Below are 225,159 nucleotides of genomic sequence, written 5' to 3'. Positions count from 1 at the left end.
GAGGCCGAGCGCGACCGCGATGGCACCGACGGTGACGGCTTCGATCTGCCACAGCCAGATGCCGAGCGCGGCGACTGCGGCAAGGCAGATCGAGTTGATCGCGTAGAGCAACCCGTAAAGCCCCGTCACGAGGCGCATCTGGCGATAGACGGTGTCGAGGAATTTCGACATGCCGTCGCGCGCAAAGGACGCCTCGCGTCTGGCATGGCTGAAGAGCTTCACCGTCTGGATGTTGGCGTAGCTGTCGACGACCCGGCCCGTCATGATCGAGCGTGCATCGGCCTGCTTTTCGGAGATGCGGCCAAGGCGGGGCACGAAATAGCTCATCAGGGCCACATAGGCGGCCAGCCACGCGACCAGCGGCATGGCCAGACGCCAGTCCGAAGACGCGACGATGAAGATCATGCCGACGAAATAGACGACGACATAGTTGAGCACGTCGAAGGTCTTGATGACCGTCTCGCGCACGGCGAGCGCTGTCTGCATCAGCTTAGTGGCGATGCGTCCGGCAAACTCGTCCTGATAGAAGGTCATCGACTGCTTCAGGAGATAGCGGTGAACCTGCCAGCGGATGCGCATCGGATAGTTGCCGAAGAGGGTCTGCTGCTGGAGCAGCGAATGCAGCCACACCATGATCGGCAGGCCGAGCAGTACGATCGACGCCATGCCGGCGAGACGCCAACCCTCGTCGGCAAGGAACGTTTCGCGATCCTGCGCCGACAGCCAGTCGACGATGTTTCCCAGGAAGGAAAACATCCAGACTTCGGTGATCGCGATCCCCGCCATCAGGATCGCGGCCGGGATCAGATAGGGCCACGCACCCTTCGTGAAGTGCAGGCAAAAGGCGAACAGGGTCTTCGGGGGCTCGACGGGCTCTTCAAGCGGGAACGGGTCGAGGCGGGATTCAAACCAGCGGAACATCAGTCGGTCTCGTTTCAAATTCTGGTGCGGCAATCGGGACGAACGGGGTCCGGTGCGCTCAATATTCTCGGATCGGTGAGCGCCTCGCAGGACGAAACCTGTTCCGCGACGCTCATATAGGGTGCCCGCTCGACGCTTCCCATCGCCCCGCCGGCTGCCGACAGGGCAAGCGCGAAAGCGGAAACGAGAAAGAATGCGGCGACGCCGCCGGAAAAATCGGCGGCGGGATCGGGCGGAAACGGCCGGGGCCGCGAGAAAAATGGGGTCGACATGGCAAAATCCAGATAAGTCCGGGCGGGGCCGGCGGATTTCGCGATGCGTGCCTAATCTGTCAGTAAGGTATCGATCCGAAAGCCGCCGTCAGGCGATCACGCCTGCTGGGGTTCGCAGGCGGGAGAAGAGAAGAACCATCTGAATGTTCATCGCTGCCTCCAGCTTTCGGATTGAATAGGGTTTGGGCATATACCCCGATTCTGACCGTATGGCCACCCCCTTTCCCTATCGTGAGCTCCATGCCCCAGAATTGGTTTCGCCGTTCGAGCATGCGTCGTCTCCACTGTTGCAAATCGATCGCCCGGCAAGCTACAAGTTCAAGTGAACTTTAAGTCAACACGGATTTTGGCGCTTTTCTCATGTCCGCATCGATGCTGACGATCACGGAGGTTTCACGGCGCGCCGGCGTCGCGTCCTCCGCATTGCGCTACTATGAGGAGCGCGGGCTGATCGCGTCTGAGCGTGCCGGCTCCGGCCATCGCCGATATGCGCGCGCGGTGCTGCGCCGCCTCGCTTTCATCGCCTTCGCGCAGCGCATCGGACTTTCGCTGGACGAGATCGGCGACGAACTCGGCAGATTGCCTGCCGACCGCGTGCCGGGTCGCGGCGATTGGGAAAGGCTTTCCTCAACATGGCGCGACCGGATCGAGGCGCGCATCGCCGAACTCGAACGTCTTCGCGAAAGCCTGGGCGAATGCATCGGCTGCGGGTGTCTTTCATTGAAACATTGCAAGCTCGCCAATCCGCAAGACCGCGCGGCACGCGGCGGGCCAGGAGCGCGCTACTGGATCGGCGACGACAAGGGCGATAGCAAGGAGGATGCCGCATGAGCGGACCGCGCATCGCGCTCTACCAGCCGGACATCGCTGGCAATACCGGCACGATCCTGCGTCTGGCCGCCTGTCTGGCGCTAGAGGTCCACATCATCGAGCCAGCCGGTTTCGACCTGTCCGACCGTAATTTGAAGCGCGCCGGCATGGACTATCTGGAGATGGCGGCCCTGACACGGCATGTCGACTGGGAAGCGTTCGAGGCTTGGCGACGCGAAGATGGCGCACGGCTGGTGCTTTTGACGACCAAGGCCGACGACGCCTACACCGACTTTTCCTATCTGCCCGGCGACGTTCTGCTTTTCGGACGCGAATCGGCCGGCGTGCCGTCAAACGTGCATGAGGCTGCCGATTACCGCCTGACGATCAAAATGCGCGAAAATGCGCGCAGCCTCAATCTGGCGATGAGCGTGGCGATGGTCGCGGGTGAAGCGCTAAGGCAAATGTCGTCGGTAAAAGACTGATGCGCACCGAACGGAAGGAAACGCCGTGACAGATCCAATCAAGGGCGAAACCAATCTGACGTCAGGCGATATTCTGCGCGTGTCGCTGCGTCTGTATGTCAGGTATCAGGTCCTCTTTAGCGGAATTGTCGCTATCGCAGTCGTTCTCTTCTCCTGGGGGCGCCCATGGTCCGCGCTGGCCGACGACGCCCGGCAGATCGGGCCTATCCTGCTGCCAGTCTTCATCCTCATGCTGTTCATGCCGCACGCCGTCACGATGTTCCATTTGATGCGGCGACCCGCCACGGACAGGCAGGTCGCCTATGAAATCGGCACCGACACGATGACCATTCGCGATGGGGCGGGTGCGGCACAGTCCATTCCCTGGTCGCTCGTTACCCGCACCAAAATCCGAAACGATATTCTGTTCGTGAAACTTCGCATCGGGGCCTGGCGCGTCTTTCTGCTGCGCGCGTTCGCGCCGGACGAGCGCGCGCGCCTGATCGAACGTGCAGCCACCATATCGAGCCGAAAGTGAAGCTGCTCAGTCTGCCGTCGGCAGGCGGCGAATGGTGAATTCGATGATGTCGTCGGGGCGTTCGGCCCAGCTTTCGATCTCGGTCCAGTAGGCTTGCTTGGGCCAGCGGTCGAACCATTCGCGCGCCTTTTCGCGCGCATCGGGACGTGGCAGACGAAACGTTTCGCGCACGAAGCCGTCGCGCGGATGGGCTTCGCCTTCCGCACGATGTTTTTTCAGGCTGCGCCTCAACCCTTCCAGAGGTGGTCTGGCCGGAACCCGCAAGAAAAGAACTCCTTGACCCCAACGATCAACAGATTAGGGATCAGGGCCGCAAATTACGAGTCAATTGTTCACGGCCTGCGAGCGACCGCAGCCTTCATGGAGACCTGAATGGAGCGCCCCGAAATCCCAGCCGGCCTGCCAGACGACATCGAGACCAAGAAGGCGGCCGCCAAGGCATGGTTCGAGGAGCTGCGCGACAGGATCTGTGCCGGTTTCGAAGCGATCGAGGACGATCTGTCGGGTCCGCACGCCTCATGGGCGCCTGGGCGGTTCGAAAAGACCGAATGGCTGCGCGAGGACGGCAAGGGCGGCGGCGGCGTCATGTCCATGATGCGCGGGCGCGTCTTCGAGAAAGCGGGCATCCACACCTCGACCGTGCATGGCGAATTCTCGCCCGAATTCCGCAAGCAAATTCCCGGCGCGGAGGAAGATCCAAGCTTTTGGGCAAGCGGCATCTCGCTCATCGCCCATCCGCATAATCCGAACGTGCCGGCGGTCCACCTCAACACGCGCATGATCGTAACGTCGCGGCAATGGTTCGGCGGCGGTGCGGATTTGACGCCGGTGCTCGACCGGCGGCGCACACAGGACGATCCTGACACGCTCGCGTTCCACAAGGCGATGAAATTCGTCTGCGACAAGCACAAGGCAGTCGTCGACTACGACAGGCTAAAGGCGTGGTGCGACGAATATTTCTATTTGCCGCATCGTGACGAGGCGCGCGGCGTCGGCGGCATCTTCTACGACTGGCTGAAAAGCCCGCAGGAGACCGGCGGCTGGGACGCCGACTTCCGCTTCACTCAGGATGTCGGCCGCGCGTTCCTCGTCGTCTACAACCATCTGGTGCGCAAGAACTTCAACGAGAACTGGACCGACGCCGACCGCGAGGAACAACTGATCCGCCGTGGACGCTATGTCGAGTTCAACCTGCTCTACGATCGCGGCACGATTTTCGGCCTCAAGACGGGTGGCAACGTCGATTCCATCCTGTCCTCTATGCCGCCCGAGGCGAAATGGCCGTGAGGCCATTCTGGGGTAAGCGGCAAATCGGCAAGCTCGTCCGGTGATAGGCTCTGCAATTGCGGGTGATCGAGCGGATCGGCGCGCGAGGGAGGAACGGTGAACACCCTCCAGAAAAACTGAAACATGATGACAGCCTCCGATAATGGGAGGGTTATTTCACGCTATTTGAAGCGGATTTCACTGGAGTTAATCCGCCGATAAGTTTAGAAAAACTGGATGCGCGAGTTAAATCGTATCCATATGAATGGCCTGCGCGCCACTGAAGCTATCGGTCGGCTGAGATCGCTTCAGGCAGCAGCCGACGAGTTGGGCGTAACGATAGGCGCCGTCAGCCAGCATCTCGGGCGGCTGGAAAGCGCGCTCGGCCATGCGCTGTTCACGCGGACGCCGCGCGGGCTGGTGCCGACCGAATTCGGTCGCTCGTTTCTGCCGAGACTGACCACGGGATTTTCTGAACTCGAAAGCGCGCTGCGCAGCGCGCGGCTCGACCGTGCGAACCTGCTCACTTTGTCCGTCGCGCCGGTCTTCGCATCCAAATGGCTGGTGACCCGCCTGGCGCGCTTTTCCGAACGACATCCGGGCATCACTGTTCGGCTGGATGCCTCGACGACGCTGGTCGATCCCGATACGAGCGATGTCGATCTGGCGATCCGCGTCGGCAACGGCAAATGGCCGGGCGTGAGGACACGCTTTCTGCTGCCGCAGGAAATATTTCCGGTGAGCGCACCGACGCTGGCTGAAAGGTTGCGAGAGCCGCACAACCTGACCACCGTGCCGATCGTGCGCGACGCAAATTCGACGCTGAAATGGGCAACGTGGTTGGACCAATTCGGCATTTCCGAAAATGCCCTGCCGGACGGTCACGCATTCACCGACGCGGCGCTCGCGCTCGACGCCGCGATTGCCGGTCAGGGCGTCATGCTGGCGTGGCAAACGCTGGCGCAGGACGCGCTTGCGACGGGACAACTCGTCGCCCCCTTCCCGCACCGCGCGGCAACCGGCCTTGGCTACTGGGCCGTGACGTCGGCGACGACCCGCCCTGCCAAAGCGGTCAGCGACTTCATTGCCTGGCTGGAAGAGGAAATCGACCGGACGAAAACCTCGTTTCATTAGAGCTCGAAAAGCAAGTTGCTGCAAAGCAACAGAGCCCGATCACGAAAATGCGAGCGCGATTTTGTTAAATCGCGCGTTAACCTTCTGCGTTAATTTCGCACCCATGAAGATCACACATGCCACTTTATTAGCGATTGCTTTAGCAATTACAGGACCGGCGCTGGCGAAAGACGTGAGCACGTTTCCGACTTTGCCCGCGATGCAGATTCCGGCCGCAATCGAGACGGTGAAGCGGGAAAGCGATTTCACGCACCGCATCTTGCGCCCGCAGCAGCCGAACGGGCGCACGATCGTGCTTATGCACGGTTCCGGCGGCGACGAGACGACGCTGATCCCGCTCGCCGCCAAGATCGATCCGCATGCGACGCTGATCGGCATTCGCGGCCGGGTCGTTCAGGAAGGCGTCAAGCGCTGGTACAAACGCATCACGCCGACGAGCTTCGATCAGACCGACATTCGCGCGGAGGCCGCAGCCTTCGCGGCGTTCTTCCGCAAGCTTGCCGACAGCCAGACGATCGACCTCGCCCAGACGACCTTCCTCGGCTATTCCAACGGCGCAAATCTGATCAATGCGCTTTCGGTGCTGGAACCCGATCTCGTCGAGCGCGCCGTGCTGTTGCGTTCGATGCCGGTGCTGGATGCCATTCCCGCCGCCAATCTGGCAAAGGCGAAGGTGCTGACGATCACCGGCCAGAACGACAAGCTCTACGCGCCGTTCGGCCCCAAGCTCGAAGAGATGTTGCGAGCTTGCGGCGCGGATGTCGTGGCGAAAACCGTCGAGGCCGGACATGAAGTCGGCGACGAGGACGCGCGGATCGCCAGCGAATGGCTCGCCGGCCTCAAGATGGCGTCAGTGAAATAGCAAACGCGCATCGTCGCGCGTAGACTTGCGAATATCGGGAGAAGCGTGAAGTTGATCTTGTCTACGCTCGTCGTTGTCCTGACGGCATCGACCGTGCAGGTTTCCGCGCATGGCGGAGGCTGCCGCAAAAGCTCCCCGCCCGGCCAATGCTGTCACATGGATAACAGCACCGGCGAAGTTCATTGCCATTGAACGAGGAGAAATGAATGGCCGGTGATCTGATCTGGCGTATTGCGCTTGCGCTGGTTGGCTGCTTCGCCGCCGCTTATATCGGGCAGGAACTGCTCGGCGGCGAACTTCTCGGCTGGGTCGTGGGCGGCGCGATTCTCGGCGGCACATGCGCCCCGCTCTTCAAATATCTGCTGGCGATGCGGGCGCGCCGGGCGGCAAAATAGCCATCCATGAAAAAGGCCGGGACATGCCCGGCCTTTGCGTTTCGATCTCGACCTCGATCAGGCCTGAATGACGACGACGTTCGCGCCGTTGGGCACGCGCTCGTAAAGATCGATGACGTCGTGATTGAGCATGCGGACGCACCCGGACGACATGGCGTGGCCGATCGAATTCGGCTGGTTGGTACCGTGGATGCGGAACATCGTGTCGCGGCCGCCGCGGTAGAGATAAAGCGCGCGCGCACCGAGCGGGTTGTTCGGGCCGCCCGGTACACCGCCGGCGAATTCGCGATTGCGCGGGTCGCGCGCGATCATGTTGGCGGTCGGGGTCCAGTTCGGCCATTGTGCCTTGCGCCCGACAGTCGCACCGCCGCGCAGCGCAAGCCCCTCACGGCCGACACCGATGCCGTAGCGCAGTGCGCGACCGTCACCCATCACGTAGTAAAGCCGGCGCTCCGGCGTGTTGACGACGACCGTTCCCGCTTTGTGGCGGGTTTCGTAGGCAACTTCCTGGCGACGCAGTTCCGGCTTGATCTGATCGAGCGGAACGGCGCGCAGCGGGAAACGCTCATCCGGCAACGCAGCGTAGTTCGACAATGCCGTGCCGTATTCGCCCGTCGTGCAACCAGCGAGAAAGACAGAAAAGCCGGCGAGAAAGCCGCGACGGGAAATGGTCATGGATGTTGCCCTTGAATTCGTAAGCCCTGCGGCAATTCGTAAACGCGGATGGTTAAGGATATCTTCCGGCGTCAAGATTTGACGGAACTTCCTTTAAGGAACAAGGTTGGAATGTGTCGACGCGGCAACGCGCGTCAGTTAAAATCGCGTGATCGAGGCACAAAGGAGAAGACCGATGAAGGAATTTCATTGCGGCTCACTCGTTCCGGGCTGCGATTGGCATACCCGCCACGACGAGGAATCCGAGGTGATGCGCCGCGCCGTGGAGCATATGCGACAGGCCCATGGCGAAGACACGATTCGCGAAACGATGGTCGAAGCCATTCGCTCGCGCATCAGCAATGCGCAAAAGGCGGCCTGAGCCAAAACACCTAATCACTCAACCCTAAAAGTTCGCGCCCGCGCTCGATCAGCGCGGGACGCTCGAGCCGAAATCCCGACGCAATCCACTCGTCCTTCACCTTGGCGAGAGCAGCGCCGAGCGTTTCGTCCTGACCGGCGCCCAACGCAACGAAATCGCGGCCTTTGACCGGAAAATTCGGCTTTTCCCAGCCTTCGGCGAATTTCAGAAGCGTTGAGATTCGCCCGGCGTCGATAAGCGCTTCGTCCGCCGACAGCGCCTTTGCACGCGCGCCGGCAAGACCAAGGCGCAGGCGATCGACGGCTGGTTCGCGGCCGCTTAAGAACATTTGTTTGGCGAGCGCGATCTCGCTCATTTCGGGTTCTACGGCACCGAAAGCGGCCCAGTCATGAAGCCGCTTCGCTTCCGCTTTTGACAACCGGAGCCGGCTTGAAATGCTGTCGGCGCGTTCCGGCATCGGCGGGATGATGGCTTGCAGGCGCAACAGAGCATCGACCGGCCAGCCAAGGTCACGCTCGGCCGCGATCAGGCCGGGAACGGCGTCGATTCCCCACTTTTCACTTTCCGGTAAAATCGTCGTGAGAACGCCGGACTGACGCATCCAGAGTAAGGCCCGCGATGGGTCGGGCGCGGACAAAAGCTTCTTCAGTTCCGACCAGACGCGCTCGGCTGAGAGCGTCGATAGCCCTGATTTGAGGCGTGCGGTCGCCTTGATGCCCTCTGCGTCGGGACGACCTGATCCGTACCATGCGAAGAACCGGTAAAAACGCAGGATGCGCAGATAGTCTTCGCCAATGCGGTCATCCGCCTCGCCGATGAAACGCAGATTGCGCCTTTCGAGGTCTTTGAGGCCGCCGACGAGATCCACGACATCGCCCTTTGCGGTCGCGTAAAGCGCGTTGATGGTGAAGTCGCGGCGCTCGGCATCCACCTGCCAGTCGCGCCCGAACGCGACGGTCGCGTGCCGGCCGTGCGTTTCGACATCCGCGCGCAGCGTCGTCACCTCGAATGGCCGCCCCTTGGCGACGACCGTGATGGTGCCGTGCGCCTTGCCGGTCGGCACCGGCTTGAACCCGGCCTCGGCGGCGCGGCGCTCTGTCTCGTCCGGCAGGCAGGTCGTGGCGATATCGACATCGGTCACGGGTTCGCCCAGAAGCGCGTTGCGCACGGCACCGCCCGCGATGCGCGCTTCCTCGCCGTCCGCCGACAAAACGGCGAGCAGCCTTTGCAGCGCCTCGTCATTGAACCAGGGCGCATCGGCAATCGTCATGCTCACGTATAGAGCCTTTCATACAAGGTGCGGATGATGCCGGCCGTGACGCCCCAGATGCGGCGGTTCCCGAACGGCATGTCATAAAAGAAGCGCTCGCGCTCCTGCCACATGCGGCTGCTCCGCGTGTGGTTGGCAGGGTCCATCAGGAAAGACAGCGGCACTTCGAAAGCGTCGTCGACCTCGTCGGCGTTGAGCGTCAGCGCGAAATCAGGTTTCGCCACGCCCAGAACCGGCGAAATGCGATAGCCCGACCCCGAAACGTAGTCGGGCATACGCCCGACGATTTCGATCGTTTCCGCACCGATGCCGATTTCCTCCTCCGTCTCGCGCATCGCGGCGAATTCGGGCGTCGGATCGGTCGCATCAATGCGCCCGCCGGGAAAGGCGATCTGGCCCGAATGGCTGCGCAGCTTCTCCGTTCGCTTGGTCAGGATCAGCGACGCGCCGCCCGGCCGTTCGACCGCCGCGATCATCACAGCCGCATCGCGCAGCCGATTGCCGAGGATCAGGTCACGAAGATCGGGGTTGAGGCCGTGGTCGCCGTAATCGGCGTCGCCGTGCGGTGCCTGCTCGCGCTCCGCGCGGCGGCGGAAGTCGTCGACCGAAAAGAGCGTGCGGGTGGAAATGGCGGTCATCCCTCGGCGAGCCGGTTGAGCTCGGCGACCGGCATGACGGGAAACACTTCTCCGCGCGAGCGCACGCAGAACATCGCCTGCCCGTCGATTTCGATCTCTTCGCCGATTTCGGCTAGCTGATACATGACAGGTCGCGCGACGAGCGCTTCGAGCCGTCCGCGAACATGCAGATAAGGCTTGAGGCCGCCGGTCTCGTTTTCGTCCACGAAGCGGATCGCATGGTCCGGCCCGGCCTCTACCACATCACCGACATTGGTGCGGAAGGTCAGCGCCTGATCGCCACCTTCACCCGAAACGTCCATCTCGACGGCGAGGAACGGCGCGTCTTCCACCTTGATCCCGACCTTTTCGACCGGCGTGACCAGATAGGTTCTACCGTCCTCGTCTTTTCGCAAGACCGAGGAGAAAAGCTGGACGAGCGGCATGCGCCCGATCGGCGTTCCCATATAGAACCACGTCCCGTCCGCTTTGATCTCCATGTCGAGATCGCCGCAAAATTCCGGGTTCCATTTGTCGACCGGCGCAGCGCCCTTGCCGGCTCGCGCAGCGCGCGAAATCAGGGCTTCGAGGCCCGAACTGTCCTTGGCCTGCGTCAGGCCGGCGGTTTTCTGTGCATCGTTCATCGTCACGAAATAGTCACTGTTGTTTCGCTTGTCAGCCATGGTGCAGCATTTAAGCTGGCACGGTGGCCGCTTCGGTGGTGAAAGCCGCGCCTCCCGCATCGACGGGCACATATTGAGATTGGACAGATCATGAGCCTCACCGTCAAGGAACCCGCGCTGAGCGAAACCGAGATGGTTGCGCAGGCCGAACGCGCGCTGAGCGAAATCGCCGGCGTGCGCGAAGCCGTCGGCAAGGTCATTTTCGGCCAGGAACGCGTGGTCGAAAACACGCTCGTCGCGATTCTCGCAGGCGGTCATGGGTTGCTCGTCGGCGTGCCGGGCCTTGCCAAGACCAAGCTGGTCGAAACGCTCGGCACCGTGCTCGGCCTCGACGGAAGGCGCATCCAGTTCACGCCGGACCTGATGCCCTCCGATATTCTCGGCTCCGAAGTGATGGAGCAGGACGAGACCGGCCGCCGCTCATTCCGGTTCATCAAGGGGCCGATCTTCGCGCAGCTTCTGATGGCCGACGAGATCAACCGCGCCTCGCCGCGCACGCAGTCGGCGCTTTTGCAGTCGATGCAGGAATATCACGTGACGGTCGCCGGCGAGCGCCACGATCTGCCCGCGCCGTTCCACGTTCTGGCAACGCAGAACCCGCTGGAGCAGGAAGGCACCTATCCGCTTCCCGAAGCGCAGCTTGACCGCTTCCTGATGCAGATCGACATCGATTATCCCGAACTTGCCGCCGAACGGCGCATCCTGATCGAGACGACTGGCGTCGCCGGCCAGGAAGCCGAAAACGTTCTCGATGCCGCGCGGCTAAGGACGGTGCAGGGGTTGATCCGGCGCATGCCCGTACCCGACAGCGTGGTCGACGCGATCCTGACGCTGGTGCGCTCGGCGCGCCCCGGCGCGGGCAACGCGGAGACCGACAGGCATGTCGCATGGGGACCGGGACCGCGCGCCAGCCAGGCGCTGACGCTGTGTGCCCGCGCCCGCGCACTTTATGACGGGCGGCTCGCGCCCTCGATCGACGATGTGCGCGAACTGGCCGAGCCGGTATTGCAGCACCGCATGGCGCTGACATTCGCGGCGCGTGCCGAAGGCATGACGGTGCGCGACGTGGTCGCGCGGCTGGCGAAAGCGATCTGATGGCGTCTGTCGGCGCGCTCACCCAGGCCGTCGCCCCGCGCGATGCGCTGGCGCGCGCGCGCCAGCGGGCGGCTTTGGTGCCCGACCTGCTGGTAGAGGCGCGGCGCGTCGTCAATACGGTGATTGCCGGCTGGCATGGGCGGCGAAAGCGCGGCATCGGCGAGAATTTCTGGCAATTCCGCCCTTATGTGGATGGCGAAGCCATCGCCCGGATCGACTGGCGGCGCTCGGCGCGCGACGACCACACCTATGTGCGCGATCGCGAATGGGAGGCCGCGCACACGGTCTGGATCTGGGCCGACGCGTCGGCCTCGATGCTCTATCAATCGGTGACGGCAACGGTTTCGAAGGAATCGCGCGCACTGGTTCTGGCGCTGGCTTTGGCCGAGCTTTTCTCGCGCTCGGGCGAACGGATCGCTTGGCCCGGCCTGACCGATCCCTTCTCCGCCCGCAACGGGGCCGAACGGCTCGCCGCGCAGATGCTTCATGCAGGCGCGCTGCCTGCCCGGCCAGACCTCTCGCAGGTCAAGCGCTTTTCGGATGTGGTGCTGATTTCCGATTTCCTCGATCCCGTCGAGGAAACGCAAGCCTGGCTCGACGATCTCGCCGGCCGCGGCATTCGCGCCCATCTGATCGAGATCGCCGACCCCGCCGAAGAAGAATTTCCCTATTCGGGCCGCACCGAGTTTCAGGACCCCGAAACCGGGCTGAAGTTGACCGCCGGTCGCGCTGAAATGCTGCGCGAGGACTATCGCAATCTCTACAACGCCCGCCGCGAAGCGCTCTCGGTCTGGGCACGAAAACTCGGCTGGAGCTACACGGTCAACCACACGGACAGGCTCGCCTCCGACGCGCTCGTGCGCATTCATATGGCAATGAGCGGCGGGGGCGGCTGATGGGTTTCCTGCCGCTCTCCTTCGCCATGCCCGCCGTGCTTGCCGGCCTGATCGCCCTGCCGGTGATCTGGTGGCTTTTGCGCCTGACGCCGCCGAAGCCGCAGGCAGAAGCCTTTCCGCCCCTGAAGATTCTCGCGCGCGTCCTGCGCAAGGAAGAGACGCCACACCAAAGCCCGTGGTGGCTGACGGCCCTGCGCCTCCTGATCGCTGCACTGATCATCTTTGCGCTGGCGGAGCCTGTCTTCAATCCGCGCGAGCGGGTCGCGGTCGACGGCAGTGCTGTCGCGATCGTCGTCGACAATGGCTGGGCGTCGGCGCCCGACTGGGATGTGCGCGTGGCGACCGCCGAACGGCTGATCGCCGACGCTGAAGCGCAGGACGCGCCCGTCATCCTCGCTTTCACCGCCGAAGCGGACAATGCCGCGATCGGCCCGTTCGACCCGCAGGAGGCACGCGAAAGGCTGAATGCCGCCGAAGCGCGGCCCGTTCCGGTCGACCGCGAGGCCGCGTTCGAGCGCGTTGCGGGTGCACTTGCCGACATGCCGGGCGCGACGGTGGCCATGCTCACCGATGGTCTGGCGAGCGAGGAAGACGAAGCCGCCTTCGAAACGCTTCTGGCGGGTGCCGGCAACCTCATCTGGGCCGCACCGCAAGCTCTGACCCGCATCGGCCTCACGCACACCGCCAACGAGCCCGACGCCTTCATCGTCGAGGCGGTACGTGCCACGAGCGACACGGTGCCGAGGCAGGCAGCCGTCGCGGCCTTCGACGATCGCGGACGGCGGATCGCAGAAGCGCCGCTTTCCTTTGGCGCGGGCGAAGCCGTCGCCGCCGCCGAACTGCGCGTGCCCTTCGAACTGCGCAACGACTTCAACGCAGTCGCGGTCGATGGCGAGTTGCAGGCGGGTGCGGTACGTGTGCTCGACGAAAACTCCCGCCGCCGCCGCGTCGGGCTGATCGCACAGGGCGACGGCGACGCCGCGCAGCCGCTTTTGTCGCCGCTTCACTATATCGGCCGCGCGCTCGATCCCTTCGCCGACCTGATCGAGCCCGCCAGCGCCGATCTGGCGTCTGCCATTCCGCAATTGCTGGAGCAGCACCCGGCGATGATCGTCATGGCCGATGTCGGCAATTTGCCGCCAGCCGCCCATGCCGCGCTCGTCGAATGGGTCGAGGGTGGCGGCACGCTCGTGCGTTTCGCCGGACCGCGCCTTGCGGCCTCCGAACCCGACGACGAGTTGCTGCCGGTGCGCCTTCGAACGGGCGAGCGCGCGCTCGGCGGCACCTTGTCCTGGACGGAGCCGCAGGCGATCGCGGAATATCCCGCCGGATCGCCCTTTGCCGACCTGACGCCGCCCACCGACGTGACCGTCGCAAGGCAGGTGCTGGCCGAACCGACCGCCGACATCGTCGAGCGAAGCTGGGTCAACCTTGCCGACGGCACACCGCTCGTCACCGGCGCGCGGCGCGGAGAGGGAACCGTCGCGCTGTTCCACATCACGCCGCAGGCGACATGGTCGAATCTGCCGATCTCCGGCACCTTCGTCGAGCTTTTGCGCCGGTTGGTGCAATTGTCGCGCAATCAGGGTGCTGCATCCGCAGATGCGGCGAGCGGCGCGGCTAACCTGCCACCCTACCGCCTGATAGGCGCGGATGGCAGCCTGATCCCACCGACGCCGGATGCACGCCCGCTGGCTTCAGTGGCCGGATCGCTCGTCACTATCGAGAATCCGCCTGGCCTTTACGGTTCGGAAGAGGGCGTCGTCGCGCACAACCTCTTGCCCGAAAACGCCGAACTGACTCCGATCGCGCGGCCGCAGACACCCTTGGGCGTTACCGACATTGCCTATGGGTTCGACGAGCAGGTCGATCTGCGCGGACCGCTCTTTGCCGCGGCGCTCGCGCTGATGATCCTCGACACGCTCGCCGTCCTGTGGCTCGGCGGCCGCCTGCGCCGCCGCCCGCGCATCGCCGGTGCCGCGACCGCCGCGCTGGCGCTGGTCATTGTCGGTGCGATGTCCATTCCGAATGCCCATGCACAGGCGAACGACGCGCGCCCCGGTGACGACGACGCCATCGCAGCGATCACGCAAACGCGCATCGCCTATGTGGTGACGGGCAACCGGTCTATCGACGACATCAGCCGCGCGGGGCTGGAAGGGTTGGGCCGGTTCCTCGTCGACAAAACGGCGCTGGAACCGGGCGAGCCGGTCGGCGTCGACATCGCCGAGGACGAGCTTGCTTTCTATCCGCTGATCTACTGGCCGATTGACGAGAACGCGCCGATGCCCTCGCCCGAGGCACTCGCACGGATCGACGCGTACATGCAGGAGGGCGGCACGGTTCTCTTCGACACGCGCGACCAGTTTTCGACCGGCTTCGATGCCGGCGCGACGAGCGGATCGAACATGCGCCTGCGCGAAATCCTCGCCGACATGTCCGTGCCGCCGCTTGAGCCGGTGCCGGAAGACCATGTGCTGACCAAGACCTTCTACATCCTCCCCGAATTTCCCGGCCGCTTCAACGGCAGCCCGCTTTGGGTCGAGGCCTCGCAGCCCGTCGAGGAAACGGAAGACCGCCCGGTGCGTGTCGGCGACGGCGTGACGCCGATCATGATCACCGCCAACGATTTCGCGGGTGCATGGGCCGTGAACGCATCGGGCGCGCCGATGCTGCCGACCGTGCCGGCCGATCCGATGCAGCGCGCCTATGCGTATCGCGCGGGCGTCAACATCATGATGTACATGCTGACGGGCAACTATAAGTCCGATCAGGTCCACGTACCGTCCATTCTGGAAAGGCTGGGGCAGTGAACTGGTCGATCGCCTTCGAGCCACTGATCGGCTGGACGTGGCTCGCGCTCATCGCGGTGCCGGTGGCCGCGCTCGTCGTCTGGGGCCTGATCACCGGCCAGCGCGGCGCGTGGTTGCGCCTTGCCGCAATGGCTGCGCTGGCGCTGGCGCTGATCAATCCCGTCCTGCTCGACGAAGAACGCGAACCGCTCAAAAGCGTCGTCGCGCTGGTGGTCGACCGCAGCCAGAGCCAGGAGATCGGCGAGCGCCGGGAGACGACCGACCGCGCGCTGGAAGCGATGCAGGAGCGGCTTGCCCGGCAGGACCGGTTCGATGTGCGTATCGTCGAGACCGGTCAGGCGGATGCGGCTGACGATCGGACGCAGACGCGGCTCTTCGGCGCGCTCGATTCCGCTTTCCGCGACGTGCCGCCCTCACGCATAGGCGGCGCGATCATGATCACCGACGGTCAGGTCCACGACGTTCCCGAGACCCCTTCGTTCGCCGGTCCGCTCCACGCGCTCGTTACCGGCGAGGAAGACGAGTTCGACCGGCGCATCCGCTTCGAGCGCGCACCGCGCTTCGGCATCGTCGACCGACCGCTCGAAATGAGCTACCGCGTGCTTTCCACCGAGGAAAATCCGAGCGGTCAGGTCGATGTGACAGTACGCGTCAATGGCGAGCATGTCGTGCGCCAGACGGCGACGATCGGCGAGGAAACGCGCGTCGACATCGTCGTCCCCAATGCCGGGCGCAACATCGTCGAACTCGAATTTCCGGTCGCTGACGGCGAACTGACCGAGACGAACAACAGGACGATCGCGATCGTCGACGGTATTCGCGAGAACCTCCGCGTGCTACTCGTGTCGGGCGAGCCACATGCGGGCGAGCGCACATGGCGCAACCTTTTGAAATCCGACGCGTCGGTCGATCTCGTTCATTTCACGATCCTGCGTCCGCCCGAAAAGCAGGACGGGACGCCGATCTACGAATTGTCGCTGATCGCGTTCCCGACGCGCGAGCTTTTCGTCGACCGGATCAACGATTTCGACCTCATCATCTTCGACCGCTACCAGCACCGCGACGTGCTGCCGATCCTCTATTACGACTACATCTCCGAATATGTGCAAAATGGCGGCGCGCTCCTGATTGCGGCCGGTCCGGAATATGCCGGCAACCAGTCGATCTCGCGCACGCCGCTGATGGCGTCCCTGCCCGCGATGCCGACCGGCGACGTGGTCGAAGAAGCGTTCTTCCCGCGCCTGACGGAGGCGGGGGAGCGCCATCCGGTGACGCGCGGGTTGGAAGGCTCGGGCGCGGAGCCGCCACAATGGAGCCGCTGGTTCCGCCAGATCGGCGTTTCGCAGCCTGAAGGCGAAGTGGTGATGCGCGGCGCAGACGACATGCCGCTGCTTCTTCTCGACCGTCAAGGCGAAGGCCGCGTCGGCATGCTCCTGTCGGATCACGGGTGGCTTTGGGCGCGCGGCTTCGAGGGCGGCGGCCCGCACGTCTCGCTCTACCGCCGCATGGCCCACTGGCTGATGAAGGAGCCGGAACTTGAAGAGGAGCGGCTGACAGCGAACGCGCAAGGCATGACGCTGGAGGTAGTGCGCCAGACGATGGAGGACGAGGCGGGCGACGCGGTGGTGACGACGCCGGGCGGCGAAACGCTGACGCTGCCGCTCGCGCAGGATGGTGCAGGCGTCTTTTCGGGCACGGTGGAAACCGACGAGATCGGACTTTACCGGATAGCCAATGGCGACCTCGAAACGCTTGCCCATGTCGGCCCGGTCAACGCACCGGAATTCACGGACACGGTCTCGACCACCGAACGACTGCAGCCGGTGGCGGACGAGACGGGCGGCACGGTGCGGCGTATCGGTGGCGGCGACATACCCAATGTCGTGCCGATCCGGCCAGGCGCGAATGCTGACGGGCGCGGCTGGATCGGCCTGCAAACCACCAATGACAGCGTGCTGCGTTCGGTCAGTCGCGTACCGCTTTTCGCCGGTTTCCTCGGCCTTGGCGTGCTTCTTCTGGCATTCGGCGCAACGTGGTATCGAGAGGGGCGCTGATTTTTTTGGCGCACCCTGTCGGCCTGTCGCTGACAACAACGTCCTTGGTTCATCGAAACGCGATGGGAGTTGTTTGCAATGCGCATGATGTTCGTCAATCTGCCGGTCAAGGACGTGGCGGCCAGCCGCGCCTTCTTCTCAAAGCTCGGATTCACCTACAACGAGGATTTCTGCGACGAGACCTCCGCGTGCATGGTCGTGTCCGAAATGGGCTTCGTGATGCTTCTGGAGCATGACAAGTTTCAGGGCTTCATCAATGGCGAGATGGCCGACGCCCATGCGACGACCGAAGTGTTGACGGCATTGTCTGCGTCGAGCCGGCAGGAAGTCGACGACATTCTCGCCAAGGCGCTCGAGGCCGGCGCAAAGCCGTGGAAGCCGAACATGGATTTCGGCTTCATGTATGGCTGCTCGTTTCAGGACCTCGACGGCCACGTCTGGGAGTTCGTCTATATGGAGCAGCCCGCCTAGAGCATGATGCAGCCAAGTGAAACTACTTGGCGTCGCAGACATGCGGCAAAGAGAATAAGTCAGACCATGATGTTGCCCGAAAACCGGTTCCCACTTTTCGGCATCATGGTCTAGGCCACACCCGCATGCACGGTCGCGCCAACGAGCGCCGCAGCGGCGCCCGGCACGAGCTCCTTCACGAGCAGGCGTGCGGGGTCGACCGGCCAGGGCATCGTCATCGCTCCACCCTTGACGCGCTCATAGCCGAACGGACCGTAATAGGGCGCATCGCCGACGAGTACGATGGCGGTGACGCCCTTTTCCTTTGCCGCATCGGCCGCGATGGTGAGGAGCTTGCGACCGATGCCGAGGTTCTTCCATGCCGGACGCACGGCGAGCGGGCCGAGCAGCATCGCGCGCGACTCACCGACTGCGATCGGCGTCAGGCGTACCGAGGCGACGACCTTGCCCTCGACCGTGGCGACGAAGGAAACGTCACGCGCATGCGGCCCGCCCTCGCGGATCTTGTGCGCGGCGCGCGTGAAACGCCCGGGGCCGAACGCCTCGGCGTTGATCTCTTCGATTTCGATGTCGTGGGAAGGCAGTTCCGGCGCGTAGGCGACGTCGGCAAGGGACATGGCAATGGTCTCGATCGGGCTTGGAAAGGCTGGTTCGGACGGCCGGACGCCGTCATCCGCGCTTTACGCGCGGGCGCTCTTTCGTCGTCGCTCGATGCGGATCGTCATCATGAAATTCCCTCTTGGGATCGCTGCTAGCATGCAATCTTCGGTGCGTCCATAACTTCCCTTGACGCATTGTTCAGCCATTGCCGGTTTGGCCGAACCGGCATCTGTCCTATGTCTTCATGCAAGCAAGGGAGATTTCGATGGGACTTCTGGTCGACGGCAAGTGGCAGGACAAATGGTACGACACCTCCAAGTCGGGAGGCCGGTTCGAGCGCTCGCAATCGCAATGGCGCGACTGGGTGACGGTCGATGGCGAGCCCGCCGAGGGGCGTGAACGCTGCTTCAAGGCCGAACCGGGGCGCTACCATCTTTATGTGTCGCTTGCCTGCCCCTGGGCGCATCGCACACTGATCCTGCGCAAGCTGAAAAAGCTCGAAGATGCCATCTCCGTTTCCATCGTCCATCACTTCATGGGCAAGGACGGCTGGACGTTCGAAACGGACGAGGCGGCGACCGGCGATGATCTTTACGGCTTCGACTATCTCCACCAGATCTATACGAAGGCCGACCCGCATTATTCGGGTCGCGTGACCGTGCCGATCCTGTGGGACAAGCGCGAGGAAACGATCGTCTCCAACGAAAGCGCGGAAATCATCCGCATGCTCAATTCGGCCTTCGACGAATGGGGCGACGCTTCGCTCGACTTCTACCCGAAGGCTTTGCGTGGCGAGATCGATGCGATCAACGAGAAGGTCTACGAGCCGATCAACAACGGCGTTTACAAGGCCGGTTTCGCGACGACGCAGGAAGCTTACGAAGACGCGTTCGGCGAGTTGTTCTCAGCGCTAGACGGGATGGAAGAACGCCTGTCACGTCACCGCTATCTCTCCGGCGACCGGCTGACGGAAGCCGACTGGCGACTTTTCACGACGCTGGTACGGTTCGACGCCGTCTATGTGGGACATTTCAAATGCAATTTGCGCCGGATCGACGATTACCCGAACCTTTCAGGCTTTCTGCGTGAGCTTTATCAGGTGCCGGGCGTAGCCGAGACGGTCAACATAGACCACATCAAGAAACACTATTACGGCAGTCACGAAACGATCAATCCGACGCGGATCGTTCCCGCCGGCCCCGCGCTCGACTTCGACCGGCCGCATGACCGGGAACGGCTGAAGACGGCGGCCTAAGGCCAAAGCCGGCCCGGTGCCTACCAGTGAAGATCCGCTGCTGCACCGCCAAAAACCTCCGCCAGCCGGCGGCGCGTGGCGGGGGTGGTTTCTTCCGGCAGTGCATCCAGCGGGAAGAAACCGGCTTCCGCGATCTCGTGATCGGGCAGTTTCGGCGCTGTTTGCCGATAGGCTGAAACGAGGTAGAGCGCGACATGGTCGCGCTGGCTCGCCTGCCGGTTCAAATGGATCGAGATAAGGCGCGGCTCGTCCGTCATCTCGATATTGCCCTCCTCGGCCAGTTCGCGTTCGAGCGACAGCCGCATCGTCTCGCCCACTTCCACGCCGCCGCCGGGAAATTGCCAGCCATCGATGTAGGTATGGCGGATGAGAAAGACGGTGCCGGCGGCCGCGTCGTGGACAATGCCACGCACACCCAGCGTCATCGGCCGGCGCAGCAGAAACCATCCGTGGAAGAGCTTTACGCGCAACCATTGCGACACAGTCGGCATTGAGCGGGTGGCGGCGTCGCTCATGCCGCCCGCAGGGTGGTCACGCCACATGTCATGTCGTAAGGAAGGAAATGCTCAGGCTCGCTCATCTTTCGGACATCCATCTCGGCCCCCTGCCCGATATCAAGTACCGCGAACTCGCGTCGAAACGTATCACCGGCTACATCAACTGGCAGCGCAACCGCAAGACCAACCTGCACGATTACGTCATCGGCCTGATCCTCGACGACATCAAGGCGCAGGCTCCGGACCACATCGCGGTGACCGGCGATCTGGTCAATCTGGCTCTCGACGCCGAGATCGAATTTGCGACCCAATGGCTGGAAGAAGTCGGCGCGGGAGACGGAGTTTCTGTCGTTCCGGGCAATCATGACGCCTATGTGCCCGGCGCGCTCGACAAGGCCTGCCGCGCCTGGGGCAAGTGGATGTGGGGCGACGGCATGGCGCAGCCTGCCCGTCGCGGCGCGTTCCCCTATATGCGCGTACGCGGAAAGATGGCGCTGATCGGCGTTTCCTCGGCGCGCGCGACCGCTCCCTTCATGGCGTCCGGCTATTTCGGATCGACGCAGGCGCGCCGGCTCGGGCAGATGCTCGACGAGGCGAAGGCGAACGGGCTTTGCCGCGTGATCATGATCCACCACCCGCCCGTGCGTGGCGCAGCGCCACAGCACAAGCGTCTGTTCGGCATCGGGCGTTTCAAGAAGGTGATGCAAAAGCACGGCGCGGAACTCGTCTTGCACGGACACACCCATCTGCCGAGCCTTTACTGGCTGGACGGCAAGGACGGCAAGGTTCCGGTGTTGGGCGTGGCTGCCGCCGGTCAGGCCGTCGGCGGCTCCAAGCCGGCCGCGCAATTCAATTTGATCGAAATCGACGGCGAGCCGGGCGCGTGGAGGCTGAACGTCGAGCGACGCGGGCTTCTTGCCGGTTCGAATGACATCCAGAAGATCGTCGCGCAGACGCTGGAGTCAGGTAGCGGATCGCCGGTTCACGAACCGACCCCCAGCCGCTCCCACGCGAAATAGACAACGGCGGCGACGCCCACGAACGCGCCTGCGAGAAACAGCGCAAAGGCAGTGAAAATATCGAACGCCGCTTTGGCAGGCGGCCGATCGAGCACGCCGACGATGGGTGCGGGCGCTTCGCGATCTCCCGCAAGCACCGCCTCACGCTCGACCATGCGCTCGGCGACATAACGCGTCACGGCATCGGCAGCCTTTTTGATATCCGGCGTTTCGGCGAGCACCAGCCGTCCGTTGCGCGTATCCTTCAAAAAGCGATAGGTGCGCTTGTCGCGACCCATCGTGACGTGGCTCACCGCGTCGATCCACAGGCGCGGCTGCATGCCGCCGGTCACGTTGAGGTCAAAGCGCTCATCATCGGCAGGGATGTCGGCGAAGACCTGTTCGAGGTCCTGCGCGAGAATTTCGAGCCGTGTAAGTTGCGCCTCGCGCAGGTCGACCACCACATCCGTACGGTCCGCATTATTCGTTTTCACCTCGCGGATCGCGGCGGCGAGACGGCGCATCGTTCCGTTGCGGGGCGTCTCGTCGAGGGCTTCACTCATGACCGCGAACTCCAGACTCAAGGGCGGATACTTAACGTATCGTTAAACCCCGATTCCGGCGAAAACGCGCCGAATGTCAAGGGCTTCGCTTTCGTCAGGCCGAAGCGACGGAGGCCCGGATCGCCGCGAGCACGGCCGACTTCGCCTCGACGGTGAGCATGTGCCCTGCCCCATCGATAGTCGTCAGCTTGACGTTTTCGGGTAGATTTTCGGTCTGCGAAAACGGCAAGACCGGATCGAGCGTGCCCCAGACGAGGGAAACGGGCATCTGTAGCGCGGCAAGCGCTTCGCGCGGAATTTCACCCTGCACGCCATCCTTCTGGATGATGCCGTGGAAGGCGTCGAGCTTGACGCGCTGGCCGCTTTGGCCGCGCACGGCGGCAAGGCCAAGAACGTATTTCGGCGGCGTCGAAAATCCAGGCGCCGACATCTCGTCCATGATCTTGCCAAGCTCGCCGGCATGAGCAGCGTTAGCGTAGCGCTTCAGGAGGTCGCCATTGATCTGCGGACCGAAACCGCCCGGCGCGAGCAGCGTCAGAGATGCTACCCGCTCCGGCGAGCGCATGGCGATGAGGGTGGCGACCGCACCGCCCATGGAATGACCGACCAGATGGACGCGGTCGAACCCGCGCGCGGCAAGATCGGCAGCGATGGCCTTGGCCGCCACCGTTGCCGGCCCCGCGCCGGGATAGTCGAGCGAGCGTCCGTGCCCCGGCAGGTCGTATGCGATGACGGTCGCATCGCGCGCCAGCGCCGGCTGGATATCGGTCCAGGTCGAGTGCGATCCGCCGAAACCGTGAAGAAGGACGATCGTGCGATCGCCCTTCCCTGCCATCTGGCCCATCACGCGTGCGGCAAGCTTCTCGCTCATTTGGCCGAAAGGATGCGGTTGGCGGCCGACACGACCGCTTCGAGCGAGGCGGCGACGATGTTGGTGTTGATCGCAGCGCCAAATAGCTTCCCGCCGGGATGCTCGACTTCCATATAGCAGATGGCGGCAGCGTTCGAGCCGCGCTGCATGGAATGCTCCGAATAGTCGAGCACCGACATGTCGATGCCGATATGCCGCGACAGCGCGTCGACGAAGCCGTCGACCGGGCCGGTGCCGGTGCCGGTGACCTGAACCTCGGTGCCGTTGTCGATGATCGTCGCCTCGACGATACGGCGGCCTTTCACGGAGGTGTCGGGGAAGGTCTGGTGATCGACGAATTTCAGCCGCCCGTCCGGCTGGTCGACATAAAGCTCCAGAAAGCGATCATAAATCGCCTTGGGGCGCAGCTCTTTCCCCTCACGGTCGGTGATTTCCTGAATGTCTTCGCGAAATTCCACCTGCAAACTGCGCGGCAGGTTGAGGCCGTAATCGGCCTGCAGAATATAGGCGATGCCACCCTTGCCGGATTGCGAATTGATGCGGATGATCGCCTCATAGGAGCGGCCGACATCCTGCGGGTCGATCGGCAGGTAGGGCACTTCCCAAAGCGGCTTGTTGGCGGTCTTGATCGCCTTCATCCCCTTGTTGATCGCGTCCTGATGCGAACCGGAGAACGCGGTGTAGACCAGTTCGCCGACATAAGGATGGCGCTCGGGAATCCTGAGCTGGTTGGAATATTCGTAGACATCCTTCATCCGCTCGATCTGCGAGCAGTCCAGCATCGGGTCGACGCCCTGCGTGTACATGTTGAGCGCCAGCGTCACGACATCGACGTTTCCGGTGCGCTCGCCATTGCCGAACAAGGTGCCCTCGACACGGTCCGCGCCCGCCATCAGGCCAAGCTCCGTCGCCGCGATGCCGGTGCCGCGATCATTATGCGGGTGCAGGGACAGGATGATCGAATCGCGCCGGTCGAGATTGCGGCTCATCCATTCGATCTGGTCGGCATGGATGTTGGGCGTCGACATCTCGACGGTCGCCGGCAGGTTCAAGATCAGCTTGTTTTCGGGCGACGGGTCGATGATCTCGGTGATGGCGTTGCAAATTTCCAGCGCGACTTCGAGTTCGGTGCCGGTGAAGCTTTCGGGCGAATACTGGAAACGATAGCCGCCGCCGGCCTTCGCCGCCTCGTCCATCACCATCTTCGCCGCGTCCGTCGCGATGCGCTTGATGCCCGCGACATCCTTCTCGAACACGACACGGCGCTGCAACTCGCTGGTCGAATTGTAGAAATGGACAATGGGCTTTTTTGACCCGGCCAGCGACTCGAAGGTACGAGCGATGAGTTCGGGGCGGCACTGGACGAGCACCTGCAAGGACACGTCGTCCGGCACGCCAGCTTCCTCGATGGCAAAGCGCGTGAAATCGAAATCGGTCTGCGAGGCCGACGGGAAGCCGATCTCGATCTCCTTGAAGCCCATGTCGAGCAACAACTGGAACATGCGCGCCTTGCGGTCGTGCCCCATCGGGTCGATCAGCGCCTGGTTGCCGTCGCGCAGGTCGACCGAGCACCAGATCGGCGCGGTCTCGATACGCTTGTCGGGCCAGGTCCGATCCTTCAAGCCGACGAATGGGTAAGGCTCATACTTGCGGGCGGCGTCCGGCATGCCCTTGGCACGCGCCGTGACGATCTTCGACTGGTCGTTCATTTGAAATTCTCCTCGCCCCCGCATCGCGGTCGGGCGTCTTGATGGCTCAATATCGGTTTTGGGACAAGGAGCATTGCCGTCCGGCGTCACGATCGATCGCCGGGCGCTCCTTCAGCCGACCCGACGATCGCCACTAAGAAGGAGAAGCAGGGACTGAGCGCGCGCAAAAGCACCGGCTTTGTCGGCCGGCAAGCTGCGGAAATTGGCGTGCATCGCGTTCATGGGCAAAGTGATAGCCGAGCGATCGTTGCGAGGCAAGGCGGATTTCCTTGCAAAAATTACGCATACGATGTCGGCCCACCTGCCATTCATTCGTCGTAGGCAAAGGAGTATCGTCAAAAAAAGCGACGCGGAGACGAACATGGCTGAAAAAGTTCTCGTTCTGGTCGGCACCAAAAAGGGTGCGTTCATCCTGACAAGCGACGGGGCACGCAAAGACTGGAAACTCTCCGGTCCGTTCTGCCAGACATGGCCGATCAATCATTTCGTGGCGCACCCGGAAACCGGCGCTCTTTATGCCGGAGGCGGCGACGCTTGGTTCGGGCCGGCGGTCTGGAAATCGACCGATCTGGGCGGAACATGGACGCATTCGTCAAGCGGCCTCGCCTATGCCGAAGGTGACGAGCCGGTCGCGTCCGTTTGGAGCCTTGCCGCCCATAATGGCAGCCTTTACGCGGGCGTGCAGCCGGCAGGTCTCTTTCGCTCCGATGACGACGGCGAGACCTGGACGCATCTCGACGGTTTGCAAAAGCACCCCAGCCGTCCCCACTGGATGCCGGGCGGCGCGGGACTGATCCTGCATTCGCTCGTCGTCGATCCGGCAGACGAGCAGAAAATCTGGATCGGTATTTCGTCGGCGGGCGTCTTCGCGACACAGGATGGCGGCAAAACGTGGGAGCCGCGCAATAGCGGCACGCGGGCGGACTATATGCCCGAGGGACAGAACTACCCCGAATTCGGGCAGTGCGTGCATAATCTGGTGAAGGCTCCGGGCGCAGGCGAGCGGCTCTACCAGCAGAACCATTGCGGCATGTACCGCTCGGACGATGGCGGCCGCCAATGGGAGAGCATCGAAAAGGGCCTGCCGTCCAGTTTCGGCTTTCCGGCTGCCGCGCACCCGGCCGACCCCGACACGCTGTTCCTGCTGCCGCTCAACGGTGATACCGCAGGACGCTATGTGCCGGATGCGAGCGCCGCCGTGTGGCGCACGCGCGATGGTGGCGCATCATGGCAGGATATGCGTGTGGGTCTGCCGCAGGAAAATGCCTATTTCGGTGTGCTGCGACAGGCGATGGCGACGGACCGGATGAAGACGGCCGGCGTCTATTTCGGCACGGGCGGAGGCGAACTTTACGCCAGCAATGACGAGGGTGAGACCTGGCGCGCCATTGAAAGCCACCTGCCCGCGATCCTCTCGGTCGAGACGCTGACGGTCCATGACTGACACACCGGACATCATCGTGCGCCTTCCGGCGATCCTGACGGATTTGTTTCCCGGATCGGAGCGCAGGATCGAGATGCAGGCCGGATCGGTCGGCGAAATGATGGACCGGCTGGACGGCATGTGGCCGGGCATGCGTGACCGGCTGTGCGACACGCGGCCCGCGATCCGCAAGCACATCAACGTCTTCATCGACGGCGAACGGGCGCGGCTCGATACGAAGCTCGCGCCCGGAGATGAAGTTTTTGTGCTGACGGCGATCAGCGGCGGCTGATCAAACGCCCATTTCGCCCGGCTGCTGAGCCGGTTGCGGGATTTGCAACTGGCGGCGGACCCAGTCCGGCGTCTGGCGCTGCGGATATTGCAGCGGCTCGTTCTGAAGAACCAGAACCGGCGTATCGATCGCCACGCGGCCGTAAAGGTCGATAATGTCCTGATTGAACAGGCGCACGCAGCCCGACGAGACGGCAAGTCCGATAGACCACGGCTCGGTCGTGCCATGGATGCGGTAGAGCGTGTCGCGGCCACCATCGAACAGATAAAGGGCGCGCGCGCCGAGCGGGTTGTCGAGGCCGGGTGGCATGCCGCCGGCCCATTGCGCGTTGCGCTCGGGCTCGCGTTCGATCATCGAGGCGGTCGGGGTCCAGGTCGGCCATTGCGCCTTGCGCGCCACGCGCGCGGTGCCCTCGAACTCGAGACCGGCGCGACCAACACCGATGCCGTAGCGCATCGCCATGCCGTTCGGCTGCACGAGATAGAGGAAGCGGTTCTGCGTATCGACGACGATCGTGCCCGCGCGCTCGCCGCGATGGTAGCGCACCTGCTGGCGGAAGAATCGCTCTTCCAAATCCGAGATGTCGGTGGCCGGCATCGGGAAACGTTCGTTCGGCATCGGCCCATACATCGCAAGATAGTATGGATCGGGTGCCGGCTTGACCGATTCCATCACCGATGTCGGCGACGACATGCAGCCCGACAGGACAGCCGGTGCGACCGCAGCCACGGAGGCGGCCTGAAAAAGAAATCGGCGGCGGGACACGCGCATCAGTTCATTACCCATTACATCACTCGCAAGCCGGGAAAGGTCAGATTGCAACTATGGCAAAGATTTCCTTTATCCAATGCTAACCAACTGTGGCCGTGGACGGGATGAAATGCGGCAAAAAAGAGTCGTGCGCCGGTGTGTGGCGTTTACGTCACAGTTGAGATACGGGCGGAAATACGGCGTGAATTCGGCGCCCGAGCGGCACCGATAGCTATGCGAACGGCGTCGCGATCGTTCCAGCGGGCAGCTTCGCCTCATTGTCCGGCTCGACATGGATCAGCACACGCACCGAGGGAATTTGCGCCCTCAGAGCTTCCTCGATCCTGTCGCAGATCGCATGGCTCTCACCGACCGACATCTGCGCATCCACGACCATATGAAACTCGATAAACGTCGCACGGCCGGCAATGCGCGTCTTCAGATCGTGAATTTCGAGCGCCCCTTGCGCGTTCGCCGAAACGACATCGCGTATGTTCATGTGCTCTTCGAGCGGCACGGCCTGATCCATCAGGCCGCTGAGCGAGGAGGTGATGACCTTCCACCCCTGCCACAAAATGTTGAGCGCGACGATCATCGCCAGCAGCGGATCGAGAATCCACCAGCCCGTCGCGATCGCGCCGACAAGGCCCACCAGGACGCCGATGGACGTAACCACGTCGGTCATGACGTGATGGCCGTCGGCCTCGAGCGCCGGGGATCTCGCCTTGCGCCCCTGCCGGATGAGGACGGTCGCCCAGACACCATTGATGACGGTGGCGAGCACGTTGACGCCAAGGCCGAGACCGGGCGCTTCGAGCGGCACCGGTCGCTGGATCGCGCTCCACACCTCGGTCAGGATCAAAAGCGCCGCGACGACGATCAAAACCCCTTCGAGAACGGCGGAAAAATATTCAGCCTTGTGATGACCGAACTGATGGTCGCGGTCGGCCGGTTTGTGGCTGACCGAAATCGCCCAGAAGGCAGCGCAGCCCGCAATCACGTTGACGATCGATTCCAGAGCGTCGGAATAAAGCGCGACTGAACCCGTCAGCCGCCAGGCCACGAATTTGAGGCCCATGACGCCGAGCGCAACCACGATCGACCAGGCCGCGAGGCGGCGCACCTTCTGCTTGTCGTTCAATTTCAGGCTGCCTTCACTTTGGCTTTTCGCGGCAAATGCGCGACGACGTTCTCGATCATCCGCATGCCCGCATCCTGGCCGAGCGTCATGATCGATTCGGGATGAAATTGCACGGCCGCAACGGGCTGCGAGCGATGTTCTATCCCCATGATAACGCCGTCCTCGGTTTCCGCCGTGACGAGGAATTCATCGGGAAGGCGCACCGGATCGGCGAAGATCGAATGGTAGCGTCCGACTGTCACTTCCTTCGGCAGGCCGGAAAAGACGACGCCCGGCTTCGTCACGCGGATGCGCGAGGGCTTGCCGTGCATCGGCTCGTGAAGCTGGCGCAACTCGCCGCCATAGGCTTCGGTCAGCGCCTGAAGTCCGAGACACACACCGAAGACGGGAAGGTCACGCGCCCGCGCTTTTGAAATCGTGGCCTTGCAATCGAAATCGGACGGCATGCCGGGGCCGGGCGACAGGACGACGAGATCGGGATCGACATTGTCGAAGACCTCCTCCGCGACGGGACTGCGCACGGTGGAAACGGACGCGCCGGTCTGGCGGAAATAATTCGCCAGCGTGTGAACGAAGCTGTCCTCGTGATCGACGAGCAGGATCGACACCCCCTCGCCGACCTTCGCGCTGTCGCGCACGGTTTTCGCGGCATTGCCGACCGAGGCTTCGCGGATCGCCGCAAGCATGGCGGATGCCTTGAGCTCGGTCTCCGCCTCTTCCTCAGCGGGATCGGAATCGAACAGAAGCGTCGCGCCGGCGCGCACTTCAGCGGTACCGTCCTTGATGCGAATGGTGCGCAGCGTCAGGCCGGTGTTCATGTCGCCGTTGAAATGCACCATGCCGATCGCGCCGCCATACCAGGCGCGCGGGCTTTTTTCGTGGTTCTCGATGAAGCGCATGGCCCACAATTTCGGCGCGCCCGTCACGGTCACCGCCCATGCGTGGGACAGGAAGGCGTCGAACGCATCCATGCCTTCGCGCAGCCGGCCCTCGATATGGTCGACCGTGTGGATCAGGCGCGAATACATCTCGATCTGGCGGCGGCCGATGACGCGCACCGAGCCCGGCTCGCAAACCCGGCTCTTGTCGTTGCGGTCGACGTCCGAGCACATGGTGAGTTCGGATTCGTCTTTCTTGGAGTTCAGGAGCTTCAATATCTGCTCCGAATCCGCGATCGCGTCCTCGCCGCGCCGGATGGTGCCCGAGATCGGGCAGGTCTCGACCCGGCGGCCGGAAACGCGCACGAACATCTCCGGCGACGCGCCGATCAGATATTCGTTTTCGCCCAGATTGATGAAGAAGGAATAGGGCGACGGGTTGATCGACTTCAGCTTGCGCGAAATCTCCGACGGCTTGGAGACGCAACGCTCGAAGAACATCTGTCCCGGAACGACCTCGAAGAGATCGCCGCGCCGGAAGCTTTCCTTGGCCTTGCCGACGAGTTTTGCGTACTCGCCCGGCTCGTGGTCGGCACGCGGCGGCTGCGTCGAGCCTTGAACGAAAGGCGTTTCCTGCCCACCGCGCGGCAGGCCTTCGGTGGAAAAGTTTGCCCCGGCAAAATCGTAGCGGTCATGCCAGGCTTTCGCCTGATGGTGATCGACGACCAAAATCTCGTCGGGAAGGTAAAGCACGACATCGCGCTGGCTTTCCGGCCTCTCGAGCTTCAGTTCGACCGGATCGAACTGAAAGGCAAGATCGTAGCCGAATGCGCCGTAAAGGCCGAGATTGGGGTCTTCCGGGGACTTGAAGAGCGCGACGACGGCGCGCAGCACCGTAAAGACGGTCGGTGCGCGCGAACGCTCTTCCTCGGTGAAGATACGCGTCGGCTCCGCGACCGTCAGCGTGACCAGCGCGGGCGTACGAACGAAAGCGGCAACCTCCGGCAATGCCTCGACCACGGGTGCGATGCCGTCCAGCAGCTTTTCTCCGCGCGCATTGAGCGCCTCGATGCGCATGTCGCGACCTTTTGCGGAGACGACCAAAGGCGGATCGACGATAGCCGTGTCCCAGCGCGTGTAGCGGCCGGGATATTCGTAATTGGAGGAAAAGACACAGCCGCGGCGCGAATTCAGCGCGTCGACATAGGTTTCGATCGCGCCGACATAGGGCGTCTCGTGCCGCGTGCGCGTGATCGTCACGCCACCTTCGGTCGTGTAGCGCTCTGCGCCATTATCGAGATGTTCGGTACTCATGATGTCCTTCCCCTCTTCGTTCAGGTTCCGGAGCGGCAGGGTCCAAAAGGACGAAGGCCGCCCGGAATATTCCGTTGCGGCCAAGATTTCGAAACGCGCATGCGTCGCAAGGCCGCTTTTAGCGGACCCACCACCACAGCTTTGCGAGCAGGAGCGTTTTCATGGGAAAACTCATAGCACGGCGCGCGGCTCCCGCAAGCGAAAAACCAAAAGGACGAGCGCAGTCCACGCGATACCGAGCGACCAGCCGGCCAGAACGTCGCTCGGCCAATGGACGCCGAGATAAAGCCGGCTCGCGCCGATGAGGAACGTCATCGCGACGGCTACCGCGATTGCATATCGCCTGAGCGCGACGCGCGGCGACACATGCGCGACCAGCGCGCCGAGCGTCAGCCACACGACCGCCCCGACCATCGCGTGGCCGCTCGGAAAGCTCATCGTATGGGTTTCGATGAGATGGCCGACGATGTCGGGACGAGGGCGGGCGAACGCAATCTTGAGCAGATTTTCAATGCCGATGGCCGACACGAATGCAACTGGCAATACCGGCGCGAGGCGCCCTTGTCCCGCTATCGCGAGACCGCCCGCCATGACGAATGCCATAACGCCCATCACCGTGTAGCCGCCCAGCGCGGTAAACTGCACGACCGCCTGTTCGAACCAGCCCGGACCGATGGCCACGCCCGGATCGTCCGTACGCAGAGCCGTCAAGATCGCGGCATCGACGCCTTCGAGCGCACCGGCATATTTGAGCGCGACGATTGCCAGAAAAGCTGCAAAACCACACGCGATGCCACATGTAAGCGCCTTTTGTCGCAATCCGTCGTTCTCGCGCATTCCACGTCACCCTCATGTCGATTGCCGTCGATATAGGGCGATGACAGCAACGCGAAAGAATGGACATTGCGCAAGATCGTCGCAGCGCTAGATTATTCGCATTCCGGGGACCCAAGATGATGATCCGCACTGTTTTTCTGGCACTCGCCGTCACAGCCGCACTGTCTGCATGCGACGGCCGCTCGAGCGATAGCGAAAGCCAAGCCCAGACGGCCGAAACGGCGCAGCCGGAGGCAACGTTCGACCAAAAATTCAATCTGTATATCAGCGGTTACAACATGCTGATCGGCGATCAGAGCGGCCTCGCCAAATCGTCCGAAAACTACAATCTCTACAACATTCCAGAAGCGACGGCGTTGAGCACGCTCGATCCCGGATCGAACATGTCATATTACGCCAGCGGTTTGCGCAGCCTTCAGGAAGCCAAGGCGATGGAGAGCGAGGAGCCGACCGCCGAGATCGACGCCGCAATCGACAGGCTGACCCCGCCTATGGAGGAACTCGTGTCTCTTTGGCAGGAGCTGGAGCCCTATTATTCAGGCCGCGCCTATCGCCAGGATGACGTCGCCAAGGGCAAGGCGGCCGATGCGGCCGTAAAAGCTGCCTATGCCGAGAGCCTTGCGGCTTTGGACGAACTGGGCGAGTCGCTCCTTGTCGTCCAGCGCGAGCGCGGCGAACGAAGGCTCGTTAGATTGCGAGAGGCGGGTCATGTAGCCGAAGCCAGCCTCGTCGAGGCTTTGCAAAAGGGCGATCTTCTGGCGACCGCAGTCAGCCGGGGCGACCTCGACGAGGCCGCGCGCGTTGCGCCCGAACTCGATGCGGTGCTCGCCGCGATGCGCGAAAACGCCGAGGAGTATGGCGGGCCGGAGCATGCGAGAATTCTTTATGGCTCCGTGACCGACACCTTCACGCGCATGCTCGGCGCGTGGCGCGACTTCGAAGCCAATCAAAACGAGGTTTATCTGCAATCGGTGATCGCGAACTACAATATGGCGCTCCGCTCGGCGAGTTCGATCCCGTTGCCTTCCTGATCACCGCCGCGGACCTTTTTCGCAGCCTCCTCGACCGGAGCGATATCCTCTTCCAGTTGCATGGCATGGCGCACACGGGCGAGCGCGAGCTTCGAATGCCGCTTCGCCGCTTTGGCGAAGCGTGGATCGGGCAGCCGCGAAAGGGCAGCCAGCGCTTTTTGAAGACGCACCTGCACCTCACTCAGCCCGGCTCCGTCCCGGGCGATGGGTTGGAAGAAATCGTCGAAGATTTCGTCCAGCGAGATCGGCGGAACTTGGACATGGGGATAGCGCGGGTCGTCGTTCTTCGTCTCGTCGCCCCAGATCGACAGGACGCGCACGGAACGGCCGATCACGTCGATGGCCGTGCCGGGATCGTTGATAGCCTGCGAAAGCGCGCGCTGACCGATCTCGGAAAGAACAATCACGCCGAAGCGCGGGTCCTGATCGAAACTGCGTTCGCTGCCGATGGTGAAGGCGTTGACGACGGCGTCATCCAGCGCCTCGTCACCGCCCGTTGCCATCGCAAGCGCGCGTCCCGGGTCCACGAATGTTCCGGGAAGCGCTAGCAGATAGACGACCCCACCGCATTCTTTCGCGGCCTTGTTGATCGACGCGACGTCGATGTGATCGACATAGCCGATCGTCGGCGCCATGATTTGCCGCCCGTCGGCAGGAATTTCGTTGTGACCGCGCAGCGGCCGCCCGCCAAGAAAAGGCTCGTCCCGGCGGTCCTTCATGGCGCGCAGCGCCGCGCTCTCGACACGCTGCGTCGTCTCCCCGACGCGCCCAAGCCGCATGAGATAGTCGATCCAGCGCAAAAGCGTCACGACGATGAGGATCACGACGAAGATCGTGACGACGAAGAGAACCACGCGTCCGCGTTCGCCATAGGCGCCCATGGAAAGCGTGATGATGGCGACGAGGCTGTAGAGGAACGACCCGACGAAGGTGGCGAGCACGTTCTGCGTCGTCGAATCCTCCATGATGAGCTTGGTCGCGCGCGGCGTGACGTTGCTCGTCGCCGCGCCATAGGCCGTGATCATGGTGGATAGGGAAAACGTAGTGACGGCAAGCATCGATGAGGCGATGATGGACAGGATGTTGTCGGCCGCCTCCGCACCTATCCGCGCCGACAGATCAGGCGGCAAATAGGGCGTGACGAAGAACGCGATCAACGCGGCCGCGACGGCCAGAAGCGAGATCAAAGTGGCGCGAAACCACAATTGGCGGATAATGCGACGCAGCCGCCACAGTGTCTTCGAAGTCATGCCGTCCCGTAGCCCCCGGTCGATTTCTGCATCAACGCATAGGGTATCCCGTACGTTGCGGACGAAAGAAGAAGCGCGTTGTCGGAAAACGCGCGGTCAATTCGTCCTGTGGACCTGATAAATCACCGGCAGGAGATTTGCGATGATCACCATAACCGCCTTCGAAAGGTCTCCGGACGGCGGAAAGGGGCTGGCGAGAGACATGGGCGTTCGCTGGGCTCTGGAGGAGACCGGCCAGCCCTACAACGTCCGGTTCGTTTCGTTCGACGCGATGAAGGAAGCGCCGCACCGGGCGCGTCAGCCTTTCGGCCAGATACCCACCTATGAAGACGGCGATCTTGTGCTGTTCGAATCCGGAGCGATCGTTCTCCACATCGCTCAAAATCACGAAGGCCTGCTGCCGGACGAGAGGACCGCCAGGGCCAGGGCGATCGCATGGATATTCGCCGCGCTCAGTTCGATCGAACCACCGATCGTCGAACGGGAACAGGCCGCCTATGCCGAGCGCGACAGGAACTGGTATGGCGCGCGCCAGCCACTATTGGACGATCGCGTGCGCAAACGCCTCGAAGATCTGTCCCGACGGCTTGGCGATGACGAATGGCTCGACGGCGCTTTCAGCGCCGGCGACCTTATGATGGTGACGGTGCTGCGCAGGCTGGGCGGATCGTCATTGCTGGACGAACACCGAAACCTCGCCGCCTAAGTTGCGCGCGGCGAAGCCCGGCCCGCTTTCAGGCGCGCCTTCGACGCACAACTGGCGGCGTTTCAGGCGTCGTCCTCGTAAACCTAGAACAGCCCTTCGATCTGACCTTGCGAATTGAGCAGGATCTTTTCCGACGACGGCGTTTTCGGCAAGCCAGGCATGGTCATGATCTCCCCGCAGATCGCCACGACGAAGCCCGCGCCGGCCGACAGCCGTACCTCACGCACCGGCACGACATGGTCGGTCGGCGCGCCGCGCAAGTTCGGATCGGTCGAGAAGGAATATTGCGTCTTTGCCATGCAGACCGGCAGATTGCCGTAGCCCGCCTGCTCCCACTGATGCAACTGGTCGCGCACCGACTTGTCGGCGATCGCCTCCAAGCCGCGATAGATGCGCTTGACGACCGTATTCATCTTGTCGAACAGCGGCATGTCATCGGGATAGAGCGGGGCGAACTGCGCTGCGCCGCTTTCCGCGAGCGCCACGACCTTATGCGCCAGTTCCTCGATGCCGGCCGAACCCTGCGCCCAGTGCCTGCACAGGATCGCCTCCTCGCCCATCGACGCGACATAGTCCTTCAGCGCCTGGATTTCCGCGTCCGTGTCGGAGTGGAAATGGTTGATGGCGACGATGGCGGGAACGCCGAACTGGCGCACATTCTCGATATGGCGACCGAGATTGGCGCAGCCCTTCTTCACCGCCTCCACATTCTCCGCGCCCAGATCGTCCTTTTTCACGCCGCCATTCATCTTCATGGCGCGCACGGTTGCGACGATGACGGCCGCAGCGGGCTTCAAGCCGGCCTTGCGGCACTTGATGTCGAAGAACTTTTCCGCGCCGAGATCGGCCCCGAACCCGGCTTCGGTGACGACGTAGTCGCCAAGCTTCAGCGCCGTTGTCGTCGCAACGACCGAATTGCAGCCATGCGCGATATTGGCGAAGGGACCACCATGGACGAAAGCGGGATTGTTCTCCAGCGTCTGGACGAGGTTGGGCTGCATCGCGTCCTTGAGCAAAACCGCCATCGCACCGTCGGCCTTGAGGTCGCGCGCATAGATCGGGCTCTTGTCGCGACGGTAGGCCACAATGATATCGCCGAGGCGCTTTTCGAGATCCTTCAGGTCGGTCGCAAGGCAAAGGATCGCCATGACTTCCGACGCGACGGTAATGTCGAAGCCCGCTTCGCGCGGGAAACCGTTGGCGACACCGCCGAGCGAACAGGTGATCTGGCGCAGCGCCCGGTCGTTCATATCCATCACGCGCCGCCACACGACACGGCGCTGGTCGATGCCCAGTTCGTTGCCCCAGTAGATGTGATTGTCGATCAGGGCCGAGAGGAGGTTGTGCGCGGTGGTGATGGCGTGGAAATCGCCGGTGAAGTGGAGATTCATGTCCTCCATCGGCACGATCTGCGCCATACCCCCGCCGGCGGCCCCGCCCTTCATGCCGAAATTGGGGCCGAGCGAGGCTTCGCGAATGCAGATGACAGCCTTCTTGCCGATGCGATTCAGGCCGTCGCCGAGACCGACGGTCGTCGTCGTCTTGCCTTCGCCGGCCGGCGTCGGATTGATGGCCGTGACGAGGATCAGCTTGCCGTTCGGCTTGTCCTGCACCGACTTGATGTAGTCGGCCGAAATTTTCGCCTTGTCGTGGCCGTAAGGCAGCAGGTGCTCGTAGGGGATGCCGAGCTTGTCGCCGATCTCCTTGATCGGCTTTTTCTTCGCCGCACGCGCGATCTCAATGTCTGTTTTGAACTCGGCCATGATGCTCCCCCTGATGGATTTTTCCTCTTGGCGCAATTGATGCCGTTCGCGGCCGTGACCCACAGTCTTATTCGAGCCGCCGAATGAGCGGAATGCGACAGAAGGAAGGGAACAGGGAAAGAGGGAAAGAGGGAAAGAGGGAAAAGAAAGCATGCTGCCTGCTTCCCTACTCCCAATTTATCTTCCCTCACTCCCCCGCTACGAACCCCACCATATCCTCCGGCGGCACACGTCCCATCTCTTCTTCCCAGTGTCGCCGGCATAGCGAGACGTATTTGTCTTCGCCGCCGATGACGACCTGAGCGCCCTCGTGCAGGACCTTGCCGTCCGCGCCGAGCCGCACCACCATCGTCGCCTTGCGCCCGCAACGGCAGATCGTACGCACCTCGCGCAGCGTGTCGGCTAGCGCCAGAAGTGCCTTTGAACCGGGAAAGAGTTCGCCGCGAAAGTCAGTGCGCAGGCCGTAACACATAACGGGGACGCCAAGCCGGTCGGCGACTCGGGCGAGTTGCCAGACCTGCGCTTCCGTCAGGAACTGCGCCTCGTCGACGAAGATGCAGTGAAGCGGCGCTTTGGACGTCAGGGCCTCCACCGCAGCAAAGAGATCCGATTTGGCGGCGAAGAGTTCGGCCTCCTCGCCAAGGCCGATGCGCGATGCGATGCGCCCTTCGCCTGCCCGATCGTCGAGCGCGGCGGTGAAGAGCGCCACGCGCATGCCGCGCTCGCGGTAATTGTAGGCTGCCTGCAACAGCAGCGTCGACTTGCCGGCGTTCATCGTCGAATAGTGGAAATAGAGCTTGGCCATCACCCTTTCTTAAGGTGGTGATGCGGCTTGCGGGAGAGGCAGGTGTCGCCATCCACGGAAAATCGAAACCGACCGGATTTCAGTCTTTTCGACAAGCTTCTTGAATCAACTTCCAAATGGTGTTTGGCTCTGGCCCACCAATGAAGCCGCGCCAAAGCGGCTCCAGCCTATACGAACGGGAGACGATTTCGATGCTGCCACGCCGCGCATTTCTCACAACCTTTGCCCTGACCGCGCTGACCATGGGCGCCGCGCAGGCCCAGGAAGACGCTTCCTGCCAGACCGTACGCTTTTCCGATGTCGGCTGGACCGACATCACCGCAACGACCGCGACGGCATCCGTCGTGCTCGAAGCGCTCGGCTACCAGACGGATACGCAGGTCCTGTCGGTGCCGGTGACCTACACCTCGCTCGCCAATAACGACATCGACGTCTTCCTCGGCAACTGGATGCCGACCATGGAGGCCGACATCCGCCCCTATCTCGACGCCGGCACGGTCGAGGACGTCAAGACCAATCTGGAAGGCGCGAAATATACGCTCGCCGTCCCGAAATATACCTACGACAAGGGCCTGACGAGCTTCGACAAGATCGCCGAGTTCAGCGACGATCTCAACGGCCAGATCTACGGCATCGAGCCGGGCAATGACGGCAACCGCCTGATCCTCGACATGATCGAAAACGACCAGTTCGGCCTTTCCAACTTCGAACTGGTAGAAAGCTCGGAAGCCGGCATGCTCTCGGCAATCACGCGCGCCGAGCGCTCGCAGCAGGACGTCGTCTTCCTCGGCTGGGAACCGCACCCGATGAACGCACGCATCGACATGGAATATCTCGACGGCGGCGACGATGTGTTCGGCGCGGATTACGGCGGCGCGACGGTCCACACCAACACGCGCGCAGGCTATTCCGAGGAATGCCCGAATGTCGGCCGTTTCCTGACCAACCTCGTCTTCTCGCTCGACATGGAAAACGAGATCATGGGCGCGATCCTCGACGATGGCGAAGACCCGAACGCGGCTGCGCTCGCATGGCTTCAGCGCAATCCCGAGGAAGTCACCCCGTGGCTGGAAGGCGTGACGACCGTCGACGGGTCGGACGGGGCCGAAGCCGTGTCCGCCGCGCTTCAGAACTAGTCAACGCGATTGCGCGTATAACGGGCGGCCGGCTTCAATCGGCCGCTCTTGCTTTTTGAAAAGGACGACAGGAAATGGACCCGGTATCGCAGTGGATTGCGAGCGAGAAGATCCCGGTCGGGCGCTGGGGCCAGTCGCTCTTCGACTGGCTGATCGCGAACTTCGCCTGGTTCTTCGATTCCATTTCCAATGGCTTGCGCACCTTTCTGGATTCTCTCGTAAACCTTTTGATGTGGTTCCCGCCGGTCGTCGTCGTGCTTGCGATCGCCGCCCTCGCCTTCGCGCTGAAACGCTCGTGGAAACTATCGTTGGGCGTGATCGCCGGTTTCCTTTTCATCATCAATCAGGGGCTTTGGGCCGAGACCGTGCAGACGCTGGTTCTCGTCGTCTCGGCCGCGACGGCCTCGATGGCGATCGGCGTACCCATCGGCATCTGGGCCGCGCATAACGACCGCGTCTATGCGTGGCTGCAACCCGTCCTCGATCTGATGCAGACGCTGCCGACCTTCGTCTATCTCATTCCGGTTCTGATTCTTTTCGGCCTCGGCATCGCGCCGGGCATGATCGTGACGATCATCTTCGCCTGTCCCGCTCCGATCCGCCTCACCTATCTCGGCATCAAATCGGTCCCCAAGCCCATGCTGGAAGCGGGCGAGGCCTTCGGCGCGACGAAGCGGCAATTGCTCTGGAAGGTCGAACTGCCCTCCGCCCTGCCGACAATCATGGCGGGGCTGACCCAGTGCATCATGCTGTCCCTGTCGATGGTAGTCATCGCCGCCCTCATCGGTGCGAACGGGCTCGGACGGCCGGTCGTGCGTGCGCTCAACACGGTCAACATTCCGCTCGGGCTGGAAGCCGGCCTCGCCATAGTCATTCTCGCCATCATCCTGGACCGAATGGCCCGCATCGGTCAGGAGAAAGCGAAATGACCGCTGCCATCGATTTCCAAAATGTCGACATCGTATTCGGCACGCCTGCCGAGCAGCGTGCGGCAACGCCGATGATCGACGCCGGCGCGACGCGCGCCGACATCCTCGAAAAGACCGGCGCGGTTCTCGGCTGCTGTCAGGCGAGCCTCACGGTCAAGACCGGCGAGATTTCGGTTCTGATGGGCCTGTCGGGCTCGGGGAAATCGACGCTGCTGCGCGCCGTCAACCGGCTGAACAAGGTCACGCGCGGTCAGGTTCTGGTCGATGACGGAGCCGGCAACAAGGTCGATGTCGGCTCGTGTTCGCAAGCCGAACTGCGCCGCATTCGCCGGCAGTCCGTCGCGATGGTGTTCCAGCAATTCGCGCTTTTGCCATGGCGCACCGTCGAGGAAAATGTCGGCTTCGGACTGGAACTTGCCGGCGTGCCGGCGGCCGAACGCAAGGAACGCGTCACCGCTCAGCTCGATCTCGTCGGCCTGTCGCAATGGGCGGGCAAATACGCGCACGAGCTTTCCGGGGGCATGCAGCAACGCGTCGGGCTGGCCCGCGCTTTCGCCACCGACGCGCCAATCCTCTTGATGGACGAGCCGTTCTCCGCCCTCGATCCGCTCATCCGCACCAAGCTTCAGGACGAACTTCTCGACCTTCAGGACAAGTTGAAGAAGACGATCCTGTTCGTCAGTCACGACCTTGAGGAAGCGCTGAAGATCGGCAACACGATCTCGATCATGGAGGGCGGGCGGATCGTCCAGACCGGCGCGCCGGAGGAGATCGTGCTCGCCCCGGCCAACGACTATGTGCGCGACTTCATCTCCAACGTAAACCCGCTTTCGGTCCTGACTGCGTGGAACATCATGCGCGACGCGCGCGACCTCGAAGAGGCGGGTGAGAACTGGCTGTGGCTCGACCGTCGCCGCACGACGCGCTTCAAATTCGACGAGAACATGCTGGTCGTCGATGCCGAGCGCAACGGCGTGCCCGCGATCTGGGTCTCGTGCGAGAATATGGAAGACCTGCCGGCGGACAAGCCCACCGTATTCTGGGCGTCGGCCGGAACGTCGCTGAAAACCGTGATGGCGGCCATGCACCGCTCGGCGACCGCGCCCGTCGCTCTGTTCGACGAGCAGTCGCGTTTCGTCGGCGCGATCGGCGTTCGGGACGTGCTGAAGGCGGTGGTGCGGCGCTAGCGCGATGATCCCGCTCACCGAAACGTCACAGCCGGTGAAACCGCCGCCGTGCTAGTCTCGTATCTCTGATCGCAAAAGGCGCAGTGGATCGACATGGCACGAACTGCCGACATGGATATCGCAAAGCCGGCCCCGGTTGCCGAGCCGGAGCGCCCGCTCGTCCATCGCCAGTCGATCTGGACGCGGGCGACGCATTGGGTATGGGCTTTGTGCCTGTTCTTTCTGCTTTTGTCCGGCCTTCAGATCTTCAACGCGCATCCGGCGCTTTATATCGGCGACCAGTCCGGCTTCCAGTTCGACAATTCGGTCCTGCGGATCGGCGCGCGGCGCGAAGATGGCGGGCTTGTCGGCGTGACGACCGTTTTCGGCAAGAACTTTGAGACGACCGGCGTTCTCGGCGCGTCGGGGCCGGAAGGCCGCCTGCAAAATCGCGCATTTCCCGCATGGGCCACGATCCCTTCCTATCAGGACCTTGCAACCGGGCGTGTCGTCCATTTCTTCTTCGCTTGGATACTGGCCGGAACGCTTCTCGTCTGGCTCGTCGCGAGTTTGATCAACGGTCATTTGCGCCGGGACATCGTGCCGGGTTCGGCCGATCTGAAAGGGTTGCCGCGCGACGTTTCCGAGCATGTGCGGCTGAAATTTCGCCATCGCCGCAGCTACAATCCGCTGCAAAAACTTTCCTATGCCGTCGTGCTCCTCGTCTTCTTGCCCCTGATGATCGCGACGGGCCTTGCGATGTCGCCCGGAGTGAATGCCGTGGTGCCGTGGCTTCCCGAACTCTTCGGCGGACGGCAGTCGGCCCGCACGCTCCATTTCGTGATCATGGTGCTGCTGGTACTTTTCTTTATCGTCCACATCATCATGGTGGTCGCGGCTGGCCCGATCAACGAACTGCGCTCCATGATAACCGGCTGGGGCCGTGTCGACGCCGACGAAAGGGACAAGCGATAATGGCGCGCTTCATCACTCGCCGAAATTTCCTGGCCGGCTCGGCGCTCGCCGCATCCGGCGTCGTCCTTTCGGGCTGCGACGCGTTCGATTTTCTCGGCAATCGCGAAAACGCGATGCGGAAATTCATGCTGAAGGCGAACGGACTGACGCTGCGCGCCCAGCGCACGCTTCTGTCGCCCGACGCGTTGGCCGCCGAATTCACCGAAGCCGACATTCGCCAGCCGATGCGCCCCAACGGCGTTACTCGCCCGCAGGATCAGGACTATAAGACGCTCGCCGAAAACGACTTCACCGATTTCCGGCTGGAAGTGTCCGGGCTCGTCGAGCGGCCACTTTCGCTCGATCTGCCGACGATCCGCGCCATGCCCGCGCGCACCCAGATCACACGGCACGACTGCGTGGAAGGTTGGTCCTGCATCGCCAAATGGACGGGCGTTCCGCTTCACGCCATTCTCGACGAGGCGCGCGCTCGCTCGGACGCGCGCTATGTCGTCTTTCACTGTATGGATACGATCGAGCGCGGCCTTTCAGGCGACGTGAAATATTACGAATCCATCGACATGATTGACGCACGCCATCCGCAGACCATTTTGGCATGGGGCATGAACGACATGGCGCTGCCGGTCGAGAACGGTGCACCGCTGCGTGTGCGGGTCGAACGCCAGCTCGGCTACAAGATGGCGAAATATGTTCGCGGCATCGAGCTGGTCGCAGACCTCGACGGCTTCGGTCGTGGCCAAGGCGGCTATTGGCCGGACCGCGGCTACGAATGGTACGCCGGAATCTGATCCGCTATCGCATATCCGTTTTGCCTCTCCTCGATGCTTGCGCCCTTTCCGCGCGCAGCTAAGATGCCGCCCAATTTGCAATCGCAGTGCATTTGGGAGGGAATTTCCATGAATCCATCGGGTCATGTCGCAGTCGTCACGGGCGGCGGTTCGGGTCTCGGCGAGGCGACAGCGCGGGCGCTGGCCGCCAAGGGCGCGAAGATCGCGCTGTTCGACGTCGGGATCGAGCGCGCGCAAAAGGTCGCCGCCGAGATCGGCGGCATCGCGGTCAAATGCGACGTGTCGAGCGGCGAAGCCGGTGAAGCGGCGTTCAGGCAAGTAACCGAAAAGCTCGGCGTGCCGCGTATTCTCGTCAATTGCGCCGGCATCGCGATCGCGCTGAAGACTATAGGCAAGGACGGCGTGCATTCGCTCGACGCCTACCGCAAGGTGATCGAAGTCAACCTCATCGGCACCTTCAACATGATCCGCCTGATGGCGGACGGCGCGCAGCATCTCGACCCGCTGGAAAGCGGCGAGCGCGGCGTGATCGTCAACACGGCTTCCGTTGCCGCCTATGACGGCCAGATCGGCCAGATCGCGTATGCGTCGTCGAAGGGTGGCGTCGTTGGCATGACTTTGCCGGCCGCGCGCGACCTCGCACGCTCGGGCATACGCGTTTGCACGATTGCACCAGGCATCTTCATGACGCCGATGCTGGCGGGCCTGCCGGAAGACGCGCAACAATCGCTCGGCCAGCAGGTGCCTTTCCCGCCACGCCTTGGCCAGCCGGCGGAATATGGCGCGCTCGCCGTCCATATCGTCGAAAACGAAATGCTGAACGGCGAGACGATCCGCCTCGACGGCGCGATCCGCATGGCTCCCAAATAAGGGTGGCGCGTGATGGGGGAGGAGAAGCGCGAAGGGCCGCTCGCCGGCCTGACGATCGTCGAGATGGCGGGGCTCGGCCCCGTCCCGCTGGCAGGCCTGATGCTGGCCGAAATGGGCGCGCGCGTTCTGCGCATCGAGCGCAAGGCCAAGGCGCAGGGCTTCCTCCACGTCCCGCCGCAATTCGACCTCGACCGGCACGGGCGTGACATCGTCAAGGTCGATTTGAAGGACGCGCGCGGGACGGCGCTCGTCCTCGACCTGATCGAAAAGGCCGATGTCCTGATCGAAGGGTTTCGCCCCGGCGTGATGGAACGGCTGGGGCTTGGCCCCGATGTCTGCATGTCGCGCAATCCTCGTCTCGTCTTCGCCCGTATGACAGGCTTCGGACAGGACGGACCGCTTGCCGACCGCGCCGGCCATGACATCACCTATCTCGCTTATTCGGGCGCACTGCATGCCATCGGCGAAAAGGACGGCAAGCCCGTCCCGCCGCTAAACCTCGTCGCCGATTTCGGCGGCGGCACGATGTTTCTCCTGACGGGACTTCTCGCAGCGCTGGTTGAACGCGGCATTTCCGGCAAGGGTCAGGTGGTCGATGCCGCAATGATCGACGGTGTCGCGATGCTAACGGCACCGTTTCATTCCTTCATGGCGACGGGTTTCTGGAAGGATCGGCGCGGCTCGAACCTGCTCGACACGGGCGCACCCTTCTACGACACCTATGAGACGAGCGACGGTGGTTACGTCGCAGTGGGATGCCTCGAACCGCAATTCTTTGCCGAATTCGCGCGGCTTCTCCCGCTCGACGAAAGCTTCGTCGAGCGCCAGTACGATGTGTCTTGCTGGCCCGATATGCGCACGCAAATCACCGCCCGCTTTTTAGAAAAGACGCGCGACGAATGGGCCGCGCTGTTCGAGGGAACGGACGCCTGCGTTGCTCCGGTCCTGTCGCTGAAGGAGGCGACCACCCATCCGCACAATCGCGCCCGCGATACGTTCGGGACCAATGGCGACTTCACCCGCCCCGCTCCCGCGCCGCGCTTTTCGCGAACGCCCGGAACGGTTTCTGCCGCTGTGACGACGCATGCCCGCGACGTACTGAGTTCCTTCGGCTTCGACGCGACCGCCATCGAGGCTCTTGAAAGCGCCGGCGTGATCGGCGATTGAAAGTTGACTGCAACAGTCTTCTTTCGAGGATGCGATGACGGACGACAAACCCAAGGATGTATTGCGCGCGACGGATGCCGAGGCGATCCGCCTCGACCGCAGATTGCTGCGCACGGCACGCCATGCCGCGCTTGCGGTTTGCGAACCCGGAACCGGCTGGCCGCTGGCAAGCCGCGTGTCCGTCGCGACCGACATTCTCGGTCGCCCGCTCATCCTCGTCTCATCGCTTTCGGCGCATACGGGCGGGCTGGAAGGCGACGAGCGTTGCTCGCTTCTTTTCGGCGAGCCGGGCAAGGGCGATCCGCTCGCCCATCCGCGCATGACCGTTAAATGCCGTGCGCACCGGATCGGTCGTGATGATGCTGACCACGTGAACGTTTCCCGGCGGTTTCTCGGTCGGCATCCAAAGGCGAAGCTCTATGCCGACTTCGCCGATTTTTTCTATTTTCTGCTGGAGCCGGTAGAGACGAGCCTCAATGGCGGCTTCGGCCGCGCCTATCACATCACGCGCGACGAACTCTTGAGCGACGCAACCGTCGCGGCGGAGCTTCAGGCGGCCGAACCGGGAGCAGTGGCGCATATGAACGAGGATCATCTCGATGCGATCGCGCTCTACGCGAGCCATTTTGCCGGTATATCCGAGACGCTCGACTGGACGATGACGGGCCTCGACCCCGACGGGTTCGATCTGGCAGCCGGCGATAGAACGGCTCGTATTTTCTTTCCAAAAGCGCTTTCGTCGGCAGCCGACATGCGGATGGCGCTCGTCGCGATGGCGAAGGAAGCACGAGCCGCGACGGCCTGATTATCCGCCTTCACGCGATTGTGGATCAAATGTTTCCAGCACGGCGCAACTTTGAGCGCTTGAGCGACGTTGTTAGCCAAGAATTCTCTTCGACTCACCCGAGGGATGGCATGGCTTCCGATGAACTGGTCAGGAATGCGAGCAAGGCAGCCGCTCTGCTTGGCGTCCTGGGCAATGAGAAGCGCTTCGCCATCATGTGCCATCTGCAGGATACCGAATTGTCCGTCGGCGCGATCGCCGAGAAGGTGTCGCTCAGCCAGTCGGCACTCTCGCAGCATCTGGCCAAACTTCGCGCCATGAACCTCGTTCGAACGCGCCGCGACCGGCAGACGATCTACTACCGGACCGACGCTGCATCCGTCGAAATGCTGATCGAGACGATGGAGCGTATATTCGGAAATTCGCCCGTGCGTCGTCACGAGACGGAAGTCCACAACAGGCGCGCCAGCTGACGGACTGGGTCTGTTGACGCTTCCGCCGGCCTCGTGAAATAAGCCGCATGTGACGCCTATCCCGATTTCAGACCCCGAAGATCCGCGCATCGCCGCCTATCGCAACGTGCGCGAACGCGATCTCGTGGGGCGCGAGGGACGCTTCGTGGCCGAGGGTAAGGTCGTCTTGAACGTGCTCTTTTCGGCGCGCAGGTTCGAAGCCGAATCCGTCCTGATCCTCGACAAGCGCCTGAGCGGCATGGCTGAAACGTTGGCCTGTGCCCCGCCGGATTTGCCCGTCTATGTCGCCGATCAGGCGACGATGGACGCAATCGCGGGATTCCACATCCATCGCGGAATCCTCGCGATCGGGCGCAAGCGCGTTGAAGAAGACGTTTCAAGCCTTCTCGCCACCTTGCCGGCCGATGCGCTGGTCGTCGTCCTCGTCGGTATCTCGAACCACGACAATGTCGGCGCGATCTTCCGCAACGCTGCCGCATTCGGTGCAGACGCCGTGCTTCTCGATGCGGCGAGTTGCGATCCGCTGTACCGCAAGGCGATACGCGTTTCGGTCGGCGCGTCGCTGAAGGTGCCCTATGCGGTGCTCGCCAGTGCCGATGCGATCCACATGAGTCTTGATGAAGCCGGTTTCGAGCAACTGGCGATGACACCGCGCGATGCCGACGACATCGCGAATGTCGCGCCGGGCGGACCGCAGGCGATCTATCTCGGCGCGGAGGGACCGGGCCTCCCGGACACGCTGATGGCGCGCATGCGCCGCGTGCGCATCGACATGGAAACCGATTTCGACAGCCTCAACGTGGCCGCGGCCTCAGCCGTCGCCCTTCACAGGCTCCGGCGCGTCCGGTCCCTTTGAGCGCGCGCGTTCCGACACGTCGCGGAGCGCCTGGATACGTTCGGCCAGGCTGATCGGCCCATCCTTGCCGGAGACGGCTTGCGCGGATTCGATCGCTTTGAGGATCGGCGATTGCGGACCTTCGAGAGTCGCCGTCAGATGAACCATCTCGGCGGCAAGTTCCTGCAACTGTTCGCGCAACTGCGCGTCGTTCTCGACGGGAGCCGCGAGCTTCTTTTCCAGGCGGTCGCGCTCGGCGGAAATGCGGTCGGTCGCATCGCCCGCGTCATCCGGACCCGGTGAAGCTTTTCCCTTGAGCCGGGCGATTTCGCTTTCGCGGCGCTCGAGCCTGTCGTCGCGGTCGGAAAGATCGGCGACGAGCTTTTCGATGCGCTTGCCGGCATCGTCCGCCTTGCGCGTTTCGGCTTTCAGGGCATCGCGCAACGCCTTGTTGTCGGCGGTCAGGTCGCGCAGCTTGCGATCGCCCTCGTTGCGCTGGTTGCGCAGGGCGGCAAGGTCGGTCGTCAGCCTGTCGATGTCGGTCTCGCGCTGCGCAACCTCGATCTGGCGGCTGCTCGCAGTGAGACTTGCATCCTCATAAAGCGCGTTGAGGCGGTCGAGCTCGCTTTTGCGGGTAAACGAATCGGCATGTTCGGAAACGAGCCGATCTTCCAACTGCGCCACCTTTTCCTCCCGCTCGGTGACGCTCGCCTTCAACGTCTCGATCTCGGTTTCGAGCGCGGCGATGCGGCCATCGCGACCGGAAAGATCGCCATCCTTCGCGACAAGCCCCTGCCGATGGCGGTCGAGCTCGACGAGTTGCTCCGCGACACGCGCGCGCGCCGCGTTGAGTTCGATTTCGACTTTGCGCTGATTGATCGCAGCTTCCGCACGGATGCGGTCCTTGTCGGCCTGGATCTCGTCGCGCGTCATGGGAAGACGCGCTTCGATGCGGCGCGTCGTCAAACGTTCGGTGCGCCGGCGAAGCGCCGGCGCAATGAGAAGCCCGATGAAGGTGGCCGTCAGAAAGCCGAGGCCGAAGAACAGCAGGGTCTGGATCACAAACGCATTTCCATCAGTGTTCCGGCGATGTGGCCCGCCAGGATCAGAACGGGTTCCATGTCGGCTGCGGCGTCATCTTCAGATAACCGACATTGACGCCAAGCCGCGCCCCGACGCCCGTGCGGACGGGAACGAGCAGGGTATTGCCATTCTTCAGGACGTTGAAGCCGAGACCGGCGACGACATAAGCCGACCCGGCAACACCGCCATAACGCTGATAGAGGCTTGGCACGCTGTCGAGATTGTAGACGAGGATCATCGAGCGCGATCCCTGCCCGCCGGCGTCGAGCCCGAGCGAAGGACCCTGCCAGTAGACGCGGTGGTCACCGACATTCTTGGTATGCAGCGTTCCCTCGCCATAGGTCAGCCCCCCGATGAAGGCGCCGCCGGCTTCTTCACCGAGTATATAACCGTTGGGCAGGCCGTAGCTCTGGAAAATCTGCTCGACGACGGTGGCAAGGCCGCCCGAGGTCGAACCGAAGAACTGGTGTCCAGAATCGACGATCTCCTGCGCGGTATAGGGCTGATTTGCCTTGGCGGGTGCTGCGAACACCATCATGGCGGCGATGCAGGCGATGAGAATGGACAAGCGCTGAAATAGGGCTGCGGGCATGTGCGACTTCATGGCGAACCTCCGGAGCGGACAGACCGGGCCGTGCGGCTTTCTTGAACCACGACGGCGCATTTACGTTTAAGGAACGGTAACCCGGCAGGCTTAATGAAAGGTAAGGCTTTGCCCGATGGCGCGATTCTTGAAGCGCCTTGCGGCCTGTGCCACGACGAATTCACCTGAACGGCGCGCGATTCGCGCCGAAATGCCAAATAAAACGGGGACCCGAGGCATGTCCGAATTTTTTTCGCTGACCGCGACCGATCTGGCCGCACTTTTGTGCAGCCGCGTCTGTCACGACGTCATCTCGCCGGTCGGCGCGATCAATAACGGTCTCGAACTCCTCGACGAGGGAGGCGCTGACGAAGATGCCATGCAACTCATCCGCACAAGCGCGCGCAACGCATCCGCAAGGTTGCAGTTCGCCCGCATCGCCTTCGGCGCGGCTGGCTCGGCCGGCATGCAGATCGATACCGGAGACGCCGAGAGCGTCGCGCAGGCTTTCTTCAAGAACGAGAAGCCGGAACTCGAATGGAAGGGCGACCGCGCGCTTTTGCCGAAAAACGCGGTAAAACTGATCCTCAATCTGCTTCTGGTCGCCAACGGCGCGATTCCGCGCGGCGGCAAGCTGGCCGTGAACCTGGAAAGCCTCGAGGACAAGCCGAAGATCACCATCACCGCCAACGGGCCGATGGTGCGCGTGCCGGCGAAGTTCCTCGAGATGCATTCGGGACGCAAGCCCGAGGACGCGATCGACGCGCATTCCGTGCAACCCTATTACACGCTGCTTCTGGCGCGCGAGGCGGGCATGGAAATCACCATCCACGCCAATGCCGAAGAGATCGTGCTGACCGCAAGCTAGGCGGTCAGTCCCGCGCCATAGCGATATCGGCCATCGGCAACAAAGCGCCGCGCTGGCCGATCACCTGCGCTGCGAGATTATGCCCGCTGAGGACAGCATCGCGCAGATCGCGGCCGGCAAGGCGCGAGACCAGATAGCCGGCGTTGAATGCGTCTCCCGCGCCGGTCGTATCGACCGGCCGGATGCGCTGCACCTCGATCTTCGTCGCGGCGCCCGACGCCGACGCCACCACGATATCGCCGCCGCCATTCTTGACGACGACTTCGCCGGCGCCTGCCTTCTGCCAGCGTTCGGCACAAGCCTCGACCGTTGTATCGCCCCAGACCGTCGCCTCGTCATCGAAGCTTGGAAGCGCGATGGCGGCGGTGGCCATCGCCTTTTGCATCCAGTCGCGCATCGTTTGCGCATCTTCCCAAAGCGCGGGCCGGATGTTGGGATCGAACACGACCATTTGCCCGCGCTCGCGAGCGGTTCGTGCCGTCTCGATAAGGTTTGCACGCCCAGTGGGCGGTAGGATCGCCAGGCTGATCCCCGAATAATAGACGAGGTCGGCCTGCTGCGCGGCATCGCCGAGCATTTCCGCATCGTCGGCAAGACCACGCGCTGCCGACTGCGACCGCCAGTAGGAAAAGCGCCGCTCGCCGTCGGGTGAAAGATCGATCGCGTAAAGCCCGACGCTTCGTTTGTCATCGATGGAGACGAAATCCGTCTCGAACCCGTTCGCGGTCAGAAATTCGAGCATGCGCGCCGAAAAGGAATCGCTGCCGAGACGCGTCAAGAGCGCGGTTCGCCAGCCGTCGCGCGGCAGGCAGGCGCGCGCATACCACAGCGTGTTGAGGACATCGCCGGCAAAGCCCATCCGCCACAAATCGGCGGTCTCGGAGCGGCCGAGTTCCACCATCGGCTCGCCGATCGACAGGAACAGCTTTGCGGTCACGCCCGCGCTTCCCTTGCGATCGCCGCGTGCATGCCCTCACGAAGCATGACGCCGAGCGCATCCTCGATCGCTGCCCGCCATTCGTCGGAGCGCGTCAGTTCATCCGGGATGAAATGCGGCAAGCCGTGAAGCGCCGCCGAAATGCGCGCCGCATCCCTCGACGTTCCCGCAAGGCTCTTCTTGATTTCGTCTTCGCGCGGATCGCGCAGTTCATAGGCATCGCCGTTGTCGGTCATGCCGAGAGCGTAGCGCATCCAGGCCGCAGTTGCGAAGGCGAAAGGGCGAACCGGCTTGCTGGTTCCAAGAGCGGTTTTGGCCGGTACAAAGATGCGCTGCGGCAGCTTTTCGGTGCCGTCCATGGCGATCTGAAATGTCGCATGCGCGATCGCCGGATTGCGAAACCGCGCTTCGAGCGCGTCGGCATAGGCCGACAGGTCGAAGCCGGGGAGTTGCGGCAGGACGGAAGCCGCCGCATGCAAATGTCGGCGCACGAGGACGGCAAGGTCCGCGTCTGCCATCACGTCGCGCACATAGGCGCGTCCGGAAAGGAACCCGGTATATGCGAGCATGGAATGCGACCCGTTGAGCATGGTCAGTTTCATGTGCTCGTAGGGCGCGACATCGCCGACGAAAATCGCGCCGCCGGCCTCCCATGCGGGCCGGCCTTGCGGGAATTCGTCTTCGATCACCCACTGGCTGAACGGCTCGGTTTCGACCGCCGCCAGATCGGTGCAATTCGTCGCCGCCTTTGCATCAGTGAAGGTGGCATCGCCGGCGGCGGGCGTGATGCGATCGACCATGGAGGACGGAAACGCGACTTCTGCGGCGATATGATCGGCAAGCGCGGGATCGATCTCCTGCGCGAAGCCGACGACGCCGGCCTTCAGAAGCTTTCCGTTCTCAGGAAGATTGTCGCAGCAAAGCACCGTGAAGGGCGCGGTCCCAGCTGCGCGCCGCGCGCCGAGTGCGGCCGCCAGCAGCCCGAGCACACCTGATGGCGCGTCGGGTGTTTTCCGGTCGTCCGCGACGGCAGGGTGGCTCCAGTCCGGCCCACCACTTGCGCGATCGATGCCATAGCCCTTTTCGGTGACCGTCAGCGTCACGATCCTGATTGCCGGATCGCACAGCGCCTTCAGCGTTGCGGCGGGGTCGCCGGCGATCACATCGGCGATCGCCGCGATGACCCGCGCTTTCGTCCCTTCCGCGCCACGCTCGATCAGCGTGTAAAGGCCGTTTTGGGGGTTGAGGGCCTCCGCAATAGCTGTGCTGCGCAAGCTGATACCGCGAATGCGCCAGTCGCCGCCCTCTGCGCCAAGCGCCGCATCCGTCATCGCCGCCTGATGCGCCCGATGAAACGCGCCGACGCCGATATGAACGATGCCGACGCCATGCGCCGATGGATCATATTCGGGCAATTGCGCGCTGCCCTTCACATCGCCAATCGCGCTCAAACGCCGGGTCATGGCCGGATGCCTTCGCGTTCATGGCCAAGTGTCGCGATGATGCCGCGCAGTTCCGCCAGCCCCTTCAACCGCCCGATCGCCGGATAGCCCGGCTGCGCCTTGCGCTGGTGGTCGTCGAGAATTTCCTGCCCATGGTCGGGCCGGAAGGGGATCGACGCATCCGCGCGACCCGCCGCGCGGCGCTTCGCTTCCTCACGCATCGCGGCAGCAAGAAGCGCGACCATGTCGGTGCCGCCGCCCAAATGCTCGGCCTCGTAGAAGCTGCCGACGATATCCTCGCTCTGGCGCGCGACATTGCGCAGATGAAGGAAATGGACCCGGTCGCCCAGCCGCTCCATCATGCCGGGCAAATCGTTGTCGGGACGTGCGCCGAGCGAGCCGGAGCAAAGCGTCACGCCGTTTGCGGGTCTGTCCACCGCGTCGAGCACGGTGCGATATTGCGCCTCCGTCGACATGATGCGCGGCAGACCAAGAAGCGCGAATGGCGGATCGTCGGGGTGGCAGCAAAGCCGCATGCCAAGTTCCTCGGCCATCGGGATGACTTCGGCGAGGAAATCCGTCAGATGCGTGCGCAGCCGGTCCTCGTCGATCTCGCGATATCGATCCAGATGCTCCCTGATGTCGGTAAGGGTGAAGCTTTCGGCCGCACCCGGCAGGCCGCAGACGACATTGTCGATGAGCGCGGCGCGGCGCGCATCCGGCATTTCGGCGAAGCGGCGATCCGCATCCTGCCTGACCACGTCCGGGTAGTCTTCCTGCGCGCCGGGACGCTCCAGAAGGTGGATGTCGAACGCCGCGAAATCGATGAGATCGAAGCGCATGCACGTCGCCCCGTTGGGCAAGCGCCATGCGAGATCGGTTCGCGTCCAGTCGAGAACCGGCATGAAATTGTAGCAGATGACTTCGATCCCGGCTGCCTTGAGGTGCCGCAGCGAGGTGCGCCAATTATCGACATGAGTTCGCCAGTCGCCGGTCTGGCGCTTGATATCTTCCGAAACCGGCAGGCTTTCGACGACTTCCCATGCCAGCCCGGAAGGCGATCCGTCCCGCATCACGGCGATCTGCGCCTTGCGCTGCTCAATTTCCTCAGGCGTCCACACGGCGCCGGTCGGCATGTGGTGAAGCGCGGATACGACGCCCTCGACCCCTGCCTGCATCATATCGTCGATCGAAACGCGATCGCTCGGCCCGAACCAGCGCCAGGTCTGCCGCATCATTCCTCCTCCATGGTCGACGGCGGAACGAATGCGTCCACCTTCCATCCGAAATAGCATCCGCTGTCGATGTTGACTAGTATGGTAGTATGGTTCATTGATGAGGCAGGGAGGAAATTTGCTTGAGCGCAGTGTCGATGACAGTCCGCAAGGACGACGAAGACCGCAGCGGACCGGTGGGGCAGCGGCTCTACCGCGTATTGCGCGGACGCATCGTGCGCGGCGATTTGCTCCCCAACACACGCCTTTCTGAAGTGGACGTTGCGGCCCAGTACGACGTCAGCCGGCAACCGGTCCGCGAAGCCTTCATCAAACTTTCCGAAGAGCGGCTCGTCGAGATCAGGCCGCAACGCGGCACCTATGTCAGCCGCATTCATGTTTCCGCCGTCATGTCGGCGCGGTTCGTTCGCGAAGCCGTCGAGGTCGACATCGCGCGGCTGCTTTGCCCGGCACCTGACACGCGCTTCATCGCCATGCTGCGCGAACACCTCGAGATACAACGCAAAGCGGTCGAGCAAACGGACGCAGGCGCGTTCCTGCAACTCGACGAGGCGTTCCATCGCATGCTGGCCACGCAGGCCGAGCAGACAGCGAGCTGGGATATACTGCAGCCCCTGAAGACGCAGATGGACCGCGTGCGCCACTTAAGCGCGCGCCAGTTCCCGTTGCGCCAGCTTCTTGCGCAGCATGTCACGATCGTCGACGCGATCGAAGGCCGAAACGCGCAAGCCGCCGACAATGCGATGCGCCTTCATCTGAGACAGATCCTGGACGACATGCCTGCGGTCATCGCTTCGGCTCCCGAATATTTCGACGACCTCGTCGGCCAAAATCTCAAGCTGCCGGAGTTGGACGCATGAGCGTCGTTCACCTCTCCCCCGCGTATTTCGCCACGGATTTCATGCCGCGCTGGTATAGGCTGGCGCGCGACGAACGGCATGGCGGCGTTTACGAGCGGCTCGGGCCTGACGGCAAGCCGGTGGATGCGAACGAACCGAAGACGACACTGGCGCAGGCCCGCGTGGCCTTCACGCTGGCGCATCTTTATCTGGTGACGAACGACACACGCCTGCTCGATGCGGCCCGCGAAGTCTATTCCTTTCTCGATACGCATCTGCGCGACGCGGATGGAGGCTATCGCTTCGCCGTGAATGCGAACGGCACATCCCGCGACGAACCCACGGCGCGGCTTCGCCGAACCTACGATCAATCCTTCGCGCTTCTGGCGCTGGTCACGTTGCGAAAAGCTGCGCCGGATATCGTACCCCAGTCGCGCGTCGACGCCTGCTGGTCCTTCATCGAGAGCCGGCTGACGGATCCGCGCGACGGCTCGCTTTTCGAAGGCGACGCCATGGCTGCGCGCGGCGTGCAGCCTGGCGACCTGCGCGGGCAAAACCCGAACATGCATATGTTCGAAGCCCTGCTTCAGACCTTCGAGATGAGCGAAGACACGGTATGGCTCGATCGCGCGGACGCGCTCTTCGCCATCGCACGCGACAAATTGATCGATCCTGCGACGGGCGCGGTCCGCGAATTCGTTGCTGGCGACCTCGGCCCGGCGGAAAGTTCGGACGGATCGCGCCGCGAACCCGGACACCAGTTCGAGTGGGCATGGCTCCTGCATCGCTACGCGGATTTTCACCGGATCGAAGAGCCGCGCCAATTGGCCGCCAATATGATCGACTTCGTCGAACGTTTCGGGGTCCGCAAAGAGGGTACGCAAGCTGGTGCGCCCTTCGACGCGGTCGACGAAAATGGCGTGGTCGTCGAGGACACGCATCTTTTGTGGCCGCTGACCGAAGCCGGCAAGTTCCATGCCGCGCTTGCCATCTCGCAGCCTCATACCGGCCACGCCGCCCGCGCGAACCGCATCGCCGACCTCATTTTCACCCGGTATTTCCAGCCCGCATCCGGCCTGCCCCTGTGGGTGAACCGGCTGGACTCGGGCGGGCAGGTCCTGTGGCCGGAGGCACTGAGCCGGCTCGTCTACCACGTTGCACTGTTCGTCACCGAGGGACATCGCGCCGGACTTTGGCAATGCGGCGCCGCACGCCATACCGCACATTCGGATTTCATCACGGCTTAAGGAGGAGACTTTAAATGACCGCACATACCAGACTGCTCACGCTTGCCGGCGCGCTGGCGCTGACGACCACCGCCGCAACGGCGCAATATTCGCTCAACCTTTCGACATCGCAGCCGACGACCGATCCGCTGGTCATCGCCATGCAGCAGGCCGAAGAGCGCATCGAGGAGCGCACGGAAGGCCAGGTCGAAGTGACGATCTATCCAAGCTCGCAGCTTGGCGAGGACAATGACGTTCTCGAGCAAATCCGCAACGGCGCGCCGATTGCCGCGCTCGTCGATGCAGGACGCCTCGCGCCGCTTCATGCAGAGCTCGGCATCCTGTCTGCACCCTATCTTGTCGACGACTACAGCGAATACGCAGCCATCACCGACTCACCGGTCTACGGGGAATGGGTACAGGAACTCGCCGACAGTTCCGGCATTCGCCTCCTGAACTATAACTGGTTCCAGGGCACGCGGCAGATGATCACCAACAAGGAGATCAATGCCCCGGCCGATTTGAGCGGCATCCGCGTGCGCACGATCGATGCGCCAAGCTGGGTCGCGACCGTATCGGCCATGGGCGGAACGCCCGCGCCGATGGCATGGTCCGAGGTCTATTCGGCACTGCAGCTTGGAGCGATCGACGGTGCGGAAGCCCAGCTCACCGGCGCATTCGGCATCCGTCTGCACGAGGTTGCCAAGAACATCGCCTTTACCAACCATATCCAGCTTTTCACCGGCCTCGCGACCTCGGAAACCTGGTGGCAGTCGCTGCCGGAAGATCTGCGCGCAATCGTCGATGAGGAACTGAAGGCGGCCGGTGACGAAGCGACGCGCATGACCGTCGAGCGTCTGGCGGAAGTGCAGACGGAAATGGAAGCGGCGGGCGTGACCTTCAACGAGGTCGATCTCGCCCCGTTCCGCGAAGCGACGTTGAAGGTCTACGAAGAGGTCGGGCTGGTCGAGGCCCGCGAGGCGCTTCAGCCCTACCTGCCTTCGGGCAACTGAAGCCAAACGCACAGCCCGATGCGGATCGGGCCGGGCCGCCGCCATGGCGGCCCGTCTGCGATGAAGATCGAGACATATCCGCCATTTGCCACAACAGGTTGAACCGATGGCACTTTTCTGGAAACTTTACGACCGGCTCGAATTCGTTCTCGCGCTCGTCGCCGTCCTGGCGATGGTGATCGCGGTTCTTATCGCGGCAGTCGGCCGAACCGTAGGAATGCCCGTAGCCTCGGCTCCCCAGTTCGCCATGCTCTTTCTGATCTGGTCCTGCATGCTGGGTGCCGATCTGACGATGAAGGCGGGTGATCATATCCGCGTCACCGCCCTGCCCGACATCTGCGGGCCGACGATGCGCCGCGCGCTGGCTGCTTTGAGCGTGCTGCTTATCCTGCCGTTCCTCGGCTTCATCATCTGGCATGGTTTCTGGCTTTCGGCCGGAAACTGGCAGCGACCGCTCGCAACCTCCGGTCTCAGCTACGGGCTGGTGACGCTCGCTCTGCCGGTCGGCGGCATCCTGCTCGCGATCACGATCCTGCGCCGTTTGTGGACGCATGGCCTCCTCAACATCTTTGAATCCGACGAGAACGCGACGGAGACCGTCATATGATTTCGGGACTGATCCTGGCGGCTGCGCTCGGCCTGATCATTCTTGGCATGCCGGTCGCATTCGCGATCGGCATCGCCGGAACGAGCTATTTCCTGCTGCCGTCCGTATTCCTGCCGGAAAGCACCGCCGTGCAGCGCATCGTCGCCGCCAGCCAGTCCTTTCCGCTGCTCGCGGTTCCGCTGTTCATCATTCTCGGCAACCTGATGAACAGCAGCGGTATCACGCCGAGGCTGATCGGACTTGCGACCACGCTGGCGGGCTGGCTCCGCGGTGGCCTCGCGCAGTCGACGGTGGTTCTCAGCCTGCTCATGGGCGGCATCTCGGGATCGGCCGTCGCCGACGCGGCCATGCAGGCGCGAATTCTCGGCAAGCCGATGATCGCGCAGGGCTACAGCCGGGGCTTTACCGCTGCCGTCCTTTCGGTCGGCGGCCTGATCGTCGCAACGCTGCCGCCGAGCCTCGGATTGATCCTCTATGGCTATCTGGGCGAGGTTTCGATCGGCCGGCTCTTCATCGCCGGGATCGCACCTGGCGTCCTCCTGACCGTCCTGTTGATGTTCGTAACGTGGGTCATGGCGGTGCGGCGTGGCTATGAGCCGATCAACGATCGGCTGCCGACCGGAGGCGAGGTCTGGCGCGAATTCAAGGCCGGCTTCTGGGCGGTCATGTTCCCCGTCTGGCTGCTCGTGGGCATCCGGTTCGGCTTCTTCACACCATCGGAAGCCGGTGGCTTCGCCATCGTCTACGCGCTATTCGTGGGCTTCGTCATCTATCGGACGATGACGCTCGGCGTTCTTTTCGACGCCCTGCAAAAGAGCATTCGCGATATCGGCATGATCATGTTGATCATCCTGCTTTCCGGGACATTCGGCTATGTCCTCACCTTCGAGCGCATGCCCCAATCCATCGCGCAGGTCGCCCTGACGACGATGAGCGACCCGACCGTGCTGCTGTTCACGATCGCCGGCTTCCTGCTCGTCATCGGCATGTTCGTGGAGGCAACGGTTCTCGTCATGCTTTTGACGCCGATCCTCGTTCCGGTCATCACCGCCGCCGGTGTCGATCCGGTTCATTTCGGCCTGATCATGATGACCCTCCTGACCTTTGGCGGCATGACGCCGCCCGTCGGCGTGTCGATGTTCACCGTCTGCGGCATCCTGAAAAGCTCCTACAAGAGCTATTCGATCGAGATCATCCCCTTCGCGCTGGCCGTGCTCGCACTGGTCTCGCTGATGATCCTCTTCCCGCAGATCGTGCTTTACCTTCCAAACAGGCTGATGTGATGCCGCTTCATCCCGACCGTCTCTTTCCTGCCGACCCGGCTGCCCGCAAGATCGCGCGCGACCTTTTCAAAGAGGTCGAGAACCTGCCGATCGTCTCGCCGCACGGACATACCGAACCGCGCTGGTGGGCGACCAACGAAGCGTTTTCAGACCCGGCGACGCTGTTCGTCACGCCCGATCACTACGTCACGCGCATGCTGGTCAGCCAGGGCATTTCCTTCGAGGATATCGGCATCGGCGACGATGCGCAGACCGATCCACGCGCCATCTGGAAAATGTTCGCCTCGAACTTCCATCTGTTTCAGGGCACGCCGTCACGGCTTTGGATCGAGCATTCGCTTGAAACCCTGTTCGGCATCACCGAAAGGCTATCCGCCTCGACCGCCGATGCCGCGTATGACAGAATTGAAGCCTGCCTGCCGAAGGACGAGTTCAGGCCGCACGGCCTTTACGAGCGTTTCAACATTTCCGTCATCGCGACCACTGACGGTGCGCTCGACGATCTTTCCTGGCACCGCAAGCTTGGCGCGCTGGACTGGACGGGGCGCGTCGTCCCGACCTATCGCCCCGATGTCGTGACCGATCCAGACGTTCCCGGCTTTACCGGAAATCTGGAAGAGTTCGGATCGGTATCCGGCATCAGCACTGCGACGTGGCGCGGCTATCTCGACGCACACCGCGCGCGGCGGGCAATTTTTCGCGAATTGGGCGCGACGGCGACCGATCACGGCCATGCGACACCGCAAACGGCCGACCTTCCCGAAAGCGAGGCCGCAAGCCTTTACGAACGCGCGCGCAGCGGCAAGCTCCATGAAGGCGAAGCCGAACTCTTTCGCGCGCAGATGCTGACGGAAATGGCGCGTATGTCGGCCGAGGACGGGCTTGTGATGCAACTGCATTCAGGCTCGCACCGCAATCACTCGCGCGACGTCTTTTCCGGATATGGACGCGACCGCGGGTTCGATATTCCAGTGCCCGTATCGTTCACGAAGGCTCTGAAGCCGCTGCTCGATGCAGTCGGTCTTCACCCGAATTTCCGGTTGGTCCTGTTTACGCTCGACGAAGCGACCTATGCGCGCGAACTGGCCCCGCTCGCAGGTGCGTGGCCCTGCCTGCTTCTCGGCCCGCCTTGGTGGTTCCACGACAGCTTCGAAGGCATCTCGCGTTATCGCCGGTCGGTCACGGAAACGGCCGGCTTCTACAATACCGCTGGCTTCAACGACGACACGCGTGCAGTAACGTCGATAAAGGCACGGCACGACGTCGCGCGCCGAACCGATTGCGCATATCTCGCCGACCTCGTGACCACCCACCGCCTCGACGAGCATGAAGCGCTCGATCTGGCAACGAGCCTTGCAGGCGATCTGGCGGCAAAAGCCTATAGACTGGCGTAAACCAGGTAGCTAGGCGACCTGACGGCTCGGACTTATCTCCGCCGTGGTCGGGACGGGTCCGGGCCGGCCGAGCAGGAAGCCTTGCGCCTCGTCGCACCCCTCCTGCCGGAGCAGCTCGAGCTGGCGCGGCGTTTCCACGCCTTCGGCCAGAACCGAAATGTCGAGGCTGCGGCTGAGCGCCAGCACCGCACGGATGATGGCGCGCGACTGCATGGAATCTTCAAGTTCGCTCATGAAGGAACGATCGAGCTTGATCCGGTCGAACGGGAACGAGCGCAGCGTGTCGAGCGACGAATAACCCGTGCCGAAATCGTCGATCGCGATGGTGACGCCGAGTGCGCGGATGCGGCGAAGCGTATCGAGCGAACGCTTTTTGTCCTGAATGATGCAGGATTCGGTCAGTTCGAGTTCGAGACGTTCGGGCGCAAGGCCGGTCTCGGCCAAGATGCCGGCGACCAGATCGGAAATATCCGCGTGCGCCAGTTGCAGGGCCGAAAGATTGACCGCGATCCGGTCCGGACGCTCCCAAGCGGCGGCAGCCTTGCACGCCGTGCGCAACACCCATTCGCCGATAGGTATGATAAGGCCCGTTTCCTCTGCGACCGGGATGAACGTCGAAGGCGGAACGGAACCGCGCAGAGGATGCGTCCAGCGCAGGAGGATTTCGTAGCCGATGACGTTTTGCGGCGCCGCCACCTGCATCTGAACCTGATAGTGGATTTCGAATTCGTCGTTTTCGAGCGCATGGCGCAAATCCGCCGCCAGTTCACGGCGCGCGCGCGCCTGCTCGTCCATGCCGGTCTCGTAGTAGCAGATCGCACGCGTATGGTCGGCCTTCGCGCGATACATGGCAAGGTCGGCATTGGCGGTCAGGCGGTCGACAGTCTCACCGTCGCTCGGCCAGGTCGCGATGCCGATGCTGGCGCCCGGCGACGTGGAAAACTCGCCGATCCGAACCTCCGAGAACAGCACCGCTTCGATGCGGCGCACGAATTCCTCTAGTTCGTGATCGTATCGATACCGCTTCGTCGCCGCGAACTCGTCGCCACCCATACGGGCAACGAACTCGCTGCCGCGCAGCGCATCGGTCAATCGCTGGCCGATGATACGCAGCACCGTGTCGCCCGCGCCATGTCCCTGCGTGTCGTTGATTTCCTTGAACCTGTCGAGGTCGATGCCGAGAACCGCACATTTTTCGCCGGTCGAGGCGGCAAGCGACAGTTCGCGTTCGGTGTGATCGGTGTAGCTCACCCGGTTCGGCAGATTGGTCAGCGCGTCATAGAGAGCCATGCGGCGCAAGGCGTCGACATTTTCCTCCGCCATGTCGGCATCGACGATCCGGCTTAAAAGCCCCGTACCCACGATCAAAAGCCCGACGCCCGCGACGGCGATGGCCATGACGATGGTTGCCGGCGAGCCGGAAACCGGCGCACCCGTAACGAAAGGCTCGACCGAAACGGCGGTCATGGCGGTAAAATGCAGTCCGACCACCGATGCCACGAGCGCGGTGAGCGCGATCGCGCGGTTTTTAACGTAGCTCAGCGCGACGGCAGAGCCGGCAATTGCGATGACGACCGATGCCGCGACATAGCCGGCATTCCAGTTGACGAAACCGTCCACCCGGTAGGCGATCATACCGGTGAAGTGCATGGCGGAAATGGAGGTACCGAGCACTGCGCCGCCAACGATGGCGTGGCCGATCTGGGTGAGCCGGAATGCAAGCCCCGCTCCCAGAACGATGACGATCAGGGACAGCATGGTCAAAATAGGGTCGTAGGTGACCGGCGCGTTCACTTCATAGGCGAGCATCGCAATGAAATGCGTGCACCACACCGAAGCTCCCGCGGCGATCGATGCAAGAAACGTCCAGCCGATCCTTTGTCGAACGCGTTCGGTCAACGATCGCGCATAAAGATCGAGCGTCACAAAGCTGCCGGTCATGCACACAAGCGCGGCAAGACCGACAAGCCATAGATTGTGGAGCTGCGTGATGCACGCCACGACAGTCATCATGAAAAATACCACCCGCCACGACTGGTCTTTCGACCTGAGAAAGAAAATTCTCACACAACATCGCTGAAGAATTCGCTAATCGGGAGGTATGCGCGGTGGTGGTGCGCCTTTATCCTTCCGCCTGCACGGACTCGCAGGCCGGCGATATCCGCGATTTTCGAACCTCAAGGCGTCGGCTCTGCATACTGTCCTTTCGCATCCGCCGAACTCGCGGTAGTCATTCGACTGGCAACGACAGTCTTCGGGATGGGTTTTCATGGCGACCAGCAGCTTGCGCCTCGACGATGCGGCACGTGCCGGCTGGCTCTATTACGTAGCCGGCAACACGCAGGACGACATCGCCCGCAAGCTCGGCGTCTCGCGTCAAACAGCCCAGCGTCTCGTCTCGCAGGCCGTGCGCGAGGGTCTGGTCAAGGTGCGCATCGACCATCCGATCGCAGCCTGCCTCGACCTTGCAGCGCGGCTGCGCGAGCGCTTCGGGCTGAAACTCGCCGAAGTCGTGCCGAGCGATCCGGATTCGCCTTCCACCACCGTGGGCGTCGCCGAGGCCACCGCCGCAGAACTCGAACGTCGCCTTTCGGCGGACGATCCGATCACGATTGCGATCGGCACCGGACGTACTCTAAAGGCGGCGATCGAGAAGCTGCCGACGATGGACTGCCCCCAGCACAAGGTCGTCTCGCTGACCGGCAACATCGCGCCTGACGGTTCGGCCGCCTTCTACAACGTCATCTTCACCATGGCCGACAAGGTGAAGTGCCGGTCGTTTCCTATGCCCCTGCCCGTCATCGCCTCGTCTGCGGCCGAGCGCGACCTGCTCCACAAGCAGCCGATGATCGAGGCGACGCTCAAACTCTCGGCTGAAGCCGACGTGACCTTTCTGGGCATCGGCGATCTTGGTGGACAAGCACCGCTTGCCGTGGACGGATTCCTCTCGCCTGCCGAACTGGGTGAACTCAACGACGCCGGTGCGGTCGGCGAGATCGTCGGATGGGTGTTCGACCGGCAGGGTCGCCTTTTGCCCGGCCTGACCAATGACCGGGTCGCGAGCGCGCCGATCCCGTCACGGGACACCGGTCTCGTCATCGGCATCGGAAAGGGACCGGCAAAGACGCCGGGCATCGCGGGAGCACTCAAAGGCGGCCTCATCAACGGGCTGATCACCGACGAGGCAACGGCCTCGGCGCTCCTGTCCTGACATCGCAACGTCCACAGGCCAAGTATTCGATACCGCAATGCAGCAACGATTGCGCATTGACTTTTTGCTGCACTGCGTGAGTAATTGCCCAAAGCAATGGCAATTGCTCAAAATTTTACGCAATTTCTCATTCGGGAGGAACTGATGAGATACCGATTTTCCTACCTCGCGGGTTGCGCCGCGCTCGCAGTCGCGACGGCCGGAAGCGCCGGTGCGCAGGAAACCCTGACCATCGCGACGGTCAACAATGGCGACATGATCCGCATGCAGGGGCTGACCGAGGACTTCACCTCGCAGCATCCCGACATTCAGCTCAACTGGGTCACGCTGGAAGAAAACGTGCTGCGCCAACGCGTGACGACGGATATCGCCACGGGTGGCGGCCAGTTCGACGTCATGACCATCGGCACCTACGAGGTTCCGATCTGGGCCGAGAACGAATGGCTCCTGCCGCTCGACAATCTGGGCGACGATTATGATGTGGACGACCTGATCCCTGCGATCCGTGGCGCGCTTTCCAGCGACGACACGCTCTACGCCGCGCCCTTCTATGCCGAAAGCGCGATGACGCTTTACCGCACGGACCTTTTCGAAGCCGCAGGCATCGAGATGCCCGCAGCCCCGACATGGGACTTCATCGCCGATGCGGCGCGCCAGATTTCGGAAGCCAACGACAACGTCTATGGCATCTGCCTGCGCGGCAAGCCGGGCTGGGGCGAAAACATGGCGTTCCTCGGCGCGATGGCCCGCTCCTACGGCGCCAACTATTTCAACGCCGAATGGCAGCCGCAGTTCGAAGGCGAAGGCTGGACGACAGCCGTGACGCAGTATGTCGACATGATGACCAATTACGGTCCTCCCGGCGCGGCCTCGAACGGCTTCAACGAAAACCTGACGCTGTTCAATCAGGGCCGCTGCGCCATGTGGATGGACGCGACCGTCGCGGCTTCCTTCGTGACCAACCCCGAAGAGAGCCAGGTCGCCGACAATGTCGGCTTCGCGCCATTCCCCTGCGGCATCGAGAACTGCCCGAACAACGGCGCGAACTGGCTGTGGGCGTGGTCGCTCGCGATCCCGGCTTCCTCGCAAAAGGCCGAGGCCGCCGAGACCTTCATTTCATGGGCGACGTCGAAAGCCTATCTGGAACTCGTCGCCGAAAACGAAGGCTGGTCGAACGTGCCGCCCGGCACCCGCACCTCGCTTTACGAGAACCAGGAGTACCTGTCGGAAGCGCCCTTCGCCGAGCAGACGCTTCAGGCGATCGAAAACGCCGACACGTCCGCCGGTGACGACAAGCCCTATGTCGGCCTGCAATACGCCGCCATTCCCGAGTTCCAGGGTCTCGGCACGGCCGTCGGTCAGCAGATGGCAGCCGCCGTCTCCGGCTCGATGGGCGTCGATCAGGCGCTTGCCGCCGCACAGCAGACCGCCGTGCGCGAAATGACGCGGGCCGGCTACATCCAGTAGCGTTTTCCCCGCGCGCGCCCCGTCCGGTATATCCTCCACTGGGCGGGGCAGCCACTTATCCAGACGCACGATCCTGATCCAGATCCGAAAGGCCTCGTCATGGCGACCTTGCAGACCAAATCCGCCGCGCGGCTGATGATGGCGCCGGCCGTGATCGCGCTGTTGATCTGGATGATCGTACCGCTGTCGATGACGCTCTATTTCTCGACGCTGAACTACAATCTGTTCAACCCGGCGCAGACGCCCTTCATCGGGTTCACGAATTATCGGTTCTTCCTGACCGACCCCGCCTTTTTCACCGCGCTGACCAACACGCTGAAGCTCGTCGCTGGCGTGCTGGCGATCACGGTCACGGGCGGCATTCTTCTGGCGTTGCTGCTCGATCAGGATTTCTACGGCGTCAACATCGTACGCCTTCTCGTCATCGCACCGTTCTTCGTCATGCCGACGGTAGCGGCGCTGGTGTGGAAGAACATGATGATGAACCCGGTCTACGGCACGATCGGCCAGTTTCTTAACTGGATCGGCGTCGGCGCGATCGACTGGTTTTCCGCCTATCCGCTGACAGCGATCATCATCATCGTCGCCTGGCAATGGCTGCCATTTGCCACGCTGATTCTTTTGACCGCGCTGCAATCGCTTTCCGAGGACCAGAAGGAAGCGGCCGAAATGGACGGCGCAGGACCGGTCTCGGTCTTTTGGTACATCACGCTGCCGCATATGGCGCGCGCGATCACCGTCGTGATCCTGATCCAGACGATCTTCCTTCTGTCGATCTTCGCGGAAATCTACGTGACGACATCGGGCGGCCCGGGCCTGCAGACGACGAACCTGACCTATCTCGTCTACAGCCAGGCACTGTTGCAATTCGACGTTGGCGGCGCATCGGCAGGCGGTATCGTCGCCGTCGTTCTCGCCAACATCGTCGCTCTCTTCCTTGTCCGCATCATCGGCAAGAATCTGGACGCATGAGGTAGACACATGGCCCGCGCAGTCTCGACCCGCCGCAAGATCACCATGACCATCATCGGATGGTCGATCGGTCTTCTGATCTTCTTTCCCGTGCTGTGGACGATCCTGACATCGTTCAAGACCGAGCTCGACGCCATCGCGACACCGCCGAAATGGTTTTTCTTCAACTGGACGCTGGAGAACTACCAGACGGTAAATGCGCGCTCGGACTATTTCCGCTTCATGATGAACTCGGTTTATCTGGCGGTCGGCTCGACCCTGCTCGGCCTTCTCTTCGCGATCCCCGCCGCATGGGCGATGGCCTTCTCGCCAACGAAGCGCACCAAGGACGTCCTTTTGTGGATGCTGTCGACCAAGATGCTTCCGGCCGTCGGCGTCCTGATCCCGATCTATCTGATGTTCCGCAACTGGGGCCTGCTCGACACCCATCTCGGCCTGATCGTGGTTCTGTTCCTGATCAACCTGCCGATCATGGTCTGGATGCTCTATACGTACTTCAAGGAAATCCCCGGTGAGATCCTCGAAGCCGCGCGCATGGACGGGGCCTCGCTGACCAAGGAAATTCTCTATGTCCTGACGCCGATGTCGGTGCCGGGCATCGCCTCGACGGTTCTGCTCTGCATCATCCTTGCCTGGAACGAGGCGTTCTGGACGCTCAATCTGACGACCTCGAACGCGGCACCGCTGACGGCATTCATCGCCTCCTATTCGAGCCCGCAGGGCAATTTCTACGCCAAGCTTTCGGCTGCCTCCACGATGGCCATCGCTCCGATCCTCATTCTCGGCTGGTTCTCCCAGAAACAGCTCGTGCGCGGCCTCACCTTCGGCGCGGTCAAATAGGAGAACGTCATGGGACAGATCACGCTCGAAAAGGTCTCCAAATCCTTCGGTACGACCGATGTCATCCATGAAATCGACCTTGAGATCGCGGAAGGTGAGTTCGTCGTCTTCGTCGGCCCGTCCGGCTGCGGCAAGTCCACGCTTTTGCGCCTCATCGCCGGGCTTGAGGATGTGTCCGGCGGACGGATCATGATCGACGGCACCGATGCGACGGGCCTTGCACCAGCGAAGCGACGCCTGTCCATGGTGTTCCAGTCCTACGCGCTCTATCCGCATATGAGCGTGCGCCAGAACATCGCCTTTCCGCTCAAGATGGCCGGCGAAAGCAAATCGGCCACCGAGCAGAAGGTTGCCGACGCGGCGCGCATCTTGAACCTGACGGACTATCTCGACCGCAAGCCGCGCCAGTTGTCGGGCGGCCAGCGCCAGCGTGTTGCCATCGGCCGCGCCATCGTGCGCCAGCCGGCCGCCTTCCTGTTCGACGAGCCGCTGTCCAACCTCGACGCGGCGCTGCGCGTCAATATGCGCCTCGAAATCTCCGAACTGCACCAGCAGTTGAAGACGACCATGATCTACGTCACCCACGATCAGGTCGAGGCGATGACCATGGCCGACAAGATCGTGGTTCTCAATTTCGGCCGCATCGAACAGGTCGGCTCGCCGCTCGACCTCTACCGCAATCCGGCCAACCGCTTCGTCGCCGGCTTCATCGGTTCACCCAAGATGAACTTCATCGAAGGCGAGGCCGCGAAGGGTCAGGGCAGCGAGACGGTCGGCGTGCGGCCCGAGCATCTCGACATCTCCACCACCGATGGCGCGTGGAAGGGAACGGTCGGCGTCTCCGAGCATCTGGGCTCCGACACGTTCCTGCATGTCCATGTCGACGGCCAGCCGACGCCGATCACCGCGCGAACGGGCGGCGAGTTCACCCCCTCGCATGGTGACATCGTTTATCTGACGCCGCAGACGGGCAAGGTGCACAAATTCGACGCCAAGGGGCTTGCGATCCGATGAAACGGCTTGCCGGAAAATCGGCGCTGATCACGGGATCGGCGCGCGGCATCGGCCGTGCCTTCGCTGAGGCCTATGTGCGCGAGGGCGCAAGCGTCGCCATCGCCGATATCGACTTTTCCCGTGCGCAGGAGACGGCCGCCGCCATCGGCGATGCGGCGTATGCCGTAAAGCTCGACGTGACCGACCAGTCGTCAATCGACGCCGCGATCCTCAGCGTCGAGGAGCGACAAGGCGGGCTCGACATTCTCGTCAACAACGCGGCGATCTTCGACCTCGCCCCCATAACCGACATCACGCGCGACAGCTACGCGCGCGTCTTCGCGATCAATGTCGAGGGTACGCTCTTCATGTTGCAGGCGGCGGCGAAATCGATGATCGCGGGCAACCGGCGCGGGCGCATCATCAACATGGCGAGCCAGGCCGGGCGGCGCGGCGAAGCGCTCGTCGCGGTCTATTGTGCGTCCAAGGCTGCGGTCATTAGCCTTACGCAGTCGGCGGGTCTGAACCTCATCCGCCACGGCATCAACGTCAACGCGATTGCGCCGGGCGTCGTCGACGGCGAGCACTGGGACGGCGTCGACGCGCTTTTCGCGCAATATGAAAACCGCCCGCGCGGCGAGAAGAAGCGGCTCGTCGGCGCGGAAGTGCCTTACGGGCGCATGGGCACGGCCGACGACCTCGTCGGCATGGCGATCTTCCTCGCCGGGCCGGAAAGCGAATACATCGTCGCGCAGACCTACAATGTCGACGGCGGCAACTGGATGAGCTGACGGGCAACCCGCCCGCGCCAAGGATTTTTCGAAATGCTGACCAAACTTAGCCGTGCAAACCTGTCCGAAATCGCCGCAAAAGCGGCGGTGCCGGCCTATGACCGCGCGTCGCTGACGGCCGGCATTCTCCATTTCGGCATCGGCAACTTCCATCGTGCCCATCAGGCCGTCTATCTCGATGACCTCTTCAACGAAGGCAGCGACCAAGACTGGGCCATCGTCGGCGCTGGCGTGCTGCCCTCCGATAAGGCGCTGAAAGCGAAGCTTCACGCACAGGATTACCTGACCACCGTCGTCGAACAGGAAGCAGAAAAAAGCGCGGCGCGCGTGACAGGCGCCATGATCGACTATGTCGAGCCGGGCGATGTTGCAGCCATTGTCGCGCGGCTCGCCGATCCGGCCATCCGCATCGTTTCGCTGACCATCACCGAAGGCGGCTACTATATCGACCCGGCTTCCGGTCGGTTCGATCCTGATCACCCGGATATGCGCTACGACGCAGAGAACCCCGATGCGCCGAAGACCGTCTTCGGGCTGATCCTCGCCGGCCTCAAGGCGCGCCGCGCGGCGGGAACAGCGCCATTCACGGTCATGTCGTGCGACAACATTCCCGGCAACGGCCACGTCACCGAAAACGCTGTCGCGGGCCTTGCCGAACGCATCGATCCAGAGCTTGCCGATTGGGTCCGCGCCGAAGTCGCGTTTCCGAACGGCATGGTCGACCGCATCACCCCCGCCACCGGCAAGCGCGAGATCGACATCGCCGCGAACGAATTCGGCATCGAGGATGCATGGCCGGTCTTCTGCGAAGATTTCAGACAATGGGTGCTCGAAGACAAGTTCCCGGCAGGCAGGCCCGCGCTGGAGAAGGTCGGCGTCACCTTCGTCGAGGATGTCGCGCCCTATGAGTTGATGAAAATCCGCATCCTCAATGGCGGCCACGCGACGATCGCCTATCCGGCGGCGCTGATGGATATTCATTTCGTTCATGAGGCGATGGAAAACGACCTCGTGCGCGGCTTTCTGCAAAAGGTCGAGCGCGAGGAGATCATCCCCTGCGTACCGCCGGTGCCCGATACCGATCTGGCGGACTACTACAAGCTGATCGAGCGTCGCTTCTCCAATCCCAAGATTGGCGATACCGTCGCGCGCCTTGCACTGGACGGCTCGAACCGGCAGCCGAAATTCATCCTCCCGTCCACCGCCGACCGGCTGAAGGACGGACGCTCCATCGACGGCCTCGCGCTCGTCTCCGCACTGTGGTGCCGCTATTGCGCTGGCACATCCGATTCGGGTCGTGAAATCCCACCGAACGACGCCAGTCATGCCCGCCTTAAGGAAGCCGCCCTGAAGGCGAAGGACGACCCCGACGCGTTCCTCGCGCTTGGCGACATCTTCGGCACGGTCGGGCAGTCGCCCGTCTTCCGCAAGGCGTTCGCCGCCCATCTTGCCGCGCTCTGGCAGGACGGTACGGCGGAAACGCTGCGCCGTTACCTCGCGGGGTAAACGATGAAGCCCGGCCTCGTCATCTTCGATTGCGACGGCGTACTCGTCGACAGCGAACCGATCTCCATCGCCGTCCTGCGCGAGATGATCCGCACCGCCGGACACGAGATCGACGAGGATGTCGCCTATGAGCGGTTTCTGGGCCGGTCGATGGCCTCGATCTGCGCTTCACTGGCGGACGATCCGGGGATCGAGATCACGCCGGAACAGCTCGGCGCGATGCGCGAGCGGCTCAATGCGCGGTTTCGCTCGGAACTGAAGGCCATCGACGGCGTCGCCTGGGCACTGCAAACCTTGCCGATGACGCGCTGTGTCGCATCCTCCTCGAAGCCAGAGCGGATCGCACTGTCACTGACGGTGACCGGACTTTTCCCGCTGCTCGAACCGCATATCTACAGCGCCACGATGGTCGAGAACGGCAAGCCTGCGCCCGACCTTTTCCTCCATGCCGCAAGCGAGATGGGTTTTTCGCCCGAAGCCTGTCTCGTCATTGAGGATTCCAGCGCCGGCGTGGAAGCGGCCAAACGCGCGGGAATGCGCGTCTTCGCCTTCACCGGCGCGACCCATGCACGCCATCCCGCTCACCTCCAACGCATAACCGCCCTTGAGCCAGACCTCGTATTCGATAACATGACGGACCTGCCCGGCCTGATTGGTCGATAGAAATTGAGGGAGCGAGAATCGGGTGGAGGGCGACTTCGTCGTTGCGGTCGACGTGGGCACGGCGAGCGTGCGTGCCGGCATCCTCGACCGGCAAGGGCATACGCTCGCCCATGCCGAGCATCCCATCGCAATGCACCGCCCTCTCGCCGATCACGCCGAGCACGATTCGCAAGACATATGGGAAGCGGTCTGCCGAACGGTGCGCACCGCTCGCGAGAATGCGAACTTGCTACCCGAAGCCATTGCCGCGATCGGTTTCGATGCGACCTGCTCCATCGTCGTGCGCGGACGAACCGGAGAACAGATCTCCGTTTCCACAACGGGCGAGGCTCGCTGGGACACGATCGCCTGGCTCGACCATCGCGCAGCCGCCGAGGCCGACCGCTGCACGGCGACCGGCCATGAAGTCGTCGCGCATTGCGGCGGCTCGGTCTCACCGGAAATGGCGACACCCAAGCTTGCCTGGCTGAAAGCGCATCTGCCGGAAAGCTGGCAGCGCGCCGCCCACTTCTTCGATCTGGCCGATTTCCTCACTTGGAAAGCGTCGGGTTCCAGCGAGCGCTCCATCTGCACGCTCGGCTGCAAATGGGCGTATCTGGCGCATCGTGACGACCCATGGCCGCGTGACTATCTCGATGCTGTCGGGATCAGCGACATGCTGGAGCGCGGCGGCCTGCCGAATACCGCCGTCCTTGCCGGAACCGACCTTGGCCCGCTGACGCCGGAAGCCGCCGATGCGCTCGGTCTCACTTCCTCATGCCGGGTCGCGGCCGGTTTCATCGACGCGCATGCCGGCGCGCTCGCCGCTCTTGGAACCTATGCCGACGATCCAAACGATCTGCCGCGCCGCGCCGCGCTCGTTGCGGGAACGTCGAGCTGCGTGACGACGCTCTCGACGGACGCGGTCAAGATGAACGGCATCTGGGGGCCGTATCTCGACGCCACCCTTCCCGGCCTGTGGCTATCGGAAGGCGGGCAGTCCGTCAGTGGCGGCCTGCTCGACCATCTGGTTCACATCCACGGTGCAGGCCAGACGGCCGACCGCGCTACTCACGAGCGCATCTTCCAGCGCATCGGTGAGCTACAGGCTATCGAGGGGCGGCGATTGTCCGGGCGTCTGCATGTCCTGCCCGATTTTCACGGCAACCGCTCGCCCGCAGGCGATCCCCACGCCCTCGGCGTCGTCAGCGGCATGGCGCTCGACCCGTCCTTCGACGGCCTGTGCCGCATTTACTGGCGCACGGCCGTCGCCATCGCGCTCGGCATTCGCCAGATCGTCGAAACGATGAACGCGAATGGCCGCGCAATCGACACGCTGCATTTCGTTGGCGGCCACACGCGCAGCCCGCTTTTGACGCAGCTTTATGCCGACGCGACCGGCTGCGAAATCGTCACGCTCGACACGCCGAGCGCCATGTTGCTCGGTACGGCCGCAGCGGCTTCAACCGCCGCAGGCTGGCATGCAACGCTCGCCGATGCCTGCCGCGCGATGCGCCGTAACGAAACACGCATCTCCCCGGATCGGGAAGCGTTTGCGCAGTACGACCGCGACTATCGCATCTTCCAGCGCATGCAGGCGCATCGCGCCGAAATCGAAGATTTAAGCCGCGCGCCATGAAGGCGGGGAGAGTTCGGCAAGGTGCGGCGGGTTCGCGCCCTGCCGCCCGACCGTAACCGCCGCGACTTCGACGGCGCGGACAAGGCAACGCTCCAATTCATTTGGCCTGGCCCTGCGTATCGCAGCCTTCGACAAGAGGCCGAGGCCCGCCAGACCTTCGATGAAGCCGGCATTGAAGGCGTCCCCTGCTCCCACCGTGTCGACGACTTTCGCACGCGGCGGCTTGACGGAAACGGAGCCTTTGGCCGTCACCGCGGTCGCGCCGTTCTCCCCACGCGTGACGAGAACGGCATGAACGCCTTGCGCGACCAGTTCGCCGACCGCGTCATCCACGCGGCCGGGAGCGAGCCATTCGAGGTCTTCCTCCGACAGTTTCACGATGTCGGCTGCGCCCATCATGCGCGACAGGCGCGCGCGATAAGCTGTTTCGTCGCGGATGAAGGCGGGCCGGATATTCGGGTCGATCATCACGAAGCGGCTAGCGCGCTCACGCATCATCAAGGCCTCGAATGCGGAACCAGAGGGTTCTGCGACAAGGCTGATGCCGCCGAAGAAAAGCGCCTCGATCCTGGCGGGCAGCGCCGGCAGGTCCTCTTCGCGAAGCATGCGCCCGGCGCTCGCCTCATCGTAGAATACGTAGCGTGCGTGGCCGTCCGTCAGCACCACGAAAGCAAGCGTCGTCGGCCGATTGACACGCGGGGCGAGCGAGAAGTCGACATTCGACTTTTCAAGTTCGCCCGCCAGCATGTCGCCGAAGAGATCGCTTGAAAGGGCGTGGAAGAAGGACGGCCGCATCTCCAGCCGGCCGAGCGCGACGGTCGTGTTGAACACCGCCCCGCCGACATGCGGGACAAAGCCTGTCTTCCCGCCCGTAAGATCGGACGGGATCATGTCGATCAGGGCATCGCCACAGCACAAAATCATCGTTCGTCGGCCCTTTCGAAGCGGCGTTTCAACGATGATCGGCATACACGTTTCGCGACGGTTTTCGAAGCCCGGAATGCCTATGCGTTGGACGACTTGCGCAAAACGTCCTGCCATTCTAGACGGCGGTCGATCTGCGCCTTGGCGAAGGGGCAAAGCGGCATGATCGAGACACCGTCGCGCCTTGCATCCTCGACGGCCTGACGTACCAGCCGCTCGCCGACCTTGCGGCCGCGCAGGGCCGAGGGAACCTCGGTATGGTCGATGATGATCAGGCCCTGTCCGGCCCGGCTGTAGGTCATTTCGGCCTCGACGCCATCGATGACGAGAACGTAGCGCCCCTTGGCGGGACCATCCTCGCGCTCGACCTTTTCGTCGCCGATCGCGGGCGGGGCGTCCTTCTTCACCTCAGCAGCGTCCGGCGGACGAACCTGACGGGGCTTGCCGTTCGCGCATTCCAGAAGGTCGCGGTCCCATCCGCTAAGGTCGGCAGCCGCCTCATAGGTCGAGACCAGAAACGCCATCAGCGCTCCGTCCGGATCGGCGGAGGACTGGACGGCCTCATAAGGCAGGATGAACTCGGCCAGACCCTCGCTCCAGAACGCGGCATCCGGCTTGACCGGCGCATTCTGATAGCCGGCAGGCGCCGGATAGGCGTAGACGTAGAAGGCCGGGTAGTCGATGCCACCGCCGCCCGGCCAGAAGCCAGCCGACGACACCTCGCGATCATAGGCTTCCTGCGCGACATCGTTCGGCAATGCCGGGACGTTCCCGGGGTGAAGCGGCGCGCGGCGTCCCGAAAAGCGTGTGACGGCCAGATCGAGCGCACCCCAGAACAGGTGAACGGGGCTGGACTTGCCCAGAAAGGACGTCCGGAACGTCTTGAACACGCCATCGACCGAAACGAGCGCGCGATGGAACCGCTGAACGGCCTCGCGGTCGTAGGGTCGTTCGCGGTGATCCTCGGCGAACGGAATGGGGTAAGGCACCTCGTTCGGCGCGCCGTCGAAAGTCGGCGTTCCGCCCAGTTCCGAAATCAGCTTGACGAACTTGGCATGGAAGGTCGCGACGGTGGTGGGTTCCAGCGCGAACGACGCCTTGCGGCCCTCGCCGCATGTTCCGACGACCATATGCTCCTTGAAGTCGAACAGGATCTCGATGCCGGGGCCGTCAGGAATTGGCGAGGAGGCAAGACCGGTCGGCGTGACATAGAAGGTCGCGTTCCAGGAATGGTTGAGCCATGGCGTATGAGCCAGCCGGTATTTACCTGCGATCTGAAGGTAAAGATGAAGGGCCGAGCAGGTCTCACGCCAGCCGAGATAGTCGAGTTGGGGCCACTTGTCGCTCATTGCGCATGTTTCCTTCCAGTAATTCGGAGCGGGTTCGCACCGCGCTATTGTTTGATCGGAACCGGTCAGTCGGGAAGAGGAATGTGCTCGTTCCGGTCATCAACCGGCAGGTCGAAGCGACCCTTGCCCCAGTTCTCCGCGCGCCATTCGATTTTGGCGGCTTCGATCCGCTCCTTCGACGAAGCGACGAAATTCCACCAGATATAACGTGGTCCGTTCAGCGTCGCGCCGCCGAGGATCACGAACCGCGCGCCTCGGTCGCCTGCGGCGACTGTGATGCTGTCGCCTGGACGAAAGACCATCATCTGTCCCGACTCGAAGTCCTGACCGGCAACCGAGATCGACCCCTCGACGATATAGATCGCCCGGTCCTCATGATTATCCGGCATCGGCAGCCGGCTGCCGGGATCAAGCTTCACATCCGCGTAGAAAGTCTCGGAGAGCATTTTTGCGGGCGCGACCTTGCCATACGCGTTCCCAAGGATGAGGCGAAGCGAGACGCCCTGATCCTCGATCGTCGGCAACGTCTCCTTGCCGTAATGCTCGAAACTCGGCGTGTCGTCCTCATGGCTTTCGGGCAGCGCCAGCCATGTCTGGATGCCGAAGAGGCTGTTGGGACCGGTTCGGGCGGCAGCCGACGTGCGCTCCGAATGCGTGACCCCACGCCCCGCGACCATCCAGTTCAGCGCGCCTGGCGTGATGATCTGGTCGGCCCCGGTGCTGTCGCGATGATGGAAATCGCCGCGATAAAGATAGGTGACCGTGCCGAGGCCGATATGCGGATGCGGCCGCACATCGATCCCCTCACCCGTCAGCAACTCGGCCGGTCCGGCCTGATCGAAGAAGATGAAAGGCCCGACCATCTGCCGCTTGGGCGCAGGCAAGGCGCGACGCACCTCGAAGCCGCCGAGGTCGCGGGCGCGCGGCACGATAAGCGTTTCGATCGCGTCGATGCCGACCTCGTCGGGGCAGCCCGGTTCGATTGCTGGGTTCCAGCTCATATGCATCCATCCCTTGCATTTGCCGGCATCATCGCCGGCACAACCTTCATTGGGGCCGCATATCGATCGAGTATGCAGCCGCCGTCGCGCTTAGCGCAACCTGTCCATCGATGGCTTGTCTAGCGATTTGCGCTTCGCGCAAAAAGTGCTGCAACACGTCGAGCTGTGTTGCTGAAGCTGGAACATCACGGATCGGCCGGACTGTCAGCAGGAACGATCGCGTCCCCAAAGCTCCGGGTTCTGTTCGAAATGATCGATCAGCATTTCGGTCAGGACGCGGATTTTTCGGGCCGGATGCTGCCCCGGGGGCCGGATGACATAAGCCCCGCCAAGCGGCGGCGGATAGTTTTTCATCACCCGAACGAGCGCGCCGGACTGCACATGTTCATATGTGAGGCAATCGGGCAGGCGCGCGACCCCGATGCCGGCCGCCGCAGCAGTCGCGAGCGCCGTTCCGTTATCGGCCTTGAAACGTCCCTTCGGCTGAACCGTGACGAGCGTCTCGCCATCCATGAACTGCCAGATCTCGCCTTCCTGCATCAGTGCATCATGCGTGATGAGCTGTTCCGGCGTTTCGGGCGCGCCGTGCCTTTCAATATAGTCCGGGCTTGCGACGAAGCTGCCTGAAATCGGTCCGATACGCCTTGCGATCAGATTGGAATCCGGCAGATAGCCGACGCGGATCGCGCAATCGAACCCTTCCGCAATGAGGTCGACGAAGCGATCCCCATAGACGGTGTTGATGTGAAGCTTCGAATGACGGCGCGCCATGTCGGCGATCACGGGTGCGAAGTGCGTCGGCCCGAATGAGAGCGGCACGGAAATCCGCAAACGTCCACGAAGTTCGCCCGCAGGCAGGATTGTTTCGCGCGCCAGATCGATTTCGGCACCCACTTTCGCGGCATGATCGCGAAATGCGACCCCAGCCTCCGTCAACGCAGCACCGCGTGTCGTGCGCGCCAGAAGCTGGACGCCAAGCTCCGTCTCGAGCCTGGCAAGCCGCCGGCTGACGATAGACTTGGATATGCCGAGCCGACGCGCGGCTGACGAGACGCCGCCGGCATCGGCGACTTCCACGAATGTCCTCAAATCATCGATGTCCAATTGGCGTTCCTCGTTTCGCGACACGGTAGTCCGGAAATCAGCGCTACCGCATCAAAGACCGGAATGACAGTCTCCGCATCCAGGCAGTGCCGACCAACGCCTGCCGTTCCCGCAATTGAATTTCCCAGCAGCATAAGGATGTCGTTATGACCTTTCGCAACGGCCTTGATTCGCTTCTTCGTCCCGAGGACTCGGTTCTCGTCATGATCGACCACCAGCCTTACCAGCTTGCGAACCTGAACAGTCACGATCCGCATATGATCGTGAACAACTCTGCGGGTCTGGCCAAGCTTGCCAAGGCGTTCAAGGTGCCGACCATCCTGACCAGCGTGATCGCGGCGCAGGGCGGCGTGATCTTCCCGCACATCACCGAAGTGTTCCCTGATCAGGAAGTGATCGACCGTACGCTCATCAACACCTGGGAAGACAAGAAGGTCGTGGACGCCGTCAAGGCGACGGGTCGCAGGCAACTTATCATCGCGGGCCTCTGGACCGAAATCTGCGTCGCCATGCCGGTGATCCAGGCTCTCGGCGAAGGCTGGGACGTGACGGTCATCACCGATGCCTGCGGCGGCGTATCCGTGGAGGGTCACGAGGTGGCTATTCAGCGCATGATCGCGGCCGGCGCCAACATGATGACCTGGGTCGCGCTGATGGGCGAATGGCAGCGTGATTGGGCGCGCACCGAAACCGCCGCGTTGCTTGGCGACATCGCAAAATGGCACTCCGCCGGAAGCGGCATCGCCGGCATATGGGAACAGCAACTGCTCGACACGCCGGTTGGGGCAACGGGACCATCGGCTCACTGACAGTATCAGGTGACAAGGCCGGCGCGCTCGACGCGCCGGTCTCGTCGCATCCGCATGCCAGACGAACGCCGCTCCAAAGGAACACGAGCATGTCTCAACCCCGCTTTCCTGTCGGACAGGAAATGGACGTCACCTACCCCGACTTCAAAGTCAGCCTTACGCTTCTGTCGTCCGAACAACTGAAGTTCGAGATCAAGGAAGGCCCGCTCGCGCATACCGAAATCGTCGACATAAACGTCATACCGCTTAACAACAGCGTTTTCGCCGTGAGCTGGCAGGAAAAAGACGGCGCGACGGTCACGAACGTTCAGGACTACGATCGCGGCCTCGTCCACTCTTTCGCGACACTGTCCGACGGCCGGTTCCTGCGCATGACCGGAACGCTCGTCGTCACGCGGCCTGCCGACGGCAGCTTCGACGACAAGCCGCAGCGCAACAAGGCGCTTGTGCTCGAAGCGATGACATCGCTGTTCCAGCGCCATGACGCATCGGCGGTCGAGCGCCTTTATGTGCCGGACTACGTCCAGCACAATCCAAATATTCCGCAAGGGCGCGATGCGCTGCAGGCCATCGTCGCTGACCTCTCCCCTGACGTTTACTACGAGCCGGGGCTGATGATCGCCGAAGACGATCTCGTCGCCATCCACGGCCGCATTCGCGGCTGGTCGGAAGCGCCGCAGGTGGTGGTCGATATTTTCCGGGTGGAGAACGGCAGGCTGGCCGAACACTGGGACGTGTTGCAAGATGAGGTACCGGCGACGGCGGCTCTCGCTGCGCTTTCCATGTTCGATCCCGACGAAGGCAACCGCCGGGCGTGACGGCCGACGACAGACAATAGACAAGGACCTTTCATGGAAATCGGTATCGACAGTTTCGCCGCCATCCTTCCTGACCCTGCAACGGGCAATCTGCCGTCGGCGACCGACCGCATGGCCGACCTTCTCGACGAAGTCGAGACCGCCGACCGGGTCGGGCTCGACGTGTTCGGCATCGGCGAGCACCATCGCGCCGAATTTCTCGATTCCGCGCCTGCGATCATTCTCGCCGCCGCTGCGGCCCGCACCAGCAAAATCCGGCTGACCAGCGCGGTCACGGTGCTGAGCGCGGCCGATCCCGTGCGCGTCTTTCAGGAATTCGCGACCCTCGACCTGATCGCCAAGGGCCGCGCCGAAATCGTCGTCGGCCGTGGCTCGTTCGGGGAAGCCTTTCCGCTGTTCGGCCTCGATACGCGGGCCTATGACGAACTCTTCGCCGAAAAGCTCGAACTGTTCCTGAAGCTCGGCGAGGAGACCGACATCACCTGGCAGGGCCGCTATCGGCCGGCCCTGACCGGTCAGGGCGTCTACCCACGGCCGCACCAAAAGCGCGTGCCGCTATGGCTCGGCGTCGGCGGCACACCGCAATCCTTTGCGCGCGCCGGCATGCTCGGTCTTCCCTTGATGGTCGCGATCATCGGCGGAGGTTTTGAACGGTTCAGGCCCCTGGTCGATCTTTATCGCCAGACCGGCATCAATGCCGGACACAGCCCCGATACTCTCAAGGTGGGCGTCCATGCGATGGGCTTCGTCGGCGAAACCGACATTGCAGCAAGGGATTCTTTCTTCCCCGGCTGGTCGCATCTGACGGCGACCGTCGGCCGCGAGCGCGGCTGGGCACCGCCGAGCCGGCAGCAATTCGACGCGATGGCCGGACCAGAAGGCGCGTTCCTGATCGGCGATCCGAAGACGGTTGCAGCAAAGATGCTCAAGGCCAGCGAGGATCTCGGCGGCGTCTCACGCATCACTTTCCAGATGAGCACGGCGTCCCTCGATACCGCCGCGATGAAGCGTTCGATCGAACTTCTAGGCACGGAAGTCGCGCCGATCGTGCGCGCAGCTCACGGAAAGTCGTGAGCCGATGAGCACAATTGTCGACAACCCGGCCGAGACCCGTTTCGAACTGGCGATAGACGGCGGCGGCGGCGAGATCGCGGCCGCCTACTACCGCGTCGAGGGCGACACGCTGGTCCTCACCCATACCGAGGTGCCGTTTCAATTCTCCGGTCAGGGCATCGGCTCGGAACTGGCGCACGGCGTCTTCGAGACGATCCGGGCGAGCGGTCGCAAGGCGGTGCTGCGCTGCTCGTTCATGGGCGCGTTCTACGCGCGTCATCCCGAATATTCGGACATCGTGGTCGGCTAGGGTTGATCGCGAAAGACGATGCGCCTTAACTGGTCACGAAGCTGCGACATGGCGGCCATAGGCTGCCGTTTCGAAGCGCTTTTCAATTGTCGGCGACCATTGCCGCAGAACCATCAATACAAGAGGCGAATTTATGCATAAGGGATCCGACCTGTTTGTCGCCGCGCTGGAAAACGAAGGCGTGGACCGCATCTTCGGAGTGCCGGGCGAGGAAAACCTCGATGTGCTGGAATCGCTGCGTGGCTCGCGCATCAAGCTGATCCTGACCCGTCACGAGCAGGCGGCCGCCTTCATGGCGGCGACGCATGGCCGTTTGACCGGAAAGCCGGGCGTCTGCCTCGCCACGCTCGGGCCGGGTGCGCTTAATTTTTCGACCGGAGCGGCCTATGCGCATCTGGGCGCAATGCCGATGATCCTCATTACCGGACAAAAGCCGGTCATGAGCGCCAAGCAGGCCCGCTTCCAGATCGTCGATATCGTCGCCTCGATGAAGCCGCTCACCAAGATGACGCGCCAGATCGTCAGCGCCGCCGCCATCCCTTCGACGGTTCGCGACGCGTTTCGTGTGGCGATGGAGGAGCGTCCCGGTCCGGTCCATCTGGAACTGCCCGAGGACATCGCGAGCGAAGAGATCGAAAACGCCTCGCTCATCGCGCCTCATGCGATGGAGCGTCCGATCGCCGGCGCGGCAGCGCTCGACAGCGCGGCCGAGACGATCCGCGCCGCCAAGCGCCCGCTCGTGATGATCGGTGCGGCTGGCAGCCGGCCCGCGCTGGTCGAACCGTTGTCGGCCTTCGTGTCGCGCACGCGCCTGCCCTTTTTCAATACGCAGATGGGCAAAGGTGCCGTCACCGGCGGCTCCAATCTTTACATGGGCACCGCCGCGCTTTCGGAAGGCGACTATGTCCACGAGGCCGTCGAGCGCGCCGACCTGATCATCGCGATCGGCCACGACACGGTCGAAAAGCCGCCCTTCCTGATGAAGAGTGCCGGCGGGCCGAAGGTCATCCATGTCGGCTACCAGTCCGCGACGGTCGAGCAGGTCTACCACCCGGACATCGAGGTGATCGGCGATATCGGCGCGTCGGTCCAAGGGCTGGCCGAACGGCTCGAAGGCAAGCTGGCGGTCGATCAGGGCATGCTCGATTTGCGCCAAAAGATTCTCGCCCGCATCAACGACCGTGCCGAGGAAGACCGCTTCCCCGTCACCCCGCAGCGCCTCGTCCACGATGTGCGCGAGGTGATGCCGGAAGACGGCATCGTGTGCCTCGACAACGGCATGTACAAGATCTGGTTCGCACGCAACTATCGCACGCATGTCGCCAACACCCTGCTGCTCGACAACGCGCTCGCGACGATGGGGGCCGGCCTGCCCTCCGCGATGATGGCGGCGATGCTCCATCCCGACCGCCGCGTTATGGCGGTCTGCGGCGATGGCGGCTTCATGATGAATTCGCAGGAGATGGAAACGGCGGTGCGGCTCGGGCTGAACCTCGTCGTCGTCATTTTGAACGATAGCGCATACGGCATGATCCGCTGGAAGCAGGCCGTGGACGGCTTCGAGGATTTCGGCATGAGCTTCGGCAACCCCGATTTCGTGCGCTATGCCGAGGCTTATGGCGCGAAGGGTTCGCGCGTAACGGCGGTGGAAGACCTCGTGCCGACGCTGGAGGCGGCGTTTGCCGGCGGCGGCGTCCATCTCATCGACGTGCCCATCGACTATTCCGAAAACACGCGCGTGCTGGTGGATGAGTTGCGCAACCGCACGCCCGACGTCGAGTGCGCGTAGCCGGAGCGAAAGGAGACTGACGATGCTTGAAGTCGTACAGGCCTTCGATCGCGCGCCGATCGCAAAGGTCAAGACGGACGACGCCGCCGCACTGGAGCGCAAGCTCGAAGGCGCCGCGCGTGTCTTTGCGGATCGCGACGGCTGGCTCCAGCCACACAAGCGGATCGCGATCCTGCGCAGGCTCGCGACGTTGATGGAGGGCAAGCGCGATCATCTGGCCATGCAGATCGCGCGCGAGGGCGGCAAGCCTCTGCCCGACGCCATCGTCGAGACCAACCGCGCAATCGACGGCGTTCATAACGCCGCCGACGAGTTGCGTAATTTCGCCGGGCGGGAAATCCCGATGGGACTGTCGGCTGCAGCGGAAAACCGCTGGGCCTTCACCACGAAGGAACCGATCGGCATCGTCGCGGCGATCTCGGCCTTCAACCATCCGCTGAACCTGATCGTCCATCAGGTCGCGCCGGCCATCGCGGTCGGATGCCCCGTCATCGTCAAGCCGGCCACGACGACACCCCTGTCATGCCTCGACTTCGTGGCGCTGGTCCATGAAGCCGGCCTGCCAGAGCCTTGGTGTCAGACCTTCTTACCGGATGGAAACGAACTGGCGGAGAAGCTGGCTACCGACCCGCGCGTCGCGTTCCTGAGCTTCATCGGCTCCGCCAGGGTCGGCTGGTCGCTTCATGCCAAGCTTGCGCCTGGTGCGCGCTCGGCGCTCGAACATGGCGGCTCGGCACCTGCCATCGTCGACCGCAGCGCCGATCTCGACAAGATCGTCGAGCCGGTCGTCAAGGGCGGCTTTTATCATGCCGGACAGGTCTGCGTGTCGACGCAGCGCATCTTCGTTCATGACGATATCGCCGACGACTTCACGCAAAGGCTCGTCGCCCGCGTGGAAAAACTGCGCACAGCCGACCCGACCCTGAAGGATACCGAAGTCGGACCGCTGATCCTGCCGCGCGAGGCGGATCGGGTGGAAAGCTGGATCGAGGAGGCGGTCAAGGGCGGGGCGAAACTTGCGACGGGCGGCAAACGCTTGTCCGAAACGACCTTGCAGCCGACCGTCCTTCTCGATCCTGCCGCCGACGCAAAGATATCGACGCTGGAGGTCTTTGGCCCGGTGGTCGCCGTCTATCGCTATCATGAGATCGATGAGGCCATCCGGCAGGCGAACTCCCTGCCGACGGCATTTCAGGCCAGCATCTTCGCACAGGATATCGACGTCGCGATGCGTGCCGCCAACCGTCTCGCTGCTTCGGCCGTAATGCTCAACGATCCGACTGCCTTTCGGACCGACTGGATGCCTTTCGCCGGCCGCCGGGAATCCGGCTACGGGACCGGCGGCATTCCCTACACCATGCGCGATATGACCCAAGAAAAGATGATCCTGATGCGCAGGAGTTGAAGTGAAATGAACCCGGATTCGAGCCGTTGCAGGTAGTGAAAATAGCGATCGCGGGGTTCGGTGGCGTCGGACGCGCCGCCGCGCTTCTGCTGCTATCGCGGCGCGTGCGTTACCGCGACCTCTACGGCATCGATGTTCGTCTCGTCGCGGTTTGCGGGTCGAAGGCCGGACTGTTCGATCCCGAAGGGCTTGCGCCTGAGCGGTTCGATGCGCTCGAACCCGGCCTGACCGGGCCGGACTTCGTTGCCGCGAGCGGCGCTTCGATCCTGATCGAGGCGGGTCCGAGCGACTATCGCACCGGCGGTCCCGGTCTTGCCTATCTCGACCGTGCGCTCACGGACGGCATCGACGCCGTCGTGATTTCGAAGGGCGCGCTCGTTCATAGCGGCCGGAAATTGCGCGAACGCGCTGAGCGCTCGGGCGCGATGCTGAGGATCAGCGGGGCCGCTGCCGCAGCCTTGCCGACCATCGATCTCATTGAGCACAGCCTTCTCGGCTGCACTGTTCTGAAGGTCGAGGGAATTCTCAACGCGACGACGAATTATCTTCTCGACGCCATGACATCGCGTGGCATCGGGTTCGACGAGGCGCTGCGCGAGGCACAGGCCGGCGGCTTCGCCGAAGCCGACCCGCGCAACGATACCGAAGGCTGGGACACCGCTGCAAAGCTGCTGCTGATCGCCAATTTCGGTCTCGGCCTCGATCTGGAGATGAAGGATATCACGGTTAGGGGAATCCAGAACGTGACGCGAGAGGATATCGCGGCATGGCAGCGCGACGGCCTCGTTCCAAAGCTCGTCGGCAGCCTCGTTCGCGAAGATGACGCGGTGCGCGCTGAAGTCGGCATTCGCACATATACGGCTAGCGATCCGCTGGCTGAAATCCGAGGCAAGAACAAGGCGATCCGCATTACAACCGATGCCATGGGCGAGACGGTCGCGATCGGATCGGGAACCGAACCGCTGGCGACTGCCGCAGCGGCGTTGAAGGATCTGGAGCTCATCCTTATCTCCCGCTTTTCCGGCCAGGACGGCGCGAGGATGGAGACAAACTTATGACGGGGCTGACCGTTCAGGCCTTTCGCCATGTCGGCTTCGAAGACCTTGGCAGCTTCGAGGCACCGCTCCGTTCGGCGGGCTATGAGATCGAATATGTCGAAATGGCCGAGCGCGACCCTGCCTCGCTCGATCCGCTCGCGCCCGACCTGCTGGTGGTGCTGGGCGGCCCGATCGGCGTCTACGATCACGACGCCTATCCCGTCATCGAAGCCGAGCGGCAGTTCATCGAAACGCGCCTTCGTGCGGGACGGCCGACGCTCGGCATATGCCTTGGCGCGCAGCTTATCGCCGCAGCGCTTGGCGCGCGCGTCTATCCCGGCCCGGCCAAGGAAATCGGCTGGTCGACCCTCGAATTGACGCAAGCCGGCCGGGATCATCCGCTGGCTGAGCTCGACGGCGTATCCGTCCTTCACTGGCATGGCGACACATTCGACATGCCCGAAGGCTGCGAGCACCTCGCCTCGACGCCGATCTGCCGCAATCAGGCGTTTTCGCGTGGACGTAATCTCCTGGCCCTCCAGTTTCACCCCGAAGTGCTGGGCTCGCGGTTCGAACATTGGCTGCTCGGACACGCCAGCGAACTTGGCACCTCCGGCATCGACCCGGTAAAATTGCGCAAGGATGCGCACCGATATGCGCATGGCCTCGAAAGAGCCGGTGCGGCGATGATCGGAAACTGGCTGGCCGGACTTGCCCGTTGAGTTGCAGCCCGGCGACCATAACCGGCCGTAAACGGCCGCCGCGCCCGCTTTGACGCAGTTTGCGATTGTGCTGTCGCAGTGCAACTGCAACAAGGATCAATTCTGATGGAACGAGTCCCTTTGGGGGTATGGATGGGTCAAGGTTATAGGCAGGATCGCTCCGGCGGCGAAGGCCCCCGGATACTGATCTACAGCCACGACACGTTCGGGCTCGGGCATCTTCGGCGGTGTCGCGCGATCGCCAACCGGTTGGCCGGATCGCTTGCCGACGCTTCCATTGTCATCATTTCCGGCTCGCCCATCGTCGGCCGTTTCGATTTCGAGGACGGCGTCGACTATGTGCGCGTGCCGGGCGTCGTCAAACAGGCCAATGGCGGCTACACGACCTCGAACATGCGCATCTCGCTTGACGAGACGGTGCAGATGCGCCGCTCGATCATCATGGCGACGGCGCGCAGCCTGAACCCCGACATCCTGATCGTTGACAAGGAGCCGACCGGCTTTCGCGACGAACTGCTCCCGACACTGGAGCACCTCAAATCGACCGGCGCGCGGATCGTTCTGGGCCTGCGCGACGTGCTGGACGAAGCCTCGGTGATCGTCCCCGAATGGGAAAGGAAGGGCGCGACGGACGCGCTCGCTTCGTTCTATGATGAGGTTTGGGTTTACGGCCTTTCAGAAATCCACGAGCCTCTGGCACCCTTTACCCTGCCGGATAGTCTCGCCAATGCGATAACCTATACCGGCTATCTGCGCCGCGAACTGCCGCAGGAATCGGTGACGGCGTCCTATCCGGCCATCACCAAACGTCCCCATCTGCTTGTCACGACCGGCGGCGGCGGCGATGGCGAGGAACTGATCGACTGGGTGCTGTCCGCCTACGAGATCGACCGGAACCTGCCGCTGGCTGCGCTTCTGGTCTTCGGTCCATTCATTCCGCCCGAAAGGCGCGCCGCATTCATGGAGCGCATCGCCGCTCTGCCGGATGTCGAGGCGATCACCTTCGATGCGCGCCTCGAACATCTGATCGAGAAATCCGAAGGCGTCGTCGCCATGGGGGGCTACAACACCTTTTGCGAAATCCTGTCCTTCGACAAGCGCTCCGTCATCGTTCCGCGCCGGACGCCGCGGATGGAGCAGACCATCCGGGCCGAGCGCGCCGCCGAACTCGGGCTGATTTCGACGCTCAGCGGTGCAAGCCTCGAAACCGGCGCGGCGCGCGATCCACGCGAAATGGCGGCGGCCATCCGCGCCCTGCCGGGCCGTCCCAAACCTTCAGAAAACGCATTGCCAAGGCTACTTGATGGACTCGACACGATCGACCGGGCAGTTCGGGACTGCCTCGCCGGCCCCTCTTCGCAGCGAATGCGAAAAATCGGCCAGTGACCCGGCAGGGCCACGCATCGCGATCGTCCTGAAAGGCTATCCGCGCCTTTCCGAAACCTTCATCGCACAGGAGATACGCGGCCTCGAACTGGCGGGGCTGAATGTCGAACTCTGGTCTTTGCGACAGCCGACCGACAGCGCCCGGCACCCTATTCATCGGGAGATCGTAGCTGAGGTTCGCTATCTTCCAGAATATCTCTATCAGGAACCGCTTCGCGTCCTGCGCGGCATCTGGTCCCTGCGTCGTCACATGGGGCTTTCGCATTTCCTGCGGGTAGCTCTCGCCGACATAAGGCGTGATCCGACGCCCAATCGCATGCGCAGACTGGGACAGGCAGCCGTTCTGGCGCGCGAATTGCCCGACCGCATCACGCGGCTTCACGCACATTTCCTTCACACGCCAGCCTCCGTCGCGCGTTACGCGGCGCAGTTGAAAGAGATCGATTTCAGCTTTTCCGCGCACGCTAAGGATATCTGGACGACGCCCGAATGGGAAAAGCGCGAGAAGATCGCTGACAGTCAGTGGGGCGTGACATGCACACGGCAGGGTCATGCGGAACTGGCGCGTCTGTCGCCGCCTGACGACGCAGGCCGCGTGCGCCTCGTTTATCACGGGTTGAACCTTGCCCGCTTTCCCGCCCCGCCGCAGCGCACCTCGCAAGCCGACGGCACGAATGACGAGGTCGTCCTCGTCAGCGTCGGACGCCTCGTCGCCAAGAAAGGCTATGCCGATCTCATCGACGCGCTCGCCATGCTGCCCAAAGAACTCCAATGGCGGCTCGTTCATATCGGCGGCGGAGAGCTTGCCGGCCCGTTGGCGCAGCAGGCCGAACGGCTGGGGATCGCCGACAGGATCGACTGGCGCGGCGCGCGTCCGCAAGGCGAGGTCGTTGAAGCGCTCCGTGAGGCGGATCTCTTCGTGCTCGCCTGCCGCGAGGGCGACGGCGGGGACCGTGACGGCCTGCCGAATGTGCTGATGGAAGCCGCCGCGCAGGCGCTGCCCATTTTGTCGACCGACTATGCGGGCGTGCCCGAATTCGTGACCGATGGTGTCGAGGGCCTGCTCGTTCCACCAGCGCAGCCACGTGCGCTTGCCGATGCGCTTCAACGCCTCATAACGCAGCCGACGCTGCGTCAACGCCTCGGCGCGGCCGCTTTTGCGCGGGTGCAAACGGACTTTTCCGCAGATGCCGGGATCAAGACCCTTTTGCAGTTGATGTCGGATCGAATTGGGGCGCCCAAAGGTCCGTAGCGGCGCGAAACCGCACCGCCGAGTGCCCTGCCAGAAGGCCCAGCAAACGCTCCAGAAAGCGCCACGTCGCGCCGTCATGAATAAGGTGATGGGTCAGGATGCCGATCGGCTCTTGCTCGGTCAAAAGCACATGCGCCTTGTCCAGAAGAGCGGCCACATCTCCAAGCCGTTTGCCCTGACGCCAGGCCACGGGATCGAGATGCGTATTGCAGATCGCAAGGCCGTCATGACGCAGTGCGGCGCGTTTGCCAAACGTCGAAAGCCCCGTAAAACCGATTGCTTGAAGCCCGCCCACGATATCGGCGTCGATGCGGTTCCACGGCGGCACGAGAACGGGCAGGCCGAGCGGCCCGAACGTCGCAAGATGGGTTTCGAGACCTTTTTGCAGATTTTGCAGCATCACGGCCAGGTCGACGAAACCCAGCTCCTGCTTCTTCGCTCCGGTCGGCGCGTTGTTGAGATGGGAAACGCCATGGACGAGCGCGTATACGTCCTTCTCATCTTGCAGAAGGGCAGGCAGGCTCGGCTCCACGAGACCGGGGCTTGCTGCAAGCGCCAGCGGCACACCCAAATCCCGGCGAAGCTGCAACAGACGATGCAGGGCCAGCGTATCCGATGCGGCGTCGTCATCGCGCCACCAGACATCGACGGTTCGTCCATCATGAGCAAGTTCATCGAGACGCCTGGAAAAAGCGGCGAACGCAGCGTCGATCCGGTCGCGTGCGGCGCAGGCATCGGCAACGATGGTGACGGTGCGAGAAGCGCCTTGCGCTGACTTTCGCGCAACGGGCCGGGGCGTTTCAAGAACGCTGCGGGCCATGTCGCAAAGCGCCTCGGATGTCAGCTCATCTGCTGGCAGAACCGATGCCCGGCCGCTGGCCGCCAGCCCTTCTGCGCGAAGGCTTTGCTCCTGCTCGCCACCTTCGGCGAACGGCACGAGAATGGCGCGCGTGCCCGCACCAGCCAGATCGGCGGCCGTGTTGTAGCCCGCCTGGCTGATCGAAAGATCGGCTCGAACAAGAAGGGCCGGGAAATCGGCGCGCGCGCGCTCGACCTTTGCATTCGGCGGCGCATTGCGGACGAGTTGCTCCATCTCCGCTTCGGCAACGCCCTCGCCCACAAGGATATGCCATTGCCGTTCCTGCATCTGCGACGCCGCCGCGACCGCAACGCGGAAAAGCGGCAATCCCGCCATGCCGCCACCAGCGGAGACGAGAATGCCGCCGCCTTCCTGCCCGGCGGAAAGCGCTTCGCGTTGCCGCGTGACATACCCCGTATAATGCAGGAAAGCGTCCAGCCGCTCGCTTACCGGCCACGACAGCGCGAGCGGTGCGTCCCCTTCATCGCCATGAACCAGCACGCCGTCATAGTGCTCGATGATCGTCTCTTCGGCGCGCTGAGCCTTTGCGGCACTGGAAGGTGGATTGAGGATATCGCGAATGGAGGCGAACACAAGCGGCCGCTTACCGGCCTTTTCAGACCATTCGATCAGGGCGTCGAACTCTTCTCGCAACGCCTTGCGTCCGAACGGGTATGTCTCGGTCAAGATGGCGTCGGGCTGGAAGTCGTCGGCCGCGCCTACCAGCAGCCTCGCCCGCTCGGAGAAAATCTGCGTAGACGCCACATGCCCCGTCTCATTGCGCAGATTCACGAAATCCGTGCCGACCGCATGAACGGGCGGAAGTTGCACCATTTCAACGTCTTCAGTCGGTCGATGAAGCGCCGAAGGCCGTCCACCGGTGACGAGAAGCGTCTGGTGGCCTGCCTCGGTGAAGGCGTCGGCCAACGCCACCGCACGAGCCAGATGCCCGACGCCCAGAAGATGCGTCACGACGATCATCACACGCATGGGTGGTCGCCCGTCAGTGCGCGTTCGAGGCCCGGAAGCAACCGCCTGATCAAATCGGCCGCCGTTTCGAGCGCGTGATCGCGGCGCGCGAGCATGGCTGCGCCCTTGCCCAGCATTACGAGTTGCTCAGGCGCGGAAAGAAGCTCACCCAGCGCTCGTGCATAGGAAGGCGCATCCGCTGAAGCGCTGATCACGCCGCCTTGCCCGTGCGACACCACTTCCGCAACACCGCCGGACGGGGTTGCGAGTGCCGGGCCGCCGCTGGCGGCCGCTTCGAGATAGACCATGCCGAATGCCTCGTTGATGCCCGGCCATACCAGAAGGTCGGCCGCACGAAATCGTTTTGCGAGTTCCGTTTGCTCGATCTGTCCAAGGAAAGCCACCTTCTCGCCGAACGGTCGGAACAGGGCCTCCACGGCGGCGCGTTCAGGCCCATCTCCGACGATCTCGAGTTGCCACCCGGACGGCGCGTCGGCCAGCGCTTCGGCCAGCAAGCGGTATGACGCCATCTTGTCTCCCGCACGCATCATGGCTGCCACGATGAGCCGCACCGGGCGAGAAGGCGCCCACTCACGCCGCGCCGGCCAGTCCTGCACATCGATGAACGGACGGCAACGGACGATCCCCTTCGCGCCAAGCGCTTCGAGCCCGACAACATCTCTCCCGTTCACGACGAAATGCATGTCGGCCGCCCGGGTGGCGATATCAGCCCGTTCCGAAAACAGCGCGTAAGGCCCGGCGGCGCGGCGCGGCGCGCTGGATGCTTCCGCGATGATGTACGGAATGCCAAGACGCCCGGCGACGAGCGGACCGACGAGATCGGGAGCCTTGTAATAGTTGTGATAGGTGAACCAGGCGGCAGGGCGCGGACCGGCCAGCAGCGACTTGGCGACACGCTCCGCTTCCAGTTCCGCCGCCGTCATGAGATCGCGTTGCCGGACCGGATCGCCCCTGCCGTCGCGACTGGAAAAGGTGCTGGCCACCACGGGCTTTGCGCCGGCCGCTTCCAGCGCGCGCAGCCACAGGCGCGCCATGGTCCGATCACCCGACGGCATCGGATGGTCCGGAAGCTTCATCGGTGCATGAAATGCGACCGGACTGTTTCGTAAAGCGGACGAATGCATGCTCGCACTTTGGCCGGGAAATGACTACTCTCGTAAAGCCGGGCTGGCAGGCTTGGCAAGGCAGATCAATCAGACGATCCATTCATGGCGCCATCACTCTACCAATATCTATGGTCGCATACCCGTCGCCAGCAGCTTTGGATGCTGGTGATCGTTCTAGTATCCGTCATCCCGCTCTATTTGTCGCTGAACCTGCCCAAGCTCATCATCAACGGGCCGATACAAGGCATGGGTTTCGAAAACGGTGCCGAAAGCACCGACACCTATTTTCGGTGGTCCTTGCCCGATTATCTGCCCTTCGTCGGCGGCGTGAACCTGCATCCCGGCTTTGAACTCGACCGCATCCAGTCGCTCTATGTCCTTTCGGGGTTGTTTTTGGGCCTCGTCATCGTCAACGGCGCGTTCAAATACTACCTGAACATCTACAAGGGCCGCCTTGGCGAGCGGATGTTGCGGCGGCTGCGCTACGAACTGGTCGACCGGGTGCTGCGCTTTCCAGTGCGGCGTCTGCGCCGCGTGCGCCCGGCCGAAATCGCCAGCATGGTCAAGGACGAGTTGGAGCCCATCGGCGGCTTCATCGGCGATGCCGTCATCCAGCCGATATACCTCACCAGCCAGATCCTCACCGCGATGGTTTTCATCTTCGTGCAAAGCACGACTTTGGGCTTTGTCGCGCTCGGGGTCATGCTGCTGCAGATGATCGTGATCCCGCGCATGCGGCGACGGCTGCTGATACTGGGGCGGCAGCGCCAACTGGCCGCGCGCATGCTGGCGGGAAGCGTCGGCGAGATCGTCGAAGGCATGCCCGCCATCCGCACCAACGACGTTTCGAACTATGTCCGCGCACGCATTTCGGACGAGTTGGGCCGCATCTTCCTGATCCGGTTCGACATTTATCAGTGGAAGTTCTTCGTCAAATTTCTCAACAACTTCCTGTCGCAGGCGACGCCCTTCATCTTCTATCTGTTCGGCGGATATTTCGCGATCACCGGGCGCATGGATATCGGTGCGCTGGTCGCCGTCATTTCGGCCTATCGCGAACTGCCCGCGCCGCTGAAAGACCTCATCGACTGGGACCTGACCCGTCTCGACGTCAACGTGAAATACGAACAGGTGATCGAGCAGTTCTATATCGACGGGCTCGTTAACCCGCGCGCACAGGCTGTCGCCAACGGGTCCGTGCCGCATCTCGTCGGTCCCTTGCGGCTGGAAGGTGTGACGATCCGTGACGAGACTGGGGTGGCCCTGACGAATGGCGTCGATCTCGAACTTCCGCTGAAGCAGCAGGTCGCCGCGACCGGGCCAGTCGGTGACGGCGCGGAAAGCGTTGCGGAGGCGCTGGCGCTGTTGTCCCAGCCGGCGGAAGGCTCCGTTACGGATAATGGGCGGACGTTGTCCGACCTGCCGGAAAGCATCACCGGCAGGCGCATCGCGTTCGTCGACACGGCGACCTATTTCCCGCAATCGACCCTGCGAATGGCGTTGTTTTATCCGTTGATGCACAGCCTGCAGGACGAACTGCAAGAGCCGACCACGCGGCGCGAACGGTTGGCGCGCATGGAATCCATCGCGTCCGGCAACAGTGTCGAGACGGCGCTGGGCGACTGGGTCGATCACGGAGCCATCGGCACGAGCGAAAAGGAAAGGCTCGACGCCATCAGGGCGGTGTTGTCGATCACGCAACTCGACCGGGACGTCAACCGCATCGGTCTCGGATCGCTCGTGCCCGATGCCCTCGCCGAACCGATGAAAGAGCGCATATTGGCCGCGCGCGCCGATTTCCGCAAAAGGATGGAAGAGCGCGATCTCGTGAACGCCATCCAGCGCTTCGAGCCGGACAGCTACCTGACTGACGCGACAATCATCGAGAATATCGTCTTCGGCGCGATGCGCGACGAGGGTTCGATGGCTTTGCAACTTCTGGCGCTTGAGGAGTTGCAGAACATCATCCTGGCTTCCGGGCTGGAGAAGCCGTTGGCTGAAATGGGCCGGAAAATGGCCGAAACGCTGGTCGAAATTTTCGGCGGCATGGAAGACGGCAATCCGCTCATGCGCCGCATGTCCATTGGCTCGGCAGAGGAAATAGAGGCGTTTCGCGCCGTCCTCAGTCGCATCGAAGGCCGCGATGTCATGTCGGCGGACATCGCCGACAGGCGTACCCTGATCGTACTGGCAATGTCCTATTCCGAACCGCGCTACAGGCTGGGTTTGCTGACACCCGACCTGAAGGAGCAGATCATCAGGACCCGCTACAATGTGTATGAGGATGCCTCGCCGGCGCTGCGCGAACGGGTCGACCCATATGAGCCCGACAGTTTCAACCCGTCCGCCACGATCCGGGACAATATCGTCTTCGGCAGAGTATCGGAGGTGACCGCCGCGACGGCGGAGGCTCTGGATACCGAAATCGCAGCGGTCATCGCCGCCAACGACCTGACCGACACGGTGCTTGAGGCGGCGCTCGATTTCGATATCGGATCGGGAGCCAAGCGCCTGACGGTCAGCCAGCAGCAGCGTCTGGCGCTGGCGCGCGCCATATTGAAGGCGCCCGACTATCTCGTGGCCAATCGCTGCCTGTCCTCGCTCGACGGCGGACTGCAGCAGAAAGTCCTCGATGCAACGCTGGAGCGCGGGCGCGATGCGGAACGTCCTTTCGGCACGTTCTGGGTCGTGAGCAATCCCGCGCATGCGGACGCCTTCCAGCGGTCGATCGATTTTCAGAACGGACGCATAACGAGCGACGAAATGCTTGCGGGCGAAGAGAACTTTCGCCAATCTTCAACCGAAGCGGCGCACTCGAAAGCGTCCTGATCTTTGGAGCGAACATCATGAGTTTGCTGACCGATGAAGTCGATGTTCTCCGGCGAAGCCCGCTTTTCAAGGGCGTGGAGACACCGCAACTCAAACTGATCGCCTATACAGGCGAAACGATCCGGTTCGACGCAGGCGAAATATTGTTCCGGCAGGGAGACCCCGGCGACAGCGCCTTCGTCATCTTGTCGGGCGAAGTCGCTGTGCTGGCCGATTCACCCATTGGGCCGATCGAACTCGCGCGGCTCGGACAGCACGAGATCGTCGGTGAGATCGGCATTCTTTGCGACGTGCCGCGCACCGCGACCGTAAAGGCGCTGACGCCCTTGCGCACATTGTGCATCGCCAAGGAATGTCTCGGCGAAATGCTGGATTCGTCGCCGCGCATGGCCCTTGCCATGCTGCGCGAACTGGCGCAGCGCCTGAGCCGCACCTCGGCGGAACTTGTCATGCTGCGCGGCGAGACCGACTCTGAACATGACTCCTGAAGCATCCGGCTCCACCGGCATCAGGCTGACGATCTACGGCACGCGCGGATCGATCCCATCGGCACCGGACGATCCGAGCGAGTTCGGCGCGCGAAGCTGCTGCGTGCTGATGGAAGCGGCCGGCCAGGCGCTCGTCTTCGATGCCGGCTCGGGCATCGTGGAATGCGGGCGGATGCTTCATGCGGCAAGGCGAGCCGAAATCGACCTTTTCTTCGGGCATGTCCATTACGATCACATCATGGGCCTGCCCTATTTCTTCCCTCTGCTCGATCCCGACGCGACCGTGCGCATTCATCTCGGTCACATGCTGGATGGTGCCGATTGCGAAACGGTGATCCGCGATTTCATGCGCCCTCCATTCCATCCTGTCGGCGTGGAAGCGGCAAAGGCGAAGGTGGAATTTCGCACGTTCCGGCCGCAGGACGTGCTTAGGCCCGCCGCAGATATCCGAATTTTGACGCACCGCCTCAATCATCCAAACGGTGCCGTTGCCTATCGTGTGGAAAGTGGCGGCCGAGCCGTTGTATACGCGACCGACCACGAGCATACCCCCGGCACCGTCGACACCGCGTTGACGGAATTCGTACGCGGGGCCGACGTCTTGATCTACGACACGAATTTTTCCGACGCCGAGATGGAGCGGTTCAAGGGTTATGGGCACTCCTCTCATGAAGAGGGCGTGCGTCTTTCCTTACGCGCAGACGTCAAGCGCCTGTTGCTTTTCCATCATTCGTTCAAGAACTCGGATGCGACGCTGCGCGAGATCGAACTGTCCTGCCAGCGCGACTTTCCGGCGACGACGGCGGCACGCATAGGTCAGGTGATCGACCTGCCAGCCCTCGGAACCGGACATTCGAATGCCGATTGAAGCCTCCAGAATCCACGAAATCGGCAATTGGCTCGTCGGCGCGGCTCTAGGCGATACCAGACTGAAAACCATCGTCCCCGAGCTTGCCGCGCGGCTGATATCGATCGGGGTTCCCGTTCATCGCTGTCGGCTGACCTGGCCAACCCTGCATCCGCTGTTCGAGGCCGAAACGCTGCTCTGGACATCGCAGAACGGTGTGACGAGCCATCGCTTCGACCGTGAAGCAGACGACACCGAATGGCGGCGCAGCAACGTCAAATGGATGGTCGACAATGGCTCCACACTTTTGCGCGCGCGGCTGGGACCGGCGGACGGAACGCCCGATCCGACCTTCATGCTCTACGACGAATTGCGCAAAGACGGCTACGTCGATTTCGTAGCGCTTTTGACCCAGCTCTTTGCCGACGAGTCGTTGCTGCGGCAGGAAGATACCGATCGCGATTTCGGCCTTTACGTGGCATGGGCCAGCAAATCGCCCGAGGGGTTTTGCGAAGACTCCATGGCCGCCCTGAAAGCGCTTCAGCCCTTCCTCGCGCTCGTCTGCAAGTCGCTTGCCTTGCCGCGGCTGATCTTCAGCGTGGCCAACACCTATCTCGGCCCGACGGTCGCGCGGGAGGTTCTCGGCGGCCGCATCACGCTTGGCAGCGGCAGTCAGGTCCGCGCACTGATCTGGTATTCGGACCTGCGCAACTCCACCGCGCTGGCCGAAAGCATGGACAGCGAATCCTATCTGGCGCTGCTGAACGACTTTTTCGATTGCACAGGTCGCACGGTGGCCGAAGCGGGCGGCGAAATCCTTGCCTTTGTCGGCGATGCCGTCCTTGCGGTTTTTCCGATAGCCGAGGGGGCCTACAGCCAGCGACAGGCTTCGGTCCTGGGCACCCGCGCGGCCGACAACGCGATGCGCGCCGCCAGAGGCGTCAACAAACGCCGCACGGAACGCGACGACCCCGAGGTGAAATTTGGCATAGCCATGTGCGTCGGTGAGGTGCGTCTCGGCAATATCGGCATCAGGCAGCGGCTGTCGTTTTCGGTCATCGGCCCGAGCGTCAACGAGGTCGAGCGGATGGAAAAGATGACCAAGACCATGCGCGTGGATGTGCTGGCGACCGAGGATATCGCCGCATACATGCCGAAGCGATGGCAAGGGATGGGCCATGTGCCGCTTCGCGGCTTCAAGGATACCGTCGAGGTGTTCTCGCTCGTGCGGCCGCGCAAGGGCCATGACTGAGCACCGACGTCGATCCGCTGGATCGAAGACCGGAGTTTCATCTTGAGCGCGAATGCCGCGAAGCATTTTCTGGTCCTGCGCCATGCGCCGACCGCCTGGAACGCGGCAGGGCGCATTCAGGGTCGCGCCGATATCGCCCTGACGGACGAAGGCCGGCGCATGGCGGCCGGATGGCGCATGCCTGCCGCCTTTGTCGGCGCGCCTTGCCTCAGCAGCCCCTTGTCGCGCTGCCTTGATACGGCACGGGCAATGCAGCTCGATCCCGTTCCAGACGAACGGCTGATCGAGATGGATTGGGGTAGCCTCGAAGGGATGACCCTTGCCGAGATGCGCGCAGCCGGCGGCGAAGGTTTCGCTGCTGCTGAAAAGAAGGGGCTGGATTTCCAGCCAGACGACGGCGAAAGCCCGCGAATGGTTCGGGATCGCGCCATGGCCGCTTTGATGGAGGCGCCCGCGCGCGCCGTCATCGTCACGCATAAGGGCGTCATGCGCGCATTGCTGTCCGCCGCGACGGGGTGGGACATGACCGTGCCCCCGCCTGTCCGCTTACCGTCACATGGGGTTGCTATTCACCTGCGCCTTGAAGGCGGCACGCTGCATCTGCTGGACTGCAACCTCGACCTTGGGGCATGAATATTTTTATGGATGGAGCAGCAGATCCCACAGACGCCGACCAGATGAACGACCTCTTGCGCATTGAAAACCTGATGGTGGACTTTCGCACGCCGGCAGGGCGTATCAGGGCGGTCGGCGGCATATCCTTCCGGGTGCCGCGCGGACGTACCGTGGCGCTGGTGGGGGAATCAGGCTCCGGAAAATCGGTGACGGCGCATGCGATCATGGGGCTTCTACCTCGCATCGCCCGCATGATCGACGGCTCCATCATTTTCGACGACGGCCAGTCTGCGCCCCTCGACCTGGCAACTCTGCCGCCCCGCTCCAAGCAATTCGCAGCACTTCGCGGCGCGCGCATATCGATGATCTTTCAGGAACCATCGACCTCGTTCTCCGCGTTTCACACGATCGGTGCGCAGATCACCGAAGCTTTGATGCTGCACGAAAGCGTCGGCGCGAAGGAGGCGCGCGCCCGCGCAATCGCCGCGCTGGAGGCCGTCGGCTTCAAGAAGCCCGACAAGCAGATCGACGCATATCCGTTCGAGCTTTCCGGCGGTCTCAACCAGCGCGCCATGATCGCGATGGCCACCATCACCCGCCCTGCCCTGCTCATCGCCGACGAACCGACCACAGCGCTGGACGTAACCGTGCAGGCCGAAATCCTGCGCCTGCTGCGCGACCTCCAGCAACAGCACGGCACAGCCATATTGCTGATCGCACACGATCTGGGCGTCGTCGCCAACCTTGCCGACGAAATGGTGGTAATGCATCACGGCCGGGTGATGGAAAGCGGCACGGCGGCGGAGCTTTTCGCCGAACCGCGCCATCCCTATCTGAAAGCCCTCATCGGCGCTGTGCCGAAGCTGCATATGCCGCGGTCGCAGCGGCTGAAACCGCTTCGCGAAATCAAGGTTTCCATCAAGGATCGGGATGCACCGAAAGAGATGGACGGTGAAATCCTGCTGCGCGCATCGGGATTGATGAAACGCTTCACGTCGCGCAAATCCGGCCTGTGGTCGCGCAAGGACGGCGCGGATGCCACACTCGCGGTCAACAACGTTTCCTTCGAAATCCGGCGCGGCGAGTGTTTCGGCCTCGTCGGCGAAAGCGGCAGCGGCAAGACGACCGTTACCCGCATCCTCGCGCGCGGGATAGATCCCGATGCGGGAACGGTTCTCATGGCGGACGCAAAAGGCGGCGAGACGGACGTTCTCGCCCTTTCCGGCGAAGACCTGCGGCAATGGCGACGGCGCATCCAGTTCGTCTTCCAGAACCCCTATTCGGCACTCAATCCGCGCATGACCGTCGGCTCCATCGTGACCGAACCTCTCACCGTCCATGGCGTCGGAACGCCGGCCAGCCGACGTGCCAAGGCCGTCGAGCTGATGCATCTCGTCGGCCTCGACGAGAGCCATCTTACCCGTTACCCGCACAGCTTTTCAGGCGGCCAGCGCCAACGCATCGGCATTGCCCGCGCTCTTGCGCTCGACCCCGAGCTTCTTGTGCTGGACGAGCCCGTCTCGGCGCTCGACGTATCGGTGCAGGCGCAGATTCTGAACCTTTTGCGCGACCTGAAGGACAAGCTCGGCCTGACCTGCCTGTTTATCTCGCACAATCTTGCCGTAGTGGATTATCTTGCCGATCGCATCGCGGTCATGTCGGGCGGCAGGCTGGTCGAAACCGCGCCGAGGGACAGCCTGTTCAAGGACCCTCGTCATCCCTATACGCGCTCGCTCATCATGGCGGTGCCCGAGCCCGATCCTGACAACAAGCTCGATCTCGACCGCATCGGTCTCACCCACTCGGGTTCGTCCCAGTGGGGACCGAATTTCCTGCCTTCGCCGGACGGAGCCGAGCCCGGCATGGTGGAAGCAGGCCCCGGTCATACGGTGCGCGCCCATGAAGTGCCGCCGCCGCAGAGCCTTGGTGGACGCAGCCTCGCAGAACATCAAGAGATCGAAAAGGCGCTGGTCACCGACCCGAAGGGCGAACCGACCGTCCATCTTGATTTCAGTTCGGGAACGCTGGATGGCTGGAGCACGCGCCGTCTCACTGCGCCCTATTCGGCGAAGGTCGACGACAACCGCGCGCGTGTTGGACGCTTCTCGTGCCGCTTCGAGCTTCGGCCCGGCGACAATGTCAGCCAGGGCACGCGTGCCGAACTGCGCGACTGGTGGAATGCGGAGCCGGAAAGCGAATGCTGGTACGGCTTTTCAACCTTCCTGCCCGAAGATTTCGCTCCGCCCCCGGATACGGGCATCGTGCTTGCCCAATGGCACGATCAGGCGCGGCTCGGCCAACCGTCGGGTAAGCCACCGCTTGCCTTACGCTATCTCGATGGGCGGGTTCGCTTTACGGGCGCAGCCGGGCCGGTGGCGTCGCCATCGCCCGAAACCATCCATCTTTTCGCCGAACGCCCGGCAACGCCCGGGGCATGGATGGATATTGTCGTGCGCGCATTCTGGTCGCGCGATGCGAACAGCGAAATCGACGCCTATGTGAATGGAGATTTGATGTTCAGCCATCGTGGCCCGCTCGGCTACCGAAATCAGGACAAAGGCCCGTATTTCAAGCTGGGCCTTTATGCCAGCGGACCGTTTATCGAACCGCTCGTGGCGTGGCACGACAATTACAGTCGCGGCGGTGACTTCGCTGCGGTGAACCCGGCGACACTCCACACAACGGTCGAGGCGAACTAAAATGCGCCTTGCGACAAACGACGACACCGTCGCTCCGACCGATCCGTTTTCAGAGATTCAATTCGTGCCGCTGCCGCGCGGCGCAGTGTTCGGTGCGCGGCTTGTTGAACTGGCAAGACAGGCAAAGGACGCCGGCTGCGACTGGATGTTTCACGTCTCGCCCGACGAACAGCCGTCACACTCGGCGATCCCGCGTGCCGCCCTTGCGATGACACGCTACGACATCATTTTCGGAGCGCTTGAAACCGGTTCACCGCCTGCTTTGTGGCGTCCGTCGCGGCTGGCCTTCGACGAAGCCGACAGACTGCCGCACGCGTTGCTGCACTGGTGGGTCGGGCACACGCTTTTCGCGCGTACGGACGCTGTTTTGAAACTGGCGGAAACGGGCGCGCTCGATGCGGCCGACGATATGGAAAGCCTGTTCCAGCTTTGGCAGGACACGCAAAGCATCAAGCTTGCACAGGCTCTCAGCTTCAGCGCGAACGAGCCGCCCTTACTGAACGAGGCAGCGCGGCAGGACGTGCTGGCCCGCCTTTCGCACAGCCCCGCGCGCATGGCGGTGCCTTATGGCGAGCGCACCTATACCCTGCCCTATAGCGGCCGAAACGCAGGCATCGAACGCGACCAGACGCGCGGCATGTTTTTCGAACAGGACGAATTGGCCTATCTCGCTGCGCGCATTGGCCCCGGCCGGGTCATCGCCGATATCGGTGCCAATACGGGCAATCACACGGTTTTCTTTGCGGGACCAATGCAAGCGGCGCGTGTCATTCCTTTCGAACCACTATCGGATGCGGCGGCGCTGGCCGCTCTCGCCGTCGAGTGGAACCGGCTTGAAAATGTCGATTTGACCCGGATCGGTCATGGCGTGGGCGCGGGCCGTAGCCGCATGCGCGCCATTCGCGGCGATCGCGGCGGCCTCGGAGCCACGCGTCTCGTCGTGGACGCGAAGGGCGACATCTCCGTGCTTCCGCTGGACGAACTCTTGACCGAACCCGTCGACTTCTTGAAGATCGATGTCGAGACGATGGAAATGGACGTTCTGGCCGGTGCTGCAAAAACCATTGCAAGGCACCGCCCGTTGATTTTCATCGAAATCGCCGAAGCCTCGACGGAGGATTTCCGAAGATGGCTTGGCGCGAACGACTATGTTGTGGAGCGCGTTTTTTCCGACAAGGGGCACACCAACCTTCTGGTTGCTCCCGCAAGCGGCTGAGCGGAGACTGTCTCGCATGCGAATGGCTTGTCTGATCGGTGCCTTGTTGACGATGGCCTTGCCCGCCGCCGCGATGCCCTATCGCGAGCCGCCGGCACTGGCCGCAAAGGTTGCCGATGGCAGTCTGCCGCCCGTCGAGGAGCGCGTCCCAGCCGAGCCGCTCGTCCATGATCCGCGCTTACATGGTGGAGAGATCGGCGACTATGGCGGCACGTTGCGCCTTATCGAGGGACAGGCGCGCGACACGCGCCGCATGGTCGTCTACGGCTATGCTAGGCTGATCGGCTTTACTCCCGAAGGCGATCTGGTTCCCGATATCGCGAAGGCGGTCGATGTCGAGGACGGCCGCATCTTCACCTTCCACCTGCGGGAAGGACATCGCTGGTCGGACGGCAAGCCATTCACGTCTGACGACTTCCGCTATTACTGGGAAGACATCGCCAACAACGCGGAACTGGCGCCGCACGGACCGCCGCGCGAACTGCTCGTCAACGGCCAGCCGCCGAAGGTCAGCTTTCCCGACGCCTTGACCGTTCGCTACGAGTGGGCCGCGCCGAATCCCTATTTCCTGCCGGCGCTGGCAGGCGCGCAGCCGCTCTACATCTTTCGTCCGGCTCACTATCTGAGGCAGTTTCACCAACGCTACGCCGAACCGAACATCCTGGCGGGGTTGGTCAGACGAGAGGGCCAGCGCAACTGGGTCGCGCTCCACTTCAAGTTCGATCAGGCTTACAAGAACAGCAATCCCGACATGCCGTCGCTGGAGCCGTGGGTTCTGAAGACCCATCCGCCCTCCGACCGCTTCATGTTCTCACGAAATCCGTTTTTTCACCGCGTCGATCCGGCCGGGCATCAACTACCCTATATCGACGAAGTCGCCATGGCGATCGCCAGCTCCCGCCTGATACCTGCAAAGACAGGCGCGGGCGAAAGCGACCTTCAAGCCAACTATCTGGGTCTGGCCAATTTCGCCTTTCTCAATCGTGCTGCGGACAGCCAGAATTTCGACGTGCGCCGTTGGCAAAGCGGGCGCGGCTCGCGCATCGTTTTATTCCCGAACCTCTCGGCGCAGGATGACGTCTGGGCCGGTCTTTTCAGGCAGGCGGATTTTCGCCGGGCGCTGTCGCTTGCGATCAACCGCGACGACATCAACGAGGCCATCTACTACGGCCTCGGGCGTCCAGGCATCGATACGGTGCTGCCGGATTCTCCGCTTTACGACGCGGAAGTCGCGGCCATGTACGCGCAATACGACCCTGAGACGGCCAACCGGCTGCTGGACGGGCTTGGCTTGACGGAACGCGGCGCTGGCGGTGTGCGGCTTCTGCCTGATGGTCGTCCGATGGTCGTCGTCGTGGAAACTGCCGGCGAAGACACCGAGCAGATCGACGTTCTGGAACTGGTGGCGGAAGACCTTGCCCGCATCGGTATCACCATCATCCCGCGTCCGGGCGAACGCGATACGATGGAGCGGCGGGTATCGGCCGGACTGACGCTGATGTCAGTCTGGACGGGGTTGGAAAACGCGCTGCCCGGCCCGCATTCCGATCCGGCAGAACTCGCCCCTACCAATTCGCGCCAGCCCGAATGGCCCGCCTGGGGCGCTTATTTCGAAACCAAGGGCACGTCTGGCCATCCGCCCGACCTGCCGGTCGCGCAGGAATTGCTGGACCTCAACGAAGCGTGGGCGGAAACCGACGACGAGGCCCGCAAGGAGGAAATCTGGAGGGAGATGCTGCGCATCAATGCCGATCAGGCGCTGCGCATCGGCATCGTGTCCGATGTCGATCAGGTCGTCGTCGTGTCGAACCACCTGAAGAACGTTCCCGAACGCGGCGTCTTCAACTGGAATCCCGGAGCGTTCTTCGGCGTCTACAGGCCGGACAGTTTTTTCATGGTGCCGCCGGCCCGCTTCGCGGAGGCGCAGGACTAACGCATGCTGTCCTTCGTGCTGCACCGCATCGCTACGATGATAGGCACGCTCTTTGCCATCAGCGTGCTCGTCTTCGTCATCATCCAGCTTCCGCCCGGAGACTACCTGACCACCATGATCGCCGAGATGCAGGCGTCCGGCGAAGCGGTGGATCAGGATCGAATAGACTTCATGCGCGAGCAATACGGCCTCGACCAGCCTTTGCCCATTCAATATCTGTCCTGGTTTTCGGGGTTTCTTCGCGGCGATTTCGGCTATTCGTTCGAATACAACATGCCCGTCGCGGACGTGGTGGGCGACAGGCTGTTCCTGTCTCTCGTTCTGAATTTCGCGACGATCCTGTTCATCTATGTCGTGTCCTTCCCGATCGGAATCTACGTCGCGACGCGTCCTTACGGCATCGCGGACAATGGGCTGTCGTTTCTCGGCTATCTCGGACTTGCAACGCCCAACTTTCTGCTGGCGCTGATCCTGCTCTATCTTTCCAACCGCTATTTCGGCCTGTCGATCGGCGGCCTGATGGATCCGGATTATGTGGACGCCCCATGGAGCGTGGCCAAAGCAGGCTCGCTTTTGGCGCATCTAATCGTGCCCGTTATCGTCATCGGCACGGCTGGCACCGCCGGCATGATTCGCCGTCTGCGCGCCAATCTGATGGATGAACTCTATCGGCCCTATGTGGTGGCGGCGCGCGCCCGCGGTGTTCCGGAAGGACGCCTGCTCCGGCGCTATCCGCTGCGGGCTGTGCTGAACCCCTTCATCTCCGATATCGGCACGCTCCTGCCGCAGGTTGTTTCCGGCTCCGTCATCGTCTCGGCCGTCATGTCGCTGCCCACCACCGGCCCAATGCTGCTTTCTGCGCTGCGCAGCCAGGATATGTATCTGGCCGGCTCATTCCTGATGTTTTTGGCGGTGTTGACGGTCGTCGGCATGTTCCTGTCCGACATCCTCCTTGCCATGGTGGACCCACGCGTCAGGCTCGAAGGGGGACGTCGGCATTGACCGGAAAACTGCCGCACTACGTTTCCGACGAGCCTTTCGATCCGGACCAGACGCAGGCCGCCGGCACCGTCCAGTCGGAGCGCTATATGCGCGCCTCGCAAAGCCAACTCGTATGGTGGCGCTTTCGCCGCCACCGCGTTGCGTTTTTCAGCCTGATCTTCCTTTGCTTTTCGTACGGCTCGATCGTGATCGCCGAATTTCTGGCGCCCTATCCGCTGGCCGCGCGGCACACCGATTCGATTTTCATGCCGCCTCAGCCGGTCCACATGTTTCATGAGGGCAGGTTCGTCGGCCCCTTCACCTATCGTATGGTCGGCACGCTCGATATGGAGACGCTGGAGCGCAACTACGTTCCCGACCGGTCGCAACCGATGCCATTGCGCTTCTTTTGTCGGGGCGAGCCTTATTTGTTCTGGGGTCTTGTGCGCGCCGAGATCCGTCTCGTCTGCCCGCCCGACGGCGGAACCATGTTCCTTCTGGGCACGGACAGGCTTGGCCGCGATCTCGCGTCCCGCATCATCTACGGCGCGCGCATATCGCTGACCATCGGCCTCGTAGGGGTCGCGCTTTCCTTCGTGCTCGGCCTCTTCTTCGGCGGCATGGCGGGCTATTTCGGCGGACGGGTGGACTATTGGGTCCAGCGGACGACCGAAGTCCTGCGCTCCATCCCCGAACTGCCCCTGTGGCTGGCGCTGTCTGCCGCCCTGCCCGTGACGTGGAGCCCGCTGCTCGTCTATTTCGGCATCACGCTCATTCTCGCCTTGCTCGACTGGCCGTCGCTCGCCCGTGCTGTCCGCTCGAAGCTTTTGTCTCTTCGCGAGGAGGATTTCACCGCCGCTGCCGTGACGATCGGCGCGCGTCCTCGGCGCATCATCGCCCGCCATCTCATTCCCAATTTCATGAGCCATCTGATCGCCTCGGCGTCGCTTTCCATTCCCACGATGATCCTTGCGGAAACCGCCCTCAGCTTCCTCGGCCTCGGGCTGCGCCCGCCGATCACCAGTTGGGGCGTCCTCTTGACCGAGGCCCAGAACATCGAAGCGGTTGCGCTCTACCCGTGGCTGCTCTTTCCCATGGTGCCGGTGATCTTTACCGTGCTGGCTTTCTCGTTCCTCGGAGATGGCCTGCGCGACGCGCTCGATCCGCATACAAGCACCTGATGAGTGACACCGGCCGCACGCCGCCGCGAAAAGGACAAGCCGCCACATGACATCCAAGCTATTCTCACCCATCCGCATCGGATCGATGGATTTTGCAAACCGGATCGCGATTGCACCGATGTGCCAGTACAGCGCGGACGACGGCAAAGCCACGCAATGGCATCACGTCCACCTGGGATCGCTTGCGCTGTCCGGTGCGGGACTTCTTATGGTCGAAGCCACAGCCGTCGAGCCGCGCGGTCGCATCACGCCGCGCTGTCTCGGGCTTTATTCGGACGAAACAGAAGCCGCGTTAGAGGTGGCCGTGAAAACGGTCCGGGCTGTGAGCGACATCAAGCTCGGCATTCAAATCGCGCATGCGGGCCGCAAGGCGTCGAGCCAGGTGCCGTGGGACGGAGGAGGTCCGCTCTCGCCCGCCGAAGGTGCCTGGGAGACGATTGCCCCCTCGGCGCTTCCCTTGGCACCGCAATGGCATGTGCCTGCCATGGCGAGCGAGGACGACATGGCGCAGCTCACCGCTGCTTTCGAGGCGTCGGCAGTCCGGGCCGTGCGGCTCGGCTTCGATGTCATCGAACTGCATGCCGCGCATGGCTACCTGCTGCATGAATTTCTCTCGCCGGTTGCGAACCGGCGGACCGACCGCTATGGCGGATCGCTCGAAAACCGCATGCGGTTTCCCTTGCAGGTTTTCGAGGCCACGCGTCGTGCCTGCCCGTCAGGAACGGTGCTTGGTGTGCGGCTCACCGGCTCGGACTGGATTGATGGCGGCATCGATCCTGACGAGGCGGCCATCTTCGCAAATGCCCTCAAGGAGCGCGGGTGCGACTATGTGGACGTGACCAGCGGAGGCATCTCGCCGGATGCGAAAATAAAGATCGAGCCGAACTATCAGGTCGAATTTGCCCGGCATGTACGCCAGCGCAGCGGCATCGTGGTTCGGGCCGTTGGGCTGATAACCCAGCCCCATCAGGCCGAAGCGATCCTGCAGGACGAAAAAGCCGACGTGATCGCCCTGGCGCGCGCGATGCTTGCGGACCCCCGCTGGCCGTGGCGGGCGGCACACGAACTCGGCGACACGCTGGATTGGCCCGCTCAGTATCGGCGCGCTTCACCGAACAGCTGGATCGACATCGAGTAGGCCGCGCGAAGCGCCCTCCCCTTTCCGTTTTTATTCATGAAATGCGCCTGACGTGACGGCGCAATCGTCGCCGTGCGGATCACGCGCCGCGAACATGTGGCCTGCGTTTATCCGAACGAACCTCGCCTGAGCAGATAGCGGGTCAAGCGGCTCCAAAACCACGATCCCGCAGCCACATGCCGTCGTCGCAAAACCATGCGACCGACAGCTCATTTTGAGCGTCTGGTTGACACGCGCATAGAATTTGTACATTTGTACAAGGAACATGGTCGATTGGAGGTCAGTCGTGGGAGGAGATGTGCGTCAGGGCCTGATCGATGCTGCGGCGAGACTGTTTTCGCGCAACGGCTACAGCGCGGTCTCCATGCGCGAGATCGCCAAGGAGGCAGGCGCCAATGTCGGCAGCCTCACCTACCATTTCGGCTCCAAGGCCAATCTTCTTCGCGAGATTTACGAAAGCCGCACGGCACCGATGAATGCGCGTCGTCTCGAACTTCTGGGAGAGGCGCGGCGCATTCACGATCGCAGCGAGCGTTTGCGCGCGATCCTGCGTGCCTATGTCGTGCCGGCCTTCTCGTCATCGAGCGGCACAGATGGCGGCGGTGCGGAGTTTACGCGCATGCGCGCTATTTTGTCGGCTGAAGGCAACGAAGACGCGCGCTCGATCATCTCGCAAGCCTTCGACAAGACCAGCCGCACTTTCATCGAGGCGATTGGCGAATGCGTGCCGGGCGCACCGCTCGACGGACTGATCTGGCGCAGCCAGTTTCTGCTCGGCTCGCTTTACTACGCGCTCATCAATCCCGAGCGCGTCAGCCGCCTTTCGGACGGCAAGGTCGACGGCAACGATCACGAACGGGCGATCGAGGAAATCGTCGCATCCAGTCACGCCAGTTTCATGGCGCTCGGTACGCAGGCCAGCCGGGAACACGAGGCCGCCTGACAAAATCATCAGCTCATCACAGATAGCCATCCAGGGAGGACAGGCAATGAAACTTTTCAGATCAATCGCAGCGATGGGAATCGCATTTTCGCTGGCCACACCGACGCTTGCCGCCGAGCGCGTCTCGATCGGAACGGGCGGCACGGGTGGCCTGTTCTACGTCATTGGCGCGGGCATGGCCGACATCCTGAACCAGCACATGCCTGACACGACCGCGCGTGCCGAAGTGACCGGAGCGTCGGTCGAGAATATCCGCCGCGTCGCCGCCGGCCAGATGACCTTCGGCTTTTCCTCCTCCTCCACGCTTTTCGAGGCGACCGCCGCCGAAGGGCCGTTTCAGGAGGCGCTCGACGTCGCCGGGATGGCCTATCTTTATCCGGCCGTTCTGCAGATCGCGACGATCGACGGCACCGGCGTCCAGTCGATGGAAGACCTCGGCGGCAAGCGTATCAATGTCGGCCCGCCCGGTTCGAACTCGGCGATCCTCATGCAGCGCCTGATGGAAGCCTATGATGTATTCGATGCCGGAAACGTCCAGTTCCTGTCTTATACGGAAGGCGCGACCGCACTGATGAACGGCGTCATCGACGCGACCGTCGTGCTTGCAGGTGCGCCGACCGCGGCGTTGATCGACCTTGGCGCACAACGCAACATGCATCTTTTGTCCATCGACGCCGACAAGGTCGAGGCGCTGATCGAGGAATATCCCTTCTACCAGCTCTACGAGATCGAGCCGGGCACCTATACGGGCCAGGACGAGATGGTGCTCGCGATCAACGATCCGGCGACGATCTTCACCAGCACGTCGGCCAACGAAGAGACGATCTATCAGATCACGAAGGCGCTTTTCGACAATCTCGACACGCTGGGCGAAGTCCATCCCCAGGCGCGCGCCATTGCGGTTGAAACCGCCACGGACACGCCGGTCGCCCTGCATCCGGGCGCGCAGCGCTATTTCGACGAAGCCGCCCAGTGACGGCAACGGGGCGTCCCCATTCGGGCGCCCCTTCATCGCATACGTAACATCATTCAATTTCAAGCGAGGACGAGATCGTGCGAGCTCTGGACGAATTGCGTCTTCCCGGCGAAGCGACCGGTGAAGTCGAAGCGAAAACGGTCTCCGTCATTTTCGCGGTACTGGCAATCGGTGCAACCGCGCTCGTCATTCACGGAGCATTCTTCGGCAACATCACGGCTTTGCTGCTGCGCTCGCTCTTTCTGTCTCTAGTGGCAGGTGCGGGGCTGATGGCGGCTGCGCTGCGCATGCGCTCGCCCGTCATTCGCATTGTTCTTTACGTTCTCGCACTCGTTGCGCTCGTTCCCGGCCCCTACCTCTACCAGTCCTATCTCGACATCATCATGCGCGGCGCGCTCGCCACGCGCACCGATGAGATCATGTTCGTCGCGACCCTTGCGGTCGTGCTCGTTCTCGTGCGGCTGACGATCGGCTGGTCGTTGATCGTTCTTTCCGCAGTCGCCCTCGCCTATGCCTATTGGGGCTACCTGATACCCGGCAAATACGGTCATGGCGGATACGATCTGTCGCGCCTGTCGTCGACGCTCTTTCTATCGACCGAAGGATTCTATGGCGTCCCGATGGGCGTCGCGGTCGAGTACATCCTGTTGTTCGCACTCCTCGGCAACGTGCTGATGCGCATGGGGACCGGGCAGGTGTTCGTCGACATCGCGCGCGGCATGACGGGTCGCGTGCAAGGCGGGGCCGGACTTTCGGCAACGCTCGCAAGCGCCATGCTCGGCACGATCAACGGCAGCGCCGTCGCAAATGTCGTCACCTCCGGAACCTTCACCATTCCGCTGATGCGGCGCACCGGCTTCAAGGCGGTCACGGCGGGCGCGATCGAAGCGGCTGCGTCCTCAGCCGGCCAGATTCTGCCACCCATCATGGGCGCTGCCGCCTTTCTCATGGCCGAAATCGTCGGCGTTCCCTATTCGCAGATTGCGCTTGCGGCGATCATTCCCGGTCTTCTTTACGTGCTGGCGCTGATGGTCGCGGTGCGGCTTGAAGCCGGCCGTCTCAATCTCGAACGCGATATGTCAGGGGGGCTGCGTTTTCTGGCCGAAACCTTGAAGACGCGCGGATACCTGCTCCTTCCGCTGATCGGTTTGATCGGTCTTTTGATAATGGGCACGACGCCGACACGCGCCGCCGTCTACTGCCTTGTCATTGCGCTCGCCATCAGTCCCTTTTCGAAGAATACCCGACTTGGCCTTCTTTCGCTGATCGACGTGTGCCGCGCGACGCTTTTGTCGGTACTGCCCATCGTGGCTGCGGTCGCGGCAGCCGGCATCGTCATCGGCGTTCTCAATTTGACGGGCATGGGCCTGATGGTTTCCGGCCTCATCATAGAAGTCGGCGGCTCCAATATCTGGCTCGTCTTGATCCTGACGGCCATCGCGGCCTTCATTCTCGGGCTCGGCCTGCCAACGTCTGCCGCCTATCTTCTGCTGGCCGTCCTCGTCGCGCCTGCCCTTGTCAGGCTCGGCATCGACCCGATCGTGGCGCATATGTTCATCTTCTATTACGGCCTCGTCTCGGCCATCACGCCGCCGGTCGCGCTCGCAGCCTATGCCGCAGCCAGCATTTCGGGTGCGGACGCCAATGCAACCGCAGTGGAATCCATCCGCCTCGGCTTCGTGAAACTTCTTGTGCCGTTCCTGTTCGTCACCATGCCCGGACTGCTGTTCCGCGACGACATCGCCAACATCTGGCTGGCCGTTCCCCTGGCGACAATTGGGCTGACGGGACTCTCCGTCGCATTCGCCGGCTGGCTCGTGCGACCGATGACATGGGCCGATCGCGGGGCTTTCGCCATCGGCTCGCTGCTCGTTCTTTGGCCGACGCCGGTCGATGCATTCGATCCCGTCACATTGATCGCGCGCATCGCCGGACTTGCCATCCTCGCCGTGATGACGATGCGGCTGATGAGCAGCGACTACAAGCCCGATCCGGCTGCGGCCCGTTCATGAACAACGCAATGCACGACAAGAACCAGGAACTATCGATGACGCCTGAGCCGCTACCTTTTCATCCCAATCCGAAAAAGCCCGATATCACCCTGCCGGCCGGCGCATGCGACGCGCATTGCCATGTCTTCGGGCCGGCCGCGGATTTTCCCTTTGCGCCCGAGCGGACTTACACGCCCATCGACGCGCCAAAGGAGACGCTGTTCGCGCTTCATCGCCATCTTGGCATCGAGCGGTCCATTCTCGTGCAGGCAAGCTGCCACGGCACCGACAATGCCGCCATGATGGATGCGATCGCCGCATCGGACGGGCGATATCGCGGCATTGCGATGGTCAAGCGCGATATCGGACAGGATGAGTTGGAGGCTCTGCACGAAGGCGGCGTGCGCGGTGTGCGCTTCAATTTCGTCACCCACCTGGGCAAGCCCGCGAATTTTGATGCCATTCGCGAAATCACGGCCAAGATCATTCCCCTCGGCTGGCATGCGGTCGTCCATTTCGACGCGCATCGCCTTGAGGGTCTGGCACCTTTTCTTCGTGAACTGGAACTGCCACTCGTCATCGATCACATGGGCCGCATCGATGCATCGGCAGGTTTCGAGCAGACAGCCTTCCGCTTGCTGCTCGACTTGATGGAAGACGACCGCTTCTGGGTGAAAGTGTGCGGCTCGGAGCGCATCTCGCGTGCGGGGCCGCCCTTCGAGGATGCCGCCGCCTACGGTGCGCTTTTGGTCGAGAGATTTCCGGACCGCGTTTTGTGGGGCACCGACTGGCCGCACCCGAATATCAAGCAGCACATGCCCGATGACGGCGCGCTGGTCGATCTTCTCAAGATCATCGCACCGCGCCCCGATCTTTTGCGCAAGTTGCTCGTTGACAATCCGACACGCCTTTACTGGCCTGAGACCCTTACGAAGGAGGCATCCCTATGAGCAAAAAAACGGCACTTGTGATCAGCGCGCATTCGGCGGATTTCGTCTGGCGCTGCGGCGGGGCGATCGCGCTTCATGCGCAAAAGGGCTATGACGTGACGGTCGTGTGCCTGTCCTATGGCGAGCGCGGCGAGAGCGCGAAGCTGTGGAAGAACGAGGGCATGACGCTGGAACGCGTCAAGGCAGAGCGCCAGCGCGAGGCCGAGAATGCCGCAAAGGCGCTCGACGTTGCCGACATCCGGTTCTTCGACCTCGGCGACTATCCGCTTGAGATGACGCGCGAGGCGAAAGACCGTCTCGTCGACGTGATGCGCGAGGTGCAGCCCGCCTTCATGATGACGCACTCGAAGTTCGATCCTTACAACACCGACCATATGTATGTGTCGCAGTGGACGCTCGAATGCCGCGCGATCGCGCAGGCCTGGGGGCATAAGCCGGGCGAGAAGATCCTCGGTGCGCCGCAGGTCTATCTCTTCGAGCCGCACCAGACCGAGCAGATGGAGTGGAAGCCGGACACGTTCCTCGACATCACGCAGGTTTGGGACAAAAAATGGGCCGCCATCCAGTGCATGGAAGGACAGGAGCACCTCTGGCATTATTACGAAAACGTCGCGCAAAACCGCGCCAACCATTTTGCGCGCAATTCGGGCGGGCAGTCCGGCGGGCGCAAGGCGACCCATGCGGAAGGCTTCCAGTCGATCTTCCCGCGCACCGTGGATGAACTGTGATGGGTGTCGTTGTCCAGAATATCGAGCGGGCCGACCAGTCGATCATCGACCGGCTCGCCGCCTGCGGGGTAGCGACCGTCCACGAAGCGCAGGGACGCAAGGGGCTTTTGGCATCTTACATGCGGCCGATCTATTCGGGCGCGCGGATGGCGGCGAGCGCGGTGACGATCTCCTCGCCGCCCGGCGACAACTGGATGCTGCATGTCGCCATCGAGCAGTTGCGTGACGGCGACATTCTGGTTCTGGCCCCGACGAGCCCGTGCGAGGATGGATATTTCGGCGATCTGCTCGCCACGTCTGCGTTGGCGCGCGGCTGCAAGGGGCTGATCATCGATGCGGGCGTGCGCGACGTCACCGATTTGACGGGGATGAAATTCCCGGTCTGGTCGAAGGCGGTGTTCGCGCAAGGAACCGTCAAGGAAACGCTCGGTTCGGTCAACGTACCGATCGTTTGCGCAGGTGCGCTGGTCAATCCGGGTGACGTGGTCGTCGCCGATGATGACGGGGTGTGCGTCGTCGCACGCGGCGAGGCCGAAGACGTCGCGGCGAAAGCCGAAGCCCGCGTCGCGGCGGAGGACGACAAGCGCAAGCGGCTTGCTGCAGGCGAACTTGGCCTCGACATCTACAAGATGCGCGAGCGGCTGGCGGAGAAGGGGCTGAAATATGTCTGAGGAAGCGGGCCGTGACGGTGTGCAGTGCATGTGGATGCGCGGCGGTACGTCGAAGGGCGGATATTTCCTGTCCGACGACCTGCCTTCGGATACGGCGGGGCGCGACGCCTTGCTCCTCAGCGTGATGGGTTCGCCCGATCCCCGCCAGATCGACGGGATGGGCGGGGCCGACCCGCTTACCTCCAAGGTCGCGGTGGTGAGAAAGTCAGAACGCGAAGACGCCGATGTCGACTATCTCTTCCTGCAGGTTTTCGTCGACAAGGCGATCGTCTCGGACGGACAGAACTGCGGCAACATCCTCGCCGGCGTCGGCCCATTCGCCATCGAGCGCGGACTGGTCGCTGCGCAGGACGGCGTGACGCCGGTTCGCATCTTCATGGAAAACACCGGGCAGACCGCCACGGCTCGCGTCGAGACGCCGGGCGGCATCGTCAGCTATACCGGCGAGGCGCGCATCGACGGGGTGCCGGGCACATCGGCGCCGGTACCCATCACCTTCGCAGACACGGCCGGCTCGTCCTGCGGCGCATTGCTGCCGACCGGCAATGTGGTGGACGTGATCGACGGCATAAGCTGCACGCTGATCGACAACGGCATGCCATGTGTCGTCATGCAGGCGAGCGACCTCGGGATCGACGGCACCGAAACCCCGGATGAACTCGAGGCCAATGCGGCCCTGCGCGCCAAACTCGAAGACATCCGCCTGAAGGCGGGACCGATGATGAATCTCGGCGACGTCGCACAAAAGTCGGTGCCGAAGATGACGATGGTATCTAAGGCTGCCAATGGCGGCGCGATCTCGACGCGCACCTTCATTCCGCACCGCTGCCACGACGCGATCGGCGTGCTGGGAGCCGTTTCCGTCGCCACCGCCTGCCTATTGCCAGAAGGCCCGGCCGCCGATCTCGCCATCATCCCCGACGGGGCGGAAAAGGCGATGTCGATCGAGCATCCGACCGGCGAGATGACGGTCATCGCGACCGTTCGCGACGGAAACGTCACCGACGCCGCCGTTTTGAGAACGGCGCGCAAATTGTTCGACGGTAAAGTCTTCCCAAGATAGGTGCCGAACACCACCGCCCTTCAGGCATGGAATGTGAATTGCGCTGCTTTTCCCATGGCATGGCGCTACGCCATAGCGCGCGCCGGTCCGGATCGACATAGAAGACAGATTGCGAACCTTGCGCAGGACACAATTGCCGCATATATCCGGCACATCGATCTTGCTGACGAACGTTGTTACCGCGCCATGGCGCAACTGCGATTTTCTTTTCAACTTCGATCTTTCCAGCGAACGGCATTCGGTCGGACGCGGATTTTCTATGTCGATTGAAAGGAAATCGTCATGGCTACTGGTACCGTAAAATTCTTCAACACCACCAAGGGTTTCGGCTTCATTGAGCAAGACGGCGGTGGCGCAGATGTGTTCGTTCACATCTCGGCCGTTGAGCGCTCGGGCATGAACACGCTGGTCGAAGGTCAGAAGGTTTCGTTCGAGGCCGTTCAGGATCGACGTAGCGGCAAGACAGCAGCCGAAAACCTCCAAGCTGCGTAATCTGCGCATTTGAATTCATCTCTGGCAGGTGACCACGGATGTACTGGCGCCGGTAGTCGAGATGCTGAAAGGTCGGACGCGAGTCCGGCCTTTTCCCGTTTGAAGGCATGATTGCCTCGACCCGATGATCTCCCCAAAATTGGATAACAGCCATTGTCGAATGTAAAGAACACCAGCTTCCAGGACCGCCGTGCCGCGTCAGACGCGGCCAAAAGTGCGCTCGTTGCGAAATTTAAGGCTCGCCCCGCAGCAGATTCGCCGGAAATGCTCGCCAAACAGGCCGAGCGTGCGACCATCGCTGCGGAGCGCCTACGCCGTAAGGAAGAGCGCGACCAAGCGAAGCGAGAAGAGGCTGAGCGTGTTGAACAGCAACGCTTGGCCGAGGCCGCAGCCGCTGAAGAAGCCGCTGGGGCTGCTCGCCGCGCGAAGGAAGAAGCCGATAACGCGCTCATCAAGCAAATGCTGGATTATGAAGCAGAGATGAAAAGCAAGCGCGACGCGCGCTATGCCGCTCGTAAGGCACGTAGCAAATAATTATCTGGTGCAAAAAGAAAAAGCCCGCCGCCTATTGAGAGACGACGGGTCAGTGCAAAAATTGCATAATGCTATCGGCGAAGGGTCAACGCCACTGCATGCGCATTTCGGGTGACATTTCACTCACCTCCCGCGCCATGTCTTCTATCGCCTTAACAAGCTCATGGCTGATCTTTCGCGCGCACTCCTGATCTTAGCTGCAAAACGGGAATGCGAGCGATTCTGCAAATGGTGATCAGAGGATTTATCATCGAGGACGACGCCGGCCGCCAGCGATCTAGTGACGAGCGTAACCGTCTTTTCCGCCAAGTTAGACGAGCGCCCGGAATTGAAAATCGATGGCTACCTGTCGACCCTTGTCGACGACATTCTCACCCAGCGTTTTCTGTTCGGGGGGAGTGGTAGCGGAGGAGGGATTCGAACCCCCGACACAAGGATTATGATTCCTCTGCTCTAACCTACTGAGCTACTCCGCCGCCGCCGGCGCGCTGCGCCGGGAAGTGCGGCGGGTATAAGGGGCGGGAACCAACCCTGTCAAGCAATGAGGCGCCCCAACCGAGCGGCTTTATGACCCCAGCCCGCCTTACGCAACGCAACCCGGCTGACAGGCGAGCGGGACTGGCCATAAGCTGTTCCGACGAAAGGTGTCACATACCGCGCCGTCCACGGCTGCCAAGCGCCAATGCATACCCCCGCAAGGGACGTGGCGATCGTCCGGATAGCGGCCAAATCGACGAACATAGCCGCCCTGACGGTCGACGCAGCGTTCAATGACGCGGAAAGGGTTGAGTTCGCAGCGTCCGCCCACTATGTCTCGCTGCAAAAATTCAGTCAGAAAGATCGATGAAGCCGCGCATCGCCGTCCTCGGATGCGGATATTGGGGATCGAACCATATCCGAACTCTCAAGTCACTCGGCGTGCTGCAAGCGGTCGCCGACGCCAACGCTGCCCGTGCCGAAGGTTTCGCGGCCGAGCACGGCTGCATGGCCGTGGGCATCGATGAAATCCACACACGCGACGACATCGACGCGATCGTCATGGCGCTACCGCCCCAGTTTCATGCGGAAGCCGCGATCCGTGCCGTGGAGAACGGCAAAGACGTTCTGGTGGAAAAGCCGATCGCCCTTGCAGTCTCAGATGCCGAACGCGTCGTCGCGCGTGCGCGCGAATGCGGCCGGGTGTTCATGACCGGCCACGTCCTGCGCTTCCATCCCGGGTTCGAAGGGTTGAAAGCGCTGGCCGATGCGGGCGAACTTGGACGCTTGCGCTATATCCATTCGCATCGCCTCGGCCTCGGCAAGTTCCATACCGAAAACGACGCGCTTTGGGACCTCGCCCCGCACGATCTGTCGATGATCCTTGCGCTGACCGGTACGCAGCCAGAGGAAGTGCGCGGCGAAGGCGCGGCGCTTCTCGACCATCTGTCCGACTTCGCGCATCTGCACATGCGCTTTCCCGGCGATCTGAGAAGCCACCTTTTCGCCTCGCGGCTGAACCCGTACCGCGAGCGCCGCCTGACAGTCGTCGGCGACAAGGCGATGGCAGTCTTTGACGATGTTGAGCCTTGGGAGCGCAAGCTGGCCGTCTATAGGCACTCCGTCTGGCGCGACAGTGGTCAGTGGGCGTTCACGATGAACGAGCCATCCTACGTGCCGGTCGAACAGGGTCTGCCGTTGACGCGCGAATTGCAGCATTTCATCCATTGCATCGAAACGCGCGAAGAGCCGCGCACGTCAGGCGACGAAGCGATCGGCGTCCTGAAAATCCTGACGGCAGGTACGGTCCTGCACGACTGACCGCTAACCACGGCGATGCGCAGCTGCAACAACCAGTCATTGAACATGCTTCGCCTGCACGCTTTTTAGTTTATTGACCCAACGGAATGTCGCATGATCGGCGCGCGGCGCGATCGATATGCAAGGTGTCATCGCGTAACGCTATGTTGCAGGAGACAGCGGCATGGGGCGACACGCAACGCGGTATACGCTGGATGGCCTTCGTCGTTCCGACATGAGCCGAAGCGACCCTCTGCATCGATACCGGCTCTTCTTTCTGTACGGAACGATCGTCGCCGGCAGTCTGACGACACTGCCTGCAAAGGCTGACTGCCAACTGACGGCCGGTCCCGGCAACGACGTCTTCATCTGCGACGGCGGTACGCCATCGTCAGGATTGAACGACCTATTCGGCAACAACACTCTCATCCTGCCGCCCGGCGGAACGGGTGTCATAAACGGCAATGTCACCTTCGGTCCCGGTCAGGATCGGACCGACATGTCGTCGGGCACGATCAACGGAAGCGTGGATCAGGGCGCGGGCGTCGACAGTTTCGTCATCTCGGGCGGCACGGTGACCGGTAATGTCCAGCAGGGCGCGGGTATCGATGATTTTCGCATGACGGGCGGGCAGATCGGTTCGCTCAATCAGGGCGACCAGTTCGACACGTTCTTCATGTCCGACGGGCGCATCGTCGATTTCTTCGACGATGGCGATCGCGCGATCATGACCGGAGGGCGTATCGGGCGTGTGAACATGAAGCTCGATCGCAATTATTTCGAGATGTCCGGCGGAACGATCGACCGCAATCTCGTGACCGGCTTCGATCAGGACACGATCATTGTGTCGGGCGGCCTCATCGGCGGCAATATCAGTGTGAGCGGCGGCACCGATATCGTCACCGTGACCGGCGGCGCGATACGCGGCAGCGTTTTGATGAGCACCGGACAGGACCGGTTCGTCTGGAATTCAGGCGGCATCATCTATGGTGCGATCGACATGGGACCGGACGCGGACACGGCGCGACTTGCCAATCTCACCGCCGCCAATCTCGGCGCCACCACGCTTTTCGATGGCGGCCTCGGCGCCGACGCTCTGGCGATGGAGAACGTCAAGGCGTCGGGTGTAGAGCGGTTCGTGGGCTGGGAGGCGATCAGCGCGACCAATGACACAGAACTGACCTTCGACGGCACGCTGACGCTCGGCGATGTGGGCACAGGAACCGGCACGCTCGCGATCGATCCGACCAGCACGATTTATGGCGGAGGCGGCAATTTCGGGGTGACGGGCACCGGCGGCACGGCTACGCTTTTAAATGCAGGCCGCATCGATCTGACCAATGGCACGTCCGGCCCTTCAGACCGCTTTACGGTGTCCGGCGATTATACGGGCGACAACGGATTGCTTCTTCTCGAAACGGTGCTGGGTGACGACGCATCCGCATCGGATCGGCTTGTCGTTTCCGGCGGAACGGCGGACGGCACAACGAGTATTGCCGTGACGAATGCGGGAGGCGCAGGGGCGCTCACGCTTCAAAACGGAATATTGGTGGTCGAGGCGGTCAACGGTGCGGCGACGATGCCCGCAGCGTTCTCGCTTGGATCGCGCGTTGCAGCGGGTGCATATGAATATCTCCTGTTTCGTGGCGGCGTTAGCGATGGCTCGCAGGAAAACTGGTATCTGCGCTCCACCTTGACCGAGGGACCCGCCCCTGCCCCGGTGCAGCCGACCCCAACTGATCCGATCGTACCTGTCGAACCCGAGCCGGAACTTGTCCCTCCGCCGCCGCTGGACGAACCGGTGCCGCCACCGCCTCCCGAGGCGACGCCCGGCAATCCCGATCCTGTCGATCCCGCGCCACCGGTGGATATTGCCGACGAAGCGCCAACGGCCCCGCCGGACGCAGCCGAAGCGCCGGACCCAACGCCGCCCCCTCCTCCGCCTGTGGCCGGTGCCGCGCCAGCGCCCGTGCCGGTTCCCGGCGGTGTTGCAGAACCACCAAATCCGGGCGCAACGCCCGTCATCGCCGAGATCGTTCCGCTTTACCGAACGGAGGTAGCGGCCTATTCGGCGATCGCGCCGACTGCGCATTATTTGGGGCTGGCGGCGCTTGGCACGTTTCATGAAAGGCGCGGCGAACAGCCATTGCTGGACGGCGCCGGATTTCTGCCTGCAAGCTGGGTCCGGCTTTACGGACAGAGTCTCGATCTTGGTTGGCAGGGCACGGTTACGCCTTCGGTCGACGGCTCGGTCGTCGGCTTCCAGCTTGGCCAGGATATCTTCGGGCGCGACGAGGGTGGCATCGCCGATCGCGTCGGTGTCTTTATCGGGCAGAGCCGGCTTTCGGGTGACATCTACGGTCAGGCGCTCGGCTGGAACGGATATGCAGTCGGCGACATCGATGCGGACGCATTCAATTTCGGTGGATACTGGACCCGCATCGGCCCGACCGGATGGTATATCGACACGGTGCTGATGGGCTCGCATTTCGGTGGCCATGTGAATTCCGTCGACGGCGAGCGGATCGGAATATCGGGACGCGGATTTACCGCGTCGGTCGAAGGCGGCGTACCGTTCGTGCTTTCACCCGGCTGGACTCTTGAGCCACAGGCGCAACTGATCTGGCAAAGCGTCTCGCTGTCAGATCGCGCGGACCGCTTTTCGACCGTTTCGTTCAACGCCGACGACACGGTGACAGGACGCATCGGTGCGCGTCTCAACGGCGTTTATGAAATGGAGGAAGCGACGCTTCGCCCCTATCTGAAAGCCAATCTTTGGCATGATTTCGGCAGCGACCATGTGGCGGACTTCGCCGCTACTCCGATCGTGACACAAACAGGCGGAACCCGGCTCGAATTGGGAGCCGGTATTGTCACCGACTTCTCGACCACCGTCAGCGCGTTCGCCACCGCCGGATACACGACGGCGCTGAGCGGAGACACCGATGGTCACTCGATTTCCGGAACCGTGGGGCTTCGGCTGAAATGGTAGGAGATTGCAGTTGCCTCAGGCGGCGGGCAAGGCCTCGAGCCGCGCGAGCATTTCTTCCGAGCGGCGATTACGCTGCGTGCGGGCGATGAAGCCGCCTCCGAATACGCGGCTCGCGTCCCCTTCGTCGCCATAAAAGACGCAGGCCTGACCAGGCGCGATACCCGCCTCCCCGTCGACGAGTTCGACGACCGCCTCGCCATCATGCCGGAACAGACGTGCCGCGCGCGGCGGGCGCGTCGAACGCACCTTTGCAAAAAGCTCCACGCCTTCGTCCGGAATCTCGTCGAGGGAGGTATCGCCGAGCCAGTTGACGTCGCGCAGCACGATCCGGTGCGTTTCGAGCGCCTCCTTCGGGCCGACGATCACCCGCGCGCGCGCCGGGTCGAGATGGACGACATAGAGCGGTTCACCGGATGCGACACCGAGACCGCGCCGCTGGCCGATCGTATAACGCAGGACGCCGTCGTGACGGCCGAGGTGACGGCCGTCGACATGGAGAATGTCGCCCGGGGTCGCCGCTTCAGGCCGAAGCTTGGCGATAATATCGGAATACTTGCCCTGCGGGACGAAACAGATGTCCTGGCTGTCGGGCTTGGCGGCGACGACGAGGCCCATGCGCTCGGCTGCCGCGCGGACCTCGGCCTTCGACATGCCGCCGAGCGGGAAGCGCAGATAATCGATCTGCTCCTGCGTGGTGGCGAACAGGAAATAGCTCTGGTCGCGATCCGCGTCCACAGGCCGGTAAAGAGCGCGGTGCGCGCCGTTGACGCGGCTCGAGATATAATGGCCGGTCGCCAGCGCATCGGCACCGAGTTCACGGGCGGTCTGTAGCAGGTCGGCGAACTTGACCGTCTGGTTGCACGAGATGCACGGCACCGGCGTCTCGCCGGCGATGTAGCTTTCGGCGAAGGGGTTGATCACCGCCTCGCGGAAACGCTTTTCGTAATCGAGCACGTAATGTGGAATGCCGAGCTTTTCCGACACAGCCCGTGCATCCCCGATATCCTGCCCCGCACAGCACGACCCGGCGCGGTGAACGGCTGCGCCATGATCGTAAAGCTGCAGCGTTATGCCGACGACGTCGTACCCTTCTTCCTTCATCAGGCCGGCCACGACGGAAGAGTCGACGCCACCCGACATGGCGACGACGACGCGCGTGTCCTGCGGGCGCTTGTCGAAATCGAGGCTGTTCATCGCAAAGGCTTTCGTCTCGTCATGAGGGTCGGGTTCTGGCGGCGCTGGCTGCCGATCGCGACCTATATAGTCGACCACGGCGGGCGCTGCCAACCGGCAGCAAAGCGAGCATTGTTTACGATCATTAAGATTCGACAATTTGTCTGAACGGGACGTTCACAAAGGTTATTTTAGCATTACCCGTCATTTAGCCAATTCTTAAAGCTGTGGCCGTAATGTGACCGTCGAATAGGTCTTTGATGTTGTAGAGAGTACGATGACCGATCTTATCAGACCAAGGGTCAAATACGTGATCGGCCCCGATGGGAGCCCGCTCACGATTGCCGACTTGCCGCCTTCGAACACCCGTCGCTGGGTCATCCGCCGAAAGGCGGAAGTCGTCGCGGCGGTTCGCGGCGGCCTGCTCAGCCTGGAGGAAGCCTGCCAGCGCTACAAGCTCACCGTCGAGGAGTTCCTGTCCTGGCAGGCCTCGATCGAAGATCACGGGCTGGCGGGACTGCGCACGACGCGCATCCAGCAATACAGGCACTGACATTTTCCCAGTGACGAAAAACGCCCGGCTCGACCGGGCGTTTTTTTGTGCGCGAAACTGACCGACGACAAAGAAAAAGCCCGCCGGTCGAGGCGGGCTTCACGATCCTGAAAGCGTAAAACGTCAGCCTGCGGCGGCGCGCCCGGAATAATCCTGCTCGCGATTGCGATTGTCGAGCGCTTCGGCCTTTGCCAGTTCCGCTTCAGCTTCGCCGAGCGCCGCCTCGGCGGCACCGCGCTGGCTCATCAGATCGTTGCGCGAATTGTGCAGATTGTCGCGGCGTTGACGCGCGGCTTTGGCGAAAGTCGGATAGGCGAAATGGTTGAGATCGGTGATCCCGGCCTTTTTCTCCTCCGACGCGATCTGCGCATCCAGTTCGCCCGCCATACGGTCGAACTCGGCGATCATCATGTCGAGTTGAAGAAGCTGCTTGCGTTTCTCGCCAACCTGAAACTGCTTCAGCCGAACCAGATTTTCTCGTGTCTTCATACCCAACGCTCCCGAAACGCCCAACGCACGTACTACCGACATCGTTACTTTTTTCTTCGCGATCAGCCCCGATCGCGCCCGATGGTAACCATTCGTTTACGCGCATTGTTAATCATAGGGACGAGGACTTAAGGCGGGGTAAAAATTTCGCCGCAAAGTCGAAACTGCAAAGTGCCTTTCCAAGAGTCACTTACGTGGAAATTCTAAAGTTCAGATTCACGACGCCGGCGGTGAGTTAGCCGTTTGAAATCAGGGTGCTGAAACAAATTACTGAATGTTCGTCAGGCCTCTTGCCAGCGGGAATCAGAGTTTGTTAACCATTTGGGTGGCACTTTGTGATTCAGGCAAATCACATACGTTGCCGAGCTGACGGGGCTGTTGGCGGAGAAGGGGATTGAAATGCGCGTCCTGCTGATTGAAGACGATAGTGCGATTGCACAGAGCATCGAGCTGATGCTCAAGTCGGAAAGCTTCAACGTCTATTCGACCGATCTCGGAGAAGAGGGTGTCGATCTCGGCAAGCTCTACGATTACGACATCATCCTCCTCGACCTGAACCTGCCGGATATGTCCGGTTACGAGGTTCTGCGCACGCTGCGCCTCTCGAAGGTCAAGACGCCGATCCTGATTCTGTCTGGCATGGCCGGCATTGAGGACAAGGTTCGCGGCCTCGGCTTCGGTGCCGACGACTATATGACCAAGCCGTTCCACAAGGACGAGCTGATCGCCCGCATCCACGCCATCGTGCGCCGCTCGAAGGGCCACGCCCAGTCGGTCATCACCACAGGCGACCTCATCGTCAACCTCGACGCAAAGACGGTCGAAGTCGGCGGCCAGCGCGTGCATCTGACGGGCAAGGAATACCAGATGCTCGAACTGCTCTCGCTGCGCAAAGGCACGACGCTGACCAAGGAAATGTTCCTCAACCACCTTTACGGCGGAATGGACGAGCCGGAACTGAAGATCATCGACGTCTTCATCTGCAAGCTCAGGAAGAAGCTCGACCTCGCCTCCGGCGGCCAGAATTACATCGAGACGGTCTGGGGCCGCGGCTATGTGCTGCGCGAGCCGGAAGAAATGCGCGTAAGCGCCTGATCCCCTGCCCTATCGCCAGTTATGAAAAACCCGGCCTCGCGCCGGGTTTTTTGCGTTTGTTGCTAGGCCGCTATTTGCATCTCGCGGAAGCGCTCGAGTAGGATCGGCCGGTTGAACGGCTTGAGAATATAGCCCTTCGCGCCCGCGCGCTTGGCACGCATGATGGCGCCGACATCGAACTCCGTCATGCAGATGACGATGCGCGGTTTTGCCGGCACATCCATCGCCATCGCCTGGCGGATGAACTCGACCGTCGCCATGTCGGGAAGCTGGTTGTCGACGACGATGATATCGGGCATCTGCGCCGTGCACAGCGCAAGCGCCTCGCGCCCGTCGCACGCCTCCACCACCGCCATTTCGGGGGTGGCGAGGATGCGCTTGGCCACTTTGCGGATCACATTGGAATCGTCCACGATCATGCAGCGCTTCATCCCGAAATCCCTTTCGCTCATGCGACCAGTCCCGCTCTTGTTCGAAGGTCGAAACTACGCGCCCGAAGTAAAGAACCGGGTAAATGTTGCGCTGAATTTTTGGTTAAAGACGCACGATGCGGACGGGTAGCCTTTCTAATCTGCGACCTGCAACCGCCTGATACGCACGCGCTCGATCGCGCGCCCGTCGAGCGCAACGACCTCGAATTCAAGATCGCCCGCGACGATCTTTTCGCCAACCTCCGGCAGATGGCCGAGTTGCCACAAAAGATAGCCGGCGAGCGTCGAGTAGCGGTCGGTCTCGTCTTCCAGATGCGTTTCCAGAAGCGCGGACGCCTTGCGAATGTCGATCCAGCCGTCGACGAGCCAGGTGCCGTCATCGGCCAGTTCGACCGACGAGCCCTGATCGTCCTCATCGGGAAATTCGCCGGCGATCGCCTCCAAAATGTCGGTCGGCGTCGCGATACCTTCGAACGAGCCGTATTCGTCGACGACCACGGCAAGCTGGAGCGGTGATTTGCGCAGCTGCTCCATCAAGCGCAGCACGCTTGCGCTCTCATGGACGATGAGTGGCTGGCGCAGTGAGCGCTCGAGATCGATCTGCCCGCCCTCGATCAGGTCGCGCAAAAGGTCCTTGGCGAGCGCCACACCGACGAATTCGTCGAGGCTGCCGCGCGCGATGGGAAAACGTGAATGCCCGATTTCGAGAATCTTGCGACGGATTTCGGCCTGACTGTCCTCCACATCGAGCCAATCGACATCGGTGCGCGGCGTCATGACCGATATGACCGGACGGTCGGCAAGCGACAGAACACCCTCGATCATTTCCTTTTCTTCCCGAGCGAAAAGCTGGCTTTCGGCCGCCTGTTCGGCGATGGCATCGGCCGTTTCACCAAGCTGCATGTCGCCGCGTTTTCCACCCAGAAGCCGCAGAACGGCGTCGGCGGTCCGATCGCGCAGATCGCCGGTCGTGATCATGCGCTCGCGGTTGCGGCGCGCCAACTGGTTGAACATTTCGATGAGGATCGAGAAGCCGATGGCCGCGTAGAGATATCCTTTCGGGATATGGAAGCCCAGACCTTCGACAACCAGTGCGAACCCGATCATCATCAGGAAGCCGAGACACAGGATAACGACGGTCGGATGCTTGGAGACGAACGCCATCAGCGGCTTTGCCGATAGCATCATCACGCCCATCGCGACGATGACGGCGATGACCATAACGGACAGATGCTCGACCATGCCGACGGCGGTGATGACGCTGTCGAGCGAGAACACAGCGTCGAGCACGACGATCTGGACCAGCACCTGCCAGAAGACGGCATGCTGAACCTTGCCTTCCGTCTTGACCTGATGTCCCTCAAGCCGTTCGTGCAGTTCCATGGTGCCCTTGGCCAGCAGGAAGACGCCACCGAACAGCATGATCAGGTCGCGGCCTGACAAGGTCCATCCGAACACCGATATCAGCGGCTGCGTCAGCGTCACGATCCAGGCGATCGAGGCGAGCAGCACAAGGCGCATCAATAGCGCCAGTGTTAGGCCGATGATCCGCGCCCTGTCGCGCTGATGCGGCGGCAATTTGTCGGCGAGGATCGCGATGAAGACGAGATTGTCGATGCCGAGCACGATCTCCAGAAGGATGAGCGTTAAAAGACCGGCCCAGGCGGCGGGGTCGGACATCCATTCAAAGAGCATGCGGGGTCATTCGGCAGGTTCGAGCTGCCGTCCTTCTGTCAAAATCTGAGTGTGAAAATGCGCGCTCACGCCTTATCGAGCACGAACGGTCAGGCGGCAAAGCGGCTGAAACTGAGCGAATTGCAGGTCCGGACACGAGAAACCGATACGGTTCACGCGCGCGGACGGTGGTACTCGGAGGGTGGTCGTCGGGCATCGGGCGTGGCCCTGATGACGGGCCGATCCTTCCTCACATTGAAGCACCGCAACGGTGCCAAGATTTCCATGTCGCCGAAAATGACGCGTTCGTCAAATCCTGCCGGAGTAACAGGCGTATGACAGGCCGCTTCTAATGCGTGTCGATTTCGGCCTGCAGTGCAGCGATATGCTCGGCCGCAACAGTGGATGCGGCCCGTTCAATGGCGCGAAAACGGCTGACGAGCGCCAGCCCCATCGGCGTCAGTTTGGCGCCGCCGCCCTGTTTGCCGCCCTTCTGGGCCGTCAGGACCGGCTTGCCGAAAATCTGGTTCATCTCTTCGACGAGATCCCAGGCGCGCTTATAGGACATGTTCATCTGGCGTGCCCCGGCCGAAATGGAGCCGAACGCTGCGATATGCTCAAGAAGCTCGATCTTTCCGCGCCCGATCCGTCCGTCCGGATCGAGGTCTATCTTGAGGCTGAGCGAGGGCATTCGGCAGTTCCTTCCAAAGCGTGGGTAGCAGCATGCCGCCGGCTATCGTCTTCTGCAAGTCGCCCGCTTACTCGGGGTCGCGCGGACGAAAATCGACGAAGAACCCCCAGAAGGACAGGGCGAAGAAAGCGAGGAACAGGATGCCCCACACATGCGCCCCATTGGAAAATTCGAACATCGCCCACCCGCCGGAAACCGCGCAGATCAGAAATCTGATCCACAGCGGCCGAAACATCGGATGGTTGGTGTCGAAAAACTTCATTCGACGACCCAGTGCAGCGGAAACATCGGGTCGAAGACCGTGATGTCGCCCTCGCCCGTCGCGCGCTTTTTCGGATAGTCCCATGGCGCGGTGCGGCGTGTCAGCGTGATTGTCGCCTCATTGGGTGGCAAACGATAGAAGGCGGGGCCGTTGAGCGAGGCGAAACCTTCGAGCCTGTCGAGTGCTCCCTCGTTTTCGAAGACATGCGCCAGGCACGACAAGGTGTTGACCGACGAATAGATGCCGGCACACCCGCAGGCGCACTCTTTCAGCGGGTCGAGATGCGGAGCCGAATCCGTGCCGAGGAAGAACCGTGCGTCCCCGGACGTCGCGGCGGCGCGCAGCGCGAGGCGATGTTCCTCGCGCTTGGCGACGGGCAGGCAGTAATAATGCGGACGAATGCCGCCTGCGAGGATCGCGTTGCGATTGATGATGAGGTGGTGTGTGGTCAGCGTCGCGGCGGTGTTTTTTTCCTGCGAACGAACATAGTCGACGCCGTCCTTCGTCGTCACATGCTCCATGACGATCCGCAGTTCCGGCAGACGCTGGCGCAGCGGCGACAAAACGCGTTCGATGAACACGGCCTCGCGGTCGAAGATGTCGATCGACGCATCGGTGACCTCGCCATGAACGCACAGCGTCATCCCGATCTCGGCCATGCGCTCCAGAACCGGCATGACCTTGTCGATGTCACGCACGCCGCTTTGCGAATTGGTGGTCGCGCCCGCCGGGTAGAGCTTTACCGCCGTTACAAGTCCCGACCGGAAACCGGCCTCGACATCGTCCGCGTCCGTGCTTTCGGTCAGGTAAAGCGTCATCAGCGGCTTAAAATCGTGGCCTTCCGGAACGGCTGCCACGACGCGGTCCCGATAGGCTGCGGCATCGGCCGTCGTAACGACCGGCGGCACCAGATTGGGCATGACGATCGCACGGCCGAAATGCGCCGAGGTGTCCGACACCACCGCGCGGAGAACTTCGCCGTCGCGAAAATGCAAATGCCAGTCGTCCGGCCGCCTGATCGTCAGTCTGTCCATGCCCTGCTCCGTCTTTTGCGTGCCTCTCCATAAAGAGTTCGGTTGGCAGCGAAAAGGTATCGGCGTTCGTTTTGCGGCAGGTCGCAGATGGCTGTTGTCGTTGTTGAGAATTATTTTCCCGCCAATCGCCACAAGTTGGAATGCAAATTCTCTACACGACATCCCGATTTTGGGCATTGTCCAGCCGAGCCAGACGGCCTAGATCGGCCCTTATGCACAAATCGAACGAGACGGACGCCGCTTTTGGGAGGGAGCGCGTGGACGTGAAAGGCACACGAAATGATCTCCCGTCGTCCGGCAAAGGTGCCGGCATGAATATGACACCGACCGACTTTACACCGTCGAAAGCCGTCGACCTCGACGCAATCGTGCGGTTCGAGGCCGTCTCGAAGCGCTTTCCGGCCGGCCGCGCGTCCGGCGAGGTCGTCGCGCTCGACGGTATCGATCTCGACGCGCCACGTGGCTCGATCTCGGCGATCATCGGCCGCTCCGGCGCGGGAAAGTCGACCCTGATCCGGCTCGTCAACGGACTGGAAAAGCCGTCTTCCGGCAAGGTCATCGTGGACGGCGTCGACATCGCGCCGCTGGGGGAGAAGGCCCTGCGCGGCACGCGCCGCGAGATCGGCATGATCTTCCAGCACTTCAACCTTCTGTCGTCGCGCACCGTATTCGACAATGCGGCGCTGCCGCTGGAGATAGCGGGCGTTCCGCCCCGGGAAATCGAAGCGCGTGTGACACCGCTGCTCGATCTCGTCGGCCTCGCCGACAAGCGAAACCGATATCCGTCCGAACTTTCCGGCGGCCAGAAGCAGCGCGTCGGCATCGCCCGCGCGCTCGCCACCCGGCCCAAGCTTCTCCTGTCGGACGAGGCGACCTCAGCGCTGGATCCGGAAACGACGCTGTCGGTTCTCGCGCTCTTGCGCAAGATCAACAAGGAACTCGGCCTCACCATCATCCTCATCACGCACGAGATGGAAGTGGTGAAATCGATCGCCGACCACGTCGCCGTGATCGAAAAGGGCCGGATCGTGGAAAGCGGGACGACCTTCGACGTCTTCACTCGCCCGCAGCACGAAACGACGAAGGCGCTTCTCGCCGGCATTCCGGGAATGGCGCTGCCCGATTTCGTCGCATCCCGCATTAAACAGGAACCGACGCCGGACGGCGAAACCGTGCTGCGTATCGTCTTTACCGGCACGCATGCGACCGATCCGGTCCTTTCGCGCCTGTCGAAGGAACTCGGTCTCGAGGTCAATATCCTTGGCGGTGCGGTCGACGAGATCGCCGGACGCCCGTTCGGTACGCTGATCGTCTCGTTCAAGGGCGATGCCGCGAAGGTCGAGGAAACGCGCGCGTTTCTCTCCAGTCTCGGTCTCACCACGGAGGTTCTCGGTCATGTCGCCTGATATCGCCTGGCTCATCGTCCGCGCCACCGGGCAGACGCTCCATATGGTCTCGATCGCGGCCGTGATCGGCTCGCTGATCGGCATTCCGCTCGGCGTCTTCCTGGCCACCTCCGGTCGCGGCGAACTCTTCCATGCGCCGATTACGAACCGCGTCCTCGGCGCGATCGTCAACGCCACGCGTTCGACGCCGTTCATCATCCTCGTCGTCGCTATCATCCCGTTTACGCGCATGATTGCGGGAACGTCGATCGGCACGACGGCGGCTATCGTACCGCTGACGATCGCGACGATCCCATTTGTCGCGCGACTGGTCGAATCCGCCATCCGTGAGGTCGATCCAGGCCTGATCGAAACCGCACGCGCCATGGGGGCAAGCCCGTTCCAGATCGTCTGGAAGGTTCTGCTTGCCGAAGCGCGGCCCGGCATCACGCTGGCCTTGACGCTCACCATCGTCAGCCTGATCGGCTATTCGGCGATGGTCGGCGCGGTCGGCGGCGGCGGTCTCGGCGACCTTGGCATCCGTTACGGCTACCAGCGTTTCATGCCGGACGTGATGCTCGCCGTCGTCGTCGTGCTGATCGTCATGGTGCAGATCGTCCAATCGGCCGGCGACCGCCTCGCCCGCCAGTTCGACAAGCGCGCGCGCCCGCGCTGAATTCACCGATCCCAACAGGAGACTATTTGAAATGTTGAAGACACTTGCCCTCGGCACCGCCTTCGCGGCGCTTCTGGCCGGCTCGGCCTTTGCCGAAACCATCCGCATCGGCGTCACGCCCGGCCCGCACGCGCAGATCATGGAAAAGGTCAAGGAAGTCGCGTCCGCCGACGACCTCGACATCGAGATTCTCGAGTTTTCCGACTACGTCGTGCCGAACCAGGCGCTCAATGACGGCGATCTCGACGCGAACTCGTTCCAGCACGAGCCCTATCTCGACAATCAGGTGCGTGACCGCGGCTTCTCGCTCGTCAATGTCGGCTATACGGTGAACTTCCCGATGGGCGTTTATTCCGAAAAGCATGAAAGCTTCGACGCCCTGCCCGACGGCGCAACGATCGGCATTCCGAACGACCCGACCAATGGCGGCCGCGCGCTACTCGTCATCGCCGATTCCGGCGCGATCACGCTTGATCCCGACAAGGGTTTGAACGTCACCATCTCCGACATCACCGAAAACGCGAAGAACTTCTCCTTCGTCGAACTCGATGCAGCCCAGCTTCCCCGTTCGCTCGCCGATGTGGACGCCTCGGTGATCAACACCAACTACGCGCTTGAAGCCGGACTCGACCCGGCGAACGACGCGATCTACCGCGAAGGCGAAAAGGCGCCCTACGTCAATATCCTTGCCGTGCGCGAGGAAGACCGGGACGCCGAGTGGCTGCAAAAGCTCCTCGCCGCCTACCACAATGACGAGGTAAAGGCCTTTGTCGACGAGACTTTCCAGGGCTCGGTCGTCGCCGGCTGGTAAGCCTTAAAGGGCGGCTTCGGCTGCCCTTTTCATTTCAGAACCGCATCAGAACCAGTCCGGCCAGGACGATGGCGATGGCAGCGATGCGAAAGCCGCGCACCTTTTCGCCAAGAAAAACCACGCCGATGATGACCGCGAAGACGACACTCGTCTCGCGTAGCGCGGCTACCAGCGCGATCGGCGCGACGGTAAAGCCCCAGATCGCGATCCAGTAGGCACCAAGCGAAAGCGCGCCGCCAATGAAACCGGCCTTCCAGTTCTGCGCGATCATCTGCCCGGTCGCCCTGCCCTGCCGGAAAAGCGCCCAGGCGAGAAGCGGGATGCCGTCGAGCACGAAGAGCCAAAGAACATAAGCGTGCGGATCGCCTGAGACGCGTGCGCCGATGCCGTCCGACATCGTGTAACCGGCAATGAAGACGGAGGTGATGAGTGCAAAGACGATCCCGCGCGGCGATGCCTTCAGGGCTTTCAGCCCGCCATCGAGTGACAGCGTCACGATGCCGAGGCCAAGAACAAGAATGCCGAGCATCGCGAACGGCGAGATATTTTCTCCGAGCAGAAGAATGCTCGCGCCGAGCGTCAACATGGGTGCGGTGCCCCGCGCCAGCGGGTAAATTTTGCCCAGTTCGCCATACGAATATGCGTTGGCAAGGAAAACATTGTAGCCGACATGCAGCAGGACGGAGAGGCACAGCCAAGGCCATGCCTCCGCGCGAGGAAACTCGACGAAAAACAGGCCGGGCAGCGCAATCAGGGCGCTCATCGCGGCGAGCATCGTCATCAGTGCGACACGGTCACCGCGAAAACGCAGCACAGCGTTCCAGCCGGCATGCATCATGGCGGACGCGAGGACGATCAGGATAACGGAAAGGCTCATGCGCCCGACCTATAGCCGGCCAAGCAAAAGTACAATCGAGCGGTTTGGCACAAACACCTCCGCTCCCTAGTCCAGGGTAGAAAATTTCATTCCGCCTGACCCGCGGGCAAGCGCCATGTGCTTAACTGTGGCCTATCTGGACGCAACGAATCGAGTTCACATGCCTGCGACGACGCCCGTTTTCGACGGTCACAACGACACGCTGCTGCGCCTTCACATGTCGAAGAGTGCCGATCCCGTAGGCGATTTCCTGAACGGCCGTGCCGGCGGTCACATCGACCTTCCGCGTGCCGACGAAGGCGGATTGCGTGCGGGGCTGTTCGCGATCTTCATCCCATCGCCCGGCAAGCCCGCCGATGTCGACGAAATCATGAGCCGGCCGAGCTACGATGCGCCGCTGCCCGAGCGTTGCGCGCAAGAATCCGCGCTCGGTCAGACGCTTGCGATGGCGGCACTGCTCTTTCGCATTGAAGCCGCGTCGAGCGGGCGGGTGAAAGTTTGCCGAACGGCAGCGGAAATCGCCGCGACGGCTGACGCCGCCAATCTCGCCGCCGTGCTCCACATCGAGGGCGCGGAGGCGATAGATGCCGACTTCAACGCGCTCGACGTGCTTTACCAGGCCGGCCTTCGCTCGCTCGGCCCGGTCTGGAGCCGTACCAACATCTTTGGTCATGGCGTGCCGTTCCGCTTTCCCGCAACGCCCGACACCGGACCCGGCCTGACCGATCTCGGCCGCGAACTCGTGCGCCGCTGCAATGCGCTCGGCATCGCGTTCGACCTTTCGCACATTACGCAAAAGGGCTTCTGGGACACGGCCGAACTGTCGAACGCGCCGCTCATCGCCTCGCATTCGAATGCGCATGCGGTGACGCCCCATGCGCGCAACCTGACCGACGAGCAATTGCGCGCGATCGGGCAGACGAAGGGCATCGCTGGCCTCAATTACGCGACCGCGTTCCTGCGGCCCGACGGGCAGATGCGGGCCGATACGCCGTTCGAGATGATGCTGCGCCATATCGATCACATGGTCGAGACGGCGGGGATCGACAGCGTCGGTCTCGGTTCGGATTTCGATGGCGCGATGGTGCCGCGTGAACTCGGGAATGCGGCCGGTCTGCCGCGGCTGGTGGATGCGATGCGCGCGCACGGCTATGCGGCGGAAGAGGTGGACAAGATCTGCTTCGGCAACTGGCTGCGCGTGCTCGGTCAGACGTGGGGTGACTGAAAGGCGAAAAAGCGACCGGCCGCTTTTACCGTTCGCCAACTTCTGGACGCTACAACGCTGCCCATGGCCTCGTGGCGGAGGGGACGCGAGGGACCTGCAAGTCCCGTCACCCCAGGTTCGATTCCTGGGCGAGGCCTCCATTCTTGCACTTTCGCGCAACCCGACCAGTACACGAATGAAGCGGTCGGTTGACACATCCGTCATGCGCATGATCCATCGCTTCAGCGATGTATGAAACTTTACAGACCTACTGGCCGCATATTCTTTTCGCGCTCGGGCTCCTGATGGGGCTGCCGGCGGCGATCCATGCCGCGATGACGAAAGACGACGTGCGCGCGGCGATCGGTTGGGTCGGCGTGATCATGCTGTCGCCCGTTCTGGGCGCGATCATCTACATGATTGCCGGCGTCAACCGCATCCGCCGCGATACGATCGGCAAGACGCGCACGAGCAAGGAAGTCGACAATCTGGCGGATCCCCGGCCCGACGAAGCCGTGCCCGCAGCCCCTGCCGGATCGCGATTTGAAGCGATGCGGACGCTCGGCGACCGGGTGTCGCCGTTCCAGCTCACGGCGGGCAACGACATCCGCATGCTGAGCAGTGGCGACGAGGCCTATCCGGCCATCATCGCCGAGATCGACGCCGCAAAGCGTTTCGTCGTGATGTCGAGCTATATATTCGACAATGACCCGATCGGACGGAAAGTGGCGGATGCCCTCGTGCGGGCCGTTGCGCGCGGTGTCGAGGTGCGTGTCCTGATCGATGCCATCGGCGCGCGTTATTCCCGCCCCTCGATACGAGAGCGCCTGCGGGAAGGGAACGTGCCCAACCGGCTATTTCTCGGCAACATCATTGGTTTTCGCCTGCCCTATGCGAACCTGCGCAACCACCGCAAGATCATGGTGGTCGACGGCCGCGTCGGATTTACGGGCGGCATGAACATTCGCCAGATGTTCGCCACCTCACCGGAAAATCGCGAACCGCACCGCGACACGCATTTCCGCATCACCGGGCCGGTAGTCGCGCAAATCTTCGCCGTCTTCGCCGACGACTGGTTCTTCGTCCACCACGAACGTCTCGACGGCCCGGTCTGGAAGCGCGACGAGGCCGTCTCCAACGGCGCATCGGTCGCACGCGTAATCTTTTCAGGCCCCGATCGAAGGCTGGACTCCACCCACGCGATGGTGATGGGCGCGGCTGCCGTCGCGCGCAAGCGGCTGATGATCGCCTCGCCCTATTTCCTGCCGGACCTGCAACTGGTCGGTGCGCTCGCATCCGCTGCGCGCCGTGGCGTGGCGGTCGATATCGTGATCCCGGCCTCGAACAATCTAAGGCTGGTCGATTATGCCATGACGGCGCAGCTCGATCAGGTCATCGGACCGGGATGCCGAGTCTGGCGTTCGGCAGGTCCCTTCGACCATTCCAAGCTATTGACGGTGGACGGCGCTTGGTCGCTGATCGGTTCGTCCAACATGGACACGCGTAGCCTGCGTCTCAATTTCGAATTCGACGTCGAAGTCTACGACCCGAACTTCGCCTCGCTCATCGAAAGCCATCTGCGCAAGCGCATCGCATCGGGACAGGAAGAAACGCTGGCGACCCTGAGCGGCCGTACCTTTTTCAAAAGGCTGCGCAATCGCATCGTCTGGCTCGCCTCACCATATCTTTGATCGGCCCCATAACCGTTCATCCTCAAATCGACGCATTTGCAACGGATTGCGTGAGAATGCGTTAGATTCGGCAACCGGGACTACAGGATGAAAGCACTCCGCCGGATCGGCAGGATCGATAAAATCGCGAATTCGCAGCATCTCGCCAATCTGCGCGATGCAAAGACCGTATACGAGCGACACGATGGCGCTGGCGACAAAGCCGATCTGGTCGTCGCCTCCTACAACATCCACAAATGTGTCGGAACCGACGGCAAATTCGACCCCATGCGCACGGCGATGGTGATCGACGAACTCGGCGCGGATATCGTCGCCATCCAGGAAGCCGACCGCCGGTTCGGCACGCGCGACGGCCTGCTCGACCTCATCCACATCGAGGAAAAACTGGGCCTGAGCGCCGTTCCGGTATCCATGCGCGATGCGAGTCATGGCTGGCATGGGAATGCGCTTTTGTACCGTGAAGGCGCGGTGCGCGATGTTCAGCGCCTGAAGCTTCCCGGTGCCGAACCGCGCGGCGCGATCGTCGTCGATCTGGAAGTCAAAAGCGGCGTGTTGCGCGTCATCGCGGCGCATCTCGGTCTTCTTCGCCGTTCGCGCGCCCGTCAGGTCGAAGCGCTCATCGCCGAAGTGTCCGAATGCGGGACGAAGCCGACCATCATCCTCGGAGACTTGAACGAGTGGCGGCTCGGCCGCAATTCGGCATTGAGCCGGTTGCCGGAAACGTTCGCGCCGAGCGAGGCACTGCCGAGCTTTCCCTCTCGCTACCCGGTGCTCGCGCTCGACCGCATCGTCGGCACGCCTGCCAACCTTGTCGCGCGGGTGGAAGTCCACGATTCCGAACTTGCCCGGATTGCGTCGGATCACCGCCCGATCAAGGCGCATATCGACCTGACCCCCGTCGAGGTCGAGGCGGCACCGGCATCTATCAGAGCAGCCATCTAGAACGGAACCTCCCGTCCCACGAAGGCGTTCTGTGGGTATAAAAGGAGTTTCTGATATGGCATCCACCCGCACCCTGACAGACCGTGACGAAATCCGCGACTGGGCAGCCGCCCGCATGGGTTCGCCCGCCATCAGCGAAGCGTCGCCCTCAGTCGGCGGCGACGATCCCATCCTGTCGCTCGTGTTCGATCAGGCATCCTATCAGGATCAGGACCGGGGCGCGGACCCATCGATCGCCCTTGGCGGTCGCGAGATCGTCGAATGGGACGAGTGGTTCAAGGTTTTCAACGAAAAGAACCTCGCCCTCGTCGTGCGGGAAGAAGAGCCCGGCCGCAAGGATTCCTTCCACGAAATCATCGCAAGATAGGGCGCGCCATGGCTCCGCGGTCGTTCTGGAAGGGCTATCTCAAACTGTCGCTCGTGACATGCCCGATATCCATGACGCCCGCGACCAGCGCCGGCGAAAAGGTCCGTTTTCACACGATCAACGCCAAAACCGGCAACCGCATCGAAAGCCGCTATGTCGATGCGGTGACGGGTAAGCCCCTGACCGACAAGGATGAGGTCAAGGGCTACGAAGTCGCTGAAGACAAGCACGTGATGCTCGAAGACGACGAACTGGCAGCCGTCGCACTGGAAAGCACGCGCACCATCGACATCGAAAAGTTCGTGCCCGCCGATTCCATCGGCTGGATCTGGCTCGACAAGCCGCACTACATCGCACCAGACGACAAGGTCGGCGAGGAAGCCTTCGCCGTCATCCGCGATGCGATGCGTTCGACGAAAACGGTCGGCATCTCACGCGTCGTGCTCTATCGGCGCGAGCGCGCGGTAATGCTGGAGCCGCGCGGCAAGGGAATCGTCCTCTGGACCCTGCGATATGGCGACGAGGTGCGCGACGATGCAGAGTATTTCGCGGACATCGAAAAGGAAAAGCCGGACCCGAAAGTCATCAAGCTCGTCAAATCGCTGATCGACGACCGGACTGCCGAATGGAGCCCAAAGCTTGTCGAGGACCCGGTTCAGGACAAACTGAAGAAGATCATCGCGGCAAAGAAAAAGAAACAGAAGCCGTTGGCGGCGAAGACGAAATCCGAGCCGGAGCCAGAGACGCCATCGAATGTGGTGTCCATCATGGATGCGCTGAAGAAAAGCATCGCGAAGGAAAAGGCCGGGAAGACGTAGGTCGATCGAGCCTCGAAGATATTAGCGCGGTCGCGGCATTGATCATTTCTTCGTCTTCGCTCCGCCTATGACGGCTTCCTTCTTGCGAAAATCCGCCCACGGATCGGTGTCGAGATTGTCGAGCCGGGCTAGCGCGTTCGCCACTGTAAAGTGATCCGGGCCGATTTCCGGTGACAACTCGTCCCATGATAGCGGCATCGATACGGTAGCGCCGTCACGCGCTCGCGTCGAATAGGGCGCAACGGCCGTCATGCCGCGTCCGTTGCGCAGATAGTCGATCAAAATCTTGCCCTTACGCTTCGACTTGGTGATCGTCGCAACATAGTCGTCGGGCGCATCGGTCGCCATATCGTCGGCGATCTGCTTGGTAAACGCTTTGACCGTATCCCAGTCGGCCTTCGGCTTGACCGGCGCGACGACATGCAACCCCTTGCCGCCCGAGGTCTTGACGAAACCCGTCAGTCCCGCCGCCTCCAGCCGCTTGCGAACCTCGTGCGCCGCTTCGATCACCCTGTCCCACGACACGCCGTCACCGGGGTCGAGGTCCATGATGATCATGTCCGGCTTTTCGATGTCGGCAAGAGACGCGCCCCATGGGTGAATTTCCAGCGTGCCGCCTTGGACGAGGCCAATCAGCCCGTCGAGATCGTCGATGGCGATACCCGGTTCCTCGGAATCGTCGAGCTTCTCGTGAACGGTTAGGATTTCCTTGCTCTGCCCTTTCCACGCATGTTTCTGGAAGAAGCATTGTCCGGCTGTGCCCGTCGGGCAGCGTAAAAGCGCCAGCGGACGGTTGACGACGAACGGTGCCATATACGTCCACACCCGGCTGTAATAATCCGCCAGCCCCTCCTTGGTGACGCCCGCATCCTTCCAGTAGACACGGTCCGGATGCGTCAGCTTGACCGCGCTTTTCGGCTTGTCCTCGGCCTTCGCCGTCTTACCGCCCTCTCGCACGATCTCGCTCGCTTTCTTGTCCTCGCGCAGTCCCCGGAACGAAGCGTGGCGTACATTGCCGTCGGCCGTCCATGCGCGGAATTCGACCTCTGCGACGAGCTTCGGTTCCACGAAATGCGCGCCGCGCTTCGCCTCTGCCGAAAGCGTACCGTCGAACGGTAGCTTGCCGGTTTCGAGCGCACTTAATTGCCGGAACAGGTCTTCGGCGACCCTTCGCGAGAAACCCGTCCCGACGCGTCCCGCATGCACGAGTTTCTTTCCGTCATGATAGCCGAGGAGCAGCGAGCCTATGGCCTTCTTCGAGGTCGAGGACGGGACATAGCCGCCGATGACGAACTCCTGCCGCTCGGAACATTTCGACTTTACCCAGTCGCGTCCGCGTCCCGATTTATAGGCAGCGTCGCGCACCTTGGAGACGACGCCTTCGAGACTGAGCCGGCAGGCATGGCGGAGGATCATCTCGCCATCCTCCTCGAAATGCGCCGAATAGCGCAGCGTAGGCGGTGCATCGGCCAAAAGCCCTTCCAGCGCCGTCTTGCGTTCGATGAGAGGTGTGGCACGAAGGTCCATCCCGTCGAGATAAAGAACGTCGAACGCGTAAAAGGCGAAGCGATCGGCTCGCCCTTCGGAAAGGTCTGCCTGCAAGGCGGAGAAATCGGATGCGCCACCATTTCCCTCGACCACGAGTTCGCCGTCGATGATGGCGTCCTTCAACGGCAGCTTGCCGAATGCCTCCGGCACCGCGTCGCCGAACTTTTCGGTCCAGTCCAGCCCGCTGCGCGTCAGCATCGTCACCTTGCGGCCGCGCACGTGAACCTGAAGCCGGTATCCGTCGAACTTGATCTCGTGCAGCCAGCGCGCACCGTCCGGCGCGGTCGGTTTCAGCGTTGCAAGCTGCGGCTCGATAAAGCCGGGAAATCCGGCCTTCTTCGCCTTTTTCATTTTTGCCGGCTGCGGAGCAGGCGTGTCGGGTTCTATCTTGCCGGTCTTCGACGACCAGCCCGGCGCTTCGTTCTCGACATCGGCGATCATCCGACCCGTTTTCACTGATTCCGGACGCTCCTCCAGAATGTCGGGATCGTCCTCGCCGCGCGCGTAGTCGTCGTCGGCCTTGATCAAAAGCCAGTTGTCGCGCTTCTCGCGCGGCTTTCTGGCCAGGCGCACCAAATGCCAGCGCCCCGTCAGCTTTTCGCCTTCCAGTTCGAACTCGATATGCCCCTTCTTCAGGCCTTTCTGGAAATCGTAGACCGGCTTCCACGTTCCGCGATCCCACACGATAACGGTGCCGCCGCCATATTCGCCCTTGGGGATCGTGCCTTCGAAATCGCCATAGTCGAGCGGATGATCCTCGACATGGACGGCAAGACGCTTTTCACCCGGAACGAGGCTCGGGCCGCGCGTAACGGCCCAACTCATCAGGACACCGTCGACCTCGATGCGGAAATCGTAGTGCAGCCGTGTCGCGTCGTGCTTCTGGACGACGAAGCTGTTGCCTGATTTTTTCTTCCGGGCCGAACCGGACGGCTCGGGCGTCTTCTTGAAGTCGCGCTTCTTGCGATAGGTTTCGAGCGCGGCCATGTCAGCTCGCCTTGCGCTTTTGCGTCTCGGTCTTGGGCTTGCGTCTTGCAGACGCCTTCTTACCCGCGCTCTCACGCAAAGCTTCCATCAGGTCGATGACCTTGCCCTTCGCCTCGCGCTTCGGCTTTTCGATCACCTTGCCGTCCAGCTTGGCTTTGACGAGATCGGCAAGCGCTGCGTCGTAGCGATCGTCGAAGCCGGCAGGATCGAACTTGCCGCTCTTGGTCTTGATGATGTGCTTGGCGAGATCGAGCATCTCGCCTTTGATATTCAATTCGGGAATGCGGTCGAACGCCTTGTCGGCGGCGCGCACCTCATAATCGAAATTGAGCGTGTCGGCGATCAGCCCGCGTCCCTGTGCGTGGATCAGAAGCGTTCTCACGCGGCGAAACAGGACGGCAGTGGCGAGCGCTGCCACGCCCTTCGCCTCCATGCCCTCGCGTATCAGGCCGAACACCTCCTGCGACGCATCGTCGGCGGGTGCGAGATAATAGGGCTTGTCGAAATAGACGGTGTCGACACCCGGACAGGCGATGAAATGCTCCACCGACAGCGTCTTGTCGCTTTCTGGCGTAGCGGCGGCGATCTCCTCGGGGTCGAGCAGGACATATTTGCCTTTGGACGTTTCGTAGCCCTTGACCTGATCGTCGATCTCGACCGGCTTTCCCGTGTCAGCATCCACATATTCCCGCTTCACGCGATTGCCCGTCTTGCGGTTGAGAATATGAAAGGAAATGCGCTCCGATGTCGTCGCAGCCGAATAAAGCGCGACGGCGCAGGCGAGTTCGCCGACTTTCAGATGACCTTTCCAGATTGCACGCGGAGCCACAGCTTGACCTCGATACCAGAAGGCTGCGTGACTAGAACTCGCGGACGCACCAAGCGTTCCCCTGCACGCCTTCTGTGCAGAGCAAAACTTTGCTTGCGCCACGTGCAAATTGGGATTGCCGCACCGCGTTAGACCGGCCTACCATGTCTCCCAGCGAAACAATCGAGGGGCATATCTTGACAGTCGAAGTCGATCTGATCGTCACCGGGGCGCGCATTTTGACCATGAATGCCGCCAATCCAACGGCGAGCGCCATCGCCATATCAGGCGTAAGCATCGCGGCGATCGGCACGGACGACGAAATTGCAGCGCTCGCCGGCCCTACGACGCGGCGGATCGACGGCAAGGGCCGCTCCCTCCTGCCCGGCTTCGTCGAAAGTCATCTGCATCTTTTTTCCGGCGCAGCCGAACTCGACGATCTTCACTTGACCCACGTGAACGGCCTCGACGCGCTGACCGAAGCGATCCGCGATTACGCGGCAGCGCACGCGGAAGAGCCGTTCCTGATGGCCCAGCATGCCGACTACACCGTCATTTCGAACACGGAACGGGTCACGCGTCACCATCTGGACGCGATCATCCCCGACCGCCCGTTTGCGATGATGTCGGCAGACCACCACACGGTCTGGGCGAACACGCTTGCGCTCGAAAAAGCCGGACTTCTCAACGGCAAGGCACTCGGTCCCGGCAACGAGATCGTCATGGGCGACGATGGGCTGGCCCTGGGCGAATTGCGCGAGTTCGAAGCGTTCGCCGCCGTTCTTGCGCTGACCAACAAGGGCCGTGCGGGACTTGGGCTTGCGACCGGCGGCGAACCCGATCCGCTCCCCTCGCCCGACGAGCGCGAGGCGGACCGCGCCATATTGCGCAAGGGTATCGCCTATGCGGCCAGCCATGGAATCACCTCGATGCACAATATGGACGGCAATTTCTACACGCTCGAACTTCTCGCCGAGATCGAGGCGGAGGGCGGACTAGACGCGCGCGTCAGGGTGCCGTTCCACTTCAAGGCGTTCATGGACGAAAGCGAATTGGACAAGGCCTCGCGCATGGCCGCGACCTATGCTTCCGATTGGCTATCGTCCGGTTTCGTCAAACTTTTCTACGATGGCGTCCTCGACGGCTGGACCGCCGTCATGATCGAACCCTATGCCGACCGTCCCGGCTGGCGGGGCGAGCCGATCTTCGATCCCGAACGATTCAAGGAGTTGGCGGTCGAGATCGACAGGCGCGGCTTGCAGATCGCCGTCCACGCCATCGGCGACGGCGCGGTGCGCGGCGTTCTCGACGCATATGAGGCGGCGCAAACGTCGAACGGCGCGCGCGACAGCCGCCACCGGATCGAGCATATCGAGGTGACGACCGCTGCGGATATTCCCCGCTTTGCAGAACTCGGTGTCGTCGCATCGATGCAGCCGTCCCATCCACCGGGCGCGATGGACTTTCCGGTCGAACCGACGGCATCGATGATCGGGCGCGAGCGCTGGCCCTATGCCTATCCGACCCGGTCGCTGAAGGAAGCCGGCGCGCAAATCTGCTTCGCCTCGGACTGGCCCGTTGCCGACATATCGGTGCTGCGCAGCATCAAGGCGTCTCTCATGCGCAAGCCCTGGGGCGACGAGATGACCGACCAGTCGCTGACGCTGCACGAGGCGATCGAGGCCTACACCGCCAAGGGCGCCTATGTCGGGTTTGCCGACGACCGGCTCGGCAGTTTGAAGCCCGGCTATCTGGCGGATTTCGTCATCCTGTCCGACGACATCGAAGCCGTTTCACCCGACGCGATCGACACGTTGAGCGTGGCGATGACTTTCTGTGGCGGGCGCCAGACATTCGACGCGACGGCTGATTGAGACGGACATGGAGAAACGCATGCCTTCCGCAACTTCCCGGTCCGACATCGAAGTTGAAAAACTCAGCAAGGTTTTCGGAAGCGGCGACGACGCCGTGCGGGCGCTCGACGCGGTCAGCCTGACCATTCCCGAAAACGAGTTCTTCACGCTTTTAGGACCTTCCGGCTGCGGCAAGACAACGCTCCTGCGGATGATTGCCGGCTTCGAGCAACCGAGTTCCGGCGCGATCCGCCTCGGCGGATCGGACATTGCGGACCTGCCGCCGAACAAGCGCCCGGTGAACACCGTCTTCCAGAGCTACGCGCTTTTCCCGCACATGACGGTGGCGCAGAATATCGGTTTCGCGCTGAAGATGCTCGGCAAGCCGAAGGCGGAGATCGACGCAACCGTCGCCGAAATGCTCAAGCTGGTGAAGATGGAGGCGATGGCTGGCCGCAAGCCGTCGCAGATTTCGGGCGGGCAGCAGCAGCGCGTGGCTCTCGCGCGTGCCCTTGCGCCGCGTCCGCGCGTTCTCCTTCTCGACGAGCCGCTCTCCGCGCTCGACCTGAAACTGCGCAAGGAAATGCAGGTGGAACTGAAGCGTCTTCAGGGCGAGACCGGCATCACCTTCATCTTCGTCACGCACGATCAGGAAGAAGCGCTTACCATGTCGGATCGCATCGCCGTGATGAGCGCGGGCAAGGTGCGGCAGGTCGGAACGCCGCGCGAGATCTACAATCATCCTGCTGACCGCTTCGTGGCCGACTTCATCGGCGACACCAATTTTCTGAAAGCTACGATCGGACAGGCGAATGGCACAACGGCGCGCGTGCGGCTGTCGTCGGGCCACGAACTCGACGCGGGCCTGCCGGAAGGCATGTCGCCGACATTCGGCGACGAGGTCACGCTCGTGATGCGCCCCGAACATGCGCGCCTTTCGCCCGATGGCCCGCTCAAGGGCAAGGTGGAAAACGCCGTCTATTTCGGCACTGACACCCATATCTATGTGCGTCTCGACACGGGCGATCTCTTCATTCTGCGAAACCAGAATGCGGCCAGCGCCTCCGCCATGCCGGAAAAGGGCGAGGCGATCGCGATCGCCATTCCCGACGGCGCGGTCCAGATCGTGAGGTCGTGAGATGAGTGCGGTGGAGATGGCGCCGCACGGCGCGGATACGGACAAGCCCAAGGCGCGGCGCGGTGACATCGCATGGCGTTGGGGACTGCTCGCGCCCGCGCTCGTCGTCCTCCTTCTGGCAGCTTCCGGTCCGCTGCTGATCGTCCTCGTCTATTCGTTCCTGACGCCTGGAAACTTCGGCGGCGTCCTGTGGGAATTTTCGACGAATGGCTGGTTTCAGGTCTTCTTCTCGCGCGACATCTTCGATGACACGGTCGGCCCCGCGACAGCCCATCTCGACATCTTCCGCCGCTCGATCGCGCTTGCGTTCTACACCACGGTCATCACCGCCATTTTAGGCTTCCCGACCGCCTGGTTCATCGCCACCCGCGCGCCGGATGTGCGGCCGATCTGGCTTTTCCTGGTGACGATCCCGTTCTGGACAAACCTCGTCATCCGCACATTCGCGATCCAGGAAGTCGTGCGCAACGAGGGGCTGATCAACACGATCCTGCGCTCGCTGGGCATCATCTCCGCACCGATCCAGATGCTCTATACCGACTTCGCCATCCTGCTCGGCATGGCCTATGTGTTCCTGCCCCTGATGGTGCTGCCGCTCTACGCAAGCATGGAAAAGCTGGACTTCAAGCTGCTGGAAGCTGGATACGACCTTTACGCCACGCGGCTGAAAGTCCTCTGGCACATCGTCCTGCCGCTGGTGAAGCCGGGCTTCATCGCCGGCTCCATCCTCGTCTTCATTCCCGCCATCGGCGCATATGTGACCCCTCGCATCCTCGGCGGCGGGCGCAACCTCATGCTCGGCAACCTGATCGAACTCCAGTTCGGTCAGGGCCGCAACTGGCCGCTCGGCTCCGCGCTGGCGCTGACGCTTCTCGTTATCGTCGTCGCTGCGCTGATGGTCTATATCCGCGCCACCTCGCGTCAGGAGGGCCAGCGCCATGGGTAAGCGCAATTTCTCGGTCGCGACCCTGCCCGGCTTCGGCGTGATTGCAATCATCACCTTTATCTTCCTCTATCTGCCGATCGTCACGCTGGTCATCTATTCCTTCAACGAAGCGTCCTCGATGTCGCGCTGGGAAGGGTTCTCGCTGCGCTGGTATGAGGCCGCCTTCGCGAACCGGCAGGTGCAGGACGTATCGATCCGCTCGCTCGTGATCGCTGCATGGGCGGCGACGCTGGCGACGATCCTCGCCACGATGGCGGCGCTGGCGACGACGCGCAACGAACGCCGCTTTCCCGGACAGACCATGGTCTACGCGCTCATCAACCAGCCGCTGATGGTGCCGGAGATCGTGACTGGCGTCGCGCTCTTGATCTTCTTTGCGATGATCAAGATTGCGACCGGCTATCAGGGGCTCGGCTACCTGATCGCCGCGCACACCGCTTTCTGCATCCCCTTCGCCTATCTCCCGATCCGCGCGCGCCTGGAGACGATGGACCTGACGCTGGAGCGCGCAGCGGCCGATCTTTACGCAACGCCGCTCAAGGCGTTCCGCTATGTGACGCTGCCGCTTCTGATCCCCGGCATCCTCGCCGGCTTCATGCTCGGCTTCGTCACCTCGCTCGACACCGTCGTCATCACCGAATTCATCAAATCAGCCGGACAGGACACGCTGCCCACTTATATGCTCGGCCAGTTGCGCCGCGTGGTCACGCCGGAGATGAACGCCATCTCCACGCTGTTTCTTCTCCTGTCCCTGATCGCCGTGACCGTCTTCTTCCTCTTGTCACGCAAGAAAGCCTGAATGGAACCGAACAAAATGGGAGTGCATGAAATGAAACTCACTCGACTGGCGCTCGCGGGAGCGGTGCTCGCGGCATCGACCTCGCTGGGCTTTGCCCAGGGCGGCTCGCTCAACATCTACAATTGGGGCAACTACACCAGCCCCGAACTGATCTCGAAATTCGAAGAAGAGACGGGCATCACCGTCACCGTGACCGACTACGATTCGAATGACACCGCGCTGACCCGCATTCGTGCCGGCGGCCATGGCTTCGACATCGTGGTGCCCTCGAACAACTACATGCCGATCTGGGTCGAGGCCGGACTTCTTCAGGAACTTGATCCCGAGGAAATTCCGAACATCGCCAATATCGCGGAGCGCTGGCGCGATGTGGAATGGGACCCGGGCCGCACGCATTCGGTGCCGTGGCAGTGGGGCACGACGGGCGTCATCGTCAACACGTCCGTCTATGACGGCGATATCAACACCTCCGCCATCTTCCTCGATCCGCCGGACGAGTTGAAGGGCCGCGTCAATATCGTTCCGGAAATGACGGACATCATCAACATGACCGTGCGCTATGTCGGTGGCCAGCAATGCACGAACGACCGCGACGTGCTGCGGCAGGCGCGCGACAAACTCGTCGAGGCCAAGCAGCACTGGATCGCGATGGATTACGGCACGGTCGACCAGTACGTCGCCGGTGACATGGATGCAGGCGTCAACTGGAACGGCGCGTCGATGCGCGCTCGCCTGCAAAATGACGCGCTTGCTTATGGCTATCCGAAGGAAGGCTATCCGGTATGGATGGATTCGGCCGCCATCCTCACCGACGCGCAAAATTCGGACAACGCCAAGACATTCCTGAACTTCGTTCTCGAACCGGAAAACGCGGCGATGATCTCCGCATTCGCGCGCTATGCGAACGGCGTCGAGGGTTCGGACGAATTCATGCCCGAAGACATGCGTACCGCACCGGAGATCGTCGTGCCGGCCGAACACGAAGCAGCAGGTTATTTCAGCGTGACTTGCCCGGATGACGTGCAGCAGCTCTACACCCAGATCTGGACCGAGCTTTTGCGCTAACCCCTTTTTCCGACTCGTCTTTTTGGAAGCGCCGGCTACCCGCCGGCGCTTTTTCATGTGTTGCGGAAAAGACTCAACTGCCCTCGCGCATGATGAACGCGTGAAACTTCACGTGCCGAATCTTGACGCGAATCAAGCTGTTACGTACCAATGTTCACAGGGATCAGTGGTGCTTCGCGATCAGTTTGCCGGCATTTGGGGCTTGGGTGTCGATCGCGTCGATCCTGCGGGGGCGACTTCGCTTTTGTCGAGAGTTCAATGCGTTTTGCGACTGTCATGGCGACATGACGGCGACGGGATCGTGCGTCCGCACGACCGTGATACTGGATAATTGGACGATCGACGGCAAGATGACCGAGGCATTTCCGACTTTCAGAACCGATCGCATCGCCGAAGGCGGATTGCGCGAGATGGCGGCGCTGATGCGCGGCTTTTCCCGCCGCATCGGCGCGGACGCCTATCTTCTTTACGAACATCGGCCGAAGACCGGCGGCGCAGGATTGGTCGCCTGCAACTGGCCGTTCGACATGCTGGCCGAACTCGGCAGCGCCGGCATGGAATTGCTGGCCGGGACGGGTTTTGCCGTCGCGCCCGGCGATGACGCGGCAATCTTGACGGTCGACGCCGGCCTGCCCGGCGACATCGCTGCTTCCATGCACGAACGCGGCTATGGCAGCATGGTGTGCCAACACCTGCCGGTCGGGGATGCGATCTTCGTTGCCGTCTACTGCGCCTCGCAGGATGCGGCGATTTCGCTTGAGGAGGCCGAACTTGCACACATGCGCGCCATCTACGCGCTTGGCCAGAGGCTGAAGACAACGCAAGCCGCCGCCTCGCCGCTCTCCGTGCGTGAACGCGAATGCCTGAGCTGGGTAGCCGAAGGAAAGACGACTGAAGAAGTCGCGCTGATACTTGGCGTTTCGGCCAACACGATCAACGCTTATGTGGCCAAGGCCATCCAGAAGGTCGCGGCCACAAACCGCGCCATGGCGATCGCGACCGCGATCCGCACGGGCATGATCTGACGATGTTGCAGGGCGGCTTCGACCAAAGCTTCGATACCCATCAAGACACCGGCGACGCCTCACCTGCTTTCCTGGCGCTGACCGCGCGCGGGCAGGCTTTGGCAGCCATGCTGACGGCCAAGCGGTTTGCGCTGGTTCTCGCCGCGCACAGGGATGGCGGCACGACGCTTCTTCCCTTTATCGACTCCAGCTATCCGGGCTTTTCGTCGCTCTCACGCCTGCTGACGGCAGGCGGCGACGAAAACGGCCTTGCCGAGGCGGCACGATGCGCCACGCCGACGATCTTCGGCGCTACCGTGAGCGCGGTGCCGTCGGGTGTACGCAGCCACGAGGCATGTCTCGTGACCGGCGAGATCGCAATCGTCTTCCCGGTCCATTCGTCCTGTGGACGGCGCGGCCTTGTCGCCGTGAGCGGTGCGGAGCCTGCGCTCGACGAGGACGCGCTTACGCGGGCTCATTTGCGCGCCTTCGCCCTGTTCCGGTCCGCCTGCGCCTTGCGGACGCCTGAAGCCGTCCCCGTCAGCAATCTGACGAGGCGCGATCTCGAATGCCTCAAGCTTACCGCCGATGGTCTGACGAGCGAGCAGCTGGCCGAACGGCTCGGCCTTTCGGTTCACACCGCTAATCAATATGTCTCGGCGGTGGTGGAGAAGCTCGACGCGGTCAATCGCATGCATGCCGTCGCCAAGGCGCTGCGCGCCGGCATCATCTCATAAGCAATTCCGGCAAAAGTCTGCAGCGGTTTTGCGCTCGCAATTGCGCAAAACCGTAATCGGCATTCAACCCGCCTTGCGCATCGGTTCGCTTGCGCGGATACGCGCCGCATCGAGGCTCGCCTTCAAACGCATCGTGTTGAGGTCTGCATCGTCGGACGGATTGTCGAACGAGACGTAATTGACCTCGATCGATGCCGTCTCGGCAGCGAGCGTCAGCGTGAAATAGACTTTCGCGCCGCCCGGATGCAGTTCGAGATCGAGCGCGATTTTGGGTGGCAATTCCCAGGCGGAATGCGCTTCTCCTCCATGTCCCAGACGCAGTGCGCCCGGCATGAAATAAAGCTCGGCCGCGGAATCGACCAGATCGGCAATCGACGAGAACCGCTCCATGCGGATGAACGCGATGTAGTCGGCGACGTCGATCAGCCGCAATTCGCTGACGACCTCCCGGATGGCGTCGGCGACGATGATTTCCCGTGCTTCGGCGTAAGGCTGTTTGATCATGATACTCGACTCCCCTCACCCGGCCCTTGCGAATTGGCGTAAACGATACGAACAAGTTCCGCGACGGCCTGGTAAAACTCGGACGGGATAACTCTATCCACCGAAACTTGCTTATACATGGAGCGGGCGAGATCGACGTTCTCGAAGACCGGAACGCCGTTTTCCTCCGCAATCCCGCGAATCTTCAGCGCCACGAGATCCTGCCCCTTGGCGACGACCATCGGCGCAGCCATTTCGTCGCGCACATAGCGCAGCGCGATCGCGAAATGGGTTGGGTTGGCGATGACGAGCGTGGCGGTCGGCACGGACGCCATCATCCGGTGACGCGCACGGTCGCGCTGCAGGGAGCGCATCCGAGCCTTGACGATGGGGTCGCCGTCCGACTGCTTGATCTCGTCCTTGACCTCCTGTCGGGTCATGCGCAGTTCCTGACGCCAATGAAAGCGTGACCACAAGAGATCGGCCGCAGCGATCACCACCATGATCAGGACGATCGCCACGACGATCTCGATCGCGATCTCCCTGATCGTGCCGACGAATACGTCGGGCGGCGTGAGCATCCCTTCGAGCAGACGATATTGCGCCTGCCGAAGCGCGAAGACGACGAAGCCGCCCACGATCAGGATCTTGCCGATGGACTTGCCGAACTCGACCCAGCCCTGCTGCCCGAAAAGTCGCTCCCAGCCTTTTTTAAGCGACAGGCGCGACAGCTTGGGCTGGATTCGGTCGAGAACCATGCGCGGCATGTTTTGCAGGACGGACGCCGCAATGCCCGCGAACATCAGGAGCGCAAGCAGCGCGCCGAGCACCTTGGCGATTTCGATTGCGACGACCCGGTAGAGATTGACGGCGTCGGGCTGCGTAGCGAGCGACCACTCGTCGGGGCGCTCCAGAAACATCGACAGGAAGACACCGAGTTCGGTCGCGCTTTGCTGCGCGAAAAACACGAAGAAGGTCAAAATGGCGAGGAAGGAAGCGACGGAAGCGAGTTCCTTGGCGACCGGGACCTGCCCTTTTTCGAGGCTGTCCTGGATTTTCTTCTCGGTCGCCTCTTCTGTCTTGCTTTCCTTGTCGGTGTCTTCGCTCATGGCCTAGAGTCAAGCGGCGGCGTCGAGTGACGGCAGTTCGACGACGCCCTGCCCCGAAAGCCGCAACGCGGTCGACGCGATGGACTTGCGCGCGTCGAGGATTGTTTCGAAACCGATATCGGACGGGGCGGACAATTCCGATTCGATCATTCGCCGCGAGCGCGCGCCGATGGCCGACAGAATCGCCTCGCGCAACTCCCCGTCGCAATCGCGTAGCGCGAGCGTGACGATTTCGGTCGACAGCCCGTCGAACAGCGCGACCCGCGATTTCTGGTCGAGCCTGACGATGTCCTCGAAGGCGAAAAGCCGTGAGCGCAAGGCGGCAACATCGGTTTGTCCCGAGGCTTCCAGATCGGACATCACCTCGTCCAGATCGGACTTGTCGAGTTCGTTGAGAAGGCTTGCCACGCGCGCCTGCGCAGCGCCGACATTCTTCGTCTTCGACTGCTCGGCGATCCGGTTCTGCAACTGGCCTTCGATCAGCTTGCGCGCCGCCGGCTGGATAGCGTTGAGCGCGAGCATCCGATTGATGATGCCGCTTCTGGCCGTCTTTTCGAAGGTGAGGAGCACCTTGGCGGCAACCGGCGGCTTCATGTTCGTCAAGATGAGCGCGATGGTCTGCGGGTGCTCCTCGGCGAGAAGCTGGTTGACGCGCGCGGGGTCCATCGTATCGAGCTTCGACCAGATCGTCGGAGCCGTATCGACGCTCGCGCCCGGCTTGCCACGCCCCATGATGACATCCACCTCGTCCGGCGAGAAGGTGTCGTTCAAAATGCTGTCCATCTGGTCGCTGGAATCGAGAAGACCCGCGCCCTCGGTAAACTCGCTTTCGAATTCCGCGACGATCCGCTCCAGTTCGCTTTGCGAAATCGTCTGGAGCAGGCGTGCCGCGTCGATCAATGCCTTCAATTCTTCTTGCTTGAAGAATTTCAAGAGCTTGCCCGCAGACGGCTTTCCCATCGCGACGAGTATCGCGGCCGCCTTCTGGGCTTTCGTCAGACCGCGCAACGCCGGATCGGAGGGCGTGCGCATGTCCTCGGGCATGGAGTTGGCGTGCTTCATCAACCCTGCCTGGTCGTGTCCACGATCTGCGTCAGCTTGACGCCGAAACGGGACGGATCATCTTCAAGCACGGTGATCTCGCCCGACGCGATCTTGCGGCCATTGACGACGATGTCGACCGGCTCGCCGATGCGGCGGTCGAGAGCGACGGTCGAGCCCTTCTGCAACGCCATCAGTTCGGAAACCGGCATCTCGGTCGAGCCGAGAACGATCTGGACGTCGACGGGAATGTTCATGATGACGGAATTGCCTGCCGGCTGCGCGCTGCTCGGCGCGACACGCGGAGCGCTCGCGCCGTTTTCGCTTACAGCCTGCGCGGCCTCGGCCTCGCTTTCGTTCAGAACGCCGCGCAATTCCTCGATAGCCTGGTTGAGCTGGCTTTCCTCGATATCCTCGGGCTTGGCGGTTTGAGCGTTCGTCATATCTTTTCCAGTCCAGTTCAGCCGGAAATCAGGCTGTCCATGAAATCCTTGCCTGCATCGTAGGGATCACGCACGCGAACCGTGAAATGATTTCCGAGCTTGCCGAACTCACATACGAAAATTGTCTTGCGCCGGGCTGACAGGCGCGTGTTGACCTGCGCGTCCTTGGGCATTTCGATGACCTGACCGACTTTGAGGCCAGCCAGTTCGCCAAGCGTCATCTTCGAAAGCGGAATGGTCGCCTGCAGCGCCACGTTGGAGCGCATGACCTCCTCGCCGAAGCGGGCGCGCCAGGCTGTCGGTGTCGACGCCGTCTTTCGTTCGGCCCCGTCGGCGCGATGGGTCAAAAGCACGCGTTGCGGCATCGTAACCGACAAGGTTCCGTACCCAGCCGGGGATGAGATGCGAAATGCGATCCGCACGCCCGGCCCGTCGCGCAGCGCAAGCTTGGAAAGTTCTGCGCCGCAGGCGGGCTGGGTGAGCGGGAAATTGAGATCGAGCGCGCGGTCGCCCGAGCCGTTGAACGCTTTCGCCACCCCTGTGAAGAGCACCGAGACGAGGTCGAGCTCGATCGGCGAGGGCTTGCGGTCGATCGGTTCGAAAGGCTGTTCGGGATCGCCGCCGAACACGGCGCCGACCAGCAGTCCGACGAGGTCGGCATCGGCGAGGATCGCGAGCGCATCGGGCGAGGACTTGGACGGGACGATCGTCATCGCCTCGAATTTCGGCTGGCTCGGCTTTGCTTCTCCGAACCGCACGACCTCGACGGTATCGAGTTGCATTTCCAAAGGGAACGAAACCAGTTCCTCAAGGTCGGCCATGAGTTGCGGGATGACACGCGTCGCCAGCGCTCCGGCAGCCTCGGTGACGCGTTGCGGCTCGCCGGTTTCTCCAACGAGCCGTTCGACGATCGGATTGCGCTGCGGCGCTGATATGCTCGGCTTCAAAGCCATTAAAGAACCCTGACGAGAATCACTTGGCGATTAGGCAGCCTTTTTGACCCCTTCGCCACCCATATTCAAAGTGCTTTGCTCGACCGCATCGATCGAGGGGCGGTCATAGGCCGAAATCGTCTTGCGGCCGAACTCCAGCGCCACCTGCGGCAGCGAGCCGTTCATGTAGGCGAGCAGGGTCTGCTTGACGATGATGTAAAGGCGGTTCTGCTTTTCGCGCACCAGCTTGATCTTGCCCGCGACCGGCGCGACGACGGCGTAGTTCAGGAAAATGCCGAGAAACGTGCCAACGAGGGCCGCGCCAACGAGACCGCCAAGGATTTCCGGCGACTGGTCGATCGCACCCATCGCCTTGATGACGCCGAGCACGGCGGCCACGATGCCGAGCGCTGGAAACGCGTCGCCGACGACGGTCAGCGCGTGATAGGATTTCAGCTTGTCATGGCGGATGGTGTGGATTTCCTCATCCATCAGCGCCTCGATTTCGAACGGGCGCGCATTGCCGATGATGATGATGCGGCAGTAGTCGCAGATGAAGTTCGTCAGATCCTTGTTTTTCAGAACCTTCGGATAGGCTTGGAAGATCGACGATTCCTGCGGATTGTCGATATGCGCTTCCACCTCGTTGCGCGACTTGGTCTTCAACTCGCGCATCAGGCTGTGCAGCACGCCCAGCACTTCCAGATAGTCCTGCTCCTTGGGAACGGAACCCTTGAACGCCTCCATGGTCGCCTTCCCCGCATCCTTCACGGTCGAAAGCGGATTGGCGATCAGGAACGTGCCGACACCGGCTCCCCCGATGATGACGAGTTCCCACGGCTGGAAAAGCACGTCGAGATGGCCGCCCATGGCCATGTAGCCACCCAACACGCAACCGAAAATGACAACGAAACCAATGAGAATGCCCACGACGATCCTTCCAGCGCATTTTAGTCCGCCCCGGACCTTCTAGCTGCGCGGGCTTGCGCGAGGCTTGAACGGCTCCCTGTTCCGCCTGCCAGCTTCGCGCAAGCCGGCCGCGCTATCAGGCTATGTGCCGAACTTTGAGAACGGGGGACCTTGGCCGTGATCGGAACGCTTGCAAGCTATCAGCAAATCACGCGCAATCTCGACCGCTCCATGGCGCGCATCGAAGCGCAGCCTTTGGTGAAACGGGAAACCGAGCACTACCTCGCCAACATCTCAAAGGTCACGTCGGTCGAGGAATTCGTCGACGATTACCGGCTGTTCAACTATGCGATGAAGGCTTTCGGCCTTCAGGACATGGCTTACGCGAAAGCCTTCATGGTCAAGGTGTTGGAGGAAGGCGTCGAAGACCCGGACTCCTTCGCAAACAAGCTGACCGACAAGCGCTACGCCGAATTCGCCAAGGCGTTCGATTTCGCCCGCCATGGCGCGGAAGCCACGAGCTTCAATCCCGCCCAGCAGGGCGCGATCGGCCTATATGCATTGTCGGCGAAGAGGGATGGCATTCCCGCCGACGTCCAGAAAGCTGAAACGACCTACTATCTCAGCACCATTTCCACGATCACTTCGGCCGATGGCCTGCTCGCCAATGACAGGCTGCTCGACTACGCGCTGCGCGCGCATGGTCTGGAAGACCGTGCCGACGACAAGGCTTTCCTGAAAAACCTCCTCGATGGTGGCGTCGAAAACGCGGCGGCGTTCGGCGAAACCGATGAAGAAAAGGCGGAGCTGGAAGCGTTCGTGCGCGCCTATAATTTCGCAGAACATGGCGCGCAGGCAACAACCTTCACCAAGGCCGGCACGGGAGCCATGGGCGCCTATCTGCGCCAGACGCTGGAAGAAGATGCGGGCAATCAGAACGAGGGCGTGCGCCTCGCGCTCTACTTCGAGCGCAAGGCCGGTGGCATAACGAGCTGGTACGAAGTTCTTGGGGATCGGGCGCTGGGACAGGTCGTGCGCACCGCGCTCGGCCTTCCCGATTCATTTGCGCAAGCTGACATCGACAGGCAGGTCAAGTTCTTCGAAAGCCGGCTCGACATCGAGGATTTCCAGGACCCCGAAAAACTGGGACCATTCATGAGCCGCTTCGCCGCGATGTGGGAGATGAACAATCCCTCCTCCGCGGGCCTGAGCCCTACAGCCGTCCTGTTCGGACAGCCGCCGGAATTTGGAATTTCGGGCGACATCCTTCTCACCATCGCCCGCATGAAAAGCTGAGGATCAACCGTGCAGCCCGGACTTTACGTCGCCCTTTCCTCGCAGGTCGCGCTCGAACGCCGCCTGACCACGATCGCCGACAATGTCGCCAATGCCGGCACGGTCGGCTTTCGCGCAACAGGCGTGAAGTTCGAGGATCTCGTCACCGGCATGGGTCAGAAATCGGTCGCGTTCGTTTCCACCGGCGAAACCTATCTGTCGACCCAAAGCGGTGGGATCAAGGAAACCGGCAATCCGCTCGACATGGCGGTCAGGGGCGAAGCCTGGTTCGGAATCCAGACGCCGGCCGGGCTTGTCATGACCCGTGACGGCCGCTTCACGATCCAGCCAAACGGCCAGCTCGTCTCGATCGAAGGCTATCCCGTGGTCGATGCCGGCGGCGCCGAAATCCTTCTCGACCCGCAGGCCGGACCGCCCGTCGTCTCGGGCGACGGAACGATCCGCCAGAACGGAAATCTCGTCGGCGGCGTCGGTCTTTTCGAATTCACACCCGGCATCAATTTCGTGCGGTACGGCAATTCGGGCGTCGTGCCGCCAACCCAGCCGCAACCGATCCTCGACAATCCCGACGTCGGCGTGATGCAAGGCTTCGTCGAACAGTCGAACGTCGATCCGGTTCTGGAGATGACGCGGCTGATCCAGGTTCAGCGTGCCTTCGAAAGCATGGCTGCACTGACACGCAATTCCGAATCCTCGCTCGACGATGCGATCAGGACGCTTGGCGGTGGTTCGTAAATGAGCCATCCCGCCCGGATATCCGCGCTCGAAGCGCTGGAGCGAATCCATATGCGCTTTGCCGATGCGAACGGCCTCGTTCGAACCGGTGGGCGCGTATCGGACGTCACCGCGACCCACATCATGGTCGAGGGTCTGACGCGCACGGCGCGGCTCGGCGACGTTGTCGAGCACCGCTCGCGCGCCGGCTTGCGGCTTGGCGAGGTCGTCCAGATCAGCGGCAACCGCGTGATGGTCTCGCCTTTTGACCGTTCGGCGGACGCAGGCGTCGGCGAAACCGTGACGATCGTCGGCGCGCTCGGCCTTGCGCCCGACGCCTCCTGGCGCGGACGCGCCATCGACGCGCTGTGCCGTCCCATCGACGGTCTTGGCCCGGTTGCTCCCGGCACTGGCGAAACAGCAAGCGCCGCCCCCGCCGCCATGTCGCGGCAACGCGTCGACAAGGGCTTTCGCACCGGCGTCAAGGTCATCGACATCTTCACGCCACTCTGTTTCGGCCAGCGCATGGGCGTGTTCGCCGGGTCCGGCGTCGGCAAATCGACGCTTCTCGCCATGCTCGCCAATGCCGACGCGTTCGACACGGTCGTCGTCGCCCTGATCGGCGAACGCGGACGCGAGGTGCGCGAATTTCTGGAAGACACGATCGGCACGGCGATGAAAAAGACCGTCGCGGTCGTCTCGACCAGCGACGAGAGCGCCATGATGCGCCGGCGCGCGCCCGAAACCGCCATGAGCGTCGCCGAGCACTTTCGCGCGCGCGGCGACAAGGTGCTGCTCGTTCTCGATTCGATCACGCGCTACGCGCATGCACTGCGCGAGGTGGCCATCGCGGCCGGCGAGCCGCCCGTGGCGCGCGGCTATCCCGCCTCCGTCTTCACCGATCTGCCGAAGCTTCTCGAACGCGCCGGTCCGGGACCTGCCGGCGAAGGCTCGATCACGGCGATCCTGTCGGTGCTGATCGACGGCGACGACCACAACGATCCCGTCGCCGACGCCACACGCGGCATTCTCGACGGCCATGTCGTTCTCGACCGCGCAATCGCAGAGCAGGGCCGCTATCCGCCGGTCGATCCGCTGGCCTCGATTTCGCGGCTGGCCCCAAAGGCATGGACGCAAGAGGAGCGTCGGCTGGTGACGATGCTGAAAGCACTGATCGCCCGCTTCGAGGACACGCGCGACATCCGCTTGCTGGGCGGATACCAGCCCGGCGCCGATCATGAACTCGATCAGGCCGTCAGACAGGTGCCGCTGGTTTACGCCGCGCTCGCGCAGTCGCCCCACGACCGCCCGTCGATCGACCCCTTCGCCGACCTCGCGATGGGCCTGAAGCCAAAGGAGCCATCCGGTGAAGTCGCCGCCAACTGAACATCACGAGACCGCATGGAAGCGCTTCATGCATCGGCGCGGCCTGTCGAAAGGCGACATCGCCATCACCGTGGGCGGCCTTGGCCTCGCCTTCGCCTGTGCTGCTTTCCCCTGGTACGTCTTCTACAATCAGGAACAGTTCGGCGTCCGCGAAATGCGTTTTTCGGGCAATATGACGCCCGGCCATATCGGCACGACCGATGCGCCCATACCCTTTGCGGCGACCCCGATGACGCCGGACGATTTTCCGATCATGGAGCTCGACCTCTTCACAACGGCCTCGGCCGTCGTCGACGCGCCCCGGCCAGTCATCGTCGACCAGCCCTTTCCCGAACCGGCGACGGTTCCCTACCGCATCGTTCATATCGCCAACGGGCGTGCGATGATCGAGGACGAAGGCGGCTATTTCGTCGTTCAGCCGGGTTCGACCCTGCCCGACGCGACGAGAGCTTCGTCGATCGAACAGCGTGACGGCAAATGGGTGCTCGTGAACTCCGACGGCCTCGTCGTTCCCGCGCAATAGGCTCGCAAGGCTGACGCAAGACTGGACGGCTAGGTTCATCGTCAAGATCGAGGAACCGTCATGCAACCAGTCAACCTGTTCTCGCTTGCCTCCGAACAGGCCAAATGGCTTTCCGTCCGCCAGGCGGCGGTGTCGGGCAATATCGCGAACGTTCATACGCCGGGCTACGCCGCCAAGGATGTCGCACCGTTCGAACAAGTACTGGCCAACACGCGCGTCGGCCTCGACAGAACGCACGTCAACCACGTCTCGCTCGGCGCGACGGAACAGAATTTCCAGGTCCGCGAGATCGAACCGGACGGTCCCGAACTGCCGGGCCGCAACACGGTTACGATCGAGCAGGAACTGATGAAGGCCGGTGAAGTACGTCGCGGGCTGGAACTCAACACCGGCATCGTGAAGGCCTTCCACCGCATGTATCTGATGACGACGAGGGGCTGAGCTTGGATCCGCTGATCACATCTATGAAGGTTGCCGCCTCCGGGCTGGGCGCACAGTCCGAGCGCCTGCGCATCGTGTCGGAAAACATGGCCAATGCGCAATCGACCGGCAACATTCCCGGCTCCGAGCCTTTCCAGCGCAAGACGATCACCTTCGCCGCCGAACTCGATCGCGCGTCGGGTGGCTCGCTCGTCAACGTCTCCTCGATCGCAAACGACCGCACGGCTTTCCCGCTCGAATATCTGCCGGGGCATGAGGCGGCGAACGAGGCGGGGTATGTGAAGATGCCGAACGTGAACATGCTGATCGAGATGGCCGACATGCGCGAGGCCAATCGCGGCTACGACGCGAATCTACAGGTCATCAAGCAGGCGCGTGAGCTGATTTCAATGACCATCGACCTGATGCGGAGCACCTGATGCTGACGGCCATTCCAGCTTTCCAGAACATTGCCGGCCAGAACATCGCCGGCGCGCAGCGCGCGCTCGAGCCGGCATTTGCCCAACCAGCGCAGACGCCGACCATCGGCCAAAGCTTTTCCGAGGCGCTGGGCGATACCGCCATGGCGACCATCGGCAAGCTGCAGACCGCCGAACAGGCCTCCTTCAAGGGCATGCAGGGCGGCCTCGAAACGCGCGAAGTCGTCGATGCCGTGATGAGCGCGGAGCAATCGCTTCAGGCCGCCATCGCGATCCGCGACAAGATCGTGAGTTCCTACCTCGAAATCAGCCGCATGCAGATCTGACGGAGACGACGCCACCATGAAAGCACTCGCAATCGCGGCGACCGGCATGACGGCCCAGCAGGCCAATCTCGAAGTCATCGCCAACAACATCGCCAATATCAACACGACCGGCTACAAGCGCGCCCGTGCGGAGTTTACCGACCTGCTCTATACGGTCGACAAGCTTCAGGGCGTGCCGACGCGCGCCGATACGGGCCTCGTCCCCGAAGGGGCGAGCTTCGGTCTCGGCGTCAAGCTCGCTGCCGTGCGCAACGTCCACATGCAGGGCTCCTTCGCCTCGACCGGCAACACGCTCGACATCGCGATCAACGGCGAAGGCTGGTTCCAGGTCGAAGGACCGAACGGCGAAAACGTCTATACCCGCGCCGGCGCGTTCAACCTGAACGGCGAAGGCGAACTCGTCACCGTTCAGGGCTACCGCGTCATGCCGGGCATCAACCTGCCCGCAGGCGCTCTCGATATCCAGATCAACCAGTCCGGCGACGTTTTCTATCGCGCGCCCGATGGTGGCGCCAATGCCGAGATGGTGCAGGCCGGCACGCTCAACATGGTCCGGTTCGCCAACAATGCGGGCCTGATGCCGCTCGGCGACAACCTCTTCCGCCAGACCGAAGCCTCCGGCGATGCCGAAGAAGGTGTTCCCGGCGAGATGGGCATGGGCAAGGTCGAGCAAGGCTATCTGGAAAGTTCGAACGTGGACCCCGTACGCGAGATCACGGAAATGATCAGCGCGCAGCGCGGTTACGAGATGAACTCGAAGGTCATCCAGGCTGCCGACCAGATGGCCTCCACCATCACCCAGAGCATGAGGTAAGGCTTCATGCGCCGTCGCGTCACAGGCATCGCAATCGCCGCCCTCGCCTTCATCCTGCCCGGCCTTGTCGCCGCGCAGGAGACGGTCGTGGTGCCGACGCGCGTCATCTATCCGGGCCAGGAAGTCAGCGCCGACGCGCTCGAAATCGTACCGCTGCGCCGCAATCTGCCGAACCCCGCGATCTATGCGCTCGATCTCGACCAGTTTGCGGGCAAGGTTGCGCGCAACACGCTCCTTCCCGGCCGCATGGTGTTCAACGCCGCATTGCGCGACGCTTATGTCGTGGAGGCGGGAAAGCCCGTCGAAATGCGCTTCGTCCACGGCCCACTGACGATTTCCGTGACCGGCGTGCCGCTTCAGCCCGGCTCGGCCGGCGACATCGTGCGCGTCCGCAACCTGGATTCGGGACAAATCGTTTCCGGCGTCGTGATGGCGGATGGCACCGTGCGGGTATCGGCATCATGAAGCGGCTTTTCCTCATTGCCCTTGCGGTCCTTGCAGCTTTCACGCTTCCGGCAGGCGCCAATTCGCGCATCAAGGACGTAGCGACGCTGCAAAGCGCGCGCGACAACCAGCTTGTCGGATACGGTCTCGTCATCGGTCTGCAAGGCTCCGGCGATTCCCTGCGCAACTCGCCGTTCACGGAACAGTCGATCCGCGCCATGCTGGAAAATCTCGGCATCGCGTCACAGGGCAGTTCGGCGCGCTCGCGCAATGTCGCGGCGGTCATCGTCACAGCGAACCTGCCCGCCTTCGTCCAGTCCGGCTCGCGCATCGATGTGACGGTTTCGTCCATGGGCGACGCAGCCTCGCTGCAAGGCGGAACTCTGGTCATGACGCCGCTGCGCGCGCCTGACGGCGACATCTACGCCGTCGCGCAAGGCGGCGTGATCGTCTCCGGTTTCGCAGCGCAGGGCGCTGCCGAAACGCTGACGCAGGGCGTTCCCACCGCCGGGCGCGTGCCGAACGGCGCGATCGTCGAACGCGAGGTGCCCGGCTCCTTCAATGGCGACGCGACACTGACTTTGCAGCTACGCAATCCGGACTTCTCGACGGCAATTCGCATCACCGACGCGATCAACGCCTATGCGCGCCAGCGCTTCGGCACGGCGGTCGCAGCCGAGCAGGATGCGCGAACGGTCACGATTACGCGTCCGCAGAACGTCTCGACCGCACGCTTTTACGCCGAGATCGAAAACCTCGCCATCCAGACCGACACGCCGGCGCGCGTCGTGATCGACGAGCGCACAGGCACGATCGTCATCGGCCAGGACGTCAAGATCGCGCGCGTGGCGATCAGCCACGGCACATTGACCGTTCGCATCACCGAAATGCCGCAGGTCGTGCAGCCGGACCCCTTCACCGACGGACGGACCGCGATCGAGGATTTCACCCAGATCGAGGTCGAGCAGCCTGATTCGCAGGTCGCGCTTCTCGACGGGCCGAACCTCGAAACGCTGGTCGCCGGCCTCAACCGCTTGGGCGTGCGGCCGGACGGCATCATCTCCATCCTTCAGGGCATCAAGTCCGCCGGCGCGTTGCAGGCCGAACTGGTGGTGCAGTAGGTCGCCATGAGACATCTTCCTCTCGCCACCGTCATGTTCGGCCTTTTGATCGCCGCCGGCCCCGCCGCGACGCAGGAAACTCCAGTCCTGTCCGACGACGTAGAGCGCTTTTGCACCAACATCGCCGACGCCGCGCGCGACCAGCGCTATGCGCTTCAGGCGGAGGAGTTGCGCAAGCTTCAGGCCGAAATCGACGCGCGCATCGAGGCTCTCGAAGAAAAACGCGCAGAATACGAGGAATGGCTGCGCCGCCGCGAAACCTTCCTCGCACGGGCGCAGGACAATGTCGTCGACATCTATGGCCGCATGCGCCCCGACGCTGCCGCCGAGCGCCTGACCGAGCTTGGCCCCGAAATGGCGGCCGGTATTTTGATGAAGCTCGATGCGCGCCGCGCCGGCATCATCATGAACGAAATGGAAACCAAGGCGGCCGCCGGCGTGACCAGCGTCATGGCCAGTGCCGCACGCCCGAAGGACCCGTCATGAGCCTGCTTCACGGCGCTGCCGTTCTTTCCGTTCTCGTTCTCGCCGGGTGTTCGCAGACTGCCGAGCTCGGCAAGGAACCTAAGCTGACGCCTGTCGGCTACGGCATGGTTTCGGGCACCCGCCAGACCATGACCTATCCCAATCCACCCTCTCCCGAGGTACGCCGCTCCTCGTTGTGGGACGACCGCCAGAGCCGGCTCTTCACCGACGCACGCGCACTCGACAATGGCGACATCCTGACGGTCCTGATCACGATCAACGACCGCGCCGACCTCAACAACGAATCAGATCGCCGCCGCACTTCGGCGCGCTCGATGGGCTTGTCGGGCAGTGCGGATTGGGAGGGTGCAGGCACAGGCGGTGGGCTGGACCTGACGGCGGCCGGAAACAGCCGCAGCGAGGGGCGCGGATCGACGACACGTTCGGAGCGGATCGACATGCGGGTCGCCGCAGTCGTCACCGACGTGCTGCCGAACGGCAACCTCATGATCATGGGATCGCAGGAGGTGCGCGTGAACGCCGAACTGCGCATCCTGACCATCGCCGGCATCGTGCGCCCGTCCGACATCAGCGCAGGCAACACCATCGCCTATGACCGCATCGCCGAGGCGCGTGTCTCTTATGGCGGACGCGGACGGCTGTCCGAAGTCCAGCAGCCGACATGGGGCCAGCAGGTCTCCGACGTCATATTGCCGTTCTAGGAAAGACAGCCGTGACACTTGCAATCGAAGATCAGACGCCGGCCACAAAAAAAGGCGGCTCGCTCCTCGTCACGGGCGCTGTCCTGCTCGTGCTGACGGCCGGCGCGATCGGCGGCGGCTGGTTCCTCGGCAACATGCTCGGCGCAGAAGCCGGCGCGGCGAAAGCGGATGCCGCAGAAGCTGCCGCGCACGCCGCTTCGAGCGAATTCGAAACAGCGCTGGCGCTTTATCCGCTGCCGGCGATGACGACTGCGCTGGCCGAACCGGCGGATGTCTGGGTTCGGCTCGAAGCATCGCTTCTATTCGATGAACTCGTCGACGAGCGCATCGGCGAACAGGTGCATCAGGACATTTTCGCTTTCCTGCGCAGCGTCAAGCCGTACCAGATCGAAGGTGCATCGGGCTATCGTCACTTCAAGGCCGATCTTGAAGAGATTGCGCGCGTCCGCTCCGAAGGAAAGGTGAAGGGCGTTCTCATCCGGACGATGCTGTTCGAATGAAACTTCTCGCCCTCGCTTTCGCCTTCCTGTGGCTTGTCGCTCCGGCCGAGGCCCAGACACTCGATCTAGGTGCGATCACCGGCGGCGCGGAAGGTTCGACGGTCGGCACCATCATCCAGCTTTTCGGGATATTGACGGTCCTGTCGCTTGCGCCGGGTATCCTCATCATGGTGACGAGCTTCACCCGCTTCGTCATCGCACTGTCGATCCTGCGCGCCGGAATGGGGCTGCCGACGACGCCAGCCAATCTGATTTTGATTTCATTGTCGCTGTTCATGACGTTCTACGTCATGTCTCCAACCTTCGATCAAGCCTGGCAGAACGGACTTCAGCCGCTGATCAACAATGAGATCACCGAGGAGGAAGCCGTCTCGGAAATCGCCGAGCCGTTCCGCGCCTTCATGCTGCGCAACGTGCGCGCGCAGGACCTTGCACTCTTCGCCGATCTTGCGGCCGAGCGCGGACAGGCAATCGCCGAAGGTGAAGTGGTCGACATGCGCATCCTCGTTCCCGCCTTTCTGATTTCCGAGATCAGGCGCGGGTTCGAGATCGGTTTCCTGATCGTTCTGCCGTTTCTGGTCATCGACCTGATTGTCGCGACGATCACCATGGCGATGGGCATGATGATGCTGCCGCCGACCGTCGTCGCGCTACCGTTCAAGATCCTCTTCTTCGTCCTGATCGACGGGTGGAACCTGCTTGTCGGCTCGCTCGTGCGCTCGATCGCCTGAATATTATTTCGAACTGACACACCTCGTTAACATCTGCCCCCTATGAATCGGTCACGCACGACGGACCGATCCCTAGAGGGGTGTATCGCGAGGCATGATGCCGATTCCGCCGCGCCGGTGAAAGCCCGGTATGTCCCGTAGTTTTTCGTACACACAAGGGGCACTAGAAAATGTCTAGCCTTCTCACCAATACCTCCGCGATGACCGCTCTCCAGACGCTGCAGAGCACCAACAAGAATCTCGCGACGACGCAGAACCGCATCGCCACCGGCGAGCGCGTTTCGACCGCTTCGGACAACGCGGCTTACTGGTCGATCGCAACCGGCATGAAGGCGCAGAACAGCGTCAATCAGGCCGTCAAGGACTCGCTTGGCTTCGGCGCCGCAGTCGTCGACACCGCCGTCACCGGTCTCGAAGAGGGCATCAAGCTCACCGAGCAGATCCTCGCGAAGTACATCGCCCGCGAACAGGGCGGCGTTGACACCGACGCCATCGACGACGAAATCGCCGAGCTGGTCTCGCAGGTCGAAACCATCGCACTGGCAGCCGACTTCGAAGGCCAGAACCTCCTTTCCGCTGCAGGTGCAGATCTGACCGTCGTCAGCGGCTACGTCAAGGGTTCGGGCGCTGTCGATACGCTGACGGTCGCTGCCTACGACATGGAAGGCGAAGTCGGCGGCATCACCGACGCAGCCTCGGCTGAAACCGCTCTTGACGCGATGCGCGGCGCTGCCGCCACGCTCGGTGCCTCCAAGGCCCGCATCGACTCGCAGCTCGCCTTCACCGGCAAGCTGATGGACGCCATCGATCGCGGCGTGGGTGTTCTCGTCGACGCCGACATGAACGCCGAGTCGGCTCGCCTTTCGGCTCTGCAGACGCAGCAGCAGCTCGGCATCCAGGCGCTGTCGATCGCCAACCAGAACTCGCAGTCGATCCTGTCGCTCTTCCGCTAAGAGCTTCAAGACTTCTGACCTCCGGGATCGGGCCGCGCATGTCGCGGCCCGATTTCATTTTCGCACAAGCTTGAAAATCTAAGGTCATCGCAACCCGCATTCCCGGAGCGCGCGACCCTTGCCCGAACAGCTCAATACCCTTCTCGACAATCTCAAGGCTTTCGGGCCGCAAAAGCTCGCCATTATGGGCGGCGTCGGCGCCTTCATCGTCGCGACAATCATCATCGCATCGATCTATCTGAACAAGCCGACCTACGAGACGCTCTATGTCGGGCTCGATCGCGGCGACGTGAACCAGATCGGCATGGTGCTCGGCGAAAACGGCATTCCCTTCGATGCCGCAAGCGACGGTACGTCGGTCCTCGTGCCCATCGGCCGCACCGGACAGGCGCGCATGCTGCTCGCAGAGCGCGGCCTGCCGACCTCGACCAATGCCGGCTACGAGCTTTTCGACAATGTCGGCTCGTTCGGCCTCACTTCCTTCATGCAGCAGGTCACGCGCGTTCGCGCCCTCGAAGGCGAGATTGCCCGCACGATCCAGTCGATCGCAGGCGTCAAGGCCGCGCGCGTCCATATCGTCATGTCCGAGCGCGCCAATTTCCGCCGCGAGGAACAGCGCCCCTCCGCATCGGTCGTCATCCGCGCAGAAGGCGGCAATGCAACGCAGGCGGCGATGTCGATCCGCCACATGGTGTCCGCAGCGGTGCCCGGCCTTTCCGTCGAGGACGTGACGGTCCTTGATTCGTCCGGCACGCTTCTGGCCGCCGGCGATGATCCCAACAATATGGCGCTGACCCGTTCGCTCGGCATCGAGCGTTCCGTCGAAGGCCAGGTCGAGGACAATATCCGCCGCGCGCTTGCGCCTTATCTCGGCAACGACAATTTCCGCGCTTCCGTGCGCGCCGAGATCAACACCGACGCGCGTCAGATCGAGGAAACGATCTTCGACCCCGAATCGCGCGTCGAGCGCTCCATGCAGGTCGTGCGTACCAACGACCAGTCGAACCAGCGCGAAGCCTCACCGTCGACTTCGGTGCAGCAGAACCTGCCGGAGGAACAGGCTTCGCCCGGCGCAGGTCCCGAATCTTCCGAGCAGCGCGAACGTCGTGAAGAGACCACGAACTACGAGATCAACTCCAAGCGCATTGCGACCGTTTCGAACGGCTATTCGGTCTCGAAACTGTCGATTGCCGTCGTCGTCAACCAGGCGCGCATCGCCGCCGTTCTGGGCGAGAACGCAAGTGCCGAGCAGATCGACGCCCGCATCGCCGAAATCCGCAGCGTGGTCGCCTCCGCGACGGGCTTCAGCGAGGAGCGCGGCGACGTGATCACCGTTTCGTCGGTCGAGTTCATGGACGGTCTTGCCGGCGTCGAGCCGATCACCCAGAGCTGGCTGGAGGCGGCGGGCCGTCACACCGGCACCATGATCAATGCGCTCGCCTTCGTCGTCGTCGTCTTCCTGCTTTCGTTCTTCGGACTGCGCCCGCTGATGACGGCTCTGACGAAACAGCAGGAACGCACCGAACCGTCATTCGAGGAGGTGCAGAACAGCCTTCCTGCGCCTGACGAGACACAGGCCGCACAGGCCCTTCCAGGCCCGGCAACCTCCAACGTGTCGGACGATCTGCGACGCAAACTCAGGCCCAATCCGCAGGAGCGTCTTGCCCGGATGGTCGACCTCAACGAGGAGCGGACCGCACTCATCCTGCGCAAATGGGCGCATAAGGAGGCCGCATAATGCGCCACCGCTCGCTTGCCGAAGCCCTGCCGGATTTCAGCCGCGCACCTGTCGCGGCCTTCGCGCCGAAGCCGTCACGCTTGCAGCCCGCGCCGATCGTCCCGCAAACGAGCGACGCCGAATGGCAGGCCCGTCTTGACGAGGCCGTAGCCGAAGCGGAAGCGCGTGTCACGACCAAGCTGCAATCTCATCATGCGGCCGAACTGGAAACGCTTGCTGAAACGCACAGCGCAGAACTCAAGACCGCCTCGCAGGATTTTGCCGTGGCTATGGGCGAAGCGATCGCCACCCGTTTTGCCGAGCTTGAAGGCAGGCTGACCGAACTGACGACGGCATCGGCAGCACGCCTTTTGTCGGGCGTCCTGTCCGACGACCTGCGCACGCGTTCGGTGGCAAGAATGAAGGACGTCTTGCAAACTGCTCTTGAAGATGCCGAAGCGGTCAAGATCACGGTCCGTGGGCCTGCTGCGCTCTACGAACCGCTCCGCGCAGCCATGGGCGATGAGGCCGACCGCATGCGTTTCATCGAAGCCCCGACGGCGGACATCTCCGTTCAGATCGACGAAACCGTTTATGAAACGCGGCTTGCCGAATGGTCCGGCGCGCTCACGGAGGCGCTCTCATGACGATGCCCGACGGCGACGATTCCAAGCGCGAGATCATCATCGTCAAGAGACGCGGCGGCGATGACGACCACGGCCATCATGGCGGTGTGTGGAAGATCGCTTTTGCCGATTTCATGACCGCGATGATGTGTTTCTTCCTCGTCATGTGGCTCGTCAACGCCACCACGGAGGAGACCAAGGCTGCCGTCGCAAGCTATTTCAACCCGATGCGGCTGGACGATCCAATGCCCCAGCGTTCCACGCCGGATGCGCAAAGCGATGGACAGCCCCAGGAGGCCGTCGAGGGAACGGTCGGCTGGCAGAACGAAAATCCGGCCGGCGATCGCAGCCAGAACGCCGGGCCGGCGCAACACGGAAATGCGCCCGGCCAATACGACAATGACGACCAGACAAGCGATGCGAACCTGTTTTCGGACCCGTTCGCGGTTCTCGCGGAAATCGCGCAGCAGACGTCGACCTTGCAGAACGTGTCGGCACGTGGCGATGGCGGCGCGCAGATATCGGGACCGGCAACCGGCGCACAGGGCGGCGAATCCTATCGCGATCCTTTCGCACCCGACTTCTGGTCCGAACAGGTCGCCGTTCCGCCGGTCCCGGCCGCCGAGCCGCTGGCGTTCGAGGACCCGGCACCACCCCTGCCCGAGACTGCGGCAGTTCAGGAAACCGAACAGGCACCTGTCGCCGAAACCGTCGCATTCGAACCTGCGGATACGGACGACGAGGTCGAGACGGCTGCTGCCACTGAGCCTGCCGGTGAAAATGGCGTCGAGCAACTGGCGCAGTCGCTGCGCGCCGATTTGTCCGATGCCTTCGGCGAAGACAGCCAGCTCAATGAATCGATCAGCGTCACGGCAGTCGACCAGGGCATTTTGATTTCCCTGACCGACGACATGGAATACGGCATGTTCCAGGTCGGTTCGGCCGTGCCGATCGGCGAACTCGTGCGTGCGATGGAAAAGGTAGGCGCGGCGCTGGAGGCGCGTCCCGGGAAAGTTGCGGTGAAGGGGCATACCGACGGTCGCCCGTTCCGCAGCGCCGAATACGACAATTGGCGCCTGTCGAGCGCGCGCGCACACTCGGCCTATTACATGCTTGTGCGGGGTGGTCTCGACGAGACCCGCATCGCGGAGGTCTCCGGTTTCGCCGACAGGGATTTAAAGAACCCCGAAGATCCATATGACGGCGTCAACCGGCGCATCGAAATCCTTCTCGAGGTCGAGGGATGAAAAGGGCGCTGATAATCGCGTTGCTGGCCGCCGCCGCGCCCTTCTGGGCAGCGGAAGCGAGTTCGCCGTTGCAGCCGTTCCAGATGATCCGCTCGCTTGAGCATGTGCAGGATCGCATCGCCAATGGCGACCATGCGGCACTGCCCATGCAGCGCAAGCTTCTGGAAATGGCCGACGAACGCTTGCGCTCGGCAACGGCCGAGGATTTCGCCGATCCGAAGAACCTGTCCGCGCTTTTGATTTACGCCATGAGCGGCGGAAACCCCGTGACCGTGGCGGTGGCGTTTTCGAAACTCGATCCGGAGCATCCGGTCGAGCCGCTCGCCAATGCGATCCGCGCCTATCTCGGCGGCGATTTCGCGAACGCGCAGGCGCGTCTCGATGCGCTCGAACTTCGATCTCTCGGCGACCATGCACCGTTCGTCGCGCTCATTCGCGGAACGGTGCGCACCGGCGAACGAGCGACCGATGCGCTCGCCGATCTGGAGACGGCGAGGCTCCTTGCGCCCGGCACGCTCGTCGAGGAAGCCGCGCTGCGTCGCTCGCTCCAGATATCCGTCACGATCGCGGACGCGGAAATCTTCTCGCGCACGGCGTCCGTCTATGTCAGGCGCTTCCTGCGCTCGCCCTATGCCAGCCAGTTCGCTGAAACGCTTGTCTCGGGAATGGCCACCATATACGCCGAACTCGACGCGGCAAAGATGGCCGACATCCTGTCATGGATGAGCCGCGAACAGGCCGAGACGATTGCGTTGCGCATGGCGCGGCAGGCTGCGATCAGCAACGATCCGGCCATGATCGCATTTGCGGAAGGTCTTTCCGGCGAGGCACCCGCCGATGACCCGCGCGCGCTGCTCTATTCCAATATCGCAGGCGTCGGCGAACCTCGCGTTGCCGAAACGCTTTCGACTTTACAGTCGATAGACCGCGTACGCCTTTCGCAGAGCGACCGCGCGCTTCTCGATGCCGCGACCGATGTCGCACGCCGCGTGGTCGAACTACCTTCGGCCTCGAATGCGCCTGCCTATGCAACCGTCGAAGCGCCCGACGACACCGAAACCTACATCACCTCGACGCGCGCGAAGCTCAGCGCGATCGATCGTCTTCTGGAGGGCTCGAACTGATGCGTCTCAACGATATCGCTATCATGCCTCAGCCCACCCGTTCGACCGATGCAAGGCATCTCGGCAAGAACACCGACGAGCGAGGTTTCGGCGATATTCTTGAACGCGACGGATTGAATATTCGCGATGCGGGAAACCTACTCGTCGACGACGAAATCGCGGCCCTCGATCCGTTGGGTGACAAGCTCGACCCCGACGCGATGAACATGGATCTAAAGACCGAACCGGGGCTCGGCGATGCGGATAGCATCACCGACCACGTCGACGACCAGACGCCGTCCGCACCGCTTCGACTTTTTGAGCGTATCGGCATCGACTGGCTTGCACTGCGCATGCCTGGACGCGCTGCGTCCGAGAGCGGCGACAAAACCACCCCCACAGATGAGATCATTCCGTCGGTAGACGACGGTACGGATATCTCAATTCCGGTGGTCTCGTCGAAGACTGCACCAGATGGTGACGACGGTTCGAATATCGCTTCCCAGATCGCAGTTACACCGGCTCGCAGCGAAACGCGGTTGATCGATGGCGAAAAAGTACGACGGCCGTTGGGCGAGCGGACGGCGGCGACAGTCGAGAATCTTTCGATTGCGCAGTTCCGGTCCAACGAGGCTTCGACCATGATCGCGGTCGAGCCGACAAACGACCGGAAGCCGGACCTCAAAGTTCGGACGGCTCTGGAGCGGCTCGATAGCCAGACCGACACGAACGCTCTGCGCGCCCCTGCCCCGGCGATAGGGTCGGTTTCCCTTCAGACGGTCCCCGCTCCCGCGCTCGAACTTCAAACACCGGCACGCACCGTCATCGCGGCATTGAGCGAGGCGGCCCCTGAACCGGCGCGGCCGGTGACACCGACGCTGATGCAGCAGCAAGCGAGCGAGCCGATGCGGATTTTGCGGATACAGTTGCACCCGCTTGAACTCGGCATGGTGACCGCAAAGCTCTCGCTGCAAGGCGGCGCGATGGCCGTCGAACTTCAGACCGAGACCCGCGATGCCGCTACGCGGCTCGCGACCGACAGCAACGACATCGTCAAGGCCCTGCGCGGCCTGGGCATCGAAGTCGACCGGGTAACGGTCACGCAATCGTCGCAACCGGCAGCACAACAGCCCGATCAGCAGGCCGGAAATTTCGAACGGAACGAGCGCTTCGCCGATGATGCGTCCGGCCGCGACACGGGCCGCGATCAGCGCAATGGGAGCGCGCGAGGCGAAACTGCGCAGATTGAAGAACGCGATATTCGCGCAACACCTGACCGTGCGGGCGTTTTCATCTAGAGCCGGCTGACGAATAGCGGGCGGGCGGCTTAAAGCGCCTGCGCCCGAATCCCCAATTCCTACCTATAAGATTTCGAGGTTGGCCCCGATTCGCACGAAGCGTTAACCATAACGTGCGAGATTTAATCAGTGATTCGGAGGCGGGCCGATGATAGTGATCGTGGATGAGCGCGACCTGGTAAAGGACGGCTATAATTCACTTTTCAACAGGGAAGGTGTGGCGAGCGTCGGCTTCGGCGCGCGTGAATTCGGCGACTGGGTCGCCAGCGCGGCCGATGACGACATCGGAGCCGTGCGCGCGGTGCTTCTGGGCGATTGCGATACCGAGATCGCCTCGCCCGCCCGCATTCGCGACCGCACCAGCGCGCCGGTCATCGCCCTGTCGGAGCAGCCCTCGCTCGAAAATACGCTGAAGCTCTTCGAGGCGGGCGTCGACGATGTCGTGCGCAAGCCGATCCACATCCGCGAAATTCTGGCGCGCATCGCTGCCATTCGCCGCCGTGCTCAGGACGAGGCGACCTACACCGACATCGGTCAGCTGCGCATCTTCCTCGACGGTCGCGATCCTCAGGTTGCCGGTCAGCCCTTGCCGCTGCCGCGCCGCGAGCGGCGTATCCTTGAATATCTGGCGTGCAACAACGGCCGCCGGGTCACCAAGACACAGATCTTCAACGCGATTTACGGCGTGTTCGACGAAGACGTCGAGGAGAACGTCGTGGAAAGCCATATCTCGAAATTGCGCAAGAAATTGCGCGAGCGGCTCGGCGAAGACCCCATCGATTCCAAGCGTTTCCTCGGCTACCAGCTCATCGGCTGAGAACGTCAAACGTTCCAGCCGTCAGGCTCGCGCAAGCCGATGGTTGCATGATGGCCGAAGGCAGATCGCGAACATCGGAGAAACCGAAATGAGCCTTTACGGAATGATGCGCACCGGCGTATCGGGCATGAACGCGCAGTCGAACAGGCTCGGCACGGTCGCAGACAACATCGCGAATTCGGGCACGACCGGCTACAAGCGCTCCTCGACGGAATTTTCCACGCTCGTATTGCCGAGCAGTCAGGGCAGCTACAGCTCGGGCGCGGTCAAGACCACGATCCGCACGGCGATCGGCGATCAGGGTCTTCTCCAGTTCACCAATTCCGCGCTGGACCTTGCAGTGCAGGGCGATGGCTTCTTCGTCGTGACGGACGCAGGCGGCGTCAACAGGTTCCTCACCCGTGCCGGCTCCTTCGTCGAGGACAAAGACGGCTACATGGTCAATGCGGCCGGCTTCTACCTGATGGCCGCGAACACCAACGGAACGCTCGAACGCGCTCAGGTCGACAGGACGACGCCGAGCGCTGCCGCCTCCACCAGCGCGACCATCACCGCGAACCTGCCCTCACAAGCCGAGATCGGCACGACCTTCACCCGGACCGTTACTGTCTATGGCGGTCAGGGCCAGCAAATTCCAGTGGAACTGGAATATCGCAAGACCGGCGACAATGAATGGGAAGTCGATGTCGGCGACGAGACGCTGACCTTCGCATTCGACGAAAGCGGAACCCTCACGCCGCCGGTCGGTCCGGTTCAGGTCGTGGTGGACGCCGCGACCGGTCAGCAGGTCACCTTCGATCTGGGCGCGACGACGCAGCTTGCGACCGCTTACGAAGCCCTACCGGCCTCCGTAGACGGTTTTCCGGCCGGCACCCCGGACGAACTTGAGATCGGCGTCGATGGACGCGTAACCGCCCTGAGCGATACGGGCGCGTCACGCTTCCTGTTCCAGATACCGCTGGCCCGCGTTGCCAGCCCCGACAACCTCACCGTGATCGCGGGCAACGTCTTCCAGGAAAACCAGCGCACGGGCGAAAGCACGCTCGGATTGGCCGACAGCGGCAATTACGGCAAGATCGTTTCCGGCGCGCTTGAAGGCTCCAATGTCGATATTGCCGAGGAACTGACCTCGATGATCGAGTCCCAACGCAACTACACGGCCAACTCCAAGGTCTTCCAGACCGGTTCCGAGCTTCTGGACGTCCTTGTCAATCTGAAGCGTTAGAAGCGGGCTGACCGCCCGGCGAAAGTGGGAAAATGTCGTTATCGTCCGTCCTTTATACCGCACAATCGTCGCTGGCGAACACGTCGCGACAGACGAGCGTCATTTCCCGCAACATCACCAACGTCTACAACACCGATTACACGCGCAGGGACGCGGCGCTCATCAGCACCGCTCCCGGCGCGCGTATCGTCTCCATCACACGCGCGGCCGACGCCGCCCTGATGCGCCAGAACACGAACGCATTGTCCGCCTGGCATGCCCAAAGCACGCTGATGGCCGGCTTCGATCGCCTCTCCGTATCGGTCAACGGCGTCGATAACGCGACCTCGCCCGCGATGCGCATGGGCGCGCTCCAAACGGCGTTGCAGACATTCTCCGCCTCGCCCGGCGACCGGAATCTCGCGCAAGGAGCCGTAAACGCGGCAGGAGACGTCGTGCGCTCGCTGAACGAAGGCAGCGCCGCGATCCAGAAGCTGCGCACCGACGCCGATCTCGAGATCAAGCAGTCCGCCGACCGTCTCAACACGCTGCTCGCCGATCTCGAAAAGACCAATGGCGACGTCGTTACCGCAACGCGCCTGAAGCGCGACGCATCAGAAGCGCTCGACCAGCGCGATGCAATCGTCAAGCAGATCGCCGAACTCGTGCCCGTCACGACCCATGTGCGCGGCGACAACGAGATGGTCGTTTTCTCGCGCGACGGCATCACCCTTTTCGAAACGGTCGCCCGCGAAGTGACGTTCGAGCCGACACCGATCCACGCGCCCGGCACCGTGGGCAATGGCGTTTTCATCGGCGGCATAGAGCTTGTTTCGGGCAACGGCAGCGACACCGACGGCGGTGGCTCGCTCGGCGCGCTGATGCAACTGCGCGACGAAATCGCACCCACCTTGCAAATGCAGCTCGACGAAATCGCGCGTGGGCTGATTGCCGGGTTTTCCGAGGAACAGGGCGGCGATGCTGCCGGCCTCTTCACGTGGTCCGGCAATGCGGACCAGATACCCGGTGGTCCGGTCGAAGGACTGGCCGGGCTCATCCAGGTCAACACCGCCTATCGCGACAATCCGCTCGCGCTGCGTGACGGCGTAGCCGGCGCTGCCAACCCTGACGGCCATGCCGGATACACCGGCCAGATTCAGCGCTTCATCGATATGTTTTCTGCGACTGGCAGCTTCGATCCGGATACCGGAATAACGGGCGCGGCGAGCCTGTCGGACTTCGCGACCGGCTCTATTTCCTGGCTGGAAGACGGACGCAAATTGTCGTCCGTGGCCGGCGAGAAGAAGGCGGCGATGCTCGCCCGCACCTCCGAAGCGCTGTCGAACAAGACGGGCGTGAATATCGACGAGGAACTCGCCCGGCTTCTCGACCTCGAACAATCATATGCCGCGTCGGCCAAACTGCTTCAAGTCGCCAATGAAATGCTGGCGACGCTGATGGCGACCGTGAGGTAATCCGATGAAGATGACGTCCGTATCCACCAACGCGATCAGCCAGACCCTACGCCTGCAGGTCGCACGCGCGCAGGCCGAGATGATCAAGGCGCAAACGGAAGTCGTAACGCTCCAGGTCGCCGATCGCGGCCTGCATGCCGGCATCCGCACGGGTCAGTCGGTCTCGCTCGACCGCGATATTGCGCGCCTCCAGAACATCAAGGACACCAACGCGCTCGTGTCCTCGCGAATGTCCGCTTCCCAGGAAGCCATGGGCCAGATGCAGGACCACGCGCAGACCTTCATGGGCACATTGACGACCTCACTTGGCGGCGCACTCGACCCCAAGGTCGTACAGTCGCAGGCGTCCGCCATGCTGTCGACACTGGCGGCAGCAGCCAATACGAACGTCGCGGGCGATTTCGTCTTCGCCGGCACCAATACCGATATTAAGCCGCTGGACGATTTCCTGGCGCCGGATTCAACGCTGCGCGCGGCGCTCGACGATCTGTTCGCCGATTTTCTGGGCGGCATCGGAAATCCTGATCCTGCCGATTTAACGGCCGGGCAGGTTGCCGATTTCCTCGACGCTCTCGATGATTTCATGAGTGGGCCCGGTCAGGGTGAATGGACGCAGGCAAGCGACCAGAGCATCACCAGCCGCATCGCGCTCAACGAAACGGCCGCGACCTCCGTTACGGTCGGTGACATGGGTCTACGTGAATTGGTGACGGCCGCAGCCGCCGTCCTGATGATGAGCGAAGCGGGCGTCGGCGACGATGCCATGCGGGTCGTAAGCGAGCGAGCCATCGGCTGGACATCCGTGGGAATGGCGCAGATGACATCGAGCCAGGCGGCGCTCGGCATCGTTGAAGGTCGCGTCACGCAGGCAAGCGAACGGCTTTCGATGCAGGTCGACATCTTCACAAACATGCAGCGCGACATGATCGGCGTCGACGAATACGAAGCCGGTGTCAGATTGACCGCGCTGATGGCGCAGACCGATACGGCGCTGCTTCTCACCACCCGCATCCAGCAGATATCCCTGCTCAAATATCTGTCCTGAAACGCTTAAAAAGATCGGCATACCAATGTACCAATTCGCCTACGCTGACATCCAGACAGATTCCGTCGCGGACGCGCGCGATCGCGAAAAGCAGGTGCTGGCACGCTCGATCGATCTGCTCATCGAGGCACGCGATGCCGGCACGCCGTCGGCAAAGGCCATCGAGGCGATCTACTTCATGAATCGCGTGTGGACCGCCTTCATCGAGGATCTGGGCAGCGCCGAAAACGCCCTGCCCAAGGAGCTTCGCGCCAATCTGATCTCGATCGGACTGTGGCTCCTGCGCGAAGGCGAGGAAATCCGCCAGGGCCGCTCGGACAATTACGACGGACTGATCGAAGTGTCGGAAATCATCCGGGACGGATTGCAATGAAAACGACGTTCAAGGTCACGCTGAAGCCGGGCGAGAAGATCTACGTCAACGGCGCCGTGATCCGGGCGGACCGCAAGGTCGCGCTTGAATTTCTCAACGACGTGCAGTTCCTGCTCGAAAATCACGTCATGCAGCCCGAAGCGGCGACGACGCCGCTCAGGCAACTCTATTTCATCGTGCAGATCATGCTGATGAGCCCGCAGGAAGCAGGCGATGCGCGCGCGATGTTCCGCAACTCGCTTCCCCGGCTGATCGCCTCGTTTGAATCCGACACGATCAAGGCGGACCTGAAACAGATCGACCGGATGGTCAGCGAGGGGCAGGTTTACGAGGCGATGCGGCTGTTGCGCACGCTTTTTGCGCATGAGGACACCATTTTGGCGTCTGCACCAGCCCCGCTGTCGGCTCCCTATCAGCCGCAATTGCTCGCCGGAGAATAACGACATGAATGTCCCCGCCATTGCCAACACGACCAATACCGGACGCTCGGATGTCGGCAATGCCGCAACCGTCGATTACCAGTCCTTCCTGAGGCTTCTCGTCGCGCAGATGCGCAATCAGGACCCGACGGCACCGATGGAATCCACCGAATATGTCGCCCAGCTTGCCACCTTCAGCCAGGTCGAGCAGCAGGTGCAGATGAACGCCAAGCTGGACGAAATCCTGCAGGCCTCGGCTCTGTCTCAGGCCAGCGGACTGATCGGCCGCGAAGTCGTCGACCATACCGGCACCAAGAGCGGCATCGTCAAGGAGATCAAGCTCTATTCGGACGGCGTCGTGGCGATCCTCGAATCGGGCGACCAGATTCCGATCCTGCCCGGCGTCATCATCCGCTGAAATCCTTGCCATGAACGAAGCCGACGCGCTCGATATCGTGCAATATGCGATCTGGGTGGTGCTCGTCGCCTCCAGCCCCGCCGTCATTGTCGGCATGGCAGTGGGCGTCGGCATCGCGCTCGTCCAGGCGCTGACGCAGGTTCAGGAAATTACCTTGACCTTCGTTCCCAAGATCGTCGCGATCCTTTTGACCGTCGCCCTTTCGGGCCCGTTTGTCGGCGCCCAGATTTCCAGCTTCGCAACCGTCATCTTCCAGCGCATCGAAAGCGGTTTTTGAACCCGCATCGCCCGCCCCTCCCCCTTCGCGCAAGCTTCGTCGTCTAGCCTCGCATCATTCCGGCCGTCTTCGCGGCCGCGCATGCATGGGATGCTTGACGATATGGCGATGAACGAGACAGCCGGAACGGCGCAGGTTCGCAACGGCGGACGCGACATCGGTTTCGCGCTCGGCATCGTCGTCATCCTGACGATCCTGTTCCTGCCGATGCCGGTCTTCCTGATCGATGTCGGCCTGGCGTTCTCGATCGCCGTTTCGGTTCTGATCCTGATGGTGGCGCTGTGGATTCAGCGCCCGCTCGAATTCTCGGCTTTCCCGACGGTGCTGCTCATCGTCACCATGCTGCGCCTGTCGCTCAACATCGCGACGACCCGCGTCATCCTCAGCCATGGAAACGAAGGCACGAACGCAGCCGGTAACGTCATTGGCGGCTTTTCGAGCCTCGTGATGGGCGGCGATTTCGTCATCGGCCTGATCGTCTTCCTGATTCTGATCATCGTCAATTTCATCGTCATCACCAAGGGCGCGACCCGTATCGCTGAAGTCGGCGCGCGCTTCACGCTCGATGCCATTCCCGGCAAGCAGATGTCGATCGACGCCGACCTGTCCGCCGGCCTGATCAATGAAAAGGAAGCGCAGGCCCGCCGGCGTGAACTGGAAGAGGAATCCTCGTTCTTCGGCTCAATGGACGGCGCTTCGAAATTCGTGCGCGGCGACGCGATCGCGGGCCTCATCATTCTCGCCGTCACCATCGTCGGCGGCATTGCGATCGGTTATTCGCGGCACGGCATGGAGATCGGCGAAGCAGCCGACGTCTTCGTCAAGCTGTGCGTCGGCGACGGCCTCGTCACGCAGATTCCCGCGCTCATCGTTTCGCTTGCGGCCGGCCTGCTCGTTTCCAAGGGCGGCACGCGCGGCTCGGCCAACCAGGCGGTATTCGGCCAGCTCGGCGCCTATCCGCGCGCGCTTTTCGTTGCCGCCATCCTGTTGTTCACGCTCGGCCTGATGCCGGGTCTGCCGCTTGTGCCATTCGCCATTTTGGGCAGCATTCTTGCCACGATGGCCTATGTCATCCCGCGCCAGCGCCAGCGCGACAAGGACGAGATCGAGGCCGCCGAAAAGACGAAGCAGGCGGAAAAGGAAGAAGAAGAGCGCCAGTCCGTCAAATCGTCGCTACGCACCGCCGAGATCGAGCTTCTGATCGGCAAGCAGCTTTCGACCAGGCTTTTGACATCGCATCAGGAACTCGCATTCCGCATGAGCAAGATGCGCAAGAAGTTCGCCACGCAATACGGCTTCGTCGTGCCCGAGGTGAAGCTGACGGACGATTTCTCGATCCCGCCCAAAAGCTACCGGATCAAGATCCATGGCACGGTCGTCGCCGAATACGAGATGCGCGTCGGCGAACTGATGGTGCTGATCGGTCAGGGCAAGCTGCCATCGGTTCCCGGCGAGGAAGTTCGCGAGCCCGCCTTCGGCATGAAGGCGTTTTCGGTGCCCGAGATGTTCGCTGAGGACATCAAGCGCGAGAAGCTGACCGGCGTCGACAACATGTCCGTCCTGCTGACACACCTATCGGAGGTGATCCGCAACAACCTGCCGCAGCTTTTGTCCTACAAGGACATGAAGGCACTGATCGATCGGCAGGACCCGGAATACAAGAAGCTCGCCGAGGAAATCTGCACCTCGCACATCACCTATCCTGGCCTGCAAGCCGTCCTCAAGCTGCTGCTGGCGGAACGCATCTCGATCCGTAACCTGCATCTCATCATCGAGGCGATCGCCGAGATCGCGCCACATGTGCGCCGCACCGAGCAGATCGTCGAGCATGTGCGCATCCGCATGGCACAGCAGATTTGCGGCGATCTTGCCGAAGGCGGCGTTCTCAAAGTGCTGCGGCTCGGCAATCGCTGGGACCTTGCATTCCACCAGAGCCTCAAGCGCGACGCGAAGGGCGAGGTGCGCGAGTTCGATATCGATCCGCGCCAACTCGAAGAGTTCGGCGAACAGGCGTCGAAATCGATCCGCGACCTTCTGGAAAAGGGAGAACGCTTCGTCGTCGTCGCCGCGCCCGAGGCGCGACCTTATGTGCGCATGATCATCGAACGCCTGTTCTCGACGCTGCCGGTGCTGAGCCATGTCGAGATCGCGCGTGGCGTCGAGATCAAGGTGCTCGGTTCGATTTCCTGATGGACCTGCCGGCCTCGCTCGACGCGGTGGTGCTCGCCGCCTTTCTGGCCTTCTGCCGGATCGGCGCGTGCTTCATGCTCATGCCCGGCCTTGGCTCGTTCCGTGTTCCCATGCAGGTCAGGCTGTTCGTGGCCGTCGCGGTCACATTCGCGCTGCTTGCGCATCTGTGGGACTTCCTCGTTCCCTTCGTGTCCTCGCAGCCCGACGTGCTTCTGCTTCTCGTCGTTTCCGAAGTGCTGATCGGCGCACTCATCGGCACTGTTGCGCGGCTTTATCTGCTCGCCGCGCAATTCATCGGTTCGGCCATGGCGATGATGTCCGGTTTCAACGCGATGGGCGGAACTGCGATCGAGGAGCCTGACCCGCAAGGCGCGCTTGCCGCGATCATTTCACTGTCGGTCCTGCTGCTGCTCTTCGTATTCAATTTTCACCACGAGATGATCCGTGCGCTGGTCGATTCCTATACGGTCGCGCCCGTGGACACGCTCTACAATCCCGCGTCGGCTCTTGCCGATGTGTCCGACACGTTGTCGGAATCGTTCTTGATCATGCTGCGCCTCGGCTCGCCCTTCATCGCCTATGCGATCCTGGTCAACCTTGCGACCGGCCTGATCAACAAGCTGACACCGCAGATTCCGATCTACTTCGTGTCGCTGCCCTTCGTCATCGCAGGCGGGCTGATCCTCGCCTGGTTCTCGATCGGCCCGTTTCTGTCGCTGGCGGTGGACGGCTTCCTCCCATCCACGATCGCGAGATAGACCATGTCGCGCCGCACCGATCGCCTGACCAAGGTTCTCTCCCTTCAGGAAAAGCTGAAAAAGCTGCACGAGACGCGGCAGGCGACCCACGCCGCCAATGCGCGTTTGGCGGGAGCGGAAGTCGAAGAGATCGTCACCGCCTTCAACGCCGAGGGATCGCTTTCGAGCGTCTTTCCCGAGCTTTACCATGCGCGCGTCGCTTCGGCCGCCGCCGCAAGACAGCAGCATCTGGCGAACGCGCATGTCGAGGCGGGCCGCGTCGCCAAGGCGTCCGCGCGTGTCGATGCGGTTCGACGTGAAGTGGACGTCGCCAAACGCGCCGATGCCCGCGCTGTCGAGGAACGCGACCAGATCGAGGCCGTCTCGCGAAGCTCGCCCCGGAAGTAAGGCTGCCACAAGCTTGTTCGCCGATAGTCTGGGACAGAAAGACGGAGGATCGCCTTGGGTCTCACCTTGCCAGCAGATGTCGTATTGAACGTCGTTCGCTCAGCGGATGCGACGGCCATTTCTGCCGCGCACGAAAAGCGGGCGGCGGCAAGCGCCAATGCGTCGGCACCGGCCTTCGAGCCATCAAGCGGTGCTCAGAGCATGCGTGCGGCAGCCGATACGGATTCTACGCCGGCCGCCTTTCGCAAGTTCGAGGCGATGATGCTGCAAAGCTTCCTCCAGTCGATGCTGCCGACCGAAAGCGAAGCGGTTTATGGCGAAGGTCTTGCCGGGGACATGTGGCGCTCGATGCTCGCCGAGCAGATTGCCGGCGTGATGGCCGAGCGCGGCGGCATAGGCGTCGCCGACCGCATTCTCACAGGTCACTACGACCGCATGGCCAACGCTGCTTCGCCGGATCAGTCGGCCGGCGAGCTGGCGATGGAAAGCGCGCTTCACGAAGCCCGGCGCGCAGCACTTCAGCCGGCGATCGACATTGCCGCATCACACGATACCGATTTCTGACCATTCCAGACGACGCAGGATTGCGCGATATGACCATGCTTTCACCCGCACCGTTTCAGCCCGCAAAAGCCGCGATTGCCAGTGCGCGACCGGCCGAACTCGGTATCCTTCTTTCCCGCATCGAGGAAGCGATCGACATCGAGACGAATGCGATCCGCACCGACATGACTTTCGACATCGCAGCGTCCAACGCGCGCAAGAGCCGTCATCTCTACGATCTGACACGTGCGCTGCGCGGTCAGGACGACGAGGCTCTTGTCGCCGCGTTCCGGCCGGAAATCGAACGCCTGCGCGACAAGCTGACGGTCAATCAGGGCGCGATCACCGCGCATCTGGAAGCGGTTTCCGAGGTCGCGACACTGGTCAAGTCAGCCCTGCAGGACGCAGAAGCCGACGGCACCTATAGCCAGGCCGAATTCGCCGACGTGACACGCTGACATGCTGAAACTCGCCGCCGCCGCCATCTGGATCGCCGCCGCGACGGCGGGTTCGATTTTCTATGCGTTTCAGGAAGCGAGCACCGTTGAGATGGCTGCGCCCGCCAGCGCACCGACAGCTTTCGGCGGGCTTGACTATGTGCGCTTGAACGTCATTTCGGTCCCGCAGATGAAGGGCGGCGAGGTTCAGGGCTACTTCCTCGCGCGGCTGGTCTTCACCGCGCCCGCAGAGCGCCTCAAGCAACTCGTGCTGCCTGCCGACGCCATGCTGACGGACGCGGTCTATTCCAGGCTTTACGCCGATCCGATGCTCGACTTTTCCCGCGTCGATACGCTCGACCTCGATGCGCTTCGAGCAAGCCTGCGCGATGCGGTGAACGAGAAAATCGGCGAAAACCTCATTACCGAAGTTCTGGTCGAGCAGGTCGATTTCCTGTCGAAGGCGGACATAAGACGCGCAAGCTTCCGTGGTTGGGACAGCGCCGCCACGCCGGAAAGTACACCGACCGCCGCGCAGCACTGATAGCTTGGCTTCAACCCGATTGTCGTTGACGTAAACGTCAATCGCCTGCTACCACTTTCGCGAATGCTGGCAACTTTGCCGGCCTGTTTTCGAGAGGAGTTCGACATGGATATCGAAGCGATCGCCGCCAAGATGCGCGAGAAGGTTGCGGACGGCGATTTCAGCCGTTCGGTCAAGTTCGATATGGGCGACGATGTCATCGTCATCGACGGCAAGACCGTTTCGACGACCGACGCCCCGGCCGACTGCACGATCAAGATTTCAAAGGACAATTTCGAACAATTGATCGCGGGCGAACTCAACCCGACCGCAGCTTTCATGACAGGCAAGATCAAGGTCGAGGGCGACATGTCGGTCGCGATGCAGCTTTCGCAGCTCCTCTGATTATCGGGTAGTTCCTGAACGACGAAAGGCGGCCCGATGGCCGCCTTTTTTGTTATTGCGCCGATTTATGCCGCAAGCCGGCCTGAGCGACGTGCGATCTTGCGGCCCGTCGCGGTCAGCACGCCCGCTGCGCCCTTGAGCGCGCCGGGAATGAGTTCCAGCGCGAGCAGGCGGTGCCGCTCATAGGGGCCGGGCATAGCAAGGGTGCCGGTCGGCTTGGCCGTAAAGCCGAAGCGTTCGTAATAGGCCGGATCACCGACGAGGATGATCGCGCCGTGACCGAGCCGATGTGCTTCGCCGATCGCATGACGCATCAGCGCCGAGCCGATACCGGCCGACTTCACATCCGGGTCGACCGCGAGCGGACCGAGCAGCAGAGCCGGTCGCCCACCTGCCGCGACGTTCCAGAGCCGCACGGTGCCGATTACAAATCCGGTGTCGTCGCGTGCAACGAAGGCAAGCCCTTCGGCGGGCAAGCGTCCGCGCCGCAATTTCTCCGACGATTTCTTCTTCCAGCGCGATCCCATCGCGCGGTCGAGCAGCGCATCGCGCGCGACAATATCGGCCGACGCTTCCAAAGCGATCGAAAAACCCGCTGCCGGTGCGAAATTATCCTGCTGAAATTCCATCTCCACGATCCTTCACGAGCGGAGGTCTGTCCCACAAGCGAACCTGCCGCCGGCAAACCCGGCGACAGGGCGACCCAACGCGGCTGGTGCCACTCAGATCACACAGCGGCTTGCGCCGCTTAGATCACATACGATCGGAGCGGCTCGAAACCGTTGAAGGCAACGGAGGCGTAGGTCGTCGTATAGGCGCCCGTGCCCTCGATCAGCACATCGTCGCCGATGGTCAGCGAGAGCGGCAGCGGGTAAGGCGTCTTTTCGTACATCACGTCAGCCGAATCGCAGGTGGGGCCGGCGAGCACGCACGGCGCTTTCTCGTCATCGTCGCGGGCGGTCACGATCGGGTAGCGGATCGCCTCGTCCATCGTCTCTGCGAGACCGCCGAACTTGCCAATGTCGAGATAGACCCAGCGCACATTGTCGTTGGCCGACTTCTTGGAGATCAGCACGACTTCCGACTTGATGGTGCCGGCATTGCCGACCATGCCACGGCCCGGCTCGATGATCGTCTCGGGCATGCGGTTGCCGAAATGCTTCGACAGCGACTGGAAGATCGACTGGCCATAAGCCTGTGCGGTCGGCACGTCCTTCAGGTAACGGGTCGGAAAACCGCCGCCCATGTTGACCATCTTCAGGACGATGCCTTCCTCGGCCAGCGTGGCGAACACGCCCTTGGCGTCGGCAAGAGCCTTGTCCCACGCGCCGAGATCCGTCTGCTGCGATCCGACATGGAAGGAAACGCCATAGGCTGCAAGGCCGTGCGCATGCGCGTGGCGCAGCACGTCGACGGCCATGGCCGGCACGCAGCCGAATTTGCGCGACAGCGGCCACTCGGCACCTTCACCGTCGGTCAGAACACGGCAGAACACGCGGCTGCCTGGCGCGGCGCGAGCGATCTTTTCGACTTCCTCGACGCAATCGACGGCGAACAGGTCGATGCCGAGTTCGTGGGCGCGCGCGATGTCGCGCTCCTTCTTGATCGTGTTGCCGAAGGAGATGCGGTCTGCAGTCGCGCCGGCATCCATCGCCATCTCGATTTCGGCGACCGAAGCGGTGTCGAAGGACGAGCCGAGGCCGGCCAGAAGGCGCAGGATTTCCGGGGCCGGATTGGCCTTCACGGCGTAGTAGATCTTCGAGTTCGGCAGCGCCTTTTCGAACGCGTTGAAATTGTCGGCGACGACGTCGAGATCGACGACGAGGCACGGGCCGGCCGGACGACGGGTGGCGAGGAAATCGAGAACGCGCTGCGTTGCCATGTCTATTCTCCCTGACGGCCGAGGCCGCCTGCTGAACACCCGTCTTCGGCGCGCGGCCATGGACGGGCGGTGGACAAAGGGCGCATGCGATAGCCGACACGGAACCAGCCGGTGGAGACACCGGAACCGTGTGACCCGCTTGCGCGGCGGTGAGCGAACGCCATCGGCGGCGAACGCTCGCTTTGTCTGCCTCAGCTTTGGAGATTGCCTCCGCACTGCCGGCAAGGAAGGTGTGCCTCTTCAGTAACCCCGGTCTTTGGACGACCGGCAGAACACCAGAAAGGCCCGCACCGTCGTTGCTTCAAGATGTCCTCGGACTGGCGGTTGGCCGTCAGACCGACTGGAGGGGTTAGTTCCAGGTACCTTACCGTATCCCTCACCAAACGAGGGATCGGCGGACACCCACAGGCACGTGCGACTTTGGGCAAGCGCGATATAGGGATATTCGCCGGTTCGATCAACGAAAAAATCGCATGCGCTTGTAAAACTGCGTCAGTTGAACGACGTTGCGTTCAACGTCAAACGGGAATGAACGATGCCTGCAACGCGCGACGAGTTGAACGCCTTTCTCGACTATCCCGACACCTCTGTTCCGAACGCGCCATCCGGCCCCCTGGCGGGGCTGACGCTCGGTGTGAAGGACATTTTCGATGTCGCCGGATATCCGACCGGCAGCGGCAATCCCGAATATCCCGCAGCGACGACCGAAGCGAAGAAAACCGCGCCCGCCGTGCAAAAACTGCTCGATGCCGGTGCACGGTTCACCGGCAAGACGCAGACGGAGGAACTGGCCTTTTCGCTGATGGGCCAGAACGTCCATTTTGCCCATCCAATCAATCCGAAGGCGCGGGACCGTGTCACGGGCGGCTCGTCATCCGGTTCCGCCGCGGCGGTCGCAGGCGGACTTTGCGACATCGCCACCGCGTCGGATACGGGCGGTTCGGTGCGTGGTCCGGCAAGTTTTTGCGGCCTGATCGGCCTGCGCACGACGCATGGACGAATCCCGCTTGAGGGTACGATGAAGCTCGCGCCCAGCCTCGACACGTTCGGCTGGTTCGCGAAAGACGCGGCAACTTACGAAAAGGTGACGGAAATCTATTTCGGCGAAGCGCAACTCAAGACCAGCTATCGCCCGATGCGCCTTGCCGCTCTCGATGAACTGGTGCTTGGCCCGGACGAGGCCGCCGAATATGCGCGCATGACGACGAAGGTCGCGGATGTTCTCGGCGCGCCGGTCGCGGCAAATCCCCTCTCGCATTCGATCGACGACCTTTACTGGGTGTTCCGCCGCATCCAGGCCTATGAGGCTTGGGCGATGCAGGGTGATTTCGTCGCAACCGCCACCAACATGGACCCCACTGTGCGCGCCCGCTTCGAATTCGGTCGCGACATGGGATGCAGCGCCGCCGTCGACGAGACGAAAATCCGCAACGCGTTGCGTGACGAGCTTGAAACCCTCATCGGAGACGATGGGCTTCTGGTTCTGCCGACCATGCCGGGCGCCGCTCCCCTCGCCAGTTCGACCGGCGACGAATTGCAGGAATATCGCGAGCGGGCATTGCGCCTTTTATGCCTGTCGGGCCTTTCCGGACTGCCGCAGATCACGATCCCGCTTGGAACGGTGCAGGGCGCGCCTTTCGGCATCTCGCTTCTCGGTCCGCGCAATAGCGATCGGGAACTGACGCGGCTGGCGTCAAGCATTCTCGGAGCCGTCTGATGGACACGCTCACACGCATGCGCGCCTTCATCGACGTCGTGGAGGCGGAAGGGTTTTCCGCCGCCGCGCGCAAGATCGGCCGCTCCAAGGCGCTGCTGTCGAAATATGTACGCGAACTGGAAGATGAACTCGGCGCGCTTTTGCTGAACCGAACGACGCGGCAATTCTCGCTGACCGAGACGGGTCACACATATTACAAGCGCGCGATCGAACTGGTGCGCGAGATCGACACCCTGGCCGAATCGGTGCGCGAATCCTCCGGCAACGTGATGGGGCGCATCAAGATTACCGCGCCGCGCACCTTCGGAGATGCGCAGATCGGCCATTCGCTGGTGGATTTCGCCAAGGAGCACCCCGACATCACGCTCGAAATCCACCTCGATGACCGTTTCGTCGATCTGGTCGAGGAAGGTTTCGATCTCGCGATCCGCATCACGCGGCTTTCCGATTCCTCGATGATCGCACGTCGCCTTGCGCCGTTCCGCGTCAGGGTCTGCGGGTCGCCTGAATTGATCGCGCGAGTCGGCACACCCAAACAGCCGCAGGACCTTTCCAAGATGCCCTGCATCATCGACACGAACGGCCGCTGGCTTTCCAACTGGCAGTTCCAGCGCGAAAACGGCGAGATCGTAAGCGTACCCGTGTCCGGGCCGATCGAAGCGAACAGTCCGCTGACGACACGGGCGGCAGCCTGCGTCGGTCTGGGCTTTGCCATACTGCCCGATTTCATCGCCGCGCCCGCTCTGGAAAGCGGCGAACTGGTTGCGGTTCTCGACGAATTCGCACCGCAAGGTGGCGGCATCTTCGCCGTCTATCCGCATCGGCGATACCTGCCGGCGAAAATCCGGGTCTTCGTCGATTTTCTGGCACGCTGGTTCAAGGAACATGAGCGCGCGGGCTGACCTCCGCGTCACTGCGCCCTCCCCAATCTCGCCGCGTTTCTGCTAGAATTTGCCCGAGCAAATCACTGCGGGGCACGATGGCGATCCGGTTCAGAACTTTTCTGCTTGCGTGCGGCCTGTCGGTGCCGGCTGTCGCGCCCGCTTTCGCTCACCCGCATGTGTTTGCAGAAGCACGGCTCGAAGTCGCCGTAGAAGACGGAAACGTCAAGGCGCTGCGCCATGTCTGGCGCTTCGACGACTTGTTTTCCTCGACCGTTCTTTTCGAGTTCGACCAGAACCGTGACAATGAGCTCGATCATGATGAACTGGAGATGGTCGGCTCCGTGATCCACGAATCGCTGGCCGAGTTCGACTACTTCCAGTTCGTGACATCGAACGGCAAGGACATCGCGATGAACGTGCCCGAGCGCATCGTCGCCATGTTCGAAAACCAGCAATTGATAATCGTTTTCGAATCCCGCCCGTCCGAAGGTCTGCCGCTCGAAGGCGATCTTCATTTCGGGGTCTACGATCCGACCTTCTACACGGCGATCGATTTTTACGACGACGACAATCTCGTCGTCGCAGCGATGCCGGATTCATGCGCAAAAGAAGTCGTGCGCCCCGACCCGGACGAGGCGATGGCCATGAACCAGCAATCGCTGACCGACGCCTTCTTCAACGAGCCGGGCGGCGTGGATATGTCAAAGCTGTTCGCCACGCGCCTCGAACTGTCCTGCGGAGCCGAAGGATGATGCGGATTTCAAAACGCACAACGCGCGTTTTCTTTGCTGCGGTCGCCATCGTCTATGTCGCGACGCATTTCATCGGTCACGCGCACGCGCAAAGTTCGCTCGGCATCGGATCGGCCGAGATCGCCGCACCCTCGACCGGGATGTTCGCGGGCACGCTCAACTGGATCAACGCGCAGCAGCAGACCTTCTACCGCTCCTTGACCGGCGCGCTGCGCTCCATGCGCGACGGCGACGGCGGGACATGGATGCTGGTCGCGCTGTCCTTCGCCTATGGCGTCTTCCATGCCGCTGGCCCCGGGCACGGCAAGGCCGTCATTTCGTCCTACATGCTTGCAAACGAGGTCGCACTGCGCCGAGGAGTGATGCTCTCCTTCGTCTCGGCGTTTTTGCAGGGGCTGACGGCGATCGCCATCATGAGCGCGGTCTTCCTGTTCCTGCGCGGCACTTCGGTTTCGATGACCGATGCGACGCGGTTTCTGGAAATCGCCAGTTTTGCGCTCGTCACCGCCTTCGGCGCGTGGCTCTTATGGAAGAAGGCTGGCCCGGCAGTGGCGGGCTTGTTTGGCCGCCGACCGGCGCATGGGCTTTCAGCGGCCGCAGTTCACGATCATCACCATGATCACAGCCATCATCACCACGCGCACGATCATTCGCATGACCATGGAGCCGTCTGTTCGTCCTGCGGGCATTCCCATGCGCCCGATCCTAAGATGCTGGGCGGCGACCGATTCGACTGGAAAACGGCATGGGCAGCGATCATGGCAGTCGGCCTACGCCCCTGTACGGGTGCGCTCGTCGTTCTGTCCTTCGCCTTCCTGAACGGTCTTTGGGTCGGCGGCTTCCTGTCGGTGTTCGCCATGTCGATCGGAACGGCGATCACCGTCTCGATCCTCGCCATTCTCGCCGTCACCGCAAAGAACTGGGCCGTCGCCCTCGCCGGCGACGGACGCACGGGCAACCGGGTGCATGCGGGTATCGAGATCGCCGGTGCGGCGTTCGTGTTCCTGCTGGGCCTGACTCTCCTGACGGCCAGCCTCGCCGTCTGATCAACGCCGCATACGCCCGCGCAGCCAGAAGATGCCGAAGAACGCCAGCAGAAACAGCGCCGCGATCGCGCCCGCCAGCCATGGCGAAACCTCGATTGCGGCAAGCATGATCGTCGGCATGAAATAGGAAAGTCCGCCGAACCCAATCAGGATCGCGGCCGTTGCCAGCATCGTGTTGCGTGTTTCGCGGTTCATCCGTCGTCCTTTGTCACCGCGCAATCTTCAAGCCGCTTTTTCTGCCGGCCGTCGCGCTCGAAATTATCGTCGTCCAGCCATGCTTCGAAGGCGGCACGGCGCTGCGGCCAGTCGCGGTCGAGCATCGCATACCATGTCGTGTCGCGGTTCTTTCCCTTGACCACCATATGCTGGCGGAACACGCCTTCATAATCGAAACCGAGACGCCGTGCAGCGCGACGAGATGGCACGTTGCGATCGTTGCACTTCCACTCGAAGCGGCGATAGCCGAGATCGTCGAAAACATGGCGGGCGAGAACATAGATCGCCTCCGTCGCAAGGCGCGTGCGCGCCATCAGCGGCCCCCACAGGATATTGCCCACCTCGATCACGCCGTTTGCAGCGTCTATGCGCATGAGCGCGAGACGTCCCTTCACGCGGCCGTCCGCCTTGTCGACCACGGCGAAAAAGAGCGGATCGGCCGACGAGGCGATTTTTTCCAGCCAGATCCTGAAATCCTCACGCCCCCCAGCCGGTTCCTCGAACAGGAATTCCATGCGCGCACCGGCTCCCTCCCCGGACGCTGCTTGATAGAGCCCGTCCGCATGAGCTTCAGGGTCGAGCGGTTCGAGCCGCACATGCGCACCCTCGATGACCGATCGTTCGGGCCGGGGCCGTGCCGTCCAGTTTTCGAGCGTTGCCATCAGGCACTCCTTGCGAATTGACATGAACCTCACGCGCTCCCACAAACGGGATCGGTCCGCAATAAGGGAGGGGGTCCTAAACGATGATCCAGACGATATCCGCATTCGATCGTATCGGCGAGGAAAACGCATTCGCGGTGCTGGCACGCGCGACGGAACTTGCAAACGCCGGCAAGGGCATCATCAATCTAGGCATCGGCCAGCCCGATTTTCGCACGCCGGACCACATCGTGGAAGCCGCGATCAAGGCGCTGCGCGATGGCCACCATGGCTATACGCCGGCGACCGGATTGCTGGCGACGCGCGAGGCGGTGGCGCGCCGCACGCTGGCGACGACCGGCGTGGAGGTTTCGCCGGAACGCGTGATGATCATGCCCGGCGGCAAGCCAACCATGTATGCTGCGATCGTCATGTTCGGCGAACCGGACGCTGAAATCCTCTACCCGGACCCGGGCTTTCCGATCTACAAATCAATGATCGACTATACGGGCGCAAAGGCGGTTCCCGTGCCGATCCGCGAGGAAAACGGCTTCGCCTTTTCGGCCGAGGAGACCTTGTCGCTGATCACGCCCAAGACGCGGCTTTTGATCCTCAACTCGCCGGCTAACCCGACCGGCGGCGTGACGCCGCGCGCCGAGATCGAAAAGCTGGTGAAGGGGCTGGCGGCGCATCCACAGGTCGCGATCCTTTCGGACGAAATCTACGACGTCATGACCTATGACGGAGAGACGGCGACCTCGCTCCTCCAGTTCCCCGAAATCCGCGATCGGCTGATCGTGCTCAACGGATGGTCGAAGACCTGGGCGATGACGGGCTGGCGCATGGGCTGGTCGATCTGGCCGGATGCGCTTTATGGCAAGGTGCGCAAGCTCGCGGTCAATTGCTGGTCCTGCGTAAACGCGGCCTCGCAATATGCCGGTATCGCCGCCATCGACGGGCCGCAGGATGACGTGGACAAGATGATGCGTGCCTTCGACCGCCGCCGGCACGTCGTCGTCGAGGGCTTGAACGCAATCGACGGCATTTCCTGTGTCACACCGAAGGGCGCGTTCTACGCCTATCCCAACATCAAGGGCACCGGCTGGCAGGCGAAGAAGCTCGCCTCCGCGCTGTTGGAAGAGGCCGGCGTCGCGCTCATTGGCGGGCCGGATTTCGGCACGCTCGGCGAGGGCTACATCCGCCTTTCCTATGCCAATTCGGAGGAAAACATCCTGCGCGCGCTGGAGCGGATCGAAGCGTTCCTCACCGAGCGTGCCTCATAGCCCGTAATAGAAATAGATCGCGTAGCACGACGCCAGCCCGACGATGATGTTCATCGGCAGGCCGATCTTGATGAAATCGGCGAAGCGGTAATTGCCTGCACCGTAGACCAGCGTGTTGGTCTGGTAGCCGATCGGCGTGGCGAAACTCGCGCTCGCGCCGAACATCACCGCGACGACGAGCGCGCGCGGGTCGACGCCGAGTTGCTGGCCAAGGCCGATGACGATGGGCGTGACGATCACCGCGACAGCGTTGTTCGTCACCGTCTCGGTTAAAGTCGATGCGATCGCATAGACCATCATCACGAGCACGAGCGGCGTGACGTTTTGCATGTAGGGCGTCAGCGCGTCCACCACGAGCGTAACCGCGCCGGCGTTCTGCAAGCCTTGCCCGACGATCAGCATGGCGAAGATCAGGATCAGGATCGATCCGTCGATCGAGCCCCACGCTTCGTCGGCGTCGATGCAGCGCAGCACCAGAATGGCGGCGACGGCGATCATCGCCAGGATACCGATATCCATCACGTCGAACGCGGCCAGAAGCACGACGAGCCCGAGCGCCAGAAGCGCGATCGGCGCTTTGGTGCGCCGGAAAGCACGCGCCGTCGGTCGCGTGACCGAGACGAGATCGCTCTGGTCGGCCAACTCGTCGAGACCTTCGGCGGTGCCTTGCAAAAGCAGCTTGTCCGCTGGGCGCAAGATCACATTGCCGAGGTCTGGCCCCGCGATGTGGTTGTGCCGATGCGCGCCCAAAATGCGCACGCCAAAGCGGCGGCCGAGTGAGAGCGTGGAGAGCCTCGTCGTCTGGTTGAACCGCCCCGGCGCGACCACCGCTTCCACGATGATCTGGTCACCCTCACGCACCACGCCACGCCGCTGGCCGACGCGCACGCCGTTGTTTTCGAGCAAGGTCAGGAGTTCGGACGATTTGGCGAGCACGATCAGCGAATCGTTCTTTTTCAGCACGATCTCGCCGACATCCTTGCGCGCGACCGAACCCTCCGAACGCACGCCCGTGACGCGCAATCCCGTCCTGTTGAAAGCCGCGATGTCCTTGATCGGCGCTTCGGTGAACGGCCCTTCTTCCAAAATGGTGATCTCGGAAAGGTATTCCGCCTCCTCTTCCTCGACCGTGTCACCGCTTTCCTCGCGCCGGTCGGGCAACAGGAATTTTCCCAGGACCAGCATAACGACAAGTCCCGTCGCTGCTGTGACGATACCGATCGGCGTGATCTCGAAAATCGTGAAGGGTTCCAGCCCCTCCTGCCGCGCGACACCGTCGACGAGAAGGTTCGTCGACGTACCGATCAGCGTCAGCGTTCCACCGAGGATCGCGGCGTAGGAAATCGGGATCAACAACCGCGTGGATGCAATGTCGAGCGCGCCGGCAAGGCGGATCACGATGGGGATCAGCACCAGAACGACCGGCGTGTTGTTCATGAAAGCGGAAGCTGCGAGCGCCGCCAGAAGAAAGAAACCGAGCGCCAGAACCGCATGTTTCTTTGCCCGTTCGAGAACGAAGCCCGCGACGCTTTCCAGAACGCCGGTGCGTACCAGCGCGCCTGAAAGTACGAACATCGCGCCGATGGTCAGCGGCGCGGAATTGGAAAAGACGGCCTTGGCCTGATCGGACGAAACGAAGCCGAAAATGATGAAGACGGCAGCCCCGGCCACAGCCGTCACATCAGCCGGATATTTCTCCCATACGAACATCGCGAAAAGCAGTGCGACGAGCGCCAGCGCCACATGCGCCTCGTAACCGGCCATAAACTGCGTCATTTGCCCCTCATATCCAGCTACGGGCTATAACGCGAAGCGTGCCGACTGGCTGCACGTCGAAAATATGCAGATGCGATTTTGAAGAAAGAGATCACAAAGGAAGGCGGCCATTCGCGGCCGCCTGAGTTTGGAACCGGTGCTTGGGAGGAGGAACGATCCGATTCGTTGGTTAAGAATGCGCCGGGTTTCTTAACACAGCGTTAACGCATTTTTCGGCTCAGCAACCCGGCTGCGAGCCGGTTTCGCGCACGAAACGAACGATATCGGCCAGTGTCGGCGCGCTGCCGCGAAACGGAACGGAAATCGCGCCGACGATGTTGATGTGGCCGACGCGGGGATAGATGCGCGCCTGCGACCGATTGCCGGACGCTTGCAGCGCCTCAGCCAGATCGAGGCTGTCCTGTGCCTCGACCGTCCTGTCCGAGCCGCCATGCAGAAGGAGCGACGGCGGTTTGCGGCCCGTCGTGAAATTGATCGGCTGGCTGTCTGCCAGCATGTCTTCGGGGAAGATGCGCCGGTACCGTTCGCTCGTCAGTGGCAGAAAATCGTAAGGTCCGGCAATGCCGACGAACCCGGCAATCGCACCACATGGCGAAAGCCCTTCCCCGCGCAGATAGTTGCCATCCAGAGCCAGCAAAGCGCCGATCTGCGCGCCCGCTGAATGTCCGACGACGAAGACCGGACGCCCTTGCGCAACGGTCCGGTGCGTATAGGCAAGCGCCTTGGCCGCATCGTCGACGAAACCCGGGAAACGCGTGTCCGGATAGACCCGGTAATCGGCTATGGCGACGACGAACCCTTCATCGGCCAGCGCATTTCCGACGAAACGATAGGTCGCGCGATCTCCGCTCGACCAGCTTCCGCCGTAGAGAAAGAGGATGACAGGGGCGTTGGCGGCGGCATCTGCCGGACGATAGACGTCCATGCGATTGCGCGGCCTCGGTCCGTAGGCGATGTCGCCCTTCATCGTCACCTTGTCGCTGTCGGTCAGCGAATTGACGATGCCGACGGCACCGCCGCACGCCGAAAGCGTCACGAAGCCAAGAAGTGCGAACAGGAAACGAAAGAAGGGCATTGTCACCGGCGAATGGAATTCACCGGCAACAACGGAAGCTGGACTTCAAAGTTTCATCAGACCTTCACGCCGGCGACATTCGCCTCGATATGATCGACCAGCCCGTCTTCGAGGCCGAGCCGGCCGGCGAGCATGTCGAGATAGCCGCGTTCCGCGCGCGTTTCCGGCTCGATGGCGAGGCGCGACGCGGTGTAGATCTCCACCCGCTGCTCCTCGGTGCGCGCCGCGCTGACCAGTTCATCGACATTGACCGGCTTTTCGAGTTCGGCAAGCAGGAACTGCTCGCCTTCCGCGTCCAGCCCCGCATCGCCGAGCCTGCCCGCGATCTTCTGCCGTTCCACATCGTCGATATGCCCGTCCGCCTTCGCCGCCGCGATCATCGCCCGCACGATAGTCAGCGCGAATTCGTCCTCGCCTTGCGGGGCCGTCTCGGGATTGAAGCCGTTATCTGCCGGTGGCGGCAAAAGCTCCGGCTCCTGGCCGGCTTGTGGAGCCTGCGGCTTTTGGCCCTTCTGATAGTCCTGATAGGCTTTGTAGGCGAGGCCCGCGATTGCCGCCATGCCGCCGATCTTCACCGCCGAACCGGCAAGTTTGCGCCCCTTGCCCGTCAGGAGGATGCCGGCGAGCGCCGCCGTCGCCATCGGGTTGTCGCGCACGAGTTGACCAAGTTTGCCCGCACCGCCGGAAAGCCCACCTGCCAAACCGCCCAGATCGCCAAGTCCGCCTGCGCCGCGCTGCTGCCCCGGCCGCGCACTGCCGCCGCCTGCACCGGACGAGCCGAGAAGGCCGTCAATAATTTTCTTGGGGTCGAACATGGGCGATCTCCTTGTCTCGCATCTGCCGCGAACGGTGTCAGATTAGCTAGGAGTTGCCTTCGACATTACAATGGCGAGCAGTTCAGTTGCCGATATGACGCGCACCACGCCGCTCCGCGCGCTCGACCTGCCGGTGCCGCTCCGCGTAGCGTTCGCGGTCCTCGTCGCTGCGCTCTCCATGACAGTGGAGACAGGCGACGCCTTCGGCATGAAGCGGCGACTGGCGGTCCTCAGGCGTCAAAGGACGGCGGCAGGCGCGGCAAAGCACGGCATCACCTTCCGTCAGACCATGTTTTACGCCGACACGTTCGTCGAAAACGAAGCATTCGCCCTGCCAGAGGCTTTCGCTCTCCGGCACGTCTTCGAGATAGCGAAGGATGCCGCCTTTCAGATGGTAGACGTCTTCTATGCCAACCGATTTGGCATAGGCCGTCGCCTTTTCGCAGCGAATTCCGCCCGTGCAGAACATGGCGACCCTCTTTCCTTCGAGACGATCGCGATTGGCTTCGACCCAGGCAGGAAAGGCGCGGAAGCTGTCCGTTCCCGGATCGATCGCGCCGGCAAAGGTGCCGAGCCCGACCTCATAGCCGTTTCGCGTATCGACGACGACCGTATTGGGATCTGCGATCAGCGCATTCCAGTCGGCCGGCTCGACATAGGTTCCCGCGTCACGCTCCGGGTCGATCCCCTCGACGCCCATGGTCACGATTTCCGCCTTGAGGCGCACCTTCATCCGGTTGAACGGCATTTGCGACGCGGTCGAATATTTGACGTCGAGACCGGCTAGTTCCGGCATCGCGTCCAAATGAGCGATAAGCACATCGATGGTTTCCGACAGACCTGCGACCGTCCCGTTGATGCCTTCATGCGCCAGAAGAAGCGTTCCCCTGATGCCGTGCGCATTGCAGAACGCGCCAAGCGGCTCGCGCAGTTCGCGCCAGCGGTCGAGCCGCGCGAACCTGTATAGGGCGGCGACCTTGAAGGTCTGTTCGGGAGCGTCGTTCATGCGCGGCTGATTAAGGCTTTCCGGGAAGCTTCGCAACTTATCCTCATGCTTGCAGGATATAGGAATATGATCCTTTTATAAAAAGGACCTCGTATCCATGCTCCAATCCGAAACGCGGAACGCAATCGCACATATCGCTAAAGCTTTCGATCTCGACCCAGCAGCGCTTGCCGCCGTGGCCCATATCGAGAGCAATCTGGTCACGCATGCCGACATCGATGGAAGACGCGAACCGCTGATCCGCTTCGAAGGGCACTATTTCGACCGTCGCCTTTCGGGGTTGAAACTTGAAAGAGCACGGCAGCAAGGCCTCGCCTCCCCTCGCGCCGGAGCCGTGAAGAACCCCGCCTCCCAAACCGCACGCTGGAAACTGCTTGCAGCCGCGCGCGCTATCGACCGGAAGGCCGCCGACGAATCGACGTCATGGGGCATCGGTCAGGTCATGGGCGCGCATTGGGCATGGCTCGGATACGCGACGGTCGACGCGCTCGTTACCGAGGCGCGTGACGGCGTGGATGGGCAGCTGCGGTTGATGGCGCGCTACATCGTCCGCGCCGGCCTTCGTAATAAGTTGGCATCCCGCGACTGGGCGGCTTTCGCGCGCGCCTACAACGGCCCGGGCTTTTCGGCGAACGCATACGATACGAAGCTGGCGCGCGCCTTCGCCATCTATGAAAAGCTCGATTGGCAATTACATGCTGCGTCCTTGCGGCGCGGCGATCGTGGCGAAGCAGTTGCCGACCTCCAACGCCGTCTGGTCGAAAGGGGAGCGGCTATCGCCATCGACGGCATGTTCGGCCCCGCCACCGAGGGCGCTCTTCGCGCTTTCCAGACAGCAAACCGTCTGGCCGCCACCGGCGTAGCCGATGTATCGACGCTGAAGATCCTAGAAAGTCGGCCAAATCCGCTCGCGCGTGTGATGTCATTTCTGCGATCGCTGCGCGTGGCATGATAGAATTCGGGAAACGCGCATGCTAATCGGTTGAAAAAGGAGACACTCATGACCTCATCCCAGGCCGAACGCCTCACCTCGCTCATCGGAACGCAGCCGGTGATCCCGGTCATCCGGATCGATGACTTGGCGACGGCCGTTCCGATGGCCCGCGCGCTGGTTGCCGGCGGATTGCCTGCCATCGAGATCACCTTGCGCACGCCGCATGCGCTGGATGCGATCCGGCAGGTGGCCGCCGAAGTTGCGGGCGCGATCGTCGGCGCGGGAACGATCCTCGACGCGGCGCAGTTCGAGGCGGCCGAAAAGGCTGGAGCGCAATTCATCGTCAGCCCCGGCACGACGCAGGAACTGATCGACGCCGCCCGGTCGAGCGCCGTACCGTTCCTGCCGGGAGCGACGACGGCCAGCGAAATCATGGCCATGCGCGAGGAAGGCTATGGCTTCCTGAAATTCTTTCCGGCCGAGCAATCGGGCGGCGCGCCTTTCCTGAAGGCGATCTCGGCCCCGATCCCCGACGTTTCCTTCTGCCCGACAGGCGGTATCTCGCCGGCCAACGTCAGATCCTATTTGTCCCTGCCCAATATCGTGTGCGTCGGCGGGTCCTGGGTTGTGCCGGGGGCAGCGGTGAAAGCCGGTGACTGGGCCGAGGTCGAGCGTCTGTCACGCGAGGCAGCCGGCCTGCGATAAGGCAGGCAGGCCCAAACAAAAACGGCGGCCAATGGCCGCCGTTTTTTTGTTCCGGTTTGCTGCCGTCAGTTGAAACGTGCAACCGACATGAACTGCACCGCCTTGCCCGAGAAACGGTTGGTATCGGGCTGCGCGGACGCCTGCTGGAAGCCTTCATTGTAGATGACTGCCGGCGGCGTACGCACGATGTTGTAGGCGAAGGACGGTGCGGTCGTGCCGTTGGAAATCTGCTCGACGCGGCTCGGCTCCAGCGCCCAGCGCGCCACTTCCGGTGTCGCATCCACGTTAAGCGAACGGCGTGCCTGACGTGTATCGGTAACGGTCGGCTTGCCCAGCTTGGCCGTCGTGCGAACGCCCGACTCGATCGCCATCATCGGCGAAACGCCTTCCGTGCGAGCGATCAGCGCCGCGCGCGGCGAGGATTCAAGAGCCGCAACCTGACGCTGCTTGATCGCGTTGGCGGTTTCCTGTGCGTCGGGGCGGTGGCCCAAAGGCGCAACGTCGAGTTTGATCGGCGAGGAAGCGGGGCGTTCCGGCAGAGCCGCAAGCGCGAAAATCTCGCCCGCGGTCGTCCCATCACCCACTGCGGCGGAAGCCGTCTGCGTCTCGTTGACGACGACGCCTGCGCGTGCCGAATTGGCATCTTCCGTCAGAAGCTGGCTGATGGCGTCCGATCCGCTGCGGCTTGGGCGCTCGGCCAGAAGCGCGGCGACCGGAACGCCGGTCTCAGGCGTCTTGATCGATGCGACGAGCGACTCGGCCTCGGCGGCCGGCGTCGGCGTATAATCGGGACGGCGCGTCGGCAACGGAACGTTAAGCGCGACCTCGGTCGCCGTCATCGCTTCGGCCTGCACGGCAGCAGCGGACGCATCGAAGCCGTCGGCCATGAGTGCCGTGGCGACTGTTGGGGCCGCCGGAGGAGGTGCGCCGACATCGGCCTGCGGGCGTGGCGCGGCAAGAGGAACCGGAACCGACCGGGCCGGCAAGGCGGCTATGATCGTCTCGGGTGCCTGCGCGGCAGGTGCTGCAACCGGTGCCTGGGGCGTCGGGGCCGAGCGAGCCTGTGCGACGGCCGGCGCGCTTTCCTGAACCGGCGCATTCGAATTGCCGCTTCCGCCACGGAAAATCGAGGCGAGCAGTCCACCGCCGCCGCCGCTACCACCACCACTGCCGCCGCCTGCGCTGGCGACCGCGAATGTGCCGCTGCCCTGACGCGACTTGTAGGCAGCCATAGCCTGCTGGTAGCCGGGCAAGGGCTTGCCGTCGGAGGGAACGTGGATCGTGCCGCCGTTCGGGAACACCGCCATCAGGTCGTTACGGCGCATGCGCGGCCAGTGGCGCACATTGCCGGTGTCGAGATGGACGAAGGGAGCGCCGGATGTCGGATAGTAGCCGACGCCGCCGCCTTCCATGCGAAGGCCGGCCGCACGCAATGTCGAGAGCTTCACGCCGGGAATATAGAAATCGATGGCCTTGCCGCGCGTATGCTGGCTGTTGTCCGCAACGCCGCTGGAGCGCGAACGCAGCATGCCGTTGGTCTTGGGCGAGCGATAGGCAGAGACGACATGGATGGGCTGGCGTCCGCCGGCCTGCTGGTAGACCTCCCACAACAAATCCATCAGGAGCGGGTCCATCTTCGTCGGCTCGTTTTGCCGCCAGTCGCGCAGGAAGCGGTTCAACTGGTTGAGACCGTCCTGATCGTAGCGGTTGCCGCGCTTGAAGGTGATCTGCGCGTTTTCCTTGGTGTGGATATTGTAAAGGTTCAGCGTGCGCGTCTGCGCATCCGCCTTTGCGGTCGCGCAAAACATGAAGGCAAGGGCGATCATAACGGCCAAGAGAGCCGGACGGCCGAAAACAGCGCCGTTGATCCACCGATTTTTGGGCATTCCAGCGATACTGATCAAAACATCTCGCCTTGTCGGCTGTTGCGTGTCCCCGGACCGATTTCCGGACGTCGATTGTCGTCCGAATATCCGCGCTAATGGTTAATCAGCACTTAGTGCGACCGTTTACGGTTCGATGAAAGTGGTTTTACGACATATGCCGAACGACCGAAACCATCGTTAACTGCCTGAAAAAATGGCTATCGTTCCAAGGACCAACCGTCAAGATGCGAGCCTTCCGCTACGTCCTTCGTCGGCGTCTATCCCCATCTCCTTGAGCTTTCGGTAAAGCGTCGAACGCCCGATGCCGAGCCGGCGCGCGACCTCCGAAAGCCGGCCTTCGTAATGTTCGATGGCTGCCTGGATCGCCCGTTTCTCCAATTCGGCCAGCGGCTTGATCTCACCATTCGAATCGAGAAGAGAAACCGTCATTTCATCTTTTGAATCAATATCTTGACGATCCGGAACGGCGATCTGATCCGCAGAGACGGGAGCGTTTTCTGCAGGAACAGGCATGTTGCCGATCTGTGAAGCTATCTGAGCGAAATCAGCGGCCTCGATCGTGTCGTGATCTGCCAGTACCGCAGCGCGAAAGATAACATTTTGCAACTGCCTGATATTTCCGGGCCAGTCATAGGCGGCAAGCAGGTTCCGCGCGCCTTGCGAAAACGCCTTTGCGGCGACCGGAGCAGCGGACCGCGCTTCTTTCAGGAAAATATCGGCAAGACGCAGAATCTCGCCCGACCGGCTGCGCAAGGGCGGCATCGGGATCGAAAGCACATTCAGGCGATAAAAAAGATCCTCGCGAAACCGACCCTCGGACATGCGCTGCGTCAAATCGCGGTTGGTGGCGGAGATAAGACGTACATCGACCTTGATCGTATGACGGGCACCGACGGGATCGACTTCGCCCTCCTGTATGGCGCGCAGCAGCTTGACCTGCGCCTCCAGCGGCAATTCGCCGACTTCGTCGAGGAAGAGCGTACCGCCATCAGCCTCCACGAATTTGCCGAGGTGCTTTTCGGTCGCGCCGGTGAACGCCCCCTTTTCGTGACCGAACAAAATGCTTTCGACGAGATTTTCAGGGATCGCCCCGCAATTGACGGTGACGAACGGTTTATCGCGGCGCGGACCGGCGGCGCGGATCGCGCGCGCTACCACCTCCTTGCCGACACCCGTTTCGCCTTCGATCAGAACCGGCATGTCGGTCGCGGCAGCCTTGCGTGCAAGCTGGGCCGTGCGCTGCATTGCCGGCGACGTACCGAGATCGTCGAGCCCGAGCGCGCGCGCGCCGCCTGTCGAGCCGCGCGCCTTCGCCTTGCCGGCGAGTGTACCCACCTTGACCGCCGTATCGATGGCGTTCTTCAACCTGTCGGGCGCGACCGGCTTGACGACGAAATCGAACGCGCCGAGCCGCATCGCCTGGACGGCCGTGTCGATCGTGCCCTGCGCCGTCTGAACGATCACGGGCACCGTGTGCCCCGCCTTGTCCATTGCTTCCAGCACGTCGAGCCCGGACATTTCCGGCATGGCGAGATCGAGAATGACGGCGGCTATCGTCTTCGTGCCCGGTGTGGTCAGACGGTCGAGCCCGATGCGCCCGTTCTCGGCGACGATGGCGTCATAGCCGAACCGCGTGACGACCGCCTCGACCAGTCGCCGCTGGACCGGATCGTCGTCGATGATGAGAATGCTACCTGCCATGCCGCCCACGCCATTTTTGCGTTGCCTATCGCCGTGCGATTGCTCCACACTGGCACAACTCCATGAACGGGCGCTCAAGAAGACCGGTGAACGAAGCCTTACCGTCCAGCGCCCAAACCCCGCTATCCGAGGAATTTTAATGAGATTTATGCAAGAGCCGATCGCGCCCGTCCACGCTTCGGCGAACCCGGCACGCAGCGAAAGCGAATTCGGCAATCTGCCCGAATGGAACCTTGCCGACCTTTATGCCTCGATCGACGCACCTGAACTCAAGGCCGACATCGCCCGTTCGAAGAGCGATGCGCAGGCTTTCGAAGCCAAGTGGAAGGGAACGCTCGAAGCCGAGGCGGGCAAAGGCAGCGCCGGCAAGCTTGGCGAGGCGATGCGTGAATATGAGGCGCTGGACGAGTTGATTGGTAAGATCGGCTCCTATGCGGCGCTGCTTTATACGGGCGATACCTCCGATCCGAACCGCGCCAAGCTCTATGGCGACGTGCAGGAAAAGCTGACCGACGCGTCATCGCATATGCTCTTCTTCACGCTGGAAATGAACCGGATCGACGACGGCCTCATCGACACCGCGCTCGATGATGACCCCGCATTCGGTCATTACCGGCCCTGGATCGTCGACCTGCGGCAGGACAAGCCCTACCAGCTCGACGACAGGATCGAGCAGCTTTTTCACGAAAAATCCGTGACGGGTCGCGGCGCATGGAACCGGCTTTTCGATGAGACCATGACCTCGCTGCGCTTCGATCTCGACGGTGAGGAATTGCCGCTCGAACCGACGTTGAACAGGCTTCAGGACCCCTCGCCTCAAATCCGCGAAGAGGCCGCACATGCGCTGGCGAAGACGTTCAAGGACAATCTTCGCACCTTCACGTTGATCACCAACACGCTCGCCAAGGACAAGGAAATCTCCGACCGCTGGCGCGGCTTCAAGGACATCGCCGATTCGCGCCATCTGGCGAACCGCGTCGAGCGCGAGGTCGTCGACGCGCTGGCCGAGGCCGTGCGCGAGGCCTATCCGCGCCTGTCGCACCGCTATTACGCGATGAAGGCAAAGTGGCTCGGCATGGAGAAGATGAACCACTGGGACCGCAACGCGCCTTTGCCCGAAACGCCGAAATCCGTCATTTCATGGAACGACGCGCGCGAGACGGTCCTTTCGGCCTATGAGGGTTTCGACCCGAAGATGGCCGAGATCGCGAGACGCTTCTTCGACAGGAACTGGATCGACGCTCCTGTGCGGCCTGGCAAGTCGCCGGGCGCGTTCGCGCACCCGACCGTGCCTTCGGTCCACCCCTATGTGATGCTGAACTATATGGGCAAGCCGCGCGACGTGATGACGCTCGCGCACGAGCTTGGCCACGGCGTTCATCAGGTGCTTGCCGCCGAACAGGGCGCGCTGATGGCCTCGACGCCGTTGACGCTGGCCGAGACCGCGTCGGTCTTCGGCGAAATGCTGACATTCCGCTCGCTGCTCGACCGCACGACCGACAAGGCCGAGCGCAAGGCCATGCTGGCGCAAAAGGTCGAGGATATGATCAATACGGTCGTGCGCCAGATCGCCTTCTACGAATTCGAGCGCAAGGTGCATACCGAGCGCAAGGAAGGCGAACTGACCGCCGACCGCATCGGCCAACTCTGGCTTGAGGTTCAGGCCGAAAGCCTTGGACCGGCAATCGCGATCCGAGAGGGGTACGAGACGTTCTGGGCCTATGTGCCCCACTTCATCCACTCGCCCTTCTACGTCTATGCCTATGCGTTCGGCGACTGTCTGGTGAATTCGCTCTACGGCGTCTATCAATCCGTCGAGCCCGGTTTTCAGGAAAAATATTTTGCGCTTCTGAAGGCGGGCGGAACCAAGCACCATTCCGAACTGCTCGCGCCGTTCGGGCTCGATGCGACCGATCCGGATTTCTGGAAAAAAGGTCTGTCGGTGATCGGCGGCCTGATCGACGAACTGGAAGCGCTCGACCGCGCGGCCTGAAGCAATTTGCGCGGGGCGGCCTTGAACGGTCCGCCCCGTCGAACCTCAACATCTAACCAGGGACACCGCGGCGATCAGGGGCTACCTTTGCGCCCGCAATCCCACGAACACGCTCGCCGTATCGCTGTCGCGCCCGTCGCTGCTGGTGAATTTTTCATATCGCGCACGGCTGGTCAGGCCGAGATAGCGATTGAACCACCATGTCAGCGCGACCTGACCGCTCCACGTCAGGTCATGGGCCGATGAGTTTGCGAAATCGCGATAATCGAGGCCGATGCCCGCCGTGCCGGTCAGGTTCGCGCGCAGTTCACGCGTAACCGACAGGTTCGCCGCATAAAGAAGCGAGCCGCTGGCACCCGGTGCCGTCGCGCCCTCCACCGTGGTCAACGCGGTGAGATCGACAACCGTGCCGCGTTGCGGCGACCACGCGAGGTCGCCACCGATCTCGAAGCCGGACACGCGGTCGAGCGCGGCGTCGTCAGGATTTTCCCAAAGCCAGCCGATAAAGGCTTCGCCGCGCCACTTTTCCGCAATGTCGATTGCGATGCCGCCGCGCAGAGCATAACGGTCGGCCGACCGCTCAAAGCCGGCCGCGTCGATCCGGTTGTCATAGGTGCGCCGGCCGGCCTCGACCTCGGCGAAGGGGATCAGCGCCGGTGACATCTCGTAGCCTGCACGCACGCGGACGGCCGCCAGCGTCGAGTCGCGGTCTTCCTGGCTGACGACCGTACCGTCGGCAAGTTCGGCGTCGGAAAAGGTGTCGCGCGTCACCGCGCCTGTCAGGCCAAGGCGCAGGCGTGCGACTTCGCGCGCGATGCCGACTTCGCCTGTGAGCGTATCGCGGTCTGGCCGGGAGATCGCGCCCTCGACCGTATCGGGTGCGGTCGCCGATTCGGGCCGGCGCAGATAGCCGAACGCCGCGCGCCCCTCGTAGCCATCGGCCAGATCGAGCAGTAATTCGCCGTCGAGACCGGCTTCGAAATCGTCGATATCCGCACCATCGATATCGCGCCGCCAGATACCGAAACCGTTGAGCGCCGCCTCGTGACGCGACCAGTCCGAACGAAGTTCGAACCGCCCGACGGTCTCGGAATAAAACGCGCTTTCCTCATCGGTTCCCCCGTCGGCGTTCGATGTCCAGCCGAGGCCCTGCTCGATGGACGGAAAGAAATCGAACGTGCCGAGCCGCATGCCGACAGGCGCGTAGGGGCTGTCCGACGCCAGACGTCGGGTCGTCTCGATGGAATTGATCCGCTCGGCATCGGAGCCGACGCGCAGATTGCGTTCGAGATCCAGCGAATCCACAGCGGCAAGCGGAACCGTCGCCGTCGTCATGCCGTCGAGCGTTTCTTCCTCGCCCGCGCGGCGCGAAGGACCGATCCGCCCCTGAGCTTCCGCGCGTCCGGTCGCAGGCTCAATCTCCAGATCATCTTCGAACGGATCGATTATTGCTGATGCAGGCCGCGCACGATCGTCGGCGAGCGGCTCGCCTTCGGAGACCGCGCCGTCGCTGAAAGGCCGGTAGTCGCTCGGCGCTCCGGCGGGCTCGGGCACGGGTGCCGGGCGCGGCGCAAACGGATCACGTAACGGCGTACCGTATAAAGTGCGTTCGGCGTCGCGCTGCGGCACCGTCCCGGTCGTCGTCTCGTCGAGTTCCGGCTCGGCGGCGTCATCGATGTTGACATCGGCTGGCGGCATAACCGGCTCGCTCGTCTCGACGAGTTCGTCAGTCAGCGTTCCGCGAAGCGGCAGCGCTTCGTCCTGCGCAAGCGCACCGTGCACCCCCAGCGCGACCGACATGACACCGGCCGCCGCCAGCGCATATGCGCTGCGCCGGGCAAGGATGCCGAGCCGGAAAGTCTGGTCTGCCATGTGCGCTCGGCCACCTCGATGCATGGGAAATCATGCTTACGAAACCGTAAACCGTCTTGGTTAACCAAGCGTTGATCCAGCCTGCGCGAACAAGGCGAATGGACAGGGGCGCGAAGGGGCGATAAGCGCTTGTCCCATGCAACGACAAAAGCCACAGACCGCGCTCGAGCGCGACCAGATCGTCCAGTCCGCAGCGCGCACGCTTCAAATCGAGGCTGCTGGCCTCGCAACGCTTTCGACCTCGTTCGAGAACGGCCTTTCCGACGCGTTCGTGAAAGCCGCAGAGACGATAGCCGGCATCACCGGCCGCGTGATCGTCACCGGCGTCGGCAAGAGCGGGCATATCGGCTCGAAAATCGCGGCGACGCTCGCCTCGACGGGCACGCCGGCCTTCTTCGTCCATCCGGCCGAAGCCAATCACGGCGATCTCGGCATGATCGCCGAGGACGATGCGATCCTCGCGATCTCGTGGTCCGGTGAGACGAGCGAACTTGGCGGCATCATCGCCTATGCGCGGCGTTTTTCCATACCGCTGATCGCGATCACGTCGGGCACCAAATCGGCGCTCGCCCGAGAAGCGACCGCGGTTCTGGCATTGCCGAAGGTGGCCGAAGCCTGTCCGCACGGACTTGCGCCGACGACATCAACGCTGATGCAGCTCGTCATCGGGGACGCGCTGGCCGTGGCGCTTCTGGAGGCGCGCGGCTTCACGCCCGACCATTTCAGGACGTTCCATCCGGGCGGCAAGCTGGGCGCGAGCCTGACCCATGTGCGCGACCTGATGCACACGGGCGACGAAATGCCGATCGTTCCGACCGGAACGCAAATGACGGATGCGGTCCATGTCCTGGCGAAGAAGCGGTTCGGCTGCGTTTGCGTCGTCGGTGATGAGGGCAGGCTCGCGGGCATCGTCACCGACGGCGATCTTGCCCGCAACCTTCACCGCAATCTGGCGAGCCTCACCGTAGACGAGGTGATGACGCGCAATCCGAAGACCGCCGCTCCCGACATGCTCGCCGCGACTGCGACGGGCATCATCAACGACAATGGCATATCTGCGCTGATCGTGTGCGAGGACGAACGACCCGTCGGCGTCGTGCATTTCCACGATCTGTTGCGGGCAGGCGCTGCCTGACGTTTATTCGACAGGCTCGACCCGCAACGTTCCACCCTCCGCGCTGACGATGCGCACTCGCGTTCCGGCCGGCAGTTCCGGGCCGCGAACGAGCCACAGCGTATCGCCAAGCCGCACACGGCCATGGCCATCGCGGATCGGCTCCTCCAACGTCGAGGTCTGTCCGACCAGTTGCTGCTCGCGGCGATTGAGAAGCGGTTGATCGCTCGTTCCCGCGCGATCCGAGCCGAGGAAGTAACGCCCGGTCAAAGCCGACGCGAGCGCCAGGCAGACGAAGACGATGATCTGGACCTGCCAGCTCCACCATGCCGCCTCACCAATCTGGAACGACAATGCGCCGGTCAAAAGCGCCGCAATGCCGATCCAAAGGAGATAAACACCGGGCGCCATGATCTCGAGCGCCAGAAGCACACCGCCGATGATCATCCAGTTCCAGGGGCCGAGACTGGCGAGCCAGGCGCTCATGTCAGGCGTCCCGGGCAGGCGTTACGACCGGCGGACGCGAGGAACGGCGTCGTTCCTGTATGGCCTGCGCGTCGTCCCCGAAGACTTCCTTGGCGATAGCGCCGATGCCGCCCAGCGAGCCGATCAGAGATGAGCCTTCCATCGGCATCAGCACGACCTTGGAGTTGGGAGCCGAACCGATCTTGGCCATGGCCTCGGTGTATCTTTGTGCAACGAAGTAGTTGATCGCCTGGACATCACCCGCTGCAATCGCTTCCGAGACCATCTGCGTGGCGCGCGCCTCCGCTTCGGCCGCGCGTTCGCGCGCCTCGGCATCGCGGAAGGCAGCTTCGCGGCGGCCTTCGGCATCGAGAATCTGCGCCTGCTTGCGACCCTCGGCTTCGAGGATTTCGGCGCGTCGGTTACGCTCGGCCATCATCTGCCGCGCCATCGAATCGACGAGGTTCGTCGGCGGATTGATGTCCTTGATCTCGACGCGGGTCATCTTGATGCCCCACGGCTCGGCGGCGCTGTCGACGATGTGCAGCAGCCTGTCGTTGATCGCGTCGCGGTTGGAAAGAAGTTCGTCGAGGTCCATCGAACCCATCACCGAACGGATGTTGGTCATCGTCAGATTGAGGATCGCGTTCTGGAGGCCGGAAACCTGATAAGCGGCCTGCGCGGCGTTCAGCACCTGATAGAAGGCAACGCCGTCGACCGCGACGATCGCGTTGTCCTTGGTAATGACTTCCTGCGTGGGAACATCGAGCACCTGCTCCATCATGTTCATCCGCATGCCGATCCGTTCCATGAACGGAATGATCAGCGCAAGGCCCGGTGACAGCGTACGCGTATAGCGGCCGAACCGTTCGACCGTATATTGAAATCCCTGCGGGACCGTCTTGACGCCGGCGAAGATGAACAGGAGCACGAGCGCCGCAAGAACGATCACCGCAATCTCGAAACCTGAAAGGAACATGGCCTACCCTCTTGTTTTTTCGCCCTGCGCATCATTTAGGCTTTTTGACCGGGCAGGCAATCCTCGCTGCGGAGGCCTAACGATAACTTCACCTATCGAGTATAGTTTAGCCCGGTAAGTCTGGGTGCGATCACCATGGAATTTATGGATCAGACACGCCGAATGGCGTTGGCGGCGGGCTATTGGCTGAAGCCCGCCCGTATTCGCGACGCGCCCCATCTTGTGGCGGGTATGGCCTCATCGCTGCTGTCCCGCTCGAAGGCCGTGCCTGCTCTGTCGGACATTCGCGAGCGGCCTTCGGGATTCGCCGGCCTCGCATTCGACCCGGACACGCCAACGGTGCTTGAAGCGGCCCGGCGCGGCTTTTATCCATATTCCCATTTCGGGCCGATGGGCTGGTGGTCGCCGCCGATGCGTGGTGCGATGCTCCTGAAGGACGTTCATATCGCCAAGCGCTTCAGGCGCACGCTCAAGAAGACTGAGCTGACTGTCACGATCGATACCGCTTTCGAAGATGTGCTCAACGGATGCGCCGCACCAAGACCCGGTCGCCCGAGGCTGACCTGGCTGACGCCTGCCGCCAAGGCGCTTTACTCGCGCCTTCACCGGCAAGGCCACGCGCATTCCGTCGAAGTCTGGAAAGGCGAAGGCAAACTCGTCGCCGGCCTTTTCGGTGTGGATGTCGCACCTGTCTTTTCAGCGCTTTCGATGTTCCATACGGAAGACGACGCCTCAAAGATCGCCATCGTCAGTCTCTATCACCATCTTGCCGCGTGGGGATATCAGGCCGTGGATCACCAGACGCTTTCGGGTTGGGTGCGCGACCTGGGCGGCATCGAAATGCCGCGCCAAGCCTATATCGACCTTCTCGAAACGCCGCATGAACGCGGCGCAGCGCAGTGGAAGGCGATATTTACGCCTGCCGAAACCGCGATCTGGGAGGCGGGTGAAGTGCCTGCCACGAAGGCTTAAGGCACCAGCCGCTTGACCATCGACTCGATTTGCGGCCGCAACTCGTTGCGGTGAAGCGCGAAGGCCAGATTGGCCTCGACGAATCCTTCCGGCGAGCCGCAATCATACGTCTCGCCCTGATAGCGATACCCGTAGAGTTTCTGGCTGTCGCCAAGACGCAGCATCGCATCGGTTAGCTGGATCTCGTTGCCCGCGCCGCGCTCCTGCGTGGCAAGCAGGTCGAAGATTTCCGGCTGAAGAATGTAGCGGCCGTTGATGTAGAGATTGGACGGCGCGTCGACCGGCTTCGGCTTTTCGACCATAGACGTGATCTGGAAGCCATCACCGATTTCGGCACCCGCACCGACGATGCCGTATTTGTGCGTTTCCGCCGGGTCGCATTCTGCCACCGCGATCACGTTCGAGCCCGTCTTGCCGTAAAGATCGACCATGCCCGACATGCAGCCCGTCTGCGAGTGCATGATCATGTCAGGAAGAAGCAATGCGAACGGCTCGTTGCCGACGAGATCGCGCGCACACCAGACTGCATGGCCAAGGCCGAGAGGTTCCTGCTGACGCGTAAAGCTCGTCGTTCCTGCGGCCGGCTGCATCGAGCGCAGCAGATCGAGTTGCGCCGTCTTGCAGCGTTTTTCCAGCGTGTCGTTCAGTTCGAACTGAAGATCGAAATAGTCCTCGATATTTCCCTTGTTGCGGCCCGTGACGAAGATGAAATGCTCGATGCCCGCGGCCCGTGCCTCATCAACCACATACTGAATCACGGGGCGGTCGACGACCGTCAGCATCTCTTTCGGAACCGTCTTGGTCGCGGGTAGAAAGCGTGTTCCAAGCCCTGCCACGGGAAAAACGGCCTTTCTGACTTTCTTCATCTGCGGGTCCTGCTCCGTTCCTGTCGTTCTCGTAAAAGTGATCGAGCGTGTTCAACGCGGTCGCAAAAGTTCCGTTGCCGACATTTTCGTGTCAATCTTGGCCTATCTTGCACATGGAAGGATGCGCGACAGCTTCGACGCCGCTCATGGTAAACGCTTTACTAACCCGCTCGGTGCACAATCGCTTCAAATCCTGAATCAGGGAGAAATTCATGAGCTTGAAGACATATCTGGGATCATTTCGCCGTTCGGCACGCTCGGTGGGCGTGGCAATGGCTGCAGCCGGCATCGCGATCGGCCTTTCCGTTGCATCGACGCCGGCCTTCGCCGATGCGGGCTTCCAGCGGTGGGTGCAGCAGTTCCGGTCAACCGCGACGCAAAGCGGCATTTCCGGCTCCACCTTCGACCGCGCCTTTCAGGGCGTGACCGCGCCCGATCCGGAAGTTCTGGAAAAAGCACGGTACCAGCCCGAATTCGTCGCGCCCGTCTGGGACTATTTCGACAACCGCGTAAACGACAATTCGATCGGCGTCGGCCGCCAGATGCTTAGCCAGCACAACCGTCTTCTCGGTCAGATCGAGCAGCGGCTGGGCGTCGACCGCCACATTCTCCTGGCGATCTGGTCGATGGAATCCAACTACGGCGAAGTGCTCAAGAACGATCGCGTGATGCGCAACGTCGTGCGTTCGCTCTCCACCCTCGCCTATGCCGACCAGCGCCGCCAGCGTTTCGGCCGCCAGCAACTCGTCGCCGCTCTGAAGATTCTCGAGCGTGGCGATATCGACGTGGGTCACCTGACCGGCTCGTGGGCGGGCGCAATGGGCCATACCCAGTTCATCCCGACGAGCTATCAGGAATGGGCGGTCGATTTCGACGGCGATGGCCGCCGCGATATCTGGAACTCGATCCCCGACGCGCTCGCCTCGGCGGCAAATCTCCTGCGCGCCAATGGCTGGCGCTCTGGGCACGCGTGGGGCTACGAAGTACGCCTTCCTGAAGGCCGCAAGTTCCCCGCAGGCACGATGACGCTTGCCGAATGGCAGCGCATCGGCGTGGTCCGCACCAACGGACAGGCCTATCCGCGCCCCGGCGACCGGGCCGAACTGAAGGTTCTCGACGGGCGCGAGGGTCCCGCCTTCCTCGTCCTTCACAACTTCAACATGCTCAAGCGCTACAACAATGCCGACCGTTACGCGCTCGCCGTCGCTCTTCTGGCCGACCAGATCGCCGGACACGGACAGCTTGCGCGCGACTGGAACCGCCCGTTCACGCGTCTCTCCTTCAACGAGACGCAGGAATTGCAGCAGCATCTTTTGACGCGCGGCTATTATGACGGCAATATCGACGGCAAGATCGGCCCCGCCTCGCGCGATGCCATCAAGGCGTTCCAGTCCCGCATGGGCATGCAGGCCGACGGCCATCCTTCGAAGGAAGTGCTGACACGCATTCGGGGACAGTAGAAGCGGAGACATAATTGACATCGCACGGTCCGCGCATCGCGGCGATCCTTTGTCTGGCGATGATGATTGCCATCGGCGCGCCCATGAGCGCGCCGTTCGGCGTTTCCAACGCGCATGCGCAGGAACAGCGCCAGGGCGGCGGATTGCTGCGCTTTCTTTTCCAGCGCAATCAACCGCAACCGCAAGTCTACGAAGCGCCGCAGCGAGAGCGGCAGCGCAGTCAGCCGCGCAGGCAACAGCAGGGCCAGCGTTCATCGTCACCCGCCGCACCTGTTGCGCCCACGGTCACGAAAGCCGATGATGCGCGCAAGGTTCTCGTCGTCGGCGATTTCGTTGCGGGCGGGCTTGCAGAAGGGTTGGAGACGGCGTTCGAGGCTGACGCCTCCGTCGCGATCGTCAACCGTTCGAACGGGTCGTCCGGCCTCGTGCGCGACGATTATTTCGACTGGCCCGGTTCGCTGGAACCGATGATCGAGGAGATCGAGCCGTCGGCCGTCATCGTCATGCTCGGCTCGAACGATCGCCAGGCGATGCGGGTCGGGGGCGGCAGCGAGGCTCCACGCAGCGATCCGTGGCTTCAGGAATATGAGCGACGTGCGAAATCGATTGCGGATATCGTTTCGGAGAGGGACATACCGCTGATCTGGGTCGGCATGATCCCGTTCCGGCCCAGCACGATGTCGGCCGATATGCTGGCGTTCAACGACGTTTATCGCAAGGTTGCGGAGACCGCCGACGGCGAATTCGTCGACGTCTGGGACGGCTTCGTCGACGAGAACGGCGCTTTCGTGCAGAACGGTCCCGACATGAACGGCCAGCCGACGCGGCTGCGCGCCGATGATGGCATCAATATCAGCCGGACCGGCAAGCGGAAGATCGCGTTCTTCGTCGAAAGGCCGTTGCAGCAGGTGCTCGGTGCCGCGCCGCAGCCCGAACTGGTGTTCTACGGCCCGGTGCTGCCGGACGGCTTTCTCGACGGCCCGCGATACATACCGCGCATCGACCGAACGCAGCCGGTCGCGCTTTTCGGGACGTCTACGTCCGCCGGCGATCTTTTGGGTCGAAACGGCGTGCGCCCGATGCGCGCGGTCCCGACGCCTGCTCCCGAGGCCGAACGTGAAGACCAGGCTGATGACGAAGCGGACGATCTGCCGCCTTCCGGCCGCGCGGACAATTTCATGATCGAGAGGTCTCAGCCGCCAGTCGACAGCGAGACGACCGGCGCGCTTTAGATTAAAGCCAGCCCTGAAGCTCGCGACGCAGGACACTTTCGATCACGTCCATGCCTTCCTCGGAATCGTTGAGGCAGGGGATGTGCGCGAATTTCTCGCCACCCGCATGTTCGAAGATTTCACGCACTTCGCCGTCGATTTCTTCCAACGTCTCGATGCAGTCCGCCGAAAAGCCCGGATTGACGATGGCGATGCGTTTCACGCCCTCCTTCGCCAGTTTCTCGACGGTCTTGTCGGTATAGGGCTGGAGCCATTCCTGCGCGCCGAACCGCGACTGGAACGTCGTGCGCAGGCGATCCGTGCTCCAGCCGAGCCGCTCGCGCAAAAGCCGCGTCGTCTTCACGCAATGGCAGTGATAGGGATCGCCGCGCTCGAAATAGACTTTTGGAATACCGTGATAGGAAGCCAGCACGACCTCCGGTTCGAAATCGAGCGTGGCGAGATGCTTTTCGATCGAACGCGCCAGAGCCTCGATATAGACCGGCTCGTCGAAATAAGGCGGCACGGGGCGCACGGTCGGCATGTGCCTGATCTTCATCAGGGCGCGGTAAAGCTGGTCGTTCGCGGTCGCAGTCGTCGTCGCCGAAAACTGCGGGTAGAGCGGGAACATGACAATGCGGTCGCATCCCGCCTGTATCAGATTGTCGATCGCACTCGCCATCGACGGATTGCCGTAGCGCATGCCCCATTCGACGACGAGCCGGTCGTCGCCGGCAAGCCGCGCGGTGAGCGCTTCGGCCTGCCCGCGCGTGATCGTGCGCAGCGGCGACTCGTCCTTTTGCGTATTCCAGATCTTCTTGTAGTTCGCTCCGGACTTCGACGGACGTAACGTCAGCACCGCACCATGCAGGATCGGATACCACAGCGCCCTGTTCATCTCGATCACACGCGGATCGGACAAGAACTCTCGCAGATAGCGGCGCATCGGGCCGTATGCGGTGCCATCGGGCGTACCCAGATTGACGAGGAGAACGCCGATCTTTCGTGGCTTCACGCGAGGATGACCATCCGGCAGCGGGCCGATGGCCAACGCGTTCTCACGGTCGATCGAGGTTTCGAGTGTCATGCCAGACCTTTCCTGCCGCGCGGCGCGCCGACTTTCATTCGCATGAATACGTGGATGGCCGGAAACTAGATTGTCCCGTTCCACGATCAAGATGGCGTCTGGCCGCAGCCGAAAACGCGAAGGGCCGCCCGAAGGCGGCCCCTTTATGTATGTCGCAACCGGCTCAGTTTGCGGGGATCGTCAGTTCCTGGCCGATGTGAAGACGGTTCGGGTTGCCGAGGCCGGGATTGGCTTCGACGATTTCCGGATAACGCTCCCCATCGCCCAGATATTGCTCGGCGAGGTTCCACAGGCTGTCGCCGCGAGCGACCATGTGCGTTTGCGGTCCACCAGCAGCCTCGATAGGAGCGGCTTCGTCAGCCGGCGCAGGCGCGGCTTCGATCGGTGCGGCCTCATCAGCAGGCGTTGCCTCCTCGATGGGGGCAGCCTCGTCGGCAGGTGCCGGTGCCGGTTCGATCGGAGCTGCTTCATCGCTGGGCATGGCTTCCGGTGCAGCCGGTGCCTCGGTCGGCTCCGGAGCGGGCGGCGCATCGGTCGCCGGCTCCTCGACCGGCGCAACCGGCTCGGAAACGACATCCTGATCGCCGGTCACGGGTGCCTCTTCCTGCGTCGTCACCGTCTCGGTGTCTTCCGAGGCCGGCTCACCGCCCATCTGCGCTCCCGGCTCTTCTGCCGGAACAGGCGTCGTCAGTTCCTCCGCATTCGGTTCCGGGGCTTCGGATGCGTCGGTCGGCGCTTCTTCTTCCATAGCCGGTTCGGTCGGAGCCGCTGCCGAGACGTCAGTGATGCGCCCGTCGAGCGCCGGCTCATAGGGGCTGTTCTCGCGCAGATAGTCCGCGAGAACGACCTCGAGGCCCGGCCCGTAATCATAGGCGTTCTGACCGTTTTCGGAAAACAGTGCGTAGCCGTCGCCGCCATTGCGCATGAAATTGTTGGTTGCGACGAGATAGGTCGCGCTTTCGTCGAGCGGCGACCAATCGCCGTTTTCCTCGATCTCGACGGACTGGATGCGGCCTTCGTTCGGCGCGCCGTTCGGATCGAAGGAATAGCGGATGCCCGCGACCTGCGGGAAGCGGCCCGCGCCCTCCTCGATGCCCGAAAGGCCCTGCTCCAGCGAGGCGATGATATCCGCGCCCGAAAGCTCGAAGGTGGCGAGCGTGTTCTGGAACGGCAGGACCGAGATGATCTCGCCCATCGTCACTTCGCCGGCATCGATGGATGCGCGCAGTCCGCCACCGTTCTGGATGACGACCTGCACGCCCTGGTCAGCTGTGCGGTCGAGCATCGCGTCGGAAACAAGATTACCCATCGTGCATTCGGCGGCGCGGCAGGTCTCGCGGCTGCCGTCGACGGCGGCCGTCGTCTCGGCGACGTTCTGCGTCATCAGTTCGTCGATCGGCGCAGAGAGTTCCGTGACACGTGCAGCGACGGCCTCGTCCGGCTCGACGGAATTGTCGAGAAGGATCGTATCGCCCGATGCGGCGGTCACGTTGCCCTCGTCGTCGAAGGTGATCTCGATTTCGCCGACATATTTGGAATACGCGTATGCCGAAACGATCGGCACTTCGGTTCCCGATGGATTGGCGACCATCGTCGGATAGGCTTCCGCGCCATCTTCGGTGTTGGAGAAAAGCGTGTGGCTGTGCCCGCCGACGATCACGTCGATGCCGTCCACGGCAGCCGCGATCTCCTGATCACGCACGAAGCCGACATGCGACAGGAGGACGATCTTGTTGACGCCTTCGCCTTCCATGCGCGTCACTGCATCGCGCAGATACTCGATCTCGTCCTCGAAAGTGACGTTCGGGCCGCCCTGCGACGTAACGTTCGTATCGGTGGCCAGCACCGAAAGAATGCCCACGCGCTCGCCGCCCTGTTCGACGATCGTCCATTCATCGATTTTACCGGCAAGGCTTTCCTCGACGTCGGCGACGACCGTGTTGCCCGAGATGACCGGGAATTCGGCAGCGTCGATGAAGTCGGCCAGAATGCTCGGCCCGTCGTCGAACTCGTGATTGCCGACAGCCATCGCGTCGAAGCCGATCATGTTCATGAATTCGACGGTGTCTTCGCCCTTGTAGGTCGTGTAGAAAAGCGAGCCCATGAACTGGTCGCCCGCATCGAGCACGATCACGTTGCCGCCTTCGCCGCTGATCGCATCACGCCGCTCTGCGATCTTGGACGCGACGCGCGCAATTCCGCCGAAGCACTCGCCGGCCGTCTCGTCTTCGTCCGAGCAGGTCGCGTCCGACGCGTTGATCGACTGGATGCGCGAATGCAAATCGTTGATATGCAGGATCGACAAGGTGTAGTCGGCAAAAGACTGACCGGCGCTCAGCGCCAGCGTCGAAACCGACAGGGCTGCGACGAGGGTGATTTTCTTCATGTAAGGCGCTCCCGGAATGAACCCATCGACCCCTGACATACCCTTGCGGCGGGCATGTTGCGGTGTCGTATTGTCGCCATGTTCACACCTGGGGAAGCAGGGCGCAAGCGCTTTCGCGCGCCTGTCCCAGCGGAATCCGCCTATCGCAACAACCGTACCCAGCGCGCGAGGTTGACCAGCGACATCAGCGCCCCGGCGACATAGGTGAACGCCGCCGCCCGCAGAACGGAGCGCGCGCCCGGCATGTCGCGTTCGTCGACATATCCGCCCTCCTGCAGGATCGGCAGCGCCTTGCCGAAACTGGCGTCGGTTTCCAGCGGCAGCGTTACGAGATCGACGACGACGCGCACGGCCAGAAGCAGAACCCCGATCGCCACCAGGCCGAAAAAGGCGATCGGCGTGCGCACGAGGAGGCCGATCACCGGTGCGGCCAGGAAGAAAACGCCGGCCGCCCTGTCCGCAAAATGCGCCGCAACGGCGAGTTTTCCACGCAACGCAAACATGCGCTCGCCCCGGTGGTGCTGGATGGCGTGCGCAACCTCGTGCGCCGCAATCGCGACCGCCGAAATGGATCGGCCGTCATGATGCTCATCGGAAAGCCGAACCGCGACCACCGACGGATCGTAATGGTCGCCCCGCTCCGTCGCCTCGACGGCGACATGGCGAAGGTCGAAATGGTCGAGAAGGTGGCGTGCAAGTTCCGCGCCCGTTCCCGGAAGGTCCGGGCGATCCTCGCCGTGGCGCGCGATCGTGCGGCGCACCAGAAGCTGCGGCAGCGCGACAACGATCAGGAAGAAGGCGACCGCAATCAGAGCGAGCATCGAATTGCCTTACGGGCCGCCACCGGCTTCAGATAGGAATGCGGTCCGCGCGATATACTCGGACCGCATGCAATGCCCGGCGTCAGGAAACGCCCTGGCTGCGGATCAGCGAGAACTGGTTGCCTGCCTCACCGGTGCAGTTGAGCTGGCCTTGCATTGCGATCTGGCAATTGACCCGCGAGGTCGTCTGTCGGATCAGCGAGGTCATGTTGATCTCGACCGCGTCCTGTCCGCTATAGGTGTAATTGCCTTCGGCCATGCGATTTCCGGTGTCCGTCGCGATGGTCTCGAAACGTCCGTTGGAGAAGCGCGAGATCGCGACGCCGTCGGTGCTGGCCCATGCACCCTCGACATTGCCCATCGCATTCATCTGCGGTGCCTGATTCATCTGGCGTGACGCCATCTGGCCGGGTCCCGGCCCCATCGCCTGACAGCCGGCCAGCGTAAGAGCCAGAATGGCGCTGCCGAGCGGTGCTAATTTCATCTTGTTAATCATGTGCGGAAAATCTCCTGGTCCCCGAGCCTGAATTTCACCGTTTCACACGGCAAAAGCAAGGCGTTCGGCGCGCATTGCGCGCCCGCCCCGTTCGCATAATGCTCAGCGCACCAAAATGTTTCGGAACTGCCAGGGATCGCTCTCGTCGATATCTTCGGCAAACAGTCCCGGGCGCGCGTCGAGTGGGGTCCAGTCCGTGTAATATCCCTTGACGGGGCCGAGATAGGGCATCTGGATTTCGAGGCAACGGCGGTAATCCATCTCGTCCGTCTCGACGATACCGGCTTGCGGGTTTTCCAACGCCCAGACCATGCCGGCCAGAACCGCCGATGTGACCTGCAATCCGGTCGCGTTCTGATAGGGCGCAAGATCGCGCGTCTCTTCCAGTGAGAGCTGCGAGCCGTACCAGTAGGCGTTTTTCGCATGGCCGTATAGAAGCACGCCAAGCTCATCGACGCCGTCGACAAGCTCGTTTTCGTCGAGGACGTGCTGGACGGACTGCGCCTTGCCCGCCGCGCCGAACATCTCATGCAGCGAAAGAACGGCGTCGTTGCAGGGGTGATAGGCGTAGTGGCAGGTCGGCCGATATTCGACCGCGTCGCTCGCACCCCTGACGGTGAAGAAATCGGCGACCGAGATGGATTCGTTATGCGTGACGAGAAAGCCGTACTGCGCGCCCGGTGTTGGGCACCATGAGCGCACGCGCGTATTCGCGCCCGGCTGTTCGAGATAGATCGCAGCCTTGCAGCCTTCCGCGTGGTCGCGCGCGTTTTCCGGCCGCCACGTCTCGTGCGTGCCCCAGCCGAGCTCTGCCGGTTGCAGCCCTTCGGAGATGAAACCTTCGACCGACCATGTGTTCCAGAACGTATCGAGCGGCTTCGGCTGGATCGTGCGCTGTGTGTCGCGCTCGGCAATGTGGATACCCTTGACGCCGACGCGCTGCATCAGCTTCGCCCAGCCTTCGCGATCGGTCGTCGCCGGTTCGGTGAAGTCGAGTTCGGTCTCACGCGCCAGATCGACCAGCGCCTGCTTGACGAACCACGAGACCATGCCGGGATTGGCTCCGCAGCAGGAAACGGCAGTCGTCCCGCCGAGATTGGCGGCCTTTTCGCGCCGCATCGTCTCGCGCAGCGCATAGTTGGTGCGCGAGGCGTTGGTAGCCTCGGCGTCGAAATAAAAGCCGAGCCACGGCTCGACGACCGTGTCGATGTAGAGGACGCCGAGTTCGCGGCACAGCTTGATGATGTCGAGCGAGCCGGTGTCGACCGAAAGGTTCACGCAAAAGCCCTGCCCCTCGCCCTTCGTCAGGTAGGGAGCGAGCAGGTCGCGATAATTCTCCTTCGTCACATGCTCCTTCACGAAGGGAATGCCGCGTTCGTCCAGAAGCGGCTTGTCGTCGTCACGCGGGTCGACGACCACGAAACGCGACTGGTCATATTTGAAGTGACGCTCGATGAGCGGCAGCACGCCGCGTCCGATAGAGCCGAAGCCGATCAGGACGATCGGGCCGGTGATTTCGCCATGGACGGGCCAACTGCGTTCTGCCATTTCGGGGAGGTCTCCTTCATGCGTCTCAAAGCGCTAGATCACAGTTCCGGGCGCTGTTAAAGCGTCAATGCGCCGGCAACGTGTCAGTTGCGTGAAATGGCCCGGAGAGCGCCGACGAGCCGGTCGCGATCCTGAAGCAGGCCTTTATAAGCAAGCTGATCTCGGTCCATCGCCAGAAGCTGCTCCGAAAAACGCTCCGCGACCGCCGCCCCATCGTCATGTGCGGCAAGGCGGGCAAGCGGATCGAGATAGATGCGGATCGTGAAAAGGATGTCGCCGGAGGCAGGCAGCTTGCGCAGGGTCTGGCGTTCGACGCGGATGAAGGTGCGGGCGGCGATTTCCTCGGCTGAGAATTCCCGCAGCTTGCCGTCCGCACGGTCGATGCGGCTTGCATGCGAAAGCGGATGGTAGAGGTCGTCATTGCCCTGCAAGGACCAGTTCATCCGCTCCACCGAATTCGCCGGCTGCAACTTGTCGAACATGCGCGCGATCAGTTCGGCCATGCGTGTGCCGCGCCCGAATTGCGGAACCGGCTGGTGGATATCTTCCAGCGCGCGGTCGTATTTTTGCGTCAGCGACCATGATGACGGAAAGCAAAGCGAAGCGGCGACGAGCCGCCAGCCATCGTGATCCTTTCGCATGAGCACGAGGTCTTCCTGCACCAGATACGAAGCGATTCTGAGCGGGGATTCTTCGCCCTCGAGCACGATATCCCGCCCGCTGAGCCGCATAGTATCACCGTCATGCCGATGCGTTGCGGTGTGATGTTTGGCAAGGTTCGCGACGATCAGATCGAGCACTTCCTGTTGCGCCTCATACGTATCGGCGCGCTCCACGAACACCTTGCCGGGCAGTTCACCGTAAAGCCGATCCTTTTCGGCAAGGTAGGCGTCGAGCGCGTCGTCCACTTCGAGCCATTGCGAAAACTCCATCGGCTTGAGGCCGATCGTGAACGGTTTCGACGATCCGTCGAATGGCGTGTATCTCATGCCACAGGCTCCAGTCGTGCGCGGATCAGACCACGCAGCGAATTGCCCATGAAGATGGCACGCGCGGCCATGAGGTCGTCCAGCGTCATCACTCGTTCCACTGCGCGTTTCGTCTCGATCAACTCGGCGCGCAGGACGCCGGGCAATGCGCCGCTGGAGAGCGGCGGCGTGACGAGAACACCGTCACCGGGATCGACGAAAAGATTGGTGATCGTGCCTTCGGCAGGTTCGCCATTTTCGTTCAGGAGCAAGACCTCGTCGATTTCATTGATGGAATATTCGGACCGCGCAGCCGCGTAGACCTCGCGCGATGTCGTCTTGTGCCGCCGCAACGGGTCGCGCGCATCGAGCCGCGATGTCGCGATTGCGATGCGCCAGACCGCATCGTCCAGCATTGGAACAAAGGGCGTGGTCGTCACATCGAGCCGCCCGTCGCGAGACAGTTCGAGCCGTACGCGCAATGGACCTTTCGTATTCAGCCTTCCAAGCTGATACTCCACCGCGCTCCTATCAAAACGAAAGCCGAGTTCGCGCGCCGAAGTCTCCAGTCGCGCCAGATGTCTTTCAAGCCGCACGAACGCGCCGTCCGCCTCGTGGCGGAACGTTTCGATCAGGGCGTAGCCGGGATCGTTCCTGTCGCGAAGCGGGCTTTCAAAAGACATTCGTCATATTCTCCCTCCGCCGTGGAATCGAACACCACGCCACCGCCGACATTATAGACGGCCTCGCCTTGCGCGTAGAGCGAGAGGGTGCGGATCGCAACGTTGAAGCGCATGCGGTTGCCCGGTGCGATCCAGCCGATCGCCCCGCAATAGACGTCGCGCGGCGTGTCCTCCAGTTCGCGCAGAATTTCCATCGCCCGGATCTTCGGTGCGCCGGTGATCGAGCCGCAAGGAAACAGTGCCGCCATGATGTCAGCGACGCTCACGCCCGGCAAAAGCTTCGCGCGCACGCGGCTCACCATCTGGTGTACGGTCGCGTAGGTCTCGACCTTGAAAAGATCGGGCACGTCGAGCGTCCCGACCTCGGTGATGCGCGAGATGTCGTTGCGCAACAGATCGACGATCATCCGGTTCTCGGACTGGTTCTTTGGGTCGGAAGCAAGGAACGCGCGCTGCGCCTCGTCCTCTTCTTCCGTTGCGCCACGCGGCGCGGTGCCCTTCATCGGCAGGCTCTCGATCCAGCCGTCGGGCGAGACGTTGAAGAAAAGTTCGGGCGAGCGCGACAGAACGACCGGCCCGTCAAGCTCGATAAGCGCTGAGTTGCGGACCGGCTGGCGCGCGGCAAGCGCATCGAAAAGCGCCAGCGGATCGCCCTGCCATTTCGCATGAACCGGAAAGGTCAGATTGCCTTGATAGCAGTCCCCAGCCCGCAGATGATCGTGGAGCGTCTTGAAGCGTGCGCCATAGGCCGCCGCCGACCATGCGGCTTTCGCATCGGAAATTTCCGGCTCGACATTTGACCGGAGCCGGAAAATGCGCGCCGCCGTCGCTTCGCATGGGCCGTCGAATACACCGAAGCAGATGAGCGGTGCCCGCCGGCCATCCGGCAATAGCGGCGCGAGCTTGGGTTCGAAGAGATATCCGGCTTCATAGGACAGATAGCCGGCAAGCCATTTACCCGCCCCGCGCATGCGTTCGATATCAGCAAGCGCCGGCCAAAAATCATCCGCATCCCACGCGACGATCAGTCGTTCCGGTTCTGCGAACAGCAATTCGCGATCCGCCAAATCGTCGCGGAAAAGAGCGAAACCGCGCAGGTGCTGCGAAGTCATGTCCTGTCTTTCCGCGTCGAGCCGAAACCGCGTGCGTCGATCGCGTCGGCGATTTCCTCGCCCATCTTCAAGGTGCGCACGATGAGCGGCACGGCAAGTGCGACAAGGCTGCCGTCGAGCCCCCTCGCCCGCTGCGCTTCGCGCACCTCCGCGCCGACCGAGGCGATCATCGGAATGAAGCGCAGGGCGAGCGACAGCGCAAGGCTGATCTTCTCGACATCGACGCCGAGCCGGGCAAGCGGCGAAAGCCCTTTCTCGATAGCGGCCATCATGGCCGAAGCTGGCGTCGTCAGCGTGACGATACCGGCAAGCAGAACCAGCGCAACGAGCCGCAGGCCTGAGGCGATTGCGATTTGCCAGTCGTTCAGCCAGACATGGGCCAGAACGAGAAGCACAAGAATGACGACCAGCGGGCGCATGGTCGCAGCCGCATCGCGCAACGAAAGACCGGCGACGGGATAAAGTATCAAAACGACCAGGACGCAGGCCGCGAGCAGGGCCGGACCCGAAACGAAGAACAGCGCTGTGCCGGCTGCCGCGAGCGCGAAAATCTTCGACCCCGCCGGCAAGCGATGAACGATGCTCGTTCCGGGCTGGTAGGTCGAGATCACGCCATCAGTTCCAGATAATGCGCGACCGCTTCGCGCGGCGGCCCGTCGAAGGCGATGCCGCCCTTTTCGAAGACGAGAACCCGCTCGAAATCCGCGATTAGATCGAGGTCGTGGGTCACGATGATCGCCGTCTCATTCAGACCCGCGATCGTCCTCGCCACGAGCCTCTTGTTGCGCAGGTCGAGCAGCGTCGTCGGTTCATCGAAGACGATGTAGCGCGGCTCGGTGATCGTGACCCCGGCAATCGCCAGCATCTGCTTTTCGCCGCCGGACAGGCGATGCGCCTGCTCCTTGGCGAGATGCGACAGGCCGAAACGGGCAAGCGAAGCTTCGACGCGCTGCGCGACTTCGCCCTTATCGACTTTCCGGTTTTTCAGGCCGAAAGCGAGGTCTTCCTTCACCACCGGATAGACGATCTGGTTGTCCGGGTTCTGGAAGACGAAGCCGACCACCGCGCGCACGGCTTTGCCATCCTTCGCGGTGTCCAGCCCATCGACGCTCACCCAACCCTTCGTCGGCGTCAAAAGTCCGTTGATCAGCCGTGCGAACGTGCTTTTCCCCGAACCGTTCGCACCGATCACGGCGATGCGCCGTTCGGCAAGGTCGAGGCTGAGCGGCTTCAAAACCTCGCGCTCGCCGAAGCGGTGGCTGACGCCGGAAAAGCGGATCATGCCCGGCGCGGCGCCTCGATCAGCGGATAGGATTTTCGCACGGTCACGGCGACGGTGGCCGCGATGCCGGCCTTGATGAGATCACCGGGGATGAAGCCGAGCGAGCTCGCCGCCGCCTCGAAATAGGAAAGCCCGGTGACCATCGATATCCACGCGATACCGAACACGTAGAGGACGACGATGCCGCCCGTCACGCTCGCCGCGAACGCTTTCAGCCAGTTGAGGTTGGACCAGAGGCGCTCGCAGATAAGGCCGGTGACATATGCTGCCAGAATCCACGACAGGATGAACCCGCCGCCCGGCCCGGCGATGACCGCCAGCCCGCCGCGACCGCCCGGCAGAAGCGGAAGTCCGACGGCGACCAGCGCCACGAACAGCGCCAACGCCGCGCCGCCGCGCTTCGCACCGAGCACCGACCCTGCGATCATCGCGCCCATCGATTGCGCCGTGATCGGCACGCCGATGACGGGCAACACCAGCGGCGGAAAGACGGCAAGCGCGGCCGTGAAAGCGGCAAAAAGGGCGATGTAGACGATATCTCTGGTGTTCATCTCGGGTGGGCGCTCCAGTTGGCTCGGGATTTCGTAGCGTCTTGTCCGGCGATGTTCAACGCAGCCGGCAACTTGTTCACCGCCATGCGCGTTGAGCGGCGACATTGCCGGAGTTCTTCATGTCCAAGCATTTCGACCCGCCCCTCACTCTTGCCGATGGCCGCTCGCTATCGGGTATCGACGAGGCTATCGCAGCGCTTTCCGATACGGGCTGGCCGGAGCGTGGTCCGCGTCATGACGAAGCGCTCGATATCTGCCTCAAGGTCCGAGACGGTCATCGCTCCATCTTAGAGGTCCGCCCCGCGCTCGTTCTGGCAGCGCAGGAAGCGGGTATCCTCGGCTAGATGTGCAGCGCATGGCCGAGCGTTCTGAGCGCGGCCTCCTGAAGAGCTTCGCTTTGCGTCGGGTGCGCGTGGATCGTACCTGCGATATCTTCGAGACGCGCGCCCATTTCGAGGGCCAGCGAAAAGGCCGCCGACAATTCGGAAACGCCCCGTCCCACTGCCTGAATGCCGAGGACCAGATGGTTGTCTGCCCGCGCGACGACGCGAACGAAGCCGGTCTCGTCGGCCATCGACATGGCGCGCCCATTGGCCGAGAACGGAAACTGTGCCGTCTTGATCTCGCGCCCGGCTTCTTTCGCCTCGTCGGGCGACAGACCGACGGATACGATCTCCGGATCGGTGAAGCAGACGGCGGGGATCGCGACCTTGTCCCAGCTTCGCTTGTGACCTGCGACGATCTCGGCGACCATTTCGCCCTGCGCCATGGCGCGATGCGCCAGCATCGGCTCTCCGGTCACGTCGCCGATGGCGAAGATGCCGCGCATGGAGGTGCGGCATTCGTCGTCGATGCGGATGAAGCGGCCATCCATGTCGAGAACGAGTTCCTCGCGGCCCCAGCCTTCCGTCGCTGGTTTGCGTCCGACCGTGACGAGAACGGCATCTGTCTCTATCTTGCGCTCGTCCCCGTCGGCCGTCTCGACCAGCAACGCTCCCGCGCCCGACAGCCCCTTTGCCTTTGCCGAAAGAACCATGTCGATACCGAGTTCGCCGAGCCGTTTTTCGACCGGCCGCACCAATTCCCGGTCATAAAGCGGCAGGATGCGATCCTGCGCCTCGACGAGGGTGACGTGCGACCCGAGCTTGGCAAACGCCGTACCGAGTTCGAGGCCGATATAGCCCGCACCGATGACGGCGATCCGCTCAGGCAACGCGGTCAGTGCCAGCGCTTCGGTCGACGACAGCACCTTAGCCCCGAAAGGCAGGCTCGGCAGTTCGACCGATTGCGAACCCGTCGCGATGACGATGTTCTCGGCACGGATGATTTGCATGCCGGTTTCCGTCTCGACCTCGACGGTCTTGCCGTCCCGGAATTTCGCCTGCCCGGTGACAATCTTGACCTTCGCTTTTTTCAAAAGGCCTGAAACGCCGGTCGTCAGTCGTCCGACGATGTTGTCTTTCCACCCTATCGTCTTTTTCAGGTCGATCTTAGGCTCGGAGAGCGAAATGCCGACCGGCGACGCGCCTTTGGCGGCTTCAACCGCGACGTGAAATTCGTCCGCCGCATGGATGATCGCCTTGGACGGGATGCAGCCGACATTGAGGCACGTTCCTCCCGGCTTCTTGGCCTCAACGATAACGGTATCGACGCCGAGTTGGCCGGCGCGGATCGCGCAGACATAGCCACCCGGACCCGCACCGATGACGAGGAGCTTGCAGGAAATGTCTTTCATGATCTGCTCCTCAATCGACGAAAATCAAAGCCGGCGTTTCCATCAGCGCCTTGATGCGCTGGATGAAACGGGCGGCGTCCCAACCGTCGATCACGCGATGATCGAAGGAGGATGAAAGGTTCATCATCTTGCGCGGAACGAATTGCGTGCCATCCCAGACAGGACGCATCATCATCTTGTTGACGCCGACGATCACGACCTCCGGATGGTTGATGACAGGCGTCGTCACCACGCCGCCCATCGCGCCGAGCGAGGTGATCGTGATGGTCGACCCGGAAAGTTCGTCGCGGCCCGCGGTGCCGGCCTTCGCGGCTTCGGCAAGCCGAGCGACTTCCGCGCCACAATCCCAGATATCGCGCGCCTCGACATGGCGCGCGACGGGCACGACGAGACCGCCCGGTGTCTGCGCGGCAATGCCGATATGGACACCGCCATGGCGATGGACGATGCCTGCCTCGTCATCGAAGGTCGCGTTCATCTCCGGCTGGTCGGCAATGGCCTTCACCATCGCGCGCATCAGGAACGGCAGCAGCGTCAGCTTGGGCTGGTCCGGCTTCTTCGACGCGTTCATCGCCGCGCGCGTTTCTTCCAGCGCCGTGACGTCGACCTCCTCGACATAGGTGATGTGCGGAATGGATCGCTTGGCGAGCGCCATCTTCTCCGCGATCTTGCGGCGCAGGCCGACGATCTTGACGTCCTCGACATCGGTGCGGCGCTGAAGGCCTTTGACGGCGCTCCCCTGCCGGCCAGCCGAAAGAAAGCCGTCGAGGTCTTCATGGCCGATACGGCCGGCGGGACCGGAGCCTGCAACCTGCCGCAGATCGATGCCCGCTTCCTTTGCGCGCAAGCGCACGGCGGGCGATGCCAGCGGCTTTTCGCCCTCGGCGCGTGGTGCACCGGAGGAAAACGCAGCCTTCGGTTTTTCAGCGGGCTTCGGCTCGGGCTTTGCCGCGGCCTTCGGCGTCTCCTTCGCGGGTGGCGGCGGAACGTCTTCGCCTTCTTCCGCCATGCCATCTGCAACCGGCGCTTTGCCCGCCCCGTCATCCATCGGAGCCTCTGAAGCCTCGCCGGCCGTCCTGATGCGGATCAGCGGCGAGCCAACCGCGACCACATCGCCGATTTCAGCGCCGAGCCAGGAAATCTCGCCCTCGACAGGCGAAGGAATCTCGACCGTCGCCTTGTCGGTCATGACGGCGGCGAGTACCGTGTCCTCACGTACCGGATCGCCGATTTTTACGTGCCATTCGACGAGTTCGGCCTCGGCGACGCCTTCGCCCACATCGGGCATCTTGATCGTGTGTTCGCTCATCGATCAGCCCTCCATGACTGCGCGAAGCGCTTCGCTGACGCGCGCGGGACCGGGGAAATAGTCCCACTCCTGCGCGTGCGGGTAAGGCGTGTCCCAACCCGCGACGCGCTGAACCGGCGCTTCGAGATGATAGAAGCAGTGCTCCTGGACGAGCGAAACTAGTTCCGCACCGAAACCGCTCGTCATCGTCGCCTCGTGGACGACGACGCACCGGCCCGTTTTCTTCACCGATGCGACTATGGCGTCGAGATCGAGCGGCAGAAGCGTGCGCAGATCGATCACCTCGGCGTCGATGCCTGTGTCCTCAGCGGCGGCCAGCGCGACATGCACCATCGTGCCATAAGCGAGGATCGTCACCGCTGAGCCCTCGCGGCGCGTTACCGCCTTGCCGAGCGGCACGGTGACGTGATCGGCTTCAACCTCGCCGAGATCGTGCTTCGACCACGGCGTGACCGGACGGTCGTGATGGCCATCGAAGGGGCCGTTATAGAGGCGTTTGGGTTCGAGGAAGATTACCGGGTCCGGGTCTTCAATGGCCGAGATCAAAAGTCCTTTGGCGTCCTGCGGATTGGACGGCACGACGACTTTCAGGCCCGAAACATGCGTGAACAGCGCCTCCGGGCTCTGGCTGTGCGTCTGCCCGCCAAAGATGCCGCCGCCGGTCGGCATGCGGATGACGATCGGACAGGTAAACTGCCCGGCTGAGCGGTAGCGGATGCGTGCGGCTTCGGAGACGATCTGGTCGTAAGCCGGGTAGACGTAGTCGGCGAATTGCACCTCGACGCACGGTTTCAGACCGTAAGCCGCCATGCCGATGGCGGTGCCGACGATGCCCAGTTCGGAAATCGGCGCGTCGAAGCAGCGTGAAGTGCCGTATTTTTGCTGGAGGCCCGCCGTGCAGCGGAAGACGCCACCGAAATAGCCGACATCCTCGCCGAAGACGACGACGTTGTCGTCCCGGCCCATCGACACGTCCATCGCGTCGCGGATCGCCTCGATCATGGTCATGCGCGGCATGGTCTAGACTCCCGCCTGCTGGCGCTGGCGGCGCAGATGCGGCGGCATATCCGCATAGACGCCCTCGAACATGTCACGCGCCGAAGGCCGCCCGCCGGCATGAAGCGTGCCATGCTTTTCGGCCTCCTTCTGCGCCGCGATCACGCCGTCCATAACCTCGGCTTCGGACTGTTTGTGGCGTTCCTCGCTCCACGCGCCGCGTTTGATCAGATGGTTCTTCAGCCGGATCACCGGATCGCCGAGCGGCCAATTGTCGGATTCGGTTTTCGGGCGATAGGCGGACGGATCGTCCGAAGTCGAATGCGCACCGACGCGGTAGGTGACATATTCGACAAGCGTCGCGCCAAATCCCATTCGCGCGCGTTCCACCGCCCATTTTCCGACGGCGTGGACGGCAAGATAGTCGTTGCCGTCGACGCGCAGCGACGGCAGGCCGAAGCCGAGACCGCGCGCGGCGAACGTACCCGAACCGCCTCGCGCGATGCCTTGAAAGGTCGAGATCGCCCACTGGTTGTTGACGATATTGAGAACCACGGGCGCGCGATAAGTCGAGGCAAAGACGAGCGCTGCGTGGAAATCGCTTTCCGCAGTCGAACCGTCGCCGATCCAGCCGGCAGCAACGCGGTCGTCGCTCTTGATGGCCGAGGCCATCGCCCAGCCCACAGCCTGCACGAATTGCGTGCCGAGATTGCCCGAGATCGAGAAGAAGCCGTGATCCTTTGCCGAGTACATGATCGGCAATTGCCGCCCCTTCAACGGGTCGGCCTCGTTCGAATAGATCTGGTTCATCATGTCGACCATCGGATAGCCGCCGGCGATGAGGAGGCCCGCCTGCCGATAGGTCGGAAAATTCATGTCGCCGGGTTCCATCGCCCGGCGAAAAGCGCAGGAAACGGCTTCCTCGCCCATATGCTGCATATAGAACGAGGTCTTGCCTTGCCGCTGCGCGGTTTGCATGCGCGCGTCGAAGGCGCGCAGCGTCATCATGTGCTTCAGCCCTTCGAGCAGTTCCTCGTCGGTAAGTGACCCCGCCCACGGGCCAACCGCCTCGCCGTCGCGGTTGAGGACGCGGATGATCGAATAGGCCATGTCGCGAATGTCGCGCGGATCGACATCGACGGGTGGGCGCTCGACCGTTCCGGCGCGCGGGATCTTCACGTTGGAGAAATCCGGCTGACCGCCCGGCCGCACCTCCGGCTCCGGAACGAACAATCCGCCTTTTCGCATTTCCGCCATAACGATCCTCCCTTTCAGGTCAATTTAGGACAGGAATACTGACCTAGTCACCCCCCGACCGTTGGCGAAATTCCTCACATCGACTTTTCGAGAAGTGAGAGTACGGCCTCTTTCGTCAGCTTGACCGGATTGCCACCTGCGGTCGGGTCGACAATCGCCATATCCGCGATCAGTTCCTTGCGGGCATCGTCCATGTCGAGACCGGGGATCAGTTCGCGGAGCGTTGCGGGCACGCCGAGTTCCTTGCGAAGCGCCATGATGTGATCGCGAAAACCGTCGAAACCGCCCTCGATGCCGCAATAAGCGGCAAGGCGAGCCACGCGATCCTCTATCGCCTCGCGGTTGAAATCGAGCACATAGGGCATGAAGAGCGCGTTCGTCATTCCGTGATGCGTGTCGTAAAGCGCGCCGATCGGATGCGACAGCGAGTGGATCGCGCCAAGCCCCTTCTGAAAGGCGGTCGCGCCCATGGCGGCAGCCGCCATCATGTTGGCGCGCGCCTCGATATCGGAACCATCGGCATAGGCTTTCGGCAGATACTTCAGAACCAGCCGAACGCCTTCCACGCCGATGCCATCGGCCATCGGATGAAAGCCCGGCGCACAATAAGCTTCCAGGCAATGCGCCAGCGCGTCCATACCGGTTCCGGCGGTGATGACCTTCGGCATACCGACCGTCAGCGCCGGGTCCGCGATCACGGTGACCGGCAACATTTTTGGATGGAAGATCACCTTTTTCGTGTGCGTCGCCTCGTTGGTCAGAACGCCCGCACGCCCGACTTCCGAACCCGTTCCGGCGGTCGTCGGCACGGCGATAATCGGAGCGATCGCATCGCTGTCCGCGCGCGTCCACCAGTCGCTGACATCCTCGAAATCCCAGATCGGCCTCGTCTGCCCGGCCTGGAACGCGACGAGCTTGCCGAGGTCGAGCGCCGAGCCGCCGCCGAACGCGATGACACCATCGTGACCGCCTGCCTTGAACGCTTCGATGCCCGCAGCAAGGTTGGATTCGACCGGGTTTGGCTTCACATCCGAAAAAACGCCATAGGCAACGCCCGCATCGTCGAGCAGTTTCAGCGTGTCGGCAACGACCGGCAGCTTCGCAAGCCCCGGATCGGTGACGAAAAGCGGGCGCGCGATACCGGCGGATTTCAGCACGGCGGGCAGTTCGGCGATGCGCCCCTCGCCGAAGAGCACCGTGGTCGGAAAATTCCATTTGGAAGTGAAGGTCATTTCGTGTGCTCTCAGATCGCTTCGCGCAGATGATAGCCCTTGGGCCGCGTAAGGTTTTCGTAGCCGATGCGGCCCATCGCGCCGCCCTTGCCGGTGTCCTTTACACCGGTCCATACGAGGCCGGGATCGACATAGTCGCAGCGGTTCATGAAGACCATTCCGGTTTCGATCCGGTCGCCGAGGCTGGCGGCGCGGTCGGTGTCGGTGGTCCAAAGCGAGGCCGTCAAACCGTATGGGCTGTCGTTCATGAGTTGCACGGCCTCGTCGTCGTCGCGCACCTTCATGATGCCGACGATGGGGCCGAACGATTCCTCGCGCATCACGCTCATCTGGTGATTGACGTCGGTCAGCACCTCCGGCGCGAGATAAGGCGAGCCGGCGCGGTCATTCTCGACCTTCATGCCGATATGGGTCGTCGCGCCCTTGCGTAGCGCCTCGGCCTTCTGCTCGCGCACGAAATCGGCAAAGCGGGCCTGCGCCATCGGTCCCATCGTCGTTGCCTGATCGAGCGGATCGCCGACGACATAGTTCTTCGTTTCGGCGACGAAGCCCTCAACGAAATCGTCATAGACTTTCTCGTGAACATAGATGCGCTCGATGCCGCAGCAGCACTGGCCCGAATTGTAGAACGCGCCGTCGACGAGGTTGGCGACGGCATGGTCGAGCTTCACGTCCGGCAGGACATAGGCGGGGTCCTTGCCGCCAAGTTCAAGGCCGAGCGTCATGAACGTGCCGGCCGCAGCCTTCTCGATGGCTTGTCCACCCGCGACCGACCCGGTGAAATTGCAATGGTCGATCCGGCCCGAGCCGAGCAACTTTTCGGTCTGGCCGTGATTGAGAACGATGTTCTGGAAAACGCCCTTCGGCAGACCCGCCGCCTCGAAGGCCTTCGCGAAGCGCTCGCCGACGAGCAGCGTTTGCGCCGCATGCTTCAGGATCACGGCGTTTCCGGCCATCAACGCCGGGACGATGGTGTTGACGGCCGTCAAATACGGATAGTTCCATGGCGCGATGACGAGAACGGTGCCGAGCGGCACGCGCTTCAGATAGCGTCGAAATCCGGTCTTCTCGTCGGGCGGCATCACGTCGGCAAGGGCGGACGCGGCGAGATCGACCATGTAGCGCGTGCGCTCCTCGACACCGCCTTTTTCACCGCCATAGCGGATGGGTCTGCCCATCTGCCAGGCAAGTTCGGGGACGATCTCGTCATTCATGGAGACGAGCGCCGCAAGGAAGGCGTCGAGATATCCAGCGCGCTCGGCTATCGACAGCGCCGCCCAGTCGGCCTGCGCCGTCTTCGCGCGTTCCAGCACGGAATTGATATGAGCTTCGGAGGCAACCGGACGTTCGGCATGAACCGACCCGTCGACGGGCGAAATGAGTTTGATGGTATCCACGATTGTCTCCGGATTTCAGTATCGTTCGAAGCCGCGATGCAATTCCCAGTCGGTGACGCGGCGGTCGTATTCGAGTTGCTCCCAGCGGGCGGTGTGGAGATAGTGCTCGACGACGTCATGACCGAACGCGGTGCGCAGCATGTCGGAGCGTTCGAGCGTCGAGATCGCCTCGCGCAGGGTCTTGGGAATCTCCGGCAAGCCCTCTCCCTGATAGGCGTCCCCCTCGAAAGGAGCACCAAGCTCAAGCTTTTCATCGATGCCGGCCAGTCCCGCCACAATGAGCGCCGCAAACGCGAGATAAGGGTTCAGATCCGCCCCACCGATCCGGCATTCGGTGCGGATGCCTTTGGTGCCCTCGCCGCACAGGCGAAAACCTGCGGTGCGATTGTCGCGGCTCCAGATCATCTTGGTCGGTGCAAACGTACCCGCCTGGAAACGCTTGTACGAATTGACGTATGGCGCGAGAAACCAGGTGTAGTCGGCCGCATATTTGAGCTGTCCCGCCATCCATGAACGCATCAGCGGCGACATCGTGTTTTCGGCCTTGGTGTCGAAAAAGAGCGGCGTCTTGCCGTTGGCCGACCAGACCGAATTGTGGATATGGCTCGAATTGCCCGCCAGCGAATAGTCGTATTTCGCCATGAAGGTGACGGCCTTGCCCTGCGCGTGGGCGATCTCCTTGGCGGCGTTCTTCAAAAAGACGTGCCGGTCGGCCATTTCCAGCGCGTCGGAGTAATAGACGTTGATCTCTTCCTGTCCCGGTCCCCATTCGC

General features: G+C 62.5%; 220 protein-coding genes, 2 tRNA genes and 1 pseudogene (2 of these 223 cut by a window edge). 143 read left to right on the top strand and 80 right to left on the bottom strand.

The window, feature by feature from the left end:
• Both ACX82Z_RS02445 and ACX82Z_RS02440 read right to left on the bottom strand, forming a co-directional pair.
• Window positions 1–921, bottom strand: partial view of an ABC transporter ATP-binding protein gene (locus ACX82Z_RS02445; RefSeq protein WP_459586560.1) — the beginning only. The gene continues 945 nt to the left of window position 1, outside the view; only the first 921 of its 1,866 coding nucleotides appear in the window; the start codon lies at window positions 919–921; its stop codon lies beyond the left edge, outside the window.
• 14 nt (window positions 922–935) lie between these two features.
• Window positions 936–1,193 carry a hypothetical protein gene (locus tag ACX82Z_RS02440; protein WP_459586559.1) on the bottom strand — a complete coding sequence of 86 codons (258 nt, stop codon included), beginning with the start codon at window positions 1,191–1,193 and terminating at the stop codon, window positions 936–938.
• Window positions 1,194–1,553: 360 nt separating this feature from the next.
• Between ACX82Z_RS02440 and soxR the strand changes: the two genes are divergently transcribed.
• Genes soxR through ACX82Z_RS02425 form a run of 3 tightly spaced genes read left to right on the top strand, consistent with a single transcriptional unit; the run spans window position 1,554 to window position 3,005 of the window.
• Complete coding sequence (gene soxR, locus ACX82Z_RS02435) at window positions 1,554–2,024, top strand: redox-sensitive transcriptional activator SoxR (RefSeq protein WP_459586558.1); 471 nt, start codon at window positions 1,554–1,556, stop codon at window positions 2,022–2,024.
• Complete coding sequence (locus ACX82Z_RS02430) at window positions 2,021–2,488, top strand: tRNA (cytidine(34)-2'-O)-methyltransferase (protein ID WP_459586557.1); 468 nt, start codon at window positions 2,021–2,023, stop codon at window positions 2,486–2,488. The genes soxR and ACX82Z_RS02430 overlap by 4 nt, the downstream gene beginning before the upstream one ends.
• A 25-nt stretch (window positions 2,489–2,513) precedes the next feature.
• The gene (locus ACX82Z_RS02425) at window positions 2,514–3,005 is read left to right on the top strand and encodes a hypothetical protein (protein WP_459586556.1); all 492 of its coding nucleotides are present in this window, start codon (window positions 2,514–2,516) and stop codon (window positions 3,003–3,005) included.
• A gap of 6 nt (window positions 3,006–3,011) precedes the next feature.
• Here the strand turns inward: ACX82Z_RS02425 and ACX82Z_RS02420 are convergent, their stop codons facing one another.
• Window positions 3,012–3,269 carry a hypothetical protein gene (locus tag ACX82Z_RS02420; protein ID WP_459586555.1) on the bottom strand — a complete coding sequence of 86 codons (258 nt, stop codon included), beginning with the start codon at window positions 3,267–3,269 and terminating at the stop codon, window positions 3,012–3,014.
• Window positions 3,270–3,377: 108 nt separating this feature from the next.
• Between ACX82Z_RS02420 and hemF the strand changes: the two genes are divergently transcribed.
• From hemF to ACX82Z_RS02400, 4 genes are all read left to right on the top strand, one after another.
• On the top strand, window positions 3,378–4,292 hold the full coding sequence (gene hemF, locus ACX82Z_RS02415; RefSeq protein WP_459586554.1) for an oxygen-dependent coproporphyrinogen oxidase: 915 nt from the start codon (window positions 3,378–3,380) through the stop codon (window positions 4,290–4,292).
• A gap of 216 nt (window positions 4,293–4,508) precedes the next feature.
• The gene (locus ACX82Z_RS02410; protein WP_459586553.1) at window positions 4,509–5,405 is read left to right on the top strand and encodes a LysR substrate-binding domain-containing protein; all 897 of its coding nucleotides are present in this window, start codon (window positions 4,509–4,511) and stop codon (window positions 5,403–5,405) included.
• A 172-nt stretch (window positions 5,406–5,577) separates the two neighbouring features.
• Complete coding sequence (locus tag ACX82Z_RS02405; RefSeq protein WP_459586552.1) at window positions 5,578–6,267, top strand: alpha/beta hydrolase; 690 nt, start codon at window positions 5,578–5,580, stop codon at window positions 6,265–6,267.
• A 206-nt stretch (window positions 6,268–6,473) separates the two neighbouring features.
• Window positions 6,474–6,662 carry a hypothetical protein gene (locus ACX82Z_RS02400; RefSeq protein ID WP_459586551.1) on the top strand — a complete coding sequence of 63 codons (189 nt, stop codon included), beginning with the start codon at window positions 6,474–6,476 and terminating at the stop codon, window positions 6,660–6,662.
• Window positions 6,663–6,719: 57 nt separating this feature from the next.
• On the opposite strand, the gene ACX82Z_RS02395 is transcribed toward ACX82Z_RS02400, so the two are convergent.
• Complete coding sequence (locus tag ACX82Z_RS02395; protein WP_459586550.1) at window positions 6,720–7,337, bottom strand: L,D-transpeptidase; 618 nt, start codon at window positions 7,335–7,337, stop codon at window positions 6,720–6,722.
• Between the two features lie 175 nt (window positions 7,338–7,512).
• Between ACX82Z_RS02395 and ACX82Z_RS02390 the strand changes: the two genes are divergently transcribed.
• Window positions 7,513–7,698, top strand: coding sequence for a DUF1059 domain-containing protein (locus tag ACX82Z_RS02390; protein WP_459586549.1), 186 nt, complete (start codon window positions 7,513–7,515; stop codon window positions 7,696–7,698).
• Between the two features lie 10 nt (window positions 7,699–7,708).
• Here ACX82Z_RS02390 and ACX82Z_RS02385 read toward each other — a convergent pair whose 3' ends face one another.
• From ACX82Z_RS02385 to ACX82Z_RS02375, 3 genes are read right to left on the bottom strand one after another with little or no spacing between them, the layout of a single operon-like run.
• A complete protein-coding gene (locus ACX82Z_RS02385) occupies window positions 7,709–8,974 on the bottom strand; it encodes a CCA tRNA nucleotidyltransferase (RefSeq protein WP_459586548.1) in 1,266 nt (421 codons plus the stop codon).
• Window positions 8,971–9,606: an NUDIX hydrolase gene (locus tag ACX82Z_RS02380; protein ID WP_459586547.1), complete on the bottom strand. Its 636-nt coding sequence runs from the start codon at window positions 9,604–9,606 to the stop codon at window positions 8,971–8,973. Before ACX82Z_RS02380 ends, ACX82Z_RS02385 begins: the two co-directional genes overlap by 4 nt.
• Window positions 9,603–10,229, bottom strand: a complete 627-nt coding sequence (locus tag ACX82Z_RS02375) for a DUF1285 domain-containing protein (protein WP_459911589.1) — start codon at window positions 10,227–10,229, stop codon at window positions 9,603–9,605. The genes ACX82Z_RS02380 and ACX82Z_RS02375 overlap by 4 nt, the downstream gene beginning before the upstream one ends.
• A gap of 129 nt (window positions 10,230–10,358) precedes the next feature.
• Here ACX82Z_RS02375 and ACX82Z_RS02370 point away from each other — a divergent pair, with 129 nt between their 5' ends.
• The 5 genes from ACX82Z_RS02370 (at window position 10,359) to ACX82Z_RS02350 (ending at window position 17,597) form a co-directional block, all read left to right on the top strand.
• On the top strand, window positions 10,359–11,363 hold the full coding sequence (locus ACX82Z_RS02370; RefSeq protein ID WP_459586546.1) for an AAA family ATPase: 1,005 nt from the start codon (window positions 10,359–10,361) through the stop codon (window positions 11,361–11,363).
• A complete protein-coding gene (locus ACX82Z_RS02365; RefSeq protein ID WP_459586545.1) occupies window positions 11,363–12,259 on the top strand; it encodes a DUF58 domain-containing protein in 897 nt (298 codons plus the stop codon). The genes ACX82Z_RS02370 and ACX82Z_RS02365 overlap by 1 nt, the downstream gene beginning before the upstream one ends.
• Complete coding sequence (locus tag ACX82Z_RS02360) at window positions 12,259–15,072, top strand: DUF4159 domain-containing protein (RefSeq protein ID WP_459586544.1); 2,814 nt, start codon at window positions 12,259–12,261, stop codon at window positions 15,070–15,072. Before ACX82Z_RS02365 ends, ACX82Z_RS02360 begins: the two co-directional genes overlap by 1 nt.
• Window positions 15,069–17,126, top strand: a complete 2,058-nt coding sequence (locus ACX82Z_RS02355) for a hypothetical protein (protein WP_459586543.1) — start codon at window positions 15,069–15,071, stop codon at window positions 17,124–17,126. The genes ACX82Z_RS02360 and ACX82Z_RS02355 overlap by 4 nt, the downstream gene beginning before the upstream one ends.
• Window positions 17,127–17,204: 78 nt before the next feature.
• Window positions 17,205–17,597 carry a VOC family protein gene (locus ACX82Z_RS02350; protein ID WP_459586542.1) on the top strand — a complete coding sequence of 131 codons (393 nt, stop codon included), beginning with the start codon at window positions 17,205–17,207 and terminating at the stop codon, window positions 17,595–17,597.
• A 110-nt stretch (window positions 17,598–17,707) separates the two neighbouring features.
• On the opposite strand, the gene ACX82Z_RS02345 is transcribed toward ACX82Z_RS02350, so the two are convergent.
• Window positions 17,708–18,214, bottom strand: a complete 507-nt coding sequence (locus ACX82Z_RS02345) for a GNAT family N-acetyltransferase (protein WP_459586541.1) — start codon at window positions 18,212–18,214, stop codon at window positions 17,708–17,710.
• Window positions 18,215–18,462: 248 nt separating this feature from the next.
• Here ACX82Z_RS02345 and ACX82Z_RS02340 point away from each other — a divergent pair, with 248 nt between their 5' ends.
• A complete protein-coding gene (locus ACX82Z_RS02340) occupies window positions 18,463–19,452 on the top strand; it encodes a glutathione S-transferase family protein (protein ID WP_459586540.1) in 990 nt (329 codons plus the stop codon).
• 20 nt (window positions 19,453–19,472) lie between these two features.
• Here the strand turns inward: ACX82Z_RS02340 and ACX82Z_RS02335 are convergent, their stop codons facing one another.
• Entirely contained in the window at window positions 19,473–19,967 is a 495-nt protein-coding gene (locus ACX82Z_RS02335; RefSeq protein WP_459911587.1) for an NUDIX domain-containing protein, read from the bottom strand.
• Between the two features lie 47 nt (window positions 19,968–20,014).
• Between ACX82Z_RS02335 and ACX82Z_RS02330 the strand changes: the two genes are divergently transcribed.
• Entirely contained in the window at window positions 20,015–20,968 is a 954-nt protein-coding gene (locus ACX82Z_RS02330; protein ID WP_459586539.1) for a metallophosphoesterase family protein, read from the top strand.
• On the opposite strand, the gene ACX82Z_RS02325 is transcribed toward ACX82Z_RS02330, so the two are convergent.
• The 3 genes from ACX82Z_RS02325 to leuA form a co-directional block, all read right to left on the bottom strand.
• Window positions 20,932–21,510: a hypothetical protein gene (locus ACX82Z_RS02325; protein WP_459586538.1), complete on the bottom strand. Its 579-nt coding sequence runs from the start codon at window positions 21,508–21,510 to the stop codon at window positions 20,932–20,934. The genes ACX82Z_RS02330 and ACX82Z_RS02325 overlap by 37 nt on opposite strands.
• Before the next feature lie 94 nt (window positions 21,511–21,604).
• The gene (locus ACX82Z_RS02320; protein WP_459586537.1) at window positions 21,605–22,381 is read right to left on the bottom strand and encodes an alpha/beta fold hydrolase; all 777 of its coding nucleotides are present in this window, start codon (window positions 22,379–22,381) and stop codon (window positions 21,605–21,607) included.
• Window positions 22,378–24,048: a 2-isopropylmalate synthase gene (leuA, locus tag ACX82Z_RS02315; protein ID WP_459911585.1), complete on the bottom strand. Its 1,671-nt coding sequence runs from the start codon at window positions 24,046–24,048 to the stop codon at window positions 22,378–22,380. Before leuA ends, ACX82Z_RS02320 begins: the two co-directional genes overlap by 4 nt.
• A gap of 403 nt (window positions 24,049–24,451) precedes the next feature.
• On the opposite strand from leuA, the gene ACX82Z_RS02310 reads away from it, so the two are divergent.
• Both ACX82Z_RS02310 and ACX82Z_RS02305 read left to right on the top strand, forming a co-directional pair.
• The gene (locus tag ACX82Z_RS02310) at window positions 24,452–25,534 is read left to right on the top strand and encodes a WD40/YVTN/BNR-like repeat-containing protein (RefSeq protein ID WP_459586536.1); all 1,083 of its coding nucleotides are present in this window, start codon (window positions 24,452–24,454) and stop codon (window positions 25,532–25,534) included.
• A complete protein-coding gene (locus tag ACX82Z_RS02305) occupies window positions 25,527–25,805 on the top strand; it encodes a MoaD/ThiS family protein (protein ID WP_459586535.1) in 279 nt (92 codons plus the stop codon). Before ACX82Z_RS02310 ends, ACX82Z_RS02305 begins: the two co-directional genes overlap by 8 nt.
• Here the strand turns inward: ACX82Z_RS02305 and ACX82Z_RS02300 are convergent, their stop codons facing one another.
• From ACX82Z_RS02300 to ACX82Z_RS02285, 4 genes are all read right to left on the bottom strand, one after another.
• Window positions 25,806–26,576 (bottom strand): L,D-transpeptidase, encoded by a 771-nt coding sequence (locus ACX82Z_RS02300; protein ID WP_459911583.1) that lies wholly within the window; start codon window positions 26,574–26,576, stop codon window positions 25,806–25,808.
• A gap of 211 nt (window positions 26,577–26,787) precedes the next feature.
• Window positions 26,788–27,696, bottom strand: coding sequence for a cation diffusion facilitator family transporter (locus ACX82Z_RS02295; RefSeq protein ID WP_459586534.1), 909 nt, complete (start codon window positions 27,694–27,696; stop codon window positions 26,788–26,790).
• A gap of 2 nt (window positions 27,697–27,698) precedes the next feature.
• Window positions 27,699–29,888, bottom strand: a complete 2,190-nt coding sequence (locus ACX82Z_RS02290; protein ID WP_459586533.1) for an anthranilate synthase — start codon at window positions 29,886–29,888, stop codon at window positions 27,699–27,701.
• 171 nt (window positions 29,889–30,059) lie between these two features.
• Window positions 30,060–30,725: a phosphatase PAP2 family protein gene (locus tag ACX82Z_RS02285; protein WP_459586532.1), complete on the bottom strand. Its 666-nt coding sequence runs from the start codon at window positions 30,723–30,725 to the stop codon at window positions 30,060–30,062.
• A gap of 116 nt (window positions 30,726–30,841) precedes the next feature.
• On the opposite strand from ACX82Z_RS02285, the gene ACX82Z_RS02280 reads away from it, so the two are divergent.
• Window positions 30,842–31,756 carry a DUF3829 domain-containing protein gene (locus ACX82Z_RS02280; protein WP_459586531.1) on the top strand — a complete coding sequence of 305 codons (915 nt, stop codon included), beginning with the start codon at window positions 30,842–30,844 and terminating at the stop codon, window positions 31,754–31,756.
• Here the strand turns inward: ACX82Z_RS02280 and ACX82Z_RS02275 are convergent.
• Entirely contained in the window at window positions 31,708–33,006 is a 1,299-nt protein-coding gene (locus tag ACX82Z_RS02275) for a DUF2254 domain-containing protein (protein WP_459586530.1), read from the bottom strand. The genes ACX82Z_RS02280 and ACX82Z_RS02275 overlap by 49 nt on opposite strands.
• Window positions 33,007–33,148: 142 nt before the next feature.
• Here ACX82Z_RS02275 and ACX82Z_RS02270 point away from each other — a divergent pair.
• Window positions 33,149–33,793 (top strand): annotated as a pseudogene (locus tag ACX82Z_RS02270) (glutathione S-transferase family protein).
• A gap of 2 nt (window positions 33,794–33,795) precedes the next feature.
• Here ACX82Z_RS02270 and ACX82Z_RS02265 read toward each other — a convergent pair.
• Window positions 33,796–35,475, bottom strand: a complete 1,680-nt coding sequence (locus ACX82Z_RS02265) for a formate--tetrahydrofolate ligase (protein WP_459586529.1) — start codon at window positions 35,473–35,475, stop codon at window positions 33,796–33,798.
• A 187-nt stretch (window positions 35,476–35,662) separates the two neighbouring features.
• A complete protein-coding gene (locus ACX82Z_RS02260; protein WP_459586528.1) occupies window positions 35,663–36,280 on the bottom strand; it encodes a thymidine kinase in 618 nt (205 codons plus the stop codon).
• A 191-nt stretch (window positions 36,281–36,471) separates the two neighbouring features.
• Between ACX82Z_RS02260 and ACX82Z_RS02255 the strand changes: the two genes are divergently transcribed.
• From ACX82Z_RS02255 to ACX82Z_RS02210, 10 genes are all read left to right on the top strand, one after another.
• Entirely contained in the window at window positions 36,472–37,416 is a 945-nt protein-coding gene (locus ACX82Z_RS02255; protein WP_459586527.1) for a choline ABC transporter substrate-binding protein, read from the top strand.
• A 74-nt stretch (window positions 37,417–37,490) separates the two neighbouring features.
• A complete protein-coding gene (gene choW / locus ACX82Z_RS02250) occupies window positions 37,491–38,345 on the top strand; it encodes a choline ABC transporter permease subunit (protein WP_459586526.1) in 855 nt (284 codons plus the stop codon).
• Window positions 38,342–39,532 (top strand): choline ABC transporter ATP-binding protein, encoded by a 1,191-nt coding sequence (choV, locus tag ACX82Z_RS02245; protein WP_459586525.1) that lies wholly within the window; start codon window positions 38,342–38,344, stop codon window positions 39,530–39,532. Before choW ends, choV begins: the two co-directional genes overlap by 4 nt.
• Window positions 39,533–39,643: 111 nt before the next feature.
• Window positions 39,644–40,486: a cytochrome b/b6 domain-containing protein gene (locus tag ACX82Z_RS02240; protein WP_459586524.1), complete on the top strand. Its 843-nt coding sequence runs from the start codon at window positions 39,644–39,646 to the stop codon at window positions 40,484–40,486.
• A complete protein-coding gene (locus ACX82Z_RS02235) occupies window positions 40,486–41,274 on the top strand; it encodes a molybdopterin-binding protein (RefSeq protein WP_459586523.1) in 789 nt (262 codons plus the stop codon). The genes ACX82Z_RS02240 and ACX82Z_RS02235 overlap by 1 nt, the downstream gene beginning before the upstream one ends.
• A gap of 108 nt (window positions 41,275–41,382) precedes the next feature.
• Entirely contained in the window at window positions 41,383–42,144 is a 762-nt protein-coding gene (locus ACX82Z_RS02230; protein ID WP_459586522.1) for a 3-hydroxyacyl-CoA dehydrogenase, read from the top strand.
• A 12-nt stretch (window positions 42,145–42,156) separates the two neighbouring features.
• A complete protein-coding gene (locus tag ACX82Z_RS02225; RefSeq protein WP_459586521.1) occupies window positions 42,157–43,311 on the top strand; it encodes a CaiB/BaiF CoA transferase family protein in 1,155 nt (384 codons plus the stop codon).
• A gap of 34 nt (window positions 43,312–43,345) precedes the next feature.
• Window positions 43,346–44,116 (top strand): HugZ family pyridoxamine 5'-phosphate oxidase, encoded by a 771-nt coding sequence (locus ACX82Z_RS02220; RefSeq protein WP_459586520.1) that lies wholly within the window; start codon window positions 43,346–43,348, stop codon window positions 44,114–44,116.
• A gap of 110 nt (window positions 44,117–44,226) precedes the next feature.
• Window positions 44,227–44,568 carry an ArsR/SmtB family transcription factor gene (locus ACX82Z_RS02215; protein ID WP_459586519.1) on the top strand — a complete coding sequence of 114 codons (342 nt, stop codon included), beginning with the start codon at window positions 44,227–44,229 and terminating at the stop codon, window positions 44,566–44,568.
• 49 nt (window positions 44,569–44,617) lie between these two features.
• Complete coding sequence (locus ACX82Z_RS02210; protein ID WP_459586518.1) at window positions 44,618–45,424, top strand: TrmH family RNA methyltransferase; 807 nt, start codon at window positions 44,618–44,620, stop codon at window positions 45,422–45,424.
• Here ACX82Z_RS02210 and ACX82Z_RS02205 read toward each other — a convergent pair.
• Both ACX82Z_RS02205 and ACX82Z_RS02200 read right to left on the bottom strand, forming a co-directional pair.
• Window positions 45,380–46,465, bottom strand: a complete 1,086-nt coding sequence (locus ACX82Z_RS02205; protein WP_459586517.1) for a hypothetical protein — start codon at window positions 46,463–46,465, stop codon at window positions 45,380–45,382. The two genes, ACX82Z_RS02210 and ACX82Z_RS02205, sit on opposite strands and share 45 nt — an antisense overlap.
• 43 nt (window positions 46,466–46,508) lie before the next feature.
• Window positions 46,509–47,024: a DUF1134 domain-containing protein gene (locus tag ACX82Z_RS02200; RefSeq protein ID WP_459911581.1), complete on the bottom strand. Its 516-nt coding sequence runs from the start codon at window positions 47,022–47,024 to the stop codon at window positions 46,509–46,511.
• 283 nt (window positions 47,025–47,307) lie between these two features.
• On the opposite strand from ACX82Z_RS02200, the gene chpT reads away from it, so the two are divergent.
• Complete coding sequence (chpT, locus tag ACX82Z_RS02195; RefSeq protein WP_459586516.1) at window positions 47,308–47,937, top strand: histidine phosphotransferase ChpT; 630 nt, start codon at window positions 47,308–47,310, stop codon at window positions 47,935–47,937.
• A gap of 4 nt (window positions 47,938–47,941) precedes the next feature.
• On the opposite strand, the gene ACX82Z_RS02190 is transcribed toward chpT, so the two are convergent.
• From ACX82Z_RS02190 to uxuA, 3 genes are read right to left on the bottom strand one after another with little or no spacing between them, the layout of a single operon-like run.
• The gene (locus tag ACX82Z_RS02190) at window positions 47,942–48,874 is read right to left on the bottom strand and encodes a sugar kinase (protein ID WP_459586515.1); all 933 of its coding nucleotides are present in this window, start codon (window positions 48,872–48,874) and stop codon (window positions 47,942–47,944) included.
• Complete coding sequence (locus ACX82Z_RS02185; protein ID WP_459586514.1) at window positions 48,871–50,337, bottom strand: mannitol dehydrogenase family protein; 1,467 nt, start codon at window positions 50,335–50,337, stop codon at window positions 48,871–48,873. Before ACX82Z_RS02185 ends, ACX82Z_RS02190 begins: the two co-directional genes overlap by 4 nt.
• The gene (uxuA, locus tag ACX82Z_RS02180; protein ID WP_459591218.1) at window positions 50,334–51,551 is read right to left on the bottom strand and encodes a mannonate dehydratase; all 1,218 of its coding nucleotides are present in this window, start codon (window positions 51,549–51,551) and stop codon (window positions 50,334–50,336) included. The genes ACX82Z_RS02185 and uxuA overlap by 4 nt, the downstream gene beginning before the upstream one ends.
• A gap of 131 nt (window positions 51,552–51,682) precedes the next feature.
• Between uxuA and ACX82Z_RS02175 the strand changes: the two genes are divergently transcribed.
• The 6 genes from ACX82Z_RS02175 to uxaC all read left to right on the top strand — a co-directional run bounded on the left by ACX82Z_RS02175 (window position 51,683) and on the right by uxaC (window position 57,913).
• Window positions 51,683–52,411, top strand: coding sequence for a GntR family transcriptional regulator (locus tag ACX82Z_RS02175; protein ID WP_459591217.1), 729 nt, complete (start codon window positions 51,683–51,685; stop codon window positions 52,409–52,411).
• On the top strand, window positions 52,408–53,637 hold the full coding sequence (locus ACX82Z_RS02170) for an AGE family epimerase/isomerase (RefSeq protein ID WP_459586513.1): 1,230 nt from the start codon (window positions 52,408–52,410) through the stop codon (window positions 53,635–53,637). Before ACX82Z_RS02175 ends, ACX82Z_RS02170 begins: the two co-directional genes overlap by 4 nt.
• 14 nt (window positions 53,638–53,651) lie before the next feature.
• Window positions 53,652–54,629: a C4-dicarboxylate TRAP transporter substrate-binding protein gene (locus ACX82Z_RS02165; RefSeq protein ID WP_459586512.1), complete on the top strand. Its 978-nt coding sequence runs from the start codon at window positions 53,652–53,654 to the stop codon at window positions 54,627–54,629.
• Between the two features lie 106 nt (window positions 54,630–54,735).
• A complete protein-coding gene (locus ACX82Z_RS02160; protein ID WP_459586511.1) occupies window positions 54,736–55,236 on the top strand; it encodes a TRAP transporter small permease in 501 nt (166 codons plus the stop codon).
• The gene (locus ACX82Z_RS02155; RefSeq protein WP_459586510.1) at window positions 55,233–56,519 is read left to right on the top strand and encodes a TRAP transporter large permease; all 1,287 of its coding nucleotides are present in this window, start codon (window positions 55,233–55,235) and stop codon (window positions 56,517–56,519) included. Before ACX82Z_RS02160 ends, ACX82Z_RS02155 begins: the two co-directional genes overlap by 4 nt.
• The gene (uxaC, locus tag ACX82Z_RS02150; protein WP_459586509.1) at window positions 56,519–57,913 is read left to right on the top strand and encodes a glucuronate isomerase; all 1,395 of its coding nucleotides are present in this window, start codon (window positions 56,519–56,521) and stop codon (window positions 57,911–57,913) included. The genes ACX82Z_RS02155 and uxaC overlap by 1 nt, the downstream gene beginning before the upstream one ends.
• Window positions 57,914–57,922: 9 nt before the next feature.
• Here the strand turns inward: uxaC and ACX82Z_RS02145 are convergent, their stop codons facing one another.
• Window positions 57,923–59,926, bottom strand: a complete 2,004-nt coding sequence (locus ACX82Z_RS02145; protein ID WP_459586508.1) for a putative bifunctional diguanylate cyclase/phosphodiesterase — start codon at window positions 59,924–59,926, stop codon at window positions 57,923–57,925.
• A 256-nt stretch (window positions 59,927–60,182) separates the two neighbouring features.
• Here ACX82Z_RS02145 and ACX82Z_RS02140 point away from each other — a divergent pair, with 256 nt between their 5' ends.
• The 9 genes from ACX82Z_RS02140 (at window position 60,183) to ACX82Z_RS02100 (ending at window position 69,974) form a co-directional block, all read left to right on the top strand.
• Window positions 60,183–61,124 (top strand): sugar-binding transcriptional regulator, encoded by a 942-nt coding sequence (locus ACX82Z_RS02140; RefSeq protein WP_459586507.1) that lies wholly within the window; start codon window positions 60,183–60,185, stop codon window positions 61,122–61,124.
• A 144-nt stretch (window positions 61,125–61,268) separates the two neighbouring features.
• The gene (locus ACX82Z_RS02135) at window positions 61,269–62,591 is read left to right on the top strand and encodes an ABC transporter substrate-binding protein (protein ID WP_459586506.1); all 1,323 of its coding nucleotides are present in this window, start codon (window positions 61,269–61,271) and stop codon (window positions 62,589–62,591) included.
• A gap of 99 nt (window positions 62,592–62,690) precedes the next feature.
• Window positions 62,691–63,563: a carbohydrate ABC transporter permease gene (locus ACX82Z_RS02130; protein WP_459586505.1), complete on the top strand. Its 873-nt coding sequence runs from the start codon at window positions 62,691–62,693 to the stop codon at window positions 63,561–63,563.
• A gap of 9 nt (window positions 63,564–63,572) precedes the next feature.
• Window positions 63,573–64,403, top strand: coding sequence for a carbohydrate ABC transporter permease (locus tag ACX82Z_RS02125; protein WP_459586504.1), 831 nt, complete (start codon window positions 63,573–63,575; stop codon window positions 64,401–64,403).
• A 9-nt stretch (window positions 64,404–64,412) separates the two neighbouring features.
• Window positions 64,413–65,417, top strand: a complete 1,005-nt coding sequence (locus ACX82Z_RS02120; protein ID WP_459586503.1) for an ABC transporter ATP-binding protein — start codon at window positions 64,413–64,415, stop codon at window positions 65,415–65,417.
• Window positions 65,414–66,187: an L-iditol 2-dehydrogenase gene (locus ACX82Z_RS02115; RefSeq protein ID WP_459586502.1), complete on the top strand. Its 774-nt coding sequence runs from the start codon at window positions 65,414–65,416 to the stop codon at window positions 66,185–66,187. The genes ACX82Z_RS02120 and ACX82Z_RS02115 overlap by 4 nt, the downstream gene beginning before the upstream one ends.
• A gap of 33 nt (window positions 66,188–66,220) precedes the next feature.
• Window positions 66,221–67,693: a mannitol dehydrogenase family protein gene (locus tag ACX82Z_RS02110; protein ID WP_459586501.1), complete on the top strand. Its 1,473-nt coding sequence runs from the start codon at window positions 66,221–66,223 to the stop codon at window positions 67,691–67,693.
• A 3-nt stretch (window positions 67,694–67,696) separates the two neighbouring features.
• On the top strand, window positions 67,697–68,356 hold the full coding sequence (locus ACX82Z_RS02105; RefSeq protein ID WP_459586500.1) for an HAD family hydrolase: 660 nt from the start codon (window positions 67,697–67,699) through the stop codon (window positions 68,354–68,356).
• 22 nt (window positions 68,357–68,378) lie between these two features.
• Window positions 68,379–69,974: an FGGY-family carbohydrate kinase gene (locus tag ACX82Z_RS02100; protein ID WP_459586499.1), complete on the top strand. Its 1,596-nt coding sequence runs from the start codon at window positions 68,379–68,381 to the stop codon at window positions 69,972–69,974.
• On the opposite strand, the gene ACX82Z_RS02095 is transcribed toward ACX82Z_RS02100, so the two are convergent.
• The 4 genes from ACX82Z_RS02095 to ACX82Z_RS02080 form a co-directional block, all read right to left on the bottom strand.
• Window positions 69,957–70,898, bottom strand: coding sequence for a carbohydrate kinase family protein (locus ACX82Z_RS02095; RefSeq protein ID WP_459591216.1), 942 nt, complete (start codon window positions 70,896–70,898; stop codon window positions 69,957–69,959). The two genes, ACX82Z_RS02100 and ACX82Z_RS02095, sit on opposite strands and share 18 nt — an antisense overlap.
• A gap of 80 nt (window positions 70,899–70,978) precedes the next feature.
• Entirely contained in the window at window positions 70,979–72,247 is a 1,269-nt protein-coding gene (locus ACX82Z_RS02090; protein WP_459586498.1) for a DUF5996 family protein, read from the bottom strand.
• A 65-nt stretch (window positions 72,248–72,312) separates the two neighbouring features.
• On the bottom strand, window positions 72,313–73,248 hold the full coding sequence (locus tag ACX82Z_RS02085; RefSeq protein ID WP_459586497.1) for a pirin family protein: 936 nt from the start codon (window positions 73,246–73,248) through the stop codon (window positions 72,313–72,315).
• A 204-nt stretch (window positions 73,249–73,452) separates the two neighbouring features.
• Window positions 73,453–74,352 carry a LysR family transcriptional regulator gene (locus tag ACX82Z_RS02080; protein WP_459586496.1) on the bottom strand — a complete coding sequence of 300 codons (900 nt, stop codon included), beginning with the start codon at window positions 74,350–74,352 and terminating at the stop codon, window positions 73,453–73,455.
• Window positions 74,353–74,498: 146 nt separating this feature from the next.
• Between ACX82Z_RS02080 and ACX82Z_RS02075 the strand changes: the two genes are divergently transcribed.
• From ACX82Z_RS02075 to ACX82Z_RS02030, 10 genes are all read left to right on the top strand, one after another.
• Window positions 74,499–75,161, top strand: coding sequence for a hydrolase (locus ACX82Z_RS02075; protein ID WP_459586495.1), 663 nt, complete (start codon window positions 74,499–74,501; stop codon window positions 75,159–75,161).
• Between the two features lie 89 nt (window positions 75,162–75,250).
• Window positions 75,251–75,979 carry a nuclear transport factor 2 family protein gene (locus tag ACX82Z_RS02070; RefSeq protein WP_459586494.1) on the top strand — a complete coding sequence of 243 codons (729 nt, stop codon included), beginning with the start codon at window positions 75,251–75,253 and terminating at the stop codon, window positions 75,977–75,979.
• A 33-nt stretch (window positions 75,980–76,012) separates the two neighbouring features.
• A complete protein-coding gene (locus ACX82Z_RS02065; RefSeq protein ID WP_459586493.1) occupies window positions 76,013–77,053 on the top strand; it encodes an LLM class flavin-dependent oxidoreductase in 1,041 nt (346 codons plus the stop codon).
• Window positions 77,054–77,057: 4 nt separating this feature from the next.
• Window positions 77,058–77,342: a GNAT family N-acetyltransferase gene (locus ACX82Z_RS02060; protein WP_459586492.1), complete on the top strand. Its 285-nt coding sequence runs from the start codon at window positions 77,058–77,060 to the stop codon at window positions 77,340–77,342.
• A gap of 133 nt (window positions 77,343–77,475) precedes the next feature.
• On the top strand, window positions 77,476–79,131 hold the full coding sequence (locus tag ACX82Z_RS02055) for an acetolactate synthase large subunit (protein WP_459586491.1): 1,656 nt from the start codon (window positions 77,476–77,478) through the stop codon (window positions 79,129–79,131).
• Between the two features lie 22 nt (window positions 79,132–79,153).
• Window positions 79,154–80,536: an aldehyde dehydrogenase family protein gene (locus ACX82Z_RS02050; RefSeq protein ID WP_459586490.1), complete on the top strand. Its 1,383-nt coding sequence runs from the start codon at window positions 79,154–79,156 to the stop codon at window positions 80,534–80,536.
• A gap of 35 nt (window positions 80,537–80,571) precedes the next feature.
• Entirely contained in the window at window positions 80,572–81,594 is a 1,023-nt protein-coding gene (locus ACX82Z_RS02045) for a homoserine dehydrogenase (protein WP_459591215.1), read from the top strand.
• The gene (locus ACX82Z_RS02040; RefSeq protein ID WP_459586489.1) at window positions 81,591–82,295 is read left to right on the top strand and encodes a glutamine amidotransferase; all 705 of its coding nucleotides are present in this window, start codon (window positions 81,591–81,593) and stop codon (window positions 82,293–82,295) included. Before ACX82Z_RS02045 ends, ACX82Z_RS02040 begins: the two co-directional genes overlap by 4 nt.
• A gap of 132 nt (window positions 82,296–82,427) precedes the next feature.
• Entirely contained in the window at window positions 82,428–83,681 is a 1,254-nt protein-coding gene (locus ACX82Z_RS02035; RefSeq protein ID WP_459586488.1) for a glycosyltransferase family protein, read from the top strand.
• A complete protein-coding gene (locus tag ACX82Z_RS02030) occupies window positions 83,599–84,933 on the top strand; it encodes a glycosyltransferase family 4 protein (RefSeq protein WP_459586487.1) in 1,335 nt (444 codons plus the stop codon). The genes ACX82Z_RS02035 and ACX82Z_RS02030 overlap by 83 nt, the downstream gene beginning before the upstream one ends.
• Here ACX82Z_RS02030 and ACX82Z_RS02025 read toward each other — a convergent pair.
• Both ACX82Z_RS02025 and ACX82Z_RS02020 read right to left on the bottom strand, forming a co-directional pair.
• Window positions 84,878–86,782, bottom strand: coding sequence for a glycosyltransferase (locus ACX82Z_RS02025; RefSeq protein ID WP_459586486.1), 1,905 nt, complete (start codon window positions 86,780–86,782; stop codon window positions 84,878–84,880). The genes ACX82Z_RS02030 and ACX82Z_RS02025 overlap by 56 nt on opposite strands.
• Entirely contained in the window at window positions 86,773–87,837 is a 1,065-nt protein-coding gene (locus ACX82Z_RS02020; RefSeq protein WP_459586485.1) for a glycosyltransferase family 4 protein, read from the bottom strand. The genes ACX82Z_RS02025 and ACX82Z_RS02020 overlap by 10 nt, the downstream gene beginning before the upstream one ends.
• Before the next feature lie 153 nt (window positions 87,838–87,990).
• On the opposite strand from ACX82Z_RS02020, the gene ACX82Z_RS02015 reads away from it, so the two are divergent.
• The 20 genes from ACX82Z_RS02015 (at window position 87,991) to ACX82Z_RS01920 (ending at window position 111,415) form a co-directional block, all read left to right on the top strand.
• On the top strand, window positions 87,991–90,717 hold the full coding sequence (locus tag ACX82Z_RS02015; protein ID WP_459586484.1) for an ABC transporter transmembrane domain-containing protein: 2,727 nt from the start codon (window positions 87,991–87,993) through the stop codon (window positions 90,715–90,717).
• 17 nt (window positions 90,718–90,734) lie between these two features.
• Window positions 90,735–91,205, top strand: coding sequence for a cyclic nucleotide-binding domain-containing protein (locus ACX82Z_RS02010; RefSeq protein WP_459586483.1), 471 nt, complete (start codon window positions 90,735–90,737; stop codon window positions 91,203–91,205).
• Window positions 91,195–92,073, top strand: a complete 879-nt coding sequence (locus tag ACX82Z_RS02005; RefSeq protein ID WP_459586482.1) for an MBL fold metallo-hydrolase — start codon at window positions 91,195–91,197, stop codon at window positions 92,071–92,073. Before ACX82Z_RS02010 ends, ACX82Z_RS02005 begins: the two co-directional genes overlap by 11 nt.
• Window positions 92,063–93,304 carry an adenylate/guanylate cyclase domain-containing protein gene (locus tag ACX82Z_RS02000; RefSeq protein WP_459586481.1) on the top strand — a complete coding sequence of 414 codons (1,242 nt, stop codon included), beginning with the start codon at window positions 92,063–92,065 and terminating at the stop codon, window positions 93,302–93,304. The genes ACX82Z_RS02005 and ACX82Z_RS02000 overlap by 11 nt, the downstream gene beginning before the upstream one ends.
• A 42-nt stretch (window positions 93,305–93,346) precedes the next feature.
• Window positions 93,347–93,937 carry a histidine phosphatase family protein gene (locus tag ACX82Z_RS01995; RefSeq protein ID WP_459586480.1) on the top strand — a complete coding sequence of 197 codons (591 nt, stop codon included), beginning with the start codon at window positions 93,347–93,349 and terminating at the stop codon, window positions 93,935–93,937.
• Between the two features lie 8 nt (window positions 93,938–93,945).
• Window positions 93,946–96,618 (top strand): dipeptide ABC transporter ATP-binding protein, encoded by a 2,673-nt coding sequence (locus ACX82Z_RS01990; protein WP_459586479.1) that lies wholly within the window; start codon window positions 93,946–93,948, stop codon window positions 96,616–96,618.
• A 1-nt stretch (window position 96,619) separates the two neighbouring features.
• Window positions 96,620–97,834 carry an FkbM family methyltransferase gene (locus ACX82Z_RS01985; RefSeq protein WP_459586478.1) on the top strand — a complete coding sequence of 405 codons (1,215 nt, stop codon included), beginning with the start codon at window positions 96,620–96,622 and terminating at the stop codon, window positions 97,832–97,834.
• A 16-nt stretch (window positions 97,835–97,850) separates the two neighbouring features.
• Window positions 97,851–99,767, top strand: a complete 1,917-nt coding sequence (locus ACX82Z_RS01980) for an ABC transporter substrate-binding protein (RefSeq protein ID WP_459586477.1) — start codon at window positions 97,851–97,853, stop codon at window positions 99,765–99,767.
• A 3-nt stretch (window positions 99,768–99,770) separates the two neighbouring features.
• Entirely contained in the window at window positions 99,771–100,769 is a 999-nt protein-coding gene (locus ACX82Z_RS01975; RefSeq protein WP_459586476.1) for an ABC transporter permease, read from the top strand.
• Complete coding sequence (locus tag ACX82Z_RS01970) at window positions 100,766–101,929, top strand: ABC transporter permease (protein ID WP_459586475.1); 1,164 nt, start codon at window positions 100,766–100,768, stop codon at window positions 101,927–101,929. Before ACX82Z_RS01975 ends, ACX82Z_RS01970 begins: the two co-directional genes overlap by 4 nt.
• 46 nt (window positions 101,930–101,975) lie before the next feature.
• Window positions 101,976–103,067 (top strand): NADH:flavin oxidoreductase/NADH oxidase, encoded by a 1,092-nt coding sequence (locus ACX82Z_RS01965; protein WP_459586474.1) that lies wholly within the window; start codon window positions 101,976–101,978, stop codon window positions 103,065–103,067.
• A gap of 265 nt (window positions 103,068–103,332) precedes the next feature.
• Entirely contained in the window at window positions 103,333–104,010 is a 678-nt protein-coding gene (locus tag ACX82Z_RS01960) for a TetR/AcrR family transcriptional regulator (RefSeq protein ID WP_459586473.1), read from the top strand.
• Window positions 104,011–104,056: 46 nt separating this feature from the next.
• Window positions 104,057–104,986 (top strand): TAXI family TRAP transporter solute-binding subunit, encoded by a 930-nt coding sequence (locus tag ACX82Z_RS01955; protein WP_459586472.1) that lies wholly within the window; start codon window positions 104,057–104,059, stop codon window positions 104,984–104,986.
• Window positions 104,987–105,063: 77 nt separating this feature from the next.
• Window positions 105,064–106,998, top strand: coding sequence for a TRAP transporter permease (locus ACX82Z_RS01950; protein WP_459586471.1), 1,935 nt, complete (start codon window positions 105,064–105,066; stop codon window positions 106,996–106,998).
• Window positions 106,999–107,006: 8 nt separating this feature from the next.
• A complete protein-coding gene (locus tag ACX82Z_RS01945) occupies window positions 107,007–107,927 on the top strand; it encodes an amidohydrolase family protein (protein WP_459586470.1) in 921 nt (306 codons plus the stop codon).
• The gene (locus tag ACX82Z_RS01940) at window positions 107,924–108,655 is read left to right on the top strand and encodes a PIG-L deacetylase family protein (protein ID WP_459586469.1); all 732 of its coding nucleotides are present in this window, start codon (window positions 107,924–107,926) and stop codon (window positions 108,653–108,655) included. Before ACX82Z_RS01945 ends, ACX82Z_RS01940 begins: the two co-directional genes overlap by 4 nt.
• Window positions 108,655–109,326, top strand: a complete 672-nt coding sequence (locus ACX82Z_RS01935; RefSeq protein WP_459586468.1) for a 4-carboxy-4-hydroxy-2-oxoadipate aldolase/oxaloacetate decarboxylase — start codon at window positions 108,655–108,657, stop codon at window positions 109,324–109,326. The genes ACX82Z_RS01940 and ACX82Z_RS01935 overlap by 1 nt, the downstream gene beginning before the upstream one ends.
• Window positions 109,319–110,389, top strand: coding sequence for a 4-oxalomesaconate tautomerase (locus tag ACX82Z_RS01930; RefSeq protein ID WP_459586467.1), 1,071 nt, complete (start codon window positions 109,319–109,321; stop codon window positions 110,387–110,389). Before ACX82Z_RS01935 ends, ACX82Z_RS01930 begins: the two co-directional genes overlap by 8 nt.
• Before the next feature lie 282 nt (window positions 110,390–110,671).
• Window positions 110,672–110,881, top strand: coding sequence for a cold-shock protein (locus ACX82Z_RS01925; protein ID WP_459586466.1), 210 nt, complete (start codon window positions 110,672–110,674; stop codon window positions 110,879–110,881).
• A 153-nt stretch (window positions 110,882–111,034) separates the two neighbouring features.
• Window positions 111,035–111,415, top strand: coding sequence for a DUF6481 family protein (locus tag ACX82Z_RS01920; RefSeq protein ID WP_459586465.1), 381 nt, complete (start codon window positions 111,035–111,037; stop codon window positions 111,413–111,415).
• Between the two features lie 399 nt (window positions 111,416–111,814).
• Here ACX82Z_RS01920 and ACX82Z_RS01915 read toward each other — a convergent pair.
• Window positions 111,815–111,891 (bottom strand) — tRNA-Met (locus ACX82Z_RS01915).
• A gap of 367 nt (window positions 111,892–112,258) precedes the next feature.
• Between ACX82Z_RS01915 and ACX82Z_RS01910 the strand changes: the two genes are divergently transcribed.
• Together ACX82Z_RS01910 and ACX82Z_RS01905 are read left to right on the top strand one after the other, a co-directional pair.
• Window positions 112,259–113,212, top strand: a complete 954-nt coding sequence (locus tag ACX82Z_RS01910; RefSeq protein WP_459586464.1) for a Gfo/Idh/MocA family protein — start codon at window positions 112,259–112,261, stop codon at window positions 113,210–113,212.
• A gap of 163 nt (window positions 113,213–113,375) precedes the next feature.
• Window positions 113,376–116,183 carry an autotransporter family protein gene (locus tag ACX82Z_RS01905; RefSeq protein WP_459586463.1) on the top strand — a complete coding sequence of 936 codons (2,808 nt, stop codon included), beginning with the start codon at window positions 113,376–113,378 and terminating at the stop codon, window positions 116,181–116,183.
• A 15-nt stretch (window positions 116,184–116,198) separates the two neighbouring features.
• Here the strand turns inward: ACX82Z_RS01905 and mnmA are convergent, their stop codons facing one another.
• A complete protein-coding gene (gene mnmA / locus ACX82Z_RS01900) occupies window positions 116,199–117,377 on the bottom strand; it encodes a tRNA 2-thiouridine(34) synthase MnmA (RefSeq protein ID WP_459586462.1) in 1,179 nt (392 codons plus the stop codon).
• Between the two features lie 256 nt (window positions 117,378–117,633).
• Between mnmA and sciP the strand changes: the two genes are divergently transcribed.
• Window positions 117,634–117,909 (top strand): CtrA inhibitor SciP, encoded by a 276-nt coding sequence (sciP, locus tag ACX82Z_RS01895; RefSeq protein WP_459586461.1) that lies wholly within the window; start codon window positions 117,634–117,636, stop codon window positions 117,907–117,909.
• Window positions 117,910–118,032: 123 nt separating this feature from the next.
• On the opposite strand, the gene ACX82Z_RS01890 is transcribed toward sciP, so the two are convergent.
• Window positions 118,033–118,398, bottom strand: a complete 366-nt coding sequence (locus tag ACX82Z_RS01890) for a flagellar export protein FliJ (RefSeq protein ID WP_459586460.1) — start codon at window positions 118,396–118,398, stop codon at window positions 118,033–118,035.
• A 399-nt stretch (window positions 118,399–118,797) separates the two neighbouring features.
• Between ACX82Z_RS01890 and ctrA the strand changes: the two genes are divergently transcribed.
• Entirely contained in the window at window positions 118,798–119,493 is a 696-nt protein-coding gene (gene ctrA / locus ACX82Z_RS01885; RefSeq protein WP_459586459.1) for a response regulator transcription factor CtrA, read from the top strand.
• Between the two features lie 62 nt (window positions 119,494–119,555).
• Here ctrA and ACX82Z_RS01880 read toward each other — a convergent pair whose 3' ends face one another.
• From ACX82Z_RS01880 to pyrC, 5 genes are all read right to left on the bottom strand, one after another.
• Window positions 119,556–119,924 carry a response regulator gene (locus ACX82Z_RS01880; RefSeq protein ID WP_459591214.1) on the bottom strand — a complete coding sequence of 123 codons (369 nt, stop codon included), beginning with the start codon at window positions 119,922–119,924 and terminating at the stop codon, window positions 119,556–119,558.
• Window positions 119,925–120,059: 135 nt separating this feature from the next.
• Complete coding sequence (locus tag ACX82Z_RS01875; RefSeq protein ID WP_459586458.1) at window positions 120,060–121,619, bottom strand: TerC family protein; 1,560 nt, start codon at window positions 121,617–121,619, stop codon at window positions 120,060–120,062.
• A gap of 328 nt (window positions 121,620–121,947) precedes the next feature.
• Window positions 121,948–122,289 (bottom strand): winged helix-turn-helix domain-containing protein, encoded by a 342-nt coding sequence (locus tag ACX82Z_RS01870; protein WP_459586457.1) that lies wholly within the window; start codon window positions 122,287–122,289, stop codon window positions 121,948–121,950.
• 67 nt (window positions 122,290–122,356) lie between these two features.
• Window positions 122,357–122,551 (bottom strand): DUF3329 domain-containing protein, encoded by a 195-nt coding sequence (locus ACX82Z_RS01865; RefSeq protein WP_459586456.1) that lies wholly within the window; start codon window positions 122,549–122,551, stop codon window positions 122,357–122,359.
• Window positions 122,548–123,585, bottom strand: coding sequence for a dihydroorotase (gene pyrC, locus ACX82Z_RS01860; protein WP_459586455.1), 1,038 nt, complete (start codon window positions 123,583–123,585; stop codon window positions 122,548–122,550). Before pyrC ends, ACX82Z_RS01865 begins: the two co-directional genes overlap by 4 nt.
• Window positions 123,586–123,902: 317 nt before the next feature.
• Between pyrC and ACX82Z_RS01855 the strand changes: the two genes are divergently transcribed.
• From ACX82Z_RS01855 to ACX82Z_RS01845, 3 genes are read left to right on the top strand one after another with little or no spacing between them, the layout of a single operon-like run.
• The gene (locus ACX82Z_RS01855; RefSeq protein ID WP_459591212.1) at window positions 123,903–124,991 is read left to right on the top strand and encodes a methionine ABC transporter ATP-binding protein; all 1,089 of its coding nucleotides are present in this window, start codon (window positions 123,903–123,905) and stop codon (window positions 124,989–124,991) included.
• Window positions 124,981–125,646 (top strand): methionine ABC transporter permease, encoded by a 666-nt coding sequence (locus ACX82Z_RS01850; protein WP_459586454.1) that lies wholly within the window; start codon window positions 124,981–124,983, stop codon window positions 125,644–125,646. Before ACX82Z_RS01855 ends, ACX82Z_RS01850 begins: the two co-directional genes overlap by 11 nt.
• 31 nt (window positions 125,647–125,677) lie before the next feature.
• Window positions 125,678–126,457, top strand: coding sequence for a MetQ/NlpA family ABC transporter substrate-binding protein (locus tag ACX82Z_RS01845; protein ID WP_459586453.1), 780 nt, complete (start codon window positions 125,678–125,680; stop codon window positions 126,455–126,457).
• A gap of 34 nt (window positions 126,458–126,491) precedes the next feature.
• Here the strand turns inward: ACX82Z_RS01845 and ACX82Z_RS01840 are convergent, their stop codons facing one another.
• A complete protein-coding gene (locus ACX82Z_RS01840; protein WP_459586452.1) occupies window positions 126,492–127,334 on the bottom strand; it encodes an EamA family transporter in 843 nt (280 codons plus the stop codon).
• Between the two features lie 160 nt (window positions 127,335–127,494).
• Here ACX82Z_RS01840 and ACX82Z_RS01835 point away from each other — a divergent pair, with 160 nt between their 5' ends.
• From ACX82Z_RS01835 to ku (ACX82Z_RS01810), 6 genes are all read left to right on the top strand, one after another.
• Entirely contained in the window at window positions 127,495–128,559 is a 1,065-nt protein-coding gene (locus ACX82Z_RS01835) for a dipeptidase (RefSeq protein WP_459586451.1), read from the top strand.
• 65 nt (window positions 128,560–128,624) lie between these two features.
• Window positions 128,625–128,699 (top strand) — tRNA-Ala (locus tag ACX82Z_RS01830).
• Window positions 128,700–128,786: 87 nt separating this feature from the next.
• Complete coding sequence (locus ACX82Z_RS01825) at window positions 128,787–130,229, top strand: phospholipase D-like domain-containing protein (RefSeq protein WP_459586450.1); 1,443 nt, start codon at window positions 128,787–128,789, stop codon at window positions 130,227–130,229.
• Window positions 130,230–130,316: 87 nt separating this feature from the next.
• A complete protein-coding gene (locus ACX82Z_RS01820; protein ID WP_459586449.1) occupies window positions 130,317–131,171 on the top strand; it encodes an endonuclease/exonuclease/phosphatase family protein in 855 nt (284 codons plus the stop codon).
• Window positions 131,172–131,226: 55 nt separating this feature from the next.
• On the top strand, window positions 131,227–131,538 hold the full coding sequence (locus tag ACX82Z_RS01815; RefSeq protein ID WP_459586448.1) for a hypothetical protein: 312 nt from the start codon (window positions 131,227–131,229) through the stop codon (window positions 131,536–131,538).
• An 8-nt stretch (window positions 131,539–131,546) separates the two neighbouring features.
• Entirely contained in the window at window positions 131,547–132,356 is an 810-nt protein-coding gene (gene ku / locus ACX82Z_RS01810) for a non-homologous end joining protein Ku (RefSeq protein ID WP_459586447.1), read from the top strand.
• A gap of 42 nt (window positions 132,357–132,398) precedes the next feature.
• Here the strand turns inward: ku (ACX82Z_RS01810) and ligD are convergent, their stop codons facing one another.
• Both ligD and ku (ACX82Z_RS01800) read right to left on the bottom strand, forming a co-directional pair.
• Window positions 132,399–134,891: a DNA ligase D gene (gene ligD / locus ACX82Z_RS01805; RefSeq protein WP_459586446.1), complete on the bottom strand. Its 2,493-nt coding sequence runs from the start codon at window positions 134,889–134,891 to the stop codon at window positions 132,399–132,401.
• Window position 134,892: 1 nt separating this feature from the next.
• Window positions 134,893–135,720: a non-homologous end joining protein Ku gene (gene ku / locus ACX82Z_RS01800; protein WP_459586445.1), complete on the bottom strand. Its 828-nt coding sequence runs from the start codon at window positions 135,718–135,720 to the stop codon at window positions 134,893–134,895.
• 143 nt (window positions 135,721–135,863) lie between these two features.
• On the opposite strand from ku (ACX82Z_RS01800), the gene ACX82Z_RS01795 reads away from it, so the two are divergent.
• From ACX82Z_RS01795 to ACX82Z_RS01765, 7 genes are all read left to right on the top strand, one after another.
• Window positions 135,864–137,573 carry an amidohydrolase gene (locus ACX82Z_RS01795; protein ID WP_459586444.1) on the top strand — a complete coding sequence of 570 codons (1,710 nt, stop codon included), beginning with the start codon at window positions 135,864–135,866 and terminating at the stop codon, window positions 137,571–137,573.
• A 19-nt stretch (window positions 137,574–137,592) separates the two neighbouring features.
• Window positions 137,593–138,690, top strand: coding sequence for an ABC transporter ATP-binding protein (locus tag ACX82Z_RS01790; protein WP_459586443.1), 1,098 nt, complete (start codon window positions 137,593–137,595; stop codon window positions 138,688–138,690).
• Between the two features lies 1 nt (window position 138,691).
• Window positions 138,692–139,636 (top strand): ABC transporter permease, encoded by a 945-nt coding sequence (locus tag ACX82Z_RS01785; protein WP_459586442.1) that lies wholly within the window; start codon window positions 138,692–138,694, stop codon window positions 139,634–139,636.
• Window positions 139,629–140,435, top strand: coding sequence for an ABC transporter permease (locus ACX82Z_RS01780; RefSeq protein ID WP_459586441.1), 807 nt, complete (start codon window positions 139,629–139,631; stop codon window positions 140,433–140,435). Before ACX82Z_RS01785 ends, ACX82Z_RS01780 begins: the two co-directional genes overlap by 8 nt.
• Window positions 140,436–140,465: 30 nt before the next feature.
• Window positions 140,466–141,500: an ABC transporter substrate-binding protein gene (locus ACX82Z_RS01775; protein ID WP_459586440.1), complete on the top strand. Its 1,035-nt coding sequence runs from the start codon at window positions 140,466–140,468 to the stop codon at window positions 141,498–141,500.
• A 350-nt stretch (window positions 141,501–141,850) separates the two neighbouring features.
• Window positions 141,851–142,525, top strand: a complete 675-nt coding sequence (locus ACX82Z_RS01770) for a helix-turn-helix transcriptional regulator (RefSeq protein ID WP_459586439.1) — start codon at window positions 141,851–141,853, stop codon at window positions 142,523–142,525.
• A 2-nt stretch (window positions 142,526–142,527) separates the two neighbouring features.
• Entirely contained in the window at window positions 142,528–143,241 is a 714-nt protein-coding gene (locus tag ACX82Z_RS01765) for a helix-turn-helix transcriptional regulator (protein WP_459586438.1), read from the top strand.
• 63 nt (window positions 143,242–143,304) lie between these two features.
• On the opposite strand, the gene ACX82Z_RS01760 is transcribed toward ACX82Z_RS01765, so the two are convergent.
• Genes ACX82Z_RS01760 through motA form a run of 6 tightly spaced genes read right to left on the bottom strand, consistent with a single transcriptional unit; the run spans window position 143,305 to window position 148,179 of the window.
• Window positions 143,305–143,745, bottom strand: a complete 441-nt coding sequence (locus tag ACX82Z_RS01760; RefSeq protein ID WP_459586437.1) for a hypothetical protein — start codon at window positions 143,743–143,745, stop codon at window positions 143,305–143,307.
• The gene (flhB, locus tag ACX82Z_RS01755; protein ID WP_459586436.1) at window positions 143,742–144,833 is read right to left on the bottom strand and encodes a flagellar biosynthesis protein FlhB; all 1,092 of its coding nucleotides are present in this window, start codon (window positions 144,831–144,833) and stop codon (window positions 143,742–143,744) included. Before flhB ends, ACX82Z_RS01760 begins: the two co-directional genes overlap by 4 nt.
• A 9-nt stretch (window positions 144,834–144,842) precedes the next feature.
• A complete protein-coding gene (locus ACX82Z_RS01750; protein ID WP_459586435.1) occupies window positions 144,843–145,895 on the bottom strand; it encodes a flagellar motor switch protein FliG in 1,053 nt (350 codons plus the stop codon).
• Complete coding sequence (gene fliN, locus ACX82Z_RS01745) at window positions 145,895–146,317, bottom strand: flagellar motor switch protein FliN (protein ID WP_459586434.1); 423 nt, start codon at window positions 146,315–146,317, stop codon at window positions 145,895–145,897. Before fliN ends, ACX82Z_RS01750 begins: the two co-directional genes overlap by 1 nt.
• A 17-nt stretch (window positions 146,318–146,334) precedes the next feature.
• The gene (locus ACX82Z_RS01740; RefSeq protein WP_459586433.1) at window positions 146,335–147,270 is read right to left on the bottom strand and encodes a FliM/FliN family flagellar motor switch protein; all 936 of its coding nucleotides are present in this window, start codon (window positions 147,268–147,270) and stop codon (window positions 146,335–146,337) included.
• A 30-nt stretch (window positions 147,271–147,300) separates the two neighbouring features.
• Complete coding sequence (gene motA / locus ACX82Z_RS01735) at window positions 147,301–148,179, bottom strand: flagellar motor stator protein MotA (protein WP_459586432.1); 879 nt, start codon at window positions 148,177–148,179, stop codon at window positions 147,301–147,303.
• A 156-nt stretch (window positions 148,180–148,335) separates the two neighbouring features.
• Here motA and ACX82Z_RS01730 point away from each other — a divergent pair, with 156 nt between their 5' ends.
• The 35 genes from ACX82Z_RS01730 (at window position 148,336) to ACX82Z_RS01560 (ending at window position 176,275) form a co-directional block, all read left to right on the top strand.
• Entirely contained in the window at window positions 148,336–149,454 is a 1,119-nt protein-coding gene (locus ACX82Z_RS01730; protein ID WP_459586431.1) for a DUF1217 domain-containing protein, read from the top strand.
• A gap of 9 nt (window positions 149,455–149,463) precedes the next feature.
• On the top strand, window positions 149,464–150,189 hold the full coding sequence (gene flgF / locus ACX82Z_RS01725; RefSeq protein WP_459586430.1) for a flagellar basal-body rod protein FlgF: 726 nt from the start codon (window positions 149,464–149,466) through the stop codon (window positions 150,187–150,189).
• Window positions 150,190–151,554 carry a flagellar protein export ATPase FliI gene (gene fliI, locus ACX82Z_RS01720; protein ID WP_459586429.1) on the top strand — a complete coding sequence of 455 codons (1,365 nt, stop codon included), beginning with the start codon at window positions 150,190–150,192 and terminating at the stop codon, window positions 151,552–151,554. It begins immediately after the preceding gene.
• Window positions 151,535–152,077, top strand: coding sequence for a hypothetical protein (locus ACX82Z_RS01715; RefSeq protein WP_459586428.1), 543 nt, complete (start codon window positions 151,535–151,537; stop codon window positions 152,075–152,077). The genes fliI and ACX82Z_RS01715 overlap by 20 nt, the downstream gene beginning before the upstream one ends.
• 60 nt (window positions 152,078–152,137) lie before the next feature.
• Window positions 152,138–152,518 carry a flagellar basal body rod protein FlgB gene (flgB, locus tag ACX82Z_RS01710; protein WP_459586427.1) on the top strand — a complete coding sequence of 127 codons (381 nt, stop codon included), beginning with the start codon at window positions 152,138–152,140 and terminating at the stop codon, window positions 152,516–152,518.
• Window positions 152,519–152,520: 2 nt separating this feature from the next.
• Window positions 152,521–152,937 (top strand): flagellar basal body rod protein FlgC, encoded by a 417-nt coding sequence (gene flgC / locus ACX82Z_RS01705; RefSeq protein ID WP_459586426.1) that lies wholly within the window; start codon window positions 152,521–152,523, stop codon window positions 152,935–152,937.
• Entirely contained in the window at window positions 152,937–153,263 is a 327-nt protein-coding gene (locus ACX82Z_RS01700) for a flagellar hook-basal body complex protein FliE (RefSeq protein ID WP_459586425.1), read from the top strand. The genes flgC and ACX82Z_RS01700 overlap by 1 nt, the downstream gene beginning before the upstream one ends.
• A gap of 16 nt (window positions 153,264–153,279) precedes the next feature.
• The gene (gene flgG, locus ACX82Z_RS01695; RefSeq protein WP_459586424.1) at window positions 153,280–154,077 is read left to right on the top strand and encodes a flagellar basal-body rod protein FlgG; all 798 of its coding nucleotides are present in this window, start codon (window positions 153,280–153,282) and stop codon (window positions 154,075–154,077) included.
• A 6-nt stretch (window positions 154,078–154,083) separates the two neighbouring features.
• Window positions 154,084–154,542: a flagellar basal body P-ring formation chaperone FlgA gene (gene flgA / locus ACX82Z_RS01690; protein ID WP_459586423.1), complete on the top strand. Its 459-nt coding sequence runs from the start codon at window positions 154,084–154,086 to the stop codon at window positions 154,540–154,542.
• A complete protein-coding gene (locus ACX82Z_RS01685; protein ID WP_459586422.1) occupies window positions 154,539–155,642 on the top strand; it encodes a flagellar basal body P-ring protein FlgI in 1,104 nt (367 codons plus the stop codon). The genes flgA and ACX82Z_RS01685 overlap by 4 nt, the downstream gene beginning before the upstream one ends.
• Before the next feature lie 6 nt (window positions 155,643–155,648).
• Window positions 155,649–156,128 (top strand): MotE family protein, encoded by a 480-nt coding sequence (locus ACX82Z_RS01680; RefSeq protein ID WP_459586421.1) that lies wholly within the window; start codon window positions 155,649–155,651, stop codon window positions 156,126–156,128.
• Window positions 156,125–156,829, top strand: a complete 705-nt coding sequence (flgH, locus tag ACX82Z_RS01675; RefSeq protein ID WP_459586420.1) for a flagellar basal body L-ring protein FlgH — start codon at window positions 156,125–156,127, stop codon at window positions 156,827–156,829. The genes ACX82Z_RS01680 and flgH overlap by 4 nt, the downstream gene beginning before the upstream one ends.
• Window positions 156,830–156,840: 11 nt before the next feature.
• Entirely contained in the window at window positions 156,841–157,329 is a 489-nt protein-coding gene (locus tag ACX82Z_RS01670) for a flagellar basal body-associated FliL family protein (RefSeq protein ID WP_459586419.1), read from the top strand.
• A complete protein-coding gene (fliP, locus tag ACX82Z_RS01665; RefSeq protein ID WP_459586418.1) occupies window positions 157,326–158,060 on the top strand; it encodes a flagellar type III secretion system pore protein FliP in 735 nt (244 codons plus the stop codon). Before ACX82Z_RS01670 ends, fliP begins: the two co-directional genes overlap by 4 nt.
• Window positions 158,061–158,230: 170 nt before the next feature.
• Complete coding sequence (locus tag ACX82Z_RS01660; RefSeq protein WP_459586417.1) at window positions 158,231–159,013, top strand: flagellin N-terminal helical domain-containing protein; 783 nt, start codon at window positions 158,231–158,233, stop codon at window positions 159,011–159,013.
• Between the two features lie 118 nt (window positions 159,014–159,131).
• Complete coding sequence (gene fliF, locus ACX82Z_RS01655; RefSeq protein ID WP_459586416.1) at window positions 159,132–160,751, top strand: flagellar basal-body MS-ring/collar protein FliF; 1,620 nt, start codon at window positions 159,132–159,134, stop codon at window positions 160,749–160,751.
• Window positions 160,751–161,377, top strand: a complete 627-nt coding sequence (locus ACX82Z_RS01650; RefSeq protein ID WP_459586415.1) for a hypothetical protein — start codon at window positions 160,751–160,753, stop codon at window positions 161,375–161,377. The genes fliF and ACX82Z_RS01650 overlap by 1 nt, the downstream gene beginning before the upstream one ends.
• Complete coding sequence (locus ACX82Z_RS01645; protein ID WP_459586414.1) at window positions 161,374–162,603, top strand: MotB family protein; 1,230 nt, start codon at window positions 161,374–161,376, stop codon at window positions 162,601–162,603. Before ACX82Z_RS01650 ends, ACX82Z_RS01645 begins: the two co-directional genes overlap by 4 nt.
• Window positions 162,600–163,727 (top strand): chemotaxis protein, encoded by a 1,128-nt coding sequence (locus tag ACX82Z_RS01640; protein WP_459586413.1) that lies wholly within the window; start codon window positions 162,600–162,602, stop codon window positions 163,725–163,727. The genes ACX82Z_RS01645 and ACX82Z_RS01640 overlap by 4 nt, the downstream gene beginning before the upstream one ends.
• A 23-nt stretch (window positions 163,728–163,750) precedes the next feature.
• Window positions 163,751–165,004 (top strand): flagellar hook-length control protein FliK, encoded by a 1,254-nt coding sequence (locus ACX82Z_RS01635; protein ID WP_459586412.1) that lies wholly within the window; start codon window positions 163,751–163,753, stop codon window positions 165,002–165,004.
• A gap of 148 nt (window positions 165,005–165,152) precedes the next feature.
• A complete protein-coding gene (locus ACX82Z_RS01630) occupies window positions 165,153–165,821 on the top strand; it encodes a response regulator transcription factor (RefSeq protein WP_459586411.1) in 669 nt (222 codons plus the stop codon).
• Between the two features lie 88 nt (window positions 165,822–165,909).
• Window positions 165,910–167,046, top strand: coding sequence for a flagellar hook protein FlgE (locus tag ACX82Z_RS01625; RefSeq protein ID WP_459586410.1), 1,137 nt, complete (start codon window positions 165,910–165,912; stop codon window positions 167,044–167,046).
• Window positions 167,047–167,078: 32 nt separating this feature from the next.
• On the top strand, window positions 167,079–168,500 hold the full coding sequence (gene flgK / locus ACX82Z_RS01620) for a flagellar hook-associated protein FlgK (RefSeq protein ID WP_459586409.1): 1,422 nt from the start codon (window positions 167,079–167,081) through the stop codon (window positions 168,498–168,500).
• A gap of 4 nt (window positions 168,501–168,504) precedes the next feature.
• The gene (locus tag ACX82Z_RS01615) at window positions 168,505–169,545 is read left to right on the top strand and encodes a flagellar hook-associated family protein (RefSeq protein ID WP_459586408.1); all 1,041 of its coding nucleotides are present in this window, start codon (window positions 168,505–168,507) and stop codon (window positions 169,543–169,545) included.
• 25 nt (window positions 169,546–169,570) lie between these two features.
• Window positions 169,571–169,918, top strand: a complete 348-nt coding sequence (gene flaF / locus ACX82Z_RS01610) for a flagellar biosynthesis regulator FlaF (RefSeq protein ID WP_459586407.1) — start codon at window positions 169,571–169,573, stop codon at window positions 169,916–169,918.
• Window positions 169,915–170,358: a flagellar biosynthesis repressor FlbT gene (flbT, locus tag ACX82Z_RS01605; protein WP_459586406.1), complete on the top strand. Its 444-nt coding sequence runs from the start codon at window positions 169,915–169,917 to the stop codon at window positions 170,356–170,358. Before flaF ends, flbT begins: the two co-directional genes overlap by 4 nt.
• Before the next feature lie 4 nt (window positions 170,359–170,362).
• Window positions 170,363–170,755 (top strand): flagellar hook assembly protein FlgD, encoded by a 393-nt coding sequence (flgD, locus tag ACX82Z_RS01600; protein WP_459586405.1) that lies wholly within the window; start codon window positions 170,363–170,365, stop codon window positions 170,753–170,755.
• A gap of 10 nt (window positions 170,756–170,765) precedes the next feature.
• Entirely contained in the window at window positions 170,766–171,032 is a 267-nt protein-coding gene (fliQ, locus tag ACX82Z_RS01595; RefSeq protein ID WP_459586404.1) for a flagellar biosynthesis protein FliQ, read from the top strand.
• Window positions 171,033–171,134: 102 nt separating this feature from the next.
• On the top strand, window positions 171,135–173,222 hold the full coding sequence (flhA, locus tag ACX82Z_RS01590; protein WP_459591211.1) for a flagellar biosynthesis protein FlhA: 2,088 nt from the start codon (window positions 171,135–171,137) through the stop codon (window positions 173,220–173,222).
• Window positions 173,222–173,980: a flagellar biosynthetic protein FliR gene (gene fliR / locus ACX82Z_RS01585; RefSeq protein ID WP_459586403.1), complete on the top strand. Its 759-nt coding sequence runs from the start codon at window positions 173,222–173,224 to the stop codon at window positions 173,978–173,980. Before flhA ends, fliR begins: the two co-directional genes overlap by 1 nt.
• Before the next feature lie 3 nt (window positions 173,981–173,983).
• Window positions 173,984–174,367 carry a hypothetical protein gene (locus tag ACX82Z_RS01580; protein ID WP_459586402.1) on the top strand — a complete coding sequence of 128 codons (384 nt, stop codon included), beginning with the start codon at window positions 173,984–173,986 and terminating at the stop codon, window positions 174,365–174,367.
• A gap of 54 nt (window positions 174,368–174,421) precedes the next feature.
• Window positions 174,422–174,931 carry a rod-binding protein gene (locus ACX82Z_RS01575; protein WP_459586401.1) on the top strand — a complete coding sequence of 170 codons (510 nt, stop codon included), beginning with the start codon at window positions 174,422–174,424 and terminating at the stop codon, window positions 174,929–174,931.
• A gap of 29 nt (window positions 174,932–174,960) precedes the next feature.
• Window positions 174,961–175,368, top strand: a complete 408-nt coding sequence (locus tag ACX82Z_RS01570) for a hypothetical protein (protein ID WP_459586400.1) — start codon at window positions 174,961–174,963, stop codon at window positions 175,366–175,368.
• A gap of 1 nt (window position 175,369) precedes the next feature.
• Window positions 175,370–175,891: a hypothetical protein gene (locus tag ACX82Z_RS01565; RefSeq protein WP_459586399.1), complete on the top strand. Its 522-nt coding sequence runs from the start codon at window positions 175,370–175,372 to the stop codon at window positions 175,889–175,891.
• A 105-nt stretch (window positions 175,892–175,996) separates the two neighbouring features.
• Window positions 175,997–176,275, top strand: coding sequence for an SCP2 sterol-binding domain-containing protein (locus ACX82Z_RS01560; protein ID WP_459586398.1), 279 nt, complete (start codon window positions 175,997–175,999; stop codon window positions 176,273–176,275).
• A gap of 65 nt (window positions 176,276–176,340) precedes the next feature.
• On the opposite strand, the gene ACX82Z_RS01555 is transcribed toward ACX82Z_RS01560, so the two are convergent.
• Entirely contained in the window at window positions 176,341–176,904 is a 564-nt protein-coding gene (locus tag ACX82Z_RS01555; protein WP_459586397.1) for a GNAT family N-acetyltransferase, read from the bottom strand.
• A 119-nt stretch (window positions 176,905–177,023) separates the two neighbouring features.
• Window positions 177,024–178,157: an ornithine/lysine decarboxylase gene (odc2, locus tag ACX82Z_RS01550; RefSeq protein WP_459586396.1), complete on the bottom strand. Its 1,134-nt coding sequence runs from the start codon at window positions 178,155–178,157 to the stop codon at window positions 177,024–177,026.
• A 535-nt stretch (window positions 178,158–178,692) separates the two neighbouring features.
• Between odc2 and ACX82Z_RS01545 the strand changes: the two genes are divergently transcribed.
• The 4 genes from ACX82Z_RS01545 to ACX82Z_RS01530 all read left to right on the top strand — a co-directional run bounded on the left by ACX82Z_RS01545 (window position 178,693) and on the right by ACX82Z_RS01530 (window position 182,556).
• Window positions 178,693–179,874, top strand: coding sequence for an amidase (locus tag ACX82Z_RS01545; RefSeq protein WP_459586395.1), 1,182 nt, complete (start codon window positions 178,693–178,695; stop codon window positions 179,872–179,874).
• Window positions 179,874–180,776 (top strand): LysR family transcriptional regulator, encoded by a 903-nt coding sequence (locus tag ACX82Z_RS01540; RefSeq protein WP_459586394.1) that lies wholly within the window; start codon window positions 179,874–179,876, stop codon window positions 180,774–180,776. Before ACX82Z_RS01545 ends, ACX82Z_RS01540 begins: the two co-directional genes overlap by 1 nt.
• Window positions 180,777–180,853: 77 nt before the next feature.
• Window positions 180,854–181,510: a DUF1007 family protein gene (locus ACX82Z_RS01535; RefSeq protein ID WP_459586393.1), complete on the top strand. Its 657-nt coding sequence runs from the start codon at window positions 180,854–180,856 to the stop codon at window positions 181,508–181,510.
• Complete coding sequence (locus ACX82Z_RS01530; RefSeq protein WP_459586392.1) at window positions 181,507–182,556, top strand: nickel/cobalt transporter; 1,050 nt, start codon at window positions 181,507–181,509, stop codon at window positions 182,554–182,556. Before ACX82Z_RS01535 ends, ACX82Z_RS01530 begins: the two co-directional genes overlap by 4 nt.
• Here ACX82Z_RS01530 and ACX82Z_RS01525 read toward each other — a convergent pair whose 3' ends face one another.
• Both ACX82Z_RS01525 and ACX82Z_RS01520 read right to left on the bottom strand, forming a co-directional pair.
• Window positions 182,557–182,751 carry a hypothetical protein gene (locus ACX82Z_RS01525; RefSeq protein ID WP_459586391.1) on the bottom strand — a complete coding sequence of 65 codons (195 nt, stop codon included), beginning with the start codon at window positions 182,749–182,751 and terminating at the stop codon, window positions 182,557–182,559.
• Window positions 182,748–183,434 (bottom strand): GNAT family N-acetyltransferase, encoded by a 687-nt coding sequence (locus tag ACX82Z_RS01520; RefSeq protein ID WP_459586390.1) that lies wholly within the window; start codon window positions 183,432–183,434, stop codon window positions 182,748–182,750. Before ACX82Z_RS01520 ends, ACX82Z_RS01525 begins: the two co-directional genes overlap by 4 nt.
• An 83-nt stretch (window positions 183,435–183,517) precedes the next feature.
• Between ACX82Z_RS01520 and ACX82Z_RS01515 the strand changes: the two genes are divergently transcribed.
• Window positions 183,518–184,696 (top strand): pyridoxal phosphate-dependent aminotransferase, encoded by a 1,179-nt coding sequence (locus ACX82Z_RS01515; RefSeq protein WP_459586389.1) that lies wholly within the window; start codon window positions 183,518–183,520, stop codon window positions 184,694–184,696.
• Here the strand turns inward: ACX82Z_RS01515 and ACX82Z_RS01510 are convergent.
• From ACX82Z_RS01510 to trhO, 4 genes are all read right to left on the bottom strand, one after another.
• The gene (locus ACX82Z_RS01510; RefSeq protein WP_459586388.1) at window positions 184,691–186,472 is read right to left on the bottom strand and encodes an SLC13 family permease; all 1,782 of its coding nucleotides are present in this window, start codon (window positions 186,470–186,472) and stop codon (window positions 184,691–184,693) included. The genes ACX82Z_RS01515 and ACX82Z_RS01510 overlap by 6 nt on opposite strands.
• A 217-nt stretch (window positions 186,473–186,689) precedes the next feature.
• Window positions 186,690–187,547 (bottom strand): alpha/beta hydrolase, encoded by an 858-nt coding sequence (locus tag ACX82Z_RS01505; RefSeq protein ID WP_459586387.1) that lies wholly within the window; start codon window positions 187,545–187,547, stop codon window positions 186,690–186,692.
• Window positions 187,548–187,603: 56 nt separating this feature from the next.
• Window positions 187,604–188,362, bottom strand: a complete 759-nt coding sequence (locus ACX82Z_RS01500; RefSeq protein ID WP_459586386.1) for a tellurite resistance TerB family protein — start codon at window positions 188,360–188,362, stop codon at window positions 187,604–187,606.
• Window positions 188,363–188,444: 82 nt separating this feature from the next.
• A complete protein-coding gene (trhO, locus tag ACX82Z_RS01495; protein ID WP_459586385.1) occupies window positions 188,445–189,368 on the bottom strand; it encodes an oxygen-dependent tRNA uridine(34) hydroxylase TrhO in 924 nt (307 codons plus the stop codon).
• 97 nt (window positions 189,369–189,465) lie between these two features.
• Between trhO and ACX82Z_RS01490 the strand changes: the two genes are divergently transcribed.
• Both ACX82Z_RS01490 and ACX82Z_RS01485 read left to right on the top strand, forming a co-directional pair.
• Window positions 189,466–190,320: an N-acetylmuramidase domain-containing protein gene (locus ACX82Z_RS01490; RefSeq protein ID WP_459586384.1), complete on the top strand. Its 855-nt coding sequence runs from the start codon at window positions 189,466–189,468 to the stop codon at window positions 190,318–190,320.
• A 48-nt stretch (window positions 190,321–190,368) separates the two neighbouring features.
• The gene (locus ACX82Z_RS01485; protein ID WP_459586383.1) at window positions 190,369–191,007 is read left to right on the top strand and encodes a 2-dehydro-3-deoxy-phosphogluconate aldolase; all 639 of its coding nucleotides are present in this window, start codon (window positions 190,369–190,371) and stop codon (window positions 191,005–191,007) included.
• A 65-nt stretch (window positions 191,008–191,072) separates the two neighbouring features.
• Here the strand turns inward: ACX82Z_RS01485 and ACX82Z_RS01480 are convergent, their stop codons facing one another.
• Together ACX82Z_RS01480 and ACX82Z_RS01475 are read right to left on the bottom strand one after the other, a co-directional pair.
• Window positions 191,073–192,911 carry a DUF882 domain-containing protein gene (locus ACX82Z_RS01480; RefSeq protein ID WP_459586382.1) on the bottom strand — a complete coding sequence of 613 codons (1,839 nt, stop codon included), beginning with the start codon at window positions 192,909–192,911 and terminating at the stop codon, window positions 191,073–191,075.
• 201 nt (window positions 192,912–193,112) lie between these two features.
• A complete protein-coding gene (locus tag ACX82Z_RS01475; protein WP_459586381.1) occupies window positions 193,113–194,594 on the bottom strand; it encodes a sigma-54-dependent transcriptional regulator in 1,482 nt (493 codons plus the stop codon).
• A 148-nt stretch (window positions 194,595–194,742) separates the two neighbouring features.
• On the opposite strand from ACX82Z_RS01475, the gene ACX82Z_RS01470 reads away from it, so the two are divergent.
• On the top strand, window positions 194,743–196,587 hold the full coding sequence (locus ACX82Z_RS01470) for a M3 family oligoendopeptidase (RefSeq protein ID WP_459591210.1): 1,845 nt from the start codon (window positions 194,743–194,745) through the stop codon (window positions 196,585–196,587).
• Window positions 196,588–196,668: 81 nt separating this feature from the next.
• Here ACX82Z_RS01470 and ACX82Z_RS01465 read toward each other — a convergent pair whose 3' ends face one another.
• Window positions 196,669–198,459, bottom strand: a complete 1,791-nt coding sequence (locus ACX82Z_RS01465) for an outer membrane beta-barrel protein (protein ID WP_459586380.1) — start codon at window positions 198,457–198,459, stop codon at window positions 196,669–196,671.
• A 136-nt stretch (window positions 198,460–198,595) separates the two neighbouring features.
• Here ACX82Z_RS01465 and ACX82Z_RS01460 point away from each other — a divergent pair, with 136 nt between their 5' ends.
• A complete protein-coding gene (locus tag ACX82Z_RS01460) occupies window positions 198,596–199,594 on the top strand; it encodes a KpsF/GutQ family sugar-phosphate isomerase (protein ID WP_459586379.1) in 999 nt (332 codons plus the stop codon).
• Between the two features lie 3 nt (window positions 199,595–199,597).
• On the opposite strand, the gene ACX82Z_RS01455 is transcribed toward ACX82Z_RS01460, so the two are convergent.
• Window positions 199,598–200,059, bottom strand: a complete 462-nt coding sequence (locus ACX82Z_RS01455; RefSeq protein ID WP_459586378.1) for an NfeD family protein — start codon at window positions 200,057–200,059, stop codon at window positions 199,598–199,600.
• A gap of 1 nt (window position 200,060) precedes the next feature.
• Window positions 200,061–201,017 (bottom strand): SPFH domain-containing protein, encoded by a 957-nt coding sequence (locus ACX82Z_RS01450; RefSeq protein ID WP_459586377.1) that lies wholly within the window; start codon window positions 201,015–201,017, stop codon window positions 200,061–200,063.
• A gap of 135 nt (window positions 201,018–201,152) precedes the next feature.
• Here ACX82Z_RS01450 and ACX82Z_RS01445 point away from each other — a divergent pair, with 135 nt between their 5' ends.
• The gene (locus ACX82Z_RS01445; protein WP_459586376.1) at window positions 201,153–201,989 is read left to right on the top strand and encodes a leucyl/phenylalanyl-tRNA--protein transferase; all 837 of its coding nucleotides are present in this window, start codon (window positions 201,153–201,155) and stop codon (window positions 201,987–201,989) included.
• Here ACX82Z_RS01445 and galU read toward each other — a convergent pair.
• Entirely contained in the window at window positions 201,986–202,855 is an 870-nt protein-coding gene (gene galU / locus ACX82Z_RS01440) for a UTP--glucose-1-phosphate uridylyltransferase GalU (protein ID WP_459586375.1), read from the bottom strand. The genes ACX82Z_RS01445 and galU overlap by 4 nt on opposite strands.
• Before the next feature lie 212 nt (window positions 202,856–203,067).
• Here galU and ACX82Z_RS01435 point away from each other — a divergent pair, with 212 nt between their 5' ends.
• Window positions 203,068–204,315, top strand: coding sequence for a lytic murein transglycosylase (locus ACX82Z_RS01435; protein WP_459586374.1), 1,248 nt, complete (start codon window positions 203,068–203,070; stop codon window positions 204,313–204,315).
• A 14-nt stretch (window positions 204,316–204,329) separates the two neighbouring features.
• Window positions 204,330–205,547 (top strand): SGNH/GDSL hydrolase family protein, encoded by a 1,218-nt coding sequence (locus tag ACX82Z_RS01430; protein WP_459586373.1) that lies wholly within the window; start codon window positions 204,330–204,332, stop codon window positions 205,545–205,547.
• A gap of 1 nt (window position 205,548) precedes the next feature.
• Here the strand turns inward: ACX82Z_RS01430 and hemH are convergent, their stop codons facing one another.
• The 11 genes from hemH to ACX82Z_RS01375 form a co-directional block, all read right to left on the bottom strand.
• Window positions 205,549–206,613 carry a ferrochelatase gene (hemH, locus tag ACX82Z_RS01425; protein WP_459586372.1) on the bottom strand — a complete coding sequence of 355 codons (1,065 nt, stop codon included), beginning with the start codon at window positions 206,611–206,613 and terminating at the stop codon, window positions 205,549–205,551.
• A 163-nt stretch (window positions 206,614–206,776) separates the two neighbouring features.
• Complete coding sequence (locus ACX82Z_RS01420) at window positions 206,777–208,999, bottom strand: 5'-nucleotidase C-terminal domain-containing protein (RefSeq protein WP_459586371.1); 2,223 nt, start codon at window positions 208,997–208,999, stop codon at window positions 206,777–206,779.
• A 140-nt stretch (window positions 209,000–209,139) separates the two neighbouring features.
• Entirely contained in the window at window positions 209,140–209,820 is a 681-nt protein-coding gene (locus ACX82Z_RS01415; protein ID WP_459586370.1) for a zinc metallopeptidase, read from the bottom strand.
• An 82-nt stretch (window positions 209,821–209,902) separates the two neighbouring features.
• Window positions 209,903–210,316, bottom strand: a complete 414-nt coding sequence (locus ACX82Z_RS01410; RefSeq protein WP_459586369.1) for a hypothetical protein — start codon at window positions 210,314–210,316, stop codon at window positions 209,903–209,905.
• Between the two features lie 102 nt (window positions 210,317–210,418).
• Window positions 210,419–211,864, bottom strand: a complete 1,446-nt coding sequence (locus ACX82Z_RS01405; protein WP_459586368.1) for a homospermidine synthase — start codon at window positions 211,862–211,864, stop codon at window positions 210,419–210,421.
• 83 nt (window positions 211,865–211,947) lie between these two features.
• Window positions 211,948–212,853: a heme-dependent oxidative N-demethylase family protein gene (locus ACX82Z_RS01400; RefSeq protein ID WP_459586367.1), complete on the bottom strand. Its 906-nt coding sequence runs from the start codon at window positions 212,851–212,853 to the stop codon at window positions 211,948–211,950.
• Complete coding sequence (locus ACX82Z_RS01395; protein ID WP_459586366.1) at window positions 212,850–213,515, bottom strand: aminotransferase class IV family protein; 666 nt, start codon at window positions 213,513–213,515, stop codon at window positions 212,850–212,852. The genes ACX82Z_RS01400 and ACX82Z_RS01395 overlap by 4 nt, the downstream gene beginning before the upstream one ends.
• Complete coding sequence (locus ACX82Z_RS01390; RefSeq protein ID WP_459586365.1) at window positions 213,464–214,627, bottom strand: aminodeoxychorismate synthase component I; 1,164 nt, start codon at window positions 214,625–214,627, stop codon at window positions 213,464–213,466. The genes ACX82Z_RS01395 and ACX82Z_RS01390 overlap by 52 nt, the downstream gene beginning before the upstream one ends.
• Window positions 214,624–215,238, bottom strand: a complete 615-nt coding sequence (locus tag ACX82Z_RS01385) for an energy-coupling factor transporter transmembrane component T family protein (RefSeq protein ID WP_459586364.1) — start codon at window positions 215,236–215,238, stop codon at window positions 214,624–214,626. The genes ACX82Z_RS01390 and ACX82Z_RS01385 overlap by 4 nt, the downstream gene beginning before the upstream one ends.
• Window positions 215,235–215,909: an energy-coupling factor ABC transporter ATP-binding protein gene (locus ACX82Z_RS01380; protein WP_459586363.1), complete on the bottom strand. Its 675-nt coding sequence runs from the start codon at window positions 215,907–215,909 to the stop codon at window positions 215,235–215,237. The genes ACX82Z_RS01385 and ACX82Z_RS01380 overlap by 4 nt, the downstream gene beginning before the upstream one ends.
• Window positions 215,906–216,460 (bottom strand): biotin transporter BioY, encoded by a 555-nt coding sequence (locus tag ACX82Z_RS01375; RefSeq protein WP_459586362.1) that lies wholly within the window; start codon window positions 216,458–216,460, stop codon window positions 215,906–215,908. The genes ACX82Z_RS01380 and ACX82Z_RS01375 overlap by 4 nt, the downstream gene beginning before the upstream one ends.
• Before the next feature lie 119 nt (window positions 216,461–216,579).
• Here ACX82Z_RS01375 and ACX82Z_RS01370 point away from each other — a divergent pair, with 119 nt between their 5' ends.
• Window positions 216,580–216,804, top strand: coding sequence for a DUF982 domain-containing protein (locus ACX82Z_RS01370; RefSeq protein ID WP_459586361.1), 225 nt, complete (start codon window positions 216,580–216,582; stop codon window positions 216,802–216,804).
• On the opposite strand, the gene lpdA is transcribed toward ACX82Z_RS01370, so the two are convergent.
• The 7 genes from lpdA to ACX82Z_RS01335 all read right to left on the bottom strand — a co-directional run.
• Window positions 216,801–218,195 (bottom strand): dihydrolipoyl dehydrogenase, encoded by a 1,395-nt coding sequence (lpdA, locus tag ACX82Z_RS01365; RefSeq protein ID WP_459586360.1) that lies wholly within the window; start codon window positions 218,193–218,195, stop codon window positions 216,801–216,803. The two genes, ACX82Z_RS01370 and lpdA, sit on opposite strands and share 4 nt — an antisense overlap.
• 10 nt (window positions 218,196–218,205) lie before the next feature.
• On the bottom strand, window positions 218,206–219,504 hold the full coding sequence (locus ACX82Z_RS01360; RefSeq protein WP_459586359.1) for a dihydrolipoamide acetyltransferase family protein: 1,299 nt from the start codon (window positions 219,502–219,504) through the stop codon (window positions 218,206–218,208).
• Between the two features lie 3 nt (window positions 219,505–219,507).
• Window positions 219,508–220,521, bottom strand: a complete 1,014-nt coding sequence (locus ACX82Z_RS01355) for an alpha-ketoacid dehydrogenase subunit beta (protein WP_459586358.1) — start codon at window positions 220,519–220,521, stop codon at window positions 219,508–219,510.
• A 3-nt stretch (window positions 220,522–220,524) separates the two neighbouring features.
• Window positions 220,525–221,757 carry a thiamine pyrophosphate-dependent enzyme gene (locus ACX82Z_RS01350; RefSeq protein WP_459586357.1) on the bottom strand — a complete coding sequence of 411 codons (1,233 nt, stop codon included), beginning with the start codon at window positions 221,755–221,757 and terminating at the stop codon, window positions 220,525–220,527.
• Between the two features lie 74 nt (window positions 221,758–221,831).
• Complete coding sequence (locus tag ACX82Z_RS01345; RefSeq protein ID WP_459586356.1) at window positions 221,832–222,989, bottom strand: iron-containing alcohol dehydrogenase; 1,158 nt, start codon at window positions 222,987–222,989, stop codon at window positions 221,832–221,834.
• A gap of 11 nt (window positions 222,990–223,000) precedes the next feature.
• The gene (locus ACX82Z_RS01340; protein ID WP_459591209.1) at window positions 223,001–224,389 is read right to left on the bottom strand and encodes an aldehyde dehydrogenase family protein; all 1,389 of its coding nucleotides are present in this window, start codon (window positions 224,387–224,389) and stop codon (window positions 223,001–223,003) included.
• 12 nt (window positions 224,390–224,401) lie between these two features.
• A protein-coding gene (locus tag ACX82Z_RS01335; protein WP_459586355.1) for a glutamine synthetase family protein crosses the window boundary here: on the bottom strand, window positions 224,402–225,159 show its 3' portion. Its footprint extends 613 nt past the window's final position; 758 of the gene's 1,371 nt are visible here — the last part of the coding sequence; its start codon lies beyond the right edge, outside the window; it ends in the stop codon at window positions 224,402–224,404.

The sequence above is a fragment of the Aliihoeflea sp. PC F10.4 genome (assembly GCF_054612275.1).
Note: the sequence above shows the minus strand (reverse complement) of the source record. Positions and strands in the feature narration are given on the sequence as shown.

What these genes read in the sequence shown, in the direction of transcription:
- ACX82Z_RS02440 (WP_459586559.1), bottom strand. Translation starts at nt 1,193, where the DNA reads ATGTCGACCCCATTTTTCTCGCGGCCCCGGCCGTTTCCGCCCGATCCC.
- soxR (WP_459586558.1), top strand. Translation starts at nt 1,554, where the DNA reads ATGTCCGCATCGATGCTGACGATCACGGAGGTTTCACGGCGCGCCGGC.
- ACX82Z_RS02430 (WP_459586557.1), top strand. Translation starts at nt 2,021, where the DNA reads ATGAGCGGACCGCGCATCGCGCTCTACCAGCCGGACATCGCTGGCAAT.
- hemF (WP_459586554.1), top strand. Translation starts at nt 3,378, where the DNA reads ATGGAGCGCCCCGAAATCCCAGCCGGCCTGCCAGACGACATCGAGACC.
- ACX82Z_RS02410 (WP_459586553.1), top strand. Translation starts at nt 4,509, where the DNA reads ATGCGCGAGTTAAATCGTATCCATATGAATGGCCTGCGCGCCACTGAA.
- ACX82Z_RS02400 (WP_459586551.1), top strand. Translation starts at nt 6,474, where the DNA reads ATGGCCGGTGATCTGATCTGGCGTATTGCGCTTGCGCTGGTTGGCTGC.
- ACX82Z_RS02395 (WP_459586550.1), bottom strand. Translation starts at nt 7,337, where the DNA reads ATGACCATTTCCCGTCGCGGCTTTCTCGCCGGCTTTTCTGTCTTTCTC.
- ACX82Z_RS02390 (WP_459586549.1), top strand. Translation starts at nt 7,513, where the DNA reads ATGAAGGAATTTCATTGCGGCTCACTCGTTCCGGGCTGCGATTGGCAT.
- ACX82Z_RS02380 (WP_459586547.1), bottom strand. Translation starts at nt 9,606, where the DNA reads ATGACCGCCATTTCCACCCGCACGCTCTTTTCGGTCGACGACTTCCGC.
- ACX82Z_RS02375 (WP_459911589.1), bottom strand. Translation starts at nt 10,229, where the DNA reads ATGAACGATGCACAGAAAACCGCCGGCCTGACGCAGGCCAAGGACAGT.
- ACX82Z_RS02370 (WP_459586546.1), top strand. Translation starts at nt 10,359, where the DNA reads ATGAGCCTCACCGTCAAGGAACCCGCGCTGAGCGAAACCGAGATGGTT.
- ACX82Z_RS02365 (WP_459586545.1), top strand. Translation starts at nt 11,363, where the DNA reads ATGGCGTCTGTCGGCGCGCTCACCCAGGCCGTCGCCCCGCGCGATGCG.
- ACX82Z_RS02360 (WP_459586544.1), top strand. Translation starts at nt 12,259, where the DNA reads ATGGGTTTCCTGCCGCTCTCCTTCGCCATGCCCGCCGTGCTTGCCGGC.
- ACX82Z_RS02350 (WP_459586542.1), top strand. Translation starts at nt 17,205, where the DNA reads ATGCGCATGATGTTCGTCAATCTGCCGGTCAAGGACGTGGCGGCCAGC.
- ACX82Z_RS02345 (WP_459586541.1), bottom strand. Translation starts at nt 18,214, where the DNA reads ATGTCCCTTGCCGACGTCGCCTACGCGCCGGAACTGCCTTCCCACGAC.
- ACX82Z_RS02340 (WP_459586540.1), top strand. Translation starts at nt 18,463, where the DNA reads ATGGGACTTCTGGTCGACGGCAAGTGGCAGGACAAATGGTACGACACC.
- ACX82Z_RS02335 (WP_459911587.1), bottom strand. Translation starts at nt 19,967, where the DNA reads ATGAGCGACGCCGCCACCCGCTCAATGCCGACTGTGTCGCAATGGTTG.
- ACX82Z_RS02330 (WP_459586539.1), top strand. Translation starts at nt 20,015, where the DNA reads ATGCTCAGGCTCGCTCATCTTTCGGACATCCATCTCGGCCCCCTGCCC.
- ACX82Z_RS02325 (WP_459586538.1), bottom strand. Translation starts at nt 21,510, where the DNA reads ATGAGTGAAGCCCTCGACGAGACGCCCCGCAACGGAACGATGCGCCGT.
- ACX82Z_RS02320 (WP_459586537.1), bottom strand. Translation starts at nt 22,381, where the DNA reads ATGAGCGAGAAGCTTGCCGCACGCGTGATGGGCCAGATGGCAGGGAAG.
- leuA (WP_459911585.1), bottom strand. Translation starts at nt 24,048, where the DNA reads ATGCCGGACGCCGCCCGCAAGTATGAGCCTTACCCATTCGTCGGCTTG.
- ACX82Z_RS02310 (WP_459586536.1), top strand. Translation starts at nt 24,452, where the DNA reads ATGGCTGAAAAAGTTCTCGTTCTGGTCGGCACCAAAAAGGGTGCGTTC.
- ACX82Z_RS02305 (WP_459586535.1), top strand. Translation starts at nt 25,527, where the DNA reads ATGACTGACACACCGGACATCATCGTGCGCCTTCCGGCGATCCTGACG.
- ACX82Z_RS02300 (WP_459911583.1), bottom strand. Translation starts at nt 26,576, where the DNA reads ATGCGCGTGTCCCGCCGCCGATTTCTTTTTCAGGCCGCCTCCGTGGCT.
- ACX82Z_RS02290 (WP_459586533.1), bottom strand. Translation starts at nt 29,888, where the DNA reads ATGAGTACCGAACATCTCGATAATGGCGCAGAGCGCTACACGACCGAA.
- ACX82Z_RS02285 (WP_459586532.1), bottom strand. Translation starts at nt 30,725, where the DNA reads ATGCGCGAGAACGACGGATTGCGACAAAAGGCGCTTACATGTGGCATC.
- ACX82Z_RS02280 (WP_459586531.1), top strand. Translation starts at nt 30,842, where the DNA reads ATGATGATCCGCACTGTTTTTCTGGCACTCGCCGTCACAGCCGCACTG.
- ACX82Z_RS02275 (WP_459586530.1), bottom strand. Translation starts at nt 33,006, where the DNA reads ATGACTTCGAAGACACTGTGGCGGCTGCGTCGCATTATCCGCCAATTG.
- ACX82Z_RS02265 (WP_459586529.1), bottom strand. Translation starts at nt 35,475, where the DNA reads ATGGCCGAGTTCAAAACAGACATTGAGATCGCGCGTGCGGCGAAGAAA.
- ACX82Z_RS02260 (WP_459586528.1), bottom strand. Translation starts at nt 36,280, where the DNA reads ATGGCCAAGCTCTATTTCCACTATTCGACGATGAACGCCGGCAAGTCG.
- ACX82Z_RS02255 (WP_459586527.1), top strand. Translation starts at nt 36,472, where the DNA reads ATGCTGCCACGCCGCGCATTTCTCACAACCTTTGCCCTGACCGCGCTG.
- choW (WP_459586526.1), top strand. Translation starts at nt 37,491, where the DNA reads ATGGACCCGGTATCGCAGTGGATTGCGAGCGAGAAGATCCCGGTCGGG.
- choV (WP_459586525.1), top strand. Translation starts at nt 38,342, where the DNA reads ATGACCGCTGCCATCGATTTCCAAAATGTCGACATCGTATTCGGCACG.
- ACX82Z_RS02240 (WP_459586524.1), top strand. Translation starts at nt 39,644, where the DNA reads ATGGATATCGCAAAGCCGGCCCCGGTTGCCGAGCCGGAGCGCCCGCTC.
- ACX82Z_RS02235 (WP_459586523.1), top strand. Translation starts at nt 40,486, where the DNA reads ATGGCGCGCTTCATCACTCGCCGAAATTTCCTGGCCGGCTCGGCGCTC.
- ACX82Z_RS02230 (WP_459586522.1), top strand. Translation starts at nt 41,383, where the DNA reads ATGAATCCATCGGGTCATGTCGCAGTCGTCACGGGCGGCGGTTCGGGT.
- ACX82Z_RS02225 (WP_459586521.1), top strand. Translation starts at nt 42,157, where the DNA reads ATGGGGGAGGAGAAGCGCGAAGGGCCGCTCGCCGGCCTGACGATCGTC.
- ACX82Z_RS02220 (WP_459586520.1), top strand. Translation starts at nt 43,346, where the DNA reads ATGACGGACGACAAACCCAAGGATGTATTGCGCGCGACGGATGCCGAG.
- ACX82Z_RS02215 (WP_459586519.1), top strand. Translation starts at nt 44,227, where the DNA reads ATGGCTTCCGATGAACTGGTCAGGAATGCGAGCAAGGCAGCCGCTCTG.
- ACX82Z_RS02200 (WP_459911581.1), bottom strand. Translation starts at nt 47,024, where the DNA reads ATGATGGTGTTCGCAGCACCCGCCAAGGCAAATCAGCCCTATACCGCG.
- chpT (WP_459586516.1), top strand. Translation starts at nt 47,308, where the DNA reads ATGTCCGAATTTTTTTCGCTGACCGCGACCGATCTGGCCGCACTTTTG.
- ACX82Z_RS02185 (WP_459586514.1), bottom strand. Translation starts at nt 50,337, where the DNA reads ATGACCCGGCGTTTGAGCGCGATTGGCGATGTGAAGGGCAGCGCGCAA.
- uxuA (WP_459591218.1), bottom strand. Translation starts at nt 51,551, where the DNA reads ATGCGGCAGACCTGGCGCTGGTTCGGGCCGAGCGATCGCGTTTCGATC.
- ACX82Z_RS02170 (WP_459586513.1), top strand. Translation starts at nt 52,408, where the DNA reads ATGAGCGTCGTTCACCTCTCCCCCGCGTATTTCGCCACGGATTTCATG.
- ACX82Z_RS02165 (WP_459586512.1), top strand. Translation starts at nt 53,652, where the DNA reads ATGACCGCACATACCAGACTGCTCACGCTTGCCGGCGCGCTGGCGCTG.
- ACX82Z_RS02160 (WP_459586511.1), top strand. Translation starts at nt 54,736, where the DNA reads ATGGCACTTTTCTGGAAACTTTACGACCGGCTCGAATTCGTTCTCGCG.
- ACX82Z_RS02155 (WP_459586510.1), top strand. Translation starts at nt 55,233, where the DNA reads ATGATTTCGGGACTGATCCTGGCGGCTGCGCTCGGCCTGATCATTCTT.
- uxaC (WP_459586509.1), top strand. Translation starts at nt 56,519, where the DNA reads ATGCCGCTTCATCCCGACCGTCTCTTTCCTGCCGACCCGGCTGCCCGC.
- ACX82Z_RS02145 (WP_459586508.1), bottom strand. Translation starts at nt 59,926, where the DNA reads ATGATGACTGTCGTGGCGTGCATCACGCAGCTCCACAATCTATGGCTT.
- ACX82Z_RS02140 (WP_459586507.1), top strand. Translation starts at nt 60,183, where the DNA reads ATGGCGACCAGCAGCTTGCGCCTCGACGATGCGGCACGTGCCGGCTGG.
- ACX82Z_RS02135 (WP_459586506.1), top strand. Translation starts at nt 61,269, where the DNA reads ATGAGATACCGATTTTCCTACCTCGCGGGTTGCGCCGCGCTCGCAGTC.
- ACX82Z_RS02130 (WP_459586505.1), top strand. Translation starts at nt 62,691, where the DNA reads ATGGCGACCTTGCAGACCAAATCCGCCGCGCGGCTGATGATGGCGCCG.
- ACX82Z_RS02125 (WP_459586504.1), top strand. Translation starts at nt 63,573, where the DNA reads ATGGCCCGCGCAGTCTCGACCCGCCGCAAGATCACCATGACCATCATC.
- ACX82Z_RS02120 (WP_459586503.1), top strand. Translation starts at nt 64,413, where the DNA reads ATGGGACAGATCACGCTCGAAAAGGTCTCCAAATCCTTCGGTACGACC.
- ACX82Z_RS02115 (WP_459586502.1), top strand. Translation starts at nt 65,414, where the DNA reads ATGAAACGGCTTGCCGGAAAATCGGCGCTGATCACGGGATCGGCGCGC.
- ACX82Z_RS02110 (WP_459586501.1), top strand. Translation starts at nt 66,221, where the DNA reads ATGCTGACCAAACTTAGCCGTGCAAACCTGTCCGAAATCGCCGCAAAA.
- ACX82Z_RS02105 (WP_459586500.1), top strand. Translation starts at nt 67,697, where the DNA reads ATGAAGCCCGGCCTCGTCATCTTCGATTGCGACGGCGTACTCGTCGAC.
- ACX82Z_RS02095 (WP_459591216.1), bottom strand. Translation starts at nt 70,898, where the DNA reads ATGATTTTGTGCTGTGGCGATGCCCTGATCGACATGATCCCGTCCGAT.
- ACX82Z_RS02090 (WP_459586498.1), bottom strand. Translation starts at nt 72,247, where the DNA reads ATGAGCGACAAGTGGCCCCAACTCGACTATCTCGGCTGGCGTGAGACC.
- ACX82Z_RS02085 (WP_459586497.1), bottom strand. Translation starts at nt 73,248, where the DNA reads ATGAGCTGGAACCCAGCAATCGAACCGGGCTGCCCCGACGAGGTCGGC.
- ACX82Z_RS02075 (WP_459586495.1), top strand. Translation starts at nt 74,499, where the DNA reads ATGACCTTTCGCAACGGCCTTGATTCGCTTCTTCGTCCCGAGGACTCG.
- ACX82Z_RS02070 (WP_459586494.1), top strand. Translation starts at nt 75,251, where the DNA reads ATGTCTCAACCCCGCTTTCCTGTCGGACAGGAAATGGACGTCACCTAC.
- ACX82Z_RS02065 (WP_459586493.1), top strand. Translation starts at nt 76,013, where the DNA reads ATGGAAATCGGTATCGACAGTTTCGCCGCCATCCTTCCTGACCCTGCA.
- ACX82Z_RS02060 (WP_459586492.1), top strand. Translation starts at nt 77,058, where the DNA reads ATGAGCACAATTGTCGACAACCCGGCCGAGACCCGTTTCGAACTGGCG.
- ACX82Z_RS02055 (WP_459586491.1), top strand. Translation starts at nt 77,476, where the DNA reads ATGCATAAGGGATCCGACCTGTTTGTCGCCGCGCTGGAAAACGAAGGC.
- ACX82Z_RS02050 (WP_459586490.1), top strand. Translation starts at nt 79,154, where the DNA reads ATGCTTGAAGTCGTACAGGCCTTCGATCGCGCGCCGATCGCAAAGGTC.
- ACX82Z_RS02040 (WP_459586489.1), top strand. Translation starts at nt 81,591, where the DNA reads ATGACGGGGCTGACCGTTCAGGCCTTTCGCCATGTCGGCTTCGAAGAC.
- ACX82Z_RS02035 (WP_459586488.1), top strand. Translation starts at nt 82,428, where the DNA reads ATGGGTCAAGGTTATAGGCAGGATCGCTCCGGCGGCGAAGGCCCCCGG.
- ACX82Z_RS02030 (WP_459586487.1), top strand. Translation starts at nt 83,599, where the DNA reads ATGGACTCGACACGATCGACCGGGCAGTTCGGGACTGCCTCGCCGGCC.
- ACX82Z_RS02025 (WP_459586486.1), bottom strand. Translation starts at nt 86,782, where the DNA reads ATGCGTGTGATGATCGTCGTGACGCATCTTCTGGGCGTCGGGCATCTG.
- ACX82Z_RS02020 (WP_459586485.1), bottom strand. Translation starts at nt 87,837, where the DNA reads ATGCCGTCGGGTGATCGGACCATGGCGCGCCTGTGGCTGCGCGCGCTG.
- ACX82Z_RS02015 (WP_459586484.1), top strand. Translation starts at nt 87,991, where the DNA reads ATGGCGCCATCACTCTACCAATATCTATGGTCGCATACCCGTCGCCAG.
- ACX82Z_RS02010 (WP_459586483.1), top strand. Translation starts at nt 90,735, where the DNA reads ATGAGTTTGCTGACCGATGAAGTCGATGTTCTCCGGCGAAGCCCGCTT.
- ACX82Z_RS02005 (WP_459586482.1), top strand. Translation starts at nt 91,195, where the DNA reads ATGACTCCTGAAGCATCCGGCTCCACCGGCATCAGGCTGACGATCTAC.
- ACX82Z_RS02000 (WP_459586481.1), top strand. Translation starts at nt 92,063, where the DNA reads ATGCCGATTGAAGCCTCCAGAATCCACGAAATCGGCAATTGGCTCGTC.
- ACX82Z_RS01990 (WP_459586479.1), top strand. Translation starts at nt 93,946, where the DNA reads ATGGATGGAGCAGCAGATCCCACAGACGCCGACCAGATGAACGACCTC.
- ACX82Z_RS01985 (WP_459586478.1), top strand. Translation starts at nt 96,620, where the DNA reads ATGCGCCTTGCGACAAACGACGACACCGTCGCTCCGACCGATCCGTTT.
- ACX82Z_RS01980 (WP_459586477.1), top strand. Translation starts at nt 97,851, where the DNA reads ATGCGAATGGCTTGTCTGATCGGTGCCTTGTTGACGATGGCCTTGCCC.
- ACX82Z_RS01975 (WP_459586476.1), top strand. Translation starts at nt 99,771, where the DNA reads ATGCTGTCCTTCGTGCTGCACCGCATCGCTACGATGATAGGCACGCTC.
- ACX82Z_RS01965 (WP_459586474.1), top strand. Translation starts at nt 101,976, where the DNA reads ATGACATCCAAGCTATTCTCACCCATCCGCATCGGATCGATGGATTTT.
- ACX82Z_RS01960 (WP_459586473.1), top strand. Translation starts at nt 103,333, where the DNA reads ATGGTCGATTGGAGGTCAGTCGTGGGAGGAGATGTGCGTCAGGGCCTG.
- ACX82Z_RS01955 (WP_459586472.1), top strand. Translation starts at nt 104,057, where the DNA reads ATGAAACTTTTCAGATCAATCGCAGCGATGGGAATCGCATTTTCGCTG.
- ACX82Z_RS01945 (WP_459586470.1), top strand. Translation starts at nt 107,007, where the DNA reads ATGCACGACAAGAACCAGGAACTATCGATGACGCCTGAGCCGCTACCT.
- ACX82Z_RS01940 (WP_459586469.1), top strand. Translation starts at nt 107,924, where the DNA reads ATGAGCAAAAAAACGGCACTTGTGATCAGCGCGCATTCGGCGGATTTC.
- ACX82Z_RS01935 (WP_459586468.1), top strand. Translation starts at nt 108,655, where the DNA reads ATGGGTGTCGTTGTCCAGAATATCGAGCGGGCCGACCAGTCGATCATC.
- ACX82Z_RS01930 (WP_459586467.1), top strand. Translation starts at nt 109,319, where the DNA reads ATGTCTGAGGAAGCGGGCCGTGACGGTGTGCAGTGCATGTGGATGCGC.
- ACX82Z_RS01925 (WP_459586466.1), top strand. Translation starts at nt 110,672, where the DNA reads ATGGCTACTGGTACCGTAAAATTCTTCAACACCACCAAGGGTTTCGGC.
- ACX82Z_RS01910 (WP_459586464.1), top strand. Translation starts at nt 112,259, where the DNA reads ATGAAGCCGCGCATCGCCGTCCTCGGATGCGGATATTGGGGATCGAAC.
- ACX82Z_RS01905 (WP_459586463.1), top strand. Translation starts at nt 113,376, where the DNA reads ATGGGGCGACACGCAACGCGGTATACGCTGGATGGCCTTCGTCGTTCC.
- mnmA (WP_459586462.1), bottom strand. Translation starts at nt 117,377, where the DNA reads ATGAACAGCCTCGATTTCGACAAGCGCCCGCAGGACACGCGCGTCGTC.
- sciP (WP_459586461.1), top strand. Translation starts at nt 117,634, where the DNA reads ATGACCGATCTTATCAGACCAAGGGTCAAATACGTGATCGGCCCCGAT.
- ACX82Z_RS01890 (WP_459586460.1), bottom strand. Translation starts at nt 118,398, where the DNA reads ATGAAGACACGAGAAAATCTGGTTCGGCTGAAGCAGTTTCAGGTTGGC.
- ctrA (WP_459586459.1), top strand. Translation starts at nt 118,798, where the DNA reads ATGCGCGTCCTGCTGATTGAAGACGATAGTGCGATTGCACAGAGCATC.
- ACX82Z_RS01880 (WP_459591214.1), bottom strand. Translation starts at nt 119,924, where the DNA reads ATGAAGCGCTGCATGATCGTGGACGATTCCAATGTGATCCGCAAAGTG.
- ACX82Z_RS01875 (WP_459586458.1), bottom strand. Translation starts at nt 121,619, where the DNA reads ATGCTCTTTGAATGGATGTCCGACCCCGCCGCCTGGGCCGGTCTTTTA.
- ACX82Z_RS01870 (WP_459586457.1), bottom strand. Translation starts at nt 122,289, where the DNA reads ATGCCCTCGCTCAGCCTCAAGATAGACCTCGATCCGGACGGACGGATC.
- ACX82Z_RS01865 (WP_459586456.1), bottom strand. Translation starts at nt 122,551, where the DNA reads ATGAAGTTTTTCGACACCAACCATCCGATGTTTCGGCCGCTGTGGATC.
- pyrC (WP_459586455.1), bottom strand. Translation starts at nt 123,585, where the DNA reads ATGGACAGACTGACGATCAGGCGGCCGGACGACTGGCATTTGCATTTT.
- ACX82Z_RS01855 (WP_459591212.1), top strand. Translation starts at nt 123,903, where the DNA reads ATGACACCGACCGACTTTACACCGTCGAAAGCCGTCGACCTCGACGCA.
- ACX82Z_RS01850 (WP_459586454.1), top strand. Translation starts at nt 124,981, where the DNA reads ATGTCGCCTGATATCGCCTGGCTCATCGTCCGCGCCACCGGGCAGACG.
- ACX82Z_RS01845 (WP_459586453.1), top strand. Translation starts at nt 125,678, where the DNA reads ATGTTGAAGACACTTGCCCTCGGCACCGCCTTCGCGGCGCTTCTGGCC.
- ACX82Z_RS01840 (WP_459586452.1), bottom strand. Translation starts at nt 127,334, where the DNA reads ATGAGCCTTTCCGTTATCCTGATCGTCCTCGCGTCCGCCATGATGCAT.
- ACX82Z_RS01835 (WP_459586451.1), top strand. Translation starts at nt 127,495, where the DNA reads ATGCCTGCGACGACGCCCGTTTTCGACGGTCACAACGACACGCTGCTG.
- ACX82Z_RS01825 (WP_459586450.1), top strand. Translation starts at nt 128,787, where the DNA reads ATGTATGAAACTTTACAGACCTACTGGCCGCATATTCTTTTCGCGCTC.
- ACX82Z_RS01820 (WP_459586449.1), top strand. Translation starts at nt 130,317, where the DNA reads ATGAAAGCACTCCGCCGGATCGGCAGGATCGATAAAATCGCGAATTCG.
- ACX82Z_RS01815 (WP_459586448.1), top strand. Translation starts at nt 131,227, where the DNA reads ATGGCATCCACCCGCACCCTGACAGACCGTGACGAAATCCGCGACTGG.
- ku (WP_459586447.1), top strand. Translation starts at nt 131,547, where the DNA reads ATGGCTCCGCGGTCGTTCTGGAAGGGCTATCTCAAACTGTCGCTCGTG.
- ligD (WP_459586446.1), bottom strand. Translation starts at nt 134,891, where the DNA reads ATGGCCGCGCTCGAAACCTATCGCAAGAAGCGCGACTTCAAGAAGACG.
- ACX82Z_RS01795 (WP_459586444.1), top strand. Translation starts at nt 135,864, where the DNA reads ATGTCTCCCAGCGAAACAATCGAGGGGCATATCTTGACAGTCGAAGTC.
- ACX82Z_RS01790 (WP_459586443.1), top strand. Translation starts at nt 137,593, where the DNA reads ATGCCTTCCGCAACTTCCCGGTCCGACATCGAAGTTGAAAAACTCAGC.
- ACX82Z_RS01785 (WP_459586442.1), top strand. Translation starts at nt 138,692, where the DNA reads ATGAGTGCGGTGGAGATGGCGCCGCACGGCGCGGATACGGACAAGCCC.
- ACX82Z_RS01780 (WP_459586441.1), top strand. Translation starts at nt 139,629, where the DNA reads ATGGGTAAGCGCAATTTCTCGGTCGCGACCCTGCCCGGCTTCGGCGTG.
- ACX82Z_RS01775 (WP_459586440.1), top strand. Translation starts at nt 140,466, where the DNA reads ATGAAACTCACTCGACTGGCGCTCGCGGGAGCGGTGCTCGCGGCATCG.
- ACX82Z_RS01770 (WP_459586439.1), top strand. Translation starts at nt 141,851, where the DNA reads ATGACCGAGGCATTTCCGACTTTCAGAACCGATCGCATCGCCGAAGGC.
- ACX82Z_RS01765 (WP_459586438.1), top strand. Translation starts at nt 142,528, where the DNA reads ATGTTGCAGGGCGGCTTCGACCAAAGCTTCGATACCCATCAAGACACC.
- ACX82Z_RS01760 (WP_459586437.1), bottom strand. Translation starts at nt 143,745, where the DNA reads ATGATCAAACAGCCTTACGCCGAAGCACGGGAAATCATCGTCGCCGAC.
- flhB (WP_459586436.1), bottom strand. Translation starts at nt 144,833, where the DNA reads ATGAGCGAAGACACCGACAAGGAAAGCAAGACAGAAGAGGCGACCGAG.
- ACX82Z_RS01750 (WP_459586435.1), bottom strand. Translation starts at nt 145,895, where the DNA reads ATGAAGCACGCCAACTCCATGCCCGAGGACATGCGCACGCCCTCCGAT.
- fliN (WP_459586434.1), bottom strand. Translation starts at nt 146,317, where the DNA reads ATGACGAACGCTCAAACCGCCAAGCCCGAGGATATCGAGGAAAGCCAG.
- ACX82Z_RS01740 (WP_459586433.1), bottom strand. Translation starts at nt 147,270, where the DNA reads ATGGCTTTGAAGCCGAGCATATCAGCGCCGCAGCGCAATCCGATCGTC.
- fliI (WP_459586429.1), top strand. Translation starts at nt 150,190, where the DNA reads ATGAGCCATCCCGCCCGGATATCCGCGCTCGAAGCGCTGGAGCGAATC.
- flgB (WP_459586427.1), top strand. Translation starts at nt 152,138, where the DNA reads ATGCAACCAGTCAACCTGTTCTCGCTTGCCTCCGAACAGGCCAAATGG.
- ACX82Z_RS01700 (WP_459586425.1), top strand. Translation starts at nt 152,937, where the DNA reads ATGCTGACGGCCATTCCAGCTTTCCAGAACATTGCCGGCCAGAACATC.
- flgG (WP_459586424.1), top strand. Translation starts at nt 153,280, where the DNA reads ATGAAAGCACTCGCAATCGCGGCGACCGGCATGACGGCCCAGCAGGCC.
- flgA (WP_459586423.1), top strand. Translation starts at nt 154,084, where the DNA reads ATGCGCCGTCGCGTCACAGGCATCGCAATCGCCGCCCTCGCCTTCATC.
- ACX82Z_RS01685 (WP_459586422.1), top strand. Translation starts at nt 154,539, where the DNA reads ATGAAGCGGCTTTTCCTCATTGCCCTTGCGGTCCTTGCAGCTTTCACG.
- ACX82Z_RS01680 (WP_459586421.1), top strand. Translation starts at nt 155,649, where the DNA reads ATGAGACATCTTCCTCTCGCCACCGTCATGTTCGGCCTTTTGATCGCC.
- flgH (WP_459586420.1), top strand. Translation starts at nt 156,125, where the DNA reads ATGAGCCTGCTTCACGGCGCTGCCGTTCTTTCCGTTCTCGTTCTCGCC.
- fliP (WP_459586418.1), top strand. Translation starts at nt 157,326, where the DNA reads ATGAAACTTCTCGCCCTCGCTTTCGCCTTCCTGTGGCTTGTCGCTCCG.
- ACX82Z_RS01660 (WP_459586417.1), top strand. Translation starts at nt 158,231, where the DNA reads ATGTCTAGCCTTCTCACCAATACCTCCGCGATGACCGCTCTCCAGACG.
- ACX82Z_RS01650 (WP_459586415.1), top strand. Translation starts at nt 160,751, where the DNA reads ATGCGCCACCGCTCGCTTGCCGAAGCCCTGCCGGATTTCAGCCGCGCA.
- ACX82Z_RS01645 (WP_459586414.1), top strand. Translation starts at nt 161,374, where the DNA reads ATGACGATGCCCGACGGCGACGATTCCAAGCGCGAGATCATCATCGTC.
- ACX82Z_RS01640 (WP_459586413.1), top strand. Translation starts at nt 162,600, where the DNA reads ATGAAAAGGGCGCTGATAATCGCGTTGCTGGCCGCCGCCGCGCCCTTC.
- ACX82Z_RS01635 (WP_459586412.1), top strand. Translation starts at nt 163,751, where the DNA reads ATGCCTCAGCCCACCCGTTCGACCGATGCAAGGCATCTCGGCAAGAAC.
- ACX82Z_RS01630 (WP_459586411.1), top strand. Translation starts at nt 165,153, where the DNA reads ATGATAGTGATCGTGGATGAGCGCGACCTGGTAAAGGACGGCTATAAT.
- ACX82Z_RS01625 (WP_459586410.1), top strand. Translation starts at nt 165,910, where the DNA reads ATGAGCCTTTACGGAATGATGCGCACCGGCGTATCGGGCATGAACGCG.
- flgK (WP_459586409.1), top strand. Translation starts at nt 167,079, where the DNA reads ATGTCGTTATCGTCCGTCCTTTATACCGCACAATCGTCGCTGGCGAAC.
- ACX82Z_RS01615 (WP_459586408.1), top strand. Translation starts at nt 168,505, where the DNA reads ATGAAGATGACGTCCGTATCCACCAACGCGATCAGCCAGACCCTACGC.
- flaF (WP_459586407.1), top strand. Translation starts at nt 169,571, where the DNA reads ATGTACCAATTCGCCTACGCTGACATCCAGACAGATTCCGTCGCGGAC.
- flbT (WP_459586406.1), top strand. Translation starts at nt 169,915, where the DNA reads ATGAAAACGACGTTCAAGGTCACGCTGAAGCCGGGCGAGAAGATCTAC.
- flgD (WP_459586405.1), top strand. Translation starts at nt 170,363, where the DNA reads ATGAATGTCCCCGCCATTGCCAACACGACCAATACCGGACGCTCGGAT.
- fliQ (WP_459586404.1), top strand. Translation starts at nt 170,766, where the DNA reads ATGAACGAAGCCGACGCGCTCGATATCGTGCAATATGCGATCTGGGTG.
- flhA (WP_459591211.1), top strand. Translation starts at nt 171,135, where the DNA reads ATGGCGATGAACGAGACAGCCGGAACGGCGCAGGTTCGCAACGGCGGA.
- fliR (WP_459586403.1), top strand. Translation starts at nt 173,222, where the DNA reads ATGGACCTGCCGGCCTCGCTCGACGCGGTGGTGCTCGCCGCCTTTCTG.
- ACX82Z_RS01580 (WP_459586402.1), top strand. Translation starts at nt 173,984, where the DNA reads ATGTCGCGCCGCACCGATCGCCTGACCAAGGTTCTCTCCCTTCAGGAA.
- ACX82Z_RS01570 (WP_459586400.1), top strand. Translation starts at nt 174,961, where the DNA reads ATGACCATGCTTTCACCCGCACCGTTTCAGCCCGCAAAAGCCGCGATT.
- ACX82Z_RS01565 (WP_459586399.1), top strand. Translation starts at nt 175,370, where the DNA reads ATGCTGAAACTCGCCGCCGCCGCCATCTGGATCGCCGCCGCGACGGCG.
- ACX82Z_RS01560 (WP_459586398.1), top strand. Translation starts at nt 175,997, where the DNA reads ATGGATATCGAAGCGATCGCCGCCAAGATGCGCGAGAAGGTTGCGGAC.
- ACX82Z_RS01555 (WP_459586397.1), bottom strand. Translation starts at nt 176,904, where the DNA reads ATGGAATTTCAGCAGGATAATTTCGCACCGGCAGCGGGTTTTTCGATC.
- odc2 (WP_459586396.1), bottom strand. Translation starts at nt 178,157, where the DNA reads ATGGCAACGCAGCGCGTTCTCGATTTCCTCGCCACCCGTCGTCCGGCC.
- ACX82Z_RS01545 (WP_459586395.1), top strand. Translation starts at nt 178,693, where the DNA reads ATGCCTGCAACGCGCGACGAGTTGAACGCCTTTCTCGACTATCCCGAC.
- ACX82Z_RS01540 (WP_459586394.1), top strand. Translation starts at nt 179,874, where the DNA reads ATGGACACGCTCACACGCATGCGCGCCTTCATCGACGTCGTGGAGGCG.
- ACX82Z_RS01535 (WP_459586393.1), top strand. Translation starts at nt 180,854, where the DNA reads ATGGCGATCCGGTTCAGAACTTTTCTGCTTGCGTGCGGCCTGTCGGTG.
- ACX82Z_RS01530 (WP_459586392.1), top strand. Translation starts at nt 181,507, where the DNA reads ATGATGCGGATTTCAAAACGCACAACGCGCGTTTTCTTTGCTGCGGTC.
- ACX82Z_RS01525 (WP_459586391.1), bottom strand. Translation starts at nt 182,751, where the DNA reads ATGAACCGCGAAACACGCAACACGATGCTGGCAACGGCCGCGATCCTG.
- ACX82Z_RS01520 (WP_459586390.1), bottom strand. Translation starts at nt 183,434, where the DNA reads ATGGCAACGCTCGAAAACTGGACGGCACGGCCCCGGCCCGAACGATCG.
- ACX82Z_RS01515 (WP_459586389.1), top strand. Translation starts at nt 183,518, where the DNA reads ATGATCCAGACGATATCCGCATTCGATCGTATCGGCGAGGAAAACGCA.
- ACX82Z_RS01510 (WP_459586388.1), bottom strand. Translation starts at nt 186,472, where the DNA reads ATGACGCAGTTTATGGCCGGTTACGAGGCGCATGTGGCGCTGGCGCTC.
- ACX82Z_RS01505 (WP_459586387.1), bottom strand. Translation starts at nt 187,547, where the DNA reads ATGCCCTTCTTTCGTTTCCTGTTCGCACTTCTTGGCTTCGTGACGCTT.
- ACX82Z_RS01500 (WP_459586386.1), bottom strand. Translation starts at nt 188,362, where the DNA reads ATGTTCGACCCCAAGAAAATTATTGACGGCCTTCTCGGCTCGTCCGGT.
- trhO (WP_459586385.1), bottom strand. Translation starts at nt 189,368, where the DNA reads ATGAACGACGCTCCCGAACAGACCTTCAAGGTCGCCGCCCTATACAGG.
- ACX82Z_RS01490 (WP_459586384.1), top strand. Translation starts at nt 189,466, where the DNA reads ATGCTCCAATCCGAAACGCGGAACGCAATCGCACATATCGCTAAAGCT.
- ACX82Z_RS01485 (WP_459586383.1), top strand. Translation starts at nt 190,369, where the DNA reads ATGACCTCATCCCAGGCCGAACGCCTCACCTCGCTCATCGGAACGCAG.
- ACX82Z_RS01475 (WP_459586381.1), bottom strand. Translation starts at nt 194,594, where the DNA reads ATGGCAGGTAGCATTCTCATCATCGACGACGATCCGGTCCAGCGGCGA.
- ACX82Z_RS01470 (WP_459591210.1), top strand. Translation starts at nt 194,743, where the DNA reads ATGCAAGAGCCGATCGCGCCCGTCCACGCTTCGGCGAACCCGGCACGC.
- ACX82Z_RS01465 (WP_459586380.1), bottom strand. Translation starts at nt 198,459, where the DNA reads ATGGCAGACCAGACTTTCCGGCTCGGCATCCTTGCCCGGCGCAGCGCA.
- ACX82Z_RS01460 (WP_459586379.1), top strand. Translation starts at nt 198,596, where the DNA reads ATGCAACGACAAAAGCCACAGACCGCGCTCGAGCGCGACCAGATCGTC.
- ACX82Z_RS01455 (WP_459586378.1), bottom strand. Translation starts at nt 200,059, where the DNA reads ATGAGCGCCTGGCTCGCCAGTCTCGGCCCCTGGAACTGGATGATCATC.
- ACX82Z_RS01450 (WP_459586377.1), bottom strand. Translation starts at nt 201,017, where the DNA reads ATGTTCCTTTCAGGTTTCGAGATTGCGGTGATCGTTCTTGCGGCGCTC.
- ACX82Z_RS01445 (WP_459586376.1), top strand. Translation starts at nt 201,153, where the DNA reads ATGGAATTTATGGATCAGACACGCCGAATGGCGTTGGCGGCGGGCTAT.
- galU (WP_459586375.1), bottom strand. Translation starts at nt 202,855, where the DNA reads ATGAAGAAAGTCAGAAAGGCCGTTTTTCCCGTGGCAGGGCTTGGAACA.
- ACX82Z_RS01435 (WP_459586374.1), top strand. Translation starts at nt 203,068, where the DNA reads ATGAGCTTGAAGACATATCTGGGATCATTTCGCCGTTCGGCACGCTCG.
- hemH (WP_459586372.1), bottom strand. Translation starts at nt 206,613, where the DNA reads ATGACACTCGAAACCTCGATCGACCGTGAGAACGCGTTGGCCATCGGC.
- ACX82Z_RS01420 (WP_459586371.1), bottom strand. Translation starts at nt 208,999, where the DNA reads ATGAAGAAAATCACCCTCGTCGCAGCCCTGTCGGTTTCGACGCTGGCG.
- ACX82Z_RS01415 (WP_459586370.1), bottom strand. Translation starts at nt 209,820, where the DNA reads ATGCTCGCTCTGATTGCGGTCGCCTTCTTCCTGATCGTTGTCGCGCTG.
- ACX82Z_RS01410 (WP_459586369.1), bottom strand. Translation starts at nt 210,316, where the DNA reads ATGATTAACAAGATGAAATTAGCACCGCTCGGCAGCGCCATTCTGGCT.
- ACX82Z_RS01405 (WP_459586368.1), bottom strand. Translation starts at nt 211,864, where the DNA reads ATGGCAGAACGCAGTTGGCCCGTCCATGGCGAAATCACCGGCCCGATC.
- ACX82Z_RS01400 (WP_459586367.1), bottom strand. Translation starts at nt 212,853, where the DNA reads ATGAGATACACGCCATTCGACGGATCGTCGAAACCGTTCACGATCGGC.
- ACX82Z_RS01395 (WP_459586366.1), bottom strand. Translation starts at nt 213,515, where the DNA reads ATGTCTTTTGAAAGCCCGCTTCGCGACAGGAACGATCCCGGCTACGCC.
- ACX82Z_RS01390 (WP_459586365.1), bottom strand. Translation starts at nt 214,627, where the DNA reads ATGACTTCGCAGCACCTGCGCGGTTTCGCTCTTTTCCGCGACGATTTG.
- ACX82Z_RS01380 (WP_459586363.1), bottom strand. Translation starts at nt 215,909, where the DNA reads ATGATCCGCTTTTCCGGCGTCAGCCACCGCTTCGGCGAGCGCGAGGTT.
- ACX82Z_RS01375 (WP_459586362.1), bottom strand. Translation starts at nt 216,460, where the DNA reads ATGAACACCAGAGATATCGTCTACATCGCCCTTTTTGCCGCTTTCACG.
- ACX82Z_RS01370 (WP_459586361.1), top strand. Translation starts at nt 216,580, where the DNA reads ATGTCCAAGCATTTCGACCCGCCCCTCACTCTTGCCGATGGCCGCTCG.
- lpdA (WP_459586360.1), bottom strand. Translation starts at nt 218,195, where the DNA reads ATGAAAGACATTTCCTGCAAGCTCCTCGTCATCGGTGCGGGTCCGGGT.
- ACX82Z_RS01360 (WP_459586359.1), bottom strand. Translation starts at nt 219,504, where the DNA reads ATGAGCGAACACACGATCAAGATGCCCGATGTGGGCGAAGGCGTCGCC.
- ACX82Z_RS01355 (WP_459586358.1), bottom strand. Translation starts at nt 220,521, where the DNA reads ATGCCGCGCATGACCATGATCGAGGCGATCCGCGACGCGATGGACGTG.
- ACX82Z_RS01350 (WP_459586357.1), bottom strand. Translation starts at nt 221,757, where the DNA reads ATGGCGGAAATGCGAAAAGGCGGATTGTTCGTTCCGGAGCCGGAGGTG.
- ACX82Z_RS01345 (WP_459586356.1), bottom strand. Translation starts at nt 222,989, where the DNA reads ATGACCTTCACTTCCAAATGGAATTTTCCGACCACGGTGCTCTTCGGC.